The following is a 225159-nucleotide window of genomic DNA, read 5'->3' on the forward strand; positions in this document are numbered from 1 at the left end:
CGTCGTTTTCTGGCCAGCGGCCGAACTCTTTGGAAAACTGAAAAGCAGCATCGTCCCCCAGCGTTCGATAGTAGGCTCTGATCCGGGCGATGCCGATATGGGCCTGCATGTTCTCGGCGGCTATATCGATCAACCTTAGGACGGTGAAGCTACCCAGCAAAAAGAGCGATGGCAGCACGGCTAGGAGAAACGGCTGAAGGAATTCAGGCGACTGCGCGACAAAGCCCGTCGCCACTAGAGCGCTCGATAGAGACATGATGTAGATGGTCGTTCGCGACGCCATTTCGCTGATGGTTGCGCTGATCGCCGATTGCTGCACGAAATGCTCTGTCGCGAGGGCCGTGAGAAGCGCGGTATGGGGTGTTGTCGTGTCGGCCATTGCATATATCTCCTGCGGTGAGCATGCCGCCGATGGCGCATCCTGAGCGACAGAGCCGTCGACACAGGCCTACGCGATTGTGCAGATGTTCAAAGAGTGTGCATCAACTTGGCAATTCCGTTTAAATGGCGCCGGAGACACCATCAGTCCGCCCCAGGGACTGCAGGGAGCGGTCGCGCCTCGATGAAGCGCCGCTCCTGCGTGCGGCCGCCGAAACCATAGGCATCGGCCCTGACCTCATGGACATGCACGTAACTTTCGTGATGGAGGGGTCCCAGTAGTTGGCCCATCGCCTCGAAAATGCCGGTTATGAAGCGCTCCCGCTCTTCTTTGGTGCTGGTGCCTTCAACGATCCGGATCTCTAGCCAGAAGCTCGCCAGCGCGTGCTCTGCAAGGCTTTTGCCAGCAATGAACCACCGAGATTGATCTACGGGCTCGGCGATGACGGCTGTCAGGTCAGCGCGCTTGCGCAAAAAGCTGGTGGATGCTGCCGACGCCGCACTGGCCACGTCCTCGGGTCTCACCTCGTGGCTTGTTGCGTATCGGACGGTGATGATTGGCATTGGTCTGGTCTCCTCGATGGCGGCATATCTGGGCGGAAGTCAGCCACTGGACGCGATATCAGGGGCTAGGAATCCTCGACAGTACCTCCATTGGCTGCCAGCCGCCCAACGGTTTGCGCTTCTCAATTTCAAACTCAAACCAGCACCCGCCACCGCCCGGTCCCTGGTCGAACCGGCGATCAATGGCAAAGCCCGATAAGGCACAAAACAAGAGCGTGCCGATGCCGCCATGCCCGACGAACAGCACATCGCCTACCCCCGGGCTGGAGAGGCAGGTCTCGACCTCTTCCACAATCCTGCGCTGCGCATCCTGAGCCGTCTCCCAGCCGCGAACGCTTTGCGACGGGTTGGCAAAGAAGGCATCTGCGGTGTTCTCGAATTCTTCTGGAGGGAGGAAGCCGGTCGCGCTGCGGTCATTCTCGTGCATGCGAGGGCGCATTTCCAGATCAACGCCGAGAGCATTTGCAATCGGTTGCGCGGTCTCGATCGCCTTGGTTTCGTTGCTACAAACTACCCGCCGTGTCAGGGCGAGCAATCCAGGACGCGATGCCAAGGCGACGACCCGCCCCGCGCCGATCTCGTTCAGCGACCAGTTTGGCACGGTCTTCTCGGGCTCGATCCGAACCTGCGGATGGGTCAAATAGCGAACAGTCCTAGGCATGATGCATCCTGAGTTTAGATGTTGGTGAACCCCCCGCTCACACATTCTAAATCAGGGGTTCAGGACGTGAACCTGGACATTGCTGCCGGTTCGACAATTATTGGCCTTGCGGGTATTTTGCCGCTATCTGCATACAAACTCTCGGCTCCATGGTTCAGACCCGGCGCCGTCAAGCACCGAGCGAGCTAATGAGACGCCGGGCCGCCCTCGAGCGGACGCTCACTCTTTCAGCCGTGTATAGACGCCGCGCGTGGCCAAGGCCTCTTGCTGTCCGGGACGTGTGAAATAGAGCTCAAAGACATGGCGATCGTTGTTCTCGATTTTGATTACTGTGCGCATGCCGACCGACTTGCCGACCGTGTCTTCGCCCGCGACGCCTTGGTCGGTGAAGGCCCCCGACATGCTGATCGGCCTTTGATTTCCCGATCCGGCGGCGCCTTTGTAGTACATCATGGTTGTATTGACAGGATCGATCGTGATCCACTCGTATCGGTCGTCCATGATGCTGTAGCCGAGCCAGCCTTTGCGCCAGATTGGCGCTCCGTCCAGCGTCCCCTCCATCGTATCTTCGATATAACGCTCGCCTGCCAACCACTGCCGACGGCTCATGAGATCGTCCGTCACGAGCGGCGGCTGATCGGGGCTGCGGCCGAGCGTGCCGTAGAAGCTCAACTGGACCCGCCAGGTGCCAACTAGTGGCGCCAAAACCTCATGCGCCTGACCCGGCAATCCGCGACTAAGCCATTTCGGCAACTCGGACTGCGTCGGGGGCGCGGCCGCGGCCGAGCCATCTTGAGCCAATGCGCCGAAAGGAACGGGCAGGGCGAACGCAACGACAAATAGGGCAACGTGTAGTGTCTCAATGATTCTTTTCATCTGCGGTCCATTTGTTTATTTGAAATGTCAGTAACGCGCTTGATTGATGGTCACCGTTGTGAACTTGCCGCATGAATCCGATGGATACTGATCTCTTAACCCTTGAGACTTAATCTGTTAGATCATTCGATGCTGACCAGTGTTTCGCCTCCTGACACTTCTAGAATAGCGCCGGTCACGAAATCATTAGTCATCAGGAAAAGTGCGGCCTTGCCGATATCGTCGACCTTTCCAACCCGACCCGCTGGGAAGCGCTCGCGTACCAACGCGAAAAACGCCTCGCGCTTGGTTTGCGGCATGCCGGCCCACATCTCACTGTCTATGACGCCTGGACGGATTGTGTTGACGCGGATCGGACCGAGTTCGAGCGCAAGGGCTCGTGTCAGCGCCTCCAGAGCAGCGAACGCGACCATCATCATCGAAGCGCCCATGCGAGGCCTGGTCACCAAGCCACCAGTAGTGAATGTGATCGAACCGCCTTTCCGCATCTTGGGCGCCGCGTGCCGCGCGCAAGACCAACTGCCCAGGAACTTGCCAGACAGAACGGCCTGCGCGTCGGCCATCGTTTGGAAGAGGAAGGTTCCTCCAGGACTCGGTGGAGTTGCGGTGATGAGAAGGTGGTCGAGCGCTCCCAGTGTTTCGAACGCTTGCTCGACCGCCGCATCATCGGTCATGTCCAGCGACTGGAACGTGATCGAACCGTGGGCGCTTTGCTCTGCAGACAATTTCGCCGACGGGCGCCGCCCGAGCGCAATGACCTCGGCGCCTGCTTGAGAGGCTGCCCGGGCCGCCCCCATACCCATGCCACTTGTGCCGCCAACGATCACGACGCGCTGATTCAGAAGAGGCTGCGCGTCACCGATCATCGCGGATCTCTGCCGCTGGCATATGGGCTCAGCATCTCGAGCCACTGCGTCTCCATGTCGCCAGGCTCATATTCGCCGGCATCGGCGACGAACCTCTGGACATAGGCCTCGCCGAAGTGACTTTTGAGTGCAGCGATACTGCGCCAGACTTCGTAGATGACGATGAGATCAGGGTCAGATCGATCACGATGGATGTGGAACTGTAGACAGCCCGTTTCTGATCTCGTCGCTTCGAGATCCTCAAGCATCCGGGTAACGAGCGCTTCGCCTTGACCAGGAGCGGCGCGATGCTTGGCGATAATGCAATAGGGCGTGTGTTCGCCAGTGGCTGGTGGGGGAAGATCAGGCAACACCAACGCCATATGAGTCTCCTTCTGGTAGCGGCCTAGGAGGTATTCTGCATTCACGCGTCATGCGTTCATGGCGCATGCGAGTGCCGGCTATTGCTCCTTCGATAATCCACCGCGACGGTCGTTGCTGGCTCGCGAATCGGTCGAAGTGGTTACGGCATTTGGGAATTTGCAGATCCTGGTGCGGCGCCGCTATGGCAGAAACGCTTGAATGTCTGGCCGTTTGTCGCGCCGATTACATCGGCTGTGGGTCGGATCAGGCGATATGCAGGACCGATGTCGTCTCTGTTATGCTCACCCGCGGCCGGAATCTCGGACCGCACCTGGCGAGACGCCTATGAAGCGTTTGAATGCCCTGCTGAAGGATGCATCGGACTCATATCCCAACTCCGACGCGACCTGTGACAGCGACATATATCCGTTCCGCAACCAGGATTCCGCCAGCCTAAGCCTCCATTGCAGGAGATAGCGGGCGGGGGATACGGATAATAGACTCTTGAATCGCTGCGAAAACCTCGATCGCGACAGCCCAGACAATGCCGCCAGGCGATCGACTGGCCAGTCTTCCCCGGGGGAGCGATGGATTCTTGCAAGCGCCGCCCCGATTTGTGGATCCTGCACGGCCGCCAGCCAACCGGTCAGATCGTTGGAACACGTCTCGACCCAGGTTCTGATTACCTGCGTCATGACAATATCGGCGAGGCGCGCCATTACCGTTGCCGAGCCGATTCTTTGCCCTTCAGCCTCGCGCGCCATCATCGCAACGAGGATTGGTAGGTCGGTATCGCCGTGCTCGGCATGACGGATATGCATCACCGGAGGCAGCAGTTCCAGCAGCGGATTTGCCGTCGGCCCCTCAAAGCCGATCGTGCAGCATGCGATCAACGATCGCGCACCGCTGCCGCCAGACTTCAACTCGTAAGTTCCGTTCCCAATCAACGCCGGTTTGACATCCGCAAGCGGCAAGGCTCGCCGTTTGGGCAGGTCGGACATGGTGTGCTCTGTTCCATGGGGCAGAAGAAGCACATCGCCCTTTTCGAGCAGCAGCGGCGGCAAGCTCTTGGCTTGTATCCAGCAATGACCTTCCAGCATCGCATGAAAACGTACACCCTCCCTGAACGGCACGGCGATGCCCCAGGGCGCCGTCAATTCGCTGCGGCCATATCGAGCATGGGCAAGACGCAAGTCGCGCAGAACTTCGCTCAGCAAGTCACTCTCGGCCGGCTGGTAGCCCATCGTTGCACGTCCAAGACCGGGCCGATTCATGGATCTAAGCGGATCGTCCATATGCATTCCTTTGCCTCGAACCTTTGCATACTCTTTATGCATTCCGTTAACTCTCGGTCGGCAAGCAGAAACTGCTGCGAATCGATCCTCTAGGGTCCTAAATCCAATAGGTCTGCATGATGCGGCTGCGCGACCACCGAATTTTCTCCGGCTCGCGCGTTCCCATGCCGAAGCGACGGCGCAATGTCTGGTATTTGGCAGGCTAGGTCGTGTGGCTGATCTGCTCGAACGGTAGAGTTTCAATCAAGTCCAGCTCTTTCGTGCGAGATATGGGAAGTCCGCAATGGAAAGTCCGCAACGGGACATCAGCGCTGGTTGCCGCGAATGTCGGTTATCCGATAGCAAAATGTGTTGATGAAGGTCGACTCGAGTCAAGATTAGGCCCGAGCCTGCGCCGAGCTGAATGTCTGCTCACTTACATCTCACACTAGAAGCTGCCTGTCCGCTATGCGGCCACAGAGCTGACACTCGAACAGGCCTACAATCGTGTTGATTGTTACCGCACGATTTCGCGATGGCCGCCGGGCAGGCGCGTGGCGATGAGCTTGTCGATACGGCGGCCGTCGAGGTCGACGACCTCGAAGCGCCAGCCCTGCGCATCGACGCATTCGCCGGTCGCCGGCAGATGGTGCATGTGCGATAACACGTAACCGGCGACGGTCTCGTAGTCGCGGTTCTCGGGCAGGTCGATGCCGAGAACGTCTGCCATCTCGTCGGCCTGCATGTATCCGGCGAGCAGCCATGAGCCGTCCTCGCGCTTGACGGCGTTCTCCTCGTCGCCGGCGTCGAGATCCGCCCGGAAGACGCCGGTGATGGCCTCCAGTATATCCGCCGGGGTGACGATGCCTTCGAAATGGCCGTATTCGTCATGGACCAGCGCCATCGGCACGTTGGATTCCTTGAGTGTCGAAAGGACATCCAGCGCGTCGGCCTGGTCATGGACGATGGGAGCGGCGCGCACGTGCCGGCGCGGGTCGAGCGCGCGACCGCCAAGCATCGCGGCCAGCACGTCGCGGGTCTGGACGACGCCGATCATGGCGTCGACGCTGCCATCGCCGGCTGGGAGGCGCGAATGCTGCGTCTCCATCAGGAGCTTGCGGGTCGCCGCGTCGTCGGACTGCAGGTTGATCCAGTCGACCTCGGTGCGCGGCGTCATCACCGCGCGGACGGCTCGGTCGCCGAGCCGCATGACGCCGGCGATCATGCGCCGCTCGTCCGATTCGATGGTGCCGTGATGTTCGGCCTCGGCGACCAGCATCTTGATCTCCTCGTCGGTGACCTTCTCCTCGCTTTCACCGCGCTGGCCGAGCAGCCACAGCATGGCGCGGCCGGAGATGTCGAGCAGGAACACCAGCGGTGCCGAGACGGTGGCAAGGATGGTCATCGCCGGAGCAACTTTGGCGGCGACGCGCTCGGGATCGCGCAGCGCGATCTGCTTGGGCACCAGTTCGCCGATGATCAGCGAGAAGTAGGTGATGAGGGCGACGACGATGCCGACGCCGATCGGGTCGGCAAGGCTTTCGCGCACACCCGTCGATTCCAGGAACACAGACAGCCGCTCGCCCAGCGTGGCGCCGGAAAACGCGCCTGATAAAACACCGACCAGGGTGATGCCGATCTGCACCGACGACAGGAATTTGCCGGGATTGGAGCCGAGCGCCAAGGCACGGCCGGCACCCGTGACGTTGCGGTCGATCATTGCCTTGAGACGGGCAGGCCGCGAGGAGACAATGGCAAGCTCGGACATTGCCAGAAGGCCGTTCACGCAGATGAGGACGACCACGATAGCGATTTCAACGTAAAGCATGAGGGGTCAATAGCATTGCGGCGAGGTCTTCGAAAATAGATGGACGTCATTTTTCATGGCGGCGGGGGCAACCATCTCATGCGGCGTCCCATGTCGGCGACGAAAAATGCTCGATCAGGGCGTCGACGACGACACGGACCTTTGGCGTCAGGCTGCGTGTCACCGGCCAGACGGCATGCACCACGATGTCTTCGACGAGACAGTCCGACAGGACCGTCTCGAGTTCGCCGCTCTTGAGGCTGTCGGCCGCCAGCCAGGTCGGCAGAAAGACGATGCCGCAGCCGGCAAGGGCTGCATCCAGCATCGGTTCGCCGTGACCGAGGACAAGCCGCGCCCTTGGCACGAATTTTCCAACATGGCCGTCGGCATGCTTTACGGTCCAGGGCCGGACAACGCCGTCGCGGCCGTAGCCGATGACGCCGTGGTTTGCGAGATCATCAACCGATCGCGGCCTGCCGTGTTTTTCGAGATAGGAGGGCGCCGCGCAGATGGCCGAGCGCTGGGCGTAGATGCGGCGCGCGGCGAGCGACAGGCTGTCATCCAGGTCGCCCATGCGGACCGCCAGATCGATGCCTTCCTCGATCAGGTCGACGCGCCGGTCGTTGAACGAGATTTCGATCGTCAGATCCGAAAACCGCTTGGATATCTCGAAGAGCACGGGTGCCACGCATCTGCGGCCGAAGGCCAGGGGCACGTCGACGCGAAGCCGGCCGGAAGGCACCAGCCGGCGTGCGGCAAGCAATGACTGGGCGGCTTCGATTTCGGACAGTGCCCTGACGCAGGCTTCATAATAGCCCAAGCCTTCACTGGTCGGGCTCAGGCTGCGGGTCGTGCGGTTGAGCAGGCGAACGCCCAGTCGCTGTTCCAATTGCGCGATCGATTTTCCGACCGCCGATTTCGTCACATGCAGCCGTCTGCCGGCATCGGTGAAGCTGCCGGCCTCGACCACCTGAACGAATGCGAGAATGCCTTGCAGGCCGGCTGGTTCCAACGCCGCTCTCCGTTTGTATATTTTTTCTCGTCAATCTGTTTCCAAATATGCACTACCGGAGAGTTTTATTCCATAGCGAAACCGCATAGATGTCCGGCGTAGTCACCAAACGCGGAGCACGGAACGAGATGAGCCTCGATATCAGCAGGTCCGGCATCAACAGATCCTGGCAGACGGGCGAATTCGGACTGTCCAGGTCGAAGCCTGTCCGGGCAGGATTCCGGAACGGCCGGTCTCGCGATCCTAACGGCAAAGCCAAAGCTGCGTGAAGGAGAACACCATGCCAGGACAACGCTTCAGGGTCGGTATTGTCGGATTGCAACCGGGCAGGAGTTGGGCGGCACGGGCCCATATTCCTGCGCTCAATGCACTATCGGAGAGCTTCGAGATCGTCGGCGTCGCCAACACCAACTTGGCCAGCGCCGAGAAGGCGGCCGGCGCGACCGGACTGCCGCGGGCCTTCGCCAGCGTTGCCGAGTTGATCGCGGCGCCGGAGATCGACATCGTCACTGTTACGGTGAAGGTGCCTCCTCACCTGGAGATCGTGAAAGCGGCGATCGGCGCGGGCAAACACGTCTACTGCGAATGGCCGCTTGGCAACGGGTTGGCCGAGGCTGAGGAACTCGCCGCGCTTGCCCGGGCCAAGGGCGTCCTGGGCGTGGTCGGAACCCAAGCGCGCGTTGCTCCCGAAATTGAGTATCTGCGACATCTGATCGCCGACGGGTTCGTCGGCGAGGTGCTGTCGACCACCCTGGTAGCGCGGGGCGGCGGCTGGGGAGGCTCCATCTCCGAAAAGAAGATCTACGCCTATCTGCTGGATCGCGCCAACGGCGCCACCATGCTGACGATCCCGGTGGGGCACACGCTGGCGGCGCTCAGGGATGTGCTCGGCGAAGTCGCGGAGGTATCCGCGGTGCTGGCCACGCGGCGGCCCACGGCGCTCGCCGTCGATACCGGGGAAACGCTGCCCGTGTCCGCCCCTGACCAGGTGCTGGTCAGCGGGGTCCTCGCCAGTGGCGCGCCCCTGTCCATCCATTATCGAGGCGGGGCAGCTCGATATGACGACGGCCTGGTCTGGGAGATCAACGGCACGGAAGGCGATATCCTGATATCGGGTCCTTCCGGCCACACGCAGATGGTGCAGCTTTCCCTCAAAGGCGCGCGGAACGGGGAGAAGGTGTTCCGGCCGCTGGAGGTCCCCGCCTCATACCGTTCCGGCTGGCCGGAGGATGTGGAGCCGGGGAACGTCGCCCGCGTTTATGCCAGGATGGCCCAGGATCTGCGCGAGGGTACCCGCTCGGCGCCGAGCTTCGAGGATGCGGTCGCAGTGCATCGCATCATCGCCGCGATCGAGAGAGCAGCCGAAAGCGGAAGCCGCACCGCGCTGACGTGATCGGGCCGGCCAAGGATCGCCAGCGACGCGCCTACGGCAGCTGCCTGAGCACGCCCACCACCGCCTTGCCGTCGGTGAAGTAAGGGTCGCCACCGCCATTGCGCCCAGCCTTTGTCGCACCGATGCCTGGTATCTCGCTGGTCGAGATCAGCATGCCTGCGGCAGACAGGTCGCGGATCAGGAAATCGCGCTCGGCGTCGATGTCGGGACCGATATGGTGAGTGATCGCGCCGGTGTCGTGGCTGAGCCCAACGCCGCGATCGAAGCTTGCCGAACCCAGCCAGAGCGGCCGGCCATCGTCTCCGGTCGCGTCGGTCTGCCAGAAGCGGACGTGATGACGGCGGTCGGCACTGTCGCCGACCGGCTTCTCGAAGGCCAGATCCTGTGCACGGCCTTCGAATAACAACCGGCTGACCGGCGCGTCGGGATAGGGCCGATCGAACAGCACGCTTTCGCCGATCTCGATCGCGGTCTTCAGCGTGATGGCGTCGGCCGTGTCCCATCCGGCGACCGCGAAGGCATGGACCAGCTCTTTTTTGGTACCGACGAGGCCGACATTGATCGGATCGCCCGCAATGCCTTGCGGCGTGTGCGTCACCATCTCGAAGCGCTGTGTGCGGAAGTTGCGGTCCCGCAGGGTCCAGAATTCCGGCGCGGCGAAATAGGCGAGCACGAGATAGCCGGCACAGAACGCCACCAGCCAGGTCGTTGCGCGTCGTCGAAGGCTTCGTCGGCTCACGAGGTACCACCCCGGTGATATGGCATCACTTTATGTGGCGTCATTCTACGCGGCGGCGCAGACCTTGGGCAGTGGGCATGCGCTCGGTGTCATGTTGTTTGGAGCATCGGGTTATCCCAAACCGGTATCCACTTTTGGGTCCGATGCTCTAGCGGCAGGCGCGGTAGCCGTTCTTGCGGTTTTTGATGTCGAAATGAAAATGGTTGCGGTGGTCGTAATTGTAGCCGGGACCAAGCACCGTGGTGAAATACTGACAGCCGTCGGCACGCACAGTGTTGAGGAAGCCGCGCGTGCGGAAGGCGAACAGCCCGGGCTTGCGCACGTCGATGTCGTTGCCATTGCTGAGTTCGATGCTCATGATGTCGAGGGCGTTGCCCTTGCCGTGCTCCGACAGCGTGCCTTCGCCGGCGATCCTGCGGCAGGAATAGCTCGAGCCCTGGCGAATGGTCCTGACGCCGGAGAAATAACGCCAGCGGGCGGACGGAACCAGTTCATTCCTGGTCCAGCCGGCGAAGGTGGCGGCCATGTCGCAGGTCAGCGTCGCGGCCGGCTTCATCCCGATGCTGCCGATGGCCGAGATCTTGACCGGATAGTCGATGCCGCACTGGCCTTCGTGGATCGGCGCAAGGTCGGTGTAGACGACGCCCAGACGTTTCAACTCCTTGCGGCAGTCGATTTCGCTGGCTGGCATCTGTTCGGTCGGCGCCATCGGCTCGTCCATGCGCGGATAGGCGGCGGTCATGTACGGGTTGGAGGGAACGAGGCTCTGCATGCCCGCGTAGTTCGGAACGGCTGATGTCTGGCTGCCGACATCGACGGCCGGTTCCAGCGAAAGCACGCTGCCTGTGGTGCAGGCCGAGATCGCTGCGATGGCAAGCGCACCGGCAACCATGCGCGCGCGTCTGGTTTGCCGCACGGCGACAAACGCGGCGCGAAATATCCCGGCCATCGACAAGATCCCTGTCCCCGAACCTGATCCCGATCAGGCTCTGTCTAATTGTTTGATCATGATCTTTCTCCGAAAACCGGATCCCACTTTTCGGGATCATGATCAGATGAGACAGAGCTTAACCGCCAAGAGTAAAGGAAAAATCAGCGGCCGCGTTTACGGCTGCGGCCAAATTGCGGCGCGCATGTCGGTCCGGGATCATGTCACTGGCAGAAGGTGCCGCCGTTGCGACGCGGGGCGAGATCGAGATGGAGATGCAGCGAATGATCCGCATCGCTGCCCGGGCCAAGCACGGTCTTGAACGGTCCGCAGGCTGCCTTGCGCACCGCGTTCAGGAATTTCGCGTCCTTTTCCGGCGGCACCGGGCCGACGTCGATCTTTCTGCCGTTCGAAAGCGTGAAGCTGGCGATGTCGAGCGCGTTGCCGAAAGCATGTTCCGACAGTTTCCCTCCGCCATGGCGCGGCCGGCAGACAAAGGCGGATGCCTGGCTAAGCGACTTGAGATTGGCGCCGAGCTCGGCCTTGGCCGCCGGCTGGATGATATCGATGGCGAAGCGCGCGGCGGCCTCGGCCATCTGGCAATTCAGCTCGGTTTCGGGGCCGATAGCAACGGATCTGCCCAACGTCTTCAGCGCGATCGGATAGGGGATCGAGCAGCCGACCGCCGCATCGTGCTCGGCCTTGCGTTCCTCGAAGTCGACGCCCATCGACTTCAGCCGCCTGCGGCAGGCAAGTTCCTCCTCCGGCATTTTTTCCTGCGGCACAGAGGCCGAGCGCGGGTCGGGAGGGATTTCTTTCCCCTGCGCTTGCGCCGGCTTCTCCGGCGGTTTCGGGGCGGTGGCCGGCGGTTCCGCCTCGGCGGGCTTTTGGCTTGGCGCTGGAGCGATTGCCGGTGGCTCCGGCCGGGTTTCCTTAGGCTGGTCCTGCTGGTTCAGCGTGTCGGTCGCGGGAGGCTTTGGCACATCAGGGCGCGGCTCGGGAACCGGCACGTCGGCAGGTGCGGCCTCTTGCGCCAATTGCGATCGATTGAACTCCGGGACGGGCACGGTTTCAGGCAATTCCGGAGCTTGGGCCAGCGCCGCTCCTGCGAACAGTATCGCCGCCGCCAAAGGCAGCGCCAATCTGAGCAATCCGGGAAGGGTGAGCGCCGCCATTCGATCTTAACGGCGGGCGAATGCGGAAGTTGCCCTGAATGAGGGTTTGGCCGATCACGAACGGTAACCGCGGCGTTACGCACCGATCGCTTCCAGCCCTTCCTCCAGCCAGTCGGCCAGCAGCGGCATGCCGAGCAGATATTTCGCCGTGCGCTTATTGGCGCGCTCGCGTGCGGCCGTCAACGCGTCCGTCCATTCCGAGGCGTCGTAGTCGCCGCGGCCAACCCAGGCGAGTGCTACGAGTTCGGCCGCCTCATCGACGTTGAGGTCGTTGATCAGCTCGCGCAGTTCTTCTTCGGTGAGGTTTTCGGAGCTTTCCTCGACGAGACCGTCATGGTGGTGGTTGTCGTGCGCCTGGCCGTCGAGCTCTACCTCGTGCTCGGCGCCATCGGCATAGTCTTCGTTGACGGCGGCGCTCAGCGCCTTCGCCTTGAGGATGAACAGGCGCACCGTGTCGGGACCGATCGAAAGCTCCCATTCCTTTTCAAGAGGCCGCCGCACTGGCATTCTCCGTATACTCCGTTTGCCGTTTGCCGTATGTTGGATGATAGCGAATTTGCAGCGCTCGTCACGTCATGTTCGGCTCTTCAATTTTTGCGGCCGGCACGGACCGTTTCCAAAACGTTTCAGCAGGCCACGAGTTTTTCCGGGATGAAACGGCTTTTGCCCGGCGTTAGTCCTGCATTGTCATGCTTCAAGGAGGCTTCGATGCGCAGACGATTGCTGATTCAGGTTCTGGCGGTTGCCGCCTTGCCGCTGTTTGCTGTTCCGGTGTTTTCGGCCGGTGAAGGTGGGGGCGGGAGCGACCAGACCACCACCCAGTGCAAGAAAGGCACGGTCTGGGACAAGAAGCTGAAGAAGTGCGTTGCACCCAAGCAGGGCATGCTGGACGACGACAACATCTATGAAGCCGGCCACGCGCTGGCGATGGCCGGACGTTATGATGAGGCTATCGCCGTGCTCAGCCTGGCCGCCAACAAGCAGGACCCACGCATCCTCAACTATCTCGGCTACTCGCATCGCCATTCCGGGCGCGTCACCGTCGGCCTCGGCTACTACGAGGAAGCGCTGCGCATCGATCCTGATTACACGCTGGTGCGTGAATATCTCGGCGAGGCGCATCTGCAGATCGGCGATCTCGCCGGCGCCCAGAAACAGCTCCGCGAGATCGAGAAGCGCACCGGCAAGGGATCTCGTGAATACGGCATGCTGTCTGAGCAGATAGACCATTTCATGAAGAGCTGATTCGACTTCAAAACGCTCTCATACCGGCTGCGAGCAATCGCAGCCGGTTTTTTGTTACCGCTCGCCCTGCCGGCCGCGCTGCCGTGACGGCATTTCCACAAATGGGCGGGTGAATTTTTAAAAACCGATTTTTTTGGCGTGAAAAACCCGCGAAGATTGCTATATTGGGGGAAATTGCGGTGAGACGGTTCCGTTAGCCCGAGGCTGCCGGACCGTTTTCTTTTTGTACCCATCGACAAGGTCGCTCCCGGAATGCGGGGGCGGCGGCAGGAAAGGTCAGGCATCATGAACAAGGTCCCGATGACAGGCGAGGGGTTCGCGTCATTGAAGGAAGAACTGCGCTGGCGGCAGCAGGAAGAACGGCCGCGCATCATCGAAGCGATCTCCGAAGCGCGCTCGCATGGCGATCTTTCCGAAAACGCCGAATACCACGCGGCGAAAGAGGCGCAGAGCCTCAATGAAGGCCGCGTCAACGAGCTTGAGGACTTCATCGCGCGTGCCGAAGTGATCGACGTCACCAAGCTCAGCGGCGAAAAGGTCAAGTTCGGCGCGACCGTGGTGTTGGTCGACGAGGATACGGAAGAGAAGAAGACCTACCAGATCGTCGGCGACCAGGAAGCCGACGTGAAGTCCGGCCGCATCTCGATCTCCTCGCCGATCGCGCGGGCGCTGATCGGCAAGGAAGTCGGCGATGCGATCGAGGTCAACGCGCCAGGCGGTGCGCGGGGCTACGAGATCGTCCAGGTGCAGTTCATCTAGGGCCTGTTGATAATTCTACTCTGGCGGCCGACTAGCGACTCGCCAGAGCGAATTCTGAAAAGGTCCTATGTCGCGGCCTGCGATTTGAGCGCCAGCAGCCTCTCGGCCTCCGCCACCACCTCCGCAGGCGCGACGTGACCGCCAGGCGCAGCCAGCAGCGTTGACGAGAACGGCCCGCGCGGGCCGGTCAGGCCGGGTTCTGTCGCCAGAAACACGGCGACGGTGGGCAGGCCGAAGGCACTGGCGAGGTGAGTGAGGCCGGTGTCGGCGCCGATGATCAGCACCGAGCGGCCGATGATCGCGGCGATCTCGGCAAGCGGTAATTTCGGCACCAGCACGGTCTGCCGAACGGCCGCGGCAATCGCTTCGGCAACCGCCTTTTCTCTGTCGTTAGACCAGGTGGTGACCGGCGTCATTCCTCTCTCCACGAGAAGCCCGGCAGTCTCGATCCAGTCGCCTACCGGCCATTTCTTGTCCTCGCGGCTGGTGCCGTGCAGCAGCAAGGTGGGGTTTTCGCCGACAAAGGTCGAACCGCCGGCTGGCGGCACGATGCCGGACTCAAGCCTGGAAAAATCCGGTTCATAGCCGAGCGCCAGCCCGAACAGGCGCCTTGTGCGTTCGATGGCGTGCAGATCGCGCGGCACGGCATAGCGGCGGTCGTAGAACAAAGTCGCCGAAGGCTCGCGGGCGCTCGAGCGGTCGAAGCCGGCGATCGGCGCCGCGGCCAGTTTCGCCACCAGGGCCGATTTCAGCAATCCTTGCGCATCGATGACGAGATCGTAGCGGCAATCGCGCAAGGCGCGACGCAATCTTGCCGCCTCGCGCCATGTGCCGCGGCCGAGTGGGCCTGTGCGCCAGCGCCGGATCGCCACGGTGTGGATGGTTGCGATGGCTGGATGCAGCGCCACGATGCCGGCAAAGGCTTCTTCCACGCACCAGTCGAACGATACGTCCGGCCGGTAGCGGCGAGCATCCTCGACGGCCGGAAACGTGTGGATGACGTCACCCATCGAGGATGTCTTGACGATGAGCACCCTCATGCGGCGGCCGGCATTTCCAGCAGCCGTTCCGCTGCTGCCGCGACCTGTGACACCTCGAGCGTCTTCAGGCAATTGAGATGGCCGAGCGGGCAGATTTTCTGGTGGCAGGGCGAACAGGACAGGCCGAGCCAGACCAGTTCGCGCTGCTCGGCGAGCGGCGGCGTATTCTCAGGCGAGGTCGAGCCATAGACGGCAACGATCGGCGTGCCGACCGCGGCGGCGACATGCATCAGCCCGCTGTCGTTCGATACCGCAAGCCTGGCCGCGGCGATCAGGTCGATGGCGTCCTCCAGCCGCGTCTGGCCGGCGAGGTCGACAACCCCTGGTGCAAGCGTAGCGATTTCCGCCGTCACCTCGGCGTCGTTCTTCGATCCGAACAGTGCGACCCTAAAACCTTTCGCCATCATGTCGCCGGCAAGACCGGCATAGCGTTCGCTCGGCCAGCGTTTGGCGGGCCCGAACTCGGCGCCGGGCATAAGTGCCACGAATTTGTTCGCCTCCAGCCCGAAACGGCCCAGCAGTGCCGCCTGGTTTTCTGTGTCGATGGCGAGCCTCGGGGCCCGGAACGTGCCCCCTTGGGCGAGGCCGAAATAGGCCTGCGCCGTGCGCCGTTTCACCTGGTCGGGCAAGGGAACGATATCGGTCAGCAGCCCGTAGCGCATTTCCTTGAGATGGCCGATGCGGCGCGGAATGCGGGCAAAGAACGGGACCAGCGCCGACTTCCAGCTTCCAGGCATGATATAGGCCATGTCGTAATGGCCGCGCAGCAGGCGGCCGAAGCGCCTTCGGGTGCGGAATTCCAGTGCGCCGGATTTCAGCGGCAGTTCGACCTGCTGGCGTATTTCGGGCATGCGCTTGACCAGTGGCGCCGCCCATGCCGGCGCCAGCACGTCGATCGCGGCGTTCGGGTGAAGCTCCCTCAGCGCCGAGAACAGGCACTGCGCCATCACCATGTCGCCCACCCAGCGTGGGCCGATCACGAGGATCGTTGGGCTTTCAGCCATTCGACATAGTCTCTGACGCCGGTTTCCACTGTGCGAAACTGACCATTGTAGCCGGCGGCGCGCAACCGGGACATATCAGCTTGCGTAAAGCTCTGGTAGCTGCCCTTGAGGTGGTCGGGGAAGTCGATGAACTCGATCTCGCCTTTGCCCAGCGCGCCGATCACCGTTTCGGCAATGGCGCGGAACGGCTGGGCAAGGCCGGTGCCGCAGTTGAAGATGCCGCTTAAGCCGCGTTTCCACAGCCACAGATTGACGTCGGCGACATCGCCGACATGGATGAAATCGCGGCTCTGCTCGCCGGGTCCGAAACCTTCATAGGCGCCGAACAGCTTCGGGTTCTGGCCTTGCTCGACCTGATTGAACAAGTGGAAGGCGACCGAGGCCATGGCGCCCTTATGCGCCTCGCGCGGTCCGTAGACGTTGAAATAGCGCAGGCCCGCCACCGGCGAATGATCGGTATCGAAGACGGTGCGGCGGACATAGTCGTCGAACAGCTTCTTTGAATAGGCATAGACATTGAGCGGGCGTTCGCATTCCGGCTCCTCGCGAAACTCGGCGCCACCGCCGTAGACCGACGCGGAGGAGGCGTAGAGGAAGGGCACCCGCAGCGCGAGGCAGGCATGCAGCAGCCGCTTCGAATAGGCGTAGTTGACCTCCATCATGAACCTGCCGTTCCACTCGGTGGTGGTCGAGCAGGCGCCCTGGTGGAAGACGGCCTCGATGCGGCCAAGGTCCCCCGCCTCCATCCGCGGCAGGAAATCGTCCTTGTCGAGATAATCGGCGATCTGCAGATCGCCGAGATTGGCGATCTTGTGGCCGTCGGTCAGGTCGTCGACGACGAGGATGTCGCTAATCCCTTCGGCGTTGAGAGCGGCAACGATGTTGGAGCCGATCATGCCGGCGCCGCCCGTGACGATGATCATGAAAGCCTCTGGTATCTTGTGCCGATTCCGGCCCTTATAGGGGAGGCTGGCGAGGCTGTCGATAAAGCAGGTCGCAATCCGGCGGCTGGGTGAGCGTCACAGTGCCGCCGCAAAGCAATCGCTTCAGTCGGCGACTCACCGGCGAAGCGCGACAGGAGCAAGGCAATGCCGTCGACCGAACTGCTTATCGCCTTCTTCGCCACCACGGCGATCTTTGCCTACATTCCCGGTCCGGCGATGCTTTACGCTGCTGCGCAAACCATGGCGCGCGGCCGCTGGTCCGGCCTGACGGCGGCGCTGGGCATTCATCTTGGCGGCTATGCGCATGTCATCGCCGCTGCTGCCGGGCTGTCCGTGCTTTTCCACGCGGTGCCGACGCTCTACGTGGCGGTCAAGCTGGCCGGCGCGCTCTATCTGATCTGGCTGGGTGTCTCGCTGTTCCGCGCCAGGGCGCAAGACGATGCCGTCATCCCGGGCATTGTGCCGAAATCGGCCAGCCGCGCCTTTTTCGAGAGCATCACCGTCGAGGTGCTCAATCCCAAGACGGCGATCTTCTTCATGGCGTTCCTGCCGCAATTCATCGACGCGTCGGCGACATTTCCCGTCTGGCTTCAATTCCTCGTCCTCGGGACGATCGTCAATTTGATGTTCTCCTCGGCGGATGTCATGTGCGTGGTATTGGCAGGCGCGCTGATCACCAGGCTGCGGCGCTCGAGCCACGCGCAGCGCCTCATGCGGCGTGCGGGCGGTGCGGTGCTCGTCGGATTGGGCGTTCATGTGGCTTTGCAGAAAAGCTGATCCGCCAACCGGCGTTGACTCTGATCCGCTCGGCGCCCGCCGTTGCGTTGGGCCGAATTGCGGTATATCGGCTTCGCCATGAACGACCAGCCCTGCCAGTCCAGTGCTTTCGCAGCACCGGGACCGGTTCCCATTGCACGTCGCGGATGACATGAGCGAGCAATACCTGCCTTCTCCCGAACCCCTTCACCGTGCCATCTCGCGGTTCAGCAGCGTCACCGTGCTGGTGGTCGGCGACTTCATCCTCGACCGTTTCGTCAACGGCGTCATCGAGCGGATTTCACCTGAAGCGCCTATTCCGGTGCTGCGCGGGCGTGGCGAAACGTCGGCGATGGGCGGCGCCGGCAATGTCGTCTCCAACATCGTCTCGCTCGGCGCTGCGGCGATACCGGTCTCAGTGATCGGCAACGATCATGCCGGGAACAATCTCATGCGAATGCTCGCCGAGCTTGGTGTCGACACCGGCGGCCTGGCGCAGGACGCGAGCCGCATGACGTCGTCGAAAAGCCGGTTCAGCGCGCTCAACCAGCAGGTGCTGCGCTTCGACGAAGAGGAAATCAAGCCGCTGGGCGACGCGGAGCGGGCGACGCTGGTCCGACATTTCCGCACCGCGCTCGCGCAAGCCGACATCGTCATCCTATCCGACTACGGCAAGGGCATGTTGCTAGACGGCGTCGCCGGCGAGCTGATCTCGATCTGCCGCGAAGCGGGAAAGCCGGTGCTGGTCGATCCCAAGGGCCGTGACTATGCGTGCTATGCCGGGGCGACGGCGATCACCCCCAATCGCAAAGAACTTGGCGAAGCGGTCGGACGCGCGGTGTTTGCCGATGACGAGATCGTGGCCGCGGCGCGCGAGCTGATCTCTGCACATGGCTTCGATTTCGTCGTCGCGACGCGCAGCGAAAAGGGCATGAGCGTCGTCGGCGCGGACGATGCCCGGCACATCGCCACGCAGGCGCGGGAAGTGTTCGACGTTTCCGGCGCCGGCGACACTGTCATTGCGACGTTTGCGTTGGCTCTTGCCGCGGGCGCCGACCGCATCATGGCCGCCGCCATCGCCAATGCGGCGGGTGGCGTGGTGGTGGGAAAGCGCGGTACCGCGCGGCTGACGGTCGAGGAACTCACCGGCGCGTTGTTTCGCTCGCACGGACCGATTGCCCACAAGGATGCAATCCTTGATGCCGCCGCCGCCGCCCGGCTGGTGGCGACGTGGAAGGACGAAGGCCTGAGCGTCGGCTTCACCAATGGCTGTTTCGATATCCTTCACGCCGGCCATGTCAGCCTATTGCATGCGGCGCGCAGCCAGTGCGACCGGCTGGTTCTCGGCCTCAACAGCGATGCCTCGGTGCGCCGGCTGAAAGGGCCGGGGCGCCCGGTCAACGACGAGCATGACCGCGCCTGCGTGCTGGCGGCGCTTGCCTCGGTCGATGCCGTCGTCGTCTTCGAGGAAGACACGCCGCTCGGCCTGATCGAGGCGCTGAAGCCCGACATACTGGTCAAAGGCGCCGATTATACGATCGATCAGGTGGTCGGCGCCGAAGTGGTGCAGAAGGCGGGCGGCCGCGTTGTGCTGGTCGATCTCGTCGCCGGCAAGAGCACCACCGGCACCATCGGCAAGTTGCGCGCCGGCAATACAAACTGAGGGTTTCATGTCCGAACTGAACGATTACCTGGTCCGCTCGGCGGCCGCGATCACCGCGATGGTCGAGCGCGACCTCAGCAGCGAGATGGAGCGGGCGGTTACCGCTGTCGTCGCCGCACTTTCGCAAGGGAAGGCGCTGCTGATCTGCGGCAATGGCGGCTCGGCGAGCGACGCAATCCACATCGCCGGCGAACTGGTCGGCCGCTTCCTGAAGGAGCGCAAGGCCTACAACGTGATCGCGCTGCCGGCCAATGCGGCGGTGCTGACCGCCTGGGGCAATGATTACGGCTTCGACACGGTGTTTTCACGCCAGGTCGAGGCGCATGGCGCGGCGGGTGCTGTGCTGCTCGCCATCTCGACCAGCGGCAACTCGGCCAGCATCCTCGCCGCCGCCGAACAGGCGCGCATGATGGACATGACGGTGATCAGCCTGACCGGCGACACCGGCGGCAAGCTCAAGCCGCTCTCCGACATCCTGCTCAACGTGCCCTCGACCTCGACGCCGATCATCCAGCAGGGGCATCTATGCCTCTATCATCATCTGTGCGAAATGGTCGAAGCGCGCCTCTGCGATGGCTGACATCGGCCCTGTCGTGAGGTCGAATCCATACCCGCTCGAAGAGCCGGGCCTGTGGGTCGAGCGGATCGGTACCTCGGTCTTTCCAGCCGGCACGCCGGCGCTGTTCCTCGATCGTGACGGCACCGTCAATGTCGATACCGGCTATCCCAGCGATCCAGCTGACATCGTGCTGCGGCCGGAGATGCTGCCGGTGATCCGAACGGCCAACCTCGTTGGCCTTCCTGCGATCGTGGTCTCCAACCAGTCGGGCATAGCTCGCGGTTATTTCGGCTGGCCGGATTTCGCCGCAGTCAATGCTCGGCTGCTGGCGCTTCTCGAAGCACAGGGTTGCCGGATCGATCTGGTGCTCGCCTGCGCCTACCATTCGAGCGGGACGGGTGAACTGGCAGCAGGTGACCATCCGATGCGCAAGCCAAATCCGGGCATGCTTCTGCGTGCCCGCGATCTGCTGGGCGTGGATATCAGCCGATCAATCATCGTCGGCGACAAGGCCGATGACATGGAAGCCGGACGGCGAGCCGGGCTTTGCGAGGGCTGGTTGGTGCGCGGCAAATTCAATCGAGTCGCTGGCGATAGTACGTTCACGACGCGCAAACTGACGACCGGTAACGATCACAGCAAACTCTGCGACGCCATCGCCGAACTCGGCCGGGATTAAGTTCTCACTTCGCTGAAAGCCACCAAGCCCTCGTCCTTGACGCGGCGGATGGTCAGGGCCGTCCGCACCGTGTCGACATTCGGCGCCGAGGCCAGCTCCTCGATGACGAATGTCTGGAAGGCGCCGAGGTCGCTCGCCACGCAATGCAGCAGGAAGTCGGATTCGCCCGACACCATCCAGGCGTTGCGCACGATCGGCCAACCGCGGGTGCGTTCGGCGAAGGTTTTGAGCTCGGCGTCGGCCTGGTGATGCAGGCCGATGAGGCAGAAGGCGACGACGTCTAGGCCGAGCGCCGGCGCATTGAGCAAGGCGCGGTAGCCGCGGATGATCCCGGTCTCTTCCAGCCGCCTGACACGGCGCAGGCATGGCGGCGCCGAAATGCCGACGCGGCCGGACAGCTCGACATTGGTCATGCGGCCGTCGTGCTGAAGCTCGCGCAGGATCTTCCAGTCGATGGCGTCGAGATCGCTTTGAGCGGCATGGATACCTTCGGCGCTTCACGCAAGAATCTTTCGTGATTTTGTAATTAAACGACTTTGGTGTCCATTCCATCCCTTCAGCCGGTGATTTTCGGACAGTCACTGCGCAAGATGTTCATGGATCGTCTGTTTGTGCCGAAGCTTTCCGGGGACGAAGGCCAGGTCGTCTTGCTGGCGTCGCCTGCAACACCTAGATTAGGGCCGATATCGATCCCTGTGCCGGACGCTTCATTCGCGTCCGGTTGTTGTGAAAGCCCTGCTATGACCACCAAGCATGCACCCGTTCTCATCATCGGCTCCGGTCCCGCCGGCTATACGGCGGCAATCTACGCCGCCCGTGCCATGCTGAAGCCGATGCTGGTCGCCGGTCTGCAGCAGGGCGGTCAGTTGATGATCACCACCGATGTCGAAAACTACCCGGGCTTTGGCGATCCGATCCAGGGTCCGTGGCTGATGGAACAAATGTTGAAACAGGCCGAGCATGTCGGCACCGACGTCATCAACGACATCATCACCGAGGTCGACCTCAATGTGCGGCCGTTCCGCGCCAAGGGCGATTCCGGCACCACCTATACCGCCGACGCACTGATCATTGCCACCGGCGCGCAGGCGAAATGGCTGGGCATCCCGAGCGAACAGACCTTCATGGGCTTCGGCGTGTCGGCCTGCGCCACCTGCGACGGCTTCTTCTATCGCGGCAAGGATGTCGCGGTGATCGGCGGCGGCAATTCGGCGGTGGAGGAGGCGCTCTACCTTTCCAACCTGGCAAAGAGCGTGACGGTCATCCACCGGCGCAGCGACTTCCGGGCCGAGCGCATCCTGAGCGAGCGGCTGTTCAAGAAGGACAATGTCCGCATCATCTGGGACACCGTTGTCGACGAGATCACCGGCCAGTCCGGCAAGATGCCGCTGCCGCCGTCGGTGGAAGGGCTGAAGCTGCGCAATGTGGTGACCGGCCAGGAGATGCATCTGACGGTCGACGGCGTGTTCGTGGCGATCGGCCATGCGCCGGCGGTCGAGCTGTTCGCCGGCAAGCTGAAGCAGAAGCCGAACGGCTATCTGTGGACGGCGCCGGATTCGACCTGCACCGACATGCCGGGCGTGTTCGCCGCCGGCGACGTGACCGACGACATCTACCGCCAGGCGGTGACGGCGGCGGGGCTCGGCTGCATGGCCGCGCTTGAGGCGGAGAAGTACCTTGCCGGGATCGAAGTTCACCGCGAAGCAGCGGAGTAGGGAAGCGGCCGAGAAAAGCCGCGTAAAAGCCTGATTTTTCATTCAGACGCCAAAAACAGAACGAGGGGCATCATGGCGTTGGACTGGGACAAGCTACGCGTGTTTCACGCTGCCGCGGAAGCTGGGTCGTTCACCCATGCCGCCGAGACACTGCATCTGTCGCAATCGGCGATTTCACGGCAGGTCAGCGCGCTCGAACATGACGTCGGCGTGCCGCTGTTCAATCGCCATTCCCGCGGCCTGGTGCTGACCGAGCAAGGTGAGATGCTGTTCCGCACGGCGCATGACGTGCTGATGAAGCTGGAGACGATCAAGTCGCGGCTGACCGAGGCCAAGGACCGGCCCTCCGGGGTGCTCAGGGTGACGACCACGGTGGGGCTTGGCGCCGGCTGGCTGACCGAGCGCGTGCAGGAATTCATCGAGCTCTATCCCGAGATCAGCCTGCAGTTGATCCTGGCAAACGAGGAGCTCGACCTCACCATGCGCCGGGCGGACTGCGCGATCCGGCTGCGCCAGCCGCAGCAGCCTGATCTCATCCAGCGCCGCCTGTTCACCGTGCATTTCCATCTCTACGCGGCGCCCTCCTACGTCAACAAGTATGGCAAGCCGGCGTCGATCGCCGAGTTGAAGGCCCATCGCATCGTCACCTTCGGCGTGCCGGTGCCGGCGCATTTGTCGGAATTGAACTGGCTGGAAACGGTTGGCGATTTCGAAGGCGGGCAAAGGGTGCCGACGCTGCAGATCAACGACATATTGTCGATCAAGCGCGCGGTACAGGGCGGCGCCGGCATCGCCATGCTGCCCGACTATGTGGTCAGCAAGGACTCAGGGTTGGTGCAGTTGCTGCCGGAGACCGAAGTGCCGTCCTTCGACACCTATTTCGCCTATCCCGATGCGATGAAGAACCAGGCGAAACTCCACGTCTTCCGCGATTTCATTATCGCCAAGGCGCGCAGCTGGTCGTTCTAACCCTTCTGCACGTCGCTTCCTGCCTTGCACCGCGGACGATCATCTCTTACTGGCCGCGCCATGGCGTCAGGCGGGGCAGCCAGCCTGGAACGGCATGGCGGTAGGCCTCGTAGTCGGCGCCATAGCGGCGGGCAAGCGTCGGTTCCTCGTAGAGCTTCACGAACGAGACCATGGCGATGGCGGCGATAGCGGCATAGGCGATGAGAGTCCAACTCGAAAACAGCAGTGCCTGGCCAAGGATGATCGACAGCACCGCCAGATACATCGGGTTGCGGACATGGCGGTAGATGCCGCCGATAACCAGTTGCTCGGTCGGCGCGACCGGGGCGGGCGTGCCCAGGCCTTCGAAGGCAAAACGGGCGAAGGCATGAAGCAGCAAGGCCGCTGCGACGACAATCAGGACCCAGCCGACCGGCACCAAGCCGGGCAGGGTAGACCATGGCAGACGATAGCGATCGGTCAACAGCCAGGGCAGCAATCCCGCGACCACGCCGGGCGCTGCAATGAAGAATAACGCGCTGCCGGCGATCGCCTGACGTGTCCTCATTGAGCTTCCTTCTAGAGTGGAGTGCTTCCACTTGGACGCACAAAGTACACTCTAGCGCTTGGAGTCTACGCGTCGTGCGTTTCGAACCGAAGGTTAGCGCAGCGAAAAATCGATTCCAATTTCGGGCCGATACGCGGCTGCTGCAAAAATAAACGCATGCTGCCTGATTCGACGTCATTCGTTGTCTTCTGCATTTGGAGCGAAAATCGGCTCTGATTCGCTATATCGCGTCGATTTTTTCCTGGCTGTGCATCGCATTTCGACGATTTTGCTGGTCCTACGAGGGCAAGGAATGGATTAGACCACAGCCTGTGTCATTTTGCATGCGTGTGTTGCAAAATAGATGCTTGTTTCTTGGGCATGATGAGCACATATATAGATCATCTCCTGGGCGCGTTCTCCTCCCATTAGCGCCCTCGAGTGTTCCCCTCTGGAGGTTAGCCCTAACAGGCACTTCCAATCAAACTCAGCCGGATCTTCATTGATCCGGCTTTTTTGTTGCCCGAAACCTGCTGGCGCTGAGGGAAAGCCGACCGAAATTGTCACGTAACAGTGACATGTAACCTCAGGTAACCTGTCACAGGCGCTCAGCATCGACTAAGCAGATCATAGGACGCGGTGTGGTTCGTGCGGGAGATGGGGGCATCACTCGGACGATCCGGGCTCAGGCGGCTACCGCGTCCGAACCATTCTTCCGCTGAGGCCGTCAGGCGCTGGCGGCATGTGCGGCGGACCTGCCGTTTCGCCTCCCACGAAGACGGTCCGCAAGAGAGCGGCGTCCGGATCATTCCGGACGCCGTTTCCTTGTGTTCAGCAGCCTGCGATACTGGCGCCAAATCCAGTGTCAGGCGGCCTTGCCATTGGCGTTCAACGCCTCGTCGGCCAGGCGACCGGTGAGTTCGGCCATATGGTCGAAGGCGGCACGATAGCTGGCCACGCCTGCGGTGGCCGAACGCAACTCGATGATCAGGTCGCCGATCTCGGCCTGCGGCATGGTCGCCTCGACCACATCCCATCCCGGCCAGCCAGGCCGCGCATCGTAGCCGAGAATCTGGCCGCGCCGTTGCGGGATTAGGGCGATAATCCTCGACGTCGCGTCGGACGGCGTGACGATCTCGACCTTCATGACCGGTTCGAGCAGCACTGGCGAGCAGGCCGCCATGCCTTCCTTCATTGCCAGCTTCGCCGCCATCTGGAAGGCCATGTCTGATGAATCGACGGCGTGATAGGAGCCGTCGGACAGATTGACGGCGACATCGACCACCGGAAAGCCGAGCGGGCCGGATTTCAGATAATCACGCACGCCGGTCTCGACCGACTGGATATAGGTTTTCGGCACGGCGCCGCCGGTGATGGTGTCGGTGAACTGGAAGCCGGAGCCGCGCGGCAGCGGCTTGATCTCGATCACGACGTCGCCGAACTGGCCATGGCCGCCCGACTGCTTCTTGTGGCGGCCACGCTGCTGCGCCGTTTTGCGGATCGTCTCGCGATAAGGCACGGCCGGCGGATGGCCTTCGATCGGGATCTGGTTCTTGCCTTCCAGCCGCTCGCGCACGACGCGCAGATGCATCTCGCCATGGCCCGACAGCACGGTTTCGGCCGAATCCTGATTGTGGCGCAGGCTGAGCGAGGGGTCTTCCTCGGCAAGGCGCTGGATGGCCGCCGACATCTTCACCTCGTCCTTGCGTTCCTTCGGGCGCAGCGCGAAGGCAAAGACCGGTTGCGGCGGCGCCAGCGTTACCAGCGGCTTGATGCCGCCTTTGGCCGAACTCAGCGTCTGGCCGGTCGTGACGTCGTCCAGCTTGCCGAGCGCGACCGTGTCGCCGGCCTTGGCCGAGGTGAGCTTGGACTGATCCTTGCCGAGCATTCTGTAGATGCCGGAGACTTTTGCCGTGGCGCCATTCGAAAGGAAGAGCTCGGAGGCGTCGGCAAGCTGGCCGGACAGTATGCGCGAGACCGACAGCTTGCCGCCATGCGCGGTGTGAATGGTTTTCATCACCTGGACCACGGTCGCATTTTCGTCCGGTGCACCAAGGCGCTTGCGGGTCGCCTCGATGTCGGGCGCATCGTGGCGGATCGTCTTCAACAGGCGCAGCACGCCGTTGCCCTTCTCGGCAGTGCCGATCAGCACGGGGGTGACCGCGCCGTCACGCAGGTCGGCGGCGAGATCGTCGAAGATCGCGTCCTTCGGCGGCTCAATCTCTTCGAGGAGCTGCTCCATCAACTGGTCATCATGATCGGCGAGCGTCTCCAGCATGGAAAAGCGAGCCTCCAACTCGCGCGCCTTGTCGTCGCCCGGAATCTCGGCCACCTCGCTTTCGGCATATTCGCGATAGATGTAGGCGCGCTCCAGAGCGAGATCGATCGAGCCGATGACGACGCCGTTCTTCCGCAGCGGAACCTGGCGAAGCAGCAACGGCACCGAGCTTGCCGGCTGCAGCATCTTCAGCGTGTCGCGCACGCCTGATATCGCCTTGTCGACCTTGTTGAGGAACATGATGCGCGGCACGCCGAGATCGTCGAGCTTGCGCATGATCAGCTGCAGGGCAGGAATCTTCTTCTCGTCGGCCTCGGCGACGACCACCGCGATGTCGCAGGTGGCAAGCACCGGCTCTGCCTCGAAGGAGAATTCGATGGAGCCGGGACAATCGACGAAAGTGAGTTGCTCGCCCATGAATTCGGTGGTGGCAAAGGTTGCCTCGACGCTCATGGCGTGGGCGCGTGCCTCGGGCGAATGGTCGGAAACGGTGTTTCCCGAGGAAACGGGATTCTGGCGGGCAATGGCGCCCGTGCGGGCTAATATGGCTTCGAGAAGTGTCGTCTTACCGCTTGCAAAGGGACCGACTATGGCAATGCATTTCGGTCCCGTGCGTCGTCCTCCGGCGCGAGTTCCCATGACTGACCTCCACTCAGGCGTTTCCCTGGGAGCGGCGGCCGGCCTGTCGACCGTCGCGGGCGGGGCTTTTTTTCAGTTCGCCACCTGCCCAAAAGCATCGTCCCACGGGTTAGCCGGGAGGGCAAGGGATTTGAGGGCTGCCTGACGTCGCGGATGCTGAGCCGTGATCGGTGGGGCCGACGGGTGCGAGCCTAGGTTCCCCATCAAATCCCGCGACCGAGCCGTCACCGAACAGCCGCAAAAGCGGTTGCGCCATGATGGTTATCGGACGAAAGTGCCCGTTTCTTGCCACAAAAAAGGAACGGCCGTCGCCGACCGGTCCGCCATCAGCTTGAGGATTCGCGACGATGAAGATCATTGCCTGCGGCAGCGTGCCGACCGTCATTGCGCCGGAAAAGTACTTCACCGGCCGTGTGTTGCAGACGCCGATCATCGAGAAGGAAGCCCCGGCGCGTCTGCGCGCCATCATGGTCAGTTTCGAGCCCGGCGCGCGTACCCACTGGCACACGCATCCGCTTGGGCAGACGCTCTACGTCGTATCAGGCGCCGGCCTCGCGCAAAGCTGGGGCGGGCCGATACAGGAGATCCGGGCCGGCGACGTTATCTCGTTTGCGCCTGATGAAAAGCATTGGCACGGCGCTGCCCCGAAATCGGCGATGGAGCATATCGCCATGCAGGAGGCAATCGACGGCGTCCATGCCGACTGGCTGGAGAAGGTGACGGACGAGCAGTATGGCGGCTGAGCCGGGCGCTTTTGATCGGTCCTAAAAGCGCGTCGCGTCTGGTCATTATAGGTGATTTCAACACTTAGGTTTGGAGTCGTCATGTCGAATCGTCGCTTGCCTCTTGTTGCCGCCGTCTATCTCGGCACATTCGTCGCGCTGCTCGACATCAGCATCGTCAATGTCGCCCTGCCGACGATCCAGATTGCGCTCGGCATCGACTTCGCCGGGCTGCAATGGGTGATCGACGCCTACACGCTTTGCCTGTCTGCCTTCATGCTGTCGGCAGGCCTGATCGGTGACCGCTACGGGCGCAAGCGCTCCTGGCTGGCAGGCATCGGCATCTTCGTGGCTGGTTCTGCCATCTGTGCAATCGCGCCCAACCTGCCGGTGCTGCTGGCAGGCCGGGTGGTGCAGGGGATCGCCGGATCGCTGATCATTCCGGGCGCGCTGTCGATCCTGACGCAGGCGTTTCCCGATGCCCGCGAGCGCGCCGGCGTCATTGGCGGCTGGGCGTCGTTTGCCGCCATCTCGCTGCTCGCCGGCCCCGTCGTCGGCGGCATCCTGGTCGAAGCCGCCGGATGGCAGAGCATTTTCCTGATCAACCTGCCGCTCGGCTTGGCCACGATCGTGCTGGGTGCAGCTTCGATCGTAGAGACTTCCCACCCCGAGCATGCTCATCTCGACCTTGTCGGCCTGGCGCTCAGCATTCTGTGGCTGGGCGCGCTGACCTTTGGCCTGATATCGGCAGGTGAAAACGGTTGGGGCGATCCGCGGACGGTCACGGCCGTTGTTGCCGGCCTGGCCGGCTTGGCAGTCTTCCTTGCCTTCGAGGCGCGCACGCCGCGGCCGATGCTGCCGCTTGGCCTGTTTCGCGACATTCGCTTTGCCGTCGCCAATGTCGCATCGTTCGCGCTCGGCCTCACCTCCTACACCGGCGTCTTCCTTTATTCGATGTTCCTGCAGCAGGCCCAGGGCTGGTCGCCGACACAGACCGGCTTGCGCATGGCGCCGCTGTTCCTTGTCCAGATGGTCGTGTCGCCGGCGATCGGCGGGCTCAGTCAGCGCTACGGACATTCGGCGCTGATGGCCGCCGGCTATCTTTCGAGCGGGTTTTCCATGCTGGGCATGTGCTGGGTTGAAGCCTCAAGCCCCTATGTGACGATCGGCCTGCTGTTTGCCGTCGGCGGCCTCGGCAACGCGCTGTCGATCCCGACCGGCAGCGCCGCCGCGATGTCGTTTGCGCCGCGCGAGCGGTCGAGCATGGTGTCGGCGGTGATCAACGCAACCCGCCAGAGCGGGACCGCCATCGGCATCGCGCTGCTCGGCGCCCTGATGAGCATGCGGGCAGCAACCCTGCTGACGGGGCATCTTGAAAATGCTGGGGTCGCCAATGCTGGAGCGGTGGCTCGCGCCGCCGTTTCAAGACACGATTTCGCAGCCGATGCGGCGATGGGAGAGGACGGCCTGCGCGCTCTGTTCGCAGCCGCCTATGCCGGCGGCTTCCATGCGGCGATGCTGACGGCGGCCATCGTCTCGTTCGTCACGGCCGGGCTTCTGGTCGCCATTCTGGCGCCGGCCGAGGCACGTTCGGCGCGCGAAACCAATGAGCAGGGATGAGGCTGGTGCCTATCGCCTCGAAAACCCGGCTCGCGGCCGGGTTTTGGCGTTCGGGATGCCCTGATCAGGTCAGCGAGGCGGTGAAGCGCTGGATGCGCGTGCAGGCCTCTTCGAGCAACGCCTCGGATGTGGCGTAGGAGATGCGGAAGTTCGGGCCGAGGCCAAAAGCCGAGCCGAACACGACCGCCACGCCCTCCGCCTCGATCAGCTCCGAGCAGAAGGTCTCGTCGCTGTCTATCACCTTGCCGGCTTTGGTCTTCTTGCCGATCAGCTTGGCGCAGGACGGATAGACATAGAAGGCGCCTTCGGGCGATGGGCATGTGATGCCGCGCGCCTGGTTGAGCATCGACACGACGAGATCGCGCCGCGCCTGGAAGATCGCCTTGTTTTTCGCAATGAAATCCTGCGGACCGTTCAGCGCCTCGACCGACGCCCACTGCGCGATGGTGCAGGCGCCGGACGTCTGCTGGCCCTGGATCATGTCCATCGCCTTGATCAGCGCCACCGGCCCGGCCGCATAGCCGATGCGCCAGCCGGTCATGGCATAGGCCTTCGACACGCCGTTCATGGTCAGGGTGCGCTCATAAAGCTTCGGCTCGACCTCGGCGATTGTCTTGAAGACGAAGTCGCCATAGATCAGGTGCTCATACATGTCGTCGGTCAGCACCCAGACATGCGGATGCTTCAACAGCACGTCGGCCAGATCGCGCAATTCAGCCTCGGTATAGGCGGCGCCCGAAGGGTTCGACGGCGAGTTCATCAACAGCCATTTGGTGCGCGGTGTGATCGCCTTTTCCAGCGCCGCCGCCGTCAGCTTGAAGCCGTTGTCGATGGAGGTGTCGGCAAAGGCTGAGGTGCCGCCGCAGATCGCCACCATCTCGGGATAGCTGACCCAGTACGGCCTCGGTATGATGACCTCGTCGCCGGGGTTCAGCGTCGCCATGAAGGCATTGAACAGGATCTGCTTGCCGCCGGTGCCGACGATGGTCTGCTCCGGCCGATAGTCGAGATTGTTCTCGCGCTTGAATTTTTTCGCGATCGCCTCGCGCAGCGGCACGATGCCGGAAACCGGCGGATATTTCGTTTCGCCGCGGCGGATGGCGTCGATCGCTGCGTTCTTGATGTTGTCCGGCGTGTCGAAGTCCGGCTCGCCGGCACCCAGCCCGATCACGTCACGGCCGGCGTTTTTCAGCTCGCGCGCTTTCTGCGTCACTGCGATGGTCGCGGAAGGCTTAACGCGGGAAAGGACGTCGGCAAGAAAGGCCATGACGATATTGTCTCCTTTGGGGTGCAGGCGGTCCATCCAACCGCGGCGCATCTCATGTCGCATCATTCCGCCAAGCGCAAGCACTGTCGGATGAGCCAGATCTCAAATCCCCGGCAAATCCGGCAACAATAAATTCACTTACCGGCGGTAAAACCCCGAGTGGCTGGATCCATTCCGCCAGTCTCGCAAAGCGAGGAACCGTGTCGCGCAGCATCGGGCTTGCCCATATCGTCCGTCATGACGACGGCACCGCCAGCGGTGTCTGGGGCACCCATACGCTGCAGAGCGCTTTCCAGCCGATCTTCGCCTTCAGCAACGGAAAATTGTCGGTCACCGCATTCGAGGGGCTGATCCGGCCGTTCCGCGATGGCGAGCCGCAGGCGCCGATGAGTTTTTTCAACACCTGTCCGACGGTCGACCGCCTGCATATCGAGGCGCTGACAAGGACGCTGCACCTTCTGAACGCCGGTGCCAGCCTGCCGCCAGAGGCGTCCATCTTCATCAATTTCGACCCGTCCGTGTTCACCGATCGCAGCATCGCCGACAAGGCGCTGCGCGACATGCGGCTGGTGCTGCATGAGGCTGATATCGATGCGAACCGCGTCGTCTGCGAGGTGACCGAGCAGAAATCGGCGTCGCAGGAAACCCTCTACAATTTCGTCGAGGCGCTCAGGGCCAATGGGTTTCGCATCGCCGTCGACGACTATGGTGCCGATGAGTCCGACATCAACCGCATCAAGGAGCTCAGGCCTGATATCGTCAAGTTCGACGCACGCTGGATCATGCAACTGATGGAGTCCGGCGCCGGCTTCGCGCTGCTGACCGCCATGGTGGCAAGTTTCGAAGAGCAAGGCATCCGCACGGTGTTCGAGGGCATCGAGGAGGGCTGGCAGCTTGAATTGGCCGAGAAATCGGGAGCCTCGATGGTGCAGGGATTCGCGCTGGCGCGCCCGGAGCTTGCGCCGACCAGCTTTCACGTTTTCGGCAAGGACAGGCAGATGCCCGCGGCAGTGTCCAATGCCGGCGATGCGCCTGCGACTGTATCGTCCTCGCTGCGGCCGAAACGGGCTTTCGGCCGCAAGGTGGTGCCATGACCGGGCGGCACGACAGGCGGCGCAATGTCGGCGAGGCGATCTTCGCCGACGAAGTCGGGATCGAATATGGCGTCTATGGCGCGTTCCGGCTGAGGAGCGCCTACCAGCCGATTTTTGCGCCGCGCGGCAGGTTTTTGACGGCCGTTGCGGTCGAAGGCCTGATTGAACCGCACCGCGCCGGCAGGTCGGTCGCACCACCCGTGTTTTTTGAGGGCGTGCCCCTGCCGGATCGCCTGTTCGTCGAGACGATGTGCCGGGTGCTGCATCTCCGGAACTTCCACAACATCGGTGTCGACGGGCTCGACCTGTTCTTCAACTATAATCCGCTGCTCAATGATGACCCCGGGCGGGCGCTGGCCGAGATCAGGCTGATGACCAGGCATCTCGCCGAGTTCGACCTGCACCCCGGCATGCTGGTCTGCGAGATCACCGAGCAGGCGGCCGACGACAAGGTGCTCGTCAGCCTGGTGCGCGAGATGCGGCGTGACGGCATCCGCATCGCCATCGACGATTTCGGCACCGGGCATTCGACGGAAGAACGGGTCGCCCTTGTCCAGCCTGACATCGTCAAGATCGACGGCACCTGGTTTGCGGAATTCTGTCGCCATGTCGCCGCCGAACGATTCTTCCGGCCGCTGGTTTCGGCGCTGCACGACCGCGGCACCAAGGTGCTGGTCGAAGGAATCGAGAATGCCACTCGTTTGCGCGTCGCGCTGGATGGCGGCGTCGACCTTTTGCAGGGTTATCATCTGGCGCGGCCGGCGCTGGCCGGCACGGTCTTCGACGAGGAGCCGCTGCCCATCGACCGGCTGCTTGGCAGGGACAACAACGTCGTGCCGTTATTTGGATGATCTATCAGCGGCGCTGATGGTTGCGCCAAAACAAATCACTGGATCAAATCGTTGCCGCCGGGATAGAGCCTTGGCTGTCGTCGCACGAGCAATGGGAGCAAAAATGACCATACTTTATGGGATGATCGACAGCGGCAATTGCTACAAGCCGCGCCTTCTGATGGCCAAGCTCGGCATGGCCTTCACCAATGTCGAGGTGAGTTCGCATACCGGCGACACCCGCAAGCCCGACTATGTCGCCAAGAACCCGAACGCCATGGTGCCGCTGCTTGAGCTCGACGACGGCAGGCGGCTTGCCGAATCCAACGCCATCCTGCTCTATCTCGCCGAAGGCACGCGGTTCCTGCCGGCCGACAAATACGAGCGCGCACTGGCCTATCAATGGCTGTTCTTCGAGCAGTACAGCCACGAGCCCTATATCGCGGTGCGCAAGGCGCTGCTGATCTTTCCCGAACGGGCCAAGGACGCGACGCCGGAGCGGCTGGCGGTGACGCTGGAGCGCGGCAACAAGGCGCTCGGCGTGATGAACAAGCATCTGGCGGGCAGGGCATTCTTTGCCGGCGAGGCATTGAGCGTCGCCGACATCGCGCTCTACGCCTATACGCATACGGCCGAGATGGGCGGTTTTCAGCTCGACGCTTATCCGGCGGTGGCGGCCTGGCTAAAACAGGTCGAGGCGGACAAGGGGCACGTGCCGATGGAATGGCTGCCTTAGTTCTGTCCTCACTCCCGTCGCCGCTTCGCGGTTCGCTCCGGACGGGGCGCGCCACGAGGCGCGACGCCCGGTCGGGCCTTGCGGCCTTCGGCCGCGACACGAAAACCGAGCAGGGATGGAATCCAGACAGCAAAAAGGCGGGACAAAATCCCGCCTTCCATGCTTGGTAGCCTGATCGGGAGCGTCCGGTCCGGGCCGGCAGCAATCTGCTGCTTCGGCTTGTCGGGGTCTTTCCGCTCCGGTGCGCTTCTCGCGCGACTGTCAGTACATCCGTGACTTGCCGCGCGCCCCGAGCTATCGCCCGGCGCGCGCCATTCGCAAAATCAGGCTGCCTTGCTCAGAGATCCAGCGGACGACTTGCCAGTGCGGCGGTCCTGCTCGATCTCGAAGTTGATCTTCTGGCCTTCGACCAAGGTCGACAGTCCAGCGCGCTCGACTGCGGAGATGTGAACGAAAACGTCCGCGCCGCCGCTGTCAGGCTGGATGAAGCCGAAACCCTTGGTGGAGTTAAACCACTTGACCGTACCTGTTGCCATTTCGATAGTCCTTATACGTTTGCTTTAGATTGACCGAACCGAAGTCCAGCCGGTTTGTATCGAGATTTTGGAGATAGACGTCAGCAAACGCGAATATCGCGAGGCCCGGATCGATCGGCCGAAATATCAATGGACCTCATATAGTCCGCTTCTCCGCAAAAAACAAGACTTCGCGAAAAAAGGCGCTGACGCGGCGCTGCCCAACGGCCGCCCCAATCGCGTGAAAGCCTTGTAACGTCGCGTGTTGCGGTGGGTCGCATTGTTTATCGCGCACGCTGCGGGGAAGGATCGTGCCGCCTTCGAGCGTCCGGTCCTGTTTTTGGGAGAGGACCATGAAAACTGTTCTGCTTGCCGCCTGCCTGACGCTGGTGGCCGCCGAGGCGCAGGCGATCTCGCGCTATGACCCGAGCCGCATGAGTTGCGACAGGGTGCAGGCGACGATTGCGCGGGAAGGCGCCGTCATCTTGCGTTACCAGTCGACGCGCACGCCGGGGCTGCCGCTCTACGACCGCTATGTGCGGAGCCAGCGTTTCTGTAACATGGGTGAGGTCAGGGCACGGGCGTCGGTACCGAGCGCCGATACGAGGTCCTGCGTCGTCTACAAATGCAAGCGGGTGGACACAGACCGGCGTTTCCGCCGGCGCATCTTTCCGAACTAACACCCTAGAAGCCGAATGAGACCTGCGCCGGCGGCGGCGGGCCGACGCGCACGCCTTCCATCGCCAGCATCTTTTCCTTGGTGGTCGAGCCGCCCGGCGCGGAAAAACCGCCGATCTTGCCGCCGGCGGCAAGAATGCGGTGGCACGGGATGACCAGCGGCACTGGGTTGGCGCCGAGTGCTGCGCCCGTCTCACGCGCCAGCCCGGCATGGCCGGCGCGCTTGGCCAGCTCGCCATAGGTGGTGGTCTCGCCAAAGGCGAGCTTGCGCGCCGCGTCGTAGATGGCGAGGCGGAAATCGTCGACGCCGGTGAGATCGACCGGCACACCGGAGAAATCGACGTCTTCGCCGGCTGCATAGGCCTTTATCGACGCGATCAGCTCGGCAACCCATTGCGGTTGGGCGCTCGAAGCGGCGCTGCCGGTATGGTGCAAGAGCCGGCGTTCCACCGCGTCGCGGTTGCGCTGGGGCAGGCAGAGCCTCGTCAGTCCGGCTTTGCTCCAGGCGATGCCCATAAAGCCGATCACGGTTTCGAAGACCGCGTGGCCGGCGGTGGCTTGAGGGGTGCTTTCCATGATGTGCTCCTTTCCGAAGAAACGGATGGGAATCCAGTACATATCGAGAACGAGATATCGCATTTTCAGGTTATTGTCGCCACCCGAAAACCATCCGAAGTCCACAACAGGCTGCGGATTGCGGGGGGAAAGGTGCTGGTGTAAGGATTTTCTTAACAGACGAACCGGACCCGAGCGCGGCTTGCCAGCAAAAATCATCTTTTCCGCGATCGGCGTGATGCTCGCTGCGGCCGGCCTCAGCGGCTGCACCTCGACCTCGCAGACGAAGCCGGTGCCTTCCCTGACTGAAACCGCCGCCGCAGGCTCTGATGTCGGCTTTACGCTGGTGCTGCCCGACACGGTTTCGGTGCTGCCGGAATCGTCCGGCGTCGCGCCTGTCCAGACGGCGGCGCTGGCTGTCGACCCCACCGCGACGCCTGCCCAGCCAGCCGCCTTCGCCGGCCCGACCCCGTTGGCCGCAACTGCGCCTGCAGCCTTGGCGGGCGACGCCACGCCACCTGTCCATGCGACGGCCGCTGTGGCCATGCCGGTCACTGGCGAAACAAGCAAGACGATGCCCGGCGTGCAGCAGGCCGCCTATGTCGTGCCTGAAGATCCGTCCGACCTGCTTTCGACCAGCCCTGCCAAGGAGTACGCGACGGGACCGCGCGGCGAGATCGAGCGACTGATCGAGAAATACGCCGCCCTTTATGAGGTGCCGGTCGATCTGGTGCGCCGCGTCGTCAAGCGCGAGAGCACCTTCAATCCCAAAGCCTACAATCGCGGCCATTGGGGGCTGATGCAGATCAAGCATGCGACGGCGCGCGGCATGGGCTATGTCGGGCCGGCGAGCGGGCTGTTCGACGCCGAGACCAATCTGAAATATGCGGTGAAATACCTGCGCGGCGCCTGGCTGGTGGCCGGCGGCAACGCCAACCGCGCCGACCGGCTCTACCAGAGCGGCTATTATTACGACGCCAAGCGCAAGGGCATGCTGGAAGAAACCGGCCTTGGCCGCGACCGCGCTCGGCGTCGCCTGCAGCCCGATGCCTGACCACCATGCCTGAGCCGCGCCCGCCGGCGCCAAACGACATAAGACTGCGCAAGATCCTCGACGACACGCTTGCCCCGCCGCGCTGGCCGGAAGGCTTCGTCATGCGCGGGCTCGAGGCCACCGACGCGCTCGCTTTGCATGCGCTGCTGACCACCGTGTTCGACGATGGCGCCGACGGGCCGTTCGACGAATGGTGGCCGCGCGTTTCAAACGACGCGGAATTCGATCCTGCTTTGTGTTTCCTGGTCATCGACAGCAAGGGTCGGCTGGCGGGCGCGGCGCTGTGCTGGACGAGGGCGTTCGTGAAAGACCTTGCCGTCCACCCCGGGGCGCGCAGCCGAGGCATCGCCGAAGCGCTGATGTGGCACGTCTTCGCCGCCTTTCGCGCACGGGGCGCTGCGCATGTCGATCTCAAAACCAACACGGTTGAGAATGCCGCCGCCGTCAGGCTCTACGAGCGGCTGGGGATGTTCGAAGTCGACTGGGAAGGCTAGAGCCCGAGACGAACCTGCTTTGTTGCCGTTCAGATGTCGGGCGCGTTGCCGATCTTCTGCTTGACGCCGAGCGCCCAGGCGCGGCCTTCGTCGCCACCCCATAAAAGCCAGGCAATATAGCCGGCCGACGGATCCTGCTCATTGCCGGAATTGCGGCCGTTCTTGTCGACCTTATGGCGAGCGAAGTAGCTGACCATGCGCCGGACGGTGGAGGGCGAAAGCTTTTGCCGGTTCTTGAGCTGGGTGGCCCGCGCCACGCCGATCTCGGTCCCGCCGCGGCCAAATATGCCGCGCAGCCTGAGGCCCATGGCGGCGTTGTCTGCGACGATCTGCGGGCAGCGCAGGTCGATTTCGTCATTGTCGGCTTCGCGCATGGTTTTCTCCGATATGGACTTATAGTCCTGAACGAAAAATGCAGTGAGATGCATCCCGTCCCCGCAACACTATTGCTTCGCAGCCGTCGGAGCCGGCCTGAAAGGAACTGTCCACCAAGGCGACAGACTGCGTCTTGCCTGTATTCGTCTCACGGTTAAGCTTTGTTACAGCGGGAGCTTTCGAAATCGGAGAAACACGATGCGGCTTTTGCATTCCAAAACGGGTCTGGCCAAAACCGGTCTCGCCACCTTGATCCTCGCCGTTCCGCTGCTTGCCAACGCGGCGCGTGCCGACGATTGCGCCAACGCGCAGGACCAGGCGACCATGAACGAATGCGCCGGCAAGTCGTTCACCGAAGCCGACAAGAAGCTCAACCAGGCCTACAGGCAGATCGAGGGGCGGCTGAAGGACGATGCGGCGACGAAGAAGCTGCTGGTAGGCGCGCAGCGCGCCTGGGTCGCCTTCCGCGATTCCGAATGCGCTTTCCAGGGCGGCCCGCCCGATATGGCCGGCAGCATGTATCCGATGGTCATCGCCGGCTGCAAGGAGAGCCTCACCAACAATCGGCTGAAGGATTTTCAGGGCTACCTCAATTGCCAGGAAGGCGATACGAGCTGCCCGGTGCCGACAGCGCCGTAGCTGAAGCGGCAGCCCAGATTTTATCGCATCGCGGCCGGCGCAAATGTCGGAACCGCCTCCGTTCCCGCGTCTTTGAGAGGCAAGGCGTGTTGCCGCGTGCGGCGCGCCGCCAAAAGCACGGCTGATGGAGATGACGATGATCACCTTTCCCAACGAATCCCAGGAATACCGCGCCGCCCGCGAAACGCTGCTGCAGAAGGAAATCGAACTGCGCCGCGCCATGGAGGATGTGGCCGTCGCCCGTCGTGCCCTGCCGCCTGGCGGGCTGGTGCCTGAGGACTATGTGTTCGACGGGCTTGGCCCGGATGGCAAGCCGGCCCGCATAACACTGTCGGAGCTGTTTTCGCCTGGCAAGGACACGCTGATCGTCTACTCGATGATGTTTCCGCGCCATCCGCAGGAGACGCGCGACGTGGCGACGAGTGGCGGCACGGCCAAGCTCGCGCGGCCGGACCAGCCATGTCCGTCGTGCACGGCGCTGCTCGACCAGTTCGATGGCGCCATTGGCCATCTGGAGGCCGCCGGCTTCAATTTCGCCGTGGTGGGCAAGACCGCGCTCGAAAACCTGATCACGCTTGGCCGCGACCGCGGCTGGACGAACATGCGGCTGGTCTCCTCGGCCGGCAACAGCTTCAAGCGCGACTACCACGCCGAGGCCGACGATGGCGCGCAGTTGCCGATGCTGTCGGTGTTCCATCGCGACGCCGACGGCATCCGCCATTTCTGGAGTTCCGAGCTTGGCTTCGCGCCGTCCGAACCCGGCCAGGATCCGCGCGCCGTCGGCACCTGCGAGCCCTTGTGGAACCTGATGGATTTCACGCCGGAGGGCCGGCCGAACTGGGACGAGCAACTGCAGTATGCCGGCGCGTGCTGCCACTGAGGCGGGCCTTCCCTTCTCCCTTGTGGGAGAAGGTGGATCGGCGCGCTAGCGCCGAGACGGTAGAGGGGTGTTGGAAGAAATGAGGCGTTGGCAATTGTGCGTCTCTCGGCGTTGATGGGCGGTTGTGAGTGGGCGTAACGCCAAGCTGGAACACCCCTCATCCGACCTCGCTGCGCGAGGCCACCTTCTCCCACAGGGGGAGAAGGGAGGACGCTCCAATCTCCGCGCAACTTCGCCGCTTGAGTCGCGTTGGAACTCCGAGGACACATGAAACCCCGGAGGTTCCAATGAGACCGCATCTTGCCACTGCCGCACTTGCCCTGCTTGCTGCAACGTCGGCGGCCTTCGCCCAATCCGCAGCGCCGGCCGATTTACCTGCTGTCGGCGAAACCAAGATCGACACCGAGACCTTTACCAAAACCGTCCCCAGCGCCAACCGGTTCGAGATTGAAAGCAGCAAGCTGGCCGAACAAAAGAACGTCGCCGCCGATGTGAAGGATTTCGCCTCGCTGATGGTTAGGGATCACACCAAGGCTGGTGAGGATTTCAAGGCAGCTCTCGAACAGAGCCAGACCACCGCCTCGGTGACACCGAGCGGCCCCGCTTTGTTGCCGAAAGACCAGGCGATGCTGGACCAGCTAAAGACCCTCGACGGCGATGAATTCCAGGCGAAATACATCGTCCTGCAGACCGAGGCGCACAAGCAGGCATTGGCGCTGTTTTCCACCTATGCGCGGTCGGGCGAAGACCCGGCGCTGAAGGAATTCGCCAAGAAGACGCTACCGACGCTGCGGATGCACGAAGAGCGCATAAAGGATTTGGTGGCCGCCCACAGCTAGTGCATGTCGCCCAAAAGCATGCCCTCGGGCCTGACCCGAGGGTGCGCAGCGGTTTTGGGATAACGACATGCATAAAACAAGAACTTAAAGCGCGTCGCGATGCGCTTTAAGCTGGCGCTGCTCTCAGCTGGTTTTGATCTGCTCGACCGCGGTCACCAACAGTTCGGCCATGGCGCCGCGAATCTGATGATCCGACTGGGCGACGCCAGCCGCGTCGAAATCGGCGCGTACCTTGCGGAACACATCGTCGTCGCCTGCCTCTTCGAAGTCCGCGCGCACCACCTCTTTCGCATAGGCGTCGGCGTCCTCACCGGTCTTGCCGAGCTTTTCGGCGGCCCACAGGCCGAGCAGCTTGTTGCGCCGCGCCATGGCCTTGAACTTCGTCTCCTCGTCCATCGCAAACTTCTTTTCGAAGCCTTCCTGACGGTCTCTAATACTGCTCATGGTTTGCCTCGTTCAGGTGTTAAGTCTCCGACCTTCATCCGATGGAGAAGAAGAGCGGCAGGCCGAACATGGCGTGCATATACGTCATAAGCAAGACCGGACCGTTCATTCCGCGGGACAATCGCTGCAGACAAAACTGGCGCTCGACTGACCAATTGTCGATGTCGGTGCCGCCCCTCATCCGCCTGCCGGCACCTTCTCCCCGTATAGGGACGGGGAGAAGAGGCTGGCCGCAACCTCGGCACGTTTTCTGCATCGCTGGAGATTGGCGAAATCCTTTGCGAAAGCGTCTTTCTCCCCGTCACTATACGGGGAGAAATGCCCGGCAGGGAATGAGGGGCAGCGCCAACCTGAAGCGATTGCCTGTCGGCGATCGATCGGCCGGCGCCTGGGCGAACGGTCCATAGCGGTCATGGCCGACAGCCTTCGCACCGATGTGATTTGACGTTACCGCGCGGCGACCTACTCTCGAATACTGACGGGATGAGCCGAGGAGGCGAGCGATGCAGTCACCTTTCAACGGGATTCGGAACGTCACGCTGGCAGCGGCAGTGATCCTTGCCGCCGGCACCGCGGCTTACGCCCATCACGGCTGGTCGTGGACCGAGGACGGGTTTTTCGAACTCCGGGGCAAAATCACGGCCATCTATATCGGCAATCCGCACGCCACGCTGGATGTCGACGCAGAGGGAGAGGTCTGGAGGGTGGAGATGGCGCCGCCGTCCCGAACCATTGCCGCCGGCTTCACGGAGGAGGTTGCCAAGATCGGCGACGAGGTGACCGCGATCGGCCACCGCTCGCTCGACGAGGCCGAAAAGCGCATGAAAGCAGCCCGCGTCATTGTCAACGGTAAGGCTTATGACGTCTATCCCGACCGTGTGCCGCCGGCTTGAATGGACGAGTTCCTCGCCGGCATCGAGCAACTCGCCTTCGTGCGGGCATTGAAGGCCTCATTCGTCGCCTACCCCATAGTCAATGCGCTCCACATCATGTCGATCGGCGCGCTGCTGACCAGCGTCTGGCTCATGGACCTCAGAGTCCTCGGCGCCTTCCGCTCACTGCCGCAGGCGGCGTTCGTCGCGTTGCTGCGCCGCACCGCATTTACCGCGTTCGCCAGCGCGCTTGTCACGGGGTCGCTGCTCTTCTCAGTCAGGGCGAGGGAGTATGCGGCGATGCCGATTTTCCTCACCAAGATGACGCTCATCCTCCTCGCCGGCGCCAACTTCCTCGTCTTCATGCGCCGCGCAAAAGGCGGTGACGAGCCGGCCGGCGGGACCGTCACCATCCTGGCGGTGCTTTCGCTGGTGCTGTGGACGTCGGTGCTGTTCGCGGGACGGTTTATTGGGTTTCTCAACTGAGGGGCGAGCGGCGGAACTGGCCCTCCCAAGGCGGGCAGACAGCTCCCTGCAAATGGTTTCAGGCGAGATGGTGCGCGGCGACATCGAAACGCAGACCGAGGCGTCGCTGAGGGCGCTGAAACATTGCCCGGAGGCGGCGGGCAACCTCGCTGGATAATGTTGTGATGGTGCGTATCTACGCCGTCAACTCCGGCGTTCAACAACGCCGTCAACCGGATTTATGCGAAGTATCTCAACGTGAACCCCCGGTCGAACGCCCTGAGCCCGTGAAGGGCTGGGAATTCCTGGCACAAGTTTTCACTTGTCTTTCAAGTAAACTAGTCTTCAGTACCGATGGTTGCGACGTATTCAAATACCTAGCGCTACGCATTGCTTGGGGGGCCATATTGACGAAATTGACGGAAGACAGTCTCGATTTTGCGCGCCGTCATCTTGAGCGCTTTGAGGACAGTGATTTCTTTCCCAGGTTGCCGGCATACCAAGCTGTATGGGCTGACTGGGAGAATGTACGTGATCGCCTTATGTCATCTAATGTCAAGAAGCTTCCAATAGTTCCCGCAGATTCGATGCCAGTGGCTAAAGGAAAGTGCTCGTATAGAATTGTTCATCAACTGGACCCGTTGACATGTCTTACTTATACGGCCTTAGCCTATCGAGTTGGACCGGTAATCGAGGCTGCCAGAGTCCCGGCTAGCCAAGGGGTTGCATTTTCGAATAGATTTTCACCGTTAGATGGTGCGTTTTTCTCGTCGGGCACCGGCTACGATGAATACAAGGAGAAGTCACGACAGCTCGCAAATAATCATGAGTTTGCCGCGACTGCTGACATTTCGGATTTCTTTAACCAGATTTATTCTCATCGCGTGCGCGGCTCAATAGAAGCTGCCGATCCCCGCTTGGATGAGGTGGCGCAAGATTTTGAATCAGTTATCCATTCAATAAATGCTGGCGCTTCAAAAGGGATACCAGTTGGGCCAAACGCTAGCAATTTAATTTCTGAGGCAGTTTTAATCGATGTAGATCAGCTTTTGATACGAAATGGATTTAAGCACGTTAGATATGTAGATGACATTCGAATGTTTGACAACGATAAGTATTCACTTCAATATGCTATAGAGCTATTGTCAATTTATTTATATTAAAACCATCGACTTAACCTTAATGGCAGAAAAACTAACATATATTCTCGGGAAGAGTTTTCGGAAAAAGTACTCCAAGATCATATGGATACCGAAACCAAGGCCGCGATGCAGAGGATATCGGCCCTTGATCCCTATGGTGAGCACGCCGACGTAGAAATTGGACCGGCACTAAGCGCCGAAATTCTGGATGAAACTGGGCGGACAATTAGAGAGAAGTTTAGTGCTGATGGGTATGTCGATCTTAATCTGATCAAGGCGTATATCAGGAGAGCCCGTGCCAGCAATTCTGATCAGTTTATCGATGTTGCGAGCGCTTCCCTTGATGCTTTCCTTCCCGTCTTTCATGAGCTTGCGAAGGCTCTGGACGGTGTAATTCAGTCTGGAGGGCATGAGATTGCCTTACCGCTAATCAGGCAGATCGCGGTATCTGGATACTATCGACGACAGGCTGTGCGCCGTTGGTGGGATTGGATTTGTGCTGGTAGTGCTAATCTGTTGCAGATCAGGCCGATCCAAAACGCCGTGTTCTCAGGAGAGATTCGTTCGCAAGCGAGAGCGGCTGTTTCTCTTAAGGACTTGGCTTGGGTGCGTTCTCACCGTTCAAGTTTTATGCAGTTTGCACCGATGGATCGAGCAGCTGTAGTGGGTGCAATGGAAATACTCGGGCGTGATGAGAGAAAAGCGATACTCAATCAGATAGACGACACACATGCCTCTCCAATTGACTTAGCAATGAAAAGATTTGTCCTTAGGTAATTTGGAGCGTGGCCGTTGCCGATGCTCCCCAAGGAGATCAGCCAATCACCTAGGCAAAATACTCCTGCAGCGGCCTCACTTCCAGGTTCCCCGCCCGCAGCGCCGCAATCGCCTCCGCCACAGCGGCCGCGCCCGACAGCGTCGTGTAATACGGCACTTTCTGCATTAGCGTCGCCCTGCGCAGCGATTTGGAGTCCGACACGGCCTTCTGGCCATCAGTCGTGTTGAAGACGATCTGCACCTGGCGGTTGCGGATGGCGTCCTCGATGTGCGGGCGGCCTTCCAGCACCTTGTTTATTTTCTCCGCCGCGACGCCGTTCTCGGCGAGGAAGCGAGCGGTACCCGAGGTGGCCAGCACCTTGAAGCCCTGGCCGGCCAGGCGCTTGACCGCCGGCAGAATGCCCTTCTTGTCCTCGTCGCGCACCGAGACGAACAGCGTGCCCGCGCGGGGGAGATCAACACCCGCCCCTAACTGGCTCTTGGCGAAGGCAAGCGCGAAGTCGCGGTCGAGGCCCATCACCTCGCCGGTCGAGCGCATTTCCGGTCCGAGCAGGATGTCAACGCCGGGGAAACGGGCGAAGGGGAACACCGCTTCCTTGACCGCGATGTGGCCGGGGTTACGCGGGTCGGGCATGGCGCCGTAATGGGCGAAGGCATCTTCCAGGCTCTCGCCGGCCATGATGCGGGCAGCGATCTTGGCTATGGGACGGCCGATGGTCTTGGCGACGAAGGGCACGGTGCGCGACGCGCGCGGGTTGACCTCCAGCACATAGACGGTGCCGTCCTGGATCGCATATTGCACGTTCATCAGCCCGCCGACGTTGAGCGCACGGGCAAGTGCGGCCGTCTGGCGCTCCAGCTCGTCGACGAGCTCCGAAGGCAGCGAATGCACCGGCAGCGAGCAGGCGCTGTCGCCCGAATGGATGCCGGCCTCCTCGATATGTTCCAGGATGCCGGAGACGAACGTCGACTTGCCGTCGCACAGGCAATCGACATCGACCTCGATGGCGCCCGACAGGTAGGTGTCGAACAGCAGCGGGTTCTTGCCCAGCAGCGTGTTGATCTGGCCGGTCTTGTCGTTCGGGTATTTCTGCTTGATGTCCTCCGGCACCAGGCCGGGCACGGTGTCGAGCAGGTAGGATTGCAGCATGCTTTCGTCGTGGATGATCTGCATGGCGCGGCCGCCGAGCACATAGGACGGGCGCACGACCAGCGGGAAGCCGAGCTCGCCGGCAACGAGGCGGGCCTGCTCGACCGAATAGGCGATGCCGTTCTTCGGCTGGCTGAGGCCGAGCTTGTGCAACAGCTTCTGGAAGCGGTCGCGGTCTTCGGCCAGATCGATCATGTCGGGCGAGGTGCCGAGGATCGGAATGCCGGCCTTCTCCAGCGCGTCGGCGAGCTTCAGCGGCGTCTGGCCGCCGAACTGGACAATGACGCCAACCAGCTCGCCTGACGCCTGTTCGGCGCGCAGGATCTCCAGCACGTCCTCCGGCGTCAGCGGCTCGAAATAGAGCCGGTCCGACGTGTCGTAGTCGGTCGACACGGTCTCCGGGTTGCAGTTGACCATGATCGCCTCGAAGCCGGCGTCGCGCAGCGCAAAGGCGGCGTGGCAGCAGCAATAGTCGAACTCGATGCCCTGGCCGATGCGGTTCGGCCCGCCGCCGAGAATGACGACCTTCTTGCGCGACGAGACCTGCGCCTCGTTGGCGAGCGCGCCGGCGAAAGGCACCTCATAGGTCGAGTACATATAGGCGGTGGGCGAGGCGAACTCGGCCGCACAGGTGTCGATGCGCTTATAAACCGGATGAACGTCGAGCTTGTCGCGAATCTTCTGGATCTCTTCCACGTCTTTCCTGACCAGGGACGCGAGGCGGGCATCGGAAAAACCCATCGCCTTCAGCATGCGCAGATTGGCGGCATCCTCGGGAATGCCGTGTTCGCGAATGCGATCCTCCATGGCCAGGATGCCGGCGATCTGTTCGAGGAACCACGGGTCGATCTTGCACATGGCGTGCACGTCTTCCAGCGAGGTGCCCATGCGGATCGCCTGCGCCACCATGCGTAGCCGGTCCGGCGTCGGCGTGCCGAGAGCGGCTCGGATGGCGTTGCGGTCGTCGGCGTGGCTGGCCGCGCCGTGCGCGATGCCGGGGATCTCGATCTCGTCGAGGCCGGTCAGGCCGGTTTCAAGCCCACGCAAAGCCTTCTGCAGCGATTCCTGAAAAGTGCGTCCGATGGCCATGACCTCGCCGACCGACTTCATCGCGGTGGTCAGCACCGGCTCGGCGCCGGGAAATTTCTCGAAGGCAAAGCGCGGGATTTTTGTCACGACGTAGTCGATCGACGGCTCGAACGAGGCGGGCGTCGCGCCGCCGGTGATGTCGTTCTCCAGCTCGTCCAGCGTGTAGCCGACGGCGAGCTTTGCCGCGATCTTGGCGATGGGGAAGCCGGTCGCCTTGGAGGCGAGAGCCGACGAGCGCGAGACGCGCGGGTTCATCTCTATGACCACTAGGCGACCGTCGGCCGGGTTGACGGCGAACTGCACGTTGGAGCCGCCGGTCTCGACGCCGATCTCGCGCAGCACGGCGATCGAGGCGTTGCGCATCATCTGGTATTCTTTGTCGGTGAGCGTCAGGGCCGGGGCGACGGTGATCGAGTCGCCGGTGTGCACGCCCATCGGGTCGATGTTCTCGATCGAGCAGACGATGATGCAGTTGTCGGCCTTGTCGCGGACAACCTCCATCTCGTACTCCTTCCAGCCGAGCACGCTTTCCTCGATCAGCACTTCGGTGGTCGGCGAGGCGTCGAGGCCGGACTGGACGATCTCGTAAAATTCGGCGCGGTTGTAGGCGATGCCACCGCCGGTGCCGCCCATGGTGAAGGACGGGCGGATGATGGCGGGCAGGCCGACATGGTCGAGCGCCTGCGCGGCGATCGCCATGCCGTGGCTGATATAGCGCTGCTTGCGGTCGCCCTCGCCAAGGTTCCAGCGCGTTTCCAGCGCGTCAAGCGCGGCGTCGAGGTTTTCGGGCTTCTCGGCCTTCAACGCGGCGCGCTCGGCCTCGTGCGTCTTGCGGTCGGCGTTCTTAACGTCGGTGGCGTTGGCCAGCATCGACTTCGGCGTTTCCAGGCCGATCTTCTTCATCGCCTCGCGAAACAGCGCCCGGTCCTCGGCCTTGTCTATTGCCGTGGCGTCGGCGCCGATCATCTCGACATTGTAGCGTTCGAGCACGCCCATGCGACGCAGCGACAGAGCAGTGTTGAGCGCGGTCTGGCCGCCCATGGTCGGCAGCAGCGCGTCGGGCCGCTCCTTGGCGATAATCTTGGCCACCACTTCCGGCGTGATCGGCTCGATATAGGTGGCGTCGGCCAGCTCCGGGTCGGTCATGATGGTGGCCGGGTTGGAATTGACCAGGATGACGCGAAAACCCTCTTCCTTCAGCGCCTTGCAGGCCTGGGTGCCGGAATAGTCGAACTCGCAGGCCTGGCCGATGACGATGGGGCCGGCCCCGATGATCAGGATCGACTTGATGTCGGTGCGTCTTGGCATATCGAGGGTCCGTTCGGCAGGCGGCTTGCACGAAAAACCGGACGGGAAGACCCGGCCGGTTGTGCTCGCGATTCTGGTATCAGGCTAGGAGGGCCTTATAGGGAAGAGTTTTGCCTGATGTAACCCCCTAAAATGCGGGTTTATGCGAGGCTTGCTCCAACCGAGCAAACAAGCGCCTCATTCCTTCGCGCCCCCCTCTGTCCTGCCGGACATCTCCCCCACACGGGGGGAGATCGGCCTTCATCTTTGATTTCGCCAACAGCCAACCTCGAAAAAGAGGCGCTGTCGGCGAAACAGCCAATCTCCCCCCTCGTGGGGGAGATGTCCGGCAGGACAGAGGGGGGCGCGGTCCCTCCAGCGTTTCGAATCTGCCTAGCCTCCGGTCGCCAAAGCATCAGGAATCTCGAAGCGTTCGGAAACGCCGACACGGATCAGGTTCAGGCTGCCCTCGCGGGTGTAGCGGAATTCGCCTGATGCATTCGAGCCGGCGGGCCGACCTGCCTGAAAGCTGATGACGCGCGTGCCGCCATCGGGCCAGGTCACGGTCACCTCGGCTTTGCCGTCGGCCAGCCGCTCGACATTGGCTCCGCATCTGGTCATCGGCTGGCCGACATAGCGCGCGCAAGGAATCTCGTTGCGGGCACCAGGGACTGGCGGCCCTGGCGGCTGCAGCCGCGCAACGGTTTGTGCATCGGCCGGAGGCGCCGCATTGGCGGCGCGATTCTGGATGGCGTCCTCCGTTGCCGCGAGCGGCGGCATCTCCCCGGTCGACGGACTTCCGCTGGCCGCGAGCGCCAAGGCATCCTCGATGGCGGCCCTGCCGATTGCCTCAGCCGCTGTCACCGTGGTTTCCTGACCGGCCGCGCCCAGGCGCGCTGTCAGGTCTGGCAGCGGCTGATCTGCAATTGCCGGGTTCGAGGCCTCGGCTGCAGGGGCCGTGCCTTCGCCGGCCGTTTCGGTATCCTCATCCGCAACGGCCGCCGGATTCTCGGGGTTCAGGTAGCGCGCGGGAGCCCATCCGGTCAGTTGCGGGTTGTCGATTTCTGCGACCTTGCACCAGCGGTAACCATTGACGTCGTTGCAGCCGAGATTGTTCACGCTCGTACCATTCGGCAGTCGAGCCTTGATCTTGCCCATCGCCGATGCCGTGGCGCGGACGTTCAGGAGATCGCCTGGTGCGAGGTCCGTCACGATGGAAACGAAAGGCGCCTCCTCGGCCCTGGCCGGCAGCAGCGCCGTCAGCAGGAGAGGGACGGCAATCAGCGCGTACAGCGTCGTTCGGAGCGTAACTGTGCGCCTCATCATTTTGGCCGTGGCGATAGATGCATTTCCGAAGGCGCGGCCAGGCACCGAAACGCCACCGCATGCCAGGTCGATTTTATAAGGGACGACATGGCGCTATGTAAGCCCGAAAATGCGGCCCCGGCATGAAGGCGGTTCAGCCTGAGGTATGAACGCGCTCCGCGTTCAGCCCGGCATAAATCCGGTTCGCAGCGCGTGGGCCCATTCCGGCCGTCCCGCCTGTTCGGCCTGCCGCGCCGCCGCCTCGTGGTCATAATCGACGGCGATGGCCTCGAAGCGGTCGGGGCGGCCCGGCTCGCCCAGCTCGACGATGCCGTAGCGGGCGTGCGGAGAGCCTTGCTCGGAAACATGCGCCGGTGGTGTCGAATCGTCATAGGCGGGACAGCCGATGCTGCCCGGATTGAAGACGACCGGGCCGTCGGGGATACGGATCAGCTCGCTGCGGTGGCTGTGGCCGCACAGCACGATGCGGCAAGCGGGATCGAGCGGGGCCAGCCGTCGCTTGATGGCGGCCAGCGGTGCGCGCACCAGCCGGCCGTCGGCTATCGTATCGGTCAGATATTTTTCGTCATGGGCGGGCCGGGCATGGAAGGCAGTCACCCCAGGCGCGATCTCCAGCGTGAGGGGCAAGGCGAACAGCGCCTCACGCTGAGCCGATGTCAGCCGTTCCTGCGCGTAGCGGTCGGACGGCCACATGGTTTCATCGGCGGTGTCGCGGGCGACGCGGCGATCGTGATTGCCGCGCACCGTCGGCAGGGCGAGCGCTTCTAGCCGCTCCATGGTTTCGCGCGGCCAGAGCGGGCCGGAGACGCAATCGCCGAGATTGACAACGAGGTCGGCGCCGCCGCGCTGCTGCAGATCGTCGAGCACGGCGTCCAGGGCGAGGACGTTGCCGTGGATATCGGCGAGGACGGCAATGCGCATATGGTTAGCTCCGTTGGGGTCGAATGACCAGTCGGGAAGGGCGGACCTGGCAGGACTTTGGTCCTCTCCCCTGTTACACCAGGACTATCGCAGGTGGAAAGCCGAGGGGAAAGTAAAGGCGCGCGGCAGCGTTCCCTCCCCCTTGTGGGGAGGGTTAGGGTGGGGGTCCATCTTCGCAAGAATCCAAATGCGATTGCCCTGCCTGTTACACAGGGGCGAGTAACGGCCTCAGGCGCGGATTTCGATCTCGGGGGCGCCGACCGCGGGCAGCGCCGTATCGTTGACGGTAGCCGCAATGACGCTGTCGAGCAGGCCCGGAAAGCGGGCATCGAGGTCGTCGCGGCGCAGTGTAATCAGCCGGCTGGTGCCGACCACCTCGGCGCGGGTAACGCCGGCCTCCCGCAGCTTGGCCAAATGATAGCTCAGATTGGTCTTCGAGCCGAGATCGAGGAATTGGCTGCAGTTCAGCGGCACGCCTTCTTTGCTGGCGAGATAGCGCACGATGGCCAGCCGCGTGGGATCGCCGAGCACGGCAAGCACGTTCGGCAGACTGATCTGGTCGGCGGTGGGATGGGGTAGGGTCATGCCCAGGAATTAAGCGCAATCGGGGCCGATTTCAACGCGTCTCCTCCTCAGCGGGTGTAGGCGGTTTTTGACGCCATTCATGCCTGTCCTGACATCGGGCTGTCAGCAGGCTTCGATTAGTATGCGAGAGCTCATTGACATCATGCCCTGTTATGTTCAATTGTTCAATAACTTTTGAACTAAGGATTGTTGCTATGGACAAGCGCCTCATCTGGCTTGCGCTCGGATCATTCACGATCGCGACCGAAGGCTTCGTCATTTCAAGCCTGTTGCCCGACATCGCGGCCGACGCCGCCATCTCCGTTCCACTCGCCGGGACGCTGATCACCGCCTTCGCGCTCGCCTATGCGCTTGGGACACCGATCCTGGCGACGCTCACCGGCGAATGGGACCGGCGGCGCGTTATCTTGTGGACGCTGGTGTTCTTCGTGCTGGGCAACCTGGCTGCGGCGCTGAGTTCCTCCTTCGAACTGCTGCTGATCGCCCGCATCGTCATGGCGCTGTCGTCCGGCCTGTTCGCGGCGACGGCGCAAGGGACGGCCGTGGCGCTTGTCGATGATCATCACCGCGCCCGCGCCATTGCCGTCGTCGTCGGCGGCACCACGGTGGCGGTGGCGGTCGGCGCCCCGCTCGGCGCGCTTGTCGCGACGGTTGCCGGCTGGCGCGGCACGTTCTTTGCCATCGCCGGGCTCGGCGCCCTGGCCGGCGCCATCCTGTGGTACCGGCTGCCGCGTGGCATCGTCGGCACCAAGCTGCCGCTCAGGCAACGGCTGGCCGCAGCCCTTCGCCCCGGCGTGCCATCGATCCTGTTGACCACGCTGCTGGCGCTCACCGGTGCCTTCACGGTCTTTGCCTTTGTCGCTCCGCTAGCCATCGAAGGCGGAGGCTTGAGCCCGATCGCGCTGCCCGGCATGCTGCTTGCCTTCGGTGTCGGCGCCGTTATCGGCAATATTGCCGGCGGGCAGGCGGCCGACCGCTTCGGCGCGACGCGCACCGTCAGCTGGTCGCTGGCGCTGAGCGCGGTGATGCTGGTCATGCTCTCGGTCATCCCGACATTCCTGCCGCACAGCATCGCCGGGCCGGCGCTGATGGCCATGATGGTGCCGTGGGGCATCGTCGGCTGGGCCTTCCCGCCGGCGCAGGCGAGCCGCATCATCAGGCTGGCGCCCGACGCGGCGCCCATCGTGCTGTCGCTCAACGGCTCGGCGCTCTATCTCGGCGTGGCGCTGGGCGCCGTCGTCGGCGGCGCGGTGCTGCGCTATGGCGCGCCGGCTGATCTCGGCCTGGTCGCCGCAGCGTTCCCGATCCTGGGTCTTGGCGTCATGCTGGCCGGCCACCGGGCGGCCCGGGCGGTGGCAATGCCGGCGGAATAAGTTCTGGCTACCGCCGCTGTTCGAGACCTCAGGGCGCTGCCGGCGGTATACCAAAATCCAGCGCGGCGATGTCGTCCAGCGCCGCGCGCAACATTGCCGCCTGCTCCTTGCCGACCATGTCCTCAAAACGCTGCTGGGCGACGCGCCACAGCTTCATGGCCTCATCGAGCTTGACCGAGCCCTGCGGCGTCAGCCGCACGCGCTTGATACGGCGGTCATCCGGATCAGTGAAGGTCTCGACATAACCGTCGCGGATCAGCGGCTTCAGCGTATGGCCGAGTGCCGACAGGTCCATAACGAGGGCAGCGGCAATGGCGCCCATGGCCGGTTCGTCGCCGATATGGATCTGGTAGAGCAGGCCTTGCTGAGTGGCCTTCAGGCCCGACGGGGCGACCACATCGTCGTAGAACTGACCAAGCTTGCGCGTCGCGCGGCGCAGCACGGCGTTGTTGCAAAGGGTCAGGCCCGGAAGGGTGTCTTTCGACATGATGGGTCCTTGGCGACGGCAACATGATGTCCGTTCGCTGCCTCACAAATAATCCCCGCGTCAGTCATTGACAAGATAGTGGCATATACCTACTTCGCAAACAGTGGCATATGCCACTAATTGAATCGCACGGCTTTGCCGGCAAGGCGAGGGCGATCGCCCACCGTGCCTGCACCGGTTCGAAGCGAAGCAAATCAACCGAAAAAAGGAACAGGACAATGAGTGGACAGAACAACAAGGGCACGGCGGTTGTCACCGGCGCCTCGTCGGGCATCGGCGCTGTTTATGCGGACCGGTTGGCGGGGCAGGGCTATGATCTGGTGCTGGTGGCGCGGCGCGCCGAGCGGCTGGAGGAACTGGCCGGCAAGCTGCGCGCCGAATACGGCCGCAAGGTCGGCGTGATCAGCGCCGATCTTGCCGACGACAACGATGTGCGCCGCGTCGAGCAGGTGATATCGGCCGACGACAGCGTGACGCTACTGGTCAATAATGCCGGCCTTGGCGGTGCGCAACTCGTGGCAACGGCCGACGCCGACGTGGCCGAGCGGATGATCAAGGTCAATGTCGTGGCGCTGACCCGGCTGACGCGCGCGGTCCTGCCGGGACTGCTGTCGCGCAACCGCGGCGCCATCGTCAACATCGCCTCGGTGCTGGCCTTCGACACCTCGTTCGGCGGTATCTACAGCGGCACCAAGGCCTATGTCGTCAACTTCACCGAAGCCTTGCAGCGCGAAGTCACCGGCACCGGGGTGAAGGCGCAGGTGGTGCTGCCAGGGGCCACGCGAACCGAGTTCTGGGAACTTGCGGGCAGCGATATCGACAGCCTCCCGAAGGAGATCATCATGACGGCCGACGATCTGGTGGATGCAGCACTTGTCGGCCTTGCCAGGGGTGAAGCCGTCACTGCACCAGCGCTTGCCGATGCGGCCAAGCTGGACATCTTCCTTGGCGCTCGGCAAGCCCTTTACGGCAGCTTGCATGCTGACAAACCGGCGGCACGCTACGCGGCTTGAAGGCCGAGGTGGGATTGGCGCCCCCGCAGAATTTGGGTTCCTCGCCCCACGCAGGTGGGACGAGGAACTCAAGCGTTTAGGCTGTTCGCCACATCGGGATGATCGAGGCGGCCAGCAGCAGGCCGAGCGCAATGTTCAACACCCGCCACTGCCGCTCGGTTCTAAGCAACCGGGCGAGCAGCGTGCCCGCCACGCACCACGCCGACAGCGACAGCGCGGCTGCCAGGCCAAAGACCGCGCCGAGTAGCAGGGCAAGCTGCAGCGGTCCGTTGGCGAGTGCGGCAAAAGATGCCGCCGCCCCCAATCCCATCGCCCAGCCCTTGGGGTTCATCCATTGCAGGCCGGCGCCACCGAAAAAGCTGTTCGGCTTTGCCATGGTCACGTCCAGATTGGGTGGACCGCTGCGGCCGATCTTGACGGCGAGCCAGATCAGATAGAGCGATCCGGCTATCTTCATCGCCAGCTGCAGGGACGGAGCCGCCGCCAGCAGGCCGGCGAGCCCGGCCGCACCTGCCGCGGCCACCGTGGCCAGGCCGGCAGCACTTCCGGCCATCAGCGGAACCGAGCGGCGAAAGCCGAACTGCGCCCCCGACGCTGTCGACAAGGTCGTGGCCATGCCGGGCGTGGAGGTCGAGACCAGCGCAAACAGGACGAGCGGAAGGATGGCCTCAAACATGCTGTTTCCTCTGTTGGGAATCCAGCATGCTAAGCATTGTCAGGCATCAGTAAATGCAATGTTTGCTATGGTTGGCATTAGAGAATATAATGCAAACCATGATCCGCAATCTCGACACGGCCTTGGTCAGGACCTTCGTCACCGTCGCCGACAAGGCCAGCATGACGGCGGCTGCGAACGCGCTGCATCTGACGCAGGGCGCCGTCAGCCAGCAGATCAAGCGGCTGGAGGAGGTTCTCGGCTGCAGCCTGTTCGAGCGCGACCGGCGCGGGCTGAGACTGACCCGTTCCGGGGAACGACTGTTCGGCAAGGGCAAGCGCCTGCTCTCCCTGAACGACGAGATCTGGGCCGAGATGGCGACCAGCGCGGTCGCTGGTGAGGTGCGGCTCGGCGTGCCGTACGATCTTGTCGGCACCATGCTTGCGCCGGTGCTGAAGACCTATGCCGAGACCTATCCGCAGGTCGAGATTTCGCTGGTCTGCGCCTCGTCGCCAGAGCTTTCGGCGGCATTGGCGACTGGCACGATAGACCTTGCCGTGATCGAGGAACCGGTCGGTCCGTCCGCCGGCGAATGTCTCGCCATCGACCGGCTGGTCTGGGTCGGCGCGAGGGGCGGCATAGCCCGCCGCAAGCGGCCTTTGCCGGTTTCGATGGTGGCCGACACCTGCGCCTTCCGCCCGGCGGTGCTGGCGGCGCTCAATGAGCATGGGCTGGAATGGCGGACCGTGTTCGAGAACGGCAACCTCGACGCGACGACGGCGACTGTGCGTTCGGACCTGGCCGTCACGACCTGGCTGGCCTCCACCGTGCCGGGCGATCTCGACATTCTGGCCGCCGATCCGGAGCTGCCGGCCTTGCCGAATTTCTCGATCAATTTGCATCTGCCGAAGCATGGTGTCGGGCCGGCGGTGCGGGAGTTTGCCGCGTGCATCCGCGACGGGCTGGCGCGGCGGCAACAGGCGGCGTGATCGGCAAAATGGCAAAGGGACGGCCGATGTCGGCCATCCCCTTGTTGTTAACGCAGTGCGCGGTCGTCTATTTCCAGGTTCGGCGTCTCTCGATCTCGGCTTCGGACGGCTGTTCCTGGGCGAAAGACCCGGTCTTGATCTCACCGCCACGTTCATAGGTCGCCATGATGACGCCGGTGGTCGATACCTGTGAGCGGCTCAGCGTGAAGGCCGCCGGAATTGCGCCGCTGCCGAACAACCGCTTACCCTTGCCAAGCACCAGCGGGAAGGTCAGCAGGCCGATCTGGTCGATCAAGTCATTGGCGAGCAAGGTCTGGATGAGTTCGCTCGATCCCTGGATGAGCAGGTCCGGGCCGTCCTCCTGCTTGAGCTGGCGCAGTGCGGCCACGACGTCGTCGCCGAGCCACTGGCTGTTTTGCCACGACAGCGTATCGGGCCGGTGCGTTGCCACATATTTGGTGGCGGCGTTGAAGCTGTCGGCGATCGGACCGCTCTTCTGGTACGGCCAATGCGCGGCGAAGATGTCGTAGGTCTTGCGGCCGAGGAGCAGCGCGAAGGGTTTTGCGAAGGTCTCACCAATAAAGGCGCCTCCGACGTCGTCCCAGTAATGGAACGTCCAGCCACCGAATTCGAAGCCGCCGACCGGGTCTTCTTCCGGCCCGCCAGGCGCCTGCATGACGCCGTCGAGGCTGACGAATGTCGCAGTGATGATCTTCCTCATTGGATTCTCCCTTTTCATTTTCCGTGCCGTTTAGGCCGAGTTCGGCCAAAGGACGCGCGATTGGACGCCGGTCCGACAGGGGCCGGAAAAATTTCCGGCATTCCGGTTCACGAAGGCCCGATGCTCCGCGACGAGAACCAGACGTCTCCGATGATCGCAGTGGCGGTCCTGTCCGGGGCCGCTTCGCTCGTTAGCCAGATCGAACGGCTGCGAGCCGCGCTTTCGCGGTCGATTCTCGCCGCGGAACTTGCGAGCGAGGCGCCGATGCAAGGGATGAACCATGACCGCATGAACGGATCGCAGGCAAGACCCTTATCCGTGCGGGTCACCATCACCGCGAGGCCAACGCGCTCCGCCGGACGCCACGGAAAGACCATGCGGCCGCCGGGTTTCAGCGCCTTCAACCACTCGGCCGGAGGTGCCGCGACGCCGGCATTGACATAGATGATGTCGGACGGTGGCAGGCTGCTGATGACCGCATCGCCATGGATGACAGCCACCTCGTCATAAGCTTCGAGATTCTTTCTCGCGCGGTCGGCGAGACTGGATTCCAGCTCGAACGCTGTGACTGCGCCGCCCGGTGAAACCAGCCGTGCCAACAGAGCTGTGTAATAGCCGGTGCCTGCGCCGACATGGGTGACGGTCTCGCCGGGTTTTGGCGCCACCTTGCCGATCCACATGGCGTGCAGAAACGGCTCGCCATTGTTGATGCCCTTGTCAGCGTCAAGCGCTACCAGCACGTTCTGATAGATGTGAACAGGATCGGCAGTTGGCGTTTCGACCTTGCCGTTGCCGGCGACGACCATCCACGGCCCGGGCCCGAGAAAAACTTCGCGCGCCACCGCGGCGAACACGCCTTCGAGACGCGGATCGGCCGAACCTGCATTGGCAGCCATCAGTCGCGCGTAGAATTTTCGAGCTTCGGCAATCGGCGTCATGGCTTGGCAAGATAGCGCGGATTGACGATTTGTCGCGTCCGCCCTGGCTGAGAGAAACTTTCAGCCAATGCCGGCCACGGTGTCGTAGAGCAGCTTGAAGTTGAGCACCAGGATGAGGGCGGCGACCACCCATGCAAGCGCGGCGACGCCCCGCGGAATGGCGAGATTGCCCATCTTCTTTTTGTCCGACACGAACTGCACGAGTGGGATCACCGCGAAGGGCAATTGCATCGACAGGATCACCTGACTGAAGACGAGGAGCTGGCCGGTTCCCTTCTCGCCATAGAGCGCGGTGACGACCACCACCGGGACGATGGCGATGCCGCGTGTCAGCAGGCGGCGCGCCCATTGCGGGATGCGCAGGCGCAGGAAGCCCTCCATCACGATCTGGCCGGCGAGCGTCGCCGTCACCGTGGAGTTCAGGCCGGAGGCAAGCAGCGCCACGGCAAACAGGATCGAAGCGATGCCGAGGCCGAGCAGCGGCGAGAGAAGCTCGAAGGCCTGGCCGATTTCGGCGACGTCGTGATGACCGGTGCCATGGAAAGCCACCGCCGAGACGATCAGGATGGAGGCGTTGACGAACAGCGCCAATATCAAGGCGATGGTCGAGTCCATCGTTGCCCATTTGATGGCATCGCGCTTGCCGGCTTCGGTGCGCTCATAGGCGCGGGTCTGCACGATTGAGGAGTGCAGATAGAGATTATGCGGCATCACGGTGGCGCCAATAATGCCGATGGCGATGTAGAGCATCGCCGGGTTGGTGACGATCTCCGACGATGGCACGAACATGGAATGCAGGATCGAGCCGACCGGGGGAGCGGCGGCAAATATCTGGATGGCGAAGCAACCGAAGATGATGATCAAAAGCGCAACGATGAAGGCTTCGAGGTAACGGAAGCCCCTGTTCATCAGCAGCAGAACGAGGAAAGCGTCGAGGGCGGTCAAGACGGCGCCGCCGATCAGCGGAATGCCGAACAGCAGCTGCAGAGCGATCGCCGTGCCGATGACTTCGGCCAGATCGCAGGCGATGATGGCCAGCTCGCAGGCGATCCACAGCATGAAATTGACCGGCCGCGGATAATAGGCACGGCAGGCCTGGGCGAGGTCACGCCCGGTGGCGATGCCGAGCCTGGCGGCGAGTGCCTGCAGCAGGATCGCCATGAGGTTCGACAACATGATGATGAAGAGCAGCGTGTAGCCGAACTGGGCGCCGCCGGCGAGGTCGGTCGCCCAGTTGCCGGGGTCCATGTAGCCGACCGAAACCATGTAGCCCGGCCCCATGAAGGCGAACAGCCGGCGAAACCAGACGCCCGACTGCGGCACCGCGATCGAGGCATTGACCTCGCGCAGGCTTGGCTGCTCGTCGTCTTCCGGCCGGGCAAATCGCCACATGGTTCGGGATGCTGTTGCGGCTTCGGCTTCTGACATTGGGGGGATTTTCCGCTGGATCGTCTAAGTTGCCGTTTCTATCTATGTCAGGGCTGAACATTATGCAATATGCTATGTTTTATTGTTTGTGCTTTTGAATAGTGCCCCTGCTGGCGACGCACGGGTGAATCGGAAACGCTGGTTGCGCCTGCCGTCGAATGCAAATAAACGGCCAGAAGAATGGAAGCCCGTGCTATGAATGTGCAAATGCCGGCCCATTCGCTGACAGACGAGGAGGAGCGCGTATTGGCGCTGAAGAACAGACCGGTTCCACGCGAAAAGCCGCTGCCTGACGCCGAAATTCACTCGGAGGGATTTAGGCAGACGCGTGAAGCGCGCCGCAGCGCGCTGGTCGAGGATTATGTCGAGCTCATCGCCGACCTGATTGAGGACGGCAACGAGGCGCGCCAGGTCGACATCGCGGCGCGGCTCGGCGTCGCCCAGCCGACCGTCGCCAAGATGCTGACGCGACTGTGCGCGGACGGGCTCGTCTCGAGGAAACCCTACCGGGGCGTGTTCCTGACCGATGCCGGCCGCAAGGTCGCGGAGGAGAGCCGCATTCGCCACCAGACGGTGGAAGCCTTCCTGCGCTCGCTCGGGGTCAGCGCCGAGACGGCGCGCATCGATGCCGAGGGCATCGAGCACCATGTCAGCGCCGAGACGCTTGAAGCGTTTCGCAAGGCGATGACGGCGACACGCTAAGTCTACAGCCATTGTCGACAGTCCTGCCGGAACCGCCGCGTTGCCGCTGCGTTTGAGATCGTGCCACGCGATGGCGCGAGGCCGAGGAGGATACGATGGGCGTTGAACAGGCACCGACACCGAAGGGCAAGCAAGCTGCCAAGGGATTGAAGCAAGCTGCGGCGAAGGACGAGCGCAAGACGGAAGCGGATACCGGTCGCCCGCTCAAAAAGAGTGCGGCCCGCTTCGAGGAGCGCTCGAAAAGCTCGGACGGCAAGAGCGCTGGCGCCAAGCAGAAGATCTGAGCGTAGCCAAGAGCCAGAAAGGCGCTGACAGAGTGTCCGCAGCGTGGAACCGGGCGCCAAATGGACGGTGGTGTAACTCACTCAAGGTTGGCGAGCAGCATGGCGACAGTGCGAGCGGAACTTCGTCCACGAGCACGACGCCGCCTGGTCCCTCGCACAGCGAGGGATGTCGGCAAAAAAGGGGAAAACGGAAGGCGGCTGTAACGTTGCAGCGCTCGTGCCTTTCATGCGAAAAATTCTGTGACTTGCCTCAGCCGTTGGGATAATTGTTATCAGTCCGATCGAGCCGAGACACGGCCCCGATCGACCGGAAATTTGCACCACGAGGATTTGCCATGCTCTGGAAGGGTCGTCGTCAAAGTGACAATGTCCAGGACCAACGTGGTCAGAGCGGCGGCGGGTTCAACCTGCCGGGCGGCGGCCCCGGCCGGTTCCGCATCCCGGTCGGCGGCCGCTCTGGCGGCGGAATGTCGCTGTCGACCATCGTCATTCTCGTGGTCCTCTACTTCGGACTGAAGGCCTTCGGCATCGATCCGCTGCAGATCCTGGCCGGCGGCGATGGCGGCCTGGCGCCGGGCGGCGGCGGCCAGATCACCGACAATAGCGGCGAGCAGGGCGGTGGCACCGGTGCGCCGGCCTCCGACGAGATGAAGCAGTTCGTCTCGACCGTGCTGGCCGAGACCGAGGATACCTGGAGCGGCATTTTCCAGGCCAACGGCCTGACCTACGAAGATCCGAAGCTGGTTCTGTTCAGCGGACAAATCCGCTCGGCCTGCGGCTCCGCCTCGTCTGCGGCCGGACCTTTCTACTGTCCCGGCGACCGCAAGGTCTATCTCGACACCACCTTCTTTCAGCAGCTCGACCAGCAATTCGGCGCCTCGGGCGATTTCGCCCAGGCCTATGTGATCGCGCATGAGGTCGGCCATCATGTGCAGAACCTCACCGGCATCCTGCCCAAGTTCAACCAGATGCGCCAGCAGATGGGCGAGGCCGAATCCAACCACATGTCGGTGCAGGTCGAGCTCCAGGCCGACTGCTTCGCCGGCGTCTGGGCGCATTTCACCGGGCAAAAAGGCATCCTGGAACAGGGTGATATGGAAGAGGCGCTGAACGCCGCCCAGCAGATCGGCGACGACACGATGCAGAAGAAGATGCAGGGCTACGTCATTCCGGAAAGCTTCAACCATGGTACGTCGCAGCAGCGGCAGACCTGGCTGGCGCGCGGCTACAGGAGCGGCAAGCTCTCGGATTGCGATACGTTCAACACCCCCATCTGAGGGCATTCGGGCTTTCCTGTTGAAGTGACCGTTGAAGCGGCGGGCGGCGCTGCAGGACGTGGCCGCACTCATGTCGACAGTTGATGTCAGGATCAAAATCCCTGGCGCGTTCCCTTATTGTTCTGCGTGGCTGACTCGCCTATAACGAGTTCTTTCGCCTTCGCTCCGAGGCGGCGCCAGGAGTCGATACCGTCATGATCGAAGCCAAAACCGCCAGGCGGGGTCTTGCGCTTGTTTTCACCACGCTGTTGCTCGACATCACCGGCATCGGCATCATCATGCCGGTGCTGCCGGCCTATCTGCAGGAGCTGACCGGCGTTGGTGTCAGCGAAGCGGCGATCGAGGGGGGCTGGCTGTTCTTCGTCTATGCGGCCATGCAGTTCCTGTTCGCGCCGCTGGTCGGCAATCTCAGCGACCGCTTCGGGCGCCGCCCGATCCTGCTGGCCTCAGTGCTGACCTTCGCCATCGACAATCTGATCTGCGCGGTCGCCTGGTCCTATTCGGTCCTGTTCATCGGCCGGGTGCTGGCCGGCATCAGCGGCGCCAGCTACTCGACCGCCTCCGCCTTCATCGCCGATGTCAGCACCGACGAGAACAGGGCGAAGAATTTCGGCCTGCTTGGCATCGCCTTCGGTGTCGGGTTCATCATCGGCCCGGTGCTGGGCGGGTTGCTTGGCGAATTCGGGCCGCGCGTGCCGTTCTGGGGCGCGGCGGGGCTTGCACTCATCAACTTCATCGTCGGCTGGTTCTTCCTGCCGGAAACGCTGGAGCAGCACCATCGGCGTCGGTTCGAGTGGCGCCGCGCCAATCCTCTCGGCGCCCTCAAGCAGATGCGCAACTATCATGGCATCGGCTGGATCGGGCTGGTGTTCTTCCTGATGACGCTCGGCCACATGATGTACCCTGCCGTGTGGTCGTTCGTCGGCAGTTACCGCTATGGCTGGAGCGAACAGCAGATCGGCCTCTCGCTCGGCGTCTTCGGTCTTGGCGGGGCACTGGTGATGGGTTTTGTCCTGCCGCGCGTCATTCCACGGCTCGGCGAATGGCGGACCGCCGCCACCGGTCTTGCTTTTACCGCGCTCGCCGCCTTCGGCTATGCTGCGGCATGGAAGGGATGGATGATCTATGCGGTGATCGTGGCGACCTGCCTCGAGGCGCTGGCCGACCCGCCGCTGCGGAGCCTGGCGGCGGCCAAGGTGCCGCCCTCCGCGCAGGGCGAATTGCAAGGTGCGATGACGAGCGTGTTTTCGATCACCAGCATCATCACGCCGCTGCTTTATACCGGAATCTTCGCCTGGTTCACCGGGCCGAGCGCGCCGGTGGTGTTCGGCGGCGCGCCCTTTGTGCTCGGCGGCATTTTTCTTGCCTTGTCGTTAATAGCATTCGTGCTCAGGGTCGAAAGACCGGTCGCGGTGAAGGACGTCACGACGGCGACGGTGCGAACCTGAATCAGGCGCGCTCGGCCAGCGCCGGCTCGCCGCGCTTTTCGCGGATGAGATTGACGAAGCGGCGGAACAGATAGTGCGAATCCTGTGGGCCGGGCGAGGCTTCGGGATGATGCTGGACCGAGAAGACCGGCCTGCCTGTCAGAGTGATGCCGCAATTCGAGCCGTCGAACAGCGAGACATGGGTTTCTTCGACGCCGCTCGGCAACGAGTCGGCATCGACGGCAAAGCCGTGATTCATCGAGACGATCTCGACCTTGCCGGTGGTGTGATCCTTGACCGGATGGTTGGCGCCGTGATGGCCCTGATGCATTTTGGCGGTCTTGCCACCCAGCGCCAGCGCCAGCATCTGGTGGCCCAGGCAGATGCCGAAAACCGGGATGTCGGTCTTCAGCAGGTCCTGGATGACCGGAACGGCGTAGTCGCCGGTGGCTTCCGGATCACCGGGACCGTTGGAGAGAAAGATGCCGTCGGGCCGCATGGCGAGGATCTCCTCGGCGCCGGTGTTGGCCGGCACCACGGTGACCTTGGCGCCAAGACCGGCAAGCAGGCGCAATATGTTGCGCTTGACGCCGTAGTCGATGGCGACGACATGCATGGACGGATCGATCTGTTCGCCAAAGCCCTCGTCCCAGACCCAGGGCGTCTCGCGCCAGACCGAGGACTGGCCGGAAGTGACGTCCTTGGCCAGGTCAAGCCCGATCAGGCCGGACCAGGCGGCGGCGCGGCGCTTCAGATCGTCGATGTCGAAGATGCCATCGGGCGCGTGCGCGATGACGGCGTTGGGCATGCCCTTTTCACGGATCAGCGCGGTCAGCGCACGGGTGTCGATGCCCGAAAGTGCTACGATGCCGCGTTTCTTCAGCCATTGGTCGAGACCGGCTGCGGCGCGATAGCTGGACGGATTGGTGACGTCGGCCTTGAACACGGCGCCGACGGCGCCGGCGCGGGCAACCGGGTTGAGATCCTCGATGTCCTCGTCATTGGTGCCGATATTGCCGATATGCGGAAAGGTGAAGGTGACGATCTGGCCGGCATAGGACGGGTCGGTGAGGATTTCCTGATAGCCCGTCAGCGCGGTGTTGAAGCAAACCTCGGCGACGGCGGAGCCGGTAGCGCCAAGGCCGCGGCCCTCGATGACGGTGCCGTCGGCCAGCACCAGCAAGGCGGTCGGCTTCTCGGTGGCCCAAGGGGGGGTCGACGCGGCGGTCATCATTGCCATGGCGGCACTCCTAAAAGGCTGCGCCTTTCAATCGGTCCGGCGGACCACTCTGCGCAGCAAACCGCGCGCAGCGGCGATTTCGCAGCCAGCGCGCGTAACAAAAATTCAGTTCATGCAAGGCCCAGTACATAGGATAAGGCGCCAGAACGGTCAATGAGGCTATGCCGAACGGCATGGATTTATTTCATTGAACGATATCAGGCAGTTGCCGGTCAGTACCGAATTTGCCTTGGGCTTTGGGCAAGGGTATTGTCCGCGCCGGATCGAAGGAGAAAGCACCATGCGCGGCAAAATCGCCGAATCCCTGAAGAGCGCGATGAAGGCGCAGGACAAGCGCCGGCTGCCGACCTTGCGGCTGATCCAGGCGGCCATTCACGATCGCGACATCGCCAATCGCGGCGCCGGCAAGGAGCCGGCCAGCGATGACGAGATCCTGCAGATATTGGCCAAGATGGTAAAGCAGCGCGAGGAGTCGGCCAAGGCGTTCGACGACGGCAAGCGGCCGGAGCTTGCCGCGCAGGAGCGCGACGAGATGGCCATCATCCGAGACTTCCTGCCGATGCAACTGGGCGAGGCCGAGACCGAAACGGCGATCCGCGCCGCCATCGCCGAGACCGGCGCCAGCGGCGTCAAGGACATGGGCAAGGTGATGGCCGTGCTCAAGGAGAAGTACGCCGGCCAGATGGATTTCTCCAAGGCGAGCGGCATGGTCAAGGGACTGCTGCAGTAGGGATTTCCCGCTGCAGCCTCAAGCGCTCTTCGGTTTCTTCTGAGAGCGGGCAGTAGCTCGCACCGACATGTTCAGTGCCACGGCGGCGCGTATGAGCGCCTTCAACGCCTCTTCATCGACCTTGTCGCCCTCGTGGATATCGACGGCGCGTCTGGTGTTGCCTTCGAGGCTGGAGTTGAAGAGGCCGGCAGGGTCCTCCAATGAGGCGCCCTTGGCGAAGGTCATCTTCACGACATTCTTGTACGTCTCACCGGTGCAGATTATTCCGGCGTGCTCCCACACCGGAACCCCTCTCCACTTCCACTCCTCGACCACCTCGGGGTCGGCCTGCTTGATCAGGGTTCGGACCCGAGCGAGCATCTCGCCCCGCCAATCGCTCAGCTCGTTGATTCTCGCATCTATCAACTGAGAGGGAGTGTCTCCTCCTTCTCCTTCCTTCGAGCCGCTCTTCTTCATGGCCGTTGTCGCTTTGGTCATGATTGGTCCCAGTGGCTTTGTGCACGTTCGGCGTCTGGCCGTCTCACGACGGTATCGATGCGGCGAGCCGTTTGCCATTCCGGCGCGAAGCGCCCGGCCTGTTGGCCTCGTGCCAATGCCGGGCGACAAACTCCCACGTCGAGGAGGAACCTTCCTCCCTCCGGACACGTTTTGCAACGAGGATCATCCGAAATTGGAGCTTCGATTTGGCAGCGCGTTTGTTGAACATTATCGGCGCCGCCACCAGCGTTCGCCGGGGCAGGAACAAGCCCCCGCGGCCTTTCGGCGACATGGGCTTGCAGAGGCGCTCGTGAGCCGAGGCCGAACCATCAGGGATCATGGTGATGTTGCATCGTTCCGATGGCGACCGGATCCCTCGCGGCCGCAGGCTATGAACCTGGAGGCCGTGCGCCACGCCTGTGACTTGGTCGCAAGCAACGTGGCGACGGCGATCGCAGCGCAGGAAGACGTGCTTGTTTTAGGCGGCGATTGTACTGTGGAGCTGGGAACGGTCGCCGGAGCAAACGCCGCCGGCGCGCGGATTGGGCTTGTCTACATAGACTTCGACGTCGATCTCAACACACCCGACACGAGCGACGGCGCCTTGGACTGGACAGGTGTCGCTCATCTGCTCAATATTACCGGATGCGAGCCTTCGCTCGTCAGGCTCGGCCCGACCCGTCCGATGCTCGTGCCTCAGCAGCTCCTCTATTTCGGCGTCGAGAACATCACTCCGCCCGAAGCCGCGACGATCAGAGATAACGCGATCAAGGTTATATCGCGTGAGGAAGCTTTGAATGATATCGAGGCGGCGTCGCGCGCGGCCGAATGGGCGGCGCGCTTTGACTGCGTGCTGATCCACTTCGATGTCGATGTACTCTCCTTTGTCGATTTTCCGATTGCTGAGAATGTGCGCCGTTGCGACGGTCTCAAATTGGAGCAAGCCGCCTTCGTGCTAAAGCAGTTGGCCGCCCTGCCGCAATGGCGCGGTCTGACCATCACAGAGGTTAATCCGGCCCATGCGCCAGACGAGACCGCCGCGTTCGCACGCTTGAATGAGGTGCTTGCGGACGCCCTTGGCTAACTCGCATCTCACAGTTGTTCGCCGGGCAATTGGCTGGCTTGCTTCACCCAAGCGGCGAACTGAGCTTCGTCGAGTTGGTCCTCATAGACGTCGAGGTAGCGCACTTCCTTGTGCTTGGACTCGCCGGGAGGAACAGGGCGCAGCGACGTGCCCCGGAAGAAGGTCACTTTAACGTAGCGGGTAAAGACATGGAACGACAGAAACCAGCCCTGGCCCTCGATGCCGTAAAAAGGCGAGTTCCATTTGACTGCCTTGTGCACGCCGGGGACGGTGCGCACGATGATCGCGTCGAGGCGCCGCCCCACATCGCTTTTCCACCCCGGCATGGCCGCGATGTAGGCCTGCACGGGAGCATCGCCGTAGCCCTTCGGGATCTGAGGGTTGCCGCCCGAGAGGAGGGTCGGCTTCGTCGCGACCCGCTCGGCGGCCTTCGCCGACTTCTCAGACGTGTTGCCGGCCATTGTGTTCACTCCAGTGGTAGACCCATCGATTATACTTGATTTTAGAAAGCCGCCCCTGAAGATCAACTTCCGAATCCTATCGATCTCTGCCCTAACCCATAAGCCCACAGGTTCTTCCCCACAGGCGGACATCGCGGAGGCGAACGGCACGGATGCGTGCCGGCGGCAAGCGGTCTATCCTTTTGCCAGGGAATCGACTTGGATGACTGGGGACGCCCAGCGGATCGGTCGCACGTCATGATCGAACTCGTCAAACCGGCGCTTGAACATCTGCCGTCCTACAAGGCCGCCCTTGAGCGCGGCTGGTCGCCGGACAATGTGCGGCTGATGGAGGCGGTGCGCGAGCAGCTTGCGGCCATCGAAAAGGATCCGGTGGCTTTCCTCGCCGGTTTCGACGACCCCGAGGCCAGGGCTGGTCCGATCACCTTGCCCGATGGGACGAAAGTGCCACGCCTGCCGGGGTTCCGGCGCTGGATCTGGGACGGCGAAGTCGCTGGCTCGATCGGCTTTCGCTGGCAACGCGGCACCGCCGAGCTGCCGCCGCATGTGCTCGGCCATATCGGCTATGCGGTGGTGCCGTGGAAGCGGCGGTGCGGCTATGCGACCGAGGCGCTGCGGCTGATGCTCGGCGAGGCGAGGGCGCTCGGCCTGCCCTTCGTCGAGATCACCGCCAAGCCGGGTAATCTCGCCTCGCAGAAGGTGGTGCTGGCCAATGGCGGCCGGCTCGTCGGGCGTTTCTTCGAGGACGCTGCCTATGGCGGTGCCGAAAGCCTGCGCTACCGGATCGATTTGTAAAATCTGGTCCGCAGGTTTTCAGCCAACGCTGCCGCAGCGTTGGCAAGTCAACCTGACCTCATCCGTCAGCTGTCGAAATCCATCGACAATGCAGTATCCCTCTGGGCTTCGAGTTCGGCGAGCCTGCCCTGGAGCGCGCTGCTGATCGAGGCATAGGCGGCGGCGCCGAACGTCAACCGCGGGGGAGCGAGGTTCTGTTCGACTGAGGCTACCATCGCTTCGACCATCTTCTGCGCATCGCCCTTTACCTCGAAGGAGCCTTCGGCAAAAGCCCCGCGCAGGTCACCGACCGGCGTATTCACATAGGCGCCCGTAGGCTTGGCACTAACCAAACCGGCCGCAAAGTTTGTCCGCGTCGGCCCGGGCTCGACGATCGTGAAGGTGATGTCAAACGGCGCCACCTCCTGTCGAACGGATTCGACAAAGCCTTCGATGCCCCATTTGGTGGCGTGATAGAGGCTGAAACCAGGATAAGCCATCTGTCCGCCTTCCGAGGAGATTTGCAGAATCCGGCCGCCGCCCTGTTTTCTTAGATGCGGGAGAACGGCGCGGATGAGCTGGATCGAGCCGATGAGGTTGGTATCGATCAGATGGCGGATCTGGTCGTCGTCCAATTCTTCCGCCGCGCCAAACAGGCCATAGCCCGCATTGCTGACAATGACATCGATGCGGCCCAGATCGTGAAAAGCCTTGTCGATCGTCCGGCGCATTGCCTCGGTGTCGGTTACGTCAAGCGAGGCGATCCAAAGGCGATCGCCGTAATCTGCCTTCAGGCCGGCAAGCGCCTCCGGCTTGCGCACGGTCGCGGCCACCCGGTCGCCGCGGGCCAGAAGCGTTTCCGTCAGGAGCCGCCCGAAGCCAGAGGAGGTACCGGTGATGAACCAGGTCCTGGTCGCGGGAGAAATCTTGGTCATGGGAGAAGTCCTTATTCGCCAAGCCGCGTGATCGCGGCTATCTCCACGCAAGATATTCCTTCCAATTCATGGTACTATCCACCCAATCTTGCACGAGCTGATGAACATTTCCCATGAGTGGACCCGGGCTTCCCGAGCTGACCGCGCTTGCGGCAATTGTCTCCCACCGCAGCTTTCGCAAGGCGGCGGACGATCTCGGACTATCGCCCTCGACGCTCAGTCACATGATGCGGGCGTTAGAACGGGACATGGGCGTGCGCCTGCTCAATCGCACCACGCGCAGCGTGGCACCGACAGAGGCCGGCGCACGGCTCGTCGCGCGCCTGCAGCCGCTGTTGCGGGACATAGACGCGGCCCTTGCGGAGGTGGACAACTTCCGCAGCCTCCCAGCAGGTACGCTGCGGATCAATTCCAGCGAGATCGCAGCCCGAATGCTGCTTAAATCCACTGTGCCAGCTTTTCTTGCGCGCTACCCACAAGTTTCGCTCGACCTCGTTACCGAGGGAAGGCTGGTCGATATTGTAGCCGAAGGCTTCGACGCAGGCATCCGCCTTGGCGAGGCCGTGCCACAGGACATGGTTGCGGTACGCTTCGGTGGGGCGACGCGCTTCATTGCCGTCGCCTCGCCGACCTATCTCGCCACCCGCAAAATTCCTCGGGTGCCGGACGACCTGAGGAATCACACCTGCATCCGATTCCGCCTGCCGAGTGGCAAGCCCTACCGCTGGGAATTCGAGAAACACGGCCAGGAAATCTCCATCGATGTCCCGGGCGTGCTTACGCTCGACCATATGGAACTGATGGCTGAGGCAGCGGTCGCTGGTTTGGGTGTCGCTTATATCTCCGACAAATCTGCTCAATCTTACATCGAACAGGGAGCGCTCGTCAGTCTGTTGGAGGATTGGTGTCCGGCGATTCCCGGCCTATTCCTCTACTATCCCGGTCATCGCCTCGTGCCGCCGGCCCTGCGCGCCTTCATCGACGTGCTGAAAGAGACGAACTGACGAGGCACGTCTGTCGTCTACGAGGCGTGGCGCCGCCTATTCGGCTGCGGCCGGCAGAGGCGGTGTCGCACTGCTGCGCCACTCCTGGATATGCGAGGCAAATGCGACTACCACAGCGACCAGCATGGCCATGGCGCCAACCACCGGCAGGCTGCGATAGCCATAGCCGGCATTGAGCATGGCGGCGCCGAGCGAGGCGGCCAGCGCGATGCCGACATTGAAGCCGGCCGGGATGAGCGATGAGGCGAGGTTGGAGGCATCCGCCGTCCAGGTCAGGATACGGGTCTGGATCGGCGTGCCGATGGCAAAGCTGAGACCGCCCCAGATAATGATCGCCACCACCATCGGCACCGGGTAAGGGCTGACGGCGTAAATGACGGCAAGTGTCACCGCCTGCATGAAAAGCATGGTGATGAGCGACGGCATTAGTTTCCAGTCGGCGAGCCGCCCGCCAAGAAAGACGCCGATCGTCGCGCCGACCCCGTTGAGCAGGAGCACCCAGGGCACCAGGTCCTCATCGAGGCCAGTGATTTCAAACAGCGTCGGTGTGATGTAGGTGAACAGGCCGAACTGGCCGATCATCAGCATCAGCATGAGGATCAGCGATGTCCAGACCTGCTGGCGTGCGAGCACGCGTACCTCGCTGCCGAAGCTGACGGACTGGCGCGACGAACCCGTCTTGCGCGGCAGCAGGGCGGTGATTGCTGCGATGGATACCATGCCAAGCGCGCACATCACCCAGAACGTCGCGCGCCACCCCCAGACATTGCCGATCGCCGTGCCGGCCGGCACGCCGATGACATTGGAGACCGTCAGGCCCGACAGGATGAGCGCAACGGCCATTCCACGCTGGTCCTGGCGGACCAGGCCGACCGCCACCACCATCGCGACGCCGAAATAGGCGCCGTGCGCCACGGCCACCGCAATCCGCAACAGCAACATGGAGGCGAAGTCGGGTGCAAGTGCGCAAGCGGCCTGGCCGATGGTGAAGGCTGCGGCAAGGCCAAGCAGCAAGGCCTTGCGGGAAATCGCCTTGGTGGCGAGCGTCAGCAGCGGTCCGCCGATCGCGATGCCGCCGGCGTAGCCCGAGACGAGGTAGCCGGCAGTCGGGATGGAAACGCCAAGGCCATCCGCAACCTGCGGCAGCACGCCTGCGATGACGAACTCGGTGGTGCCGAACGCGAATGCGGCGATGAACAGGGCGATGAGGGGAAGCATGGCGCGGGAAGGCGATCCTTGGATGAGATGGCCTCAAATCACGAACGAAAGCCGCGGGCAATCCAGAAATTGTCGACGCCGCTTAAGGTTTTCTTGATCGGGGGCGGTTGCGGCGGTTTTTCGTCTCCCAACAACAAGGGAGAGAGGAAACAGCGTCAACGCCTATCCGGCCTTCAGCCGCGAGCCGGTGAGCAGGCCGCGCTCCTCGAGCACGGGATAGGCCATCGAGGCGAGCAGCGAGTTGATCTGCTTCAAGTCGCGGATGGTGTCGAGATGGATGGAACTGGTCTCGACGCTCTTGGCGGTGCCGTCGCGCAGCCGCACGAAATGGCTGGCGCTGGTCTCCTTCTCGCGTTCGCGCAGCCGGTCCTTTTCCAGCACCAGCTGGCGGGCGGTCTCGGGATCGCGCGAGACCAGCACGTTGAAGGCAAGCCGTGCGTTGGCGAGCACCGAAGCGTGGAAGGCGCTAAGTTCGCGCCAGCCCTCGGGCGTGAATTCCAGTCCGCGCTCGAGCTTCTTCCTGACATGCACCAGCATGTTGCGCACGATGATGTCGCCGACCTGTTCGAGCTTGACGCAGGCGCCGATCAACTCCTGGCAGCGCAGCGCCTCGTCCTCGCTCATCGGGTTCTTGGTGACCTTGGCCAGATAGAGCTTTATCGCTGCGTGCTTCTTGTCGACGCGGTCGTCGAGCGCCGCCAGCGCCTTGATCTTGTCGGCGTCGGCGCTCTCATAGAGCTCGATGATGCGCTTCAACATGATCTCGACCGTCTCGCAGACCCGCACCACTTCACGGGTGGCGTTGGCCAGCGCTTGGCTTGGCACGTCCAGGGCGCTGTCGTTGAGCGCGGACAGCTCGACGACGTCGAGCGCGTCGGCCGGCGCCGGTTTGGTGCCGAGCGCCACGATCTTTTCCGAAGCGCGGTAGACGAGACCGGCCAGGGGCAGGCCGGCAACCAGGATCAGGATGTTGAAGAGGATATGCGCGTTGACGATCTGGTCGGGCACGGTGGCGCCGAGAAAGGCAACCGGCGGCTTCGACCACAGGAACAGGATCAGCATGGCCAGAGAGCCCATGCCGCGCATCAGGAGATTGCCGATCGGAACGACACGCACACCCGGTTCCGCGTTGCGGGTGAGCAGCGGCGCGATGATCGACGAGCCGAGATTGACGCCGAGCACCAGCACGATGCCGAGTTCGGGCGGGATGAAGCCGCGGCCGGCCAGCGTCACCATCAGCAGGACGGCGGCGATCGAGGAATGGAACAGCCAGGTGACCAGCGCCGCCAGGAGATAGGCGGTGACCGGGTCGCCGGAGAAGTAGTCGACGATAACCGGCATGAGCGTGCTCTGGCGCAGCGGCTCCGACGCCTGGCCGATCATCTCCAGCGACAATACCAAAAGCCCGATGCCGACCAGGATACGGCCGAACTGGCGCCAGTCGCGGCGCTCGGTGGCCATGAACATGACGGTGCCTGCGACAAGGCAGATCGGCACCAGCAGCGAAAGATCGAAGGTGAGCAGCTTGACCACCAGCGCCGAGCCGATCTCGGCGCCGCGCACGGCAAGCTGGCCCGACATGCCGCTGACGATGCCGGCGCCGGCGAAGGAGCCGACCAGCAAGGTGACGGCGGTGGAGCTTTGCAGCGCGATCGCCAAGCCGCAGCCGGCCAGAACCGCCATGAAAGGATTGCGCATGGTGGCGCGCAGCTTGTGGCGCAGCAGATCGCCATAGGCGCGCTCGACACCTGTCTTCACCAGGCGGGTGGCAAACAGCATCAGCGCTACCGCGCCGGCAAGATGCAGCAAAACGACAGAGCCGCTCATATCAGGCTCGCAATCCGACGCGCCAGCGATGCGGGCATCGTGATGGCAAAGGGGCAAAAGAGGGTGCGAATCAAGGACATTGCAAGGGTTGATACTACTCCGATTACTTTTAGCCGGATAATAAATTTTGCCCAATTCGGGTGGCTGTTGGCGCGCGACAGGGCGTGTCGGAAATGGATGGATCGCAAAATGGTTGCATTGCCGGCCGGCTTGCGGACGGCCGCGCGGTCAAGAGCAGGCGACACCTTCAGATCCAGTTTGAGCAGGGTGTTGAATTAGGTAGTCTAAATATAAGAAATCATTACGAAAACGTAATCTGAACGTTCAGTTCCGGTTCATTCTTCGGGCTCTATTCCTCAGGCATCGACAACCAAGGAGTACCCAGTCATGAAACGCATCGTTCTTTCCGCAGTCGCCCTCTCGATGCTGGCTGCCACGTCCCTGCAGGGCCAGGCATCGCCGCTGAACGCGCCGAATGCACCGCAGTCGACCTACAGCCAGGTTGACTGGAAGACGTCGGACAAGCATGTCGACGTGAAGAAGCGCGTCGTGGTGAAGAAGAAAGTCGTCGTGAAGAGGAACCATTGGCGCAACGGCCAGAAATATTCCAGCTGGAAGCGCCACCAGCCGATCCGCGACTATCGCCACTATGGCCTGCGTCGTCCTGGCCGTGGCCAGGAATGGATCCGCGTCGGCAACGACTATCTCTTGGTCAGCGTCGTCTCCGGCATCATCTTCGGCGCGATCGCCACGCATTAACCGTCAAAAGGTCGACCGGCACTTTGCCGGAATAGGAAAGAAGGCGGCCCGCAGAGGCCGCCTTCTTTGTGCCCTGTGAAAACCGGGTATGGTTGCGCATTAGGAGTCGTCGGGCTTCGCCGGCGTGATTATATGGAGGGCAAACGAGCCGTTCCCGATGCGCTTTCCACCTGCCTTCCTCGACGAGATACGCGACCGCGTGCCGATTTCATCGGTGATCGGCCAGCGCGTGGCGTGGGACAGGAAGAAGACCAACGCGCCGCGCGGCGATTATTGGGCGTGCTGTCCCTTTCATGGCGAGAAGAGCCCGTCCTTCCATTGCGAGGACAAGAAGGGCCGCTACCATTGCTTCGGCTGCTCGGTTTCGGGCGACCATTTCAAGTTCCTGACTGAACTCGACGGAATGAGCTTTCCTGAAGCGGTCGAGAAGATCGCCGACTTGGCCGGCGTGCCGATGCCGGTTCGCGATGCTCAGGAGGAGCGGCGCGAAAAGGAACGCGCCAGCCTGACCGATGTCATGGAGATGGCGACCGCTTTCTTCCAGGAGCGGCTGCAGGGACCGGAAGGCGCAAAAGCCCGCGCCTATCTGCGCGACCGAGGGCTGACGCCGGCGACGCAGCAATCGTTCCGGCTCGGCTATGCGCCGGACAGCCGCAACGCGCTGAAGGAGCATCTTGCCGCCAAGGGCGTGCCCAAGGCCGACATCGAGGCATGCGGGCTGGTGCGCCATGGCGACGACGTTCCGGTTTCCTACGATTGGTTCCGCGACCGCATTATGTTCCCGATTCCGGATTCCAGAGGCAAGATAATCGCCTTTGGCGGGCGGGCGCTGGCAGCCGATGCGCTCGCCAAATACATGAATTCACCCGACACCGAGCTCTTCCACAAGGGCAATGTGCTCTACAATTTCGCCCGTGCGCGCCAAGCGCTGGCAAAGGGGGCGCTGGCCAAGGGCGGCACGGTCATCGCCGTCGAAGGCTATATGGACGTGATCGCGCTGGCGCAGGCCGGTTTCGAAAATGTCGTGGCGCCACTCGGCACCGCGCTGACCGAAAATCAGCTCGAGCTCCTGTGGCGCATGGCCGGCGAGCCGGTGCTGTGCTTCGACGGCGACCAGGCCGGACTGAAGGCGGCATGGCGCGCCGCCGATATGGCGCTGCCGGCGGTTCAGGCAGGCCGCTCGGTGCGCTTTGCTCTTCTGCCCGAAGGCAAGGATCCCGACGATCTGGTCAAGGCCGATGGGCCGGACGCGTTTCGCGCCGTGCTTTCCGAGGCGCGGCCGCTCGCCGACCTTTTGTGGGTGCGCGAAACGGCCGGCGGCATCTTCGACACGCCGGAGCGGCGGGCGGAACTGGAAAAGACGCTGCGCGAACTGACCAGCCGCATCCGCGACGAGAGCTTGCGCTATCACTACCAACAGGAAATGCGCGAGCGGGTGCTAAGCTTTTTTGGTGCCCAGCGCGGGCGCCAAGAGCGTCGTCAAGATGGGCGTCAAGGTGGGCGGCCCGGCGAGCGCTTTCAGGGCAAGGGCTCAGCTCCTGGCGGACAGTTCGCACGCGGCGGCGGTGGACGTACCGCGATCACCGAAAGCCTCGGCCGTTCGGCGCTGGTCAAGCGCAGCAGCGAGGGAATGTCGGTGCGCGAGGCGACGATCATTGCAGCTCTTGTTAATCATCCGGCGCTGATCGACGAGAATTTCGCCCATGTCGAGTTCCTCGACCTCGCCAACACCGATCTGAAGCGATTGCACGCGGCCATTCTCGACGCGATGGCCCATGACATGGCCAACGACCGCAACGCGGTGATCGCGACGATCGAACGGGCCGGCTGCGGCGAAATCTGGGCGCGCGCGGTGGCGCTGATCAAGCGGGCGCGGCAATGGCCGGCGCTGGAAACCGCCGGACTTGACGATGCCCGCGACGCCTTCAGCCAAGCTCTCCACTTGCAGCGCAGCGCGCGCACCTTACATAAGGAGCTGAAACAGGCGGAAGCGGCGCTCGCCAGCGATCCCACGGATGAAAACTACCGGCATCTCATCGAGATCCAGGCGCAATTTCGTGACGTGCAAGCAACGGAAGCGCTGATCGAAGGGTTCGGTGTGTCCTCGGGCAGGGCCGGGCGGGCGTAGGTCGAAGCTTACGAAAGGGTGAAAGTGCAGGACCGTGCTTGCGCGTCGAATCAGCCGGGGCGCTTTAAGTCGGGTAATTGATTCGCTTTTTTCATGCGAATCATGCGAGAGGCGCTTGACCTTCTGGCAGAATGACGGAATCAGGACGATTCGAAACGTTAACCCGCGCCGGCGTCGACGGGAAGTGCAGCGATGTGAGGTACCGGTCACTGGACAGGCATTCGGCCTGCCACAGATACCAGGGTTAATCTGGACTTAACGAGAGATGCAGTTACTGGCCCGGGGAAGCGCGCTCAAGAGCGAGCGCATCTGATTTAACCGGTACGGCAGCTTACGCGGCTTGATACTTAGCCGCTTGGAGAAAATAAAGAATGGCGACAAAAGAAAAGGAAGAGGTCGAGACCGAACGCGAAGGCGCCACCGATGGCCCTCTGCTCGACCTTTCCGACGATGCTGTCAAGAAGATGATCAAGGCCGCCAAGAAGCGCGGCTATGTCACCATGGATGAACTGAATTCGGTGCTGCCCTCGGAGGAAGTGACCTCCGAGCAGATCGAGGACACGATGGCCATGCTCTCCGACATGGGCATCAACGTGGTCGAGGACGACGAGCAGGGCGAGGAGCCCGAAGCCGCCGATGCGGCTGCCGACGCCGAGGAAGACGCCAACGAGCTGGCCGAGCAGACCGGCACCGCCGTTGCCGCGACGACCACCAAGAAAGAGCCGACCGATCGCACCGACGATCCGGTTCGCATGTATCTGCGCGAGATGGGCTCGGTCGAGCTTCTGTCGCGCGAGGGCGAAATCGCGATCGCCAAGCGCATCGAGGCCGGCCGCGAGACGATGATCGCGGGCCTGTGCGAAAGCCCGCTGACGTTCCAGGCCATCATCATCTGGCGTGACGAGCTCAATGAATCGAAGATCCTGTTGCGCGAGATCATCGACCTCGAAGCGACCTATGCCGGTCCGGAGGCCAAGCAGGCGCCGGTGGTCGAGCGGATTGAGGAAGCCAAGACCGAGGAAAAGCCGCGCCGTTCACGCGAGGACGAGGACGACATCACCAATGTCGGCGCCGACACGCGCGGTCTGACTGATGACGACGAGGAAGACGAGGACGAGGCCAGCCTGTCGCTGGCGGCGATGGAAGCGGAACTGCGCCCGCAGGTGATGGAGACGCTCGACGTCATCGCCGACACCTATAAGAAGTTGCGCAAGCTGCAGGACCAGCAGGTCGAGAACCGGCTGGCCGCAGCCGGCACGCTGTCGCCCAGCCAGGACCGCCGGCTGAAGGAGCTGAAGGACCAGCTGATCAAGGCGGTGAAGTCGCTATCCCTAAACACGGCGCGCATCGAGGCGCTGGTCGAGCAGCTCTACGACATCAACAAGCGCCTGGTGCAGAATGAAGGCAAGCTGTTGCGGCTGGCCGAAAGCTATGGCGTGCGCCGCGAGGAATTCCTGAAGGAGTATCAGGGCTCGGAGCTCGATCCGAACTGGACGCGCTCGATCGGCAATCTGACCTCGCGCGGCTGGAAGGAATTCACCAAGAACGAGAAGGATGCGATCCGCGACCTGCGCGCCGAGATCCAGAACCTCGCTACCGAAACGGCGATCTCGATCCTCGAGTTCCGCAAGATCGTCAACCAAGTGCAGAAGGGCGAACGCGAAGCCGCGATCGCCAAGAAGGAAATGGTGGAGGCCAATCTGCGCCTCGTCATTTCCATCGCCAAGAAATACACCAATCGCGGCCTGCAGTTCCTCGATCTGATCCAGGAAGGCAATATCGGCTTGATGAAGGCGGTCGACAAATTCGAATACCGGCGCGGTTACAAGTTCTCGACCTACGCGACATGGTGGATCCGGCAAGCGATCACCCGTTCGATCGCCGACCAGGCGCGCACTATCCGCATTCCGGTGCACATGATCGAGACGATCAACAAGATCGTACGCACCTCGCGCCAGATGCTGCACGAGATCGGCCGCGAGCCGACGCCGGAGGAACTGGCGGAAAAGCTCGCCATGCCGCTGGAAAAAGTGCGCAAGGTGCTGAAGATCGCCAAGGAGCCGATCTCGCTCGAAACGCCGGTCGGCGACGAGGAGGATTCGCATCTCGGTGATTTCATCGAGGACAAGATGGCGATCCTGCCGATCGATGCGGCGATCCAGGCCAATCTGCGCGAAACGACGACGCGGGTGCTTGCTTCGCTCACCCCGCGCGAAGAGCGCGTGCTCAGAATGCGCTTCGGCATCGGCATGAACACCGACCACACGCTGGAAGAAGTCGGCCAGCAGTTCTCGGTGACCCGCGAGCGTATCCGCCAGATCGAAGCCAAGGCGCTGCGCAAGCTCAAGCACCCGAGCCGCTCGCGCAAGCTGCGGAGCTTCCTCGACAGCTGATGCCGGGGTACCGGATAAGCAATTTGAAGGGCGCTGCGGCGCCCTTTTTCGTTCGCGGCACAGAGATTGTCTCGCAGACGGTGCGGTTGTTCTTGCAGCACACCTGCTGTGGGAGGATAATCTCGTGTCGGATGCATTTTCTGGGCGACAAACCCGGATGCCCGCCCCGGCAGTGACGCCGTGCTCCGAGGCCCCGGAGGGAGGTGTGCATGACGAACTATATCGTGCTGATCAACTGGACGGAGCAGGGCGCCAAAAATGTGCGCGAGTCGCCGAAGCGGCTCGATGCCGCCAAGAAGCTGCTGGGAGACATGGGCGGCTCATTCAGGGCGTTTTATCTCACCATGGGCGAATGCGATATGGTGGCGATCGTCGAAGCGCCCGACGACGCGGTGCTCGCTCGTTTCTCGCTGATGCTGGCGTCAGGCGGTAACGTGAGGACGCGGACGCTCAAGGCTTTCCCGGAATTGGCCTATCGCGAGATCATCGCCTCGCTCGGGTGAGACGCTGCGCGGCTACAGACCCGCGCAAGGCCGAGTTCCTGATATCGGAAGGTCGGGCGCCGCTTGACGGCGCCCGATCCGCCGATCATGAGGAAGAATGCTGCTTTCGCTCGAAAAGAACTTCATTTTCATCCATATCCCGAAGACCGCCGGGACCTCGCTCACCCGTGCGCTAAGTCCGTGGAGCTTGAGACCGCAGCGAACGCAATGGCGTCGCCTGCTGTCACATCTTCCCGTGCGCGAAACGCCTCAAAATGCGTTCCTCAGGCAGCATGACAAAGCAAGCTGGGTGAAGCACAAGCTGCCGGCGGAGATCTATGATAGCGCCTACAAATTCGCCGTCGTGCGCAACCCTTTCGAACTTGCGGTCTCGACCTATTATTTCCGCCGCGACTATCTCTCCGGCCGGCGCTGGCACAGAGCCAGGGTCTTGGATTTCAAGGCTTTCCTGCGCTATCTCGAACGCAAGAACCGGCTTGTGCGGGTGGACCAGACGAGCTGGATTTCGGACAGGCACGGAAACCTCATCATCGACGAGATTTTGCGGTTTGAAACACTGGCCGAGCAATTTAATGCGCTGGTCGAACGACTCGATCTGCCGGGCGAGGTGAAGCTTCCCCGGTCAAACGTCAATACACCTTACGATTATCGCGCGGTCTACGATGACGAGGCGAAAAGCATCGTGCGACGGCTCTATTTCAGGGATTTCGAGCGCTTCGGCTACAAATTCTGACTTTTCAGACCGCAATTCGTCGGCAAGATGCCGCGTCGCGGCCAGGCTGGTCCGGACGTTGCGGGGCGAGGACATTTCCCGGATAGTCAGCGCAGCCCTTCAGGTCGCTAAACACATGCCCAAGCCTCTGCTGACCATCTGGTACAACACCCGTTGTCCGGTTTGCGATGCCGGCATCGTCAGGCAGAAGCGGCGGCTGGTCGAGGCGATCAAGGCCGGGCGGATAGCGTTTCGCGACATCAATGCCGAGCCGTCGGCGCTGGCCGGATACGGCGTGTCGCTGGAGGACATCCGCCGCCGGCTGCATGCAACCGATGCGGACGGCAAACTGCTGGTCGGCGCCGACGTCGCAATTGCCGTCTGGCTGGCAACACCGGGCCATGGCTGGCTGGCGGCGCTGTTCGGCAACCGCGTCGCGCTGCCGTTGACGCGCTATGCCTATGATCGCTTCGCCGATCTTCTCTATGCCTGGAACCGGCGCAAGGGTCGCTGGTAGCCGGCACAGACATCCTTCATCGAAAGGCCGGAACTGACTCCGGGCCGCAAATGCGCGCCTTCAATCCTGCGGCGCGGAATTAAGTTACATCGTAAGATATATCTTGATTCAATCGTCTCACACGCCTAATTAAGATATATCGTAAGACATAACTCAAGGAGCAGACAATGCACAGACATCATCATTTCGGGGAGCGCGCCGAGCGCGTTTTCATGCATATGGCCGGCAAGTTCGGCGGCCGTGGCGGCGGCTTCGGCCCATTTGGCCACGGCATGAGGGGCGGCGGCCGCGGCGGGCCGGGCGACATGTTCCGCGCCGGACGCATGCTGGCCGACGGCGATCTCAAACTGATCACGCTGTCGCTGCTGGCCGAGGCTCCGCGCCACGGCTACGACATCATCAAGGCGCTGGAGGAGCGCACCAGCGGCGTCTACAGCCCGAGCCCGGGGGTGGTCTATCCGACGCTGACGTTCCTGGAAGAGGCCGGCTATGCCGTCTCGTCGGCGGAAGGCAACAAGAAGGTGTTTTCGATTACCGAGGCAGGGCAGGCGCATCTCAACGACAATCGCGAGATGATCGACCATGTGCTCGACCATCTCGAGCGTTTCGGCCGCAAGATGGCAAAGGCGCGCGACTGGTTCGGCTGGAACGACGATGGCGAGGATGGCGGACGGCGCGGCCGAGGCCGTTCGGAAAAGCGCGACGAATTCCGCGCAGTGCGCCACCGGCTGCGCGCAGCCCTCGGTGACATCGTCGATGCGCCGGCTGAAAAACAGGCCGAGGCGATCAGAATATTGGAAGGGGCCGCCGAAGCCCTGGAAGCGCTGTCACGCGACTGATCTCTGGTAGGCCGGGCCGGATGCGGCCCCTTGCCCGTTTGCCTAAGGACCGCTAGTGAAAATCATCCTGCACCACGCTATGTGATGCAGGATGATTGCGTTGGAGGATACCCCATGTCTTTTCTGAAGCGTCTTTTTGGCGGTGGCGGCAGTGACGTGGGCGAGCCAAAAAGCGCTGCACCGGCAAAGCAGATCGAGCACAAGGGATTTCTGATCAGCGCCACGCCCTACAAGGCGGAGGGCCAATACCAGACCTGCGGGGTGGTTTCGAAGGAAATCGACGGCGTGATGAAGGAGCACAAATTCATCCGCGCCGACCGTTTTGCCGGGCTCGACGACGCTGTCGACATCTCGATCAAGAAGGGCATCCAGCTCGTCGACGAGCAGGGCGAGAAGATGTTCGGTTAGCCTGGCAAATGGCGATGTCGCGCGACTTCGGAGCGACGTCAGAAAAGCCTTGTCGCTGCCCTTGAGCTGTAGGATCTGCCGACGCCTCGTCGGGCATCAGGCGGATGGCAAAAAGGCAGGCGCCGGGCGCCTGCCTTTTTCAATTCTGGTTAGCAGTTGCTCGCGCTCTACGCGGCAGTGGCGACCGCTCCGGTCGAGGCCACCAAGGCATCCACCTTGGCGGATGCCTTGGCCAGAGCGGCCGTGATGGCCTCGGGACCCATGCTGACGCCTTCGATGCGGATGACGTCGACGTCGGTTATGCCGATGAAGCCAAGCACGCTACGCAGGTAAGGGATGGCGTGGTCCAACTGCACGGCGGCGCCTTCCGAATAGATGCCGCCCGAGGCAAGGACAATGTAGACCTTCTTGCCGGTGACGAGCCCCTTCGGGCCATCCTCGCCATAAGCGAAAGTCTTGCCGGAGCGGGCGACGTGATCCACCCAGGATTTCAGGGTCGACGAGATGCCGAAATTGATGAAACCGGTGGCCAGGATGATGGTGTCGGCCGCAAACAGCTCATCCAGCACGGCGTCGGAAACGCCGACGACTTCGGCCTGGCGCTGGGTGCGGGCTTCGACGGGCGTAAAGATGCCGGTCGAATAGTCCGGATCGATATGCGGCAGCGGGTTGGCGACAAGGTCGCGCACGGCCAGCTTGGCCGAGGGATCGGCGGCGAGCAGCTTTTCCGCGAGCTCGGTGGCGATGCGGGTGGAATGTGAGGCAGTGCCGCGCGGGCTCGACGTGACAAGAAGGATGGACATAGCGGGCTCTCCAGGATTGGAATGATTTGTCCCGCCAGATATGGGTCCATCGACCCATTTGAAAAACTGGTATATTTTCTATATAATCCATCTACAATCTGGATAAGGCATTGCAACCCAATCCGACGCTCGACCAACTCCAGATCCTTGTGGCCGTCGCCGATACCGGCAGCTTCTCCGCCGCCGGCCGCAAGCTCAACCGCGCGCAATCGGTCATCAGCTACGCCATCGCCAATCTGGAGGCGCAGCTTGGGCTGAAGCTCTTCGAGCGCGAGGGCACGCGCGAACCGCAGCTGACCGATGTCGGCCGGGCGACGCTGGAAGATGCGCGGCGCATGGTCGGCATGCTGCAGCGCATCCGCTCGCGTGTCGACGGCCATAAGCAAGGGCTGGAGGCGGAAGTCAGTATGTCGGTCGACGTGACGCTGCCATTGCCGGTACTGGTTCGGGTGCTGAAGGCATTCGAGGCGCAGTTTCCGACCGTGATGTTGCGCCTGCATATAGGCTCGCTCGGCCTGATCCTTGACCATGTCGTGGGCGGACAGGCCGATCTCGGCGTTGGCGGCATTTTGGGCGAAGCCGACGTCAACCTTTTGCGGATCGGCTTCACCACTTTGGTGCCCGCTGCCGCGCCCAGCCACCCCTTGGCGCTGCTTCCACGGCCGGTGCCGCTCGAGGAGGTGCGCGAACATATCCAGCTTGTCGTCAGCGACCAGTCGGAGCGCACGCGGGGGCGCGACTACGGCGTCTTTGCCTACCGCACCTGGCGGCTGACCGATGTGCGCACCAAGCATGCGCTGATGCGCGAAGGGTTGGGTTGGGGCGGGCTGCCGCGCTGGCTGATCGCCGACGATCTGGCAAGCGGTCGGTTGGTCGAACTCGACCTAGAGCCCTACAGTGAGGTGCGGGCAGCGCTCTATGCCATGCATCGCGCCGACCGCAATCCGAAACCGGCGGCGGCTTGGCTGATCTACGAGTTCAAGCGCCAGCTTGGCTGCTTCAACGAGCTTGAGCCGGGCCAGCTGCCTGAGGAAGAGCTGGAGACAGTCCGTCGATAAGGGCGACAAGCACCTCGCGATAGGGGCCGGTTTCGGCGCCTGCTTCGACCGCAAGAGCAGCACGGTCGAAGGCGGCGGCGAGTAGCGCGGTCAGCGCTTCCACCGGCAACCTCACCATGGTCTGCGCGCGCATTGCCGCCACAAGGCCCTCGCGAAGCGAGCGGTTGCCGTGGCGGTTGTCGATTTCGTCCATGGCGGCGCGGCCGAGCACGGCCGGTCCGTCGAGCAGCAGCAACCGGGTGCGGCCAGGTGCGCGCATGGCGGCAAGGTAGGCATCCGAACCAGCGATCAGCGCATCGCGGGCAAACAGCGAGGGCGGTGAGGCGCGCTCGATCTCTTGCGCCACAGCAGCCGCCTCCTGCTCGACCACCGCGGCAAACAGCGCCTGCTTGTCGGCAAAGTGATGATAGAGAGCGCCGCGCGTGACGCCGGCCGCATCCACGATCTCCGGCGTGCCGGTCTCTGCATAGGACTTTTCGGTGAACCGCTTTCGCGCCGCGGCGATCAGGTCGGCGCGCGTCGCTTCGGTGCGATCGCGGTTGGAGCGGCGCGCGGATTCCTGTTGCATACATGCAGCCTGTATGTTAATTCAACTTACATGCAGACTGTATGTTATTTGACGGGAGAAGGAAAGATGAAGACGACGAGCTATTATCCAGTGCTGATGACGGGCGACGTTGCCGGCACGAAAGCCTTCTATATCAAGCACTTCAGCTTCAAGCCGCTGTTCGAGAGCGACTGGTACGTGCATCTGCAATCCGCCGAGGATCGCCGCGTCAATCTCGGCATCGTCCAGGGCGATCACGAAACGATCCCGGAAGAAGGGCGCGGCCGTACCTCCGGCCTGCTGATCAATTTCGAAGTCAGAGACCCGGATGCAGTCTACGAGCGGATCCTTGCTGCCGGCCTGCCGATCCTGCGAACGCTCCGCGACGAACCCTTCGGCCAGCGCCATTTTATCACCAGAGATCCCAATGGCGTGCTGATCGACGTGATCAAGCCGATCCCGCCGAGCGCGGAGTTTCTGGAGCAGTTTGTTGAAGGGGCGGCGGCGGGCTAAGCGGGATAGCTGCTGGCAGGAACTGTCTGTAGATGTGACGTGAAGGCTCCAGCCGCGTGGCCGGTCATGTCTTTGCGGTCTATGCTGAGGCTCGTCAGCCTTGGACCTATTCCATGCGTGAAATCTGCCTTGTCCGCGCACCCTCAAACCTTGGCCTCCGCCCACTGCGGCCAGGTCATATACCGGGGACGTGGCGTGCGCCGCAGGCGTTGACCGAAGCTGGCTTGATCGAGACGCTTTCGCCCCTCAAAGTGGTTGATCTTGATCGGCCCGCCTATAGCACGGAGCCGCAGCCGGGCACCCGGCTGCGCAACGGCAACGCGATACGCGGTTTCAATCTCGGCCTCGCCGAAGTTGTTGCCGGCGCGCTGGGGCGAGGCGAGTTCCCGCTGGTCGTCGGCGGCGACTGTGCGGTCCTGCTCGGCGCACTGGCTGCTGCACGGCGATCCGGTCCGCTGGCATTGGTCCATGTCGACGGCCACAGCGATTTCCGCCATCCGGGCAACTACGACATCAACGCTTCGCTCGGCTCGGCCGCCGGCATGGACCTTGCGCTCGCCACCGGACGTGGCGAGCCGCTGCTGACCGACTGGCCTGATATCGCAAGCCCGCTTGTTGCGGACGAACATGTGATTCAGATCGGCGAACGAGAGAACCGAAACCCCGACTTCGCCTGGCCGGACATCAATTCGACCGCGATGACGCTGATCGACGTCTTTGCCGTGCGAGAGCTTGGCGCGGCAAAGGTTCTGGAAAAGACCTGGACCACGCTGGCGCGAAGCGGCTGGCCCTATTGGCTGCATTTTGACGTCGATGCGCTCGATCAGACAGTGATGCCGGCGGTGGATTCACCAGGCAGCCCCGGCATCGATCCCGACGATCTCGTCGCCATCCTCGCGGCGCTGGTAGCGAATCCGCGCTGCACCGGAATGGATATGACCATTTTCGATCCGGACCTCGATCCGACCGGCGAACTGGCCGTGCTGCTGGTTTCGCTGCTCGGCCGGATCTTTGCACCGCGATAGAGCGACGTGCGTCCACTTGGACGCACAAACCACGCTCTAACACATTGAATCTGCGCATCGTGCTTTCCGGAAATCGATTTCGATTTTCGGGCCGACGCGGTAGTCAGTTTCGCGCCACCGGCATCACCGTGACCTGAGTGATGCCGGAGCGGCGCACCACCGTGCACAGTGTCTCGCGGCCGATGCGCTCGGCATCGAGGATGCGCACCAGATCGTCGACGCCGGTGACCGGGCGTCCGTCGATGACGGCGATGGTGTCGCCTTCCCTGAGGCCGGCCTTGGCCGCCGGGCTGTTCGCCTCGACGCTGCGCAGGCGCACGGCCGTGCTGCTCGACACTTGCGACAGAAGGGCGGCGCGGCGCGGCAGGTTTGTCGTATCTGCCGAGACGCCGATGAAGGCGCGGCGCACGCGGCCGAAGCGGATGATCTCCGAAATGACGAAATTGGCGGTGTTGGAGGCAACCGCGAAGGCGATGCCTTGCGCGCCATGGATCATGGCGGTGTTGACGCCGATGACCTCGCCCGCCGACGACACCAGCGGTCCGCCTGAGTTGCCGGGGTTGAGTGCTGCGTCGGTCTGGATGACGTCGTCGATCAGCCGGCCGGTGGCGGCACGCATCGAGCGGCCGAGCGCTGAGACGACACCTGATGTGACGGTCCATTCGAAGCCGAGCGGGTTGCCGATGGCAATGGCGATTTGGCCGCGCCGCAGGCGCTTGGAATCGCCGAGCGGCGCGATATCGGCAAAGCTGCCGTCGGCACGCACCAGCGCGATGTCGGTGTCGGGGTCGCGGCCGAGAACACGGCCTTCCCTGGAGGCGCCGTCCGGCATGGTGACGCGGACGGTGCGGGCATCGCCGACCACGTGGTAGTTGGTGACGACCAGCCCGTCGGGCGTGATAACGAAGCCGGAGCCTTGGCCGCCGGCACCACCGATGCGTTCGATACGGCAGACGGCGGGGCCGATGCGGTCCACAGCATCGGCAACCGTTGCCGAATAATCATCGAGCAGCGCATCGTCGAATTGCAATTGCTGGGCGGGGAGGGACATGGCAGGGCTCCGTGTCTTTAGAGCAAGATGAAGGATGCCTATATGTGCGGAGCGGCCGGATCGGTCGCGACCTGACCAGATGGCCAGTCCAACGCCCAACTAGCCGTCAGGCGAGTACCGGCGAATGCGCTGCCAAGCGATATCTGGGGTAGAGCGACGAGCGTCCATTGGACGCTCAAAGTACGCTCTAAGATTTTGAGTTCTCGCATCGTGCTTTCCGAAAATCGATTCCGATTTTCGGGCCGATGCGATAAAAACCCAGGAGACCATCATGAGCGACTTCAATCTGAGCGCATTTTCCGACGCCATCGCCGATATCGCCGCAGCAGCGGCGCCGGTGACGGCGAGCTTCGCCACGCATCAGCATCGCACGGCGACCGCCTTCCATTGGCGCGACGGCTATTTTGTCACTGCCGAGGAGGCGGTGGAGGCCGGCGAAGAGATCGAGCTGACGCTTTTTTCGGGCGACAAGGTGAAGGCTGAGCTGGTCGGCCGCGATCCGTCCACTGGCACCGCACTTCTGAAGCCGACCGGCGCGCCGGACGTGCCGCCGTTGGCCAAGGCAGGCTCGGTGCAGCCGGGCAATCTGGCCATCGCCGTGGGCAATAGCGACGGTGCGACGCTCGCCGCATTCGGCACGGTCGGTGAGGTCGGTCCGGCCTGGCGCTCAATGCGCGGCGGCACGATCGACCGGCGCATCAATCTGGCCGTCAATGCCGGCGGCCGTTTCGAGGGCGGCCCGGTGCTCGACGCCAAGGGCGCACTGATCGGCATGCTCCTGTTCGGGCCGCGCCGGCGGGCGCTGGTCATGCCTTACGAGACGATCGAACGGGCGGTTGCGACGCTGCGCGAGAAGGGCCATGTCGCGCGCGGCTATCTCGGCGCCGGCCTGCACCCGATCCGCAGCGGCGACTCGCATGGCGCCATGGTGATGAGCCTCGACGACAATGGCCCGGCAAAAGCCGCCGGCCTGCATCTCGGCGACATCATCGTGTCGTGGAACGGCGAGGCGGTGCATGGTCCGCGCGAACTGATCCGCAGGCTCGGGCCGGACAGCGCCGGCGCGTCGGTGACGCTCGGCGTGGTGCGCGGCGGCGAACAGCGCGATGTCGTGCTGACCATCGGCGAAAAGCCGCTGAGCTGAGAGGATCGATGGCTGTTGAGGCGATCATAAGGGACAGGACCGCGGATGGCGTGGTGGCGGAGCGGCGGCTAACCGTGCTGATCGCGCTTGGCGATGCGGCGCATGCCGAGCACCTGTCTTCCGCGCTCGCCGCGAGCGGGGATCTGCTGCCTGTCACGGCCGGCAGCAGCGATGGCGGCGAGCGAGCGGACGTCGCTGTCGTCGACGAGCGGAACCTGCAAGGCCTGGCCATCGATCCCGCCATACCTCGGGTGCTGCTGTCCCGGCGGACCGGCCACGAGCCGCCAGACGACAATCTTTTCGCCGTCCTGCCGCCGGCGACTGACTACCTGTTGGTTGCCGCTGCCGTCCGGCTTGCCGCGGCGGGTTACAGGATTTCAGGCGGCGGCCGCCGCGTGCCTGGCCGGCATGATGATGATTTCGCCTTCCATGACGGCGACCCGTTGGACGAGGAGGCGGTCGACGATGGAATTGCCAGGCCGGCGCTTTCTCCGCGCGAGAGCGAAGTGCTGGCACTGCTGGCCGAGGGCGCGCCCAACAAGGTGATCGCGCGGCGCTTGAATATCTCCGTGCATACGGCGAAGTTCCACGTCGCGGCGATCCTGATCAAGCTCGGTGCGGCCAACCGCACCGACGCGATCGCCATCGCCATGCGGCAAGGCTTGGTGCTGGTGTGACGATGGACTACACAGCCGGTTCGATATCCGTCAGCCGGAAATCGTCGCCTTTGAACAGCAACGGCATGGCTTCGAGGCGAGCCGTGGCATAGGAGATGCAGTCGCCGAAGTTGAGAGCGGCCGGATGCCGGCCCTTGCCATAGCGCAGAAAGGCCTGACGGGCGACGGCTGCGTGGTCGGCGGTGAAGGCGATCGTCTCGATCGAGGCCACGCGCAGGAAGGAGTCGAGGCGATCAAGAATTTCATCCTGCCAGCCGCCGGCGAGAACCATCGTCGTTTCAAGAAACGTTGGTGCGGCCAACAGCCGCCTTTTGGCCTGTGCGATGGCCAGCACGAAACGCTCGTGATCAGGCTCCGCGCGCAGAACGGCGACAAGGGCCGAGGAATCGATGATCATTTCGTCGGGATCCCGAACTCGTCGTAACCGAGGACTTCGTCGTCGGTCATTGCATTTTCTCGTTTGGGGATTTTTCCCGCACTGTCGGAAATCGCCATCAATCGCTGAAAAAGGTCGTCGGCCTCGTCGCGCGGCACAAGCCGCTCGCGCGCAACTTCGCGCTCGAGGCTTTGGCGGATCGCTTCCGTCACCGACACGCGACGGCGGCGGGCAAGTTCCCGCGCCAATTGCTCGACTTCCGTGTTCTTGATCGACAGGGCCATTCTATATTCCACCTATTTTTACAGAATATATACTCTCCGCTGTTGAGTCCATGGATTCGTCGCGCCTCCGCAGCGTCACCATCCCTCGATGCTCCCCGCTCTTGTATCCTGCGACGGCGCGGGCAAGGATCGCTACCAACAGATTTGCAAGGGAGGCGGAAGGATATGTCACTCAAGGGAAAGACGCTGTTCATCTCCGGCGGGTCGCGCGGCATCGGGCTGGCGATCGCGCTGCGCGCTGCGCGCGACGGCGCCAATATGACGATCGCGGCCAAGACCGCCGAACCGCACCCGAAGCTGCCGGGCACCATCTATACGGCGGCGCAAGAGATCGAGCAGGCCGGTGGCAAGGCGCTGCCGGCATTATGCGACATACGCGAGGAGGAGCAGGTGGCCGAGGCGGTCGCCCGGACCGTCGAAAAATTCGGCGGCATCGACATCTGCATTAACAATGCCAGCGCCATCCAGCTTACCGGCACGCTGGAAACCGACATGAAGCGCTACGATCTGATGCATCAGATCAACACGCGCGGCACGTTTCTGGTTTCCAAAATGTGCATTCCGCACCTGAAGTTGGCTGCCAATCCTCACATCTTGAATCTGGCGCCGCCGCTCGACGTGAAGGCCAAATGGTTCAAGAACCATGTCGCCTATACGATGGCCAAGTTCGGCATGTCCATGTGCACGCTGGGCATGAGCGCGGAGTTCGCTCGGGACGGCATCGCCGTCAATTCGCTGTGGCCGATCTCGACGATCGATACGGCAGCGGTGCGCAATCTCCTGGGCGGGGCGACGGTGGCAGCGATGAGCCGTTCGCCCGACGTCATGGCCGATGCCGCGCATGCGATCCTGCTTAGGCCGTCGCGCGAGGCGACCGGCAATTTCTACATCGACGAGGAGGTGCTGCGCGCCGAAGGCGTCAGCGATTTTTCGATCTATGCGCCTGATGCGACAGGTCCGCTCGCCGGTGACTTCTTCGTGCCCGACGAGGTGTTTGCCAATTCGGAAACCAACATCAAAAGTATCTACTGACGGGCACCGGGCGCCGCTCTCACTCCTCGGCCTTGTTGGCTTTGAGGCGGAGGGCCACCGTGAGGAATTATCTGGGCCTCGCAAGGCTTCAGTTCAACACCGAGCCCGAAACGAAAACCCCGCCGGGGAGGGGACACCGGCGGGGCTCATGTGTCCCGCTGGAGTCGGGACAGGGCAGGGAAGCCCTGTACAGAATCTGGGGTGGACGACCTCGCGATTCAATCCCTGGTCAAAATCGCGACCTACATTCTCCTTTACCCTCGGCTCATTCCCGGAAATCGCCCATCCCGGTGAAACCGGGGTGGGCTACGTCTTCCCGTATAGATTCCAGAAACCAGTTCAGGTTTCTGGAATCGTTGCTTTAAAGTTGGCCATGGTCTTTCCGAAAACCGGTTTCCACTTTTAGGGACCATGGCCTAATTCGCGCTAGCGACCGGCGCCACCAGCGAGGTGATGCGGCGGATGGCGACGCGACGGTTCTCGTGGTTAGGCTCCGACGTGTTGACCTTGAGATACTCCTCGCCATAGCCCTGTGTCGTCAGGTTCTCCGGCGGGATGCTGAAGGCATTGGTCAAGGCTTCGGCGACAGCCTCCGCGCGACGGTCGGATAGAGCGAGGTTCGCCTCCGGCCTGCCGACGGCATCGGTATGGCCTTCGATCAGGAAGGTTTCCGCCGGGTTCTTCTCGAGCAGCTTCTCCATCGCGCTGGCGACGCCTTCCAGTTTCTGCACCTCGGTTTCGGGGATCGAGGCTGAGCCGAATTCGAAGTTCAGCGTGTCGAGGTCGATGCGGCGGGCGATGTCGCGCACGCGGGCCGAGCGCTTGACCTCGTCGATCGAGTAGAGGCGCTGCACCCGCTCCACCGGCGGCTGTTCGAGGAAGGTATAGTAGTCGCCCGGATCCTCGATGTCTTCGGCGTCCAAAATGTACTCCTCGCGCGGAATGTCGATCCGAATCGGCGGCAGGTCGTCGCCCGGATCGCGCCAGTCGCTATCGTCGTCATAGTACCGCTCGTCGACATAGCTCAGCACATATTCGCGTCCGTCGGGCGCGATGCGTGAACGCTGGATGACGTCGCCGTAGCGGTTGCGGATGGTGACGATCTGGATTCCATTGTCACGCTCGACGATTTCCCGGGTGCGATCGCCCGACAGCTCCTCATAGTAGACGTTCCTCGCGCCACGGTGCATGCGCGGGGCATCGTCGCTTTCCACGATCGTCTGGTTGTTGAACTGGAGGATAACGCGGTCGCCGAGTTCCCTGACGACGTCGACCCCGCGCGGGCGTGGACGGCGGCGAATGTCCTCATCGTCGGGCGCACGCTCAACGCGTTTGCCCTTTTCCTCCGTCACCGGAACCATCCTCTCAAGCTTGAGCTCCTGCTGGGCCGCCCTGTCGTCGGTGGGCGGCGGTCCCTGGTCGACGGGAGCCGGCTTCGGGGCTTCCGCCTGCTCGCCGTTCTGCTGGGTGGGCTGACCGCCCGCGTCCTGGCCGCCCGTCTCTTGCGCGTTGTCCCTGCCGCCTCTGCGCTTGCGCACGGCATCCTTCTGGCTGTCGAACACGGGAGCCTCGCCCTGGGCCGGACCTTCCCCTTCGGCGGGCGCGGCCTGTTCGCCCTCGGCGGGCTGCTCGCCGGTTGTGGGCTGCTCTCCCGTCACCGGCTGTTCGCCGATAGGCTTCTTGCCGCGCTTTCTGGCTTGGTCCAAAGGCTGTTCGCCCTCGGCAGGAGCCGCTTGCCGGTCGGTTGGAGTGGGAAGCGGCTCGGCCTGCGGGGCAGGCTCGCCGGCGGGTGTTTCCTTCTTGGCCGGCTGTTCGGATGGTGCGGCTTCGATCTGCTGATCCTGGTCCCGCTTCTTCCTGCGCGGCGTGACCTGCTCGTTGTCATTTGCAGGTGCGGCCTTTTCGCGAGGCGCCGCCTGCCCGGCGGGCTCTTCGGCGGGTGCGGCCTCGATCTGCTGTTGCTGGTCGCGCTTCTTCCTGCGTGGCTTGGGCTGCTGTTCGTCGTTCGCAGGCGCGGCCTGTTCGGCTGGCTGTTCGGCGGGTGCGGCTTCAATCTGCTGTTGCCGGTCGCGCTTCTTTCTGCGCGGCTTGGGCTGCTGTTCGTCGCTCGCAGGCGCCGCCTGTTCTGCTGGCTGCTCGGCCGGTGCTGCTTCGATCTGCCGGTCGCGCTTCTTTCTGCGCGGCTGGAGTTGTTCGGCTGGCTGATCGGCCGGTGCTGCTTCGATCTGCTGTTGGTCGCGCTTCTTTCTGCGCGGTTTTTGCTCTTCGGCCGGGGCGGCCTGTTCGGCGGGTGCGGCTTCAATCTGCTGCTGCCGGTCGCGCTTCTTTCTGCGTTGATTGCCCTCTTGCTCGTCCCCGGAAGGCGCCGCCTGCTCCATGGGAGCTGATTCGCTCTGCCGCTCGCGCTTCTTGCGAGGCCTCTGCTCCGGTTCCGCCTGCTGTGCGCAGCCTTCCGCCGACTCGCCTTCGGGGCAATTCGATTGCGCCAGGATCAACGGCGTTGCGGCACGCTGCGGCGGGCCGAACGCGGCGTTGCCTTGCAGCGGGAATGCGCCCAACGGCGCGGACGCCATCAACAGGCCAAGTGCCGTGCCTGCCAGAATCCGTGGTTGGCGTTTCATTAGAAATCCTCCTTTTGGCGTCCCATCCCGGCCCAAACTGTTCATCAACCGGATTGGTTCCGGTTAGCGGGCATTAACGGCCGCGAAGGGCGATTGGCCGGCGTTTTGAAGGCGACTTCGTGTCATTCCTATGGTGCTGGCAGGGTTTACGCCTGTCGTGGTGCTTGACCTTGGCGCCAGCGGGGGCCACATCCCGTCGATGGAAACGCCGTTCTGGAAAACCAAGTCGCTCGAAGCGATGACGCCGGCCGAGTGGGAATCGCTTTGCGACGGCTGTGGCAAATGCTGCCTGTCGAAACTTGAGGACGAAGACAGCGGCGAGATCTACTGGACGAGCGTCGGCTGCCGGCTGTTCGATGCCGAAACTTGCCGCTGCTCGGACTATGCCAACCGGCTGGCGCGGGTCCCGGACTGCGTCGGGCTGACGCCGCAGAATGTACGCACCATCAGCTGGCTGCCCAAAACCTGCGCCTACCGGCTGGTCGCCGAGGGCCACGATCTCTACTGGTGGCACAGGCTGGTGTCGGGAAGTGCCGAGACGGTGCATGAGGCCGGCATTTCGATGCGCGGCCGCGTCAGCGCCAGCGAGACCGATCTTGCCGAGCCGGACGACTATTTCGAGCACATGCTGGACGATGAGCCCTAGGTTCCGGGCCTTAAGTCCCGGAACCGGCTGCGCGACAGGGGGTTTCTGTCGAGATGGTTCAGAACCGGCCAAATAGTTCAGTTCAGAACCGGCCAAATGGTTCAGAACCGGCCAGATAATTCAGAACCGGCCAGGATTCAGAGCCGGATTGCGGAGAAGACTGCGCAACGATTTCTTGTTGCCACATGAACCCGAAATGAACGGCCGGTTCGTAAAAAGTTCAGATACGCAGGCGCATTCTCCTCCCCATCGGTTCGACCAAGGCGTATTGGTTCTCGGCCCATTGGTTCGATCAGACGGGCGGAAGCCCTGAACAAGGAGAGAAGACAATGTTCAACACGATCAAGACGGCGACCCTTTCGGCGCTTATCAGCCTCGGCACGCTTGCCGCTATCCCCGCCACTGCTCATGCAGATAGCATCTATCTCGGCTTCGGCAATAACGACGATCCGCGCGTCGGCGTCTATACCGGCGACGACGATGGTTTCTACCGCGAACGCCGCCGTGACCGCGACCGCTACTGGCGCCGGTCCTGCTCGCCGGAGCGCGCTGTCAACAAAGCCGAGCGCATGGGCCTGCGCCGCGCCCGCATCATCGACGTCAACCGCCGTACGGTCAAGGTCGCGGGCCGTCAGTATGGCGATCGGGTGGTGATCGTGTTCGCCAACGAGCGCGGCTGCCCAGTTATCTACCGGTAAGTGTTCGGCACGTTGCCGACCGGCAACGGCGGTCTTGTTTAAGGATGATCTTTCCGAATCCGCTTCGGAAAGGATCAGCTCAGAAGCATGATCTTCTGCGAAGATCAGCTTGGACATGACCGTCTGCGAAGGTCGGTCTGGAGACACGACCTTCTGCGAAGGTCGGTCTGGAGTAGCAGAGCCCCTTTCCGCTGAGACGGAAGGGTGCGGCTCGAAAAAACCCCGGAGGATCAGTCCTCCGGGGTTTTTTGATGCAGTAGGATCGATGTTGCCGGTTGCCCGCGCTTCAGCCACGCTGAACTACGGGCCGGACCTTCAGGCGACGGTCACTTCAACTCGAAAGTGACGGTGACCTGCACCGTGTAGGAATTCTCGCCGGCCTCCACCGGAACCGATGCGCGGGCCGCGTCGAAGGCCTTGGCGTTCATCGGTATCGGCGGCGGCGCGACGTTCTGGTCGGTGATTTCCAGCACGCGCCCGACGTTGACGCCGGCGGCTTCGGCCAGCGTCTTGGCCTTGGCCATGGCGTCGGCGACCGCTTTTTTGCGGGCTTCGGCGACGGTGGCAGCCGGGTTCTCGTTGGAAAACGAGATGCCGCCGCCCTGGTTGACGCCGAGCGATACCGCCTTGTCGAGAATCTCGCCTGTTTTGTCGATGTCGCGGATACGCACCGAAAGTGTGTTGGTCACCTGGTAGGCGATGAGTTCGGCTTCCTGGCTGCCGTCCGGCTTGTTGGTATAGTTGTAGCGCGGGCTGATCTGGATGCCGGCTGTCTGCAGGTCGCGCTCCTTGATGCCAGCCGACTTCATAGCTGCGATCACGGATGCCATGGCGTCGTTGTTGGCATCGAGCGCGGCGCGCGCGGTCTTGGCTTCGCGCATGACGCTGAGCGTCAGCAGCGCCAGATCGGGGGCCGCGGTCGCTTCGCCTTCGCCGGTGACGATGATGCGGGGCGGGGGCGGCGAATCGGCCGCGCCGGCCATCGCCGGAAAAGCGATTGCGGCGGCGAGCGCCAAGGGCAAAAGATGTCTGGTCATAAAAATCTCCTCGGTCTGCGATCCAGTCGCGCTTGTCGACTACCGCGTCGGCCCGAAAATCGGAATCGATTTCGGAAAGCACGATGCGTAGATTCAAAGCGTTAGAGCGTACTTTGTGCGTCTAAGTGGACGCACGTCGCTCTAATGTCTGAATATGGGCTGATTTGGGCGATCTCGGCCAGCCAGTTAGGAAAGCCTTGTGCGGCTCGGGGAAAAACATTAATCCAGCCGCGTGTGGGGCCTGTAGCTCAATGGTTAGAGCCGGCGGCTCATAACCGCTTGGTTGGGGGTTCGAGTCCCTCCGGGCCCACCAAAATATTAAATATGAATTACTTACGCTTAATTCTTCGAGATCGAATTGAACGTTGTCGGTTAAGTCCGCTAGTTTTGAAGGAAATGGTTTTGGGCCCGTTCGTCAATTTTCTCCGTCTCGTTGATGGCACCCGTCACACCTAGCTCCAGACCCCTGGTTTCAAAAGACCTTGGAACGATGCATGCGGCAATCGGCGGTAACGACGTGCAATTAGGCGGTTCTGCCTTCGGCCGAAGGCTCAAAAGACTCCAAAGCGCTCGTCATTCGGCTGATCTCGGGCCGATCGAGTCGCCGATGGTGCTGCAAAGTGGCTTGTCCGCCGGGAACGGCAAGGGGCCCGGGTCGTATTGCTCGAAGCCTATTCGCTCCCCCCATAGCCGCGCGTTTCCTTGCTATAACCAGAGTTGGACTCATTCACTCATAAGGTGCAGCGCGTCCTGCTTAACGATTTCGACGCAACGCAGGTTAATCAAACGAATGACGCCTCTTTCCTTCAGCTTGGTGAAAACCCTCGACACGGTCTCGATGGTGAGGCCGAGATAGTCGCCGATATCCATACGAGACATCGGCAGCTCGACCTGGCGCAGATCCCCTTGGCGCTCCGCCATATCGACCAGGAACGCCGCGACGCGCTCTGTGGCGTTCTGGCGACCTAGAACCAGGAGGTGTTCCTGTGCTCTTGTCAGGCCTTTGAGCGCCAACGGCAGCAGTTGACCAGACATGTCAGCCCCAGCGGCAAGACGAAAGACGCGGATGCCAGTGGCGATGACCGCTTCGGCGAAGAAATGATGCGTCGTGCCGGCTTCGAAGCCGAAAGTCTCTCCAGCCAGGTGGAAAGCACTGATCTGCCGGCGGCCGTCGGCGAGCAGGCGATAGATGCGCACGGCGCCAAACTCGACCTGGTAGAAGGCCCCAGCCTTTTCCCCCTGAGCATAGATTTCGGCACCAGCGGAGAAGAAGCTGAGTGGCTGCAGCAGTGCCGGATGGAATACCTCCGACGGGTGCGGCTGAGGCGTCCGTGACTGTGCTGCGATTCGCGAGGTCGTGTAGGCGTGCATGGCTGTTTCCCCGGTTAATCCGTGTCACAGCAATCGCCCGAATCCGCAGGCTGCGAAATTCGGTTATGTCCCTACGGGGAACTACCTAGAGCCAAGTCACAGACGTGGTGGAGAATCTGAATGGGCTCAGACGCCACACAGCGCCATGGCGAAATAACCAACTGCGGCAGCTATCAGGGTTGCACCGGCCAAAGGCAACCAGAACCCGATCGGACCGGCAGATACCGCCAATGACAGGCGGCCGATCGCGTTTGCCGCCAGCGCCACCAGCACGGCCTGCCCGATCGTCTCGGCGGGAACCGACTGCTTGACCAGACGCAACGCACCGAGCACCGAGACATCAACATCGAACGCACCGGCTAGCGCCGAGGTCGCCAGCAAGCCGCGCCCGCCAAATTGAGCTGCCAACGCTGCACTCGCAGTCGCGACGATTGCAAAGAGCAGAGCGAAGAGCAGCAGCGGACCCAATTCGAATGGGTTTCGCGCAAGCCCGCCACTTTTGCTGTCCTCGCCGCTGCGGATCAACAGGATTGCGCCGCAGGCAGCGAAAACAAGCGCAGCAGCAATGGCCGGGATACCGACCGACGTAAACACGCTTGGCTCGATGATCAGAACCACGGCACAAACACGCAGCACCGAAACCATCGCAGCCAGCGAAGCTGCTCCGGCGAGTGGCAGAGCGTCGCCCGCTGACGCGGCGTTGCGGGCAAGCGCCGCGGTCACCGCTGTGGACGAAACGATTGCACCAACGAGCGAGCTGACAAGCAGACCACGTGTGGTTCCGAGAACGCGGACGGCAACGTAGCCGGCGAACGAAATCGATGCCATCAGCACCGTCAGGAACCAGATTTCCCAGGGGTTGAAGCCGCCCCAAGGATCCATCGTCCGGTTTGGCAGTAAGGGCAAGACGATCGCCGTCATCACCGCCAGGATCAGCGCCGAGCGCAGTTCGATCCAGGTCAGTCGCTTCAAGAGCCCGTGCAGGATCTCGCGACTGGCAAGGACCGCCGCAAGTGCAGCCCCTCCGGCAGCGGCAACACGATAGTCACCGGCGACCGATAGCGCACCGAGTGCGAAAACGCCGAGCGCGGCGATCACTGCCGTAACGCTGAAATCCTTGTCATGAGCCGCCTCGCGCGCCTTGTACCACGCAAAGATCGCGGCGAAGGCGACAAATCCTCCCACCAGCACTGAAACCGCGCCAAGCGCTTCCGCCAGAGCTGCGAGAATGCCGCCGAGCAAGCCGGATATGCCGAAAGTGCGAATTCCAGCCGTACGGCTGCGGTCGGGAGCGCCTCGCTCCCGCCAGCCACGCTCCAGTCCGACGAGCAGGCCAATTGCCAAGGCCAGTCCCAGCCGGGCGATGAGTGGATCCATGGGCGGCAGTTTACTCGCCTGCTTCCCTGCCCGACACCTGCTGGATCAGGATTCGGAAGAAAACATGCGGCGCGCTGTCTGAAATCGGAGGTATCACGGGTTTGAGGGCGCCTGGCTCCCACCAGTTCGCGTATTTGCTTAGCACAGTCCATGCATGGTCGCGCTCAGCCTTGTGACCGACCCTATCAGGCAGCTCTTCGTATCGGCCGTCGACAACAACGCTTTTCCATCCTCGGCCTTGGCCGTGTTCGTCGACCTGGACGCACACAAGCGGATTGGCTCGCATCCAGTCGATCTTCTTGCCAGGCATCGAGAACGCGTACAGATGGTTGTCTGCATGCGCATAGTATAACGGCACGACATAGGGTTGCCCGTCCTTCGCGCACGCCAGGCGGCCTACACGATTTGCTGTCAGCAATTTCGTACATTCCAGCGCGGAAAGTGTGCGGATCAGCATCGGTGCGATCTCCTACGTCTCGCGGCCTGCTGGGTGCTTTCGGCCCGGCTCGCAGGCGGCGAGGCGCATAGTCGCGCATTCGGCGACTCCGGAAAATGATCCAGATCAAGGCGCGCTTGCTGTCTCTGCGCATCCTAGGCGGATGTGGAAGCCAATCCTAAGCGCTCCGTTTGGTCGCAATCTCGAACTGGCCGTCTTCGACGAGGATGGCGAGCATGCGCTCGTATTTCCCTGCATACGAGGGACGGAGGGCTGGAAGAATGCCGCGACCGGTGCGCGTATCGACATCCGTCCGACCCATTGGAGAGAGTGGGCGCCGGAGCGGGTTGCGGCCGGCAAGAGCGACGCCCTTAGCGACCACCCTTAGGCTTGAGATTCGACAATCAGTGCCATCCGCACGAGATGCGACAGGCTGCTTGCATTCATCTTGCTCATGACATTGGCGCGGTGGATCTCGACTGTTCGTGGGCTGATCCCCAAATCGTAGGCGATCGTCTTGTTGGGCAGGCCCGACACCAGCCCGTCCAGCACCTGCTTCTCCCGCTCCGACAATGTCGACAAGCGAGCACGTATCTCGGCGGATTGAGGGTGAGCTGCATGGACTTGGTTGCGGTTGCCCAACGCAGAGCGGATCGCATCGATCAGAATAACGTCGTCGAAAGGTTTTTCGATGAAATCGGCGGCACCTTCTTTCATCGCCTGAACGGCGAGCGCAACATCGGCATGACCGGTCATGACAATGACCGGGATCGAATGTCCGCGGGATCTGAGCTGTCGCAGGAACTCGATCCCGTCAATGCCGGGCATGCGAACGTCCGTCACGATACAGCCGTCGAGATTGCCCGTCGCTGTGGCCAGAAAAGCCGACGCCGATTCGTATAGGCGCACGGCGAAGTCCGCCGTCGCCAGAAGAAAACCAAGCGACTTGCGAACCTCGACGTCGTCGTCGACCACATGCACAAGATCGTTACTGGCCATTGGCGACTTCTTCCTTCTGCACGATGCGCAGGGTAAACCGGAAAGCGGTTCCTCCAGCGGGCATTGCCTCGGCCCAGATGTGACCACCGTGCGATTCGACGATAGTGCGGCAAATGGAGAGGCCAACGCCCATGCCCTGCTTTTTGGTGGTGACAAATGGCTGGAAAAGCTGAGCCGAGACCTCCGGCGCCAGGCCCGTGCCAGTGTCGATCACACTCACCTCGGCCATCCCGTCATCCCTGGCAACGGTCGTCACGTGCAACTCGCGGCGTGGGACGCCTTGCATTGCCTCGACCGCGTTGCGCATCAGGTTGAGCAAAACCTGTTGAATCTGGATGCGGTCCGTCAAGACGAGTTCGGCTGCAGGATCGAGTTGGTAGGTGACGCGGACATCAATTTCCCTTGCGCCGACCAGGGCCAGCGAAGCGGCTTCCTCGATCAGCGCCGGCAGACGTTCGATCTGCCGCTCGCTCTCGCCTCTCGCGACGAAGTCGCGAAGGTGGCGAATGACATCTCCGGCCCTCAAGGCCTGTTCCGCTGCTTTTTCGACGGCCTCCCTCAACATCGGCGCGTTCTCTTCCGTGCTCTTTTCGAGAAGCCGCCGGCTGCCTTTGAGGTAATTCGTAATGGCCGTGAGCGGCTGGTTGATTTCATGTGCCAACGTCGAGGCCATTTCGCCGAGCGCGGTAAACCGCGCCATATGGAGAAGCTCCTGCTGCTGCTCCTGTATTCTGGCTTCCGCCTTGTGGCGTTCGGTCAGGTCGCGGCAGAAGCCGGTAAAGAAGCGGCCGGTCCCGGGATGCATCTCACCAACCGAAAGTTCCATGGGAAAGGTCGAGCCATCCTTGCGCATTCCCGTCACCGTGCGGCCGAGCCCGATGATCCGGCGCTCTCCGGTAGTAAGGTAGCGGTGCAGATAGGCGTCATGCTCTTCGCGATAGGGCGACGGCATGAGCAGACTGACATTTTGACCGAGGACTTCGCTGGACTGGTAACCGAACAGTGTTTCGGCAGCCGTGCTGAAGGACTGAATACGGCCTTGTTCGTCGATGACGACCATTGCGTCGGGCACCGTCGCCAGGATCGAGCGCAAATGATCTTCGCGCAATCGAAGGGCGGCGTTTGCATAGGAAAGCTCGCTGACGTCCGTGCCTTCGACAAAAATAGCCGTGATGCGACCATCGTCGGCCTTGATCGGCTGATAGACGAAATCGAGGATATGCTCAGCGGTCGGCTCGTCATCCTTGTTGCGAAGAGCGACTTTCACCCCCCGGCCAATATAGGGTTCACCAGTTGCGTATGCCTGGTCCAGCAGTTCATAGAAGCCTTGGCCTTCAAGCTCGGGCAGGGCCTCGCGTACCGACTTTCCAATAACCTGCCGTTCACCGATCAGGCGCTGATAGGCGGCATTGGTCAATTCGAAGACATGACCCGGCTCACGCATCAACGTCATGAACCCCGGGGCCTGCTCGAACATCAGGGAGAGCCGGTCGTGATCGGCCGTGGCCGGCCCTTCACCGCGAGCGCCGGTTGATAAGTCACGTGTTTGTTTGTCGTCCAAATGAAGTCCTTTGATCGGGGAACCCGCAACGCAGTCTAGTTATCATTCATCGCTTTGCTGCACATCTCTTCCAGCAATGCAAACCGATCAAAACAGCGAGCCGCGGCCGATTGGGTAGGTAGCGTTTTTTGACTCGCATCAAGGCGTCGAGTGCCGGCGGATGCACTTCATTATCGCATTCAAGCGCTCCAGCGAAAGGCGACCGCGATGTCCTACAAGTCAATTATTCTAAACCTTGCCGTAGATGCACCTCCTACATCCATGGTGAAGTTGGGGATCGAGCTTGCGGAACGCTTCGGGACTCACCTTATCGGCCTGGCGGCTGCAGACGTCCCGCCGCTCGTCGCGACCGGCGACGGCATGGTCTATGAAGGCGAGATCATGCAGATCCAGCGGACGGAAATCGAAAAGCGGCTTGCCGAACTGCGTGCCGAATTCGAGAGGCTGGTTCCTGCTTCGATCAGCAGCGAGTGGGGGCAGAAAGTCTGCAACCCGACCCGCTTCCTTAGCGTCTCCGCCCGCGCGGCCGACCTCATCGTTACCAGCGGCGAGGAGGGAGAAAATGTCTATCGTGCCGTGGATATCGGCAGCCTTGCTCTCGGCACAGGCCGGCCAGTCCTTGTTGCCGCAAGCAATGTCGAACACGTTTTGGCAAAGACCGTGTTGGTCGCCTGGAAAGACACCAGGGAGGCGCGACGGGCGATAGCGGATGCATTGCCTTTCCTGGCCCGGGCCAATGAGGTCATCGTCGCCACGATCGAAACCGACCGCAGCGAAAGCGCCCGATACAGCCTCGCCGATGTCGCGGCTTATCTAGAAAACTATGGCATCATGCCACAAACAGAACTGCTCACTGGCGAGGCGGATGGCGACCATCTGCTGGCGTTTGCGCGCTCGATCCACGCTGATCTGATCGTCTCCGGTGCTTACGGCCATAGCCGCCTCCGGGAATGGGCCTTCGGCGGCGTCACCCGCACGCTGATCGAAGACAACGGCATCAATCGCTTCCTGTCGTATTGAAGGTCTGTCGAACCCACTCACCGCCCTAATCGACGGGCCGGAATCAACCCCATCCGGCACCCGTTTTCGTCGAAGATGGCGCTGCTTTCGCGCTCTGAAGTTGGCAACCGACAACGCACCCGTTTGCAAGATCCACTGTCGAGTCGGCAACGGAGCATCCTGTTGACCAAGATCAATGTCGTCAGCCGCCAATGTAGCAATGATTGCCAAAATGCAGGAGTGAACGACATGACGTTTCTCGACTACCTGATTTCGATTGACGCCAGGACGGCCTTGATGGGCCGCATGATGCGGAGGCTCGGCGTCGACAGACAATTGAAGGTCGTGGCGGACCATGCAGCCGTCACCAATCGGGCGGTGGACCGCTGCCGCTCCTGCGGCCATCAGGACGAATGCTCGACCTGGCTCGACGAACACCAGCAAGCCGATGATCCGCCGGATTACTGCCGCAACCGCGACCTGATCGCACGGCTTCAACACGCAGCCGGCCAACGCTAGAAAGGTCACCACAAATGCGTCTGACGAGTGAACGCAAACGGAACTTATGCCGATAGATTTGCATGCCATGGGACCAGGCAGTTTGGACAATCTATTTCTTCTAGAAGCATTTCTGCTCTTTATTGCGCCCGGGCCAACCAATGCTCTTTTGGTGGCGGGTGCGGCCAAGCGAGATAAGGTGATCGCACTCTTGGTCGCACAGGCCTGTGGATACGGGATCGCAGCAGCCTGCTGGTTTTCGCTGCGACCCTTGCTGCCGTCCGGCGCCATCCAGGTACTCAAGCTGGTCGCAGCCCTATGGCTCGTAATTCTTGGCCTGCGTCTGATAGGCCGCGACCAGATCGACGCATCCGAAGACGGGGATGGCCTTTCTGTTATAGTAACTACTGCCCTCAATCCGAAAGCCTTTATCTATTGTCTGGCAATCGTGCCGGTGGACGCGAGGCCGTACGAACTGGGCTTCTTCTGGATCGTACTCTTGGTGACCACAGCCGCCACCGGGTCAATGTGGCTTTTGCTCGGTAGGCGTCTGAACGGAGCCGGAGAGATGGCAGACAGGCTCGCGGGCGCGGTGCTTATCGCATTCGCCTTGTTGCTGCTTCGACCATTAATAGCGGTAGCTGCGACTTAGGTTCAATGCGGACATTCTTCCAATTCGAATGCTGGGGTCACGCAATGCTGCAGTCCGCAAATTCTTGTAGTGCTGAACTGAGAGACAAGCACCACCGACAGCGGCTCCGCGCAGAAAAGGTTATCCTTTACGGCTTTGACGCCGGCGACGTTTTCGGCGGCGACGATGGCTGCCTGGCGTTCGCGTTCGTCGAAGATCGCGCCGCTCAGTTCGACCACGCCATTGCCCACCGTGACGCAGATCATTTCCTTGCCGGCCCATTTCTGAGTCGCAAGCTCGGCAATAATTTTCTGACGGATCTGTTCGTCGTCGACGAACGCCGGGCCCGCATCCGGCAGGACGTTGAGCAATGCACGCAAAAGGTCGGTGCGGGTGATGATCCCGACGACTTTTCCCCCATCGACAACCGGAATGCGTTTGACGTGGCGGCGCGTCATGAGTTCGACGATCTCGGCGATCGATGCCCCGGGGGATGCTGTGACGAGATCTTCTGTCATGACCTCCTCGATCCGTCGTCCGTTGGCTTGAACATATTCATCAGCGGCTCGCCCGGGGCTCACAAGAAGCTCCAGCCAACGCGAGCGCTTACGCTTCGTGCCGAGTTCTCCCCGGCGCAAGAAATCACTCTCGCTGACGATGCCCACTAGCGTACCGTCCCTGCGAATGACGGGCAGGCCGCTGATCTTCTTGGAGAGCATCAGCCCGGCCGCTTCGGTGATCGACGCGGACGGCTCTATTCCGACGACCGGTGTCGTCATTATGGCTTCGGCTTGCATACCTGCCTCCTCAAATATCTTCCCCTGATTATCGAGGTCCCTGCGTCGCCTGCCTTGATCTGAGTCACTTTCTGGGTGCAGCAACGTCGGCGGGCCAAACGTCCGGTCTGTCTTATACGCGCCAGACACATGCAGTGGCGAAGTTTGCATACCAGCGTCATGATCAGCACCTTGGCTCCCGATCAGTTGTCTAGCTGTCGTCCCGATCGATAAGGATCCGCTCGGCGGCTCCGTCGAGATCCTCGTATTGACCGCTCCTCAAGGCCCACAGGAAGCCGGACAGACCCAACGCGCCGAGAAAAAGAGCTACGGGTATGAGATAGACCAGCGTCGTCATGAGGATCGTGCCAATGCGCCGATACTGGGACGTTTGCCGTGCGAACGACCCGTCTCCGGTTGGCTCGCGGCAAAGCCTTGCAGCCTCAGCGCATTGCCAATGACAAGCAGTGACGAAGCCGACATCGCGATTGCCGCGATCAGCGGAGTGACGTGTCCCAGGATGGCGATAGGCACGGCAACAGCGTTGTAGACAATTGCGATGGCGATGTTTTGCCGGATCAATTGTCCGGCCCTTCGCGAGACGTCGAGGGCAAGGGGTACTGCCGAAAGGCTTTCGCGCAGGAACACGAAATCCGCGGCATTGCGGCCGACGTCGGCCGCCGTGGCTGGAGCGATCGAGACGTGTGCCGCGCCCAGCGCAGGGGTGTCGTTGAGGCCGTCGCCAACCATCAGCACCTTGTGGCCGTCCTTCGCCAGCGTTTCGATATACTCGACTTTGCCCGAAGGAAGCAGCGCCGGAACAAAGTGATGGATGCCCAACGTCGCCGCGACCTCGCCACAGGCAGCTGCGGTATCGCCTGACAGCATTTCCACGGAAACCCGGGCGTTGTTCAATTGCCCGACGGCCGCTCTGGCGTCTGCACGCAGCGCGTCCTCGAAGACAAAGGACGCGACAATGATCCCACCTTTGGTCAGAACCGTTCCGCCGTATCTGCTTTCGCCGCCGGATCGGGCCTTCCACCCGGCCCAGCCGCGCCGGCCAAGCCGCCAGGTGCTGCCAGCGGCGGTGGCTTCGATCCCGAAACCAGGGTGCTCGCTGACGGACTCGAGCTTCGGCTCACCGGCAAAGCCCGCACAGCCTGCTATGGCCCTTGAGAACGGGTGGCGAGAATGCGCCGCCATGTCGGCAGCGATTGCCAGCATGGCCGGATCGATGGACGACGCGTTGACCAGCCGGGGCTGTCCGAGCGTAAGCGTTCCTGTCTTGTCGAACACCGCCGTGTCGATCGCCGCCAGGCGCTCCATGGCCGAACCATCCTTGACCATGACGCCGCTTTCGAACAGACGCCGCGCGGCGACCACCTGCACGATCGGCACGGCGAGACCGAGCGCACAGGGGCAGGTGATGATGAGAACGGCGATGGCGATTGTTACTGACCGGTGCCAATCGCCGGTCGCCACCATCCAGCCAAGAAGCGTCACCAAGGCCGTCAGATGGACCACTGGAGCGTAGAGCGCTGAAACGCGGTCGGCGATCCTGCGATAATGCGCGCGACCGCCCTCTGCGGCTTCCATCAGCCGGACCATCTCGGCCAGGAAGGAATCCTTTGCGGCGGCTGTCGCCTCGATGGTCAGCGGGCCTGTGAGATTGAGGGTGCCGGCCTGCACGGTTTCCCCTGACGCCACGGTTCTGGGAGTGCTCTCACCGGAAACCAGTGAACAGTCGAGATCCGACGAGCCTCGAATGATCTTGCCGTCGACGGGTATCCTTTCGCCGGTAGTGATCAGCAGCCGCAAGCCGGGTTCGATCTCCTCAACCGGCAGGTAGTCGCGCGAACCATCCTCGCGCAGCACCGTGGCGCCCCGCGGCGCCAGCCGTGAAAGGCCGTTCACGGCGGTCCGGGCACGCTCTCGCATCACGTGATCCAGCGTGCGGCCGATCAACAGGAAGAACAGCAGGGACACCGACGCGTCGAAATAGGCGTGGTCGCCATGGTTGATGGTTTCGTAGAGGCTCATGGCATAGGCGAGCGAAACTCCAACCGCAATCGGCACATCCATGTTCATGCGACCATGACGCAACGCGTTCCATGCCGAGCGGAAATAGATGCCGCCGGCGAAGGCGAGCGCCGGGATGGCGATCAGCGCCGAGACCCAATGGAACAGGTCACGCGTAGCCCCTTCAGCGCCTGACCAGACCGAGACGGAAAGCAGCATGATGTTGCCCGCAGCAAAGCCAGCGACGGCGACGGCCCGGATCAGCTCCGAGAGTGTTTTATCCTTCTCGCCAACCTGCGGGTCGAACAGATGTGCCGGGTAGCCTAGCCGTCCAAGTGCAGCGGCGAATGGCGGAACCTCATCCCCACGCCAATGGATCGATACGCGTTTCGTCGACAGGTTGACCCGAACGCCCTCGACGCGATCGAGCTTCCCGAGAGCCGTCTCGATCGCCTGGATGCAGGCCGCGCAGTGAACCGTCGGCACCGACAGATCGGTCTGGCGAAGGTCATTGCCAAGCGAGCGGCTTGCCAACCTGATCTCCTGGCTCGATGGCAAGCTGGATGTCGCTCCGTTCAGATCCAGCGCCATTTCAGCGCCCGGCGCACAGCAGCTCATCGCAGTGCTCCCTGGGAAATCATGATCCGGCGAACTTCGCGATAAGGCTCTGCCAGACCGGCATCGGTGTCGACTTCCACGATCCAGACGCCATCCCTTAGCGTGTGCTGCGCGGCAAATTCCTGGCCCGAGGCAGCGGCGAGAGTAACGGCTTTGTCCGCGCCCTCGTAGGCGGGATGACGAAACAGCACCTTGACACTGCGCAAGGGAACCGGCTTGCCGGCGGCATCGCTGAGACTGTAGCGGACTTCCCCCGAAGAGATCGTCAATTTGCCAGTCCAGCCGAGCGCCGCCTGTGCGCGGCCTTCTTCGGCCTTTCGGTTGAATTGCTGGCTGGCCACATAGGTGTTTTCGACGACAAGGCCGGTCCAGCTTGTGCTGGCGAATGTCGCCATCGTCAGATTGACTGCGATGACCACACCAAAAAAGGCGAGAATGGTGGCCAACATATGCCTACCGGTGAATTCGCGGGGCCGTCGCGCATTGGCGCTCATCTGGTGATCTCCGGGGCATTGAAGGTGGCGGTGTATTCGTCCGTTTCGAAACTCGCCTTGTCCTCGACGCGGAATTTGAAGGTTTGTGTTGCGCTTCCGACCTGATCCGCCGGCTGGCGCACGAAAACCTTCAGCATCTTCAGGCGGTCGGGTTCGACCGCGACGGCGAAGGACCGGTCTGCGGGAAGGTCGATACCAACGACGCTCATTTCGCCTCCCCGCAGGCCCTGCATCGTGACAACGATCGTCCTTGGCTCGGGGATCATGTTGAGCAGCTTGACGGTGTAGCCGTTGCGAATCGAACCGTCGGACAGCGTGACGAACTGCGGATTGCGGTCGTGCAGAACATTGACCTCGAGCCGGTCGCGCGTCAGCAGCGAATAGAGCAGCGCAATGCCGACCGCCGACCATGCACCCATGTAGATGAAGGTGCGCGGCCGAAAGATCTTGCGGATATGGAAATGGGCTAACCTGTCGGAGAAAGCGCCGCCGTCGGTCCGGACGAGCGACGGGTTCACCGAGCAAGACCCGCCTGCTGTCGCCACCGCCATGTTGGCGTTGTAATCGGACAGCGTCGCATAGGAGATCAGCCCGCGCTCCTTGCCGAGCTTGTCCATGACGCTATCGCAGGCATCGATGCACAGCGCGCAAGTGATGCATTCGAGCTGCTGGCCATCGCGAATGTCGATCCCCATCGGGCAGACGGCGACACAGGCATTGCAATCGACGCAGTCTCCGACCGGCTGCCCCGCGGCCTGGACCTTCTTGGCGTGCCGCGACCGAGGTTCGCCGCGCCAGTCATTATAGGTCACGGTCAGCGAATTTTCGTCGAGCATGGCCGCCTGGATGCGCGGCCACGGGCACATATAGGTGCAGACCTGTTCGCGCATCAGCCCGCCGAATGTGTAGGTGGTTGCCGTCAGCACGCCGATGGTGATGTAGGCGACCGGCGCAGCGGTGCCGGTGAAGACCTCGCCAATCAGCGTTGGCGCATCGGCGAAATAGAAGATCCAGGCACCGCCGGTCGCTGCCGCTATGACCAGCCAGATGGCGTGTTTCGATACACGCAGCACAAACTTGCGCGCAGTCCACGGTCCGGCGTCGAGCTTTATGCGGGCGTTGCGATCTCCCTCGATCGCACGCTCTACAACCAGAAACAGATCGACCCATACGGTCTGCGGGCAGGTATAGCCGCACCAGGCTCTGCCAACTGTGGATGTGATCAGGAAAAGGCCGATGCCGGCCATAACGAGAAGACCGGCCACATAGTAGAATTCCTGCGGCCAAATCTCGATGAAGAAGAAATAGAAGCGGCGGTTGGCAAGATCGATCAGCACGGCCTGATCGGGAGCAAACGGACCTCGATCCCAGCGCAGCCAGGGCGTCAGGTAGTAGATGCCCAGGGTGATCGCCATCACCAGCCATTTGAAGCGGCGAAAGCTGCCCGAGGCGCGCTTGGGGAAGATCTTCTTGCGCGGTGCATACAGCGGCTGGCGGACCTTGGCGGAGTTGACCGCCTCGGCTTCGAGCCGTTCTACCTGCGTATTATCCAGCACCAGTGTCTCCAGTCGCGCAGCTTACGATTTCGGGGCGCGCAGTCGGACTTAGTTGTTTGGCCGGTGCGCGAAATGCCGCGTTGAACTCAAGCTTTGCGGCGGGGCAGCCTGCTGCGCGTTGATGCAAGTCAATCGTCGGACATCGAATGCAATCGAGGCCCGGCGCAAGCCGGGCCTCGTCGCTTGGCTGGCGAAGGGCCGGGAATAGGACCCCCCTCTATTCCCCACCGCCAAGCGAATGGATGTAGACCGCGAGCTCCTTGACCTTGGTCTCACCGAGACGCTCAACCCAGGCCGGCATCACACCGTGCTTGGGTGCGCGGACCTGCGCGGCGATTGCGGTTTCGTTGGATCCGTAGAGCCAGATCGCATCGGTCAGATCAGGGGCGCCGAGCTCTTTGTTGCCTTTTGCATTGTCGCCGTGGCAGGCCACGCAGTTTTCGGCGAAAACCTTGGCGCCTGGCTCGACCAGTTTTGCATCTTGAACCGGGCCAGACAGGCTGGCGACATAGGTGCTGACCTGTGCGACCTGGTCCCCGGTGATGATCTCGCCAAAAGCCGGCATTTCCGACAGTCGTGTATCCGGGACGGATACGAAGCGTATGCCGTGCGTGATCGTTTGCTGGATCTGCTCGGCCGTGCCGCCCCACAACCAGTCATCGTCATTGAGGTTGGGAAAGCCTGTGGACCCTTGGGCACCGGAAGCGTGGCACTGCACGCAATTGACCTTGTACGCAGCGCTGCCGGCGGCAACAGCGAATTCGCGCAACGCGTCGTCGCCGGCAATCTCCGAGACGGTTTTCGATTGTATCGCTGCGGCATATTTCGCCTTGGCGATCTCGGCCGCAGCAAGCTCGTTGTTGACGTCTCCGCGGCTCGAATAGCCAAGCATGCCCTTGGTCGCCGAGGTCAGCATCGGCCATGCCGGATAGGCGATGGTGTAGCCGATCGCCCAGACGATGGTGATGTAGAACGTTATGACCCACCAGCGCGGAAGTGGGTTGTTGAGCTCCCTGATACCATCCCACTCGTGGCCGGTGGTAGAGATGCCCGACACTTCGTCGATATGTTCATCGCTCATGATCAGTCGTCCTTCAGAGGAATGCGGGCGGCTTCATCGGCCTGCTTGCCACTCCCGGGACGGAATGCGAAGGCGACCGTTCCGACGAAGAAAAGCGCCATGGCGAGCAGGGCCCAACTGTCGGCGAACTCTCTCATCCAGTGGTAATCCATGGTCCTTCTCCTCAGCGGTAGCCAGCGGCTTCGTCGTAGGTCTTGAAATCGACCAGCGTGCCGAGCATCTGCAGGTAAGCGACCAGGGCATCCATCTCGCTGACCTGTTGCGGATTGCCGTCGAAGTCGCCGAGCTTCGCCTTCGGATAGCGGCCTTCCAGCTCGGATGTGTTGGCATTGGGATCGGCCTGCGCGATCATGTCATCTCTGGCGTGAGCGATCATGTCTTCGGAGTAGGGGACACCGACACGCCTGTTTGCGATAAGGTGCGTCGAGAAGTCCTTCACCTCGATCGCGGTATCCTTCAGGAAGGCATAGCTCGGCATGATCGATTCCGGCACCACCGAACGCGGTTCGATAAGATGCTGAACGTGCCACTCGTTCGAGTAGCGATCTCCGACCCTGGCGAGGTCCGGCCCCGTGCGCTTCGATCCCCACTGGAACGGGTGGTCGTACATCGACTCGGCCGCCAGGCTGTAGTGACCATAGCGCTCGACTTCGTCACGGAACGGCCTGATCATCTGGCTGTGACAGAGGTAGCAGCCCTCACGCACATAGATATTGCGCCCGGCGAGTTCGAGCGGCGAATAGGGCCGCATGCCCTCGACCTTCTCGATCGTGTTGTCGAGATAGAAGAGCGGTGCGATTTCGACGATACCGCCGACTGTCACCACCAGGAGGGAACCAACGAGAAGAAGCGTGGCGTTCTTCTCGATGATCGCGTGTTTGTCCATCAAGCCCATTTTGGCTCCTTATTGTGCGGGCTGAAGGGAGGGGATGGAGGCTGGCATCGGCTCCTCCTCGCGTTGGTAGCCGAGGATGGTCATGGTGATGTTCCAGGTCATGATGACAGCACCGGCGAGATACATCGCGCCACCCACGGCGCGCATGACGTAGTAGGGATGCATGGCGGCCACGGTCTCGGCGAAGGAATAGACCAGGAAGCCCTGCTCATCATACTCGCGCCACATTAGGCCCTGCATGATGCCGGAAACCCACATCACCGCGGCGTAGACGACGATCCCGAGGGTCGCCAGCCAGAAGTGCCAGGTAACGAGCCGCAGCGAATAGAGCCGTTCACGGTTCCACAGCTTCGGCACCATGTAGTAGATCGCGCCGAACGAGATCATGCCTACCCAGCCGAGCGCGCCCGAATGGACATGCCCGATGGTCCAGTCGGTGTAGTGCGACAGCGAATTGACGGCTTTGATCGACATCATCGGACCTTCAAAGGTCGACATGCCGTAGAAGGCGATGGCCATAACCATCATGCGGATGATCGGGTCGGTGCGGAGCTTGTCCCAAGCGCCGGACAGCGTCATCAGGCCGTTGATCATGCCTCCCCAGGAGGGCATCCAAAGCATGATCGAAAACACCATGCCGAGCGTTTGCGCCCAGTCGGGCAGGGCGGTGTAGTGCAGGTGATGCGGCCCAGCCCAGATGTAGAGAAAGATGATCGCCCAGAAGTGGATGATAGACAGCCGGTAGGAATAGACTGGCCGGTTCGCCTGCTTGGGCACGAAATAATACATCATGCCAAGAAAGCCGGCTGTCAGGAAAAAGCCGACGGCATTGTGCCCGTACCACCATTGCGTCAAGGCGTCCTGGACGCCGGAGAAGGCCGAGTAGCTCTTCGAGCCCAGGAGAGACGCCGGCATCGATAGGTTGTTGATCAGGTGCAGCATCGCGATGGTCACGATGAAGGACAGATAGAACCAGTTGGCGACGTAGATATGCGGTTCCTTGCGTTTCAGGATGGTGCCGAGGAACAGGACGAGGTAGGCGACCCAGACGATGGTCAGCCATATGTCCACATACCATTCGGGCTCGGCATATTCGCGGCTCTCGGTGATGCCGAGCAGGTAGCCGGTCGCGGCCATGACGATGAAAAGCTGATAACCCCAGAACACGAACCAGCCGAGATTGTCGCCGAACAGCCGGGCGCGGCTGGTGCGCTGCACGACATACATGGACGTGCAGATGAGCGCGTTGCCGCCGAAGGCAAAAACGACGCCGGATGTGTGCAATGGCCGCAGGCGGCCGAAGTTGAACCAGGGCTCGATGTTGAGATCCGGGTAGGCGAGCTGCAGCGCGATGACCACGCCGACAAGCATGCCGACAACACCCCAGAACATGGTGGCGATGGCGCCGTAGCGGATTGGCCCGTCCATGTAAGCAGAAGGATCGACCGATGCGGCCGGCGCAAAGCTGGTGTTGCGCAGGAGGACGATGACAAAGCCAAGCAGCAAGAAGAAAAGCACCCACATGTGCTGGCGAAACGGCTCGTCCACACCGAAGCCGGCGGCCACTAGAGCCACAAACGCGAAAAGGCCCAAAGCGACGATTTCTGTGCCGAACTTCATGACAGTCCCCGATGTCGGATTCCGATGCGCGGACGCCAATCCGCAGCAACACCAATTCCGCGGCTGCATCCTCGCCGCCTTGATTCAAATCAAAGCTGCATGGTTTTGGATTGGGCAGCGTTGGTTTTGCGAACGAGTTGGAGGCGGCCATTGAACGAAGAGAAAGAGCGGGGATCGTCGCTGTTCGAAGTGCGCCGCGAGAATTCGATGCTAGCTGGCCAATCCGGCAGAGAGGCAATCCCAAGCGCAGTACGCGCACAGGGAGAAACTGCAGCTCTGTGATGCTCTGGAGAAAATCGCGGACGCCTTGCCGAACGTCGATCGCCTGAAGTGCCTTGGCACAGCCAACGCAATCGTCCCATTGTTGCGCAATATTCATCAATATGAAGAAACGATCATCTTCCCAGCCTATGAAGCCGCTACAGGCGGCAATGCCAACCTTGCCTCAACCCGGCGATTGCGCGCCGAACACGTCGAAGATGAATGCTTTGCCGGCGAGGTGACTGAAATCCTGCTGGCGGTCGGCCATGGTGAGACAGTCGAGAATGCCGAAGCGGTCGGCTTCATGCTGCGCGGCTTTTTCGAAAGCATGCGCCGTCATATCGCGTTTGAGCGCGAGCATGTCTTGCCGGCGATCGGAATCGTCGATCAGGGCGTAATCTAGGCGCCGGAGCGTCGCTCCAGCCGGCTGAGACTATCGACCGTCACATGCCGGTTGTTCTCGATCCGGATCACGCCGTCCGTTCTTAGCCTGGTCAACTGGCGGCTCACCGTCTCGATCGTCAGGCCGAGGAAATCGGCAATGTCGGCGCGTGTCATCGGCAGGTCGAAAGTCGCCGACTTGGCGGTGGGGTCGACCGTGGGATCGATGTTCCTGGCGATCATCAGCAGAAAGCTCGCCACCTTTTCCGAAGCGGTCTTGCGTCCCAGCGTCACCATCCACTCGCGTGCTTGATCGAGCTCGTTCAGCGTTTGCTTGAGCATGCGATGTTCGAGCTCCGGCGATTCCTTCATCATCCGTTCGATGGCGGCCTTCGGAAACGAACACAGGGAAACGGCGGTTGCGGCTTCCGCGTTGATCGCGCTTTCCACCTTGAACGGCCGTCCCAGAAAGTCGGGCGCAAACTGAAGGCCGACGATCTGCTGGCGTCCGTCCGAAAGGCTCTTTGTCAGCTTCACCACGCCCGAAAGCACATTCGAAAAGCTGTCGACGGTCTCGGCGTCGCCAATCAGTTCGATCCCCGGCTCGATCTTGTGCCTCGACGAGGTCTTGGCGAGCCCGACCAACTGGCCGGGATCGAGCGCACCGCAGACGCCGCGATGCCGTGCCTCGCAAGACTGGCAAAGCACAGGAATATCGGCACTGTGAACGTCCTGCCGCACTATCATCATAATCGTCCCGACGGATCCAAGGTGCCCGTAAGATAGCATCGGCGGCAGAAAATCTGTTGCGGCAGTTTGTCCGCGGAGGGCCTTGACCGAAATCAAGGCGACGGTGCGGATCTGCAGCCAGAATTCAGCCTTGCAAGGATGATGGAAGGCGACATGCGACCGGAAATGGCTGCCAGACTTGGCGAGAATGTCCCCCGCTACACCAGTTACCCGACCGCGCCGCATTTTCATTCAGGCGTTGATGCTGCCGTCTATCGTGGTTGGCTGCAGGGGCTCGATGATGGCTGCGAGATCTCGCTGTACCTGCACATCCCCTACTGCGACAAGCTTTGTTGGTTCTGTGCGTGCCACACCAAGCAGACACGCCATTATGAACCGGTGACCACGTATCTGCGCTCACTGCACGCTGAAATAGCTACCGTCGCCAGTCTTGTCGGAGGCAAGGGCCGTGTGGGTGCCGTCCATTTCGGCGGTGGCTCGCCGACGATGCTCAAACCCGAGGATATGGTGGCGCTGGGAACTGTCCTGCGCAACAGTTTCGAGTTTCTTCCCGGCGCCAAGATCAGTGTCGAAATCGAACCCAACGATATGGACGATGCTCGCCTCGGTGCACTCGCCGAAATCGGCATGACGCGGGCGAGCCTCGGCGTCCAGGATTTCGATCTTAAGGTGCAGAAGGCGATCAACCGCGAGCAGAGCTTTCTGCAGACCAAAGCGGTTGTCGAGGGCGTTCGTTCGCGGCGTCGAATCAGTCAATCTCGACCTGCTCTACGGCTTGCCGCATCAGACCCGGGACAGCGTCTCCTCCACCGTGGCGCAGGCGCTGACTCTGGAGCCGGACAGGATGGCGCTTTTCGGCTATGCGCATGTGCCCTGGTTCAAGAAGCACCAGACGATGATCGACGAAGCGTGGCTGCCGAATTCGGTCGAACGCTTCGCTCAATCGCAAATTGCCGCTGGCCTTATGCTGAAGGCAGGGTATCAACCCGTGGGGTTCGATCATTTCGCCAGATCCGGTGATGCGCTGGCCGTTGCGGCACGGACCGGAACCTTGCACCGGAACTTCCAGGGCTATACCGAGGATCGCTGTGAGACACTGATCGGGCTTGGTCCTTCATCGATCAGCCAGTTCCGCCAGGGCTATGCACAGAACATGCCGGCGACCGCCGAATACGGACGCATGGTGGAGCAGGGAGGTCTGGCTGCCGTGCGCGGCATCGAGTTGTCGGAAGATGACCGCGTGCGCGGCTGGATTATCGAAAGGCTGATGTGCGATTTCGCCTTCTCGGCGATCGATCTGGTCGAACGCTTCGGCGAAATCGGCCAGAAGCTTCTGCTCCAGGCGAGTTCCGTCGCCCTTCGTGATCCTGCTCGGTTGCTGGAACTGAATGGCGACAGTTTCGTAGTGCCGGTGGAAAATCGTCCCTTTGTTCGCAATATAGCGGCCAGGTTCGACAAATATTTCGAAACCGGTAAAGCCAAGCATTCGGTGGCAGTCTGAGCACCGGCCTGATCAGAAATGCTCCCCGGTCTTGAATGGGCCGATTCGGGTGCCAGCCGCGATCACATAGGCGGTCGACCAGCCAATGAGCAGAAACCCGTTCACCCCCTCGAGCGCCGCCAGCACGCGCCACCCGTGAGCGGGTACGACATCGCCATAGCCGACCGTCGAAAAGGTAACGGTCGAGAAATACAGTGCGGTTTCGAAGTCGGCAAAGATATCGAGCAATCGGTAGAGCCCTGCCCATAGCCAAACCTCAGTGGTTATGATGGCAAACAGCCCCATCACTACACTGATCATCGCGACTATACGGCTGCGGCGACCGTGCATGCGAAACCGTGCCACCAGATGCCCCATCGCATGGGTAACGGCGATCAGACCGAAGGTATGAATCAGGACCGTCATGCTTATGACGATCGTGCCGACGAAGAGATTGAGGGCCATGCGACGAAATTAGGAATCTCTCGGGGTGCGTTCCTTGCGCGAAATCAAAACCGGCCGAGTTTCGCCGAGGCCGGCCTGTTCGCCACAGACGGTCACGGCAGGAACGGGACGAAAGAACATCGCCAGCTTCAGGCTTGTCGCGATCCGCTCGGCTCGGTCGACAAACACCGCCGCCGGCTCCGGAGCGAAGAGTTCAGCCGCCGTCTGGCCGAACAGGCCCTGCCAGATCTCGAAATCGGCCTCGGTAACGTCCTTGAGTTTGAGGTGCGCCGGCACCGGGCGTCCGTGATAATCGCCGCTCTTGAGGATGACGGAACACCAGAAGTCCGTCATTTTCTCGAGATGGGGCTCCCAGTCGCCGGTGATCTCGCGCGCGAAAATCGGCCCCAGACGCTCGTCGCTTCTGACTTTTGCGTAGAATTCGCGGACCAGTTTTCCGACAGACTTTCGATCGACGCCAGTATGGTTCAGAGGCTGTTCCGCGATCGGGCGCGCCCGATCCAAAGCTAATTTCAATGTCATCATGCACTCTTGTTTATGCTGTCAGGAGAAGCCCAGGCGCCGAAGGGCAACCTGCACGAGACTGGGCTGGTCGCGGACAAGCCGGAAACCCAGATTGTCGGGCGGCGTGCCGACTGCGCAACCGCCGCTCTTTCCGTCCCGGATGAAGTTCGACATATAGGTGCGGTGGAACCCCTCAACGACGTGCACGCCGCAATTGTCGATCGAACTCGCGGTCCGCTTACCATCAATATCTATCGTGGCGTGGGAATAACATGTCGAGGTCCATTCCCAGACGTTTCCCGCAATATCCGCTAGGCCTTTTGAATTGGTACCGAAGGACCCTTGAGCCCTCGGCTCTGGATCAGGTTTCCGTCCGAGCGAGGCCTCCAGGCGATACTGTGTCAGCCACCGGCGCGCCGGGTTGTTCGGGTCGCTTTCGCCGCCCTCAATGTCACCTCGGAACCGTTCACTGGCCGCATAGGCCCACTCCACGTCTGTCGGCAACCGCCATGTCCCTCCTGTCCGCGCCGAGAACCACCTCGCGTAGGCTTCGGCATCGAGATAGCTCACACCGGTGACCGGAAGGTGTCCGACATTGCGTGCGTCTGCTGGCTTGCAGGCGCCGTCCGCCACACAACGTCCATATTCCGATACACTGACTTGGTATTTCATGATTTCCAGTGGCGCGTCGATGGAGGTTTGCACGACGGGCGCTGCGACAGGATGGTTCTCCTTGAGGAATTCCCCAGCCTGTGGGTGCTCAAACGAGCCGGGTCCCAGGACCACCAGTTCGCTTACGGCGACCGGTTGGGAGAACTTCAGGGGACTCTCGCCGAACGTATGGGCTATGCCCATGCTGATCAGTGTGGCAGCCGCAATTGTCCCGAAGGTGAAGACAGGGTCGAAGGACATGGCATCAAGTCCGGCTGCGAGTACAACCCTTTGGCTCCGCCGCCGGGTTGCACTGAGGATCGGATCTCCCGTCTACGAGGCGATCGCCTTGGGCGGTTCGACCTGCATCATCAGATCGTCGTCCCAGTTTCCCTCGACGGTAAAGTGCGCGGTCGCGCCGAGTTCGACTGCCTCGATCAAATTATGGTTCACATAGGCGTAGATGCCTGGCTGCAGGAACGTGTAGAGCGCCGCGCCGGCCGATCCGCCACGAATGAACCAGGTTTCCAGGTCTTTCGCGGGAGGGTTGGCGAACTTGCCCTGTTCCCAGACAAAGTCGCCATGCCCGCCGATCAGGTGCGGACGCGTGTCGCGGTTCGCCTGCGAATGAACGATCAATATCGTTTCGCCGACCTTTGCCTTCATGGCATTGTCCCCGGTCAAGGAACCGGCCTTGCCGTTGAACACGACATGCGTCGGGATCAGCCCGCGCATGACCCTCATGGTTTCTTCGTAATTGTCGCCGGCCGACTCGTACTTCTTGAATTGCCCTTGCTCGTCGCGCGGGATGTAGAAATCGTTCTCGCCGACGTAATAGATGCGGTCGTAGCGGACCGGCCTGCCCTTGTCGTCCTTGAGGCCGTCGCGCGGCAGCACCATCACCGCCCCGCTCATGCCCGACACCACGTGCCATGGGATCATCGCGCCGCCGGGTGCGCAGTGGTAGACGAACGTTCCACTCCGGGTCGCCTTGAAGCGCAGCGTGACCTGCTCGCCCGGATTGACCAGCGTCAATTCGCCACCGCCAAGCGCGCCGGTAGCGGCGTGGAAATCGATGTTGTGGGCGAGGGTGCTGGTGTCGGGGTTGACGAGCGTGAGCTCGAGATAGTCGCCTTCATGCACGACCATCAGAGGACCGGGAATCGAGCCGTTGTAGGTCATTGCATTGAGCTGCGTGCCGTCGGCGTCGATAACCACCGGCTTTTCCTCGATCGTCATGATGAATTCGACGACCTTTGGACCGCCCTTGGCGACCTGATCATGAGCATGGACGAACGGCGGCGGGACCATGGTTACCTTTTCACGGGGCAGCCCGGCGACATCCTTGGCGCTTGCCACGGCCGGCATTGCACCAACAGTGGCGACCGCGGCTGCGGTAAGAACAGAACCCAACAAAGCTTCGCGTCTCGTAAGCATTTCCATCTCCTTGGTTTCGGCCATTCGATGTCGTCAGAATAGTCTCGGCTCCGGCCAAGTCTTTGCGCTAACGCAAATCCAAAACGTTGATGCAATTTTCTGTGTTTTGGAGACTGCATGTACCAACGTGGACGCCGAACCGGATGGGAAGCCGCGCCTGAGAGAGGGCAACTCCCATCAGATCGGAGGGCATCGGCTCTGCTGCATGAAATCGGGAATGAAATAGGCCGGGCTGGACCTCTCCCCTGGTCCACCCGGCCTTCCCCCGGCCGCCGAACCGGAGGGGATCTGTGAAAAAGGTTAGTTAGAGGCGGTCTTGGTCACTTCGGCGAACAGTTCGGCGAATACTGGTTTGGCTTTTCCGACCTGCTTGACGGCTTCCGCTGCTGCCAGGTTGATAGGCTTACCGACCACGATCAGTGCGACCATGCCCATGCCGTAGTGTGGAGCGCACTTCACGCCATAGACCCCCTCCTGGGTCACGGTCACGGCAATTTCCGCGTTGGGCTTGCCCTTGAAAGCTTCAGCTCCGTCCGGGATCATGCCCTTGATGCTTTCGGCGTTGTGGGACTTGTCGGTCGGCACGAACTTGATCGTGTCTCCAGGCGCCGCCCGAACAAAGGCAGGCTGGTAGACCATTGAGCCCTTCTCTCCCTTGTTCAGCATCTGCACGACATGTTCTTCGGCATTTGCCGCACCGGCGATGGAGAGCAGGGCGATGGCCGCGGCGATCAGTGGCAATTTCATGGGGGATCCTTTCTTTGTTCATCACGGCATCAACCGTTGCGCTCTTCTACGTGACCGAGAGACTTGGAAATTTGCGCTGGCGCAAATTGGCATGCGAAATGTGCATGGGAGAGAGCTGCCTGGTCTAAGGAGCCGGTCGGCCTTCAAACGGCGGTTCTCGGCTGCCTCACTTGCAAACGTGGTCGAATGAGCATCCCGCCGAATAGGCCCGCGTAGCCGATGAAGGATGCGACCCATAGCGCCGCCGAAATGTGGAGAAGCATCGCTTGCGCCGGTGAGAATGCAGCACCGATGCGAAAAAGGGCCGCAAGCGCGATCGCGACAAAGATCACACAAGTGCCGATGCTTGCCCGCAGTTCGCGACCTGTGTGTCCGAGCGTGGCGCGGGTCATGACGGCGAGCGTCATACATGCAACCGCTCCGACGCCGAACGCATGAATGCCGGCTACTGCGGGCACTTTCTCGGGCACGAAGACAGCGAGGCCGGCAATCAGGAGGCCGATCGGCACGAAGGCGAACGCGACATGCAGGATCAGCACCAGAGGATCGCGCAGCGCTCGGTCTCCGGCCCACCGGGCAAGCCGAATGGTATTGAGAATCGCCCCCAAGATCAGCATTGCCCCGGTGCCAGCACTGTCTGGAAGAAAGGCCCAGGCCATCAATCCCGCTGCTGAGAGCGTAATCGCTCCCACGTCGAACCTGCCGAACGGGACCGGAAGCCGTCCCGGTCTCTCGCGCGCCAGCCAATTGCGGGTGAAGGAGGGAATAATGCGGCCACCTATGATCATGATGAGGACCACCGCTGCGCCAAGACCGAGGCGGCGGCCGATGTCGGACACGCCTTGATAGTGCGCCTCGGCATGAAACGTCATATTCGCTGCCAGAAGCACCGTCACAGGCAGAAGGACCTTGAGGTTTCGCCAGTTTCGGCCGGCGATGATTTCCGTTGCGGCGGCGGCGACAACCGCGAGAAGAAAGGCGCAGTCTATGATGGCGCCGAGCAACCACCCTGTCTCCGCCGAAAAGAAGACGACGAACCGTCCCGCGCACCAAAGCAATGCGAGCGCCAGCAGGGGAGGGCCCTGCACGGGAAGACGTCCGGTCCAGTTCGGGATTGCAGTTAGCAGGAAACCCGTCACAACAGCCGCCAGATAACCAAACAGCAACTCGTGGACATGCCAGTCCACGGGCGAGAAGACGCTGGAGGCTTCGAGCTTGCCGTAGAACAAAGGCAGCCAGAACAGGATAGCTGCGCCGGCCTGCAGGGAACCGAGGAGAAAAAATGGCCGGAAACCGTAAGAGAGAACTGCCGGATAGGCGCTTGGCCGCGTGCGTGGAATTGCCATGATATCCCCTGAAATGAAAGCTACGGGCGGACGTGACAGGTCATGTCGACGGCTGCCACTTCGGTCGTTCTATCCTGGCCTGGCAGACGGAATTTGCCGCTGCGCAAACAAGATCGGGAATTTCAGGAAAGGCGCGCGCCTCTTGCCGCCCATCGGTCGCCCATGAGACATTCTCCGACCAGGCGACCTGGATGCGTTGCCGTGGTCAAGTTCGGGAGGAACGGAGTTGGGTAGCCTCGATCGCTCGCTGATTGCCGGGTTGTCTGTCTTTGAAGGCATAGCCGCCACGGATCTCGACCGTATTGTCGGCCAGGCCCGGTCACAGAGGATTGCCAAGGACCACCCGGTGTTCCAGCAGGAGCAGGAAGCACATTCGTTTTTCCTGCTGCTCGACGGACATGTGCGCGTCGTGAAATCGACGCCTGACGGCCACGAGGTGACGGTGCGATACATAAGTCCAGGCGAGTTGATGGGCATCGCCCATGCGCTTGGCCGCACCACTTATCCGGCAAATGCGATAGCTGCCGTCGATTGCGTAGTTCTTGCCTGGCCGAGCCGCCTGTGGCCGGCATTCGCCGCCGATTTCCCCAGTTTCAGCGCCAACACCTACAAGGCCGTGGGCAGCAGGCTGCAGGATGCCCATACGCGCGTCATCGAGATGTCCACCGAGCAGGTGGATCAGCGCGTCGCCCATGCGCTGCTCAAGCTGATCAAGCAGACGGGCAAAAAGACCGAGGAGGGCATCCTGATCGACTTCCCCATCTCACGTCAGGACATTGCCGAGATGACGGGAACAACGCTCCATACGGTGAGCCGGCTGCTCTCGGCATGGGAAGACCAGGGATTGGTCAAAAGCGGACGCCAGCGGGTGACCGTGGTCGAACCTCACCGACTCCTTCTAATCGCGGAGGGCCGTGAAGAAAAAGGCTAATCCGGGACGCCGGCGTTCGTCACCGCCAGCAGGTCGCAACGGAGTTCTTCTTCACTCAGATCGTGCTCCCGTGCCGCGTCGGAAACTGTGTGAAACGAAGCAATCGGGCAGCCGACGCAAAGCATGCCGTGCTGGAGCACGACCCGGATGGCCGCCGGCGACCTACTCATGATTTCGTCCATCGTCGCATCGTCGCTGAATTTGTGTTTCATGCTGCTTGTCCGCGCTTTGGAAGCGGACATATTGCATCCGCTTCGCGGGATGCTCGTTGCGCTGAGACAAGGAGGAAACAGGCCGATGCACCCTCATCACGGTTGAACGGCGCAGATCGTCGACCGCGTCAGGAACCGCTTCTCCCGCCCGTTGTCCAGCGAGAACATGCCGCCGCGGCCAGGCACCACGTCGATAATGAGGTCGGTATGTTTCCAGGCCTCGAATTGCGACGCACCGATGTAGAACGGCGTTTCGCCGATGTGACCGAGCAGCACGTCATGGTCGCTGACGATGAAGCCGGCACGCGGATAGCACATCGGCGAAGAACCATCGCAGCAGCCGCCGGATTGATGGAACAGCACCGGACCGTGCTCGGCCACGATCTCCGCGATCAATTCAAGCGCTGCCGGCGTTGCCGTGACCTTGGCATGCATCGCTTTTTTCGATTTCCAGTTTGGGCGCGGCCCCCTGCGGAGCCGCGCCTGTGAGCCAAAAGGCGATCAGAAGAAGCCGAGCTTCTTCGGGCTATAGCTTACCAGCATGTTCTTGGTCTGCTGGTAGTGGTCGAGCATCATCTTGTGCGTCTCGCGTCCGATGCCGGACTGCTTGTAGCCGCCGAAAGCTGCATGTGCCGGATAGGCGTGATAGCAGTTGGTCCAAACGCGCCCGGCCTGGATTGCCCGGCCGAAGCGATAGGCACGGTTGGCATCTCGCGTCCAGACGCCGGCGCCGAGGCCGTAGAGAGTATCGTTGGCTATCGCCAGCGCTTCGTCGTCGTCCTTGAAGGTCGTGACCGAAACCACCGGCCCGAAAATCTCCTCCTGGAAGATTCGCATCTTGTTGTGGCCCTTGAATACCGTCGGCTTGACGTAGTAGCCGCCCGCCAAATCGCCGGGCAGCACATTGCGGGCGCCGCCGGTCAAAACCTCGGCTCCTTCCTGGCGGCCGATGTCGATGTAGGACAGGATCTTTTCCAGCTGTTCGGACGAGGCCTGGGCACCGATCATCGTCGCCGGATCGAGCGGATCGCCCTGCACGATCGCCTCGACGCGCTTCAGCGCACGTTCCATGAACGTGTCATAGATCGATTCGTGAATGAGCGCGCGGCTTGGGCAAGTGCAGACTTCGCCCTGGTTCAGCGCGAACATGACGAAGCCTTCGATCGCCTTGTCGAAGAAATCGTCGTCCTCGGCGACGACATCCCTAAAGAAGATGTTGGGCGACTTGCCGCCCAGTTCAAGCGTGACGGGGATCAGGTTCTGGCTGGCATATTGCATGATCAGCCGGCCGGTCGTGGTCTCGCCGGTAAAGGCGATCTTAGCAATGCGCGGCGACGATGCGAGCGGCTTGCCGGCCTCGAGGCCGAAGCCGTTGACGATATTGAGCACGCCCGGCGGCAGCAGATCGCCGACAAGATCGGCCCACAGCAAGATGGCGGCCGGCGTCTGCTCGGCAGGCTTCAGAACCACGCAGTTTCCGGCAGCGAGCGCGGGAGCAAGTTTCCAGCATGCCATCAGCAGCGGAAAGTTCCAGGGGATGATCTGGCCGACCACGCCGAGCGGCTCATGGAAATGATAGGCGACGGTATCGTCGTCGATCTGGGAAAGGCTGCCTTCCTGGCCACGCAAGGCGCCGGCGAAATAGCGGAAATGGTCGATGGCCAAAGGCAGGTCAGCCGCGGTCGTTTCACGGATCGGCTTGCCGTTGTCCCAAGTTTCGGCGCGAGCGAGGAGATCGAGGTTTTCCTCCATGCGGTCGGCAATGCGGTTGAGGACGAGCGAGCGCTCGGCCACGCTTGCGCGCCCCCAGGCATCCTTGGCCGCGTGCGCCGCATCCAGAGCCGCCTCGATGTCGTGGGCATCCGAACGCGCCACCTCGCACAGCAGCTGGCCGTTCACCGGCGAGAAGTTCTCGAAGTAGCGGCCGGAGTGCGGCTCGGCCCATTTGCCGCCGATGAAATTGCCGTAGCGCTTGTCGAAGGGCGCCTTGACCGAGCGTGAGAATTCAACCTTGTTCATGTGTCTTCCTCCCAAAGCTGACGTCGCGGGATGCGACGCTTCGGAAGAGAGACTTGCGATTTCCGCCGCGATTGTCACCGTGTCGACGACAGTGGCCGAGCGGGATGTGTCGCAGAATTGCGACAGTCAGGCGAGGATTCGAAGGTCAGTGAGACCGGTGGACATCCAGGCGGTTGAGCTTGCGATGAAGCGTCGCGCGGCTGATGCCAAGCGCCTGAGCCGCAGCCGACACATTTCCGTCTGCGCGCGCGAGCGCCCGCTGGAGAACACCGCGCTCCGCTTCGGCGAGAACTTCGTGGCCGCTCTCAGCCCAACCGAGCAGATCGGTTGCAGGCATCGGCTTGTCGAGACAATGTTGGGTAATTCCAAGCGCCAGGCGAGCCGACCGGGTCGCACCAACTACAAGGTCGTCCGCATCGACGGCGATCAGCGCGCCGGAGCCTTTGTCGGTCACTGGCGCCAAAAGAATTCGCGCCTTGGGAAACGCCATCCTAAAGTTCTCTGCCTCGATCCGACGCACCGCGTCGACCACGGCCACTGAAATAAGGTTTGCGAAGGCTTCGGTCAGATCGGCCCGGCACGAGGAGACGTCAAGCGCGGCTACAAGATCTCCCTCATGATCGTAGATCGGAGCAGTGGTGCAGCTCAGCCCTGTGTTGCGCGTGTGAAAATGCTGGTCGCGATGGATCGTCAGCGTGCGCTGTTCAACCAGACAGGTGCCGATCCCGTTGGTGCCCTGGCACTCTTCGTTCCAGACGGAGCCGGTCCACAAACCCCAGGAATGAAACGTCTCGTCATCCACAGGCGCGCCGCGCCGTTCGACGGGCACGCCGTTACGATCGGCGAGCAGGACGCAGCATCCGACGCCGCCCACCGCGAGATAGAGCCGGTCCAGACTCGATTGGGCGGCTCGGACGAGTGGTTCGATGCATTGCCGGGCCTCTCCCAATTCCGCCTCTGTCAGATAGCGTGGCGGGCTGCAATCGGTCGGATCGAGCCGATGCAAACTGGAAGACCGTCGCCAAGAGGCGACCAGCGCCGACTTCGCAGCGGCATCCGAAGCGATCGCGGCCTGAATGCGATCGGCATGATGACCGGATAGATCCTCGCCCAGGCTATCCTCCCATCCCCGCTTCTTGTCGCACCAGGTTCCGATTTCAATCACCGCGTTGTCAATTCGACAGAAGAACCAGATGGGGTAAATCCTCTATGTTCTCCTGGCAGTTAGTGATTTTGGCCAATCGATAGTCGTTCCTCGCCGGTGCCCCCAAAGCCTACCAGCACGAATTGGGCATTCATTGATCGAGAGCAAAGAGGAACGACCATGACCAGCCGCGGGACCGTGCGGAACAATACGGGAAGCTTTTTGATTTTGGCCCACGAAAAAGTCAATGAAATCAACGGCTTTAATGCATCTTCCGGGCCCACCATTCAGTCTGCTCGATTTCCGGGTTTTTCCCCCGTCTCAGAATAGCAGCGACATTTCCGCGGGTTAGCGCCGGGTAGTTGGCAACACTTGACCACGATCCAAGTGCAGGAGAAGCGATCTTGTGCCTGTTTCTATCCTCTATTTTCGCTCCTGTTCGTCGGCCGGCCGACGACCCCAGCGGCGATCGGCTCGATGCGCTTTTCTGCGCGATCCAGACGGCTTGGGCGTGGACGATGCGAAGCGAGCGTACGGCGCGCCGGAACATCTCGATCCGCTCGAGGGATGGATCGCCGATCCATCCCTCCGCGAGATTCGGGAACCCGCCGGTCCGGCTTCAGTCTGAACCCGGCGCCTCATCGGCTCGGCGTCTACTCGGCTGCGCCGCTCTCGGAAGCCAAGGTCGGGCCGGCTTCAGGCCGCCTGCGCCGGAATGTCCTGCGCAGAGCAACGTAGAAGACCGGCGTCAGGAAGAGGCCGAACAATGTCACGCCCAGCATGCCGGAGAACACGGCCGTGCCGAGCGATTGGCGCATTTCCGCGCCAGGCCCGCTGGCGATCACTAGCGGCACCACGCCCAGGATGAAGGCGAATGCCGTCATCAGGATCGGCCGCAGCCGCAGCCGGCAGGCCTCGACAGCCGCCTCGACGGCGTCAAGGCCACGCTCCTCACCTTGGCGCGCGAACTCGACGATCAGGATCGCGTTCTTCGCCGCCAGGCCGATGAGCACGATCAGCCCGATCTGCACGAGGATGTTGTTGTCGAGACCGCGGAAGGCGACGCCCAAGAGGGCGGCCAGCACGCTGAGCGGGACGATAAGCACGATCGCGAATGGCGTAATCCAGCTTTCGTATAGCGCGGCGAGCACCAGAAAGACGAACAGAACCGACAGGCCGAAGATGAACACCGCCGTGTTGCCGGTCTGCCGCTCCTGGAAGGCGAGTTCAGTCCATTCGAAGGAAGTGCCCTGCGGCAGCGATTCGGCTGCGATCCCCTCCATCAGGTCGAGCGCCGTGCCCGTGGCGACACCCGGCGCTGCATTGCCCTGAAGCGGCACGGAGACATACATGTTGTAGCGTTGGACGAGCGAGGGACCGGTGACGTCGCGGATCTCGACCAGTGTGCCGAGCGGCACCAGGTCGCCGGCCGCCGAGCGCACCTTCAGTTTCAATATGTCGTCGCGATCGATGCGGAAAGCCTGGTCGGCTTGCGCCCGCACTTGGTAGACGCGACCGAAAGCATTGAAATCGTTGACGTAGGCCGTGCCTAGATTGATCGACAGCGTCTCGAAGATGTTGGGGATCGGCACGTTCAGCATGCGCGCCTTGTCGCGGTCGATCGCCAGGAAGAATTGCGGGCTGGAGGCCGAGAAGGTGGTGAAGACGCCCATCAACCCGGGCGTCTGGTTGGCCTTGCCGGCGATTTCGTTGGCCAGCGCCAGAATCGGCCGCATGTCGGCGCTGTTGCGCTCCTGGAGCATCATCTTGAAACCGCCGGAGTTGCCGATGCCCCGCACTGGCGGCGGCGGCAGCGCGATGATGAAGGCCTCCTGGATGCTTTGCAGGCTGCCAAACAGCGTGCCGATGATCTTGTCGGAAGTATCGCCGCTCTCGAGCCGTTCCTCGAAGCTCTTGAATGGCGCGAAGATCACGCCGGAATTGCTGGCGTTGGTGAATGTCGCGCCGTTGAATCCTGCGAAGGCGACGGCGTTGGCGACACCCGGCGTCTCGCGGATGATATCCGACGCCTTCTGGATGATTGCGTCCGTTCGGGCGAGCGAAGAGCCCTCCGGCAATTGCACGACGACGATCGCATAACCCTGGTCCATGTTCGGGATGAAACCGCGCGGCACCGTCTGCAGCATGTGATAGGTCGCGTAGAGCAGGCCTGCGAAGACGAGCAGCATGGCGGCAAGCGCCAGAGTCGTGCCGACCAGTCTGTGCACCAGCCACGCATAGCCGTCCGCCACCCTGTCGAACCCGTTGTTGAATCCGTTCGCCAGAGCGCGGCCGAACCTTGCCAGGAAGAAGTTCGAATGTTCCTCGATGTGCGGCTTGAAAAGCACGCCAGCGAGAGCCGGCGAAAGCGTCAGCGAGTTGAATGCGGAGATCGCGGTGGAGACCGCGATGGTGATGGCGAACTGCAGGTAGAACTGGCCGGAAATCCCGGGAATGAAAGCCGCCGGAACGAAGACGGAGATCAGCACCAGCGAGATCGCGAGGACCGCGTTTCCCACTTCATCCATGGTCTTGTGCGCAGCGGCGCGCGGGGCGAGCCCCAGCCGGATGTTCCGCTCGATATTTTCCACAGCCACGATGGCGTCGTCGACAACGATGCCGACCGCCAGCACCAGCCCGAACAGAGTGAGCATGTTGAGCGAGAAGCCGAAGGCGAGCAGCACGGCAAGCGTGCCGATCAGCGAGACCGGTATCGCCACGATCGGCACGATCGCCATGCGCCACGACTGCAGGAACACTACGATGACGATCACCACCAGCAGGATCGCCTCGGCGATGGTGACATAGACCTCGTTGATAGATTCAGCGATGAACTCGGTCGGATTGTAGATGATCTCGTAGGCCAGCCCTTTCGGGAAATCCTCCGAAAGCTCCGCGATGGTCTCCTGGATTTCTTCCGCCGAGGCCAAGGCATTGGTGCCCGGCCGCTGGAAGATGCCGAGCGCCACCGCCGCCTTGTTGTTGAGATAGGAATTGGTGACGTAGTCCCTGGCGCCGAGCTCTATGCGCGCCACGTCCTGCAGGGAGATCAAGCGGCCGTCCTCGGTCGACTTGACTATGACGTAGCGGAAGTCGCGCGCGTCTTCGAAGCGCCCTTGCGTGGTGACCGTATACTGGAAGGCCGAGCCGTCGCCAATCGGTGGCGCGCCGATCGAGCCGCCCGACACCTGGACGTTCTGGTCGCGCAGCGCCTGGACTACGTCGCCTGCGGTCATGCCGTAGGCGGACAGCTTTTCCGGGTCTAGCCAGACGCGCAGCGAATATTCGCGCTCGCCGAATATCTGCACGTCGCCGACGCCGTCCAGTCTCAGCAGGACGTCGCGCACGCGCGAACGCGCATAATTCGAGACGTAGAGCTGATCATATGTGTCGTCGGGCGACAGCATGTGGATGACCATCATCAGGTCGGGCGAACTTTTCGCCGTGGTGATGCCGAGCCGGCGCACCTCTTCCGGCAGGCGCGCTTCGGCGATCGAGACGCGGTTCTGGACCAGCACCTGCGCCGCGTCGAGATCGGTGCCGGGGCGGAAGGTGATGGTGAGCGACATCGAGCCTTCGCCGGAGGAATAGGACGACATGTAGAGCATGTGCTCGACGCCGTTGATTTCCTGTTCGATCGGCGTCGCCACGGTCGCGGCGACCGTCTCGGCGTCGGCGCCCGGATAGGAGGCGCGCACCACGATGGTCGGTGGCGCGATTTCGGGATATTGCGCGACCGGAAGCTGTGTATAGGCGATGCCGCCGACGAGCACGAGCACGATCGACAGCACCACCGCGAAGATCGGGCGGTTGACGAAGAAATGGGCGAAGTTCATTGCGTCTGCCCTTCGGCTTCAACCTTGGGCGGCAACGTGGTCATCTCGGACTTGACGGTGACGCCCGGCCGCACTCGCACCAGCCCGTTGATTACCACGGTCTCTTTGCCGGTGAGGCCCTCGCGGATAACGCGATAGCCGTCGATGCGCGGGCCGGTGCGGACCGGCTTGGCCGAGATCAGGCCTGCCTCGTCGACAACGAAGACGATGCGGCGGTTCTGGTCGGCGCCGATCGCCTCATCAGGCAGAAGCACGCCCGGATGAGGCAGCGAGGCGGGCACGTTGATGCGGCCGAACATGCCCGGCTGCAGCACGCCGTCCTTGTTGTCGAAGCGCGCCCTGACCCGCATCGTGCCGGTAGCTTCGTCCAGACGGTTCTCGGCGAAGTCGAGCTTGCCCTTGAACGTCGCTTCATCACGGTCGGCGACACGGACGACAACATCGACGCCGCCGGCGCCCTCCTGCATGACGCCGCCGCGCTCGCGGGCGTCGCGCGCATAAGCGAAGTAGGACCGCTCATCGTTGTCGAAATAGAAGTCGATCGGGTCGATCGAGACGATGGTGGTCAGCACGGTCTGGTCGGCCTGCACCAGATTGCCCGGCGAGACGAGCCGGCGGTTGACCCGGCCGGAAAACGGCGCCTTGATCTCGGTGAATTCGAGATCGAGACTTGCGTTTTCAAGTGCCGCCTCCGCGCCGTCCAGTTGCGCTTGGGCGGCGAGATATTCGCGGCGGCGGTCGTCCAGTGTCGAAACCGGTATGTTGCCTTCGCGCGACAGGGTCTCGGCGCGCTCGAACTGCATCTTGCTGAATTCGACCAGGGTCTTGGCCGAGTCGACCTGCGCCTGCGCCTGGTTCAGCGCCGCCTTGAACGGCCGCTGGTCGATGGTGAACAGGAGGTCGCCCTGCTTGACCAGCGTACCGTCCTGGAAATGGACCTGGTCGAGATAGCCGCCGACGCGGGAGCGCAGCGAAACCTGGTCGACGGCTTCGAAACGGCCGACGAACTCATCGTCCTCGACGATATCGCGCACCACCGGCTTGGCTACCGTGACGACGGGCGCGGGAGGCGCTTCCTGCGCCTGTGCGGCCGGGGTCGCGAGCAAGCCAATCGCCGCGAAGGCCGCGGCGGCGAGCCATTTTGCAGGGACGTTTCTGCTGGAGGGGGCGGCCAGAGAATCGTGGCGGAGGCATGCAGTGTGAACCATGGTTACCCCTCGTAATCGGCCCTTCATGCGAAGTCGTAACATCTAGGCAGCGGGTGTGCCGCACAAATCAATTTTTTGAACTGACCACCAAACTTACATACTTCTTCACAAGTAGATGCATCGATCTCTGCCAACGTCATGGCGTTCCAGTGAAACTGGTTCGGTTTGTCCGTCAATTTCTCCTTCTCGTCGAAAGCACTGGACGCAGACCCAACTCAAGAATTCTGGCTTTGAAAGACCTCCCTGCAGTGCGTGCGGTGATCGGCCGCAACGACGTGCGAATAGGCGGGTTTTTGGGAATCCCTCACGATTCCGTCACATCACAGAATGCTCTAGTCGTTCAGCTTTCCGCCACGGTGTCCCATCGTCATCTTGGATGCGTACATCGTCGGTGAGCGCTTGCCTGGAAGGTTCGCCTCGAGGACGATCTGTTCGACAAAGCCCTGGTTCACTTCGAATTCCACGCATTGGTCGAGTTTGTCGACAATCCACAGCTTATATTTTTCTTTAGTGTCGAGATCCTCCTTCAGATTATAACCGCAGTCGTCCGTAGGGACGCTTCGAGGGTTGGCAGGTATAAGCATAAGTTTCGGCTTTGGGAGATCGTAGCAGTGTCCTTCATAAGAATACCCAACAATAATCCCACACGATATTGGATTATCGTTGTCCCACGTTGCCGCGTAGATAAATACTGTCCCGATCTTCGATTTTGTGTCGATGACAACTAAATCTGATTTTGATGCAGCAGTCTTTATCCTAATCTTTTTATCTGCACTTTCAATATTATTTGCATCTGCAAATTTGAATTGTTCGCTTTGCGGCGTTATACCATAAAGGCGTACCTGTGTTGCGTTGTAGGCACCCTTGGGAAACGTCAGTGTCGGTCGGTGATAGTCGTCGCTCATTTTCCTCGCTCCTTTTTGTTGCAATCGATCAGTTCATAGAATCTCTCGCCATCTGAAGTTTTCTTCAAACTTTTCCGCAAGCGCGGGCGCCACCCGGTCGCTGACATCGACCAGCGTGGCAGCGGCATTCTCGAAGGTCAGGTCATCCGCATCGAGGCGTGGCCACGCCTGCGCAAGGGCGAGAGCCACCTCGTCCCTTGCTCTGATCAGCATGCTCTTGAACATGAAGGGCCGAGCGCGAAAGGCGCGGGACGTGAAATCCGAGATGCGCTGCATGTCGGACTGGTCGACATCCTTGATATCGATCCCCAGCAGCCGCTCGTCGGCCAACCCCTCGTGCACCAGTGCCGCGTGGTAGACGTCGACGATCGTGTCGAACACAGCCCCAGTGAACGGCCGTGACCTGTCATGGATTTCCGCCGTCAGCTCCGACATGCGGCGTGCGTTGCTGGCGAGGCGGATCTGCCGATCGCCAGTGAGCTCGGCAATCCGGTTCAATTCATTGAGAACAAGCAGGTTGCCATCGCAGTGCCGCAGCAGCCGGTCCATGCCGCTGTCGAAATTCAGGAAGGACAAGAGCGAGACCAGATCCGAGCTGGCCTCGTGGAACGGTCCGAAATCGCCTTGGGTCAGGCCGCCTGCTGGTGTCCCGAACAGCGAAAACAAGATGGCGTGGCCGACCTCATGTGCGATCACATCGAAGTTGAGCGCATAGGGATAGTTGCCTCCGTCGATGCCGCGCTCGCGGCCGAGTTCCAGATAGCCATAGCCCGATTGCGCATTCTCCCAGTCGACGAAGGGGATGATTTCGAGCCGCTCGTACGTCTCGGCAAAATACCAGACAATCGGTTTGCCGAGGTAGCTTTCCCAGATATCCAGCACGCGGCTGACCGAGGCGAAAGCGTGCGCAGAAAGGAACTGCCGCGATGTCAGGGAAAGCTGATCGAAATGGCCGTCAAAGCCAGCCTCTGCAGGCGGAAAGATTTCGCCGACAAACGGTGGCAGATAAGGGTAGTCGTAAGGCTCCTTGTCGAGGAGCGAATCGCGAACGTAGATGCGGTGATCTTCCGGGCCGGAGCGGATCAGATCGGGTGGAGTAGAAATCCATACTGTTTCGGGTGTTGCGTAACCCGAAAGGTGAGGGACCTGCGGGTATACCAGGAACCGTGTTCCCAGCAACGCATCTTGCGCAACGACACGATCGACCGCGTCCAATTGCTTGGCTCCCTCTCACGCTACCACGCTATCACGGCGCTTACGTTGCGTAAATCGTGAGCCGCCAAGAGGTCAGGGCCTACAGCGCCAGCCCCGCATCATCCATATCCTTGGAGAAGGCCGAGGTTAGCTGCAATTCCGGCATGGGCTGCGCTTTCTCAAATGCTCGCTCCCGCAGAAGTTCGAGTGCCCGCAGGGCATCTTGCTTTTTTTGCTGGACGAAAGCCGCGCCGAGCTCCCTGCACAAATTCTCGACGTCGTCCTTGCCGTCGTGTGCATCCCGGACCATCCGTGCCAGGGTGCGCTCGCGAAAGTTGACGGCCTGTGCCGCACCCTCGAGCCTCGCCTGCTGTTCGGGTGAAATCACGCCGCGCCGGCAAGCAGCGCGAAGGGTCCGGCGCAGGTCAATCAGCGCATGCGTCAATTGAGCGAAATTCACCTCGGCCGGTCCATGCAATACCGCTACTGCGTCGTCGGGTGCAAAGGCGAAGCGGCGATACCATCGGTAGATAAGTCCGACGCCTTGCATATGGGGGAACAGCTCGGCTGCTCGAAGGGCACCCATGCTGGCCGCGCCGACGACATGAATGCCGCGGCTGAGGGCCCACAGGATTTCCTTGTGCCGAACCGCCGGCTCGGCCTGAAAACCGCCGTCGATGATGAGGATCGCACTCGGGTCGAAACGCTGCACGGCCGAAACGATCGAGCCTTGCACGGCCGGGGGAAGGCAGACCGCTTCGACGACGTTCAACGCGTCGGCATGGGACAGGGTAGGGCCGGTGAAGACTAGTTTCGGGCGCATGGTCTCTATCCCTGCAAGAGCGGCTGCAAGGCAGGGATGACGATCCTGACAACCGACAGGGCGTCGAGGGGTTTCGTTATCACCCGGACCAGGTGAACTGCATCGAACCCTCTCTCTTCGAGAATTGCCAGGAGGACCGACAGCCGGTCCGACGCCGTATTGAACTTCTGCTCGGCGAGCGCACGGAAATCCACGCTGCGCGGGCCGTCGCGGAGGAGCCGGCGATGCGCTGCGATCATCTGCCGATCGGGGTATTTCGGATAGAACGCGCGCGTCAGGTCATCGCGCGCGCCCGAGATCGCCGCCAGACGGGCCTGGGCCGCTTCGTAGATGGCGTGCGCCGCCGCGCCGGCGGGACTGAAACCGGCAGCCGAACCATCAGCCGGATGATCCAGAAGGACCGTTTCCGTCGGTTCGTCTTCCAGCAGATGACACCACACCACCGGTATGCCCAACGGCGACAGAGCTTGCCAAAGGCCGACCAGCACGTTTTTGGCCGCCAAAGTCTCCAGGAGATCGCGGAGCGACGGATCATCGATCGTCTCGGGATCGATGCGTTGACGGTGGAAAAAACCGTGGGTCCGGTATGCCGTGGCGATCGCGTCGCGTTCGATGCATTCGAGCATGCCATGAACGATGGCATCCGGCTCCTCGAAGCCTGCGGCCAGACCGCTCGTCGATGCCGCGAAAATGCCGTCGTGGGGCAGTGACGGCAGCACATATGCGGTGTGCACGAGCTCGAACGGGACCAGGTCGCGGCTGCCGGTGAGAAGATTGTCGGCGGCTACCCACGCCGTCTCCCTGCCGCGCCATCCGGGCGCGGTGCCGTCCTGGAGATGGCTTTCGAAACGATCGGGCGGGATGCCCAATTGATCGGCGCAGCCGACGACTGTGTTGAAATTCGCCACCTGCTCTGCAAAGAAGCTCTCAGCCGATTCCAGCATGGCCGATATGGCGGCTTGCGCCAGGGTGGCGCCTTTGCCTTGCGCGACTGCGTTGGAGAGCGAGAAAGGCCTTGTCACCTGCACGACGGGGATGCCGAGCTGGTCGAGCCCGGTAATGTCTGCGATCCGCGTGATGCCCAGGGCTTCGCGCATCTTTATCAACCGCGCCAGCGCCTCGTCGGGCGGCGGACCCAGGCGTTCATATCGTTCCAGCATCGCGGATGCCCTTGCAGGGCCGGCTAGTGCCGAACAGCCGGTTCGGGATTGACGATCAGTGCGGCGCCCGGCTCGAGAGCGGATTTCGCACGTTCGACCCGGTCGCGATAGCGCGACGACAGTTCAGGTGACAGGCCTGATGATTGAAGGGTCTCGTATGCACTGACGAGGAAAGGCACCGCGCTTTGCTCCGCGGCTATGGCGATGCTCTTTTCGAGGGCAGCGATCACGTCCGCCTCCGCGTCGCCCTGGAGAAGAAGTAGCTCCGCCCTTCGCCGGTAGAGCTCTGCCAGCCAGAAGCGGCTGCCGCCGGCCTCGGCCTGCGCCACAGCCGAGCCCAGCAGCGCGAGCGCCTCATCGACCTCGGCAGTTCGTGTCAAAAGCTCTGCCAGCATGCCGCAATAGACCGGTTCGTCCTCAGGTGTCTGGAGCTCGCCATGGAGGCCAAGACCTTGCCGCATTTTTTCCCTGCCGCTCTCGATCTGGCCGGCGTTGCCGTCGCACCAGCCTTCGAAGATTTGCGCTGCGGCGACGAGGGCGGGCATATGATGGCGCTCCGTCAAATGGCGCAGATCCGCTATCACGCTTCGCAGCGCCGAAAAATCGCGGCGATAGCAATGCAGCATCGCCTCGTTGAGGTAGGCATGCGCGATGCTGCCGGCATGTCCGGTTTGCTGCGCCCAGCTCCTGGCTTCCGACATCGAATGGATCGCGCTTGCCGGCTTTCCGACGAACCACAAGGACAAGGCGCGGTGAGCGAGCCCGCAGACCCTCGCGTCATGCCCGCCGAACAACGCAGCATTCGCTTTGCCCTGGCCGTGCTCATAGAGCGAAAGCCCGACGTCGACGGCCGCGATGCAGCGGTCGTGACGGCCAAGATTGAAGTCGATGGCCCACACGCAATGCCTGGCCTGGAGTTGCACTTCGGCATCCTCGACATCCCTGAGATCGCTGAGCACGACTTCCGCGCGCTCGCCGTCCATGACGGTATCGGTGAACCACCAGCCCCAGTAGATCGGGAACCACTTGGCCCGTTCGGCTACCGGCCGCCGCCGGGCGATCACCACGCCGTCCTCGTATAATTTGCGGGCGGGCGCCGAGTTCGGCCCCTCGACAGCGGTCAGGATGGGACCGAGCACGACCATTGCCGATAGCCGCAGCGCGTCTCGCGTGTCGGTCGCGGCAACCCGCTCGCAGAGCCCCAAAGCATGTTCGAGTATCTGCCTTGCTTCCGCCATTGCCGAGCGGGACGAGCTTTCCGTGCCTGCGATCACAAACTGATCGATCGCTTCCTCGATTAGGCCAGCGCGTTCAGCATGTTCTGCCAGTTCAGCCGTACCCAGCCACGGGGCCAGATTTCGGTCGCAGCCGACAGCGGAGAAGAGCGACTGATGGAGGGCCTGCCGTCTCCTCCGCAGCAATGCATTGTAGATTGTCTCCCGGATCAGGGCATGACGAAATCCATAGTCGGGCTCGCCAGAAGGCCTGACCCGGATCAGGAATCCCGCCTCGATGAGGGTGTCCAGTGCATTCCCGATCGTCTCGTCACTGTATTCCGGCGACAGCTTCTGGAGCAATTCCAGATTGAAACGATTGCCGGCGACGGCGGCCGCTCGTGCCACATCCTTTGCAGGGCCCAAGGCTTCCAGCCTGGCTTGAAGGATGCCTTCAAACACCGATATTCGGCTCGATGAGCCAGCTGGCGCAAGGCGATCCGTTATGGAGGCTGCATTCTCGGCGATCCATTGGCAGATTTCCTCGATGAAAAGAGGCACGCCCCCGGTTACCTCCTCCACCATGCTAATGAGTTCCGAATGCGCGGCTGACCCGATTTCCGGCCGCATGGCCATGATTGCCTGTCGTGTTTCCTCGCGATCGAGCGGCTTCAGAGTAATATGCGGCAAGTCCCGGAACCCTGAAAAAGTCTCAGATCCAGGTCGCGCAGTCATTATGAGAAGCACGGGCACCCGATGAATGAAGAGTGCAAGTTCCGCCAGCAATTGCCTCGACGTGAGGTCGATCCAATGTATGTCTTCGACCACCAGGATGAGTGGTCCGCGTTCGCATATGGCTTCTATGCTTCTGCGAACTGCCCAGGCGGCTTTCTCCCGGATGACCTTGAGATCAGCCTCCTTCAGAGCGGGATTCGATCCTTCAGCCCCAAGTAGAAACGAGAAGATGTCGACCACTTCGTCATCGTGAACGCCTTGATTTGCGAAGACCTCCGCTACGTCTGAAGTCTCCAGCCGACCCTCTTTGCCAGCGAGGTCACTCCGAACATTTTGCAGCAGAGGATAAAGGGCCGAGTGGGAGCCGCCGGGCTGACATTGAAAAAGCAGCAATTTTGCCCGCTGAAAGCGTGTCCTCTTGCGGACTTCATAAAGCAGGCGAGACTTGCCGATACCGGCCTCACCCTGAACTAAAATGACGCCGCCCTTGCCGGCGACGGCATCATGCCAACATGCGGCGATGGTGGCCAGTTCGTCCCCACGGCCTATAAACGTATTGTTCAAGCGCCCGAAGGCGAAGAAGCGGTCAACGTCCCGCTTGTGGCTGATGGCACGCCAAGTCCGCTGCGGCTCCGCGAAACCCCTAATAACGTGAATGCCACGAAAACTGAAAACGTGGGACCGCCGCGCCAGATTTCGGGTCTCATCGGACACCAATATTGCATCCGGATGAGCCATAGCCTGGAGCCGCGTCGCCATGGCCAAAGCAGGGCCCGTGACGCTGGCATGCGCCGGGTCACCGCCGTCCCCGTGAACGAGGGTCATGGATGTAGCAATCCCGACCCGAACATGTAGGTCCGTATGGTCTTTCTCCAGCCCGACCCGCTTGCACGCTTCAATGATTTCGAGTCCTGCCCGGATCGCTTGCGAAGCCGCGTCCTTTGCCTCCATCTCTGCTGGAAAAAGTGCGACACCGCCGTCGCCGGCCTCGCTCACGACAACGCCCGAGTACGATGAGATTGCCTGTCTTGCCGCACGCCGAAAGGCCGACATCAGTTCTTCATAGTCCTCGATATCCAGAACTGCGAGCAGGTCAGTTGATCCGACCAGATCATAACAGAGAGCTGTCATAACGCGCCGCTCGCCGCGAACGTCGGACACACTACTGTCGTCCTTGCTCAGAACGCCCTTGGCAAGGGCCACGATTGGAGGCTCTACTCGACGCTTTTCCGACATGCTACGGTGCCTTGGCTGGCGGAGTGGGAGCGATACTATCAAATGCGCTAATATTCACCAGAGCGCTCGGACGACCCCCATCATAAGCGATACTTCGGACGATGTGCGTCACGCTCGCTGACCGCCGGTTAGCCTGATGGCATCTTCTCGAACGTCTTCAACCCGGTTTCCATCGTGTCCCAGGGGAGGGCCCGGATACCGTAAGTCACCACGGTCGGATTGAACCGGCCCGGATCGTCAAGGCTTGCTGCATGGACCGTGATCGGGTCCGGCATGGCGGTGTATGTCAGGTAGACAGGGGTTCCGCAGACCGGGCAGAAGGAATGGATTTTCACATTCCCGTTGTCCGCCGCAACACGCCACTCCGTCGTCGTGCCGGTGATCGTCACGTCCGCTCGCGACGAAAACGTCAGATAGGATCCATGACCGGTGCCGCTTCTTTTCTGGCAATCACGGCAGTGGCAGTGGTTCTCGAAGATGGGGGTTGCCTTAGCCTCGTAGCGAACCGCGCCGCACGCGCATCCGCCGGTGTAGAGAGTGCTCATGTGCTCGGCTCCCTGTTTCGCGGTCAGGCCGCCCGTTCGGACGCGCGCGGCTTCGCGAAGACATCGATCGCTTGACCCGTTTCGAGGAAGGATTTCAGGCTGGAGAGGACGATCGGCCAGCCGCGCTTGATGCCGTTCGCCATCCCGCTGCCGGCTTCGAGCTCGTCATGGGTGACGGTCAGCCGGACCATGGCCTCGTATTCCTCGACCTCGAAGGTCACCCGGCTGTAGCTCGCCGGATCGGACGCTTGCGAAGCGTTTGCCCAGGTGATGACGAGACGGGTCGGCGCGGAGACCTCGATGACTTTGCCGACGAGCTCGACGCTCCGCTCATCATTGGCGCGGATATGCTCCCAGCTCGAACCGGGCTTCCAGTCAGAGACGTTCTCGTGGCCCCAGTAGCGCCGTGCGAGGTCTGGTTTCGTTATGGCCTCAAACACCTTTCCCGGCGTCGAAACGATATAGTAAGTAAAGCTGATCGCTTCCTTGGTCATTGCTAGGCTCCTTTTTGTTTCACGAGCATAGGTAGATGAGGAAACCGCGATCGTGTGAGTGACAATCGTGTCGCGAATGGATTCTGATATGACAGAAGGTTGATGCATGATGCGCTGGCACATTGCTCATGGACGGCATCTCGATCTTGGCGCGAGATCGTTGCTGATGGGGATTTTGAACGTCACGCCCGACAGTTTTTCCGACGGGGGAGAATTCGATCGGCCGGAGCGGGCGATCCAGCAGGCGCGGCGCATGATCGGCGAGGGTGCGGCGATCATCGATGTCGGCGGCGAGTCCACCCGGCCCGGCGCCGGGGCCGTTTCGGCGCGCGAGGAACAATCGCGCATCCTGCCGGTCGTCGAGGCGCTGTCGTCCGACGGCGGCAGCCTGGTTTCGGTCGACACCTATCGGGCCGAGACGGCGCGTCTGGCGGTCGCGGCGGGCGCACATATCGTCAACGACGTGCATGGCCTGCAGCGCGAACCCGACATCGCGCATGTCGCGGCGGAAACCGGCGCCGGCCTCGTCATCATGCACACCGGGCGCGGCCGTGAAAAACTGGCGGATGTGATCGCCGACCAGTTCCTGTTCCTGAACAGATCGCTGGAGATCGCGCGCCATGCCGGCATCCCGGATGATCGGATCGTGCTGGACCCGGGCTTCGCCTTCGCCAAGGATGGAGAGGAAAACCTTGAGCTCATGGCTCGCTTCGGCGAATTGCGCGCTCTCGGTTTTCCATTGCTGGTCGGCACGTCACGCAAGCGTCTTGCCCGTCACCTGGTCGGCGGAACTGACGAGGGGCGCGACGTCGGCACAGCGGCGACAAGCGTCATCCTGCGGTTGAAGGGCGCTTCGATCTTTCGCGTGCACAATGTCGCGGTCAACCGCGATGCGCTGGCTTTCGCCGACGCGGTGCGCGAGCGCGAGACCGCGGAATAGAAGAGCGCGTCAGGCGGGCTCGGTCACGACGCCGATCCGCCGGTAGACGAATTGTTCGTCCTTCGAAGGAACTGCCGCAGCACGCTGGGCTTCGTCGATCAGCATTGCCATGCGCCCATGGATTGGCGATTTCGCGCAAGCCGGGTCCGTCGCGGCGGCATCGCCGGCGATCGCCATCGCCTGGCAGCGGCAGCCGCCCCAGTCGATTTCACGCCGTTCGCAGCTGCGGCAGGGCTGCTGCATCCAGTCGGTGCCGCGAAAGGCATTGAATGCTGGCGAATCGGTCCAGATATCGGCCAGGCTGCGCGGTCCAAAACGCTCGAAGCTGAGCGACGGGATGGTCTGCGCGGCATGGCATGGCAGCACGGTGCCGTCCGGCGTCACCATGAAGGCGTCTCGCGCCCAGCCACCCATGCACGGCTTGGGATAGATGGCGAAATAATCCGGCGGGACGAAATCGATGTTCATGATGCCGGTCAGCCGTTCGCGTGCCGCCGCGACGATCTCCGCCTGCCGTTCAACTGCATCGCGCTCAGGCATCAGTTGATCGCGATTGGTCAGCGCCCAGCCCGCATACTGCACGTTGGCGATCTCGAGCCGCTCCGCGCCCAGTGAAAGCGCTAGATCGATGAATTCCGGCACCTCCTCGATGTTGTGGCGATGGATCGGCGCGTTGATGGTGAGCGGCAGGCCGGCCGCGCGAGCCCGGCGTGCCGTCTCCAGCTTCTTTTCGTGGCCGCCTTTGTGGTTGCCGATGCGGTCGGTGGTCGCCGGCCGTGCGCCTTGAAAGCTCAGCTGCAGATGGTCGAGCCCGGCTTCGGCAAACGCCTCGATGCGGCCTTCGGCAATGCCGACGCCGGCGGTGATCAGGTTGGTGTAGACCCCGCGCGCCGAAAGCCCGGCGATCAATTGCTCGAGGTCGCGACGCAGCGTCGGTTCACCGCCGGACAGATGCACCTGGAGAACGCCGAGATCGGCCGCCTGCAAGAACAGGTCGAGCCAGGTCTGTGTGTCGAGTTCGCGATTGGCCTTCAGCAATTCGAGCGGATTGGAGCAATAAGGGCATTGCAGCGGGCAGCGATGCGTCAGTTCCGCCAGCATGCCGATCGGAGGGAGAAGGGGCTCGCTCATAGCTTCACCAGCAGCTTGTCCGACCATTCCTGCAGGAAGGCGACGACGTCGGCGGCCACGGCCTCCTGTTCGGCGTCATATTCCGCCGCAAGGTCGGCAATGATGTGGCCGACCGTGGATCGCCCATCGCAGCGGCGCAATATGTCGAGGCTGATGTCGTTCGGCCAAAATATTTTCTCGGGCGAAAGCACGGCGAACGCCTGCCGCACCGGGTCGTGCTGTATGCGCACGTGCTTCGGCAGCGATGGCACCGACTGCGGCGACACAATGGCTCTTTCGCGCAGCGCCATCATAGGGCTGCCTCCGGACGAAAGGCGCCGGGCGGTATGTTTCCCGGCTCGCCATAGGCGTGTTGAAGCGCGTCGAGCATGGCCCAGAGTATATCGCATTTGAACACCAGCGCATCGATCGCCTGCTGCTGGCGTTCCGCCGTGTCGGCATGGCCGAGCACGTAAGCGAGGGCGAAGTCGGCGTCGCGCGAGGCCTGTTCGGGCCGTCGGTTGAAATAGGCCAGCGTATCCTCTGTGATGTAATCATATTTGGCCAGCATCGCCGGCACCCGCTCGCCGATGATGAGCGGCGAGAACATCTCGGTCAGCGACGAGGCGACCGCCTCGAACAGCGTCCGGTTCGTGCAAAAGGAGAGGTAAGCGCCGACCGCGAAACGTGTCGCCGGCAGCGCCAGCCTTTCGCTCTTCACCGCATCGGCATCGAGACCGAGCGAGGTCGCCAGATGCAGCCAGCGCGCAATGCCGCCGCTCCAGCCGTCCTCGCCGTCGTGGTCTTCGATGCGTTTGCGCCAGGCGGCGCGAAACGCCGGATCCTCGGCATGTGCGAGGATCATGGCATCCTTGCGCGGGATGACAGCCTGATAGCAATAGCGGTTCAGCGCCCAAGCCTGCATCTCGGTCCTCGACAGCGCACCGCTGGTCATCCTGTGATGGAAAGGATGGCGGTTGTGATAGCGCTCGGCACCGACCTGCCGCAGCACGGCTTCGAGCTCGCTGGAGGACAGGCCGTTCCTGGCCGCGTCGTGGAAATCGTTCAAAATTCCATCTCCATCCCGTCGCGGGCGACTTCCCAGCCAGCCGCTTTGACCGCTGCGTGTTCGGCGGAATTCTCGTCCAGAACAGGATTGGTGTTGTTGATATGGACGAAGACACGGCGTCCGATCCTCACATCGGCCAAGCCGGCGATCGAACCCGCGTCTCCCGACATTGCCAGATGCCCCATGCGCGCACCGGTTTTTTGACCGACGCCGGCAGCAATCATCTCGTCGTCCATGTAGACCGTGCCGTCGAACAGAAGGCAGGCGGCATTGGCTAGGCGCGCGCGCAAGGTCGCATCGATGCGCGCGCAGCCCGGTATATAGAAGACGGAGCCGCGCCGGCCGGCGCCGGCGATACGGACGCCAATCGTGTCGCCGGCGTCGGAGCTGAAATTGGCGTCCGGCTGGCTTCTTTCCTCGAGATAGAGCGCTATCTTCCCGGGCACGGGAAAGCTCTCGACAGCAACGCCGGTGTCGTGGCCGTCTGCATCGCAGATCGCCAGTTCTTCTCCCGGCGGTAAGATGCGTCGCGGCACGAGCGACGGATCGAGAACATTGAAAATCGAATTCGCCTCCAGCGTCGCCAGAACCTGTGTCGTTGCATAGATAGCGAAAGGCTGCCGCTCACGCAGGCTGAGCAGGCCGGCGACATGATCGACATCGGCATTGGTCAGCACCACCGCACGGATAGGCGTCGAACGCAGCGGCGCATCGAGCGCGGGCTGCAATTCGGGCGTTTGCGCAATCTGTTGGCGAATATCGGGCGAGGCGTTGAAGAGAACCCAGCCGGCCCCGTCCGCTGACGCGGCGATGCTTGATTGGGTTCGCGAATGCACGCCAGCCACCCCGCTGCGAGCCGCGCGGCTCAGGCGATAGTTGCAATTCCATTGCGGAAAGCCGCCGCCTGCCGCCGAGCCGATGATCTTCAAGCGCATTGCAATGCCCGCTCTGCGGCTTGTTCAACCAGCAGGAAATTTTCGGCCGTGAATGGCTTCGCGCCCGCGTCGAACGCGTCAACGCCTTCCACGAAGATCTCACGCGGCAAGAAAGTGCGTGTCCCCGTTGCCAGGGACACGCACCTCTGCGGCCTACTTCTTGGGAGGAATTTCAGCAGGCAGATACCGCGAAATTTCGAAGCCCGCAGCGACTTGGCACATGGTCGGTTTTGTCCAGCTCTTCTTCATGGCATTTCTCCTCTTCTACCAGCCCGAAGGGGCCGATCCTTTTCTCAGTCAACCATTGCTGGGCACCATTGCAATGGCTCGTCCATCAGCTCTCAAAATGGACAAATGAAACGGTAGGTTCTGAAAAATCGAAAAACAAGACGATCGAAATAACAATGCTCATGCTTCAATTGCTGATCACGTAAGGCTTCTTCTCCTCCAGCGGAAGGTTTGCACGCTCCCATCCATCGGCGCCGAGCGGATACCAGATCACCGAACTGTAGCCCCATTCGACGGCCCGTTTCGCGGCATTCCAGGACATCCAGCAATTCGTCATGCAATAGAACAGGATAGCGCGCGACTTGTCGGCACCGGCTTCGGCCGCGAGGCCTTGGCGAAAATAGCTGGCGGTCTCCTCGGAGATAGCGCCGTAACCGACGTTGGCCAGCCAGATGCTGCCCGGGATGTCCTTTCTGATCGCCTCTCTCCAAATCGTTCCTGCCGGCAAATTGGCCGGCTTCGGCGTGTTCGGCATGACGTCGAAGAACACCGCCTTCTTCTCCCGCCACAGCGCCTCGGCCTCTGCCGTCGTCACCACGCTCGCACCTTGCAGCGTCTGCGGCACCGGCGCCCGATATTCGTCCATCCGGTAGCCGCCGGGCTCGGCGATATCGCCAGCCCACATCGGTTCGGTCAGACTGAGAAGGCCCGCAGCGACCAGCAAAATCGTCTCCTTTCCCTTCATACCGGCATCGTCATTGCGTGATCGGATTATCGTGTTCGTCGATCAGCGGCACATTGTAGTCCAGCAGGATCCTGTTGATCTCCGCCTGGTTTTCCCTGATCACCCGGTTGAGCGACCGCTTCCATTCCTGGTCGGATGGACGCACGCCCATGGTGATACGATAGGACATGCGCGAGCCGGTTTTTTCCTTCACCAGCGGAACGATCGTGAGGTCGGCGCCGAGTTCCTTGGCATAGTAGCCTGCCATCGGTCCCCAAATGACCGCCGCGTCGATCTTGCCGGCGAGCATGTCCTTGATCATGACCTCCCCCATGGAAGGGGTGAGGCGCGTATCCACCGCCAAGGGATAGATTTTTGCCGTTCGCAAGAGCTTGTTGGCAGCCATGTTGGCAGTCGGCGGCGTGCTTTCGACGACACCGATCTTCTTGCCGGTGAGTTTCGGATCCTCGATCGTCTCGACGCCTTCCATGCCGTTGCCCTTCGGGTGCACCAGCACATAGGAGGAGCGATAGTAGGCGTTGGTGTTCTGCACCAGTTCATCGCCCTGGGCATAGCCCATGATGATGTCGCATCGGTTGGCCGCCAGCGTGTTGCGCACGAAGCCGGCGACAAGAGGAAACCACGTGTAGGCGACGGACTTCCGACCGGTTTTCGCTGCAACCAGTTCGGCCAGCTTGTTTTCGAAGCCTTCGCCGCTCTTGTCGGTGAAAGGCATGTTCGAAGGATCGGCGCAGACGCGCAGAATATCGGGGTCGACCAGTTCTCCTGCGGCACCAAGGCCGGCGTCCTGCGCCTGGGCGTTCGAAGGCGGCAAGGCGAGTGCGCCGACGATCGACAGCACAAAACGCAGCTTCAACGCATCACGGCCAGTCATATCATCCACCCATACAGGATGCTTCGGCATCCTTCGCTGCTTGTGGCTTGTCTGCTTTCTTCGGCGGTCTGCCGCGGGGCGCCGCACCGTCGGCGCGGGCGCGGAGGTAGACGTAGAGATCGTCCATGTAGCAATAGACGTTCTTGTTGTCGCCAAAGGCAGGCATGACATTCTCCTTGCCGCCGCCGACATTCTTGCGGCCTTCGGCGACAATCGAGAGGAACGTGCCGTAATCCATGGTTTTCAGGCTGTTGACCAGGGCCGGCGCATAGCTCGAACCGGTGCCGTCCGGTCCGTGACAGACATGGCAATCGGAGTGATAGCGGCGATAACCGCTGAACGTGTACCAATCCACGGTTCCGTTTTCGATCTTGTAGGTCGGGTTTCCGTCCGCGTCGAAATGTTTGCCGGCCTCTTCCGTCACCGCCTTGGCTTTTTCCGCGCTGTCCTCGGCCTGCGCGAGACTTGAGCTTGCCAGAGGCAGCAGAGCCAGGGCGAGGGCGGAAATTACAATGCGAACGGACATTCAGTATCTTCCTTCATTTGCCACGGACACGGGCTTTTCTGTCGTGAAGCGGCATTGATCGATGTTTTGGGGCGCGGCGAAATCGAGAGCCCGGTCCTGGCTTCCCGGTGATCCGGGCTCTCGCTTTTCAAGCCTTGGTCTTTTCACAAGACCCGAGGCGTGTGCCTAAGGTTCCCGAGTGTCAGTCCGGGAGACCGAAGACGGTGAGCTGACCGCCCAGCGTCGTGTAGTCGGCCAGTGCTGCGTAGCCACCGACCGCTCCCAGACCAGCAGTCCCAACGACCGCAGTCTCGTCGCCTTGCTCACGGCCCTGATCGACGGCGCCATGCCAGGCAGCGGCGTTTTCGGGCGAAAGCAGTCCACCTGCCAGACCGATACCGGCCCATCCGCCGACGCCGGACAGAACGGCGATGTACTGCTTGCCGCCATGCTCGTAGGCCGTGATGTTGCCGATGATGCCGGACGGGGTCTTGAACTTGTAGAGTTCATTCCCGTCATGATCGACCGCCTTGATGTAGCCCTCGAGCGTGCCGTAGAAGACGACGTCGCCGTCGGTTGCCAGCGCGCCCGACCACACCGAGAACTTCTCGGGCTTCGACCAGACGATCTCGCCCTTGGCAGCATCCCAGGCAATGAAGTTGCCCATGTGGTCGGCTCCAGGGGGAGGATACATCGACACGGTGGCGCCCACGTAAGGCTGACCGGCAGTGTAGCTCACCTTATAAGGCTCATAGTCCATGCAGACATGGTTTGTCGGCACGTAGAACAGGCCGGTCTTCGGCGAATAGGCCGCCGGTTGCTGGTCCTTGGTTCCAAGCGCCGCCGGGCAGATGCCCGTCGTGTTGGTGTCTTCGCCGTTCGCCTGGGTCGAATATTTGGCCACGACCTGCGGGCGGCCATACTGGTCGCTGCTGGGGTCCATGTTGACTTCCGTCGCCCAGTTCACTGCCGGATCGTATTTCTTGGCGACGAGAAGTTCGCCACTGGCGCGATCCATGGTGTAGGCAAAGCCATTGCGGTCGAAATGCACCAGCACGTCGCGCTTGGCGCCGCCGACCTCCATGCCATCGACGAGAATCATCTCGTTGATGCCGTCAAAGTCCCATTCGTCATGCGGGGTCATCTGGTAGAGCCATTTGGCAACACCAGTATCCGCATCGCGAGCCATGATTGTCATGGACCAGCGATTGTCGCCTGGGCGCTGGACCGGGTTCCATGTCGAGGGATTGCCGGTACCATAGTAAACCAGGTTCAGCTTGGGATCATAGGAATACCATCCCCATGTCGTGCCGCCGCCTGTCTTCCACTGCTCGCCTTCCCAGGTGTTCGTGCCGGAATCCTTTCCGACAGGTTTGCCGAGATGGGTGGTCTTCTCGGGATCGATCAGGGTGTCTGCGTCCGGACCTTCCGAATAGGCTTTCCAGGCGAGCTTGCCATCTGCCAGATTGTAGGCGGCCAACCAGCCGCGAACGCCGAATTCAGCGCCGGAGACGCCGACCAGCACCTTGTCCTTGACGACTACGGGTGCTGACGTGCCGGATTCGCCCTTTCCGCCGTCGGTCTGCTCGCCGTTCTTGACTGACCAGACGACCTTGCCGGTCTTGGCATCGAGCGCCACGACGGTGGTGTCGGCCTGGTTTAGAATGATCTTGCCGTCACCATAGGCGACGCCACGATTGACCGTGTCGCAGCACATGATCCCAATAACATTGGGGTCTTGCTTGGGCTCGTATTTCCAGAGGATCTTTCCGTCATTGTTGAGATCGAGAGCATAGACGGTGTTCGGGAACGGCGCGTGGACATACATCACATCGCCGATAATCAGCGGCCCGCCTTCATGGCCGCGCAGCACGCCAGTGGAGAAGCTCCACTTGACCTGCAGGTTCTTCACGTTGTCCTTGGTGATCTGGTTAAGTTTGGAAAAGCGGGTGTTGGCGTAGTCACCCGTCTGCATCACCCAGTCCTTGGGGTTTTCGGCCATTTTCATTAGTTCTTCATTGGCCGACGTCATGTGGACCGCGCCGAACGACATGAGCGCCGCGGTCGTTAGTAGGTAGGCAGTTTTCGCAAATACACGCATCAAAGTCCTCCCAGGGTTCACAATGACGAATCGTCCGTTGAGCCCACGAGGGCTTGCCCAAGCGATTCATGTGGGGGAAGTATTTCCGGCAGCGTGTCACGACCTAAGCCGAATGAGCAGAGGGCACCGTTACTGCCCATCCCACTTGGCCTACGAAAGACTGTCGCCGCTCCCTAATGACGGTGACGCCCTTGAAGCCGGAAACAGGATGAAGCTATGTCATCCCCAAGCGGAAGGCAAGAAAAATCACTTCCGTCTATGTTGCACTGCAATATAGAGAAATAGATATGAAAAAACTCATACAGAAAGCTATTGATCGACTGTGAATGAGGCTGGATTTATATAAGTTACCCAATTTTGCGTATTTTTTGGACGGAATGTATTAAGTTTTATTTATGAATATTCATTGGATCGTGTAAAATTAAGTATGCGCGTGTCGCTCGGGGTGCCGATAGTGGAGGAGACATGAAATGAAGGTCGGCACCGGGATTCGGAGGGGGTGATCGTGTCGTCGAGGAGGCCTTTTGCCGGCCGGCACGGCCCTGCTCCTTTGGTACTATACGGCCTGCATGAGAACTTGACTGGCGTGGTGGCACGAGGCCAACTGGTGCTGTGATCCGTCTCGATCCATCGGGCTCGATCTGTCACGTCCGGGCCAAACGGAGGGTTCCCCATGCTCAGATATGTCGGCTTTTCGACCTTGCCGCTGTTGCTCACATCGGCCCTGGCCTTCGCCAATCCGGCCGGCGCCGCCGGAGATTATCCGACGGTGACGGTTGTCGACTATGTGCTCGGCTGCATGCAGACGAATGGCCAGACACGTCGGGCGCTGGAGAGCTGTTCCTGCTCGATCGACGTCATCGCCTCGATCCTTCCGTTCGAGGATTATGAAAGGGCCGAGACCTTCAAGAGCATGTCCCTGACGACAGGGGAGCGTTCGGGACTGTTTCGCGAAAGCGCGCCGGCAAAAGCCGCGAGCACGGAACTGAAGCGCGCGCAGGCGGAAGCCGACGTGCGCTGCTTTTAAACGCGTTGCGCACGCGGCTTCGAGGCTTCAGAGCCCCGTAGCCTCCAGTGGCCATTGATTGCGAAATACCTTGCCATCCGTATCGATCGCTTCGACCTGGATTTCGCCGTTGCCGTGCGCCTTGAAATCGAACCGGAAATTGGGATCTTCCGAAATCGATATTCCACCTTCCATCGAGAGAATCGGCCGGTCTGCCTGCGAGATCGATAGTTTCTGAACAAAATGCGCGGGGATGAAATACTGGGTCAGCGGATTGCGCTGCAGGCCAGAATTGTTCGGGTGCCGGATCATCAACTGCAATTCCTGTGCCTTTGTCATCGTCTCTTGAGGCGGGAATTGGCGCAGCTTCATCTGCCCCATCGTCGCCAGCGCCTCGTCCTGGTTCTTGACCGCCGGGGCTGAGCATCCACCTGACGCCTTGACGAAGGTCTGGGCCATGTGAAGCTCGCCGCCCTGCGTCTCTGCTATGGCACGCAGATAGGAATAGTCGTTGACGCGCACGCGCGTCGACAGATGCGTCACGCCGGCGTCCTTGCCGATCTGGAACGTCGCCGCCACCGGCGCCGGATTGACATCGATGATCAAGGTGACGGATTTGATGCCGTCGGGCGCCTTGGCGAGGTCGATATAGATGTCGACGGGCACGATGGCGGCATCCTGCGCCCGCTTCGGCGCCTCGATCCTGACGACGCCGCTATCGACCAGAATTGCCCGATCGCCGAACACGTCGCCTTTCAGATCCTGCCAGATTCTGTCCGAAGATGCTGTTGTTTGCTGCGCGTTGGCGGCTCCGGAGGAACCAAAGAGCGTGCCGACGGCCAAGACGATTGCGGCGAAGATGGCCGCGAGCGGCAAGGCGGGCTGCCGGCTCCGGTAAGCGTGGTTCTGCATTTCAATGCCTCACCAATGTCAGAGAGGTGGTGCCCAGGCCGATGTCGAGGATAAGCCTTCGACGATGTGTTGGCAAATCGATCGACCTCGTCCACGTCCAGCGCTTGTCGGTGTGATCTATTCCCATTCGAGTTCGGCAAAGGCGGCGGTTGCATTGCGCTCATTATACTCGTCGAATAGACGCCACTTGCCCCGTTCGCTTGCGCCCGCGGTCTTGACGGACTCGCTGAGCGGCATCCCGTCGGCGATCGCCCTGCGAATATCGCGCGCCAGAACCTCGAAATAGCGCCGCTCCGCCGTCAGCGCCTCCGGCCAGTCGGCCGGCACCGGGCCATGACCCGGCACGGCGCGCGCGGCGCCGATCGCGGCGAGCGCATCCATCTGGCGAAGCCAGCCAAGCAGCGATCCGTCGAGCGTCGGCAAGGAACCGACGAAAACGAGATCGCCGGCAAACAGCGTGCGGGTCGCGCTGTCGAAGACGGTCAGGTCGTTGTCGGTGTGCGCCGCTTTCCATGCCTGCAATTCGAGCACGCGCCCGCCGAGGTCGAGCTGCAGGCGATCATCGACCAGCATCGTCGGCGGTATGATCTCGACCCCTTTCATGAGCGCGTCGCCGATCTGTTGGCGAAAGCTTTGCAGGTAGAACGCGCCGCGCGCCTCAAGCGCGCGCGGCAGATTGTGATGGCCGACGATGGTCGCGCCGATCTCCCGGAATGCCGCGTTGCCGAAGATGTGGTCGGGGTGCATGTGGGTGTTGATCAGGTAGCGAACCGGCTTGGGGCTTATTTTGCCGATCGCGGCGATGAAGGCGTTCGCCTCGACCATGCTGCCGCCGCTGTCGATGACGGCAACGGCATCGGTCCCGACGACGACGCCCAGGTTCGAGATCGCGCCCTGGTTGGCGGCGTTCATCAATTCATCCACGCCCTGGAAAGCGAAGACGCCGTCGGCGACGTTCCTGACCGTGAATTCAAGGCCGCCGGCAGCGGCAAGAGCGGCGCGCCCGAGGCAACAGGGCAGCATCGCGGCGCTAACCGCGGTGCAGGCGAAGCCGCTCACAAGCTTGCGTCGTACCCTGTCGATCGGCATGGCTTCCCCCGATATGCATTCGAGCTGTAAGGCGATCAGACCACGCCCGGAAATTTTTGGTGGAAAGACCGCAAAAGGTCGCTCATCACCTGTGGATTGCGATAGTGCCGCGGCAGCCTTACGTCGAACATGCCGAGCACATGGGCTGGCCGCTGCGCGAGCACGATGATGCGATCCGACAGCATCAGCGCCTCGCGTAGATTGTGCGTTACCATCAGGGCGGTCGTAGGCCGCGCCGACCACACGGTCAAAAGCAGGTGCCGAAGCCGCTCGGCGGTCCGTTCGTCGAGCGAGGCAAAAGGTTCGTCCAGGAAAAGCACCGCCGGTTCGGTGGCGAAGGCCCTGGCAAGGGCTGCCCTGCGCGCAAGGCCGAGCGAAAGCTCCGCCGGATAGAGCGAGCGCATGCCGGCGAGGCCGAGCGTGTCGAACAGCCCGTCGAGGTTCTTCGTTCTCAGGCTTTTCGGTAGCGCCAGCCTGACATTCTGCTCAACTGTCCGCCACGGCAGCAAGATCGGCTCCTGGAACACGGCGGCGATCCGGTTGGAGCCGCCTTCAGGCAGTTGGAAGGAGCCGGAAAAGTCTTTGTCCAATCCAAGCAGGATGCGCAGCGTCGTGGTCTTGCCGCAGCCCGACGGCCCCAGCAGGCAGGCGAATTCGCCTTGCCGAACCTCGAAGGAAAGGTCCTGGAGCGCCGTGATCGAGACGCCTTGCGCGGACCTGAAGGTCTTCTCGGCGATGTCGACCCTAAGCGGGACGACGGCGCCAACGGGTTGCATGTCGTTCAACGGGCTGCACCACAAGAAGTTCGATGACAAGCATCACCGCCACGAAAGCCAGCGTGTAGGCAAGAATGGCGGCGACGTCGAAGAGCTGGAAATAAAGATAGATCTGGAAGCCGACGCCATTGGAGCGGCCGAGCAGCTCGACCACCAGGACGATCTTCCAGATGAGGGCGATGCCGGATCGTGAGGCGGCGGCAAGATAGGGCTGCAACTGCGGCAGCAGGACGTGGCGGATGCGGTCGAGGAGACCGAAGCGGTAGACGGCGGCCATTTCGGCGTAGTTCGGATCAAGCGCCCTGGCGCCTTCGCGCATCGTCACCACCACATTCGGGATCTTGTTCACGGCAACCGCGCCAATCGCCGCCGCCTCGTTGAGGCCGAACCAGATGTAGGCGAGCACGATGACCACCAGCGCGGGGATGTTGAGAAACAGGATCACCCAGGGACTGAAGAACCGGTCCGCGCTGCGGTAGCTGCCGAGGGCAACGCCGATGACCGAGCCAACCACCATCGCGATGACATAAGCTGCGGCAACCCGGCCAAGTGTCGCGCCGAGATGGTAGAAAAGGTCGCCGCTCGCCGCTTCTGCGAGCAGCACCTGCCAGACCTGTCCCGGCCCTGGAAAGGCACGGCTCGGCCAGGCATTTGCCGCAAAACCCCACAGCAGGCAAAGCCCGAGCAGAGAGACCGCGACCGTCAGCACGGGTGTCAGCGCCGTTGCAAGGCTGGACTGGCTGCCTGCTGCAGCGCCAGGCGTGCGATCGCCGGTGTCAGGTGCGGTCATTTCGGGGGTTCCTGCCAGAACGTGCCGGGCGCCATCTCCGGCGCGCGGCCGACCAGCTTTTCGCCGCCGATCTCGGCCAGCACGCGGTAGAGTTTGCCTGCGTCGGCCGCATCCTCGGCGACGGGGCGTCTGGGAATGCCTTCGCGATAGCGGTCACGCAGTTTGGCCAATTCCTCGCCTTGCGCGCGGATAATCGGCGCAAGGCGCAGCCACTCATCGTCGGATTTGGCCAGCAAGTCCTTGGACTGCGCGGAAGCCTTGATGAAGCCCCGGACGGTGGCCAGATTTTCGCTCGCCCATTTGTCATGAAAGACATAGCCGAGCGCCGACACGGCGCCCGAGGCCCCGAGCGCTTTCGCCGCATCATCCGCGCCGATCAGCCGACGAAAGCCGTTGGCCTCGAGCCGGGCGCAAAAATGCCAGAAATTGAGCACCGCATCGAGTTCGCCTTGCATCGCCTTTTCCGAAATCAGCGGCGGCGCGCCAAAGACGATGTCGCTGGTTGCCGGCAGGTCGAGGCCGTGATCGCGTCTGGCCAGCGCCTGGATCAGCAGCCAGCTTTTATCGAGAGGCCCGCCGGCGACGCCGATCTTTTTTCCCTTGAGATCGGCGATTGTCCGGATCGGCGATTGCTCCTTCACCATGATCGCCCCGACGGCGGTCGAATAGGGGACCAATGTGAGGTCGACGCCTTCCGAGCGCTGGCGCGAGACCCACAACCAGTCGGAGACGATCATGTCGATCGCGCCGGCCAGAATCGCGACGTTGGTTGCATCCTCGCCGGCGAAATCGACGATCTCCAGATCGATGCCGTTGGCTGCATCGAACTTGTGCTGCTTCATGGTGTCAAGCGCCCAGCTCACGGTGCCGAACTTCAGCACGCCGATGCGAACCTTGCCCATGGCGAAGGAGGGGGTCGTGGCGAAGGAGGGCCTTGAGACAAGCGCCGCGGCTGTTCCAAGAGCTGCCAGACGGAGCGTTCCTCGACGCGAAATCATCATGATGCCTCCTCCCGGGCCAGGATAAGCCGGGCGCCGATCAGATCGCACGGTCCTTGCTCGGCGAAGCGCATTTCCAGCGCTTGACCTTGAGGGTCGGGTGTTCCTGCGACCATTTCGCGATTTCGCTGGGCGCCAGCATCATACATTGGAACAGAGAGCCACGGCTCTCGAAATAGAGATGTTCGTCTCGGCAGTTGCCCGGATTGGCAATCAGGCAAACCGTTAGTATGAGGTCGACCATATCCATTCAGCACCTCTTGCGCGCTTGAAGACGCCCGCTTCGGCGAGATCCGGCTCGATCTGCGAGCCTGGACAAAATCGCCAACTGCCGGAGTCCCGAGGTGCCCATGGAAAACCGGAATGGTTTTAGGCTACGCGTTCGCCCAATGGCCGTCAACAAAGGCGAATGGACGGGGCGCCGAAGCCTGAAACAAAAAAACCCGCCTCGGCGGCGGGTTGTTGACGCAAATCAGCATCATGAATAAATTCCTAGCATAGCTGCCGTCACAAAGCAATGAAAATACGAGGGCAATCGCTTCAGGTTGCACTCCTCTTGCCCAGTCTTCCAGCGTTGGTGGTTGGCGAAAGCCGAAGCGGCGTCCAATCTCCCACCTTGCGGGGGAGATAGGCAGCTTCGCTGACCGCGCCACGATCGGCAATTGGTCTGAAGCGATTGCCCTGAACTTCAGTATGGTTGACATCCCTCGTCTGCCGGGTAGCTTCCAAGATGCAGGCGTTGCAACTCCACAAGGGGAGAAGTTTTCGCTCTGCCATAAAACGACGCATGCCGATGATCAAAACAACGGCCTGCGCAAATCGTCCAGGGCACCTTGACGATCAATGAGGAAATGCCATGCGTGCAATCGCATTTTTCGCCGTCGTGTCCGTTGCGACGTTTATCACGAACCAATCTCAGGCGCAGGATGCCGCCGCGGGTGAAAAGGTCTTCGCCAAATGCAAGGCCTGCCACGTCGTCGACGAGGACAAGAACAAGATCGGTCCGTCGTTGAGCGGCGTTATCGGCCGGACGGCCGGCACGCATCCGGGGTTCAAGTATTCCAAACCCATGACCGAGGCGGGGGGATCCGGCGTCAAATGGGACGAAGCCACGCTGACGACCTATCTTCGCGATCCCAAGGCCATGATCAAAGGCACAAAGATGGCGTTTCCCGGCCTCAAGAAGGACGAGGATCTTGCCAACGTCATCGCCTATCTGAAGCAATTCTCCAAATAACCCGGTTTTTCCGTTAGGAAATAACCCGGTTTTTCCGCAGGAAATAACCCGGTTCTTCCGCACGAAGTAACGCGACTTCGCCGGCCGTTCGAAACTGCGTTCGGCCGGCGCCCTCCCTGGTGGTTGGCGCCGCCGGTCAAGCGGCGTCTTGCAGCCTCTGCATGGCGGACGGCAGGTCGAGCAGACCGTCGCAAACGAGGTCGGCGCCAAGCTCTTCAACGGCAATCTGGGTGTAGCCGCCACGCAGCAGGATGACGGGCATGCCGGCGGCGCGCGCGGCGGCCACGTCGGCGCTGCTGTCTCCGACCATCAACGTGTCACGCGGTTCGACCTGAAGCTGGTCGAGCGCCAGCAGCAGAGCGTCGGGCGCCGGTTTCAGGCATGTCACCGCATCTCCGCCGACGATCGCGCCGAGATAGTCCGTCAGCCCGAAATGCAGCAGGATTTCCCGAGCCGCCAACTGCGGCTTGTTGGTCACCACGCCCATGGCTATTCCGCTCAAGTGGAAGTGCGTGAGAACCTCCCTGACGCCAGGCATCAGCTTTGTCAGGCCGGTCAGATGTCTGCGGTAGATCGGCGCCATGACGCGGTTGGCCTCATCGAGCGCGCTGCCGAGAAGCGGCGTGCCGGAAGTCGCGAAGGCTCGCTCGATCAGTTTCCTGACGCCGCCGCCGATCATGGCCTTGACTTGCTCCAGGCGCAGCGGCGGCAGATCGCGGCCGGCCAGCAACTCGTTGACTGCGGCCGTTATATCAGGCGCCGAATCAACCAGCGTGCCGTCGAGATCGAATAGGATTGCCTTCGGCGATCGAAACGGCCTGCCCATGCCGACGTTCATGCGGCGTCCTTCCACTTGATCGAGCAGCCGATCGAAGCGATCTGGTCCAGCGGTCCGTCGCCGGTTCGGGCAATTTGCTTCATCGCCTCGAACAGGTCGCGTCTCAGCCCGGGCGGTCCGGCGTCGCGTCGCGCCGCGTCCAGCCGGCCGCGATATTGCAGCGTCAACTCGCTGTTGAGCCCGAAGAAATCCGGAGTGCAAACGGCTCCGTAGGCACGCGCCACCGTCTGGCGTTCGTCGTGGAGGTAGGGGAAAGTGAAGCCGTTCGTCCTGGCGAAGAGCTTCATGTTGTCGAAGGAATCATCGGGGTAGGCGTCGGCATCGTTGGCGTTGATCGCGACAAAGCCGATGCCTTGCGCCTTGAGGTCGTTGGCGTCGCGGACGATGCGTGAAATCACCGCCTTCACATAGGGACAGTGGTTGCAGATGAAGGCCACCACCAGCCCGTTCGGGCCGGCGTGGCTGAAGATCGAATGCGATTTGCCGTCGACGCCGGGCAAAACGGCATCGATGGCTTGCCAGCCGAAATCGCAGACAGGTGGGATTGCCGCCATATTTGCCCTCCGACGTGATGGTTTACGCAGCTTTCCGGATCGCCCCGTCGGCCGCCTGCCTGATGGCGTCGATATTGGCGCGATAGGCGGCCTCGGTGCCACCCCTAAAGATTGCCGAGCCGGCGACCAGCACATTGGCGCCGGCCGCGGTGACCAGCGGAGCGGTCTCGGGCGTGACGCCGCCGTCGATCTCGATGTCGATCGGACGGTGGCCGATCAGCGCCTTGACCCGCCTGACCTTGTCGACGACAGCCGAAATGAACGCCTGGCCGCCGAAGCCCGGATTGACCGTCATCAGAAGCACCAGATCGAGCCGATCGAGCACATATTCGATGACGCTTTCCGGTGTCGACGGGTTCAGCGACACACCGGCCTTCTTGCCGAGATTCCTGATTGCCTGCAGCGAACGGTCGAGATGCGGCCCGGCCTCGGCATGCACCGTGATGATGTCGCAGCCGGCATCGGCGAAGGCGGCGAGATAGGCGTCGGCCGGCGCGATCATCAGATGGCAGTCGAAGATCTTGTCCGTTCGATCACGGATCGCCTTGATCACCGGCGGACCGAAGGTGATGTTGGGCACGAAATGGCCATCCATCACGTCGAGATGGATCCAGTCGGCGCCCGCCCGGACGACCGTTTCGACCTCGTCGCCGAGCCGCGAGAAGTCCGCAGAAAGCACCGAGGGCGCGATGATTGTCTTGGTACCCATGGTCGTCGGCTCCCATTCTATCTTCCGTTTCCGGTCGCTGCACACCAACCGGCGTCGTCTTGTCAGCGCGCCTTCGTCTCCGGTTCGCCTTCGAGCTTACCTTCCGCGAACACGCGGCTGCCGCGAATATCGGATTCCTCAATGGTGATAAGGTCGGTTTTCGTCAACGCCCGGTCGCGCGACGCGAAAAGCCGGTTGGCTTGCCGAAGCCGCGCCCGGTCGAGCCCATTGCGGACCGAGCGGGCGTTGGAGAAATGCGGCAGCCGCATGCGGATCGGGAGATACTCTTCGAGCGCCTTGGCCGCCGCCTCGCTGAGACGGTAATTCTGTTCCGCCAGCATGATCTCGGCGATCGATTTGAGCTCGCCGACGCCGTAGTCGGGAAAATCGAGGTGGTGGGCGATGCGCGAGCGCATGCCGGGATTGCTGTCGAAGAAGCGGTCCATCTTGTTCTTGTAGCCGGCAAGAATCACAACCAGATCGTCACGGTTGTTCTCCATGCATTGCAGCAGGATTTCGATCGATTCCTGGCCGTAGTCGCGTTCGTTCTCGGGCTTGTAGAGATAGTAGGCCTCGTCGATGAAAAGCACCCCGCCCATGGCGTGCTTGATCACCTCGCGGGTCTTGGGCGCGGTGTGGCCGACATACTGGCCGACGAGATCGTCTCGCGTCACCGCGACCATGTGGCCTTCGCGGACATAGCCGAGACGATGCAGGATTTCGGCCATCCTCAGCGCCACGGTGGTCTTTCCGGTGCCGGGATTTCCCGTAAAGTTCATGTGCAGCGTCGGCGCGCCCGAGGTCAGCCCGAACTTGCGGCGAAGCCGGTCGACCAGGAGCAGCGCCGCGATCTCGCGGATGCGGGTCTTGATCGGCTTCAGGCCAACGAGCTCGCGGTCGAGCTTGTCCATCACCTCGTCGATGTTGGACGCCTCGAACTCGGCCTGCAGATCGACCGATTCGTCCTGCGCGGCAGCGCCCTTTGCTATCGCGTCCAGCATGGTTTCGCCTAGCTCCGCTCGCCTTCGGGCCTGTCGGTCGCATAAGGCACGATCGAATAGCCCTGGCTGCGGCCGTCGCGCTCCTGGCGCAGCAGCCGGAACCCGGGTTCGCTGGGCGGTCGGTTGACGATGAACGACATGCGCGGCGCTTCCCAGCCCTTGGTCGAATCGAAGGCGGTGACCCGGACATACATGTTGGCCATGGCTTTCCGGCAATTGTTGATTTCAAGCAGGATGCCCGCCGGGTCCTTCAGGTCGAACATCGGGTTGCCGTACATTTCCCAATAAGTGTTTCGCGGATGCGGATCGTCCGTGTACTCGACGCTGACCGCCCAGTGGTTTTTCAGCGCGTATTTGATCTGCGCCGAAATCTGCTCATCGGTCAGGTCGGGCAGGAACGAAAACTGTCCCTGCGTGACCTTGTTTCCCGGATTGGTCATCATGGCGACGGTTCCTTTCGTCTAGAAGCTGGGCGTTGCGGTTGGCACGAAGTCGGCCGTGTCGGTCGATTCGTAGTTGAAAGTGACGTCCTTCCAGGTCTCCAGGGCCGCCTTCAGCGGCGTGCACCATCTGGCCGCCTGTTCGAGGATTATGGTCCCCTCGCGCAGATAGTCGCGGCCCTCGTTGCGGGCTAGGATCATCGCCTCCAACGCGACGCGATTGGCCGTCGCGCCGGCCTGGATGCCGTCCGGATGGCCGATCGTGCCGCCGCCGAACTGCAGGATGACGTCCTCGCCGAGATAATGGATCAACTGGTGCATCTGGCCGGCATGGATGCCGCCGGAGGCGACGGGCATCACCTTGTTGAGCGAGGCCCAGTCCTGATCGAAGAACAGCCCGGTTTCGAGGTTCTGCGGTGTGCGCTCCTCGCGCAGCGTGTCATAAAACCCCTTGATCATCAGCGGGTCGCCTTCCAGCTTGCCGACCACCGTGCCGGCATGGATGTGATCGACGCCGGCCATCCGCATCCATTTGCAGATGACGCGAAAATTCATGCCGTGGTTCTTCTGGCGCGAATAGGTCGAGTTGCCGGCGCGGTGCAGGTGCAGGATCATGTCGTTGCGGCGTGCCCACTTGGCCATCGACTGGATCGCCGTGTAGCCAATGACGAGGTCGATCATGACGATGCAGGAGCCAAGCTGTTTTGCGAATTCGGCGCGCTCGTACATCTCCTCCATCGTGCCGGCGGTGACGTTGAGATAATGGCCCTTGACTTCGCCGGTGGCGGCCGACGCCTTGTTCACAGCCTCCATGCAGTAGAGGAAGCGGTCGCGCCAGTGCATGAAGGGCTGCGAGTTGATGTTCTCGTCGTCCTTGACGAAGTCGAGGCCACCCTTCAGCGCCTCGTAGACGACGCGGCCGTAGTTGCGGCCTGACAGGCCAAGCTTCGGCTTCGTCGTCGCGCCGAGCAGCGGCCGGCCGAACTTGTCGAGCCGCTCCCGTTCCACCACGATGCCGGTCGCCGGGCCCTGGAAGGTTTTGAGGTAAGCCACCGGGATGCGCATATCCTCGAGCCGCAAGGCCTTGACCGCCTTGAAGCCGAACACGTTGCCGATGATCGATGCCGTCAGGTTGGCGATCGAGCCCGGCTCGAACAGGTCGAGGTCGTAGGCGATGTAGGCGAAGTACTGCTGCTCGGTCTTGGTGCCGGGACCTGTGTTCGGCACCGGCTCGGATTTGAACGCCTTGGCGCGGTAGAGCTCGCAGGCGGTCAGCCTGTCGGTCCACACCACGGTCCATGTCGCGGTCGAGGATTCACCGGCGATGGCGGCGGCCGCCTCCTCGTGGTCGACGCCGGGCTGCGGCGTGATCCGAAACATGGCGATCAGGTCGGTCTCCTTGGGCCGGTAGTCCGGCTCCCAGTAGCCCATCTTCTTGTAGGGGATGACGCCCGACTTGTAGCGTTCCTTGCCTTCCTTGAGCGTGCCTGCTGACGGCATGTCGATCTTGTTCATGACAGGTCTCCTGTGTGCCGCTCAGGCGGCTTTCGCGGTTGCGATTTGCGGGTCGAGTTTTCCCGCGGCATAACGTTTCGCCATCTCGTCCATGGCGATCACCCTGATCTTCGAGGCGTTGCCGGCGGTGCCAAAGCGTTCGAAGCGATCGCGGCAAAGGTCGCGCAAGGCGTCCATGGCGGGTTTCAGGAATTTGCGCGGATCGAATTCGCGCGGGTCCTCCGTCGCGACGCGGCGGAACTGCCCGGCCATGGCCATGCGACAATCGGTGTCGATGTTGACCTTGCGCACGCCGTAGCGGATGCCGCGCTCGATCTCCTCGACCGGAACGCCAAAGGTCTGGGGCATCTCGCCGCCATATTTGTTGATGATGTCCTGCAGTTCCTGCGGCACGGAGGAAGAGCCATGCATGACCAGATGCGTGTTGGGCAGCTTTTCGTGGATCGCCTCGATCACCTGCATGGCGAGGATGCCGCCGTCGGGCTTGCGGCTGAATTTGTAGGCGCCGTGCGAGGTGCCGCAGGCGATCGCCAGCGCGTCGACCTGGGTGGCGGTGACGAAGTCGACCGCCTGATCGGGATCGGTCAAAAGCTGGTCGTGGGAAAGCGCGCCTTCGGCGCCATGGCCGTCCTCGGCCTCGCCCTGGCCGGTTTCCAGCGAGCCGAGCACGCCGAGCTCGCCTTCGACGGAAGCGCCGACCCAATGCGCCATGCGGGCGACACGTTCGGTGATGGCGACGTTGTAGTCGTAGCTCGCCGGCGTCTTGGCATCCGCCATCAATGACCCGTCCATCATCACCGAGGTGAAGCCGTGGCGGATCGCCGAAAGGCAGGTGGCTTCGTTGTTGCCGTGATCCTGATGGATGCATAGCGGAATGGCCGGATGCATTTCGGTCAGCGCCTCCATCATCTTGGCCAGCATGATGTCGTTGGCATAGGAACGGGCGCCGCGTGACGCCTGGATGATGACCGGCGCGTCGCAGGCCTTGGCCGCCTCCATGATGGCAAGGCCTTGTTCCATGTTGTTGATGTTGAATGCCGGAACGCCGTAACCGTGCTCGGCGGCATGGTCGAGAAGCTGGCGAAGGGTGATGCGGGCCATTGTCGGGTCCTCTTAGCTGCGGAAGTTGGGCTAGATGATGAGCTTCAGCGCCGCTGCGGCGACGGCTTCGGGCGTGATGTCGAAATGCCGGTAGAGATCCGGGGCAGGGGCGCTGGCGCCGAAACCGGCCATGCCGACGAAAGCGCCGGTGTCGCCGACCCAGCGGTCCCAGCCGAGACGGGCGGCTGCCTCCACGGCAACGCGCGGCGCCGAACCGAGGACAGACTTGCGGTAGTCCGCATCCTGTTCCTCGAAAAGCTCCCAGCACGGCATCGAGACAACCGCGGCGGCGATGCCGTGCTCGGTCTCCAGCCGTTCGGCGGCGGTCACGGCGATCTCGACCTCCGAGCCGGTGGCGATCAGCGTCACGGCGCGGTGCTCGGCTGGCTCGCGCAGGATGTAAGCGCCCTGGCTCGACCGGTTCTCATCGCTGTGTGGCTCGTCGCTGAGTGCCTGACGCAGCATCGGCAGGTTCTGGCGCGAGAGCACCAGCACACTCGGCCGGTTCTTGCTCTTCAGCGCCAATTCCCAGCACTCCGCCGTTTCGATGATGTCGGCCGGACGAAAGACGTTGAGGTTCGGCGTGGCCCGCAGCATCGCCAGATGCTCGACCGGCTGGTGGGTCGGGCCATCCTCGCCGAGACCGATGGAATCATGCGTCATCACATAGACGACGCGCTGGCCCATCAGCGCCGAGAGCCGCATCGCGCCGCGCGCATAGTCGGCAAAGCACAGGAACGTGCCGCCATAAGGCACGAAACCGCCATGCAGTGCGATGCCGTTCATGGCCGCGGCCATGCCGTGCTCGCGGATGCCGTAGTGGATGTAACGGCCGGCATAGTCATCAGGCGCTATGCGATCCATGCCCTTGGTGATCGTCAGGTTCGAATGCGTCAGATCGGCGGAGCCGCCGACGGTCAGGTCGGTTGCGGCATTGATTGCGCCGAGCGCCATTTCGGAGGCTTTTCGCGTTGCAACCTTGGTCGCCTTCTCGACATGCTCCTTGCGAAACGCGCCGAGCGCTTCGAAGACCGCGTCGGGCAAGTCGCCGGCAACCGCGCTCTCGAAGGCCTCGCGCCGCGGCGAGGCGGCAAGCCGCTGCTCCCAGGCGTGCCGTGCCGCTTGCCCGCGCTCGGCAATCTCGCGCCAGGTGAAAAGGATGTCGTCCGGCACCTCGAACGGCGCGTAGGCCCAGCCGATGTTCTCGCGCGTCGCGGCGATCTCGGCATCGCCCAGCGGTGCGCCATGCGTCTTCTCCGAGCCGCCCAGATTGGGCGCGCCCTTGCCGATCACCGTGCGGCAGGCGATCAGGGACGGCCGGTCCGACTGCTGTGCTGCTTCGATTGCCGCAGCGACGGCTTCCGTGTCGTGGCCGTCCACCGATTGGACATGCCATCCGGCGGCTTTGAACCGGGCCGGCTGGTCCATCGATGTCGACAGCGAAGTCGGTCCGTCGATCGAGATCGCATTGTCGTCCCAGAAGACGATCAGCCGGGAGAGCTTCAGGTGACCGGCAAGGTCGATCGCCTCGTGGCTGATGCCTTCCTGCAGGCAGCCGTCGCCGGCGATCACGTAGGTGAAATGGTCGACGAGATCGGCGCCATGGCGGGCAGCAAGCATGCGCTCCGCCAGCGCCATGCCGACGGCGGTCGAAATGCCTTGTCCAAGCGGCCCGGTCGTCGTCTCGATGCCAAGCGCATGGCCATATTCCGGATGTCCGGCGGTACGGCTGCCCAGCTGGCGAAACCGCTGCAATTCCTCGATGCGCATGTCTTCAAAGCCGAGCAGATAATGCAGCGCATATTGCAGCATCGAACCGTGCCCGGCCGAAAGCACGAAGCGGTCGCGATCGGGCCAGTGGGGCGCCGACGGATCGATGTTGATGAAGCGGCTGAACAGCACCGTCGCGACATCGGCCATGCCCATCGGCATGCCCGGATGGCCGGAATTGGCCTTTTGGACGCTGTCCATCGCCAGTGCGCGAATGGCGTTCGCCATGTCCCGCTCCGAGACGGCGGCGACGGGCTTCAATGCTGCTGCTTGGCTGTTCATGGCGTCCTCCTCACGACACACGGTTCTTGCGTTCGATCAATTGCAGGATGAGCGGCGTCAGGATCAGCTGCATGGCAAGGTCGAGCTTGTTGCCTGGCACCACTATGGAATTCGGCCGCGACATGAACGAGTCGTGGATCATCGAAAGCAGGTAAGGGAAATCGATGCCGCGGGGATTGGCGAAGCGGATGACCAGCATCGACTCGTCGGGCGTCGGAATCCAGCGCGCGATGAACGGATTGGACGTGTCGACGATCGGCACGCGCTGGAAATTGATGGCGGTCTGCGAGAACTGCGGGACGATGTAACGGACATAGTCCGGCATGCGGCGCAGGATCACGTCCATCACCGCCTCGGTGGAATAGCCGCGCGTTGCGCGGTCGCGGTGGATCTTCTGGATCCATTCGAGATTTATGACCGGCACCACACCGATCCTAAGGTCGGCGTGCCTGGCCAGGTTGATCTTGTCGGTGACGACGCAGCCATGCAGGCCCTCGTAGAAGAGCAGGTCGCTCGGCGGGAATTCGCGCCATTCGGTAAAATGTCCCGGTGGCGTGCCGTACTGCTTCTCCTCGTCCTCGTCATGGATGTAGGTGCGGGTCTTTCCGGTTCCGCGGCGGCCATATTCCTCAAACACCTCTTCGAGGATTGCGAGTTCGTTGGCCTCGGCATTGAAGTGGGTGAAGTTCGGATTGCCGGCCTTCTCTTCCTCGGCCACCTTTGTCTTCATCGTGGCGCGGTCGTAGCGGTGAAAGGCATCGCCTTCGATGAAGGCGGCCTCGATGTTCTCGCGCCGGAAGATCAGATCGAAGATGCGCTTGACCGAGGTGGTGCCTGCGCCCGACGACCCGGTGATGGTGATGATGGGGTGCTTTGCCGACATGGTGCTCAGGCCCTGAACAGGCCGCGGCGGCTGAACAGCGGCGCACGCTCGCCGATGGCGCTGGGCTCGGTGTGGTAGCGGGTGATGCGCGCGACTTCCCGCGCCGATCCGAACACGACGGGCACGCGCTGATGCAGGCTCTCGGGTTCGATTTCGAGGATGCGGGTGATCGTATCGGTGGCGGCACCGGCCGCCTGTTCGATGAGATAGGCGATCGGGTTGGCCTCATAAACGAGGCGCAGCCGTCCCTGGCGGTAACCCTTGCGCTTGTCACCGGGATACAGAAATACACCGCCGCGCATCAGTATGCGGTAGCAGTCGGCGACCAAGGAGGCGATCCAGCGCATGTTGAAATCCTTCTCTCGTGGGCCTTCGATGCCTTCGAGGCAATCGTCGATGTAGAGCCGCACCGCCTCGTCCCAATGCCGGTAGTTGGCGGCGTTGATGGCGAATTCCTGGGTGCGCTGCGGGATGATCCGGCTCTCGTAGGCCTGGACGAAGGTGCCGAGCCTGGTCGAGAGAACGAAGACATGCGTACCGCTGCCGAGCGACAGAACCAGCGCCAGCTGCGGCCCGTAGATGAAGAAACCGGCGCCCAGCTGGTTCACGCCTGCCTGCAAAAAAGAGGCGGCCGGATTTCCGTCCGGCGCGCCAGTTGCAGGGAGGAGCGAGAAAATCGTTCCAATCGACACGTTGGTGTCGATGTTGGAGGAGCCGTCGAGCGGGTCGATGGCGATGGCGAGAGGCGCTTTGCTGTCGAGCAGGACCGGCTGCTCCAGTTCCTCGGAGGCGTAGAGCGCGACCGGAGCGTGGCGCATGGCGTCGAGGAAGATGTCGTCGGCGAAGATGTCGAGGTCCTTCTGGATGTCGCCGTCGGCATTGGCGCCGCGGGTCCCGGCAAAGGCGGTGCCGAGCACCCCCTGATTGATGGTGTTGCGGATCTTGGTTGCGGCCTGCGTCAACTGGCGGACAGTCGCAACGACCGCGGAGCGCAGCTCGTCCGGCTGACCGAGATAGGAATTCAGAAAAGCGTCGAGCGTTGCCGCTGGCATTGTAACCTCCCATCCAACCGCATCTCCTCGGATCGGCCGGATTGGGGAATGAAAACAAACGGTGTATGATAAGTAAAATTCAATAACTTTACTTTCGTAGTAAAAAAATTTTAGTATGACATATGAGAAACCTCACGCTCAAGCAGTTCAAGACCGTCCAAGCAATCATCAGCCACGGGAAAATCGTCAGTGCAGCCAAGGTGTTAGGCCTGTCTCCTCCAGCGGTGACAATCCAGTTGCGGCAAGTGGAGGAGGAGTTCCAACTGGCCTTGTTCGACCGGACGTCGGACGGCATGCGTCCCACTGCCGCAGGGCTGGCCTTCGTCGAGACGGCGCAGGCGATCGAAGAGCGGCTTCGCCTGCTCGAAGACAAGATGGATGCGATCAAGGGCGTGCGCATCGGCAGCTTGAGGCTCGGCGTCGTTTCCACCGCCAAATATTTCGCGCCGCGGCTTATGGCCGGCTTCATGAAGGAGCATCCCGACATCGACATGCGGCTTGCCATCGGCAACCGCGCCGAAACGATCGACAGGCTGAAGAACCACGACATCGACATTGCGCTGATGGGACGCCCGGCGAAGGAGGTCCCGGTGCGTGCCTCGGTGTTTGGCGATCACCCGCTGGTCATCATTGCGCCGCCCGACCACCCGCTGGCGTCGGCACGCGAGATATCCAAGGAGCGGATCGCCGAAGAGCATTTCCTCATTCGCGAGCCCGGCTCCGGCACGCGCATCTCGCTGGAAATCTTCCTGAGCGACGTGCCCGGCCGCATCGACGATCTCGGCGTCGAGATGGGCTCGAATGAGACCATCAAGCAGGCGGTGATGGCCGGGCTCGGCATCGCCTTCATCTCTGCCCACACCATCGCCGCGGAAACCGAAGCCGGCCGGCTGGTCATCCTCGACGTTGTCGGCATGCCGATCCGCCGGCAATGGTTTTCGGTGATGCGCAGCGATCACGCGATCTCGCCGGCCATGGCGACGTTCCACGATTTCCTGATGCGCAAGGGCGCGATGTACCTGCCCCTGTTCGGCAAGCTCTATCCGCAGACCAGAGCGGGATGACGTTGGACGGGCGGAACTCGACCTGAACGACCGACATACCGAACGCCAGAGATCGCGAGATAGCCCCGAGAAGGGAGTGGAGAACGCCCGGCGATCGTTGGCGTTAGATAAGCGATATGTTATGTTGCAGTGCGAAAGAACAGGGGCCACGTCCTTTCCACCCGTAAGCGATCTGTATGTGCGACCCCTGCAGACTGGTCGGTATTTCGGAAACCTCCCGGGCATGGGGTTCGGGAATTCGATGGGGACAAGGGGTAATGCTTTACACGCTCGTTATGATGGTCTGCCTGACGGATATGCCGCAGACCTGTGAACAACGCGAACAGATGGTGGACGGCCTGGCGATGAATCCCGGGACCGCCTTCATGCAGGCGCAGCCGCTGGTGGCCCAGTGGATCGAGACGCATCCCGGTTATTTCGTGCGGCGCTGGCGCGTGCTGCCCGGCCGGGAATCGTGAGATCCGCCGCGAAGATCGAATGAGGTTCTAATTCTTCTTCGCGGCGAGCGTTTCCGAGACGGCCTTGGACAGTTGATATAGCCGCTGCTCGATTATCGTCGGCACGTCACAGACGTAAGTCAGCGATTGGACGCGTTCGTTGAAAATTCGCGTTGCGAATTTCAGCTGTTCGGTTCGCCGTTCGACCTCGTCGGGATCTGCATCGGGTTTTTCCCGCAGCGCATCGACGTCGGACGCTTCCTTGCGCAACGCGGCGGCCATTTCGAGCTGCTTGTGGGCGTAGCGGGAAATGCCTGAGATCACGTGCGAACGCTCAGTGTCCATATGATCGAACATGCCTTGCACCAGCATCGCCATTTTCGGCGCAAGCTGCTCGGCCGGCAACGATGCGGCGAAATCCCTGATCTTCTTTTGGGCTTCGGCAATCGGCATTCGCCGGGCTGCCACCTCCTCGACCAGGGCGGAGACGGCAGGGTCCTTCGACAGGTCCTTCGCCGCTGGGGGAAGCTCCGGCCCGTTCCAGATTTGGCCGAGCGAGAGCTGCGGCACCTTGCGCTGTATGCAGGGCCAGTCCGGATCGTTGTTCGCCGCCGCCCTGGCGTTCATGCTCGGCATGAGCATGGCAGCCACAGCCAGGCTGCGAGCAAGGCTCATTCGTTCCATCAGGCATTTCCTCCCGTGTCCTGTTTCCGGCTTATCAGGCCGCGCGAAGGGTCGTAGGCGATGATGGCGGCGGCAAGGAACAGCAGTGTGCAGCCGGCAACGACGCCCAGCGACAGCCAGTCAATCTGGCCATAGAAGGCGAAGCGGATCAGTTCGACCGCATAGGTGAACGGATTGGCGAGGCAGATTTTATAAAGCAGGGGGCTCGCCTCCTGGATACGCCACAAGGGGTAGAGCGCCGGAGAGGCGAAATAGCCGGGAAAGATGACGAAGTTCATGATGCCGGCGAAGTTTTCGAGCTGCTTGATCATCGAGGACAAAAGCATGCCGAGCGCGCAAAGCATCATGCCCGACAGGAACAGCGCCGGCAGCACCATGAGATAACCGAGCGGCGGGCCTTTGACGCCCCAGAACCAGGCAACGATCAGAAACGCGTAGACCTGCGCGATCGATACGGCGACGCCGGCGAGCATCTTCGAGACCAGCAGGAACCAGCGCGGGAAGGGGCTGACCAGCAAGGTGCGCATGTTGCCCATCTCGCGGTCATAGACCATCGACAGCGAAGACTGCATGCCCGAGAACAGCAGGATCATGCCGCACAAGCCCGGCGTGATGTAGACCTCGTACAGCACGTAGGTCTTGTAGGGCGGGATGATCGATACGCCGAGCACCTGCCGGAATCCGGCGGCAAAGATGAACAGCCAGATGAGCGGCCGAACCAGCGAGGATATGAAGCGCTCGCGCTGGTGCAGGAAGCGCAGGCACTCCCGCAGGACGACGCCTTTGAGGCAAATGAGATAGTGGCCGAGGCCGAATTTCTCGAACCTCACCGGCATGACGCCTGCGACTTTTTCGGGCATTGCGGGAGCGCTCATGGCGATATCTCCGCGGCGCCGGCTGCCTCGATGCGGCTGAGCCTCGAAAAGGCGTCGCGGATCGACGTGGCGCCGCTCGTCCTGACGACATCGGCCACCTTGCCCTTGGCGACCAGGTCGCCCTGCCGCAAGACGACGACATGGTCGCCGTCTTCAACCTCGTCGATCAGGTGCGTCGCCCACAGCACGCCAATGCCTTCGGTTTCGACGAGCTTGCGGATGGTGGCGAGAATGCCGGCGCGCGACTGGATGTCGAGACCGACGGTCGCCTCGTCGAGCAGCAGCAGGGCAGGGCGGTGGAGCAGCGCCCTGGCGATCTCTATGCGCCGCATCTGGCCGCCGGAAAGACTGCGTGCCTTGTCATGCTGACGGCCCGGCATATCGACAATATCGAGCAGCGCGGCAATGCGCTGCCGGGCCTCGCGTCCTCCGATGCCATGCAGCGCGGCGTGGTAGGAGAGGTTCTGGTGCACGCTGAGATCGAGGTCGAGCGTGCGGGCCTGGAACACGATGCCGACACGCCGGAGCGCTTCGCCCGAAGCACGGCTGACGTCGTGGCCGAAGATGCGGATCGATCCGCGGCGCGTGTCGTAAAGATGGCTGATCAGCGAGAACAGCGTTGTCTTGCCGGCGCCGTTGAGGCCGAGAAGAACGGTGAAAGTCGCCGGCGCGATCGAGAATGAGACGTCGTTGAGCGCCCGCTTCGGGCCATAGGAATGGCTGACGCCGGCGACATCGAGCGCCGCCGCCTCATCTCCTGGTCCGCTTGTCCTCACATGCTGCACGCCGGCTCGCTCCCTGTCGTCGACAATAGTCTAGCACACCGGGAGTCTGGCACACCGACAGTCTGGCGCGCCGGACCCGCGCAGTCCTGCTTTCCGGTGACCCTACTTGATCGTGATCGTGCCTTTCATGCCCCTGTCGGCAAGGTCGGGCACCGACCATGTGTAGATGCCGGGCCGCACGGTGGTAAACTGGACCTGGATGGTGCCGTCAGCGTCGAATTCGAGCCATGCGGGTGCGCCGTTCATGTGCACCTCGAGGTCGTTGATGACGATCTGGTTGTTCCACACATTGCGGAACAGGTCGGTATGGAATTTGTACTCCAGCCCGCCCGCTGCGGTGATCTTCCAGCGATAGCCCTGGCCGGCGATCAGCTGGAAGTCCTTCTGGTTGGCGGTGAACTGATCTTCCTTGGTGCCGAGGATAAGTTCCGGCACGTCCTTGCTGGCCCGGGTTGCCTTCTCGGCTTCGGGACTGGCATCCGTCTTGGTGGCCGCACTGGCGGCCGCGTCATCGTCATCGCCGTCGTTGTCCTGCGCCCAGGCCTGGCCCTGCGTGAGTGCCATGCCCACCAGCGCCGCGAAAGCGACTACCCGAAATTTCCGCATGATTTCCTGCCCTTCTGCTGTTTTTCTGTCTGTTGATTCAAATTTGGGGTTGATTCAATTGGGCGAGACGACGACGCCCCACGGCAGCGCGCCGACGGTCACCGACTGAACCGGCTCGTCGGTCGCCACGTCGATGAAGGTGATGTCGTTCGACACACCGTTGGTCGAGATGATGGTCTTCTGGTCCGGGGTGAAGGCGAGCTGCCAGACGCGTTGGCCGACCAGCACGTATTTCTCGACCTCGTATGTCTCGGTATTGACCACCGCGACGCGGTTGGCCGGTCCGAGCGCCACATAGGCTTTCTTGCCGTCGGCGGTGATGCGCACACCTACCGGCTGGATGGATTCGGCCCTCAGGCCGGCAATCTCGAAAGTGATCTTCTGGACGACTTCGCGCGTTTGATTGTCGATCACCGAAACCGTGCCACCGATCTCGGCACTCACCCAGGCCTGCTTGCCGTCGGGCGTGAACTCGACGAAGCGCGGACGCGCGTCCACCAGCACGTTGTCGGTGATCTCGTGGGACGACGTATCGATGAAATGCGCCATGTTCGTCGTTTCCGACGTGTTGACCATGGTCTTTCCGTCCGGGCTGATGCCCATGCCCTCCGGTTCGACGCCGACCGGGATCTCGGCCAGCACCTTCTTGCCCTCTATGTCGATAACGGTGACGAGATTGTCGTCCTCATTGGCGACGTAGAGCGTCTTGCCGTCAGGCGAGAGCACGAAGAGCTCCGGGTCGGGCCCGGAAGGCAAGGTATCGACGATCTCCAGGGTTGCCGTGTCGATCACCTCGATGGAATCATCGTCGCTGGCGCAGAGATAGACGTGCTTGCCGTCATGCGAGATGGTGATGCCGCGCGGACGCTGCCCGACATTGACGGTCTTCACCACCTGCATCGTCGCGGTGTCGACGACGCTCATCGTGTTGTCTTTCTCGTTGGAAACATAGGCCATGTAGGCCGACGCCGGATCGGTCATGAAGCCGGTCGCCAGAATGGCGAGCGCATAAGCTCCTCTGTGCACTGAAATTCCCTCCCAATTGGCTCTACTTAAGCACGCATTTTGTTTCCGGCTCATCGACCCCGAGCGTGTCGAGCTCCGACACCTGGTGCAAAAAACCTTCCTGCGGCGATGTCGAGACGACCGATCGGCCATCGCCGAGGAAGATCGGCTGCCGCAATTGCTGGTTCCACTTGCGGAGGGTCAGTTTCTGCCCTTTGAAGGCGGCGATCGAAAAATCGTCGGAGCGGATGAAGTCGGCCATCTTCCGCGGATCGGCGCCCTGGGTGCGGGTCGCCGCCTCGCCGAGGATGCGCACCGCGGTCCATGCCGCCATATCCTTCGACACCATGCGGCGGCCGTTTGCCTTGGCGAAGCGGTTCTGGATCTGGGTGCCGCCCCATTGCTCGCTGGCCGGATGCCAGGCCGACGGGGTGAGGCCGGCGGTGCCGGCGACCGGCCGCGGAATCCAGGTGCGGAACGGCACGTAGGTGCCGAACACCTCGCTTTCGTCGGCGACCAGCAACACATCGTGCTCCGGCAGGTCCTGGGTGAAGACAGGCATCTGCCGCTGGATCTGGACGACGCCGGAATCGGTCCGCCGTGCCGTGCCGGTGTCCTTGAATTCCTTTTCGCCGACGATCTCGCCGCCGAAGCGCGTCGCCGCCCGACGTAGCGCCTCGGCAAAAAGCTGGTCGCGCTCGTGCGAGCCGTAGATCAGCACCCAGCGCCGCCATTGCTTCCAGATGAGATATTGCGCCAGCCCGTCGGCCAGCATGCTGCGCGTCGGGATGGTGTGGAAGATGTTGGCGCGGCATTCTTCCTCGCGAAGACTGTCGTCGGTGGCGCCGGCATTGAAGATCAACACGCCGTTGTCGCGGGCAAGATCGGCGATCGACAGCAATTGCCTGGCCGAGAGGTCCGCGACCACGTAGCGGTCGCCTTTGGCGATCATGTCCTGGAAGGCCGGAACGACGTCCGCGTCCGGCTTTACCTCGGTCACGTCGAGGCTGAATTTCTGGCCGAGGAAGCTGCCGGTCGTGTTGTTGTCGGCAATCGCCACATTGCCGCCGGCAACACCTTCATCGCGCGGCGGGACGTCGAGCACCGACAAGGCCAGCTGCGGCGCATACGCACGCAAATAGCCTATCTTGATTTCGGTTAGCTTTTTTTCCGGCTTGGCCGTTGCGGTCGGTTGCTCGCCCGTCGCTTCCTGGGCCAGCGCGCCCGGAACGTTGACGGTCAGGGAAAAAAAGCACAAAAAGGCCGCGAGAGTGCCCGGCACCGCGCTCGTCATCGATAAAAATTACCCGTTCTTGCGCTAAAGTCCGATTGTTGTCGGACCGGCGCGAAGTCAAGGTGCCCATGATGAGCTTAGCTGACCGGCAAAATTTATCAAACCCCGAAAGTGGACTTATCGCGTCTGCTTTAGTGTCATGCCTTGTCGCCGGAACGGCAACTGGGCGGATTTCGGTATTCGGGCCCGAAAGCGTCCTGTCCCTCGTGCCGGAGAAAGTCCAATGACCAAAATGCTGGGCAGCGTCACCGGCGTCGACGAGGCGGAGATCGCGCTCTCAGGCCGCGTCGACATCATAGACCTGAAGGATCCGAAAGCTGGAGCCCTTGGGGCGGTACCCACCGAAATCATTGGCCAGGCCACCTCATTCATCGCCGGCCGGGCGCCGGTCAGCGCGGTCTGCGGCGATCTGCCGATGGAACCCGAAACGATCCGCGCCAAGGCCGAAGAGATCGCTGCGACCGGCGTCGATTACGTCAAGATAGGCTTCTTTCCGTCGGCAAATGCCGTCGCTTGTGCAGAGGTGCTCGCGCCGCTCGCCGCGCGAACGAAGCTGATCGCCGTGCTGTTCGCCGATCTGGCGCCGGACTTCGAGCTTTTGCCGATATTTGCCAAACATCGCTTCCATGGCGCGATGGTCGATACCGCGAACAAGGCAAACGGCCGGCTGCTCGATCATCTGCCGCCCGAGCGTATCCCGGGGTTCGTCGATCGAGCGAAATCGCTTGGTCTGATGGTTGGACTGAGCGGATCGCTGGAAGCCCCCGACATTCCGCGCCTGTTGCCCTTCGCGCCCGATTTTCTCGGTTTTCGCGGGGCGCTGTGCGGCGACGCCGGCCGCGCGGGTTCGATCAGCGCCGAGGCGGTTTCGCAGATTCGCGAATTGGTCCCGCAAGAATCCCGGGCCGGCGGCCCGTCGAGCGTCGACTACCGCCTGCTGGCGGCGAGGGGCTATTCGCCCGGCACCGACCCGACACTGGGCACGGACAAGATCTTCGTGCGGGACTTTGTCCTGCCGGTCCAGATCGGCGCCTACAGCTTCGAGCACGGCCATACACAAAAGGTGCGTTTCGACGTGACCGCCGACGTGCTGCAGGTCACCGATCATCCCGAAGACATGCGCCATGTATTCTCCTACGACATCATCATGGACGGCATTCGCACCATCGTCGCGCGGGGCCATATCCAGCTTAGCGAGGCGCTGGCCGAGCAGGTAGCGACGTATATTCTGGAGAACCCGCGTGTGGTGCGCGTCACGGTAAGGGTGGAAAAACTCGAACTCGGCCCAGGCGGCGTCGGCGTCGAGATCGAGCGCAAGCGCCAAGCGGCAGGCCGCGGCGTTGCCTCCGGCCCTACCGGCCGAAAAGACCAAAGCGCTGTTTCCCAGCCGCGACAGCAAAGGCCTGAGGTCATCAGGCCAACCATTGTCAAGCTCGGCGGCAGCACGGCCCGTGCGGCGGAAATGGAGAACTGGATCGCGGCGCTGGCAGGCTCCAAGCTGCCGATCGTGATCGTGCCCGGCGGCGGGCAGTTTGCCGACCAGGTGCGAGAGAGCCAGATTTACATGGATTTTTCCGACGCCGCTGCCCACGCCATGGCGATCCTCGCCATGGAGCAGTTCGGCCAGGTCATCCTCGACCGGCATGAAAGGCTGGTGCCGGCGCGGTCGCTGGACGAAATGGTGCGAGCATTGGATGAGGGGAAAGTCCCGGTGTGGCTACCGTCGTCATTGGCTCTGCCGGCGCCGGACATTCCGGCTTCCTGGGACATGACTTCCGATTCCCTTGCCGCCTGGCTTGCCGGCAAGCTCGGCGCGAAGGCGCTGCTCCTGATCAAGCAAACCGGCGCTTTCTTCGGCAGCGACACTATCGACGGCCTGACGGCCAGAGGCATCGTCGACGCCGGCTTCGCCGCCATGCTGCCCAACGGTGTCGATTTCCATCTCGCCGGCCCGAAAGATGCCGCCGAGGCCGGGGCGCTGCTCGCGTCGGGCAATCTGCCCGGCATCGCGATCGCGGCTCCGACCCGGCCGGCAAGAAAAGCAGGGTAGGCGATGGCGAAGCTGCATACGCCGCGCTGGGCATGGGTTCTGACCGGTTCCGGTCATTTTTTTACGGAGAGCTTCGCACTCATTCACCAACTCGAGCATTGTGATGTCTTCGTGTCGAAAGCCGCCAACGAAGTGCTGCGCATGTACAAGCTCAAGCTCGATTTCCCGGAGACGACGCGCGTGCTGCACGACAAGACAGCGAGCGCGATCCCGGTCGGCGAATTCTATCACGGTGTCTATCATACGGTCGTGGTGGCGCCGGCCAGTTCCAACACGGTCGCCAAATGCGTGCACGGCATTTCCGACACGCTCGCCACCAATGTCTTTGCCCAAGCGGGAAAATGCCGGGTGCCGGCCATCGTCTTTGCTTGCGATACCGCGCCGGAACTCGAAACCATGGCGCCGCATGGTCTGGTCAAGGTCTATCCGCGCAGCATCGACCTGGAGAACACCAACCAGCTGAAGAGCTTCGAGCGGACCCAGGTGGTCGAGTCGCTTGCCGAACTCGAAGCCTCGGTCAGACGGCGCCACGCCGAACTCGCAAGCCATGGCTGAGCGGCTGGCCTTTCTTACCGGTCATTTGGCCAAGGTCCGGCTGGAAAGGCTGCTGGCCGGACTGGGCGAAACCGAATTTGCGTGGGAGATCATCGACATCGGCGTCAAGGTCGCGGCGCTGATGAGCGAAGACATCATCAAGCGGCGGCTCACCCTGACCGGCGGCACCGACCGCGTCATCCTGCCCGGCCGCTATCGCGGGGACATCGAGCATCTGTCGAGCCATTTCGGCGTTCCCTTTGTACGCGGCCCCGACGAGATCGCCGATCTGCCGGCCTTTCTCGGCCGGGCGGGCGTCCCGCCCGACCTTTCGCGTCACGACATGCGCATCTTCGCCGAAATCGTCGATGCGCCGATGCTGTCGGTCGAGGCGCTGGTGGCGAGGGCACGGATGCTGGCTGCGGCCGGCGCCGACGTGATCGATCTCGGCTGCCTGCCGGAAACACGGTTTCCACTGTTGGAAGCGGCCGTGCTCGAGCTGAAGGCACAGGGATTTCTGGTCAGTGTCGATTCCGCCAGCACGGACGAACTGTCGATCGGCGCACGCGCCGGCGCGGACTATCTTCTCAGCCTCGACGAGAACACGCTGCCATTGGCCTTCGACGACAAGGCTGTACCGGTGCTGATCCCGTCGACGCCGGGCGATTTGGATTCGCTCGGCCGGGCCATCGCAGCGGCGCAAAAGGCCGGCATCGCCTTCATCGCCGATCCCGTGCTCGACCCGATCCATTTCGGCTTTGCCGCCTCACTCGGGCGCTTCATCGAGGCGCGCCGCCGCTGGCCCGAGGTCGAGCTGCTGATGGGCACCGGCAATCTCACCGAATTGACCGATGCCGACAGTTCCGGCGTCACCGCCGTTCTGGCCGGGCTCTGCTCGGAACTTCAGATCCGGAACGTGCTTGCCGTTCATGTCAGCCCGCACACGCTGCGAACGATCGAGGAGCACGATATTGCCCGCCGCATTCTGTTTGCGGCGAAGAACGACGGCGCGCTGCCGCGGAGTTACCATCCTGGGCTGCTGCAGGTTCACGACCGCAAGCCGTTCACGGCCTCGACCGGGGATATCGATACATTGGCAGCCGAGGTGCGCGACACCAACTTCCGCATCATGACTGCCGAGGACGGCATCCATGTCTTCAACGGCAAGGGGCATGCGGTTGCCACGGATGCGTTCGAACTCTTTGCCGGGCTTGGCGTTGAGGCGGATGGCGCGCACGCGTTCTATCTCGGCGCGGAACTGATGAAGGCCGAGATCGCGTGGCGCCTCGGCAAGCGCTATGTGCAGGACGAGCCCCTCGCATGGGGCGTTGCCGCGCCGGCTCCCGAAACCGACCGCACCCGTCTTGCGGAAGCGGGCCACACGCTTCGCGCGAAGAAAGAGCGCTAAACCATGCCCTATATCAGAGAATCGATCATCACCACCGTCAACAAGGCCGGCGGCGTCCATATCGCGCCGATCGGCATCATCGCCGAGAAGGACGGCTGGGTCATCGCGCCGTTCCGGCCGTCGGTCACGCTCGACAATCTCGCCGAAGTGCCGTTCGCCATCGCCAATTACACCGACGACGTGCGCATCTTTGCCGGCTGCCTGACCGGCCGCAAGCATTGGCCAACCGTTGCGGTCGACGGGTTTCCGGTGCCGCGGCTCAAGGCGGCGCTCGCGCATTCTGTCCTCGAAGTCGAGAGTGTCGATGACGATGGCATGCGACCTCGCCATTTCTGCCGCGTGGTGCAGGAGGAAACGCATGCGCCGTTCACCGGCCTCAACCGCGCCAAGGCGGCGGTGCTGGAACTGGCCATCCTGGTCAGCCGGCTCGGCATGCTGCCGCGCGACAAGATCGAGGCGGAGATAGCCTATCTTTCGATCGCCATCGAAAAGACCGCGGGCGAGGGCGAAAAGGAAGCCTGGGACTGGCTGATGCAGCGTGTCGGCGATCACCTGTCGGGCGAGGATGCCAGCGGCGAGGATGCGCGGGGCTGAGCCGGATATGCTGAACCAGGGTAAGCGTCCGGGCTGACGCGTTTTAGCATGCTACACGGTGGCGCTGATCTCAAACGGCGGTGTTCGACCTTTTGCGGGCATTGAGCCCGGTATGCACGATGACCGGAGTGGAGCCGGTAGCGGACTGACGGCTTCTATTTGCTAATATACCAACGCAAACGTGCAAATCCGCGTTTTCTGCCCAAAGACAACGTCTTCCTAGCTAGAACTGTTTTGAGGTGATGATAGCATTGCGTTGCGCCTTACGAGCAGGAGGCGGAGCGGTAGCGGATCAAGTTGCAGATAGGTCGGACCCAATGAACCAGATTATCGCCCTGCAGCCAGGAATGCTTCGAACCAACCTCAGGGGGCAGATCCGGCAGACACAGCTTCCGAAATGGAAGGCGCTACTTCCGCTGTTCGAGGCGGTGATGAACTCTTTCCAAGCAATTCAGGACGCGAAGTCCGACAGGCGGCATCGTGTCACGATCGTCGTGGAGCGCGCCGAAAATCTGCTCGGCGAGGACAACGCCCCTATCGTCGGCTTCGAGATCCGCGATACCGGCATCGGCTTCACCGACGAGAACTTCGACTCGTTCAACACTGCGTATTCGGAACATAAGTACGAGCGCGGCGGGAAAGGCCTCGGCCGGTTCATGTGGCTCAAGGCCTTCGAGACGGTCCATGTGAGAACGACTTTCCAAGCCCAGGACGGCGATGACGAGCCAAGTCACTGGCTGCGGGATTTCGAGTTCGGCTTTGACTACGACCCCGATGCGGCCAGCGCGGCGCAGATCGATAGCGGTGCGTCAGGAACCACGGTCAGACTCGCGGGCTTCCTTTCGCCCTATTGCGAGGAATGCCCGGCCGACATTGAGATACTGGCGCAGCGACTGGCCGAGCATTTCATCCTCGTCCTGATGCAACCGGAATGCCCCGAGGTCGAGATCCATGACGGCGGCATCAAGCTGTCCCTCAACAAAGTGTTCGACGAGAACTTCCAGCGCGGCGGGCACAGCGGGAACTTCGAGTTAGCCGGGCGAAGTTTCCGCATCGACGGGTTTCGCCTCCACTCGCCCCGCGCATCGAAACATCGCCTGATCTACGCGGCAAACTCGCGCGCGGTGATCACCGAAAGGCTCGACCAGTTCATCCCCAACTTCATTGGGCGGCTGCAAGACGAGAAGGGTGGCAGTTTCGTCTACCTCGCGGTGGTCCAAGGGGACTACCTCAACGATAGGGTCAACAATTTCCGCACCGACTTCGACATGCGCGAGGAACTGGAGGACGGACAAGACGATCTGCTTCAAGTAGAAGACCTGCGACGGTCCGACATCCGGACGGAATGCCTTGCGTTTGTGCAACGAGACCTCGCCGAGCTGATCGACAGCCTTAACACCGCAAAAGCCAAGCGGGTCCGGGATTACGTCCGAACGGAAGCTCCACAGTACAAACCCCTTCTTCGCTACCTGGATCAGTTCATCGGCTCAATCTCGCCGAACGCCTCCAAAATGGACATGGAGTTAGCGCTCCACCGGGAACTCCATCAACGCGAGGTCAGCCTAAAAAGGGAAGGATCCCGCATACTGACCGAGGCAGCCAGGCAGGAGGACTACGAAGGGTACCGTCAGCGCCTGTCGGAATTCATGGAGCGTTCGAACGAACTCGGCGTCTCGGCCCTCGCCCAGTACGTATCCCACCGCAAGATCATCATCGACCTGTTGGAGAAGGCGCTCTCCAACGACAAGCGGACGGCCAAGTATCCGCTCGAGGAGGCGGTCCACAATATCCTGTTCCCGATGAGGGCCACGGACCAGGATATCCTCTATTCGCAACAGAACCTTTGGATCATCGACGAACGCCTCAACTTCCATTCGTTCATCGCTTCCGACCGGCCCCTCAACTCCCACACCGATTTCACTTCGGAATCACGGAAGCGGCCGGACCTTTTCATCTTCGACCGGAAGATTGCATTCTCCGAAAAGCCCGACGACGGGATGCCTCTCAATAGCATCACCGTCATCGAGTTCAAACGACCGCAGCGGGACGACTACACCGGCGACGACAATCCGCTCAGACAAGTGTTCGAACAGATACAGCTCATTCGCGGTGGCCAGTTCAAGGATGACAACGGCCGGCCGTTGTCGGTTGCGGGGGACAAGATACCAGCTTTCGCTTACGTCGTCTGCGACATCACGCCGAGCATGCACGCCGAGCTGAAGATGTCGGACGCGATGCCTACGCCGGACCAGCGCTCCTATTACGGATATCACCGGACCTTCGGGATCTATTTCGAGGTCATCGACTACGGCCGGCTTCTTGCCGATGCCAAGCGTCGCAACCGCGTCTTCTTCGACCGCCTGAACCTCATGGACGCGCAGCTCCCCTAGAATTCGACCGAAAAGGGTCGTGTAGGGGATCGACATGCGCCGTGTCCCCAACTGTCGCGTTCTGCCGCGAGGACGGAGGGATTTAGACGTAGCCGTGAACTAGTTTGAACATCCGCTTTCAGGAAGCCGCCACAAATGGGCAAATGGCGGGAATGGGGCGCATTGCTGCCCGGCAGCACGGGCAATCGTTCGGGAGTATCTCTGATCGCATTTCTGCTAAATCTGGAAGCATATCGCCCGCGACGTCACTAACTGCCGAAGTGTAAGAGCGCAACGGGCTGATGGGCCTCTCGCTCATCGGGCCTCTTGTCTTGAAGGAGGAGCGCTAGGATGAACACCGACCGGGATACAGTGCGGTCCTATGATATGGTCGCGGCGGAGTACGCTGCCGAGGCTGCGGCGATGCCCGAATGGGTCGCGACAGAGATCGATGCGTTCGCGACCGAACTGGGTGGCTCGGGCCGGGTGCTGGAGATCGGAAGCGGTGGCGGGCGAGATGCACTTGAGCTTGAGAAGCGGGGGATTAGCGTCCGGCGCACCGACATTTCGAAGGGTTTCGTCGAACTGCTTCGCGAGAGTGGCTTCGAGGCCGACCTGTTGGACCCGCTGACAGAAGACTTGGCCGACCCGCAGCGTCCCGGCACGCCGTACGACGGGATCTGGGCCTGTGCCTGCCTGATTCACGTCGCGCGCGAGGATTTCGGCACGGTACTTGGACGGCTTGCCGAGGCGACCCGTACCGGTGGCCGACTGCACGCCTCGGTTAGAGAGGGCGATGGCGAGGAGGTGTCCACACACGGCGGCACTGCAGCGCCTCGGCGCTACGTCGAGACGTACTGGCGCGAGTCCACCCTGCGGTCCGCACTCACAGACGCCGGCTGGATCGTCAGCGAGGTACGTCGGTGCATCGGAAAGCCCAATGATCGATGGCTGAGCGTCCGAGCCAGCCGAGCGTGACGCACACAGAGCTTGCGGGAATGGCCGGTTGTGGCGCGACCATGAACCGGACATGCGCCGAGCGGGTGCCGAACGTCGGGTTTCCACCCTGTTGCGACCCTGCGCGGTCCGATTTTGGATGCACTGGTACGGGTTGAGATCTTTCAAGCCGGGGCAGTATCCCCCGATCGATCGGATGGCCACAGCACCTACAGTTGAGATCCCGCCAACAGCGCCACCGCTGACGCGGGCGCCACGCTGCTCGCTTCGCCGCGAACGGCGTCATCTGCGGGGATGATCTCGGCAAAATCGACGAAGCGGCGTTCCATGCGTTCGGCCAGCCGCCTGATCTGCCAGCGGCCGGTTCCGGCGCCGACGATCGGCACATCCGGGGCAAGCGGCCCAGCAACCAGGGATGCCGCATCGTGGATCTTGCGCAACTGCTGCTCGCTGAACCAGCGCGCGACTTCACGCCATTCCGGCGGTGTCAGGTCGGCGGCGTCGCGACCGATCATGCGCGCCAGCCGCGCGATCGAACCGTCGATCGTCTTTTCCTTGCCGTCAGCGGTAGAGTGCCTGTCGTCCTTCTCGTCGAGCACTTCCAGGATCCGGTGCGCGTCGGCGATCGAGGCGAAATACTCGTTCATCAGTGGTGTCAGCCTGCCACGGACGGGGGCCGACGAAGCCACACCGAACAGGAACGTCCTGGTGAAGCCGGTATAAACCAGTTCGCCGGTCAGCAGCCGTCCGGCATCGGTGTAGCCGTCATTGGCGACGGCGCCTTTCTTGATGGCGATAATGTCGGTGGTGGTGGAGCCCATATCGACGAACAGGGCATCGCCAGCGAGTTTCGCCACCAACGACGCTGTCGCGTGCCAGTTGGCGGAGGCCACATCGGGGCTCAGCCGCGCTGCCTGCTCGACCCCGACAAAGCCAAACGGCCCGGCATAGATCAGTTTTTCGCCTGGGAACCGGCTTGAAATTTCATCCAGCAGAGCCGCGACGCCGGCATCGCGGGACGGAAAGATGTCCGCCAGTTCGCCGGTCATTGTGAATGCGTTGAGATCGGCGCCCGCATAAATCGGAGCCGTTTCCTCGAATGCCAAGGTCAGATTGTCGAGCCCTAGCCAAAGCGGCGTGGCGATCGTTACGGCCTCGACGATGCGGCCGTCTTGCGCGCGCGTCACCTTCAGATGCGCGCCGCCAATATCGAAGCCGGCAACGATGCTCTTTCTTTTTTCCACACTTCAAGCTTTCATCACAGGGACAGTTGGACAGGGCAGTTGGTCAGCGAGAAAAGCGTTGCGTATCATTCCGGTTCTCGACCTGAAAGGCGGCGAAGTGGTCCGCGCCCAACAAGGAAAACGCGATCGCTACAGGCCGATCGTTACGCCGCTCAGCCAAAGTGCCGATGTCGTCGCGGTCGCCGAAGGCTTGCGCGGGCTTTACCCTTTTCCGACCTTCTATATCGCCGATCTGGATGCCATCGAAGGCGGAACGCCAAACAATGGCGCGCTTGCCCGGCTGAAGGCGATGGCGGAGCCACCGGAGCTTTGGGTCGATGCCGGCATCGCCGACGAGAAAACCCTTGCGGCAGCTCTTGCCGAGCCCTGGCTTTATCCGGTCCTGGGTTCCGAATCGCAGCAAGACGAGGCGCTGTTCCGGCGTTTTCGCGATCATCCCGACCTTATCCTGTCGCTGGATTTCTTCGACGACGGGTTTCGCGGTCCGGCATCATTTCTCGATGAGCCCGAGCTTTGGCCGCGAAAGGTGATCGTCATGACATTGGCCAAGGTCGGCTCCGCCTCCGGTCCCGATTTCACGCGGCTCGAGGCGATCAAGGCAAAGGCTGGAAGCCGCTCCGTGATCGCGGCCGGCGGGGTGCGCAATGAGGCTGACATTCGCGCCCTTTCGTCACTCGGTATCACTGCTGCGCTGGTCGCGACCTCGCTGCACGACGGCACGCTCACGCCGGGCCACCTCGCAACGCTTGGCACCTGACATTCGCGTAACCTCGAACTCGGCCTCGGAAACTGTGCCTCAGATTAAGAGCGGCGAACTCTCAAGTCGATCGTGTCGCCGCTCTATCTCTTTGCTGGAGCATCGGATTTCCCAAAAACTGGTCCCCCCTCGGGTCAGGCCGGAGGGCAGGCTTTGGGTCCGATGCTCTACGAGACCGTTTGGAAACTCTGCTCCGGCGGCCATCTGATGGCGTTTTCTGCGCTCCGGTGCTCACGGACCCAAATGTCCGCTGCGCTCCGGTTCTCGAAACCACCACCATATGACTCGCCAGAGCGAATTTCGAAAACAGTCTCTAAAGGCCCAGTAGCTTTTTCAGGCGGCGCAACAGGCCCTCCGGCTCCGCGGAGGGTTTTATCTGTGCGGGGCTGTCTCTTGTCTAAGCCGCGAACGGGTGCTTCACCTGGTCCCGCTTATCCGTGGCTTCGGCGGCCGTCGGTGTTCCCGCGACGGCGCGTTGGATGGCTTCCTTTGTCGCTTCGTAATTGTACTTCTGGATCTTGGCGTCGTCCGCCGCGTCCCAGTGGATGAAAACGCCGACGCAGATGAACAGATCGTCCGCCTCACTGGCAGGAATGATCCCCTCGGCGACGCTATCCTGCACCGCCTTTGCGACCGCATGCTGGGCCGGGCCGAACATCTGCACGGCCTGCTTGGCGCCCTTGATCGTGACCTTATTGAACATCACGGTGTTGGGCTTGCACTGAAGATTGGGCGCGATCACCGCCAAAAGGGAGGTAAAGCCGTCCTTGTTGTTGGTAAGCGCGTTGCAAAATGCCGTTTCGACCGCGCTCCCCCGCGGGCCGATGAGCAGGTCGACATGCGCCACTTCGTTGCCGTCTCCTACCAGCGATTCACCGACCATTACTTTCGAGATCTTTGCCATGCCAATTTTCCTCCAAGACACAGTTATGGTGTCCAAAGACGCCGCAAACCGAGCGAGCGCTCGATGGACAGCTATCCTTGTTGGCAGCGCCCGGACATCCGGACCGGTTGGCTGGATAGCCGCGGAAGCCCAGCTTCCGCTCCTGAAAGTCAACCACCAACGTTGCGATTATGCAAGCTGAACGCCGAGGAGGTGGACTAAAAGAGTAGCCACGGTCAGGTCGGCCGAGGTGCCGGGGTTGACCTTGTCCGCCTTCAGCCGGCGGTCGAGTTCCATGAGCCGACGAATGCGTGACGCTTCGTCGTCGTTGGCATGGAGCGCCGCCTGAACGGCAAGGGCTTCTTGCCGCGCCTGATTTGCGGCTTCAGCGCCATGGTTGCGCATCACATGACTGTCGGGGAAGCCGGCGAGAAACGCCATATAGGCGAATACCGTCGGCCACATGCCGCCTTCTCCGCGTGCCAACGCCGCTTCCAGAGCCGCAAGCCCGACGCCGAACACGTCGCCGAAACAGGTAACATACTGGCGAGCGATCATGTCGCGGTCGGCCGCCTCCCGCATGGCTTCGAGCAGATGAACCTTAGGCGCTTGCCGCACATCGTTCGCGGCCTCTCCTAGGCCGCCTGGCGCGGCCGTGACGATCGCCTCGAACACTGCCCTGGTATCGTCCATGCTCATTGCGCGCAGCACCGCGTCGAGATTGTCGTGCAGCCGATTGTCGTGCAGTGGAGCGCCCGTCATTTCGGCGGCGCATAGCAGAGGCGCCGCCAGAAGGATGATGCCGAGATTGGTGTTGGTCGCGACCGCCAGACGTGTCGCGCGGACCGCTTCCAGGATGCGCTGTCCGACCGGCAGGCGCGGATCGGTCAGCGGCCCGGACGAAACCTCCGCGCTCATCATGAACTGGGCGGCGGACATGCCGTGCCCGTCGGCGAACAGGTGGACGTTGCCCGGTTTCAGCGCCTCGATCTCCATCCGGCAGGCGTCTTTGTAGGCAGCCCGGAGGCGTTCTCGGGAAAGCGCCCGGCTCGTCACGAATTCGCCGGCGCGGTGAGGCGGTAGGGGCGCGCCGCCGCCGCCCCCTCTGGGCGATCAGCTCGGCGATCGGCCAGGAATTTCAGCAGGGCGTCGGCAATCGCGTCGGCGATGTTCACCGCGACGACCGATTGAAGCCCGGACCAGGCGGGCATGCTGTTGACCTCCAGCACGAACAGCTTGCCGTCGGCCGCCGGCACGATATCGACGCCGGCGAAATCCGCTGACATAGCGGCGGCGGCGGCTCTTGCCAGCGCCGCCAGTTCGGTTTCGCCGTGCCCCGAGACTTGCTCGGGCACCGCCCCGCGATTGATGTTGGTGATCCAGTCGTCGCCACGCCGGCTCATCATCGCCAGGACTTCGCCGGCGCAGACGAAAACGCGAAAATCGCGGAAAGGAGGCCCGGGACGCGGCACGTAATGCTGGAGATAGTAGACGCTGTTCACCTCCTCGTCGGCGGGGAGATCGGACAATGTTTCGATCAGCCTGATGCCGCGGCCCTGCGCGCCGAAAAGCGGCTTCAGCACCAGCGGCGTGAACGGCAGTTCGCGTTCGGCGATCGCTTCGGCCATGGCACGTCCCTCGACCGCGAATGTCGGCGGCGTCGGCAGGCCGGCATTCTTCAGGAGGAAGGTCGTCATCGACTTGTCGACGCAGCGTTCTATCGCCTGCGCGGAGTTCCACACCGGAATGGAAAGCTTGGCGAATGCGTGCAGCACACCGAGGCGCCGGGTGACCGCTTCGAACGATCCGGCGGCGATCGAACGGACCAGCACGGCATCGGGCAGCGCGCCGTCGAGGCCGGGGATCGACAGTCCGCTCGGGCTGCCGGTGTCAAACGCGATCGCCGCCAGCGGCACGGTTGCGACAACGGCGCCCCGCCGGTCCAGCCTTGCCGCCAGGCCTTTGGCGCGAGCGTCCGAATTATCGCTGACGATCAGGATGCGGGGGATCATGTTAGGCCTCGGATACCGGTATACCGAAAGCGCGAGCGAGCGGCCCGGCAGGCGGATGACAGACGAATCCATTGCACCGCCATGGTCTAGCCGAGGCTCCGTTCGAGCATCCGCAGATCACGCTCGCCGGCGCGAAACGTGTCGCCAGTCTCGATCGCCGTGACGATCACTTCGGCCGGGCTGAACAGCAGCGGATCGATGGCATAGAAATCACCCTTGAACCGCTTGAAAACCTCGGCGAACGGGTGGCCGTGGTCCCGAGAGGCGCGGCTCGGCAGTCGCTCCGCGAGCTCCCTGGCGTCTTTCGCCGAGCCTTTTACGAAGAGCTGAACGCTGCCGCCATAGATGATGGCGTCGTTGGTTCTGCCCATGGCGGTCAGGAAATCCGGATGGGGGGCGGGGATAGGCGCAGTGCCGATGCCGTCGATGATATTCTCCAGCGGAAACTTGAGATCGTTGCTCTTGTGCAAGGCGACTTCGAGCGCGCGCGCAACGATCTGCACGCTGCCCGCAAGGCTTTGTGTCGGCGCATAGAGGAAGGTGAGCTTTTCGGTTGGCAATCCGGTCGCCTTGCCGACCTTCTCGACGATCGCTTGGGGCGGCGGTTCGGCCGTCTCCAGGATAAGCACGGCGGATGACGCGGTGTCGCGATAGGAAAGCGCTTCGAACAGCGGCTCGACGCGGGCGAGCGCCCGCGCCGGTCCCGATCCCATGGCGAAATAGCCCTGGCTCGACAGGTTCCAGCCCGCATACTGGCTGCCCAGGCAGGCAAGCACTGGCTGCGAGGACCGCACTTCGATGGTCAACGGCCATTTCTCCGACGCGCGGTCCATGCAGACCGAAATGCTGCCGAGCCCGCCCATCGCGGCTTCCGCCATGCGCAGCCCGGCCTCGACGCCGCCGGTGGCCTTGGCGCCGGCATCGATCAGGCACTCGCCCAATGGCCCCCTGGAAACGGCGATACGCAGGCGTTCGGCGTTGCCGATCATGCCGTCGATGATGCGCTGCGCATTGTCGTTCAGGAATGCCGAACCGTCTTTCATGTCCGGTCTCCTTCCCATTGGTGTTGCAATCTGCTGGCTTGTCCCTTGATGAGCCGCCTGGTCAAATTGGCGCTCGGACCGCGCGCGAAGATGGTGCAGACAGGATCGCCAGCAATCAGACGGGTGCCGGGCGACTGATGGTCCGCAGTCCATTCAGGCCAGGCAATCGATGGAAACTGGGCGATCGGCGCCGCGGCGTAGGTCACCATCGATGCCATCGAATCGACGAAGCGCGGCAGGTGGTAGGCCCTGCCTGCCGCAGCGCGCAGATGCGCTTCGATCAGCGGCGCGTCGGCATCGTCGAAAATGTCGAGCGTGGCGCCTGGCCTCGGGTTGATCTCGATGAGCTTGTAGCCATCCGGTCCGCGAATGAGATCGGCGCTGCACAATCCAACCAGGCCGGCGCGGCGCGTCAGGCCTGAAAGCCAGCCGCGGATCATCGCCGCCTGCTTGCGATCGAAGCGTCTCAACCGCACGGCGCCGCCATAGCGGTAGGGCGCTGCCGGGGCGGGGGACGCCCATTGTTGGCTGAAGCCGACGATATCGGCGCTTTGGCCGTCGCCGACGAACAGAGCCGAGATGCTGCGGCCGGCAACGAAACGCTGGAAATAGCGGCCGCCAGGGACCTGACACTGTAATATCGGGGTTTCTCCGGCGGCCCGTCTGATATGCGCGCCGCCGGCGCCGCCCGCGGTCTTGACCACCCAGTTCTCCGGATCGGGCGGCCGGCTCCATCGGAATTCCGGATGCGGGATGCCGATTTCGGCGCAATCGGCGGCCAGCAGTTGCGGGTCCTTGATCCTGCGGATCGCGGCGCCACTATTGCCGGCGAGCGGAAAATGGCGCGCGACCTCGTCTACTGTCTCCGTCATCCGCTCGAAGCCCGAGCCCAGGACGATGGCGACCGGCCGGTCGTCTCCAGCCAGTTGCCGAAGCGTCTCGACGATGCGCTCGCCGTTGATGCTGCCCTGCAGGTCGCCCGGCAGCATCGTCGCGCGTTCGGCGAGCGCGACCGTGTCGGTGTCGCAAAAGAAATCGGCGACCAGCGGACGATAGCCGGCGCGGCGCGCAGCGGCAGCCAGCGCCCGGCCTGAAATCGCCGCGATCAGGAGGGATCCGGCGTTACTTGGCAATCTCGCGTGCAAGGGAAAATGCTTCCTGGAAATCGAGCGTGATGGTTTTTTCGGATTCGATCATTCTTTTGAAGAGGCCGAATTCGACCTTGTATTTCACGTTGCCGATGGCAAGCGGACCAATGCCGACAGCTTTTGCCGCTTCGAGCGGATCGCTATTGGCGTTGACGGCCACGCCTTCGATGCCGGCCGGCGGAACCGCATTGACGTCGGCGGCAATGAGCAGGCCGTCGCCTTTCAACTGGGCTTTCGAGACCACCTGAACGCCGGCCTTGGCGCAAGCCAGGATCACCTCGCTCGCCTCGACCAGCTTCGTCTTCCGGGCGTCGCTCGATCCGTCAGCCGCATCGACGTCGATCTTGAATCGGCTTTTGATCTCAGCCGCGATCTGCTCGACCCTTTCGATGCCGTCATGACCGACAAGCGTGACCCGGGCGCCTTCCTTGGCCGCGATGACGGCTGTGCAGAAGCCGACGACGCCGGTGGCGCCGAAAACAGCGATCCTCATGTCTCTCAACCCACGCTCGAATTTCTTCTCCAGCGCTTTTTCGACCTTGGCCACCATCGCCGCGGCCGTGGTGAACGAGCCGGCCGGATCGGCGAATACCGAAACCTGGAAAGGCGGCACCATCGCCTTTCGCGCTGCGTCGAACATGTCGAGCGCCAGCGAGGCATCCTTGCCGGCGATGAAGATGCCGGTATCGACCCCTGCATCGGGCGGGCGCGAAAAGATCGCGTCCTGCACGAGGCCTGTCACCTCGCCGAGGCTTACGTCGACATAGGGGACGACGGCGTCGAAGCCTGCATCGAGCGCCATGTTCACGTCGAAAGGGCTCATGTGTTTCAACGGCGTCAGCATGTGCAGGATATGTTTGCGGGCCATTTCTCGCCTTTCTTCTTGAACCTGATCGTGTTGCCGAGCCGTCAGCTGCCGACGAGATCAAGTTTGGTCGAACTGATCTTCGCGCCGGAATTCCTGCCCTTGACGATCCTGATCTCGATGCCGTGCTCAACTGTCTGCTGAACCGCGCTGACGAACCTGACTGCGGCGTCTTGCGATGGGGCGAAGGCAAACCCTGTTGGCCCCCATGAGCTCTGCCCGATGCCGACGGCGCCTGCTTCATTGAGAGCATGGGCCACCCTCTCGACCCGCTTGGAGGTGAAAACGCCGCCTTGCGCCGGGGCGAAATGGGTGCCGATCAGCATCTGGATCGCGGCGACGGCGGCGCCGAAGGCTGGAAGGTCGTGCTCGACCAGAGCCGGCATCATGCCCATCAGCACCCGCCGGCAGATCTCGCCGCTGCCGGATGCCGGGAAGGGTGGCAGCGAGCGAAACGCCGCGATCTCGGCATCGCCATGCAGTCCATGCCCGCCATGGTCGAGGATCAGGATGACGCGCCACTCTTCCGGAAACGGCAATCGCGCCACGACCGGCGGCGGCCTGCCGCTGTCGTCCTTGCCGGCGTCGACAATGACACCACCGCTTTCGAAACTGGCGATGCCGATGCCGGATCGGCCGCCCCGATCGAGCAGGGTCGCGTCGCCGCCGATATCGAGAGGCAGTTGGTGGAGCGTGCGCAGCGCCGAGGCGACGGCAAGGGCGATCTGCGTGCCGGAGCCGAGGCCGGCATGGCTCGGGATCGACTGCTCGACCACCAGCCGGTGCTGACCGCGAACGCCGAGATGGCTGCAGAGCGTCGACAAATGTTCGCCGGCGCGACGGCTCTCGGGGCCTTCGACGATGGTCTCGCTGGATCGAGACAGGGTGACGACGGTTTCGGGTTCGCTCAGAGGTAGCCCGACGCTGCCAAAGCGACGTCCGGTATCACCATTGAGATCGAGGAAGCCAAGGTGCAGGCGGGAGGGCACTCGTATGGTGACAGAATTCGACATCTACCCCCCGATGGGTGCATCATAGACGCATCATGGAAGTTTAGGTGCCCGTCGCCATGATAGCTGTTTTCGTAGAAGGGGCAAGCCGGAGAGAGTGCATTCGTTTTATCTTCTTTGGCCCCGGCGCGAAAACGGACCGGGCCATTCGCGGAGGTCGAGATGAGCGAGACAGCTAAGGAAAAGGTCTATTCGGAAGCCGAGATCGCCGACCGGCTCGAGAAGGAGCTGCCGAAGTGGCGCTACGAGAACGGCTGGATCCGGCGCAAATACAAGACCCACAGCTGGAAATCGACACTGATGGTGATCAACACGGTCGGCCATCTCGCCGAGGCGGCGTGGCACCATCCCGACATCACGGCGTCCTATGCCTGGGTCGAGGTGCGCCTGATGAACCATGCAGCGAAGGGCATCACCGACAAAGACTTCGAGCTGGCCAAAAAGATCGAGGATGTTGTCCAGTGGCAGCCGGCCAAGGAAGGCGGCGCGCTGGAAGGCACTCCGCCGACCGATCAGCGCTTCGCTTACATCAAATATGATTAAGCGCGGTCGGAATTTGTTGATGGCGTATGAAAACATTCGCTAATCTGCTGGCAGGCGGGGTTCACGGCCGATCCAGTTTCGTCTAGGATCGGGCCGGCACCAGAAAGTAGCGTAGTGAATGGCGGTTGCTTGGATCGGCAACCGGGAAACGCTGGTCGAGCGCGCGGCTGCACATGCCGCTGCGTTGTTGGGGTCGAGCCGGTGCCCGGTTTTCAGCTTGGATACGGATATACACGGCACCAGAGCGGCGATCGCGCTGGCTGAGCGGGTTGGCGCGGCATACGATCATGCCGATGGCGCGGCAGTTTCCCGGGAGACCGCGCTTTTTACCGACAAAGGCGCGATGACCGTCGCGCCCGGCGAGACGCGCCGGCGCGCCGATGTCGTGGTGATCGTGGGCGAACTCCCGCAAATCCATCATGAATTTGTCGGCGAACTCTCGGACACGGTTCCCGATCTCTCGGCCCCCGATCTCACAGGCAAGAATCAACGTGAAATCTTTCTGGTCGGGTCGAACGGGGCGTCTGCGCCGCCGTTGAGCAACGGGCGGACGGCGACGCTCCTCTCCTGCGGCGAGGCAAGCCTCGGCGCGACGCTGGCGGCGCTGAGGACGCAGTGCAGGGGGCGTCAGACTTCGCAGCCGGTGTCGAACTTCGACGATTTCGCCAAAGCCCTGGAGGCTGCGCATTTTCCAGTCTTCCTGTTTTCAGGCGACGCAACCGAAGGGCTGGCGCTGGAGATGCTGCAAGGACTGATCGCCGATCTCAACCGCAAATCACGCGCATCCGGCCTTCATCTGCCGGCGCGCGAAAACGGATGGGGAAGCGCGCTCGCCTCGACCTGGATGGCGGGTTTTCCGCTGCGCACGGGCTTTGCGCGCGGCTTCCCGGAATTCGATCCCTGGCGTTACGATGTCGCGCGCATGATCGCTGCCGGCGAAGCCGACCTGCACCTGCGGATCTCCTCCTCAATTGTCCAGCCGCAGAAGAAAAGGAACCGCATGGCGCTGATCGCGTTGGCGAAAACGCAGAAGCCGGTCGCGGGCGCTGCGGTCACCATCGCCATCGGCGAAGCGGGCGTCGATCACGAGGCGGTGGTCTATTCCAGCCGCACCGGTTCGCTAAGGTCGATCGATGCGCGAGCGGCGTCCGAACTGCCCTCCGCTGCGACTGTCATCCGCCTGGTCGCCAGTCATGTCTCCGCCGAGGCCGCGTTGCCATGCTGACGAAAATTGCGGGCGGCGACATCATCGATCCGGTCAACGGTCGTCTCGGCAAGGGCGACCTCTGGATCAGGGACGATAAGATCGTTGCGGCGCCGGCGGGGGGCGCTGCCGACCGGACCATCGACGCTGCCGGCTGCGTCGTGATGGCGGGCGCCATCGACATCCATTCCCACATCGGTGGCGGCAATGTGAACACGGCACGGCTGCTCCTGCCCGAGCAGCATGCCGCGCATCAGGCGCGGCCGGCGACGACGCCGCTCTCCAATGCCGGCTGGTCGACCTTCCAGACCGGCTGCCTCTACGCCAAGATGGGTTTCACCACGGTCGTCGAGCCGGCTATGTCGCCGGGAGCGGCACTTCACACCCATCTCGAATTGGCCGACATCCCGATCATCGACAAGGCGACGCTCGCCATTCTCGGCAACGACGATTTCCTGCTGTCAATGATCCGCGACGACGCTTCGTCTCAAATGATCGAGGACTATGTCGCCTGGACAGTCGCCTCGACACGGGCGCTTGGGGTCAAGGTGATCAACGCCGGCGCGGCGGCCGCCTTCAAGGAAAACGTCCGCACCTTCTCGCTGGACGATGTGGTGCCTTCCTATGGCGTCAGCTCGCGCAAGATCGTCAAGACGCTGCAGGCCGCCGTCGACAGCCTTGGCGTCCCGCACCCTCTGCATGTCCATTGCAACAATCTGGGCAGTCCCGGATCGGCGGACACGGCGGCCGCGACGATCGCGGCAGCGGAGGGGTTGCCGATGCACCTCGCCCACCTCCAGTTCTATGGCTACGGCACGGAAGGCAAGCGCAGGTTTTCCTCGGCCGCTGCGCGTCTCGCCGAACTGGTCAACGCGACGCCGGAAGTCACCATCGATATCGGCCAGGTGATGTTCGGCCAGACGGTCACCGTCTCCTCCGACGTCATGCGGCAGTTTTCGGCGCGTGGCAGCGCGAGCCCGAAGAAATCCGTCATTCATGACGGCGACGGCAATGGCGGCGGCATCGTGCCCTACAGCTATGGCAAGGATTTCTATGGCGCGATGCAGTGGGCGATCGGGCTCGAGCTTTTTCTCCTGATCAACGATCCCTGGCGTGTCTTCTTCACCACCGATCATCCCAATGGCGCGCCCTTTACCGTCTACCCGGCTCTGTTCGAGCTGCTGATGAGCCGGGAAGCGCGCACCGAAATGATTGCCGGACTTCCAAAATCCGCCATGGCGCTCTCCACCCTGGCCGCAATCGACCGCGAATACACGTTCGAGGAAATTGCCATCATGACGCGCGCGGCCCCAGCCAAGCTGCTCGGGCTAACAGACCGGGGCCACCTCGGCGCCGGCGCCATAGCCGATATCGCTGTCTACCGCAGGGACGGGAACATCGCGAAAATGCTGGGGCAGGCGGCATATGTCTTCAAGGATGGCGATCTCGTCGTGCAGGATGGAGAGATCACCCATTACCGGTGGGGCAAGGCGCTCAGGCTCAATCCGTCGCCGGACAAGGCAATGGTGCGGCGTCTGGAGGACTATCACCAGCAGCGCTACGGCCTGTCGCTGGACTGGTTCAATTTCCCAGATTCCGCGATCGCGCGCGAACAGCCATTCGGCGAGGTTGCATGCCGAACGTGAGCGTAAATGGCATAGTGATCGACGATACCTTTGCCGAGGCCTTCGGCATGCGCGCGACCGCCATCATCATCACCGCGCCGAACCGGAAATGGGCTCGCCAGGCGGCGATCACCATGACCGGCTTTGCCACCTCGGTGATCGGCTGCGGCTGCGAAGCGGCAATCGACGTCGAACTGCCGCCATCGGCCACACCGGATGGCCGGCCCGGCTGCCGCGTGATGATCTTTGCGATGGGAACAGACGAACTGCAGAAACAACTGCTCAATCGCGTCGGCCAGTGTGTCTTGACCTCGCCGGGTTCGGCCTGCTTCGCCGGACTGGAGGGCAGCGCCGAGTTGAAGCTCGGTTCGGCGCTGCGTTATTTTGGCGACGGCTGGCAGATCTCCAAGAAAATCGGCGGCCGGCATTTTTGGCGCGTTCCCGTCATGGATGGCGAATTCCTGTGCGAAGCAACGACCGGGCTGACGAAGGATGCCGTCGGCGGCGGCAATTTCTTCGTCATGGCTGAAAGCAGCGCCAAGGCCTTGGTTGCCGCAGAGGCCGCGGTCGCCGCGATAGGCCTGGTGCCCGGCGCGATCGTGCCGTTTCCGGGCGGCATTGCCCGTTCGGGTTCCAAGATCGGCGGTAAATACAAGGGCATGATCGCCTCGGCCAACGAAGCCTACGCGCCGACACTGCGCGGTGTCGTCAGGAGTGAGCTCGGTCCCGACATCAACGCCGTCCTGGAAATCGTCATCGATGGCGAGACCAACGATGCCGTTGCCGCCGCGATGAAGGCCGGCATCAACGCCGTCATCGAGCTCGGGCCGAAGCGAGGCGCGGTTCGCATAAGCGCCGGCAATTACGGCGGCAAGCTCGGCAAATTCATCTATTCGCTGAAGGATATGCTGCCATGAAGGCGCTGACCTTCACCCTTGTCGCCGAGCCGCCCGAGCGCCTTGACCTGTCGCCGCTGACGCCAGAGCGGCTTGCCGGGATCGAAAGGCGCGATATCGAAAGAATCCAGATCGGCATGTCGAAGCATGGATCGAAGGTCGGCGATATTTTTCGCGTCGCCGGCAACGATCCGCTGGACATCGTGTTCGAAGGTGGAAGCGCGCGCCTCGATCGCGTGGCGGAAGGCATGCGGGGCGGTTCGGTTCGTGTCGTCGGCAATGCCGGCGCCCAGGCCGGGCGCGCCATGCGCGGCGGCAAGCTGACGATCGAAGGCAATGCGGGTCCGCATGCCGGCTCCGGAATGCGCGGCGGCAGGCTTGAAATAACAGGCAACGCCGGCGATCACCTCGGTGCGCCGCTCGCCGGGGAGCTGGCCGGCATGAATGGCGGCGTGCTGATCGTCAGGGGCAAAGCGGGCGCTTTTGCCGCCGACCGCATGCGGCGCGGCCTGATCGCGGTGCTGAAGGGTTCAGGCGACAATGCCGGCAGCCGCATGATCGCCGGCACGCTGGTGGTGGCCGGCGGCACCGGCGAAATGCCCGGCTACCTGATGCGCCGCGGTTCGATCCTGCTCGATCGCGCGCCGAAAAGTCTGTCGCCGAGCTTCGTCGAATGCGGCGCGCCGGAGAGCGTTTTTGCCGCCATCGTCGATCGCCATCTGATCGCCGAGGGTATTTTGAAACGGCCGCTTCTGGGCAATGCGCCGCAAAAATATGGCGGCGACAACGCGGTGCTTGGAATGGGTGAGGTTCTTTTCCCTCGCTGAGGCGTGTTGATTACGCAAATGCCTTCAGCGCCATGCTCCAGCCGACATCCGCAAATTGCGGCTGCATGTTCCGGTTGAATAGCTGATTTTCTTCCCGCGAGATATTTTCGCGCAGCGTTTGGCTTTGCGACGTTTTGGAAGAAACCACACCACTCCACAACCTAATCCAATGCCGCCTTATTGGGCAATGAGGCTATCTCGGCGTTTCTCCAGCAGAACGTTTTCGCGTCAATATGCCCAAAATATCAACATTGTAAGGCAATTGCGCTTTTTTGGCGCAGTATCAGCAGCGCACAGCAGAATCCGTGTTGCCAAGTGGAGAGTTTTGGCTAACGTAAGAAAAACCACAAAACCACATAATGAAAAAAGGGGAACGACATATGACCGAGTCAAGCAGGCGTGATTTCATGAAGGGCATGGCGGCGTTCGGAGCGGGCGCCGGTCTTATGGTGATCAACCCGGAATTCCTGGTCTCTGGCGCGGCTGCGCAGGCGGGCAAGCAACTGGTCTTCCTGTCGGCCGAGAACATCACCGGCAACTGGGATCCGACGGCGCACACGACGCTGTCGCAGAAGAACATCGAGGGTTTCGTCATGGGGTTCCTGACGCGCACGCCTATGCGCGTCGAAAGTCCCGACGAGGTCATCTACGAGCTCGCCACAAAGATCACCTTGCTTGAGCCGACCAAGCTTGAGATCAAGCTGCGTGAAGGGGTGAAGTTCCACGACGGAAAGCCGTTCAAGGCGGAAGACGTCAAGGCGACGTTCGAATACGGCTCGCAGCCCGACCGGCCGGCGCAATGGTATCCAGGCCCGACCGAGACGCTGACAATCACGACGCCGGACGACTACACGGTGATCGTCGACACATCGAAGGGCGGCTATCCGGCGCACCTGTTCATCTTCCTCGCCTCCTACCTGCCGATGCTGTCGGCAACCGACATCGCCGCTGGGCCGAGCGGGCCGCTTTCGCAGCGCCTTAACGGCACCGGGCCTTACAAGTTCGTCGAGCAGCGAGGCAACGACACGGTGTTGGAGGCCTACCCGGGCTACTTCCTCGGGGCGCCGACCATCCCCGGCATCAGCTTCAATTTCGTTGGCGATTCGACCACCCGCATGCTGTCGCTGATGAACGGCCAGGCGTCCATCGTGGAGCGGCTCGAACCGGAGCAGGTGGCGACCCTCAAAGGTAACGAGAATGTGGCGATCAGCAGCGTGGTCTCGGTCGAGAACAAGTATCTGTGGTTCCGCTGTTCCAAGCCGCCCTTCGACCACCCGCGCGTGCGAATGGCGGCCTGTCACGCGATCGACCGGTCCATGCTGCTCGAAATCCTCGGCGAAGCCGGCCATGCCTCGGCGAATTATGTCTCACCGGTGAAGTTCGGCTATGTCGACCTGCCCAATTATCCCGAATACAGCCCGGAGAAATGCCAGGCCCTGCTCGCCGAAGCCGGCTTCCCGAAGGGGCAGGGCCTGCCCGAACTCGAATACATCACCTCGGTCGGGTTCTATCCCAAGACCAAGGAGTATGGCGAGGTGATCACTGCCATGCTGCAGGAGCAGGGGTTCCCCGTCACGCTGTCGGTGCTGGAGATCGCGGCGTGGAATGAGCGTCTCTACGACCGTCCCGGCGGCGGTCCGGGCCATATGGTCGACTGCGGCTGGTCGACCGGATCGCCAGAGCCGGACCTCGTGCTGCGCACGCATTTCCATTCCTCGTCCAAGCGCATCACCGGCATCGTCGATCCCGAACTGGACGCCTCACTCGACAAGGAGCGCAGCGCGGCGTCGCTCGAGGAGCGCAAACAGATCCTCCAGACCGAGACGATGCCGATGATTGCCGCGAAAGTGCCGTCGTTCTCCCTGTTCACTTCCGTCATGATCCACGCGATGGACAAGTCTCTCACGGGGCTCTTCATCTATCCGGACGGTTCGATGGATGCGTCGAAGGGGGCGTTCGCCTGATTGGCGTCAGCCGCGGCCCGGGAGAAACAAACCCGGGCCGTGACAGCCGTCGAAGCGCAGCCCTGTCTTGCCTTCTCCCACAAGGGGAGAAGGAGAGCCGGCAACCAGTCCTCGGGCTTCGTCCGCCGCAGGAGATGGAATGTTCATCATTAGCTTTCTTGTCCGCCGCCTGGCCCAGGGTGCGCTGATCATTTTTCTTGTAACGCTGCTGATATTCACCCTGCTTCGCGTCGTTCCGGGCGATCCCGTCCGGTTGATGGCGGGCGGAATGGCGCCCGAGGCGCTGATCGAGCAGATCGCCAAGGAGATGGGGCTTCGCGACCCGGTGCTGGTTCAATTCGGGCGCTATATGAGCGGCGTCGTCAGGGGCGACCTCGGCCAGTCGTTCGTTCGGCCGGCCAGCGGCGCCTCGACCGGCGGGTCTAGTTTCGGGGATGCCACGCGCGGCGAGCGCGCCGACGTGCTCACCCTTATCGGCGAGACCCTGCCGATGACGCTGCAGCTCGCCTTCCTGGCGATCGTGTTCGCGATGCTCTTTTCGTTCCTGGTCGGCATCCCGGCCGGATTGTCTCCTGGACGATGGCCGGACAGGGTCGCTTTTTACGTGTCGTCGATCTTCATATCCCTGCCGGGTTTCTGGCTCGGCATCGTGCTTGCGCTGATCCTGTCCGTGAAGCTCGGCTGGCTGCCGGCGATCGGCTACAAGGGCTTTGCCTACACGATCCTGCCGGCAATCGTGCTGGCTGTCGAACTTTCGCCGGTTCTGATCCGGACGCTGACCGGCTCGATTTCCTCGGCAATGACGATGCCGTTCATTGCAGTCGGCCGCGTGCGCGGGCTCAGCCAGCGTCGGATCATCTTCGCGCACGCGCTGCGCAACGCCTCGGTTCCGCTGCTCAACCTTCTCGGCATCCAGATCAGCGGCCTGCTCGGCGGCGTGCTCGTGATCGAATTCATCTTCGATTATCCCGGATTGGGGCTTCTGACCATCAACGCCGTGCTGCAGCGCGACTTTCCCCTGATTCAGGGCATCGCGATCGTCACCAGCGCCATCTTCGTCCTGATCAACATCGCGGTCGATCTGGTCGCAACGCTGATCGATCCGAGACTGGAATACTGATGAGCGTCGTGCAAACCCAGCTGAGCCTGAAGGTAACCGCGCCGGAAGCGCAGCGCGGCGCTTCGCTGTCCCGGCGGATATGGAAGGCGGCGCTGGCGTCGAACGAATTCCGGGTCGGCCTCGTGATTTTCGCCCTACTGGGTCTCGCGGCGCTGCTCTACCCGGCCTTGAGCGGCATCGACCCCACGAAGATGAACGTCGCCGGCCGTTTGCAGTCGCCACCCTTCCTCGGCGACAAATGGAATTGGGCGGCACCGCTCGGCACCGATCAGATCGGTCGCGACATGCTCGTGCGCAGTCTGGTGGGCTTGCGCTATTCCCTGCTGATCGGCCTGTCCACCGTGGTGGTGATGCTGATCATCGGCTGCTCGCTCGGCACGCTCGCCGGTTACTATGGGGGCAGGATCGACATGGTGATCATGCGGATCACCGACGCGCAGCTCTCCATCCCGATGATCATCCTCGCGATTACCGTTCTGGGGGTATCGCGGCCGACGATTCCGGCGATCATCCTTGTACTCGGCCTTTCGAGCTGGCCGGTCTATGCCCGCGTCACGCGCAGCGTCGTGATGACCGAACGCAAGAGCGAATATGTGCGCGCCGCCCAGGTCAGCGGGGCTTCGGATTTTCGCATCATGGTCTGGCTGCTGTCGCCGCTGGTGCTGCCGCCGATCATCTTCGTGTCGGTGCTCGACGTGGCGCGCATGATGATCTTCGAGTCGATCCTCGGCTTCATCGGCCTCGGCGTGCAGCCTCCGACGCCGACCTTCGGCAACATCATCGCCGACGGCAGGAAATACCTGCTCAATGCATGGTGGATCGCCACTATGCCGGGGGTGTTCCTGTGCCTTACCCTGACCAGCATCAACCTGATGGGCGCTTCGCTCGAGCGGGCCCGCAACCGGATCTACGGAGGCGTGTCGTGAACAGCAGCCCGGTCCTGTCGGTCAAGAATCTCGGCGTGGAAGTGGGCACGGGCGCGGGCGCCCGGCCGGTCGTCTCCGATGTGAGCTTCGATCTCGCCCCGCGCGAAATCGTCGGCATCATCGGAGCCAGCGGTTCGGGCAAGACCGTTCTGGCGCGAGCCCTGGTCAACTGGATCGACCCGCCGCTGCGCATCTCGTCCGGCTCGGTCGAGTACAAGTCGCAGAACATCCTCGACCTGGCCGGCGGACGGATGCGACTGCTGCGCAGAGAGATCGCCTATGTCGGTGCCAATCCCATGGGAGCGCTAGATCCCACTTTGCCGGTCGGCCGCCAGATCGTCGAGAAACTCAGCGCCGTGGTACCCGGCATCGATCCATCGGAGGCCCGCAAGCGGGTCATCGACCTTCTTGGAGCGGTCCGCATTCCCTCGCCACGGTTGCGCTTCGACGAGTATCCCTCGCAATTCAGCGGCGGCATGATGCAGCGCGCGCTGATCGTCGACGCTTTGATCAGCAATCCAGCCTTTCTCGTCGCCGACAACGTCACCCAGCCGCTCGACGTGACAGTCGCGGCGCAGGTCCTGCGTCTGATGCGCGAGTTGACGGAGCGTTTCGACACCGCGGTGGTGTTCGTTTCGTCGTCGCTGCCGACGGTCAAGGAGGCGGCCGATCAGGTCCTGGTGCTGTCCGAAGGCAGGATCGTCGAGCGCAACACCCCGCAGCGGCTCATCGACGCGCCGCAGCATCCCTATACGCTGCAGTTGATCAGCCAAATTCCGAAAATCTGGACGAGCGAGGCGGTCGCCGTTCCGCGTACGACGAGCGCGGCCATGCCAACGATCAGCATACGCGACGCAACCCGCACCTACCGTGTTCGCAAACGGGGAACGTTCGCGGCCCACAGCGAGGTTCGCGCCGTGCGCAATGTCACCTTCGACGTCATGCCGGGCGAGAATTTCGGCGTGGTGGGCGAGTCCGGCTGCGGCAAGTCCACCCTGATGCGGCTTCTCAGCCGCCTGGAGTTTCCAGACAGCGGCAGCGTCATCTGCGATGGCGAGGATCTTTCGAAACTGAGGGGAAAGACGCTGCTGAAGTTCCGGCGCGATTTTCAGCTGGTGCTGCAGGATCCGTTCAACTCGCTGCCGCCGCGCACGTCCATCGGCGCGATCCTGGAGGATCCGCTGCGGGTGCACGGCATGCGCAATGCGAAGGAGATACGCGAACGCGTCCTGGCGGTCATGGCCGAGGTCGAGCTTCCCGCGAACCTCTACGATGAATTGCCGCTTGGTCTCAGCGCCGGCCAACGCCAACGCGTCAATGTCGCCCGCGCCATGGTGCTCGAGCCAAAAGTGCTCATCATGGACGAGACGCTGTCGTCGCTTGACCAGACCGAGCAGTTCCGCCTGCTGGCGCTGTTCGAAAAACTGCAGGCCCAGCACGGCCTGACCTACGTCTTCATCTCGCATGACCTTGCAATGGTCCGCCGCGTTTGCAACCGGGTCGCTGTGATGTATCTCGGCGAGGTGGTGGAGATCGCCCACAATGAGCGTCTTTTCTTCGATCCCGGGCATCCTTACACGAAGGCGCTGTTGAGCGCGGTTCCGACACTGGAGGAGCGCCGCTACAAGCCGGAGGAATGCCTGCTCGAGGGAGAGCCGCCGAGCCCGATCGACCTGCCGCCGGGTTGCAGTTTCGCCAGCCGGTGTCCGCATGCCTTCGACCGGTGCCGTGCCGAGAGCCCGACGCTGACGGCGCGAAATCACGGCGAGTTGGCGGCCTGCTTCCTCGTTGAAACAACGGGAACTCGCGCCGCCGCATGATCGACAAGAAAGACGGGGAGGAACATATCGATGGAAGCGAAATCCGCATGAGCGATCCTGAAGATCGCATGCAATACGCACTTGCCGAACTCGAGAAGCACGGGCGCGTATCGGTGCAGGCACTCGCCGAGCATTTCCATGTCAGCCGGGAAACGGTGCGTCGCGACCTGAAGCAACTGGAACTCGAGGGCCACCTGCGATGCATCTATGGTGGTGGCGTCAAGCCGCGCCCTGACGCCGACGAGCCCATCGCCGACCGGATGCGGCTGAACGCGCGCGAGAAGGCGCGCATCGCCGAACGTGCGGCGACCCTGCTCAGAGACCACATCAAGATATTCGTCGACGCCGGCACGACGACGCTGGCGTTCGCCAAGCATCTGAGGAACTGGCCTGATATCACCGTCTATACCAACTCGCTCGATATCGTCGCACTGCTCGCCGATGCCGGACACCCCAATCTCGTGGCGGTCGGCGGCGACGTCAGGCCGAGCTACCGGGCCTTCATGGGTCCGGATCCAGTCGATCTCGTCACGCGGCACCTGTTCGACATCGCTTTCGTCAGCATTGCAACCGTCGACAGCAGGTTCGGCTTCATGGACCTCGGACAGGACGAGGCGAACATTCGCCGCGCGCTGCGAAAGCACTCCAAACAGTGCGTCATGCTGGCCGACAGCAGCAAGTTCGGCCGGCAGGGCTCCATCTGCACATACGAATTCCGGGACGTCGACATCCTGATCACCGACGCTCCCCTCAAGGCGGACTTCGCCGCGCAAATGGATCAGACGCAGGTAAAGGTGCTCTATGCTTGAAATTCGCAAGGACCCGTCGGCTTTTCCCGGCATCGACGCCGAAGCCCTCCATCGGATGATGGATGAGGTTTCCGCCTTCGGCGGTGGTCCTGACGGCTCGATGACGCGACTGACACTGTCCCGCGAGGATGGACTGGCACGGGACTGGCTGGCTGCATGGTTCGCGCAGGAAGGCCTGCGTCTTGAGATCGACGCGATCGGCAACATGTACGGATTTCTCGACTGGGCCGGCAAGGATGCGCCCTGCATCATGTGCGGCTCGCATCTCGACAGTCAGCCGAATGGTGGCCGCTTTGACGGCGCCTATGGGGTGATCGCCGCCTGCAGCGCGATAGAGGCGATAAGGCGCCGGGTGGCCGAAACCGGCATCACGCCGAAATGCAACTTCGTCATCGTCAATTGGACCAACGAGGAAGGTGCGCGGTTCCAGCCCAGCCTGCTTGGCAGCAGCGTCAATTCCGGCGAGATCGACCTTGATTTCGCGCTGGCGCGCCGGGACGGTTCCGGCGTTTCGGTGGCCGAGGCGCTGTCGGAAATCGGCTATGCGGGCGAGGCCGCTCGCGTGGTGCCGGCCGCCTTGATCGAGATCCACATCGAGGGCTCGGCCCATCTCGAGAAGGCCGGCCTGCGGATAGGGGCATTCACCCGTTTCTGGGGTGCCGTCAAATATCGCCTCGCCTATGTCGGCCGGCAGGCCCACACCGGCCCCACACCGATGGCCGAGCGGCAGGATGCGCTGCTTGCTGCCGCCTATCTGATCGCCGAACTCAGGGACATGGCCGACAAGGCCGGTCCGGATCTGCACACCTCGGCGGCGCGGCTGGAAGTCTATCCCAATTCGCCGAATGTGGTGCCGGGAGAAACGGTGATGTTCATCGAACTGCGGTCGGGAAGCGCCGAGCTTCTGGCGTCGGCCGAAGCGGAACTCAAGGAGAAGATCGAGAGCTGCGCCGCGCGCGCCCACACGTCGTTCGAAGTCCGATCCATAGACCGGAGGCGAGCAGGAGAATTCGACGCCGGGCTGATCGATCTGGCCGAACAGACCGCCAAATCGCTCGGGCAGACGGTCCTTCGGCTCGACACGATCGGTGGGCACGACGCCGTCAGCATGTCGGCGGTGACACCGGCGATCGTTATCGGGGTGCCGAGCGTCGGCGGTGTCATCCACCACCCGACGGAGTTTACCACGCCCGAGGATCGGCTCCTGGGGACGGAACTGCTCGCGGGGATGCTGTGGCGGTTCTGCGTCGACGGCAACATCCTGAAGAACTGAAGGACTAGGCGATGAAGACGATCGGCGAAGCCTCCACCCCCGCGGAAGTTCGTGCCGAGGCGGCGCTCACCGCTATTGCGGACTGGACGGGAAAACAGATCGGTTTTGCGCCCGCCTCTCCGGGTATCGCATCGCCCTCGCATCGCGGCGTCGACAGCGAAGCATGGCTGGTGGCGGTCGACCAGTCGTCTCCGGCCTATTTCCTGAAGATCGTGAACTCCGATCAGAAGGCGTTCGTCGATCTGGAGGCCGTGTTCGAAGCCGCCTCCACCGCGGCCGGACTGGGCTGCACGCCAAGTCCGCGGCATCTTGCGCGAGACGCCGACGCGATCGTCTTCGATCTCTTGCCGCCCGGTTGGAAAACAGCGCGCATGGACGATCTGCGACGGGCGGACGTGATGGAGCAGGTCATCGGGCTCAAAAAGGCGATCCACGGATCGCGGCCATTCGCTTTGTCGTGGACGGTATTCGATAGGATCCGGGTGCTGGACGACGCCCGGAAAGCCGCCGGCGTCGAGCGCCCGGACGATCTTTGGTGGATGCTCGACGGCGTCGGCGAGATCGAGCGCGCAATCACCGCTGCGGGTTACGATGTCCGGCCGAGCCACGCCGACGGCCTCGCCTCCAACATCATGGTAAGCCAGGACGGGGCGGTTCACCTCGTCGATTTCGACGACGCCCGCAATGTCGATCCCCTCTACGAGGTCGGCATTCTACTTAACGAGGCCTTTCCGTTCGAAGAAGAGATGCGGCCGGCGCTTGAGATGTTCGAGGGGTCGTTCCGTCAGGCTTCCCTCAACCGTTGCCGTGCATATGCGGCGGCGGACGATCTGATGTGGGGGCTATGGGGTCTGTTGTTGAACTCGACATCGCCGCGCGGCGACATCGAGTTTCTGAAATACGCGCAGTGGCGCCTGCTGCGCTGCCGGATGGCTCTTCGCCATCCGGACTTCGAACTGAAGTTGAGACGGCTTTGAGCGGCTGCAAGGAGGCCCTACATGATTGAGAAGCGGCCGGGCGAGGCGGTGAGCGAAGCCGAGCGGGAGATCGAGGCCGTCATCTGTGCCGTCGAACCATGGACCGGCCGCGATCTCCGCTACCGGCCGGTGCATGGCGGCATCAGCAATTCCAACTGGCGCGTTCGCATCGCGGGACAGTCAGAGAGCTATTTCGTGAAGGTTCCGGGCCGGGGCACCGAGATGTTCATCGACCGAAAAGCGGCGGCGGAGGCGAGCCGGCGCGCCCACTCGCTCGGTATCGGACCCGCGGTCTACGGCTATCTGGACGAACGCGGCGTCGAGATTGCCGATTTCATGGAGGGGCGGCGCTCCTGTACCAACCGCGATTTCCTCGACCCGGATGTACGCCGCTCGGTGCTGGGTCTCTACCGGCGCTTCAACGATTCGGGCCTGCTGTCGCTGACCAAGACGGTCTTCGACATGATCGACGAGCATGTCGATCAGGTCCGCGAGCTCGGAGGCGCGCTGCCGGCGGATTTTGCCTGGCTGCATCGCCAGTACCTTCTGGCGCGGGCGGCGCTCGAGGCTTCGGGGATCGACCTGGTTCCATGCTTCAACGATCCGATGCCCGGAAACTTCATGATCGCGCCCGACCGGTCGATGATGCTGATCGACTATGAGTATGCCGCAAACAACGACCGCTGTTACGAACTCGGCATCTGGTGCGGGGAAATGTTCTTCTCCGATGCGGTCGAGGCCGAAGTCATCGAGGAATATTTCGGCAGGTTTGACCCTCGGTTGAAGGCCCGGCTGGTCGTGCACAAGGTGCTCGCCGATGTGAAGTGGGGAACCTGGGCGATGGTGCAGAATGTCGTATCGGCGCTCGACTTCGATTTCTACAAATACGGGGCGTGGAAATATATGCGCGCGCGCTCGGTGATGCAGACCCCGCAATGGGTCGAGTATCTCAGGGCGGTCTGACGGGTGTCACGGGGCGGAGCAATTCCGACCACAGCTGGCATGTCTGCAGGGAGGGTTAGCGGCTGTCGTTGGCAATCAGTTTCGTCAGGCAATCGCCCGCCTGGCTCCCAGGCACGCCGAGATCTCTGACACTGTCCATGTGGTTGCGGTTCGTGAGAACAAGCGACGTTACCGGCGAGCCCCGCTGCAGCAGGTTCTGTTTGAAACGATCTGCTTGCTGATGGAAAGGCGGCGTCTCATTGGCCCCGACCAGAACCGTCGCCTTGGTTTGAGGATCATGCCGATAGGCAAGCGGTGTAAACATAGCGACTTCCTCATCGGTAATTCCAATCTCGTTGGCGAGAAAGGAATCTTGGAGGGGTTTCAGATCGTAGAGCCCGCCGAGCAGAAGAGCTGCCCGCACATTCGAGGGGGTATTCTCGCTGTTGAACAGAAACGTTGAAAGATGTGCTCCGGCCGAATGACCGCTGACAGTCAGTTCTGCCGGGTTTCCGCCATGGTCGGCGATATGGGCGAGAACCCACTGCTTGGCGCGGCGCACCTGGTCGACGATCGTAGCCATTCTGACGTTGGGCATCAGAGCATAGTCGACGATGACGGCAATCGCACCCGCCTGGGTAATCGTCGTCGCGACGTATGAGTAGTCGCGCTTGGAGAACATTCTCCAGTAGCCGCCATGGATAAACATGTGCACCGGCAGGCCGCTTCTTTTGCCCGAGGGAAAGAACAGGTCCACGGTTTCGGCCTGATCCGGTCCATAGGCAACGTCCGCAGCCATTGGAACGGTTGCGCGAACGACCTCGCTGCGGTGAACGATGTCCTGCACGATTTTGTCAAAATCCGCGACGTGGTCGCGGATGCGAAACGGATCGCTTTGCACTCTTCCTCCGCTCAGATGCTGATGGCGAGGTATTTCGCCTCCATGAACTCGGCAATGCCGTGATGCTGGCCGCCCTCGCGGCCGAGGCCGCTCTGCTTTACCCCGCCGAAGGGTGCTGCCGGATCGGACATCAAGCCGCGGTTGAGAGCGATCATCCCGGCTTCGATCTTGGATGCCACCCGCATTCCACGCGCAAGATCGCGCGTGTAGATGTAGGCGGCAAGACCGTATTCGGTGTCGTTGGCGCGCACGATGACCTCGGCTTCCGTTTCGAATCTCGAGATCGGCGCTACCGGCCCAAAAATTTCCTCATGCGCCATCTCCGCCTCGGCCGGGACGTCGCAGAGCACGGTCGGCAGATAGTAATATCCCGTTCCCGAGCCTGTCTTGCCCCCGCACAGCACCCGCGCGCCACGGGCGACAGCATCGTTGACCAGACGGCCGATCTTGTCGACGGCCTTCCTGGTGATCATCGGCCCGCACTCCGTGGCCGCGTCCGTGCCAGCGCCGACCTTGAGTGACGACATCCGCCTGGCGAGGCTTTCGCCAAAGGCATCGTAAATGCCAGACTGGACATAGATGCGGTTTGCAGCCGTGCAGGCCTCGCCGGCGTTGCGCATCTTCGCCACCATCGCCCCATCGACCGCCGCGTCAAGGTCCGCGTCATCGAACACAAGGAATGGCGCGTTGCCGCCAAGTTCCATCGAACACGAAACCACGTGCTTTGCGGCCTCGGCCAGCAGAATGCGCCCGATACCCGTTGAGCCGGTAAAGGAGAGTTTCCGCACCCGCGGATCGGCCAGCATAGCGGCCGTCACAGGGCCGGGATTGGAGGTTGTCAGAACGTTCACCACCCCTGGCGGAATGCCTGCTTCCTGGTAGAGCGCGGCAAGCGCGTAGGCCGTGAGCGGGGTCTCGCTGGCTGGCTTCAAAATTACCGTGCACCCGGCAGCCAAGGCGGGCGCGATCTTGCGCGTCGCCATGGCGGCAGGGAAGTTCCAGGGTGTGACAAGGACGCAGATGCCGATGGGCTCGTAGTCGACCACGATCCGGTTCGCGCCGGAAGGCGCAATCCCGAATTCACCGGTGATGCGAACGGCTTCCTCGGCATTCCAGCGAAAGAATTCCGCGGCATAGGCGATCTCGCCACGCGCGTCCCGGAGTGCCTTGCCGTTTTCCAGCGAGATCAGGGTTGCCAGCGTCTCGGAACGCTGCGTCATCAACTCGAAGCAACGTCTGAGGATTTCGGAACGCTTGCGAGGTGCCGTTGTGCGCCAGCCATCGGCGGCCTTGGCCGCAGCCTCCACGGCGGCCGCGGCATCTTCGATCGTCGCGTCGGGAACGGCGGCGATCACGGCTTCCGTGGAAGGGTCCAAGACCTGGATTTCCCGGCCGTCCGCGGATTGCCTCCACTGGCCGCCGATATACAAGCCGTGGGAGAATCTATGGAAGTCGTCAGTGTCCTGACCGTCCTCCAGCACCGGATGAGATATGTTCATGGCCTGCTCCTCGATTGCTCACATGACGTAGGTGGCGAGGTTGCCATCATAGGCAGCCTGGATCAGGCCCCGCATGGCTGCCAGATCGAATGGACGCGGATTGTTCTTGATGAGACGGTCAATGCCGAGCGCCTGTTCGGCCGTCCAATCGAGCTTGTCGGCGGGAAGCCCGAGCTTGGCCAGCGAAGGCGTGATCCCGATCGCTCCAAACAGCCGGCCGATCTCGTCGATCGTCGCGTCGGCCATCTCACCGGCACTCCGATCCCTCCCGTCGAGACCAAGGGCAAGGCCGATCTCGGCCATCTCGGCGGCCGCGGCGGCCCGGTTGTACTTCATGACGTACGGCAACATGGTGGCGACACCCAAACCGTGGGCGGTGTGGGTTATCGCGCCAACCGGATATTGTACGGCGTGCGCCGCCGCTGTGCCGGCCGTTCCGAACGCACAGCCGGCTGCAAGCGCGCCCATCATCACATCGGCCCGGGCGTCCTCGTCAGAGGGCTGGCGGTATGCCTTTTCAAGGCTTCGACCAAGCAGCTTGATTGCCAGCAGCGCGAAATGATCGGTCAAAGCGGTTTTGCCGATAAAGACATGGCTCTGCGGAAGGAAGGGATCGGTGCCGCGCCTGACGGCGGTAAAAGCCTCGATCGCATGTGTCAGCGCGTCTGCGCCCGCGATCGCCGTCAGTCCCGGGGGACATGTCATCGTCAGTTCCGGGTCGCAGATGGCGGCTGCCGCGATCAGATGCGGGCTGGAGATGCCAACCTTCAAGGTGCGATCCGGATCGGAGATCACCGCGACAGGGGTCACTTCCGAGCCGGTGCCGGCTGTTGTTGGAACCGCGATCAATGGCAGCGTCGGGCCAGGCACCTTGAACTCGCCGTAGTAGTCCTGGAGCAGGCCGCCGTGACTGATGAGCAACGCGGCGCATTTGGCCATGTCGAGACAACTGCCGCCTCCGATGCCGATCACCATGTCCGGCGCAAACTTTCGCGCCTCCTCGACGCAGACGGCGACGGTGTCCCGGGGGACGTCGGGCAGCACGCGGTCATGCACGAGCACGTCTATCGATGCGCCTTCGAGCGCCGCCATGATCTCTGCGAAGGCGACAGTCGCGGCAAAGCGCTCGTCCGTGCAGACAAGAGCGCGACGGCCCAGCCTGGCCGCAACGGTTGGAATGACATGGCGCTGGCCCTTCCCGAAGAGGATCTCACGCGGGAGCCTTACGGCAGCGAAAAGGCTCATGTTCTGCGTCCCTCGATGATGTTGGGAGTGGAAAGCGAAAGCTCGTCGAGTTCGATCCAAAAGGTATCATCTATTAAATCGTATATGATATAGGATTGCATTGAGCGAAGCATCGTGTTAGCCAGTGATCCTGTCAAGAGGCAAAGATGCAGGTCACGAACTTAAGCAATGCCCGAGAAGTCGACCCGGCTAGCGGACGCATCCAGCGATCCAACAGTCTGGTGGAGGACGTGTATGAAGCGATCTTCGCGCAACTCATGTCGCTGAAGATCGCGCCTGGCTCGCGGATCACCGTCGACAGTCTGGTCAAGGAACTCGAAGTATCCCACACGCCAATCCGTGAAGCGCTTGGCCGCCTCGAAGGCGAAGGCCTTGTGCTGAAGACACATTTGATCGGCTACCGCGCCGCGCCGCAGATAACCAAGCGCCGATTTGACGAACTCTATGAGCTTCGCCTGTTGCTCGAGCCGCATGGGGCAGCCAAAGCAGCCGCATTGATGGATGAGACGAAACTTGCGGTGCTTCAGGAGTCCGCAGGGGGCATGGCGCGCCGCGACGGCAAGGATGAACGCCTGCGTTACTCCAACTTTGCGCGGCAGGACGCCATTTTCCACGACAGGATCATGGAATTTGCAAACAATGATCTCGTGCGCCAGACTCTCGCGTTCCAGCATACGCACTTCCACATCTTTCGCCTGATGTTCCATTCGCGCGTTACCGAGGAAGCGCTCGACGAGCATGAGGCTATCCTGGCCGCCTTCGCTGCCTCCGATCCTGTTGCGGCGGAACAGGCGATGCGCCGCCATATCGAGCATTCTCGTGATCGTTTGTTGCTGGCGTTCGATTGAGACTGTCACGATGCCAGTCACCGTCCACATCGGGAGCGCCGCCGTCAATCTGGATGCACCGTTGATCACGCAAGCAAACGGCCGGGGATACCACGTCCCGGATTCCCTTTTCTGAGGCCGCGCCGCCGGGCGAGTGCAACGCCCGCCTGACTTCCATCCACAAAACGAGGAAACCGACCATGCCAGGCAAGAAAATACTAATGTTGACCGGTGAGTTTACCGAAGAATACGAGATCTTCGTCTATCAGCAGGCGATGGAGGCCGTCGGCCACATCGTCCACGTTGTCTGTCCTGACAAGAACGCTGGAGACCTGATCAAGACATCGCTCCACGACTTCGAAGGTGACCAAACCTACACCGAAAAGCCCGGCCACTATGCTTTGATGAACAAGACCTTTTCGGAAGCGGAGAGACAGCTCGACCAGTATCACGCCGTATATTGCGCGGGCGGTCGTGGCCCCGAGTACATCCGCACGGATAAGCGCGTGCAGGCGATCGTCCGCCATTTCCACGAAAACAAGAAGCCGATCTTCACGATCTGCCATGGCGTACAGATCCTGATCGCGGTCGACGGCGTCGTGCGTGGCAAGAAAGTAGGTGCGCTGGCTGCCTGCGAGCCGGAAGTGACCCTCGCCGGTGGAACCTATATCGACCTGTCCCCGACTGAGGCCTATGTCGACGGAACGATGGTCTCGGCAAAGGGCTGGACCGCACTTGCCGCGTTCATCCGCGAGTGCCTGAAGGTGCTGGGAACGGAAATCCGCCACAACTGAGTCAATCCTTCCGATGCATCCCAGACGGGATGCATCGGTTCCTCCTCAGATCGTCCACGGCTCATGGCAACGCCTCCGTGCTCATGGGCAAGGCGACGAACGCATCGCTGCCGACATTGGCAACGACGCCCGCCGAAATGATCCAGACGGGTTGTTTTGCCGCCCACGCGCATCTCGGCGATGTCGAGCGGCCCTTCCAGTAGATCGCAGCCTGCCCCAGCGGGCGGGATTCGACGCCGGGTTGATTGATCTGGCCGAACAGACTGCTGGATTGCTCGGGCAGACCGAAATTCTTCCTATTTTGCTCCACCCTCTTTCAACGGAACCGTCCCCGATCCTCTGGTCAGTTCTCGAAGGAACGCCTGGACCAGATTTCTTGTTTCGTCTGCCCTGCGGTACGCGATCAGATGCCGCGAACTGAAGGTATAGGACCCGGGCTTGATCGCCCGCAACTCGCCGGCGTGGACCCATGACGATGCGAAATGAGCCGGCAGGAAGCCGATGAAATTCTCCGACAGGATCAGCATCAATTGTGCTTCCATGTGGATCACTGACGCGCTGGCCTTGGGATGCCCGACGAGATAGAGGTCGTCGAAATACCGATAGCTGCGTACAGAAAACCGCGCAGCGTGGATGGCGCTTTGGTCGATCCTTGAATCTGGCATTGCAAAAAGCGGGTGCCGTCGGCCGCAATAGAGAAAATGCGGCTCGCCGCAATAATCCCGGTAAACGACACCGGGCGCTTTCTGCGACAGCGGCCCGATGACGATGTCGCGGCCGCCATCAGCGACTTGCTGCTCAAGCTCGGATGGCGTGCCAAGCGATAGGTCGATGAAAACATCGGAATCAGGACCCATGAAGCGTCTGAGGGCATGCTGGATGCCCAATTCACTGCTTGTGAACACGCCATCGGACGTGCCGATCCGCAACCGGCCGGACAGGCTGCCGCTGGCTGCGCTGATGCGGTGCCCGAAATCGTCGAGATCGCGAAACAGTTTCTGCGCCGCGTCGTAGGTCGCCTGTCCGACCTCGGTCAGGCGGAACTTTTTGCGTCCGCGATGGCAGAGCTGGGCGCCGATGCGTTTCTCCAACTCCGCAAGATGCGTGCTGAGCGTCGGCTGCGACAGGTTGAGGGTGATCTGCGCGTCGGCGAAGCCGCCTGAATCGGCCAGCGCCACGAAGACGCGCAGCAGGCGGATGTCGATGTTGTCCAAACGACGCATGGCTTGTCCCTCGAATGGCGATACATCGACATTATTCGATGTAAAATTCTAAATAAACTCATTTACATCAATACTTGAAATCGCGAGCCTGCGCGGAACAAAAATGGGGAACAATCATGAAATCGTCACTCCGCATAGCGCTGTCCGCAGCACTGGTGCTCGCCAGTTCGCAGTTCGCCTTCAGCGCCGACCAGATACGCATCCTTGCTCCGACGTGGCTGGGATTTGCACCTGTCCACATCGCCGGCGACCTGGGCTGCTTCGCCGGCAAAGACCTAGACGTCAGCATCAAGTTCGAGGATGACCTCACCAACGTCATGGCCGCGATGGCGCGCGGCGACATCGAGATGCAGATGCGCTCCGTCGGCGAATATCAGGGGCGCCCGCGCGACGCCTCCACACCGGGCATTATCATCGGCACGATCGATGAATCCGTCGGCGGCGACGGCATCATCACCGACGACCAGATCAAGACGGTGGCGGATCTCAAGGGCAAGGTCGTCGCTGCCGAGCCGAACATTCCCTCACGCCTGTTGCTCCAGATGGAGCTGAAGCAGGCGGGACTGTCACTGAAGGACCTCCAGATCAAGGACATCGCAACGGCCGACACCGGCGCGGTTTTCGTCGATGACTCGATTGCCGCGATCGCGACCTATGAACCGTTCATGTCGCAGGCGCTGAAGGCCTCGACCCGTCCGGGTGCTCGCATGCTGGTCTCGTCCAAGGATCATCGCGGCATCATCATCGATGCGATCATCGTCCGCAACGATGACTTCAAGGCGAACCCGGACAAATACGCGAAGTTTCTCGGCTGCATCTACGAGGCCGTCGATTTCCTGAAGGCCGAGCCGGGAAAATTCGCCGATATGGCCTCCAAGCATTTCGGCCTGACGCCGGCTGAGGTGACCGAGATCGTCGACTCCAGCCTATCCTACACGACGCTCGCCGAATCTCTCGCCTACATGGGCAAACCGGGAGAAAAAGGCACGCTCCACGGCATCTTCGATACGGTGATGGACCTCAACCTGGAGAACGGCGCTGCCGACAACAAGCTCGTTGCGACGGACCAGATCGACAATTCGGTGATCAACAAGGTGTCGGCTAAGTAACGGCAATGGACCAGGTCCGGCGGCCCGCCTTCCGGCGGCCGCCGGCGGCCATGCCATGCCGGCATCCGGGGATAGTGATCTTGTTCAGCAGTCTGTTTGTTTTTCGCGGCCGAGCTTCGCCGATGGCGGAATCCGCCGTCAGCGTTGCGGCGGCCGCCCTGGTCGTCGCGGGTTGGGAGCTGGCGGCACGCGCGGGCATTATTGCGCCGCAGTTCCTCCCCTCACCAAGCCGCGTCGTCATCGCCTTGTGGACGATGCTGACCGAGCAGAACCTCGTCTGGCATGTCGTGGTCTCGACCACACGTGTGTGGATCGCCTTCCTGCTCGCCGCGGCCATGGCCATCCCGATCGGCATCATGATGAGCAGCTACCGGATTGTCGGAGCCGCACTCGAGCCGATGATCGATTTCATCCGCTATCTTCCGGTTCCCGCACTTGTGCCGCTGTCCATCATCTGGTTTGGCGTCGGCGAGGAGACCAAGATCTTCCTGCTCTGGCTGGGCACTTTCTTCCAGCTCGTGCTTCTCGTGGCCGACGACATGCGGCGGGTGCCGCAGGAGTTCGTCGAGGTCGCCCGCACAGTCGGCGCCAGCTCGAGGCAGGTGATGACGGATGTCGCCTTGCGCTGGATGGGGCCGACCCTGATTGACAATCTCAGGATCACGCTCGGCTGGTGCTGGACATATCTGATCATCGCCGAGATCGTCGCGGCCGATTCCGGCATCGGCTACGTGATCTGGACGGCGCGCCGTTTCGTGAAAACGCCCGAAGTGATGGCAGGCGTCGTCGTCATTGGGCTGATAGGCCTCGTCACCGACCAGCTGCTTCGCCTGTTTCACCGCCGCCTCTTCCGGTATCTGTGAGGGATCGGGTCATGGCGAGCGGCTATATTCAGTTCGTCGATACGGCCAAGTGCTTCGGCCCGGTCGATGTCGTGCGAAAAACCGATCTTGGTCTCGACCGCAATTCGCTGGTGGTCTTCCTTGGCCCATCGGGTTGCGGCAAGACAACCTTGATGCGGATGGTCGGCGGCCTCGACGAACCGAGCTCGGGCTCGATCCTGGTCGGCGGCGAAAGGGTTGTCGGGCCGGATCGCCGGCGCGGCATGGTGTTCCAGTCCTATTCGTCGTTTCCCTGGTTGACTGTCGAGAAGAACATTGCCTTCGGCATGCGCTACAGGAAAGATATTGGCGCGGCCGAGAAGGCCGAGCGGATGCGCCATTATCTCGAATTGTTCGGGCTTGCCGACTTCGCCGGCTCCTATCCGAACCGGATTTCGGGCGGCATGCGCCAGCGCGTGGCCATAGCGCGCACGCTCGCCGCCGGTTCGGATGTGCTGTTGATGGACGAGCCTTTCGGTGCGCTCGACGCGCTGACGCGCGAGCGCCTTCAGGTCGAGCTGCGGCAGATCCAGATTCGCGAGGAAAAGACCGTCATCTTCGTCACCCACGACGTGGAAGAAGCGGTGTTCCTCGCCGACCGGATCATCCTGTTTTCGCGCCGGCCGGCCTCGGTCGTAGCCGACATCGACGTGGCGGCCCAGCTCGGCCCGCAACGGCCACTGGAAATCCGGGAAACGCAGAAATTCTTCGAGCTGCGTAACAAGATCCTGCATCTGATCCGCAACCAGACAGGAGTTGTCGCATGAGCCTGTCCTTCTCCGGAAAGTCGGTCGTGATCACCGGGGCCAGTCGTGGCATCGGGCTCGGCATCGCTAAGGGTTTTGCGCAAGCCGGCGCCAGCCTGCATCTCATCGCTAACGAAGCGGCCGTGCACGAACGGGCGCGTGAATTGGGCGCCACCAGCATGGAAGCCGATATTGCCGATCGTTCGGCCTTAACTGCGGCGCTCGAACCTCTCGCTCGCATAGACGTGCTCATCAACAATGCCGGGCTCGAACTGATGACGCCGATCACCGACAGCGGCGACGATGTCGAAGCCGCCTTCCGGCGCATCATCGAGATCAATATCATCGGCACGGCGCTCGTCACGGCGCGTGCTCTGCCGCGCATGCAGGCCGGCGGTTCGATCGTCAACACGTCATCGATCTGGGGCCGTGTTGCCGAGGCGCAGTTCGGCGCCTATGTCGCCTCTAAGCACGCCATCGTCGGCCTGACGAAGACCTGGGCCAAGGAACTCGGGGCCAGGGGCATCCGCGTCAATGCGGTCTGTCCCGGATGGGTTCGCACGGATGCGTCGATGCGCTCGCTCGGCCGCATGGCCGAGAGAGACGCCGTCAGCGAGGCAGCACTGCTCGAAAGCATCGTCGGTGCGCAGGCGCTGCCGGGCCTGATGGAGCCAGCCGACATCGCGGGTACCTATCTCTTCCTGGCGTCGGAACTCGCAGCCAACATCACCGGGCAGTCGCTTGGTGTCGACAGGGGAGAAGTGCCTTGGTAAGCCCGCTTCACGGAAAACGCGCGCTGGTCACTGGCGCAGCCAGCGGTATCGGCCGCGCCACCGCGCACGCCTTGCGCGAGGCCGGGGCGACGGTTCTGGGCCTCGATCTCGAGGCGTCGGAGGGCGATTTCCCCATTCTTGCCTGCGACCTCGCCAGCGAAACCGACATCATTGCCGCGGTCGGGCAGGGCAGGGACCGGATTGGCGGCTATGACATCCTCGTCAACAATGCCGGCATCCTGCAGGAAGCACCGCTTGGCGGGATTTCGCTCGATCATGTCGACCGCATGTTCGCGGTCAATGTGCGGGGCGCGATCATCGTGGCGCGGGAAGTCCTGCCGCATCTTCCCGAGGGCGGACGCATCATCAACATCGCCTCCGAGCTCGCCTATCTCGGCCGGTCGGGCGCTTCGGTCTACTGCGCGACGAAGGCGGCGCTGCTCGGCCTTACCCGCTCCTGGGCACGCGAACTTGCGCCCCGCATCCTGGTCAACGCCGTGGCGCCCGGGCCGACCGACACGCCGCTTCTTGGCTTCGACGCGCTGACCGAGAGCCAGCGCGCGCTGGAAACAACACACCCGCTGGGGCGGATCGGACGGCCGGATGAAATCGCCGCCGCGGTGGTGTTCCTGGCCGGTCCCGGCGCAACCTTTTTCACCGGACAATGCCTGGGCGCCAATGGCGGCGCGGCGATGGTTTGAGAAGAGATGATCATGAGAGACCGCGTTTTCCTCGCTGAACTGTCGTGGCCCGAGGCTAAGAAGCGGATCGCCGCCGGCGCTCCCGTCTTCCTGCCGCTCGGCGCGACCGAACAGCATGGCCACCATATGGCGATGAATGTCGATGTGGTGATCCCGACCGCCATTGCCGAAAAGGTGGCGTCGCAGGTCGGAGGGCTGGTGGCGCCGACGATCGCCTACGGCAACCGCTCGCAGCCCCGGTCAGGCGGCGGCCCGGCCTTTCCCGGTACGATCAACATCACCGCACAGACTTTCTCGCTTCTGGTCAAGGATGTGATCTGCGACCTGTATCGCCAGAAGGTCCGACGCATCGTTGTGCTCAACGGCCACTACGAGAACATCGGCCCGTCGATCGAAGGCATCGAACTGGCGCTCGATGCCATTGGCCGCGAACGTGCGACGGACCTGACGATCCTGCGCGTCGACCACTGGGACTTGGTACGCGGTGAAACGCTGGCGAAAGTGTTCCCCGATGGCTATCCCGGCATCGAGCTGGAGCATGCGAGCGTGATCGAGACATCGATGATGCTGGCGCTGCGCCCGGAGCTCGTCGATCTCGGCAAGGCGCTGCATGACGGTCCCGCGCAATTTAAGCCTTATGACCGTTATCCCAGACCGTCCGAGGACGTGCCGCCGTCCGGCGTCCTGTCGTTGACCGAGGGCTCGTCGGCGGAAAAGGGCCGATGGCTGCTCGACGACTGCCAGACGCGGCTCGCCGACATCGTCAAACGTGAATTCTTCTGAGGTGACGACAACATGAACAGCAATTTCTTTCAGCCGGTCGACGCGGCCGCGGTCCCCCGTTTCGCCGGGCTTTCGACCTTCATGAGACTGCCGGCCGTGGCAAGCGCCGAGGGGCTGGACATCGCACTCGTCGGCATACCGTGGGATGGCGGTACGACCAACCGCGCCGGCGCGCGCCATGGTCCGCGCGAGATCCGGAACCAGTCGAGCCTGATGCGGCGGGCCCATCACGTCTCGGGGACCGAGCCGTTCAGCATCGCCAACGTCGCCGATGTCGGCGATCTGTCGGTCAATCCGATCAACCTCCTGGACGGTCTGAAGCGCATCGAGGACGGCATCGCAGCGATTGTCGCAGCCGGCGCCATTCCGCTTGCTGCCGGCGGCGATCATCTGACGACGCTGCCGGTGCTGCGTTCGGTCGCGCGCAATGTTCCGGTCGGCATGGTCCATTTCGACGCGCATTCCGACACCAATGACCGTTATTTCGGCGACAATCCCTACACGCATGGCACACCCTTCCGGCGGGCCATCGAAGAGGGCCTGCTCGATCCCAAACGTGTCGTCCAGATCGGCATCCGCGGTTCAATCTACGAGCCCAACGAGCATGATTGGGCGGTCGCTCAGGGCATCCGCATCATCTACATGGAGGAGTTTGTCAGGCGAGGCGCGGCCAGCGTCATGGAAGAGGCGCGCGGCATTGTCGGCAGCGGTCCCACCTATGTGACCTTCGACATCGACTGTATCGACCCCTCGATGGCGCCCGGCACCGGCACCCCGGAGCTTGGCGGCTTCACCACCCGCGAAGCGCAGGAAATGGTCCGCCTTCTCGACACGGTGCTCATAGTCGGCGCTGATGTCGTGGAAGTGGCACCGCCGTTCGATCTTGGCGGGATGACGGCGCTGGCGGGGGCGACGATGATGTTCGAACTGCTGTGCGTGATTGCCGGGTCTGTCGCTGCAGGCAGGGCTCGACAGGCCTGAGATGCGTCACGGCTGCGGCGGCCGCGTGGCGGCCGCTAGGCCGTCGATGTCATCGTAGAGCGCCTGGCTGTGATAGTAGAGCTTGTCGAAAACCGGTTGGATGCGCCTGTAGGTCTCGGCCCATCTGGGGTCCGGCAGGATTTCGGCGCCGTAGCTCACGAAGCGCTCGGCCGCCTGTTCGACGTGCGAGAAGCGGCCGGTCGTCGTCGCGGCCATCGCGGCACAGCCGACGATGCCGCATTCGGGCTCCCGCGGAACCAGGATCGGAATGTTGAAGGCACTCGCCTTGATCTTCAGCCAGAGTTCAGTGCGCGCCCCGCCACCCGCAGCGATAACGCGCTCCAGCGGCTTGTTTGACGCGTGTTCCATGATGCGGATGTGGCGCGTCATGGCAAAGGCGATGCCTTCCAGGATTGAGCGGTGCAGATGCTCCATGCCATGCGCGGCGCCCAATCCGAAGAACTGTGCGCGGGCGTTGCGATGACGCCCCAGGCGCTCGCCGGTGAGAAAGGGCATAAAGAGCAATGCGTCGCAACCGGCAGGTGCCTCGGCAGCGTGGGCGACAATCTCGTCATAGGACAGCGCGTTGCCGTGGAAGGCGCGGCGTGCCCAGCGCATGCCGTCGCCGCCCGTCTCCAGCAGCACGAACTGCGCCCAGTTGCCTTCGATCGTCGCAACGTTCGAGATTTCCGGGTCAAGCAGCGGCTTCTCCGCGATCGCCGTGATGATGGCGCCCGTGCCGGTGCTGTCGGAACCCATTCCCGGCCGACAAGCGCCTGAACCGAGCAGTGCCACCGGATAGTCGGCACCGCCGACCAGGACGGGGGTTCCAGACTTCAGGCCCGTGTCGCGCGCCGCCTGTTTGGTGACGTGGCCGACGACATCCAGCGGGTTGCGGATCGGCGGCAGCTTGGCGGCGTCCAGACCCATGCGCTCGATCATCACCGGCGACCAGTCGAGCCGCTCTGGGTTCATGAGGAAGCTACAGGAGGCGTCGCCAGTATCCATGGCAATCTCGCCGGTCAGCCGGTAGTTGATGTAATCCTTCGGCATGATGGCGACGGCGCTGCGGGCGTATGCGGCGGGATCGTTGTCTCGGACCCATTGCAGTTTGAAGCCCGGCCATGCGGGGGTCGGCGTGTTGCCGCTTTCGGGCAGGTAGCTGTCCGGCTCATTTTCTTCTTCGAAGCGACGTACGAGATCAACGGAGCGCTTGTCGTTCCAGAGCGGTGCGGTCTCGCGGGTCAGCGCTCCGTGCGCGTCGAGCAGGACCAGCCCGTGCATCTGCCCGCAGACGCAGATGGCGGAGATGTGCTGGCGGGCACCATCGACGCGGTCCAGCACCGTCTTGACGCTCGTTCGCGCCCCCTCCCACCAGTCAACCGGCCGCTGTTCGGCCCAGCCGAACTCCGGCACGATCTGGTCGTGCTCTCGCGACGCAAGTTCGAGGATCTTGCCGCTGACATCGACCAGTGCGGCGCGGACGCTGCCCGTGCCGACATCGATGGCGAGGAAAAGCTCGCCGTTCATTTCGACACGGTCCTGAGATGGGCAAGCATGTGATCCTCTGTCTATCGGTCAGAGCGAGCGCGGCGTGGCGAGAATGCATTCCACGGCATTACCCTTTCGCCGCTTCGATGGCGATGCGCGAAATCTCGTCGAAATTCGGCCCCGACACCGGGATCGGGATATCGAAGACCTCGGCGATCACCTGCGTCCAGCCATGCAGGAAATACGTCCAGCCGTCCTCGATCTGCAACTGCTGTCCGGCCTGCTGCCGTCTTGCCTGGCCGAGGAAGATCAGGTCGCCGCGATAATTGAGATCCCAGGCTATGCCGCGCTTGGGGAACACGCCGTCATCGGTGATCGGCGAGCCTGGAGCGTCCTTGCCAAGTCCCGTCGCGTTGATCACCAGCGAGCCGGGTTTCAGCGCCGCCAACGTCTTGTCGTTGATCTCGGGCCGGTCGGCGAGGACATACTCGATCTCGATCGTCGGCATCATGTCTTTGTGGATGCGCTCGATTTCGTCGAGACGCGGCTGCGAACGGTCGGTGACAATGATGCGCGATGGCACGTCGGCGCGCTTGCGCATCAGGTGCCAGCTGATCGCAATCGTCGATCCGCCGGCGCCCATGGACAGGACTTCCGCACCGGTGTCCGCGAAGTATCCCGCCGGGATGAAACCATCTATCGCAAGGCCCGAAGAGATCGGATCCTTGGCATGGCAGATGAGTTTGCCGCCCCGCTTCGACAGGCAGCTGGTCTCGTGCATCAGGCGAGCATGCGGATCGATCACGTCGAACAGGCCGCGCGCCGCGTTGAAGAGATCGATCTTATGCGTGGTGACGAGCGCGCCGAGCGACAGCGGGTCGGATTTTATGAAGGAAACGACCTCACGGTAAGCCTCCGGATCGGCATGAAGTGGAAAGTCGATGCCCTTGAGAAGCGCATCCTTCAGCCGGAGGTGGCGCGCCCATGCAGGGAAAACCCGCATGATCGAACTGCTCGTCGTCGTGACGCCGATAAAATAGAACGTCGGCTGGGTAGCCGGCCGGTAGCGGCTCATTTGCCGACCTCCCGGATTTCAGCAGCGCGAAATGAAGCAGTGATCTCGAAGGAAGCCTTCATGCCGGCACCGTGCGGGATTGTTGCCCATAGAGGGCGGAGATCAGCTTCGCATCACGCGGTCGCCAATCCGGGTTGTCGACTTCCTTCCAGCCTCCATCGCCGGCGACCACGCGCGAGCGCATGCCGCCCGATCTTGCGATGATCTCGTAGTCCTGCCCTGAATCGGCGGGGTAGCAGAACAGCATCACCAGATCGTCTTCCCCAACATTGATCGAGCGGTGGATCCAGAAAGGGGGGACGTAACAGACGGTCTGGGCTTCGACGGGCAGGATCCGGACCTCGCCTTCCGGCGATTCCATCAGCATGAGGCCATGGCCCTTCTGGCCATAGTAGATCTCGGGCCGGTCGGCCTGCTTGTGGATGTGACCGCGTGTCATGAAATACTCGTCGCCGACCTTGCCGGGCGCCATGCGCGTGACGCCGAAAATCAAGTCTCCCGACTGCTCGGTCGGCCGGAACTCGGAGACCTCGTAGACGATGCGTTCGCCCCATGTCGCGCACATGGCTTCGAAGGCCGCGGCGTCCGCGTAGAGCCCGTCCAGATCGCGGAAGCGTTTCTGGTAGCTGCCGGTTGCATTTCCCATCGCGCCGGTCGACAGATCGACCTTGCATCCGGTCGGCTCAAACAATCTGGTCAAGAGACTACCTCATATTGCTTTGCTGTGGTGTCGGCGCTGATCTGGCCCGCTCCTGCTTTCGACAAGAACCACACTTGCTTTGCAGGGTATGATTTGCTCTCCCTATGCGGACCAGCTCGGAGGTTGCTGGATTATGGCAGATTTCGACTACGAGGCACACGACAGTAGGTTGGGCGTTGTCTTCACGTCGCACCCGCTGCCTTAATCCGAGAGAACCGCCTTGCTCCTCCAAGTCGCCTTCGACAAGCCTGAACACCTGGCCCTGCTCCCGCAGATGAAGGCGTTCGCCGACATTATCGAGATCGGCACGCCGTTGCTGAAACGCCTTGGCCTCTCCGCCATCACCACGGCGCGCGAGCTCTGCCCTGGCGTCAAGGTGTTGGCTGATACCAAAACCGTCGACGGCGGCCAGTTCGAGGCCGATATGGTATTCGGCGCCGGTGCCGCGTTCATGACGGTGCTGTCGTGTGCTTCGTCCGCCACGCATGACGCGGTGGGAAGACGTGCCGCCGCCTTCGGCGCGACGGTCATCGTCGACACCATCACCGAGACGGGCAAGGCAGAATTGCTTCCTTTGAATGCTGTCTTCCCCGAAAGCTTCGGCTATGTCGCGGTCCATTCGCCAACCGACGCGCGGCTGGCGGGCAACACCTCCACCTCACATATCGACGCCGTGAAAAAGATGCACGATCGCGGCTTTCTGGTTTCGCTCGCCGGCGGGATCGGCCCCGACACGCTGGAAGCGGTGATCGCAGTCGAGCCCGAAATCCTCGTGGTCGGCAGCGCCATCACAGAATCTGCAAGCCCGAAAGAGATAGCACGATGGATTCGCGACAGATTGCCCAATCCAGGCCGTGGCTGGCCGTGGGACAGGAGATAACCGACCTTCTTGGCCGGATCGACGTCGACGCCTTTGCAAGGCTGGTGCAGGCGTTCGATGACCCCGATCAGCGATGGTTCTTTTCCGGGCAGGGACGCTCCGGCCTTGTCGCGCAGATGGGCGCGATGCGGTTCATGCATCTTGGCCGAACGGTGCATTTTGTCGGTGAGGTATCGGCGCCCTCGATACGCAGGGGCGATGCGCTGCTGATCGTCTCCGGCTCTGGGGAGACGCCGGTCAGCACAGGCTTTGCCCGCATCGCCAAGGCGGAGGGTGCCAAGGTCGTTACGCTGACGCATGAGCCGGCAGGGACCCTGGCCGGCATTGCCGATGTCACGCTGCATGTCCCTGTCGGGGAATCGAAACAGTTTGGCGGCAGCCTGTTCGAGCAATCCTGCCTGATCCTGCTCGACAGCGTTGTGCTCGGCCTGGCGCAGCAGATACCCGACGCGCACAAGCTGATGTTGTTCCGCCACACTAATTTGCAATGACTGGGCACCCCGGGCACGCCCGAGGGCATGCTTTTGAGCGACATGCATCAGCTGGGAAGCCCGGCTGGGCACCTCATCTTCCGTTGCGGCAAGGCACTGGACTCGCTGCACGATGCCGATATTGTACTTGAGGAGCGTTGGTGCCGTGCTCTGGCGACGGCAACCGACGGGGAGATGCCGGCGGCTTGGTTCGCAGGAACAGGTCCCGGTCAATATGGGAGGAAGTCTGATGAGAATTGGGGTCTTTCTGGCCGGCGTTTCGGCTTTTGCCGCGCTGGTTGGCGCACCTGCCTTTGCGCAGGACAAACCGTTTGCGGGCGTTACCGTGAACGTCATTACGCAGACCGGGGCGATTCAGGAGCCGCTACAGAGGCGCGCGCCCGAGTTCGAAGCGCTCACCGGCGCCAAGATCAATGTCATCGCGGTGCCTTTCTCGGATCTCTATCAAAAGATACTCACCGACTGGGCGAGCGGCACCAACTCGGTCGACGCCGGGGTGTTCGCCCCGCAATGGATGGTCGACTACATTGCCGGCGGCTACCTCGAGGACCTGACGCCGCGGGTTGAGGCCGACAAGGACATCCAGCAGGACGATGTGGGCGCGTTCTTCCGAGACTTCTCCGAGAAGTACAGCGGCAAGACCTACATGATCACGCTCGATGGCGACTTCCACATGATGTACTACCGCAAGGACGTGCTGGAAGCCGCCGGCTTGGCGGTGCCGAAGACCTGGGACGAGTATCTCGAGGTCGCCAAGGCCACGCACGGCAAGGACATGAGCGGCGATGGCACGCCGGATTTCGGCTCGTGCATCGCCAAGAAGCGCAACGCGCAGAGCTATTGGTTCGTCACCGATGTGGTCGGCTCGATGACCCAGTCCAAGGGAACCAGCCAGGGCACCTTCTTCAACACCAAGGACATGACGCCGCTCGTCAACAACGACGCCTTCCGCAAGGCGCTCGACTTCCTGTCTGAATCGACCAAATACGGCCCGCCGGACGAGTTGAACCTCGATGTCAGCGATACAAGGCCGCTCTTCGCTTCCGGCCGCTGCGCGCTAAACCTCGACTGGGGTGATGTAGGCACGATCTCGATCGATCCGGCCCAGTCCAAGGTGATGGGCAAATGGGGCGCGGCGATCATGCCCGGATCCAAGGAGGTCCTGAACTGGGACACTGGCAAGCTTGAGGCCTGCACGGCAGAAAACTGCCCGCACGCGATCGACGGCGTGAACCATGCACCCTTCGCAGCTTTTGGCGGCTGGGGCGGCGGCATCAACGCGGCGGCCGATCCGAAGGTAAAGGACGCCGCCTACGCCTACTTCTCGTTCATGACGCAGCCGGCACAGTCGAACGCCGACGTGACCGTCGGCGGCACCGGCTTCAATCCGTATCGCACCTCACAGCTCAGCTACAGCGACCTTTGGAAGAAGGCCAACATGAGCGAGGAGGAGGCCAAAGTGTACCTGGGCGCGATCAACGACAGCATGAGCAGCCCGAACATGATCCTCGACCTGCGCATCCCACAAAATCAGAAATACCAGCAGGTCGTGCTCGACGAAGCGGTCTCGCGCTTCCTTGCCGGCGAAATCGACAAGGAAGCGACGGTTTCGGCGGTCGAGGAAGGCTGGAATGAGCTGAACGACGAGATTGGCAAAGACAAGCAGCTCGATCTTTACAAGGCGACCATCGGCGCCAAATAGCCGGCCAAGCAATCGACCCGGCGTGGCATCGGTCCGCGCCGGGTCTCATGCCTGCCCCACATTCCCGGGTTATGATGACCGCAACCGACACTATGCCAGAAGCTGCCGACCGCCGCAGCTGGGCCGAATGGCTGGACGGTCACTCGGGCCGGATCATGGTGCTGCCAGCCGTCGTCGTGCTTCTCTGCTTCGCGATTTTTCCGCTCATCATCTCGGCCTATCTCGCGCTTTCGCGCTTTGCGCTCGCGCCGGGCGGATTCACGCTGAAATTCATCGGACTTGTAAACTTCCGCAAGCTGCTGGTCGGCTCGCAGCAGTATCACTTGCTCGGCAAATTCGGCACGTTCGGTTTTGTCCAATCCGCTTTGCTGGCGTTGGTCGCGGCAGGGCTGCTTTTTCTTCTCGCCCGCTATCTCTGGCGTGGCAGGCCGACCATCGCCGGCGTGATTGGTCGCCTTCTCGCGACGGCAATGGCTATGGGCCTGGCGGTTCTCGCGCTGGCCACCATGGCACCGGGCGGCGTGCCGGGAACTGTCGTCAACACGCTTCTCTACGTGTTCGTCGGTGTGTCCGTGCAGTTCGCACTGGGGCTGGGCCTCGCGCTCCTCTGCGGCCAGCCAATTCGCGGCAGGAATTTCTTTCGCGTCCTCTTCTTCATCCCGCTGATGGTGACCCCGGTCGGCATCGCCTACACGTTTCGCATGCTCGCTGACATGCAGAAGGGCCCCTTCGCCCCGATCGTGCGCGCTTTCGGCATCAGCGAGTGGTCGTGGGCCACAGAGGCCTGGTCGGCGCGGCTGATGGTGTTGGTCGGCGATACCTGGCAGTGGACGCCGTTCATGTTCATCGTGCTGCTGGCGGCCGTTGAGAACCAGCCGCGCGACCAGGTCGAGGCGGCGCGGCTCGACGGAGCCAACGGCTTCCAGATCTTTCGCGACATTACCTGGCCAGCAATCGCGCCGATTGCCGCTACCGTGGTGCTGATCCGGCTCATCGAGGCTTTCAAGATCATCGACCTGCCGAACGTGCTCACCGGCGGTGGCCCCGGCCTGGCGACAGAATCGATGACGCTCCATTCCTTCATTTCCTGGCGCACCCAGGATCTCGGCGGCTCGGCCGCTGTCGGCTACATGCTTCTCTTCATCTCGACCATCGTATGCGTCTCGTTCTTCAATTTTGTGGTCCGGCCGGCGCGCCGGTTCGAAGCATGAGCGCCGAGCCGCGCTCGCTGGCGCGCCGGCTGTTCGAGCCGGCCTCGATCGACAGCCAGGCGCCGGTCGCCAGGATCGTGACCTATGCGCTGCTGTTCCTGTGGACGCTCGTTGTCGTGATTCCCCTCTACTGGGTATTCATCACGTCCTTCAAGGGGCCTGGGGAGGTCGACAATGGGCCGTTCTATCTCCCGTTCGTCGACTTTGCCCCCTCGCTGCAGGCATGGGACTTCATGCTCGTGCAGAATTACACCCTGCGCCCTTACACGAATTCGGTCGTTGTCGCGGTGGCCAGCACGCTGCTCGCGGTCCTGATCGGCTCGCTGGCGGCCTATGCGCTCGTGCGTATCCGCTTCCAGGTGAAGCTCGCCGCCGTTGCGATCTTCTTGATCCTGCTCACCGCAATCATCGTGGCGGTGGCCACTTTCGGCGTGCAGTGGGAGATCGCCGTTGCCGTGGCAGCCGCTCTCTTCATAATCGCCCTGTTCACGCTCGTTGGACGCACGAGGCTTGCGGTCGGCAACAACGACATTGAATTCTGGATCATCTCGAACCGCATCATGCCGCCGATCGTCGCCGTGTTGCCGATCTATGTGATGTTCCAGCAGATGCGTTTGCTTGACACGCAGCTGGCGCTGATCGTCACCTATACCGCCATCAATCTGCCGATCGTCGTGTGGCTGACGCGCGATTTCTTCGCCGGCATCCCGCTCGACCTTGAAGAGAGCGCACAGATAGACGGGGCCTCTAAGTTCCGCGTTTTCTTCACTATCGCGCTGCCGCTGGTGCGTTCCGGCTTGGTCGCGACCTTCCTGCTGGTGCTAATCCTTGCCTGGAACGAGTATCTGCTGGCCCTCTTCCTTTCCAATGCCGACGCGCAGACCATGCCGGTGCTGGTATCGGCACAGAACACGACCCGCGGTCCGCAATGGTGGAACATGTCGGTGTTGATCACCGTGATGATCGCCCCCGTGATCGTCATCTCCAGCATCCTGCAGAAGCACATCGCGCGCGGGCTGCTGGTTGGCGCAGTGAAGGGCTAGTCAACATGCGGGTCACCCTGTCCGATATCTACAAGTCCTTCGGCGCGATCGAGGTGGTCAAAGGCCTCGACCTGGAGATCCAGGACGGCGAGTTCCTGGTGCTGCTCGGCCCCTCGGGCTGCGGCAAGACGACGGCGCTGCGCATGGTCGCCGGGCTTGAATCGGTGAGTTCCGGCCGCGTCCTCATCGGCGACCGCGACGTCACCCACGTGCTGCCCAAGTATCGCGACGTGGCGATGGTGTTCCAGTCCTACGCGCTCTATCCGCACATGACGGTTGCGGAGAACATCGCATATCCGCTGAAGCTGCGGGGCGTGCCGCGCACAGAGCGCGACGCCTCCGTCCGCGGCGCCGCCGTCAAGGTCCACCTTGAGGAGTTCCTCGACCGCTATCCACGGCAGCTTTCCGGCGGTCAGCGGCAGCGCATCGCGCTTGCCCGCGCCATGGTGCGGCGGCCGAGCGTCTTCCTGATGGACGAGCCGCTCTCCAATCTCGACGCCAAGCTGCGTGGCCACATGCGCTCGGAGTTGAAACGCCTGCAGGCCGACCTGGGCGTGACGACGATCTACGTCACCCACGATCAGATCGAGGCCATGACCTTGGCCCATCGTGTTGCCATCATGAACCGGGGCGTCGTGCAGCAGATCGCGACGCCCCGACAGATCTACGACGATCCGGCGAACCTGTTCGTCGCCGGCTTCATCGGCTCACCGCCGATGAATTTTCTCCAGGGCGAGCTGGTCGAGGGTACCTTCGTGTGTGCGGAAGGGCGATTTGCGACCAGCGTTGCCGAGAGCCGGAAAAAGGTCACTGCCGGCCTTCGGCCCGAGGATTGCCGGGTCACGGGCCCATCGGAGGGCAAGATTGCGGCACGGGTCTACGCTGTGGAACTGATCGGCGATCATACCTTGATCACCTGCCAATTCGGTGGGGCCACCGTAACCGTCAAGGCCGACAAATCGGCGCATTACGATATGGATGAGCCGATCGGCATCACCTTCCAGGACTCCGCCGTCTTTCTGTTCGATTCAGAAACCGGGGGCCGCATCGGCGGCCGGGCCCGTGGAGAGGCGGCCGCGTGACTTTCGCTAATTCTCCTCCACGAACACCTCTTCGCGCTTCTTCTTGACCCCGGGCAGGAAGACGATGACGAGCACGGCGAGCGCGACGAAGAGCAGGCCGGCGCTGATCGGTCTCGTGAGGAAGGTGCTCGGGTCGCCGCGCGAGAGAATCATGGCGCGGCGCAGGTTTTCCTCGAGCAGCGGGCCCAGCACGAAGCCGAGCAGCAGCGGCGCGGGCTCGCAGCGCAGCTTGGTCAGCAGGTAGCCGAGGAAGCCGAAGAACGCGACGGCGTAGAGGTCGTAGATGTTGGTGTTGACGCTGTAAACACCGATCGAGCAGAACGCCATGATGATCGGGAAGAGCACGTAATAGGGAATCGTCAGGAGTTTTACCCAAAGCCCGATCAGTGGCAAGTTCAAGACGATCAGCATCAGATTGCCGATCCACATCGAGGCGATGATGCCCCAAAATAGCGCCGGCTGTTCGATCGCGACATTGGGACCGGGCACGATGCCCTGGATGATCATCGCGCCGATCATCAGCGCCATGACCGGGTTGGCCGGAATGCCGAGCGTCAGCATTGGAATGAAGGAGGTCTGCGCGCCGGCATTGTTGGCCGATTCCGGTCCGGCGACGCCTTCGATGGCGCCCTTGCCGAATTCCCCGGGGTTTTTCGATACGCGCTTTTCGACCGTGTAGGAGGCAAACGCTGCAAGGATCGCGCCGCCTCCCGGCAGGATGCCGAGCGCCGAACCGATGATCGTGCCGCGCACGATGGGCGCCGCCATACGCCGAAAGTCCTCGCGGGTCGGCATAAGGCCGGAGACGCTTCGGATCATCACGGAGCGCTCGTGCTCGTTTTCGAGGTTGCGCAGTATCTCGGCGACGCCGAAGACGCCGACCGCCACCGCGACGAAATTCAGCCCGTCGGCATATTCGCGGATGCCAAGCGTGAAGCGCGGTGTGCCGGTGTAGATGTCGGTGCCGACAATGCCGAGCAGCAGGCCGAGCACGACCATCGCCAGCGCCTTGACAATCGAGCCGTGGGCGAGCGCGACGGACGAGACGAGACCGACGATCATCAGCGAAAAATACTCGGCCGCGCCGAATTGCAGCGCGATCGCCGTCAGCGGCGGAGCGAAGATGGCGACGAGGAACGTCGACACGGTGCCGGCAAAGAACGAGCCTATCGCCGCGATCGCGAGTGCCGCCCCGGCGCGGCCGTTCCTGGCCATCTGGTAGCCGTCGATCGCGGTGACGGCTGACGAGGATTCGCCGGGCATGTTGATGAGGATGGCGGTGGTCGATCCGCCATATTGCGCGCCGTAATAGATGCCGGCGAGCATGATCAGGGAGGAAACCGGGTCGCCGATCTGGAAGGTGATCGGCAACAGCATGGCGATGGTCGCGGTGGCGCCGATACCGGGCAGGACGCCGATCAGCGTGCCGAGAAGGACGCCGATCAGGCAGAAACCGAGGTTTGCCAGCGACGTGGCCGTCGAAAAGCCGAGCGCGAGGTTGTCGAGGAGTTCCATGTTCATCCTCTCACCATACCAGCCATGGAGGCAGCCACGGGCCGAAGCGCCGGAACGGCAGGCCGAGCGCATAGCTGAAGACGAGGAACGCAAACAGCGTCAGGCAAGCGGAGAGCACGAGCGCGGTCAGCGGCCTCATGCGGCCGCTGGCAAAGGATGCGATCAGCGCCGTCAGGAAGATCGAGGGGATGAAGCCGAGGCCGCGCACGGTCAGGCCGAAGAAGATCGGGGCAGGGAGGATGAACAGCATGCCGCGCCAGGCTATATGCCCGATCGGCTCGCTCTCGAAGCGCACCGCTTCGACGAGGATGACGGCGCCAAGCAGGATCAGCACGATCGCCAGGACCAGGGGGAAATAGCCCGGTCCCATGCGGAAGGCAGTGCCGATTTCGAGGCCGAGCGACTGCAGAGCGAAAAATCCGCCAAGAAAGATGAACAGCGCGGCGCATATGCCGTTGGTCGTGTCGATCGTGAAAGGTTTCATGACGTCCTCCCAGGCCCGCCGCGGGGCACGCTGATGCCGGTGTGAAAAACGGGGCGCTGGTGGCGCCCCGTTCAAAACCTTAGTCGGCGTACTGGCCGGCGGCTTCGATGATCGGCTTCCAGCGCGCGATCTCGCTTTCCAGCTTGGCCTTCAGCGCGGCCGGCGTCGCATCTGCGTCGGACGACGGCTTGGTGCCGAGCTCGGCGAAGCGGGCGACGACGTTCGGGTCCTTCAGCGCGACCTGAAGCGATTTCGACAGGCGCTCAGTGACCTCGGCCGGCGTGCCCTTGGGCGCGTAGAGGCCGTGCCAGATACCTACCTGCACCTCCGGGAGACCGGCTTCCGTCGTCGTCGGCAGATCGGGCAGCACATCGAGGCGTTCAGACGAGGTGACGGCGTAGGCCTTGATCGTGCCGCCCTGGATCTGCTTGGTGGTATTGGTTGTCTGGTCGCACATGATGTCGACCTGGCCGCCGAGAAGATCGGTCATGGCCGGGCCCGTGCCCTTGTAGGGCACGGTGACCAGCGGTGTGCCGATCGCGCTCATGAACAGCATGCCGCACAGATGCGAGGCCGCGCCTATGCCGGCATTGGCGACGGTGACGGTATCCTTGTTGGCCTTGGCGTAGTCGACCAGCCCCTTCAGATCGGTCGGCTCGAGGTCCTTGCGGCCGACGATGGTCATCGGCACATCGGTGACGAGGCCGACATATTCGAAGCCGTTCAGCGTGTCGTATGCGAGTTTTCGGTATAGCGTCGCGCTTGTCGCCATGCCGATGTGATGGAGGAGCAGCGTATAGCCGTCGGGATCGGCTTGCGCGACGCGGCCGGCGCCCAGCGTGCCGCCGGCACCGCCGACATTCTCGACGATGATCTGCTGGCCGAGATCCTTAGACATGGCTTCCGCGACGAGACGCGTGACCGTGTCGGTCGGGCCGCCGGCCGAAAACGGCACCACAACGGTGATGGTGCGTTCGGGATAGGTTTGCGCGCCCGCGGCGAACGGATAGAGCGTGACGGCTGCGGCTGCGGCCAGAGCGGCGGCGAACTTTCTCATCGTGATTTCCTCCCAGGATATGAATTCCCCACCGCTGCCTAGAGTTCCTCTCAACACGGCGTGGATGGAGCAATAACTAGTGCAGGCTAGCGGATTGCAATCGGGGTCAAACCGCAAACTGCGATTATGCACAGTCGGAGGCCCGTTGCGGGATGTCCAATGGTCGAAGTCTGATGGCTCCGCGCTTAGCGAATACCGGGCGCGGACCTCTCTGGGCCCTTTCCTCCTGGTCTATTCTAGTGCTCTCTCCGCACTCACCAGGCGGGGGTGGAAGTGGATATCCGCTCGCCCGATGTCGACTTGCGAATGGCATGTTCGACGCCGCGGAGTTCGGCCAATCCTTTTAGCCGACCGATGGCCGGATAGCCGGGCTGGGCCCCACGCGTCAGGTCGTCGAGGATATCCTGGCCATGGTCGGGGCGCATCGGGATGACTGCGTCCGGGCGCCCTTCCTTCTTGCGCCGCGCTTCCTCGTGGAGTAGCGCCGCCACCACCGCCACCATGTCGGTGTCGCCGGCAAGATGCTCATCCTCGTGGAACGAGCAGGGGATGCCGGCCGCTTCCTTGCGCACATTGCGCAAATGCGCGAAGTGGATTTTTGGCCCCATCCGCTCGATCATGCCCGGCAGATCATTATCCGGTCTCGCACCGAGCGATCCCGTGCACAGTGTCGCTCCGTTGGCCGGGCTGTCGACCGCGTCCAGAATGTACCGATAGTCGGCCTCGGTCGACATGACGCGCGGCAGGCCCAGCAGCGGAAACGGCGGATCGTCAGGGTGGCAGCAGAGACGCAGGCCGAGGCGTTCGGCCGTAGGCACGACCTCCGCCAGGAAATCGACGAAGTGCCGGCGCAGGGTTGTTGCGTCGATGCGGTCATAATTTGACAGTTGCGCCGCGAGACCGTCGAGAGACGTGTCTTCGGTCGAGCCGGGCAGGCCGGAATTGACGCTTCTTGCCAGAACCTTGCGTGCAAAATCATCCATCTGCGCGTGTCGCCGCTCCGCCTCGGAGGCGATCTCCGGCGTGTAATCGCCGAGCGCCCCTTGGCGCTTCAGGATATGGATGTCGAATGCGGCGAAGTCGACCAGATCGAAGCGCATGGTGGTGCCGCCATGCGGCAGGCGCCAGGCGAGGTCGGTGCGGGTCCAGTCGAGCACGGGCATGAAATTGTAGCAGATGACCGAAATGCCGGCCTGCGCCAAGTTTTCCAGCGATGTCCTGTAGTTGGCTATATGGCTGCGCCACTCGCCGACCTGCGTCTTGATCGCTTCGGAAACCGGCAGGCTCTCGACGATCTCCCAGTTCAGATCGCTTGCGCTTCCATCCGGCAAAGATGCGACTTCGCGCTGGCGGTTTTGGATTTCGGCGGGCAGCCAGACGGCGC

At 62.3% G+C, this 225159-nt stretch carries 228 protein-coding genes, 1 tRNA gene and 2 pseudogenes (2 of these 231 only partly in view); 99 read left to right on the top strand and 132 right to left on the bottom strand.

All coding sequences use genetic code 11. The features are described from left to right. The 9 genes from CIT25_RS30775 to CIT25_RS30815 form a co-directional block, all read right to left on the bottom strand. Positions 1 to 379: the 5' portion of a hypothetical protein gene (locus CIT25_RS30775; RefSeq protein WP_095488879.1), read on the bottom strand. It extends 263 nt beyond the left edge of the window; the window shows 379 of its 642 coding nt (coding positions 1–379); it begins with the start codon at positions 377 to 379; its stop codon lies beyond the left edge, outside the window. 143 nt (positions 380 to 522) lie between these two features. Then, the gene (locus CIT25_RS30780) at positions 523 to 942 is read right to left on the bottom strand and encodes a tautomerase family protein (protein WP_095488880.1); all 420 of its coding nucleotides are present in this window, start codon (positions 940 to 942) and stop codon (positions 523 to 525) included. A 58-nt stretch (positions 943 to 1000) separates the two neighbouring features. Further along, positions 1001 to 1603, bottom strand: a complete 603-nt coding sequence (locus CIT25_RS30785) for a histidine phosphatase family protein (protein WP_095488881.1) — start codon at positions 1601 to 1603, stop codon at positions 1001 to 1003. A gap of 219 nt (positions 1604 to 1822) precedes the next feature. Continuing rightward, the gene (locus tag CIT25_RS30790; protein ID WP_095488882.1) at positions 1823 to 2479 is read right to left on the bottom strand and encodes a DUF1579 family protein; all 657 of its coding nucleotides are present in this window, start codon (positions 2477 to 2479) and stop codon (positions 1823 to 1825) included. A gap of 122 nt (positions 2480 to 2601) precedes the next feature. Further along, positions 2602 to 3345, bottom strand: a complete 744-nt coding sequence (locus tag CIT25_RS30795) for an SDR family oxidoreductase (protein ID WP_095488883.1) — start codon at positions 3343 to 3345, stop codon at positions 2602 to 2604. Then, positions 3342 to 3707: a putative quinol monooxygenase gene (locus CIT25_RS30800; protein ID WP_126105307.1), complete on the bottom strand. Its 366-nt coding sequence runs from the start codon at positions 3705 to 3707 to the stop codon at positions 3342 to 3344. Before CIT25_RS30800 ends, CIT25_RS30795 begins: the two co-directional genes overlap by 4 nt. A gap of 282 nt (positions 3708 to 3989) precedes the next feature. Continuing rightward, a complete protein-coding gene (locus CIT25_RS30805; protein ID WP_206073023.1) occupies positions 3990 to 4982 on the bottom strand; it encodes an AraC family transcriptional regulator in 993 nt (330 codons plus the stop codon). Positions 4983 to 5478: 496 nt separating this feature from the next. Continuing rightward, positions 5479 to 6789 (bottom strand): hemolysin family protein, encoded by a 1311-nt coding sequence (locus tag CIT25_RS30810; protein ID WP_095488885.1) that lies wholly within the window; start codon positions 6787 to 6789, stop codon positions 5479 to 5481. Positions 6790 to 6865: 76 nt separating this feature from the next. Further along, the gene (locus CIT25_RS30815) at positions 6866 to 7780 is read right to left on the bottom strand and encodes a LysR family transcriptional regulator (RefSeq protein ID WP_095488886.1); all 915 of its coding nucleotides are present in this window, start codon (positions 7778 to 7780) and stop codon (positions 6866 to 6868) included. A gap of 280 nt (positions 7781 to 8060) precedes the next feature. On the opposite strand from CIT25_RS30815, the gene CIT25_RS30820 reads away from it, so the two are divergent. Next, a complete protein-coding gene (locus CIT25_RS30820) occupies positions 8061 to 9173 on the top strand; it encodes a Gfo/Idh/MocA family protein (protein ID WP_095489219.1) in 1113 nt (370 codons plus the stop codon). 31 nt (positions 9174 to 9204) lie between these two features. Here CIT25_RS30820 and CIT25_RS30825 read toward each other — a convergent pair whose 3' ends face one another. From CIT25_RS30825 to CIT25_RS30840, 4 genes are all read right to left on the bottom strand, one after another. Continuing rightward, positions 9205 to 9912, bottom strand: a complete 708-nt coding sequence (locus CIT25_RS30825) for an LssY C-terminal domain-containing protein (protein ID WP_095488887.1) — start codon at positions 9910 to 9912, stop codon at positions 9205 to 9207. 148 nt (positions 9913 to 10060) lie between these two features. After that, entirely contained in the window at positions 10061 to 10861 is an 801-nt protein-coding gene (locus CIT25_RS30830; protein WP_095488888.1) for an extensin-like domain-containing protein, read from the bottom strand. A 203-nt stretch (positions 10862 to 11064) separates the two neighbouring features. After that, a complete protein-coding gene (locus CIT25_RS30835; RefSeq protein WP_095488889.1) occupies positions 11065 to 12015 on the bottom strand; it encodes an extensin-like domain-containing protein in 951 nt (316 codons plus the stop codon). A gap of 75 nt (positions 12016 to 12090) precedes the next feature. Further along, the gene (locus tag CIT25_RS30840) at positions 12091 to 12516 is read right to left on the bottom strand and encodes a DUF3775 domain-containing protein (RefSeq protein ID WP_095488890.1); all 426 of its coding nucleotides are present in this window, start codon (positions 12514 to 12516) and stop codon (positions 12091 to 12093) included. Positions 12517 to 12723: 207 nt separating this feature from the next. Here CIT25_RS30840 and CIT25_RS30845 point away from each other — a divergent pair, with 207 nt between their 5' ends. Together CIT25_RS30845 and greA are read left to right on the top strand one after the other, a co-directional pair. Further along, the gene (locus CIT25_RS30845; protein ID WP_095489220.1) at positions 12724 to 13260 is read left to right on the top strand and encodes a tetratricopeptide repeat protein; all 537 of its coding nucleotides are present in this window, start codon (positions 12724 to 12726) and stop codon (positions 13258 to 13260) included. 285 nt (positions 13261 to 13545) lie between these two features. Next, on the top strand, positions 13546 to 14019 hold the full coding sequence (gene greA, locus CIT25_RS30850) for a transcription elongation factor GreA (protein WP_065012064.1): 474 nt from the start codon (positions 13546 to 13548) through the stop codon (positions 14017 to 14019). Positions 14020 to 14084: 65 nt separating this feature from the next. Here greA and waaC read toward each other — a convergent pair whose 3' ends face one another. From waaC to rfaD, 3 genes are read right to left on the bottom strand one after another with little or no spacing between them, the layout of a single operon-like run. Further along, positions 14085 to 15059 carry a lipopolysaccharide heptosyltransferase I gene (gene waaC / locus CIT25_RS30855; protein WP_095488891.1) on the bottom strand — a complete coding sequence of 325 codons (975 nt, stop codon included), beginning with the start codon at positions 15057 to 15059 and terminating at the stop codon, positions 14085 to 14087. Continuing rightward, complete coding sequence (gene waaF / locus CIT25_RS30860) at positions 15056 to 16063, bottom strand: lipopolysaccharide heptosyltransferase II (protein WP_095488892.1); 1008 nt, start codon at positions 16061 to 16063, stop codon at positions 15056 to 15058. Before waaF ends, waaC begins: the two co-directional genes overlap by 4 nt. Beyond that, entirely contained in the window at positions 16036 to 16986 is a 951-nt protein-coding gene (rfaD, locus tag CIT25_RS30865) for an ADP-glyceromanno-heptose 6-epimerase (protein WP_095488893.1), read from the bottom strand. Before rfaD ends, waaF begins: the two co-directional genes overlap by 28 nt. Before the next feature lie 165 nt (positions 16987 to 17151). On the opposite strand from rfaD, the gene CIT25_RS30870 reads away from it, so the two are divergent. From CIT25_RS30870 to CIT25_RS30885, 4 genes are all read left to right on the top strand, one after another. Then, positions 17152 to 17784 carry a LysE family translocator gene (locus tag CIT25_RS30870; RefSeq protein WP_095488894.1) on the top strand — a complete coding sequence of 211 codons (633 nt, stop codon included), beginning with the start codon at positions 17152 to 17154 and terminating at the stop codon, positions 17782 to 17784. Positions 17785 to 17935: 151 nt separating this feature from the next. Continuing rightward, on the top strand, positions 17936 to 19426 hold the full coding sequence (gene rfaE1 / locus CIT25_RS30875; RefSeq protein WP_095489221.1) for a D-glycero-beta-D-manno-heptose-7-phosphate kinase: 1491 nt from the start codon (positions 17936 to 17938) through the stop codon (positions 19424 to 19426). A 7-nt stretch (positions 19427 to 19433) separates the two neighbouring features. Then, positions 19434 to 20006, top strand: coding sequence for a D-sedoheptulose-7-phosphate isomerase (locus CIT25_RS30880; protein ID WP_095488895.1), 573 nt, complete (start codon positions 19434 to 19436; stop codon positions 20004 to 20006). Beyond that, the gene (locus CIT25_RS30885) at positions 19999 to 20664 is read left to right on the top strand and encodes a D-glycero-alpha-D-manno-heptose-1,7-bisphosphate 7-phosphatase (protein WP_095488896.1); all 666 of its coding nucleotides are present in this window, start codon (positions 19999 to 20001) and stop codon (positions 20662 to 20664) included. Before CIT25_RS30880 ends, CIT25_RS30885 begins: the two co-directional genes overlap by 8 nt. Here the strand turns inward: CIT25_RS30885 and CIT25_RS30890 are convergent. Next, positions 20661 to 21145 (bottom strand): annotated as a pseudogene (locus tag CIT25_RS30890) (Lrp/AsnC family transcriptional regulator). The gene CIT25_RS30885 and the pseudogene CIT25_RS30890 sit on opposite strands and share 4 nt — an antisense overlap. A gap of 259 nt (positions 21146 to 21404) precedes the next feature. On the opposite strand from CIT25_RS30890, the gene trxB reads away from it, so the two are divergent. Together trxB and CIT25_RS30900 are read left to right on the top strand one after the other, a co-directional pair. After that, a complete protein-coding gene (trxB, locus tag CIT25_RS30895) occupies positions 21405 to 22379 on the top strand; it encodes a thioredoxin-disulfide reductase (protein WP_095488898.1) in 975 nt (324 codons plus the stop codon). A 72-nt stretch (positions 22380 to 22451) separates the two neighbouring features. Beyond that, complete coding sequence (locus tag CIT25_RS30900) at positions 22452 to 23348, top strand: LysR family transcriptional regulator (RefSeq protein WP_095488899.1); 897 nt, start codon at positions 22452 to 22454, stop codon at positions 23346 to 23348. 46 nt (positions 23349 to 23394) lie between these two features. Here CIT25_RS30900 and CIT25_RS30905 read toward each other — a convergent pair whose 3' ends face one another. After that, positions 23395 to 23895 (bottom strand): methyltransferase family protein, encoded by a 501-nt coding sequence (locus CIT25_RS30905; protein ID WP_095488900.1) that lies wholly within the window; start codon positions 23893 to 23895, stop codon positions 23395 to 23397. 844 nt (positions 23896 to 24739) lie between these two features. Continuing rightward, positions 24740 to 26791, bottom strand: coding sequence for an elongation factor G (locus CIT25_RS30910; protein WP_095488901.1), 2052 nt, complete (start codon positions 26789 to 26791; stop codon positions 24740 to 24742). Between the two features lie 347 nt (positions 26792 to 27138). Here CIT25_RS30910 and CIT25_RS30915 point away from each other — a divergent pair, with 347 nt between their 5' ends. Together CIT25_RS30915 and CIT25_RS30920 are read left to right on the top strand one after the other, a co-directional pair. After that, positions 27139 to 27534 carry a (R)-mandelonitrile lyase gene (locus CIT25_RS30915; RefSeq protein ID WP_095488902.1) on the top strand — a complete coding sequence of 132 codons (396 nt, stop codon included), beginning with the start codon at positions 27139 to 27141 and terminating at the stop codon, positions 27532 to 27534. An 81-nt stretch (positions 27535 to 27615) separates the two neighbouring features. Next, positions 27616 to 29133 carry an MFS transporter gene (locus CIT25_RS30920; RefSeq protein ID WP_095488903.1) on the top strand — a complete coding sequence of 506 codons (1518 nt, stop codon included), beginning with the start codon at positions 27616 to 27618 and terminating at the stop codon, positions 29131 to 29133. A 64-nt stretch (positions 29134 to 29197) separates the two neighbouring features. Here CIT25_RS30920 and CIT25_RS30925 read toward each other — a convergent pair whose 3' ends face one another. Further along, complete coding sequence (locus CIT25_RS30925) at positions 29198 to 30400, bottom strand: pyridoxal phosphate-dependent aminotransferase (RefSeq protein ID WP_095489222.1); 1203 nt, start codon at positions 30398 to 30400, stop codon at positions 29198 to 29200. Positions 30401 to 30600: 200 nt separating this feature from the next. On the opposite strand from CIT25_RS30925, the gene CIT25_RS30930 reads away from it, so the two are divergent. The 3 genes from CIT25_RS30930 to CIT25_RS30940 all read left to right on the top strand — a co-directional run bounded on the left by CIT25_RS30930 (position 30601) and on the right by CIT25_RS30940 (position 33060). Then, positions 30601 to 31494: an EAL domain-containing protein gene (locus CIT25_RS30930; protein ID WP_095488904.1), complete on the top strand. Its 894-nt coding sequence runs from the start codon at positions 30601 to 30603 to the stop codon at positions 31492 to 31494. Beyond that, a complete protein-coding gene (locus CIT25_RS30935) occupies positions 31491 to 32345 on the top strand; it encodes an EAL domain-containing protein (protein WP_095488905.1) in 855 nt (284 codons plus the stop codon). Before CIT25_RS30930 ends, CIT25_RS30935 begins: the two co-directional genes overlap by 4 nt. Before the next feature lie 103 nt (positions 32346 to 32448). Further along, positions 32449 to 33060: a glutathione S-transferase family protein gene (locus CIT25_RS30940; protein WP_095488906.1), complete on the top strand. Its 612-nt coding sequence runs from the start codon at positions 32449 to 32451 to the stop codon at positions 33058 to 33060. A 323-nt stretch (positions 33061 to 33383) separates the two neighbouring features. Here CIT25_RS30940 and CIT25_RS30945 read toward each other — a convergent pair whose 3' ends face one another. Both CIT25_RS30945 and CIT25_RS36625 read right to left on the bottom strand, forming a co-directional pair. Next, positions 33384 to 33596, bottom strand: a complete 213-nt coding sequence (locus CIT25_RS30945; RefSeq protein ID WP_023678332.1) for a cold-shock protein — start codon at positions 33594 to 33596, stop codon at positions 33384 to 33386. A 136-nt stretch (positions 33597 to 33732) separates the two neighbouring features. After that, complete coding sequence (locus CIT25_RS36625; protein WP_158302696.1) at positions 33733 to 33930, bottom strand: hypothetical protein; 198 nt, start codon at positions 33928 to 33930, stop codon at positions 33733 to 33735. On the opposite strand from CIT25_RS36625, the gene CIT25_RS30950 reads away from it, so the two are divergent. Further along, positions 33929 to 34255 carry a hypothetical protein gene (locus tag CIT25_RS30950; protein ID WP_095488907.1) on the top strand — a complete coding sequence of 109 codons (327 nt, stop codon included), beginning with the start codon at positions 33929 to 33931 and terminating at the stop codon, positions 34253 to 34255. The two genes, CIT25_RS36625 and CIT25_RS30950, sit on opposite strands and share 2 nt — an antisense overlap. A 4-nt stretch (positions 34256 to 34259) precedes the next feature. Here CIT25_RS30950 and CIT25_RS30955 read toward each other — a convergent pair whose 3' ends face one another. Next, positions 34260 to 34829, bottom strand: a complete 570-nt coding sequence (locus tag CIT25_RS30955) for a methylated-DNA--[protein]-cysteine S-methyltransferase (RefSeq protein ID WP_095489223.1) — start codon at positions 34827 to 34829, stop codon at positions 34260 to 34262. 181 nt (positions 34830 to 35010) lie between these two features. On the opposite strand from CIT25_RS30955, the gene CIT25_RS30960 reads away from it, so the two are divergent. Continuing rightward, complete coding sequence (locus CIT25_RS30960) at positions 35011 to 35862, top strand: lytic transglycosylase domain-containing protein (RefSeq protein WP_095488908.1); 852 nt, start codon at positions 35011 to 35013, stop codon at positions 35860 to 35862. Between the two features lie 5 nt (positions 35863 to 35867). Then, the gene (locus CIT25_RS30965) at positions 35868 to 36356 is read left to right on the top strand and encodes a GNAT family N-acetyltransferase (protein ID WP_095488909.1); all 489 of its coding nucleotides are present in this window, start codon (positions 35868 to 35870) and stop codon (positions 36354 to 36356) included. 29 nt (positions 36357 to 36385) lie between these two features. Here CIT25_RS30965 and CIT25_RS30970 read toward each other — a convergent pair whose 3' ends face one another. After that, positions 36386 to 36730: a hypothetical protein gene (locus CIT25_RS30970; protein ID WP_095489224.1), complete on the bottom strand. Its 345-nt coding sequence runs from the start codon at positions 36728 to 36730 to the stop codon at positions 36386 to 36388. A gap of 199 nt (positions 36731 to 36929) precedes the next feature. On the opposite strand from CIT25_RS30970, the gene CIT25_RS30975 reads away from it, so the two are divergent. The 3 genes from CIT25_RS30975 to CIT25_RS30985 all read left to right on the top strand — a co-directional run bounded on the left by CIT25_RS30975 (position 36930) and on the right by CIT25_RS30985 (position 39089). Further along, the gene (locus CIT25_RS30975) at positions 36930 to 37370 is read left to right on the top strand and encodes a lysozyme inhibitor LprI family protein (RefSeq protein WP_095488910.1); all 441 of its coding nucleotides are present in this window, start codon (positions 36930 to 36932) and stop codon (positions 37368 to 37370) included. A gap of 136 nt (positions 37371 to 37506) precedes the next feature. Further along, a complete protein-coding gene (locus CIT25_RS30980; protein WP_095489225.1) occupies positions 37507 to 38250 on the top strand; it encodes a DUF899 family protein in 744 nt (247 codons plus the stop codon). A 287-nt stretch (positions 38251 to 38537) separates the two neighbouring features. Beyond that, a complete protein-coding gene (locus CIT25_RS30985; protein ID WP_095488911.1) occupies positions 38538 to 39089 on the top strand; it encodes a DUF4142 domain-containing protein in 552 nt (183 codons plus the stop codon). A 123-nt stretch (positions 39090 to 39212) separates the two neighbouring features. Here CIT25_RS30985 and CIT25_RS30990 read toward each other — a convergent pair whose 3' ends face one another. Then, the gene (locus CIT25_RS30990) at positions 39213 to 39533 is read right to left on the bottom strand and encodes a DUF1476 domain-containing protein (RefSeq protein WP_095488912.1); all 321 of its coding nucleotides are present in this window, start codon (positions 39531 to 39533) and stop codon (positions 39213 to 39215) included. A gap of 503 nt (positions 39534 to 40036) precedes the next feature. Here CIT25_RS30990 and CIT25_RS31000 point away from each other — a divergent pair. The 4 genes from CIT25_RS31000 (at position 40037) to CIT25_RS31020 (ending at position 42789) form a co-directional block, all read left to right on the top strand. Further along, complete coding sequence (locus CIT25_RS31000; RefSeq protein WP_095488914.1) at positions 40037 to 40426, top strand: DUF6152 family protein; 390 nt, start codon at positions 40037 to 40039, stop codon at positions 40424 to 40426. Then, on the top strand, positions 40427 to 40891 hold the full coding sequence (locus tag CIT25_RS31005; RefSeq protein ID WP_095488915.1) for a DUF6644 family protein: 465 nt from the start codon (positions 40427 to 40429) through the stop codon (positions 40889 to 40891). It begins immediately after the preceding gene. A gap of 164 nt (positions 40892 to 41055) precedes the next feature. Further along, a complete protein-coding gene (locus CIT25_RS31015; RefSeq protein WP_245330076.1) occupies positions 41056 to 42033 on the top strand; it encodes an RNA-directed DNA polymerase in 978 nt (325 codons plus the stop codon). A gap of 81 nt (positions 42034 to 42114) precedes the next feature. Then, positions 42115 to 42789 carry a hypothetical protein gene (locus CIT25_RS31020; RefSeq protein WP_095488917.1) on the top strand — a complete coding sequence of 225 codons (675 nt, stop codon included), beginning with the start codon at positions 42115 to 42117 and terminating at the stop codon, positions 42787 to 42789. A 49-nt stretch (positions 42790 to 42838) separates the two neighbouring features. On the opposite strand, the gene carB is transcribed toward CIT25_RS31020, so the two are convergent. From carB to CIT25_RS31045, 4 genes are all read right to left on the bottom strand, one after another. Next, a complete protein-coding gene (carB, locus tag CIT25_RS31025; RefSeq protein ID WP_095488918.1) occupies positions 42839 to 46336 on the bottom strand; it encodes a carbamoyl-phosphate synthase large subunit in 3498 nt (1165 codons plus the stop codon). A 372-nt stretch (positions 46337 to 46708) separates the two neighbouring features. Next, positions 46709 to 47638 carry an SH3 domain-containing protein gene (locus CIT25_RS31035; protein WP_095489226.1) on the bottom strand — a complete coding sequence of 310 codons (930 nt, stop codon included), beginning with the start codon at positions 47636 to 47638 and terminating at the stop codon, positions 46709 to 46711. A 165-nt stretch (positions 47639 to 47803) separates the two neighbouring features. Further along, entirely contained in the window at positions 47804 to 48562 is a 759-nt protein-coding gene (locus tag CIT25_RS31040) for a metallophosphoesterase family protein (RefSeq protein ID WP_095488919.1), read from the bottom strand. A gap of 228 nt (positions 48563 to 48790) precedes the next feature. After that, a complete protein-coding gene (locus CIT25_RS31045) occupies positions 48791 to 49147 on the bottom strand; it encodes an ArsR/SmtB family transcription factor (protein WP_095488920.1) in 357 nt (118 codons plus the stop codon). Between the two features lie 194 nt (positions 49148 to 49341). Here CIT25_RS31045 and CIT25_RS31050 point away from each other — a divergent pair, with 194 nt between their 5' ends. Continuing rightward, a complete protein-coding gene (locus tag CIT25_RS31050; protein WP_095488921.1) occupies positions 49342 to 50520 on the top strand; it encodes an MFS transporter in 1179 nt (392 codons plus the stop codon). Between the two features lie 28 nt (positions 50521 to 50548). Here CIT25_RS31050 and CIT25_RS31055 read toward each other — a convergent pair whose 3' ends face one another. Next, positions 50549 to 51007 carry a MarR family winged helix-turn-helix transcriptional regulator gene (locus CIT25_RS31055; RefSeq protein ID WP_095488922.1) on the bottom strand — a complete coding sequence of 153 codons (459 nt, stop codon included), beginning with the start codon at positions 51005 to 51007 and terminating at the stop codon, positions 50549 to 50551. Positions 51008 to 51225: 218 nt separating this feature from the next. Between CIT25_RS31055 and CIT25_RS31060 the strand changes: the two genes are divergently transcribed. Beyond that, the gene (locus CIT25_RS31060) at positions 51226 to 52020 is read left to right on the top strand and encodes an SDR family NAD(P)-dependent oxidoreductase (RefSeq protein ID WP_095489227.1); all 795 of its coding nucleotides are present in this window, start codon (positions 51226 to 51228) and stop codon (positions 52018 to 52020) included. A gap of 76 nt (positions 52021 to 52096) precedes the next feature. Here the strand turns inward: CIT25_RS31060 and CIT25_RS31065 are convergent, their stop codons facing one another. Beyond that, complete coding sequence (locus CIT25_RS31065) at positions 52097 to 52696, bottom strand: LysE family translocator (RefSeq protein ID WP_095488923.1); 600 nt, start codon at positions 52694 to 52696, stop codon at positions 52097 to 52099. Between the two features lie 98 nt (positions 52697 to 52794). Between CIT25_RS31065 and CIT25_RS31070 the strand changes: the two genes are divergently transcribed. Next, on the top strand, positions 52795 to 53664 hold the full coding sequence (locus CIT25_RS31070; protein ID WP_095489228.1) for a LysR family transcriptional regulator: 870 nt from the start codon (positions 52795 to 52797) through the stop codon (positions 53662 to 53664). Positions 53665 to 53731: 67 nt separating this feature from the next. Here CIT25_RS31070 and CIT25_RS31075 read toward each other — a convergent pair whose 3' ends face one another. From CIT25_RS31075 to CIT25_RS31085, 3 genes are all read right to left on the bottom strand, one after another. Beyond that, the gene (locus tag CIT25_RS31075; RefSeq protein ID WP_095488924.1) at positions 53732 to 54385 is read right to left on the bottom strand and encodes a dihydrofolate reductase family protein; all 654 of its coding nucleotides are present in this window, start codon (positions 54383 to 54385) and stop codon (positions 53732 to 53734) included. Between the two features lie 107 nt (positions 54386 to 54492). Next, complete coding sequence (locus tag CIT25_RS31080; protein ID WP_425351766.1) at positions 54493 to 55281, bottom strand: protein-L-isoaspartate O-methyltransferase family protein; 789 nt, start codon at positions 55279 to 55281, stop codon at positions 54493 to 54495. A 102-nt stretch (positions 55282 to 55383) separates the two neighbouring features. Further along, positions 55384 to 56751, bottom strand: coding sequence for an Nramp family divalent metal transporter (locus CIT25_RS31085; RefSeq protein ID WP_095488926.1), 1368 nt, complete (start codon positions 56749 to 56751; stop codon positions 55384 to 55386). Between the two features lie 246 nt (positions 56752 to 56997). On the opposite strand from CIT25_RS31085, the gene mntR reads away from it, so the two are divergent. From mntR to CIT25_RS31105, 4 genes are all read left to right on the top strand, one after another. Then, complete coding sequence (gene mntR, locus CIT25_RS31090; RefSeq protein ID WP_164897566.1) at positions 56998 to 57453, top strand: manganese-binding transcriptional regulator MntR; 456 nt, start codon at positions 56998 to 57000, stop codon at positions 57451 to 57453. Between the two features lie 95 nt (positions 57454 to 57548). After that, positions 57549 to 57737: a hypothetical protein gene (locus CIT25_RS31095; protein WP_095488927.1), complete on the top strand. Its 189-nt coding sequence runs from the start codon at positions 57549 to 57551 to the stop codon at positions 57735 to 57737. Between the two features lie 335 nt (positions 57738 to 58072). Continuing rightward, positions 58073 to 59014, top strand: coding sequence for a KPN_02809 family neutral zinc metallopeptidase (gene ypfJ, locus CIT25_RS31100; RefSeq protein ID WP_095488928.1), 942 nt, complete (start codon positions 58073 to 58075; stop codon positions 59012 to 59014). Between the two features lie 194 nt (positions 59015 to 59208). Then, complete coding sequence (locus tag CIT25_RS31105) at positions 59209 to 60462, top strand: TCR/Tet family MFS transporter (RefSeq protein WP_095488929.1); 1254 nt, start codon at positions 59209 to 59211, stop codon at positions 60460 to 60462. A 1-nt stretch (position 60463) separates the two neighbouring features. Here CIT25_RS31105 and carA read toward each other — a convergent pair whose 3' ends face one another. Continuing rightward, entirely contained in the window at positions 60464 to 61681 is a 1218-nt protein-coding gene (gene carA, locus CIT25_RS31110; RefSeq protein ID WP_095488930.1) for a glutamine-hydrolyzing carbamoyl-phosphate synthase small subunit, read from the bottom strand. A gap of 280 nt (positions 61682 to 61961) precedes the next feature. Here carA and CIT25_RS31115 point away from each other — a divergent pair, with 280 nt between their 5' ends. After that, the gene (locus tag CIT25_RS31115; protein WP_095488931.1) at positions 61962 to 62411 is read left to right on the top strand and encodes a GatB/YqeY domain-containing protein; all 450 of its coding nucleotides are present in this window, start codon (positions 61962 to 61964) and stop codon (positions 62409 to 62411) included. A gap of 18 nt (positions 62412 to 62429) precedes the next feature. Here CIT25_RS31115 and CIT25_RS31120 read toward each other — a convergent pair whose 3' ends face one another. Next, complete coding sequence (locus CIT25_RS31120; protein ID WP_095488932.1) at positions 62430 to 62888, bottom strand: DUF1801 domain-containing protein; 459 nt, start codon at positions 62886 to 62888, stop codon at positions 62430 to 62432. 115 nt (positions 62889 to 63003) lie between these two features. Between CIT25_RS31120 and CIT25_RS31125 the strand changes: the two genes are divergently transcribed. Then, the gene (locus tag CIT25_RS31125) at positions 63004 to 63972 is read left to right on the top strand and encodes an arginase family protein (RefSeq protein ID WP_158302698.1); all 969 of its coding nucleotides are present in this window, start codon (positions 63004 to 63006) and stop codon (positions 63970 to 63972) included. Positions 63973 to 63980: 8 nt separating this feature from the next. Here CIT25_RS31125 and CIT25_RS31130 read toward each other — a convergent pair whose 3' ends face one another. Then, a complete protein-coding gene (locus tag CIT25_RS31130) occupies positions 63981 to 64433 on the bottom strand; it encodes a DUF1801 domain-containing protein (RefSeq protein ID WP_095488934.1) in 453 nt (150 codons plus the stop codon). A 237-nt stretch (positions 64434 to 64670) separates the two neighbouring features. On the opposite strand from CIT25_RS31130, the gene CIT25_RS31135 reads away from it, so the two are divergent. Next, the gene (locus tag CIT25_RS31135) at positions 64671 to 65228 is read left to right on the top strand and encodes a GNAT family N-acetyltransferase (RefSeq protein ID WP_095488935.1); all 558 of its coding nucleotides are present in this window, start codon (positions 64671 to 64673) and stop codon (positions 65226 to 65228) included. Positions 65229 to 65293: 65 nt separating this feature from the next. On the opposite strand, the gene CIT25_RS31140 is transcribed toward CIT25_RS31135, so the two are convergent. Next, positions 65294 to 66142, bottom strand: a complete 849-nt coding sequence (locus CIT25_RS31140; RefSeq protein WP_095488936.1) for an SDR family oxidoreductase — start codon at positions 66140 to 66142, stop codon at positions 65294 to 65296. Positions 66143 to 66255: 113 nt separating this feature from the next. Here CIT25_RS31140 and CIT25_RS31145 point away from each other — a divergent pair, with 113 nt between their 5' ends. Beyond that, positions 66256 to 67146 (top strand): LysR family transcriptional regulator, encoded by an 891-nt coding sequence (locus tag CIT25_RS31145; protein WP_095488937.1) that lies wholly within the window; start codon positions 66256 to 66258, stop codon positions 67144 to 67146. A gap of 36 nt (positions 67147 to 67182) precedes the next feature. Here CIT25_RS31145 and CIT25_RS31150 read toward each other — a convergent pair whose 3' ends face one another. Both CIT25_RS31150 and CIT25_RS31155 read right to left on the bottom strand, forming a co-directional pair. Then, a complete protein-coding gene (locus CIT25_RS31150) occupies positions 67183 to 68364 on the bottom strand; it encodes an MFS transporter (RefSeq protein ID WP_095488938.1) in 1182 nt (393 codons plus the stop codon). A gap of 162 nt (positions 68365 to 68526) precedes the next feature. Then, complete coding sequence (locus CIT25_RS31155) at positions 68527 to 70191, bottom strand: Na/Pi cotransporter family protein (RefSeq protein WP_095488939.1); 1665 nt, start codon at positions 70189 to 70191, stop codon at positions 68527 to 68529. A gap of 387 nt (positions 70192 to 70578) precedes the next feature. Here CIT25_RS31155 and CIT25_RS31165 point away from each other — a divergent pair, with 387 nt between their 5' ends. From CIT25_RS31165 to CIT25_RS31200, 8 genes are all read left to right on the top strand, one after another. After that, a complete protein-coding gene (locus CIT25_RS31165; RefSeq protein WP_095488941.1) occupies positions 70579 to 70950 on the top strand; it encodes an RcnB family protein in 372 nt (123 codons plus the stop codon). Between the two features lie 157 nt (positions 70951 to 71107). Further along, positions 71108 to 73078 (top strand): DNA primase, encoded by a 1971-nt coding sequence (gene dnaG, locus CIT25_RS31170; protein ID WP_095488942.1) that lies wholly within the window; start codon positions 71108 to 71110, stop codon positions 73076 to 73078. Positions 73079 to 73449: 371 nt separating this feature from the next. Further along, on the top strand, positions 73450 to 75471 hold the full coding sequence (gene rpoD / locus CIT25_RS31175) for an RNA polymerase sigma factor RpoD (protein WP_095488943.1): 2022 nt from the start codon (positions 73450 to 73452) through the stop codon (positions 75469 to 75471). A gap of 209 nt (positions 75472 to 75680) precedes the next feature. Beyond that, entirely contained in the window at positions 75681 to 75974 is a 294-nt protein-coding gene (locus tag CIT25_RS31180; RefSeq protein WP_095488944.1) for a GYD domain-containing protein, read from the top strand. A gap of 97 nt (positions 75975 to 76071) precedes the next feature. Next, complete coding sequence (locus CIT25_RS31185; RefSeq protein WP_095488945.1) at positions 76072 to 76707, top strand: sulfotransferase family 2 domain-containing protein; 636 nt, start codon at positions 76072 to 76074, stop codon at positions 76705 to 76707. Between the two features lie 115 nt (positions 76708 to 76822). Next, positions 76823 to 77203, top strand: coding sequence for a thiol-disulfide oxidoreductase DCC family protein (locus tag CIT25_RS31190; protein ID WP_206073026.1), 381 nt, complete (start codon positions 76823 to 76825; stop codon positions 77201 to 77203). A 167-nt stretch (positions 77204 to 77370) separates the two neighbouring features. Beyond that, the gene (locus tag CIT25_RS31195) at positions 77371 to 78042 is read left to right on the top strand and encodes a PadR family transcriptional regulator (RefSeq protein ID WP_095488946.1); all 672 of its coding nucleotides are present in this window, start codon (positions 77371 to 77373) and stop codon (positions 78040 to 78042) included. Positions 78043 to 78156: 114 nt separating this feature from the next. Continuing rightward, complete coding sequence (locus CIT25_RS31200) at positions 78157 to 78450, top strand: HlyU family transcriptional regulator (RefSeq protein ID WP_095488947.1); 294 nt, start codon at positions 78157 to 78159, stop codon at positions 78448 to 78450. 167 nt (positions 78451 to 78617) lie between these two features. Here the strand turns inward: CIT25_RS31200 and CIT25_RS31205 are convergent, their stop codons facing one another. Continuing rightward, positions 78618 to 79253, bottom strand: a complete 636-nt coding sequence (locus tag CIT25_RS31205) for an FMN-dependent NADH-azoreductase (protein ID WP_095488948.1) — start codon at positions 79251 to 79253, stop codon at positions 78618 to 78620. Between the two features lie 110 nt (positions 79254 to 79363). Here CIT25_RS31205 and CIT25_RS31210 point away from each other — a divergent pair, with 110 nt between their 5' ends. Next, on the top strand, positions 79364 to 80311 hold the full coding sequence (locus CIT25_RS31210; protein WP_095488949.1) for a LysR family transcriptional regulator: 948 nt from the start codon (positions 79364 to 79366) through the stop codon (positions 80309 to 80311). On the opposite strand, the gene CIT25_RS31215 is transcribed toward CIT25_RS31210, so the two are convergent. After that, positions 80253 to 80879 carry a TetR/AcrR family transcriptional regulator gene (locus CIT25_RS31215; RefSeq protein WP_095488950.1) on the bottom strand — a complete coding sequence of 209 codons (627 nt, stop codon included), beginning with the start codon at positions 80877 to 80879 and terminating at the stop codon, positions 80253 to 80255. The two genes, CIT25_RS31210 and CIT25_RS31215, sit on opposite strands and share 59 nt — an antisense overlap. A 66-nt stretch (positions 80880 to 80945) precedes the next feature. On the opposite strand from CIT25_RS31215, the gene CIT25_RS31220 reads away from it, so the two are divergent. Further along, positions 80946 to 81371 (top strand): VOC family protein, encoded by a 426-nt coding sequence (locus CIT25_RS31220; RefSeq protein WP_095488951.1) that lies wholly within the window; start codon positions 80946 to 80948, stop codon positions 81369 to 81371. Between the two features lie 113 nt (positions 81372 to 81484). After that, the gene (locus tag CIT25_RS31225) at positions 81485 to 82396 is read left to right on the top strand and encodes an arginase family protein (RefSeq protein ID WP_206073027.1); all 912 of its coding nucleotides are present in this window, start codon (positions 81485 to 81487) and stop codon (positions 82394 to 82396) included. 103 nt (positions 82397 to 82499) lie between these two features. Here CIT25_RS31225 and CIT25_RS31230 read toward each other — a convergent pair whose 3' ends face one another. Then, positions 82500 to 83447: a S1C family serine protease gene (locus CIT25_RS31230; protein ID WP_095488952.1), complete on the bottom strand. Its 948-nt coding sequence runs from the start codon at positions 83445 to 83447 to the stop codon at positions 82500 to 82502. 271 nt (positions 83448 to 83718) lie between these two features. Between CIT25_RS31230 and CIT25_RS31235 the strand changes: the two genes are divergently transcribed. Continuing rightward, positions 83719 to 84591, top strand: coding sequence for a S1C family serine protease (locus CIT25_RS31235; RefSeq protein WP_095488953.1), 873 nt, complete (start codon positions 83719 to 83721; stop codon positions 84589 to 84591). An 8-nt stretch (positions 84592 to 84599) separates the two neighbouring features. After that, on the top strand, positions 84600 to 85268 hold the full coding sequence (locus CIT25_RS37270) for a response regulator transcription factor (protein WP_206073028.1): 669 nt from the start codon (positions 84600 to 84602) through the stop codon (positions 85266 to 85268). Positions 85269 to 85275: 7 nt separating this feature from the next. Here CIT25_RS37270 and CIT25_RS31245 read toward each other — a convergent pair whose 3' ends face one another. Together CIT25_RS31245 and CIT25_RS31250 are read right to left on the bottom strand one after the other, a co-directional pair. After that, entirely contained in the window at positions 85276 to 85665 is a 390-nt protein-coding gene (locus CIT25_RS31245; RefSeq protein WP_095488954.1) for a type II toxin-antitoxin system VapC family toxin, read from the bottom strand. Beyond that, complete coding sequence (locus CIT25_RS31250) at positions 85662 to 85928, bottom strand: type II toxin-antitoxin system VapB family antitoxin (protein WP_095488955.1); 267 nt, start codon at positions 85926 to 85928, stop codon at positions 85662 to 85664. Before CIT25_RS31250 ends, CIT25_RS31245 begins: the two co-directional genes overlap by 4 nt. Before the next feature lie 165 nt (positions 85929 to 86093). Here CIT25_RS31250 and CIT25_RS31255 point away from each other — a divergent pair, with 165 nt between their 5' ends. Next, positions 86094 to 86960 (top strand): SDR family oxidoreductase, encoded by an 867-nt coding sequence (locus CIT25_RS31255; protein WP_095488956.1) that lies wholly within the window; start codon positions 86094 to 86096, stop codon positions 86958 to 86960. A gap of 416 nt (positions 86961 to 87376) precedes the next feature. Here the strand turns inward: CIT25_RS31255 and CIT25_RS38640 are convergent, their stop codons facing one another. Next, a complete protein-coding gene (locus CIT25_RS38640) occupies positions 87377 to 89581 on the bottom strand; it encodes an OmpA family protein (RefSeq protein ID WP_095488957.1) in 2205 nt (734 codons plus the stop codon). 199 nt (positions 89582 to 89780) lie between these two features. Here CIT25_RS38640 and CIT25_RS31265 point away from each other — a divergent pair, with 199 nt between their 5' ends. Further along, positions 89781 to 90227, top strand: a complete 447-nt coding sequence (locus CIT25_RS31265) for a YcgN family cysteine cluster protein (RefSeq protein WP_095489233.1) — start codon at positions 89781 to 89783, stop codon at positions 90225 to 90227. Between the two features lie 329 nt (positions 90228 to 90556). Continuing rightward, positions 90557 to 90925, top strand: coding sequence for a hypothetical protein (locus CIT25_RS31270; RefSeq protein ID WP_095488958.1), 369 nt, complete (start codon positions 90557 to 90559; stop codon positions 90923 to 90925). 326 nt (positions 90926 to 91251) lie between these two features. On the opposite strand, the gene CIT25_RS31275 is transcribed toward CIT25_RS31270, so the two are convergent. Beyond that, positions 91252 to 91962 carry an SIMPL domain-containing protein gene (locus tag CIT25_RS31275; protein WP_095488959.1) on the bottom strand — a complete coding sequence of 237 codons (711 nt, stop codon included), beginning with the start codon at positions 91960 to 91962 and terminating at the stop codon, positions 91252 to 91254. Between the two features lie 237 nt (positions 91963 to 92199). Between CIT25_RS31275 and CIT25_RS31280 the strand changes: the two genes are divergently transcribed. Beyond that, positions 92200 to 92275: transfer RNA gene (locus CIT25_RS31280), tRNA-Ile, on the top strand. A gap of 410 nt (positions 92276 to 92685) precedes the next feature. On the opposite strand, the gene CIT25_RS31285 is transcribed toward CIT25_RS31280, so the two are convergent. The 5 genes from CIT25_RS31285 to CIT25_RS31310 all read right to left on the bottom strand — a co-directional run bounded on the left by CIT25_RS31285 (position 92686) and on the right by CIT25_RS31310 (position 97622). After that, positions 92686 to 93333 carry a helix-turn-helix domain-containing protein gene (locus CIT25_RS31285; RefSeq protein ID WP_095488960.1) on the bottom strand — a complete coding sequence of 216 codons (648 nt, stop codon included), beginning with the start codon at positions 93331 to 93333 and terminating at the stop codon, positions 92686 to 92688. Between the two features lie 126 nt (positions 93334 to 93459). Next, positions 93460 to 94710 (bottom strand): MgtC/SapB family protein, encoded by a 1251-nt coding sequence (locus CIT25_RS31290; RefSeq protein WP_095488961.1) that lies wholly within the window; start codon positions 94708 to 94710, stop codon positions 93460 to 93462. A gap of 10 nt (positions 94711 to 94720) precedes the next feature. Next, a complete protein-coding gene (locus CIT25_RS31295; protein ID WP_095488962.1) occupies positions 94721 to 95167 on the bottom strand; it encodes a pyridoxamine 5'-phosphate oxidase family protein in 447 nt (148 codons plus the stop codon). 363 nt (positions 95168 to 95530) lie between these two features. Beyond that, positions 95531 to 96145, bottom strand: coding sequence for a response regulator FixJ (gene fixJ / locus CIT25_RS31305; RefSeq protein ID WP_095488964.1), 615 nt, complete (start codon positions 96143 to 96145; stop codon positions 95531 to 95533). Further along, positions 96135 to 97622 carry a PAS domain S-box protein gene (locus CIT25_RS31310; protein WP_245330103.1) on the bottom strand — a complete coding sequence of 496 codons (1488 nt, stop codon included), beginning with the start codon at positions 97620 to 97622 and terminating at the stop codon, positions 96135 to 96137. The genes fixJ and CIT25_RS31310 overlap by 11 nt, the downstream gene beginning before the upstream one ends. Positions 97623 to 97913: 291 nt before the next feature. On the opposite strand from CIT25_RS31310, the gene CIT25_RS31315 reads away from it, so the two are divergent. The 3 genes from CIT25_RS31315 (at position 97914) to CIT25_RS31325 (ending at position 99855) form a co-directional block, all read left to right on the top strand. Further along, complete coding sequence (locus CIT25_RS31315) at positions 97914 to 98726, top strand: universal stress protein (protein ID WP_095488965.1); 813 nt, start codon at positions 97914 to 97916, stop codon at positions 98724 to 98726. A gap of 228 nt (positions 98727 to 98954) precedes the next feature. Further along, on the top strand, positions 98955 to 99224 hold the full coding sequence (locus tag CIT25_RS31320; RefSeq protein WP_095489234.1) for a DUF6455 family protein: 270 nt from the start codon (positions 98955 to 98957) through the stop codon (positions 99222 to 99224). Positions 99225 to 99306: 82 nt separating this feature from the next. Next, entirely contained in the window at positions 99307 to 99855 is a 549-nt protein-coding gene (locus CIT25_RS31325) for a hypothetical protein (RefSeq protein WP_095489235.1), read from the top strand. Between the two features lie 2 nt (positions 99856 to 99857). Here CIT25_RS31325 and CIT25_RS31330 read toward each other — a convergent pair whose 3' ends face one another. The 9 genes from CIT25_RS31330 to ccoN form a co-directional block, all read right to left on the bottom strand. Beyond that, entirely contained in the window at positions 99858 to 100631 is a 774-nt protein-coding gene (locus CIT25_RS31330) for a CBS domain-containing protein (RefSeq protein WP_095488966.1), read from the bottom strand. Between the two features lie 190 nt (positions 100632 to 100821). Continuing rightward, positions 100822 to 100968 carry a cbb3-type cytochrome oxidase assembly protein CcoS gene (ccoS, locus tag CIT25_RS31335; protein WP_095488967.1) on the bottom strand — a complete coding sequence of 49 codons (147 nt, stop codon included), beginning with the start codon at positions 100966 to 100968 and terminating at the stop codon, positions 100822 to 100824. Continuing rightward, entirely contained in the window at positions 100965 to 103247 is a 2283-nt protein-coding gene (locus tag CIT25_RS31340; protein ID WP_095488968.1) for a cation-translocating P-type ATPase, read from the bottom strand. The genes ccoS and CIT25_RS31340 overlap by 4 nt, the downstream gene beginning before the upstream one ends. Beyond that, a complete protein-coding gene (locus CIT25_RS31345) occupies positions 103244 to 103741 on the bottom strand; it encodes a FixH family protein (protein ID WP_095488969.1) in 498 nt (165 codons plus the stop codon). Before CIT25_RS31345 ends, CIT25_RS31340 begins: the two co-directional genes overlap by 4 nt. Then, positions 103738 to 105297 (bottom strand): cytochrome c oxidase accessory protein CcoG, encoded by a 1560-nt coding sequence (gene ccoG / locus CIT25_RS31350; protein WP_095488970.1) that lies wholly within the window; start codon positions 105295 to 105297, stop codon positions 103738 to 103740. The genes CIT25_RS31345 and ccoG overlap by 4 nt, the downstream gene beginning before the upstream one ends. A 217-nt stretch (positions 105298 to 105514) precedes the next feature. Further along, positions 105515 to 106378, bottom strand: coding sequence for a cytochrome-c oxidase, cbb3-type subunit III (ccoP, locus tag CIT25_RS31355; RefSeq protein WP_095488971.1), 864 nt, complete (start codon positions 106376 to 106378; stop codon positions 105515 to 105517). Positions 106379 to 106380: 2 nt separating this feature from the next. After that, on the bottom strand, positions 106381 to 106530 hold the full coding sequence (locus CIT25_RS31360; RefSeq protein WP_065009122.1) for a CcoQ/FixQ family Cbb3-type cytochrome c oxidase assembly chaperone: 150 nt from the start codon (positions 106528 to 106530) through the stop codon (positions 106381 to 106383). 11 nt (positions 106531 to 106541) lie between these two features. Continuing rightward, on the bottom strand, positions 106542 to 107273 hold the full coding sequence (ccoO, locus tag CIT25_RS31365; RefSeq protein ID WP_095488972.1) for a cytochrome-c oxidase, cbb3-type subunit II: 732 nt from the start codon (positions 107271 to 107273) through the stop codon (positions 106542 to 106544). A 9-nt stretch (positions 107274 to 107282) separates the two neighbouring features. Next, entirely contained in the window at positions 107283 to 108893 is a 1611-nt protein-coding gene (gene ccoN / locus CIT25_RS31370; RefSeq protein ID WP_095488973.1) for a cytochrome-c oxidase, cbb3-type subunit I, read from the bottom strand. Positions 108894 to 109107: 214 nt separating this feature from the next. Between ccoN and CIT25_RS31375 the strand changes: the two genes are divergently transcribed. After that, positions 109108 to 109557, top strand: coding sequence for a hemerythrin domain-containing protein (locus CIT25_RS31375; RefSeq protein ID WP_095488974.1), 450 nt, complete (start codon positions 109108 to 109110; stop codon positions 109555 to 109557). Here the strand turns inward: CIT25_RS31375 and CIT25_RS31380 are convergent. After that, positions 109554 to 110282 (bottom strand): Crp/Fnr family transcriptional regulator, encoded by a 729-nt coding sequence (locus CIT25_RS31380; RefSeq protein ID WP_095489236.1) that lies wholly within the window; start codon positions 110280 to 110282, stop codon positions 109554 to 109556. The two genes, CIT25_RS31375 and CIT25_RS31380, sit on opposite strands and share 4 nt — an antisense overlap. Before the next feature lie 156 nt (positions 110283 to 110438). Here CIT25_RS31380 and hemN point away from each other — a divergent pair. Further along, positions 110439 to 111786, top strand: a pseudogene (gene hemN, locus CIT25_RS31385) (oxygen-independent coproporphyrinogen III oxidase). Positions 111787 to 111798: 12 nt separating this feature from the next. On the opposite strand, the gene CIT25_RS31390 reads toward hemN, so the two are convergent. The 6 genes from CIT25_RS31390 to CIT25_RS31415 all read right to left on the bottom strand — a co-directional run bounded on the left by CIT25_RS31390 (position 111799) and on the right by CIT25_RS31415 (position 116915). Continuing rightward, the gene (locus CIT25_RS31390; protein ID WP_095488975.1) at positions 111799 to 112230 is read right to left on the bottom strand and encodes a potassium channel family protein; all 432 of its coding nucleotides are present in this window, start codon (positions 112228 to 112230) and stop codon (positions 111799 to 111801) included. 9 nt (positions 112231 to 112239) lie between these two features. Beyond that, the gene (locus CIT25_RS31395) at positions 112240 to 112752 is read right to left on the bottom strand and encodes a group III truncated hemoglobin (protein WP_245330078.1); all 513 of its coding nucleotides are present in this window, start codon (positions 112750 to 112752) and stop codon (positions 112240 to 112242) included. A 21-nt stretch (positions 112753 to 112773) separates the two neighbouring features. After that, the gene (locus CIT25_RS31400) at positions 112774 to 113646 is read right to left on the bottom strand and encodes an SUMF1/EgtB/PvdO family nonheme iron enzyme (RefSeq protein ID WP_095488976.1); all 873 of its coding nucleotides are present in this window, start codon (positions 113644 to 113646) and stop codon (positions 112774 to 112776) included. 72 nt (positions 113647 to 113718) lie between these two features. After that, the gene (gene nirK, locus CIT25_RS31405) at positions 113719 to 114822 is read right to left on the bottom strand and encodes a copper-containing nitrite reductase (protein ID WP_095489237.1); all 1104 of its coding nucleotides are present in this window, start codon (positions 114820 to 114822) and stop codon (positions 113719 to 113721) included. 300 nt (positions 114823 to 115122) lie between these two features. Continuing rightward, complete coding sequence (locus CIT25_RS31410) at positions 115123 to 115569, bottom strand: pseudoazurin (RefSeq protein ID WP_095488977.1); 447 nt, start codon at positions 115567 to 115569, stop codon at positions 115123 to 115125. 143 nt (positions 115570 to 115712) lie between these two features. After that, on the bottom strand, positions 115713 to 116915 hold the full coding sequence (locus CIT25_RS31415; protein WP_095488978.1) for an NnrS family protein: 1203 nt from the start codon (positions 116913 to 116915) through the stop codon (positions 115713 to 115715). A gap of 226 nt (positions 116916 to 117141) precedes the next feature. Between CIT25_RS31415 and CIT25_RS31420 the strand changes: the two genes are divergently transcribed. Further along, positions 117142 to 117846: a Crp/Fnr family transcriptional regulator gene (locus tag CIT25_RS31420; RefSeq protein ID WP_095488979.1), complete on the top strand. Its 705-nt coding sequence runs from the start codon at positions 117142 to 117144 to the stop codon at positions 117844 to 117846. Here CIT25_RS31420 and CIT25_RS31425 read toward each other — a convergent pair. The 13 genes from CIT25_RS31425 to CIT25_RS31490 form a co-directional block, all read right to left on the bottom strand. Beyond that, positions 117843 to 118058, bottom strand: a complete 216-nt coding sequence (locus tag CIT25_RS31425; RefSeq protein ID WP_095488980.1) for a DUF1858 domain-containing protein — start codon at positions 118056 to 118058, stop codon at positions 117843 to 117845. The genes CIT25_RS31420 and CIT25_RS31425 overlap by 4 nt on opposite strands. 96 nt (positions 118059 to 118154) lie before the next feature. Further along, on the bottom strand, positions 118155 to 118493 hold the full coding sequence (locus tag CIT25_RS31430; protein ID WP_095488981.1) for a DUF779 domain-containing protein: 339 nt from the start codon (positions 118491 to 118493) through the stop codon (positions 118155 to 118157). A 66-nt stretch (positions 118494 to 118559) separates the two neighbouring features. Beyond that, positions 118560 to 120077: an aldehyde dehydrogenase gene (gene adh, locus CIT25_RS31435; protein WP_095488982.1), complete on the bottom strand. Its 1518-nt coding sequence runs from the start codon at positions 120075 to 120077 to the stop codon at positions 118560 to 118562. A gap of 145 nt (positions 120078 to 120222) precedes the next feature. After that, positions 120223 to 121191, bottom strand: coding sequence for a helix-turn-helix domain-containing protein (locus CIT25_RS31440; protein ID WP_095489238.1), 969 nt, complete (start codon positions 121189 to 121191; stop codon positions 120223 to 120225). Between the two features lie 683 nt (positions 121192 to 121874). After that, positions 121875 to 125057, bottom strand: coding sequence for an efflux RND transporter permease subunit (locus CIT25_RS31450; RefSeq protein ID WP_095488983.1), 3183 nt, complete (start codon positions 125055 to 125057; stop codon positions 121875 to 121877). Next, positions 125054 to 126163, bottom strand: coding sequence for an efflux RND transporter periplasmic adaptor subunit (locus CIT25_RS31455; RefSeq protein ID WP_245330079.1), 1110 nt, complete (start codon positions 126161 to 126163; stop codon positions 125054 to 125056). Before CIT25_RS31455 ends, CIT25_RS31450 begins: the two co-directional genes overlap by 4 nt. A 434-nt stretch (positions 126164 to 126597) precedes the next feature. Beyond that, a complete protein-coding gene (locus tag CIT25_RS36630) occupies positions 126598 to 127170 on the bottom strand; it encodes a hypothetical protein (protein WP_158302699.1) in 573 nt (190 codons plus the stop codon). A gap of 33 nt (positions 127171 to 127203) precedes the next feature. Further along, positions 127204 to 128385, bottom strand: coding sequence for a gluzincin family metallopeptidase (locus CIT25_RS31465; RefSeq protein WP_095488985.1), 1182 nt, complete (start codon positions 128383 to 128385; stop codon positions 127204 to 127206). A 79-nt stretch (positions 128386 to 128464) separates the two neighbouring features. Next, on the bottom strand, positions 128465 to 129136 hold the full coding sequence (locus CIT25_RS31470) for a TfuA-like protein (RefSeq protein WP_158302700.1): 672 nt from the start codon (positions 129134 to 129136) through the stop codon (positions 128465 to 128467). A gap of 56 nt (positions 129137 to 129192) precedes the next feature. Next, a complete protein-coding gene (locus CIT25_RS31475) occupies positions 129193 to 130347 on the bottom strand; it encodes a YcaO-like family protein (RefSeq protein ID WP_095488987.1) in 1155 nt (384 codons plus the stop codon). A gap of 23 nt (positions 130348 to 130370) precedes the next feature. After that, a complete protein-coding gene (locus CIT25_RS31480; RefSeq protein WP_095488988.1) occupies positions 130371 to 133532 on the bottom strand; it encodes an ATP-binding protein in 3162 nt (1053 codons plus the stop codon). 128 nt (positions 133533 to 133660) lie between these two features. Continuing rightward, the gene (locus CIT25_RS31485; RefSeq protein ID WP_095488989.1) at positions 133661 to 134077 is read right to left on the bottom strand and encodes a GFA family protein; all 417 of its coding nucleotides are present in this window, start codon (positions 134075 to 134077) and stop codon (positions 133661 to 133663) included. A gap of 23 nt (positions 134078 to 134100) precedes the next feature. Continuing rightward, positions 134101 to 134571 carry an SRPBCC family protein gene (locus CIT25_RS31490; protein ID WP_095488990.1) on the bottom strand — a complete coding sequence of 157 codons (471 nt, stop codon included), beginning with the start codon at positions 134569 to 134571 and terminating at the stop codon, positions 134101 to 134103. Between the two features lie 106 nt (positions 134572 to 134677). On the opposite strand from CIT25_RS31490, the gene folP reads away from it, so the two are divergent. After that, positions 134678 to 135511, top strand: a complete 834-nt coding sequence (gene folP, locus CIT25_RS31495) for a dihydropteroate synthase (protein WP_095488991.1) — start codon at positions 134678 to 134680, stop codon at positions 135509 to 135511. A 9-nt stretch (positions 135512 to 135520) separates the two neighbouring features. Here the strand turns inward: folP and pqqE are convergent, their stop codons facing one another. The 4 genes from pqqE to pqqB are packed head-to-tail and all read right to left on the bottom strand — an operon-like array spanning position 135521 to position 138625. Then, positions 135521 to 136642, bottom strand: coding sequence for a pyrroloquinoline quinone biosynthesis protein PqqE (gene pqqE, locus CIT25_RS31500; protein WP_095488992.1), 1122 nt, complete (start codon positions 136640 to 136642; stop codon positions 135521 to 135523). Next, complete coding sequence (pqqD, locus tag CIT25_RS31505) at positions 136639 to 136935, bottom strand: pyrroloquinoline quinone biosynthesis peptide chaperone PqqD (protein WP_095488993.1); 297 nt, start codon at positions 136933 to 136935, stop codon at positions 136639 to 136641. The genes pqqE and pqqD overlap by 4 nt, the downstream gene beginning before the upstream one ends. Further along, positions 136932 to 137690, bottom strand: a complete 759-nt coding sequence (gene pqqC, locus CIT25_RS31510; protein WP_095488994.1) for a pyrroloquinoline-quinone synthase PqqC — start codon at positions 137688 to 137690, stop codon at positions 136932 to 136934. The genes pqqD and pqqC overlap by 4 nt, the downstream gene beginning before the upstream one ends. Then, positions 137687 to 138625: a pyrroloquinoline quinone biosynthesis protein PqqB gene (pqqB, locus tag CIT25_RS31515; protein WP_095488995.1), complete on the bottom strand. Its 939-nt coding sequence runs from the start codon at positions 138623 to 138625 to the stop codon at positions 137687 to 137689. The genes pqqC and pqqB overlap by 4 nt, the downstream gene beginning before the upstream one ends. 220 nt (positions 138626 to 138845) lie before the next feature. Between pqqB and CIT25_RS37020 the strand changes: the two genes are divergently transcribed. Further along, complete coding sequence (locus tag CIT25_RS37020; RefSeq protein ID WP_164547143.1) at positions 138846 to 138983, top strand: hypothetical protein; 138 nt, start codon at positions 138846 to 138848, stop codon at positions 138981 to 138983. Between the two features lie 57 nt (positions 138984 to 139040). On the opposite strand, the gene CIT25_RS31520 is transcribed toward CIT25_RS37020, so the two are convergent. The 4 genes from CIT25_RS31520 to CIT25_RS31535 all read right to left on the bottom strand — a co-directional run bounded on the left by CIT25_RS31520 (position 139041) and on the right by CIT25_RS31535 (position 143078). Next, entirely contained in the window at positions 139041 to 139598 is a 558-nt protein-coding gene (locus CIT25_RS31520; RefSeq protein ID WP_095488996.1) for a PQQ-dependent catabolism-associated CXXCW motif protein, read from the bottom strand. Positions 139599 to 139608: 10 nt separating this feature from the next. Next, positions 139609 to 140472 (bottom strand): quinoprotein dehydrogenase-associated putative ABC transporter substrate-binding protein, encoded by an 864-nt coding sequence (locus CIT25_RS31525; protein WP_164897529.1) that lies wholly within the window; start codon positions 140470 to 140472, stop codon positions 139609 to 139611. 1 nt (position 140473) lies between these two features. After that, entirely contained in the window at positions 140474 to 140998 is a 525-nt protein-coding gene (locus CIT25_RS31530) for a c-type cytochrome, methanol metabolism-related (protein ID WP_095488998.1), read from the bottom strand. 181 nt (positions 140999 to 141179) lie between these two features. After that, complete coding sequence (locus CIT25_RS31535) at positions 141180 to 143078, bottom strand: methanol/ethanol family PQQ-dependent dehydrogenase (RefSeq protein ID WP_095488999.1); 1899 nt, start codon at positions 143076 to 143078, stop codon at positions 141180 to 141182. A gap of 673 nt (positions 143079 to 143751) precedes the next feature. On the opposite strand from CIT25_RS31535, the gene CIT25_RS31540 reads away from it, so the two are divergent. After that, positions 143752 to 144105 (top strand): hypothetical protein, encoded by a 354-nt coding sequence (locus CIT25_RS31540; RefSeq protein ID WP_095489000.1) that lies wholly within the window; start codon positions 143752 to 143754, stop codon positions 144103 to 144105. Between the two features lie 27 nt (positions 144106 to 144132). On the opposite strand, the gene CIT25_RS31545 is transcribed toward CIT25_RS31540, so the two are convergent. The 7 genes from CIT25_RS31545 to CIT25_RS36635 form a co-directional block, all read right to left on the bottom strand. Further along, a complete protein-coding gene (locus CIT25_RS31545; RefSeq protein WP_095489001.1) occupies positions 144133 to 144996 on the bottom strand; it encodes a quinoprotein dehydrogenase-associated SoxYZ-like carrier in 864 nt (287 codons plus the stop codon). Between the two features lie 117 nt (positions 144997 to 145113). After that, on the bottom strand, positions 145114 to 146085 hold the full coding sequence (locus CIT25_RS31550; RefSeq protein WP_095489002.1) for a quinoprotein relay system zinc metallohydrolase 2: 972 nt from the start codon (positions 146083 to 146085) through the stop codon (positions 145114 to 145116). Between the two features lie 35 nt (positions 146086 to 146120). Beyond that, the gene (locus tag CIT25_RS31555; RefSeq protein ID WP_095489003.1) at positions 146121 to 146861 is read right to left on the bottom strand and encodes an ABC transporter ATP-binding protein; all 741 of its coding nucleotides are present in this window, start codon (positions 146859 to 146861) and stop codon (positions 146121 to 146123) included. Next, positions 146830 to 147651: an ABC transporter permease gene (locus CIT25_RS31560; protein ID WP_095489004.1), complete on the bottom strand. Its 822-nt coding sequence runs from the start codon at positions 147649 to 147651 to the stop codon at positions 146830 to 146832. The genes CIT25_RS31555 and CIT25_RS31560 overlap by 32 nt, the downstream gene beginning before the upstream one ends. Then, positions 147648 to 148652 carry an ABC transporter substrate-binding protein gene (locus CIT25_RS31565; RefSeq protein WP_095489005.1) on the bottom strand — a complete coding sequence of 335 codons (1005 nt, stop codon included), beginning with the start codon at positions 148650 to 148652 and terminating at the stop codon, positions 147648 to 147650. Before CIT25_RS31565 ends, CIT25_RS31560 begins: the two co-directional genes overlap by 4 nt. 37 nt (positions 148653 to 148689) lie before the next feature. After that, positions 148690 to 148899 (bottom strand): hypothetical protein, encoded by a 210-nt coding sequence (locus CIT25_RS31570; protein WP_095489006.1) that lies wholly within the window; start codon positions 148897 to 148899, stop codon positions 148690 to 148692. Positions 148900 to 149023: 124 nt separating this feature from the next. Continuing rightward, positions 149024 to 149353, bottom strand: a complete 330-nt coding sequence (locus tag CIT25_RS36635; RefSeq protein WP_128285510.1) for a hypothetical protein — start codon at positions 149351 to 149353, stop codon at positions 149024 to 149026. A gap of 152 nt (positions 149354 to 149505) precedes the next feature. On the opposite strand from CIT25_RS36635, the gene CIT25_RS31575 reads away from it, so the two are divergent. Then, the gene (locus tag CIT25_RS31575; protein ID WP_095489007.1) at positions 149506 to 149886 is read left to right on the top strand and encodes a c-type cytochrome; all 381 of its coding nucleotides are present in this window, start codon (positions 149506 to 149508) and stop codon (positions 149884 to 149886) included. Between the two features lie 136 nt (positions 149887 to 150022). Here the strand turns inward: CIT25_RS31575 and gph are convergent, their stop codons facing one another. The 10 genes from gph to CIT25_RS31625 all read right to left on the bottom strand — a co-directional run bounded on the left by gph (position 150023) and on the right by CIT25_RS31625 (position 160031). Next, the gene (gph, locus tag CIT25_RS31580) at positions 150023 to 150724 is read right to left on the bottom strand and encodes a phosphoglycolate phosphatase (RefSeq protein ID WP_095489008.1); all 702 of its coding nucleotides are present in this window, start codon (positions 150722 to 150724) and stop codon (positions 150023 to 150025) included. Then, entirely contained in the window at positions 150721 to 151278 is a 558-nt protein-coding gene (locus tag CIT25_RS31585; protein ID WP_095489009.1) for a thioredoxin family protein, read from the bottom strand. The genes gph and CIT25_RS31585 overlap by 4 nt, the downstream gene beginning before the upstream one ends. A gap of 22 nt (positions 151279 to 151300) precedes the next feature. Then, complete coding sequence (gene rpe, locus CIT25_RS31590; protein ID WP_095489010.1) at positions 151301 to 151987, bottom strand: ribulose-phosphate 3-epimerase; 687 nt, start codon at positions 151985 to 151987, stop codon at positions 151301 to 151303. A 62-nt stretch (positions 151988 to 152049) separates the two neighbouring features. Beyond that, the gene (gene cbbX / locus CIT25_RS31595) at positions 152050 to 152988 is read right to left on the bottom strand and encodes a CbbX protein (RefSeq protein WP_095489011.1); all 939 of its coding nucleotides are present in this window, start codon (positions 152986 to 152988) and stop codon (positions 152050 to 152052) included. An 8-nt stretch (positions 152989 to 152996) separates the two neighbouring features. Beyond that, complete coding sequence (locus tag CIT25_RS31600) at positions 152997 to 153431, bottom strand: ribulose bisphosphate carboxylase small subunit (protein WP_095489012.1); 435 nt, start codon at positions 153429 to 153431, stop codon at positions 152997 to 152999. Positions 153432 to 153449: 18 nt separating this feature from the next. Further along, a complete protein-coding gene (locus tag CIT25_RS31605) occupies positions 153450 to 154943 on the bottom strand; it encodes a ribulose-bisphosphate carboxylase large subunit (RefSeq protein ID WP_095489013.1) in 1494 nt (497 codons plus the stop codon). 21 nt (positions 154944 to 154964) lie between these two features. Next, a complete protein-coding gene (gene fba / locus CIT25_RS31610; protein WP_095489014.1) occupies positions 154965 to 156044 on the bottom strand; it encodes a class II fructose-bisphosphate aldolase in 1080 nt (359 codons plus the stop codon). Between the two features lie 30 nt (positions 156045 to 156074). Next, complete coding sequence (gene tkt, locus CIT25_RS31615) at positions 156075 to 158096, bottom strand: transketolase (protein WP_095489015.1); 2022 nt, start codon at positions 158094 to 158096, stop codon at positions 156075 to 156077. Between the two features lie 10 nt (positions 158097 to 158106). Next, the gene (locus CIT25_RS31620; RefSeq protein WP_095489016.1) at positions 158107 to 158979 is read right to left on the bottom strand and encodes a phosphoribulokinase; all 873 of its coding nucleotides are present in this window, start codon (positions 158977 to 158979) and stop codon (positions 158107 to 158109) included. Positions 158980 to 158984: 5 nt separating this feature from the next. Next, entirely contained in the window at positions 158985 to 160031 is a 1047-nt protein-coding gene (locus CIT25_RS31625; protein WP_095489017.1) for a class 1 fructose-bisphosphatase, read from the bottom strand. Positions 160032 to 160153: 122 nt separating this feature from the next. On the opposite strand from CIT25_RS31625, the gene CIT25_RS31630 reads away from it, so the two are divergent. Next, the gene (locus CIT25_RS31630) at positions 160154 to 161095 is read left to right on the top strand and encodes a LysR family transcriptional regulator (protein ID WP_095489018.1); all 942 of its coding nucleotides are present in this window, start codon (positions 160154 to 160156) and stop codon (positions 161093 to 161095) included. Between the two features lie 257 nt (positions 161096 to 161352). After that, positions 161353 to 161553: a hypothetical protein gene (locus tag CIT25_RS31635; protein WP_095489019.1), complete on the top strand. Its 201-nt coding sequence runs from the start codon at positions 161353 to 161355 to the stop codon at positions 161551 to 161553. A gap of 27 nt (positions 161554 to 161580) precedes the next feature. Here the strand turns inward: CIT25_RS31635 and CIT25_RS31640 are convergent, their stop codons facing one another. The 6 genes from CIT25_RS31640 to CIT25_RS31665 all read right to left on the bottom strand — a co-directional run bounded on the left by CIT25_RS31640 (position 161581) and on the right by CIT25_RS31665 (position 166781). Further along, entirely contained in the window at positions 161581 to 162216 is a 636-nt protein-coding gene (locus CIT25_RS31640) for a hypothetical protein (RefSeq protein WP_095489020.1), read from the bottom strand. Then, a complete protein-coding gene (locus tag CIT25_RS31645) occupies positions 162216 to 163091 on the bottom strand; it encodes an ABC transporter permease (protein ID WP_095489021.1) in 876 nt (291 codons plus the stop codon). Before CIT25_RS31645 ends, CIT25_RS31640 begins: the two co-directional genes overlap by 1 nt. Continuing rightward, complete coding sequence (locus CIT25_RS31650; protein ID WP_095489022.1) at positions 163088 to 163876, bottom strand: ATP-binding cassette domain-containing protein; 789 nt, start codon at positions 163874 to 163876, stop codon at positions 163088 to 163090. Before CIT25_RS31650 ends, CIT25_RS31645 begins: the two co-directional genes overlap by 4 nt. 102 nt (positions 163877 to 163978) lie before the next feature. Further along, positions 163979 to 164482, bottom strand: coding sequence for a cupredoxin domain-containing protein (locus CIT25_RS31655; RefSeq protein WP_095489023.1), 504 nt, complete (start codon positions 164480 to 164482; stop codon positions 163979 to 163981). Positions 164483 to 164536: 54 nt separating this feature from the next. After that, on the bottom strand, positions 164537 to 165562 hold the full coding sequence (locus CIT25_RS31660) for a YVTN family beta-propeller repeat protein (RefSeq protein ID WP_167391105.1): 1026 nt from the start codon (positions 165560 to 165562) through the stop codon (positions 164537 to 164539). After that, complete coding sequence (locus tag CIT25_RS31665; RefSeq protein ID WP_095489025.1) at positions 165531 to 166781, bottom strand: ABC transporter substrate-binding protein; 1251 nt, start codon at positions 166779 to 166781, stop codon at positions 165531 to 165533. The genes CIT25_RS31660 and CIT25_RS31665 overlap by 32 nt, the downstream gene beginning before the upstream one ends. Positions 166782 to 167004: 223 nt before the next feature. Between CIT25_RS31665 and CIT25_RS37875 the strand changes: the two genes are divergently transcribed. The 6 genes from CIT25_RS37875 (at position 167005) to CIT25_RS31695 (ending at position 174714) form a co-directional block, all read left to right on the top strand. Next, positions 167005 to 168831 (top strand): (5-formylfuran-3-yl)methyl phosphate synthase, encoded by a 1827-nt coding sequence (locus tag CIT25_RS37875; RefSeq protein ID WP_095489026.1) that lies wholly within the window; start codon positions 167005 to 167007, stop codon positions 168829 to 168831. 3 nt (positions 168832 to 168834) lie between these two features. Continuing rightward, positions 168835 to 169386 carry a flavoprotein gene (locus CIT25_RS31675; RefSeq protein WP_095489027.1) on the top strand — a complete coding sequence of 184 codons (552 nt, stop codon included), beginning with the start codon at positions 168835 to 168837 and terminating at the stop codon, positions 169384 to 169386. Then, on the top strand, positions 169379 to 170773 hold the full coding sequence (locus tag CIT25_RS31680; RefSeq protein WP_095489028.1) for a DUF6513 domain-containing protein: 1395 nt from the start codon (positions 169379 to 169381) through the stop codon (positions 170771 to 170773). Before CIT25_RS31675 ends, CIT25_RS31680 begins: the two co-directional genes overlap by 8 nt. Positions 170774 to 170776: 3 nt before the next feature. Further along, positions 170777 to 171367 carry a DUF447 domain-containing protein gene (locus CIT25_RS31685; protein WP_095489029.1) on the top strand — a complete coding sequence of 197 codons (591 nt, stop codon included), beginning with the start codon at positions 170777 to 170779 and terminating at the stop codon, positions 171365 to 171367. A gap of 239 nt (positions 171368 to 171606) precedes the next feature. Continuing rightward, the gene (locus CIT25_RS31690; RefSeq protein ID WP_158302702.1) at positions 171607 to 173757 is read left to right on the top strand and encodes an ATP-binding protein; all 2151 of its coding nucleotides are present in this window, start codon (positions 171607 to 171609) and stop codon (positions 173755 to 173757) included. A 330-nt stretch (positions 173758 to 174087) separates the two neighbouring features. Further along, positions 174088 to 174714, top strand: coding sequence for a class I SAM-dependent methyltransferase (locus CIT25_RS31695; RefSeq protein WP_095489031.1), 627 nt, complete (start codon positions 174088 to 174090; stop codon positions 174712 to 174714). Positions 174715 to 174902: 188 nt separating this feature from the next. Here the strand turns inward: CIT25_RS31695 and CIT25_RS31700 are convergent, their stop codons facing one another. Then, positions 174903 to 175937, bottom strand: coding sequence for a hydantoinase/oxoprolinase family protein (locus CIT25_RS31700; RefSeq protein ID WP_095489032.1), 1035 nt, complete (start codon positions 175935 to 175937; stop codon positions 174903 to 174905). Between the two features lie 58 nt (positions 175938 to 175995). Between CIT25_RS31700 and CIT25_RS31705 the strand changes: the two genes are divergently transcribed. Further along, a complete protein-coding gene (locus CIT25_RS31705; protein WP_245330080.1) occupies positions 175996 to 176694 on the top strand; it encodes a HisA/HisF-related TIM barrel protein in 699 nt (232 codons plus the stop codon). 397 nt (positions 176695 to 177091) lie between these two features. Here CIT25_RS31705 and fae read toward each other — a convergent pair whose 3' ends face one another. From fae to CIT25_RS31740, 7 genes are all read right to left on the bottom strand, one after another. Further along, the gene (gene fae, locus CIT25_RS31710; RefSeq protein WP_095489033.1) at positions 177092 to 177598 is read right to left on the bottom strand and encodes a formaldehyde-activating enzyme; all 507 of its coding nucleotides are present in this window, start codon (positions 177596 to 177598) and stop codon (positions 177092 to 177094) included. Positions 177599 to 177766: 168 nt separating this feature from the next. Further along, entirely contained in the window at positions 177767 to 178633 is an 867-nt protein-coding gene (locus CIT25_RS31715) for a triphosphoribosyl-dephospho-CoA synthase (protein WP_245330081.1), read from the bottom strand. After that, positions 178630 to 179589: an ATP-grasp domain-containing protein gene (locus CIT25_RS31720; protein ID WP_095489034.1), complete on the bottom strand. Its 960-nt coding sequence runs from the start codon at positions 179587 to 179589 to the stop codon at positions 178630 to 178632. Before CIT25_RS31720 ends, CIT25_RS31715 begins: the two co-directional genes overlap by 4 nt. An 86-nt stretch (positions 179590 to 179675) precedes the next feature. Next, the gene (gene mch, locus CIT25_RS31725) at positions 179676 to 180632 is read right to left on the bottom strand and encodes a methenyltetrahydromethanopterin cyclohydrolase (RefSeq protein ID WP_095489035.1); all 957 of its coding nucleotides are present in this window, start codon (positions 180630 to 180632) and stop codon (positions 179676 to 179678) included. Further along, entirely contained in the window at positions 180629 to 181777 is a 1149-nt protein-coding gene (locus tag CIT25_RS31730) for an ATP-grasp domain-containing protein (RefSeq protein WP_245330083.1), read from the bottom strand. The genes mch and CIT25_RS31730 overlap by 4 nt, the downstream gene beginning before the upstream one ends. After that, positions 181755 to 182648, bottom strand: coding sequence for an NAD(P)-dependent methylenetetrahydromethanopterin dehydrogenase (locus tag CIT25_RS31735; protein ID WP_095489036.1), 894 nt, complete (start codon positions 182646 to 182648; stop codon positions 181755 to 181757). Before CIT25_RS31735 ends, CIT25_RS31730 begins: the two co-directional genes overlap by 23 nt. Positions 182649 to 182689: 41 nt before the next feature. After that, positions 182690 to 183658 (bottom strand): beta-ribofuranosylaminobenzene 5'-phosphate synthase family protein, encoded by a 969-nt coding sequence (locus CIT25_RS31740; protein WP_095489037.1) that lies wholly within the window; start codon positions 183656 to 183658, stop codon positions 182690 to 182692. Positions 183659 to 183817: 159 nt separating this feature from the next. On the opposite strand from CIT25_RS31740, the gene CIT25_RS31745 reads away from it, so the two are divergent. The 13 genes from CIT25_RS31745 to CIT25_RS31805 all read left to right on the top strand — a co-directional run bounded on the left by CIT25_RS31745 (position 183818) and on the right by CIT25_RS31805 (position 198602). Then, positions 183818 to 184198 (top strand): 4a-hydroxytetrahydrobiopterin dehydratase, encoded by a 381-nt coding sequence (locus tag CIT25_RS31745; RefSeq protein ID WP_095489038.1) that lies wholly within the window; start codon positions 183818 to 183820, stop codon positions 184196 to 184198. 118 nt (positions 184199 to 184316) lie between these two features. Next, the gene (locus CIT25_RS31750; protein WP_095489039.1) at positions 184317 to 185423 is read left to right on the top strand and encodes a molybdopterin-binding domain-containing protein; all 1107 of its coding nucleotides are present in this window, start codon (positions 184317 to 184319) and stop codon (positions 185421 to 185423) included. Then, positions 185417 to 187048, top strand: coding sequence for a formylmethanofuran dehydrogenase subunit A (locus CIT25_RS31755; RefSeq protein ID WP_095489040.1), 1632 nt, complete (start codon positions 185417 to 185419; stop codon positions 187046 to 187048). The genes CIT25_RS31750 and CIT25_RS31755 overlap by 7 nt, the downstream gene beginning before the upstream one ends. After that, positions 187036 to 187944 carry a formylmethanofuran--tetrahydromethanopterin N-formyltransferase gene (fhcD, locus tag CIT25_RS31760; RefSeq protein WP_095489041.1) on the top strand — a complete coding sequence of 303 codons (909 nt, stop codon included), beginning with the start codon at positions 187036 to 187038 and terminating at the stop codon, positions 187942 to 187944. The genes CIT25_RS31755 and fhcD overlap by 13 nt, the downstream gene beginning before the upstream one ends. Next, on the top strand, positions 187941 to 188750 hold the full coding sequence (locus CIT25_RS31765) for a formylmethanofuran dehydrogenase subunit C (RefSeq protein WP_095489042.1): 810 nt from the start codon (positions 187941 to 187943) through the stop codon (positions 188748 to 188750). Before fhcD ends, CIT25_RS31765 begins: the two co-directional genes overlap by 4 nt. Before the next feature lie 380 nt (positions 188751 to 189130). Beyond that, positions 189131 to 190714, top strand: a complete 1584-nt coding sequence (locus CIT25_RS31770; protein ID WP_095489043.1) for an ABC transporter substrate-binding protein — start codon at positions 189131 to 189133, stop codon at positions 190712 to 190714. Between the two features lie 139 nt (positions 190715 to 190853). Then, positions 190854 to 191834, top strand: coding sequence for an ABC transporter permease (locus tag CIT25_RS31775; RefSeq protein ID WP_095489044.1), 981 nt, complete (start codon positions 190854 to 190856; stop codon positions 191832 to 191834). Beyond that, entirely contained in the window at positions 191834 to 192760 is a 927-nt protein-coding gene (locus CIT25_RS31780) for an ABC transporter permease (RefSeq protein ID WP_095489045.1), read from the top strand. Before CIT25_RS31775 ends, CIT25_RS31780 begins: the two co-directional genes overlap by 1 nt. Next, positions 192757 to 194580, top strand: a complete 1824-nt coding sequence (locus tag CIT25_RS31785; protein ID WP_245330084.1) for an ABC transporter ATP-binding protein — start codon at positions 192757 to 192759, stop codon at positions 194578 to 194580. Before CIT25_RS31780 ends, CIT25_RS31785 begins: the two co-directional genes overlap by 4 nt. Continuing rightward, positions 194577 to 195389 carry a DeoR/GlpR family DNA-binding transcription regulator gene (locus CIT25_RS31790; protein WP_245330085.1) on the top strand — a complete coding sequence of 271 codons (813 nt, stop codon included), beginning with the start codon at positions 194577 to 194579 and terminating at the stop codon, positions 195387 to 195389. Before CIT25_RS31785 ends, CIT25_RS31790 begins: the two co-directional genes overlap by 4 nt. After that, complete coding sequence (locus tag CIT25_RS31795) at positions 195382 to 196662, top strand: Zn-dependent hydrolase (protein WP_095489047.1); 1281 nt, start codon at positions 195382 to 195384, stop codon at positions 196660 to 196662. The genes CIT25_RS31790 and CIT25_RS31795 overlap by 8 nt, the downstream gene beginning before the upstream one ends. Before the next feature lie 11 nt (positions 196663 to 196673). Then, complete coding sequence (locus CIT25_RS31800) at positions 196674 to 197639, top strand: aminoglycoside phosphotransferase family protein (RefSeq protein ID WP_095489048.1); 966 nt, start codon at positions 196674 to 196676, stop codon at positions 197637 to 197639. A gap of 21 nt (positions 197640 to 197660) precedes the next feature. Further along, positions 197661 to 198602, top strand: coding sequence for a choline/ethanolamine kinase family protein (locus tag CIT25_RS31805; protein ID WP_167391106.1), 942 nt, complete (start codon positions 197661 to 197663; stop codon positions 198600 to 198602). Between the two features lie 55 nt (positions 198603 to 198657). Here the strand turns inward: CIT25_RS31805 and CIT25_RS31810 are convergent, their stop codons facing one another. From CIT25_RS31810 to CIT25_RS31820, 3 genes are read right to left on the bottom strand one after another with little or no spacing between them, the layout of a single operon-like run. Then, entirely contained in the window at positions 198658 to 199482 is an 825-nt protein-coding gene (locus CIT25_RS31810; protein ID WP_095489049.1) for an alpha/beta hydrolase, read from the bottom strand. Between the two features lie 11 nt (positions 199483 to 199493). Beyond that, the gene (locus CIT25_RS31815; RefSeq protein ID WP_095489050.1) at positions 199494 to 200981 is read right to left on the bottom strand and encodes an NAD-dependent succinate-semialdehyde dehydrogenase; all 1488 of its coding nucleotides are present in this window, start codon (positions 200979 to 200981) and stop codon (positions 199494 to 199496) included. A gap of 18 nt (positions 200982 to 200999) precedes the next feature. Then, a complete protein-coding gene (locus tag CIT25_RS31820) occupies positions 201000 to 202226 on the bottom strand; it encodes an iron-containing alcohol dehydrogenase (RefSeq protein WP_095489051.1) in 1227 nt (408 codons plus the stop codon). A gap of 146 nt (positions 202227 to 202372) precedes the next feature. On the opposite strand from CIT25_RS31820, the gene CIT25_RS31825 reads away from it, so the two are divergent. Next, on the top strand, positions 202373 to 203074 hold the full coding sequence (locus CIT25_RS31825) for a GntR family transcriptional regulator (RefSeq protein ID WP_095489052.1): 702 nt from the start codon (positions 202373 to 202375) through the stop codon (positions 203072 to 203074). A 179-nt stretch (positions 203075 to 203253) separates the two neighbouring features. Continuing rightward, a complete protein-coding gene (locus CIT25_RS31830; RefSeq protein ID WP_095489053.1) occupies positions 203254 to 203847 on the top strand; it encodes a DJ-1/PfpI family protein in 594 nt (197 codons plus the stop codon). 61 nt (positions 203848 to 203908) lie between these two features. Here CIT25_RS31830 and CIT25_RS37275 read toward each other — a convergent pair whose 3' ends face one another. Next, a complete protein-coding gene (locus CIT25_RS37275) occupies positions 203909 to 204157 on the bottom strand; it encodes a hypothetical protein (protein ID WP_095489054.1) in 249 nt (82 codons plus the stop codon). Next, on the bottom strand, positions 204144 to 205070 hold the full coding sequence (locus CIT25_RS31840; RefSeq protein ID WP_095489055.1) for a LysR family transcriptional regulator: 927 nt from the start codon (positions 205068 to 205070) through the stop codon (positions 204144 to 204146). Before CIT25_RS31840 ends, CIT25_RS37275 begins: the two co-directional genes overlap by 14 nt. A 116-nt stretch (positions 205071 to 205186) precedes the next feature. Here CIT25_RS31840 and CIT25_RS31845 point away from each other — a divergent pair, with 116 nt between their 5' ends. From CIT25_RS31845 to speB, 7 genes are all read left to right on the top strand, one after another. Continuing rightward, entirely contained in the window at positions 205187 to 206179 is a 993-nt protein-coding gene (locus CIT25_RS31845; protein ID WP_095489056.1) for an ABC transporter substrate-binding protein, read from the top strand. A 122-nt stretch (positions 206180 to 206301) separates the two neighbouring features. Beyond that, positions 206302 to 207042 carry an ABC transporter permease gene (locus tag CIT25_RS31850; RefSeq protein WP_245330086.1) on the top strand — a complete coding sequence of 247 codons (741 nt, stop codon included), beginning with the start codon at positions 206302 to 206304 and terminating at the stop codon, positions 207040 to 207042. Positions 207043 to 207053: 11 nt separating this feature from the next. Beyond that, entirely contained in the window at positions 207054 to 207827 is a 774-nt protein-coding gene (locus CIT25_RS31855) for an ABC transporter ATP-binding protein (protein WP_095489057.1), read from the top strand. Next, positions 207824 to 208579 carry an SDR family NAD(P)-dependent oxidoreductase gene (locus tag CIT25_RS31860; protein WP_095489058.1) on the top strand — a complete coding sequence of 252 codons (756 nt, stop codon included), beginning with the start codon at positions 207824 to 207826 and terminating at the stop codon, positions 208577 to 208579. Before CIT25_RS31855 ends, CIT25_RS31860 begins: the two co-directional genes overlap by 4 nt. Beyond that, the gene (locus tag CIT25_RS31865) at positions 208573 to 209280 is read left to right on the top strand and encodes an SDR family NAD(P)-dependent oxidoreductase (RefSeq protein ID WP_095489059.1); all 708 of its coding nucleotides are present in this window, start codon (positions 208573 to 208575) and stop codon (positions 209278 to 209280) included. The genes CIT25_RS31860 and CIT25_RS31865 overlap by 7 nt, the downstream gene beginning before the upstream one ends. Positions 209281 to 209292: 12 nt before the next feature. Then, positions 209293 to 210063: a creatininase gene (locus CIT25_RS31870; RefSeq protein ID WP_095489245.1), complete on the top strand. Its 771-nt coding sequence runs from the start codon at positions 209293 to 209295 to the stop codon at positions 210061 to 210063. 12 nt (positions 210064 to 210075) lie between these two features. Then, complete coding sequence (speB, locus tag CIT25_RS31875; RefSeq protein WP_095489060.1) at positions 210076 to 211044, top strand: agmatinase; 969 nt, start codon at positions 210076 to 210078, stop codon at positions 211042 to 211044. 6 nt (positions 211045 to 211050) lie between these two features. Here speB and CIT25_RS31880 read toward each other — a convergent pair whose 3' ends face one another. The 3 genes from CIT25_RS31880 to CIT25_RS31890 all read right to left on the bottom strand — a co-directional run bounded on the left by CIT25_RS31880 (position 211051) and on the right by CIT25_RS31890 (position 214310). Continuing rightward, positions 211051 to 212574 (bottom strand): xylulokinase, encoded by a 1524-nt coding sequence (locus tag CIT25_RS31880; RefSeq protein WP_095489061.1) that lies wholly within the window; start codon positions 212572 to 212574, stop codon positions 211051 to 211053. Positions 212575 to 212662: 88 nt separating this feature from the next. Continuing rightward, the gene (locus tag CIT25_RS31885; protein ID WP_095489062.1) at positions 212663 to 213610 is read right to left on the bottom strand and encodes a shikimate dehydrogenase family protein; all 948 of its coding nucleotides are present in this window, start codon (positions 213608 to 213610) and stop codon (positions 212663 to 212665) included. Between the two features lie 58 nt (positions 213611 to 213668). Then, on the bottom strand, positions 213669 to 214310 hold the full coding sequence (locus CIT25_RS31890) for a glucose-6-phosphate isomerase (RefSeq protein WP_095489063.1): 642 nt from the start codon (positions 214308 to 214310) through the stop codon (positions 213669 to 213671). A 274-nt stretch (positions 214311 to 214584) separates the two neighbouring features. Here CIT25_RS31890 and CIT25_RS31895 point away from each other — a divergent pair, with 274 nt between their 5' ends. From CIT25_RS31895 to CIT25_RS31920, 6 genes are all read left to right on the top strand, one after another. Next, complete coding sequence (locus tag CIT25_RS31895) at positions 214585 to 215190, top strand: orotidine 5'-phosphate decarboxylase / HUMPS family protein (protein ID WP_245330087.1); 606 nt, start codon at positions 214585 to 214587, stop codon at positions 215188 to 215190. Continuing rightward, entirely contained in the window at positions 215133 to 215681 is a 549-nt protein-coding gene (locus CIT25_RS31900) for an SIS domain-containing protein (protein ID WP_095489065.1), read from the top strand. Before CIT25_RS31895 ends, CIT25_RS31900 begins: the two co-directional genes overlap by 58 nt. A 229-nt stretch (positions 215682 to 215910) precedes the next feature. Further along, complete coding sequence (locus CIT25_RS31905) at positions 215911 to 217383, top strand: ABC transporter substrate-binding protein (RefSeq protein ID WP_095489066.1); 1473 nt, start codon at positions 215911 to 215913, stop codon at positions 217381 to 217383. Between the two features lie 74 nt (positions 217384 to 217457). Further along, the gene (locus CIT25_RS31910; RefSeq protein WP_158302703.1) at positions 217458 to 218594 is read left to right on the top strand and encodes a carbohydrate ABC transporter permease; all 1137 of its coding nucleotides are present in this window, start codon (positions 217458 to 217460) and stop codon (positions 218592 to 218594) included. Beyond that, a complete protein-coding gene (locus CIT25_RS31915; RefSeq protein ID WP_095489068.1) occupies positions 218591 to 219637 on the top strand; it encodes a carbohydrate ABC transporter permease in 1047 nt (348 codons plus the stop codon). Before CIT25_RS31910 ends, CIT25_RS31915 begins: the two co-directional genes overlap by 4 nt. Positions 219638 to 219642: 5 nt before the next feature. Then, positions 219643 to 220719: an ABC transporter ATP-binding protein gene (locus CIT25_RS31920; protein WP_095489069.1), complete on the top strand. Its 1077-nt coding sequence runs from the start codon at positions 219643 to 219645 to the stop codon at positions 220717 to 220719. A 6-nt stretch (positions 220720 to 220725) separates the two neighbouring features. Here the strand turns inward: CIT25_RS31920 and CIT25_RS31925 are convergent, their stop codons facing one another. The 4 genes from CIT25_RS31925 to uxuA all read right to left on the bottom strand — a co-directional run. After that, positions 220726 to 222234, bottom strand: coding sequence for a tripartite tricarboxylate transporter permease (locus CIT25_RS31925; RefSeq protein ID WP_095489246.1), 1509 nt, complete (start codon positions 222232 to 222234; stop codon positions 220726 to 220728). Between the two features lie 10 nt (positions 222235 to 222244). Continuing rightward, complete coding sequence (locus tag CIT25_RS31930; protein ID WP_095489070.1) at positions 222245 to 222718, bottom strand: tripartite tricarboxylate transporter TctB family protein; 474 nt, start codon at positions 222716 to 222718, stop codon at positions 222245 to 222247. 79 nt (positions 222719 to 222797) lie between these two features. Next, positions 222798 to 223775 (bottom strand): tripartite tricarboxylate transporter substrate-binding protein, encoded by a 978-nt coding sequence (locus CIT25_RS31935; RefSeq protein ID WP_095489071.1) that lies wholly within the window; start codon positions 223773 to 223775, stop codon positions 222798 to 222800. Positions 223776 to 224029: 254 nt separating this feature from the next. Beyond that, positions 224030 to 225159, bottom strand: the 3' portion of a protein-coding gene (gene uxuA, locus CIT25_RS31940; protein WP_095489072.1) for a mannonate dehydratase. 109 nt of this gene lie beyond the right edge of the window; 1130 of the gene's 1239 nt are visible here — the last part of the coding sequence; its start codon lies off the right edge, out of view — the gene reads right to left on this strand; it ends in the stop codon at positions 224030 to 224032.

The sequence above is a fragment of the Mesorhizobium mediterraneum genome, assembly GCF_002284565.1.
In the GTDB taxonomy this organism is placed as follows: domain Bacteria; phylum Pseudomonadota; class Alphaproteobacteria; order Rhizobiales; family Rhizobiaceae; genus Mesorhizobium; species Mesorhizobium mediterraneum.

Coding starts and splice junctions, on each gene's coding strand:
- CIT25_RS31230 (WP_095488952.1), bottom strand. CDS start 83,447: ATGTCCCTCCCCGCCCAGCAATTGCAATTCGACGATGCGCTGCTCGAT.
- CIT25_RS31550 (WP_095489002.1), bottom strand. CDS start 146,085: ATGCCGATCGACAGGGTACGACGCAAGCTTGTGAGCGGCTTCGCCTGC.
- CIT25_RS31600 (WP_095489012.1), bottom strand. CDS start 153,431: ATGATGACCAATCCGGGAAACAAGGTCACGCAGGGACAGTTTTCGTTC.
- CIT25_RS30880 (WP_095488895.1), top strand. CDS start 19,434: ATGTCCGAACTGAACGATTACCTGGTCCGCTCGGCGGCCGCGATCACC.
- CIT25_RS30945 (WP_023678332.1), bottom strand. CDS start 33,596: ATGGCAACAGGTACGGTCAAGTGGTTTAACTCCACCAAGGGTTTCGGC.
- CIT25_RS30980 (WP_095489225.1), top strand. CDS start 37,507: ATGATCACCTTTCCCAACGAATCCCAGGAATACCGCGCCGCCCGCGAA.
- CIT25_RS31915 (WP_095489068.1), top strand. CDS start 218,591: ATGAGCGCCGAGCCGCGCTCGCTGGCGCGCCGGCTGTTCGAGCCGGCC.
- CIT25_RS31400 (WP_095488976.1), bottom strand. CDS start 113,646: ATGTCCTTCGACCCTGTCTTCACCTTCGGGACAATTGCGGCTGCCACA.
- waaC (WP_095488891.1), bottom strand. CDS start 15,059: ATGAGGGTGCTCATCGTCAAGACATCCTCGATGGGTGACGTCATCCAC.
- CIT25_RS31140 (WP_095488936.1), bottom strand. CDS start 66,142: ATGACCAAGATTTCTCCCGCGACCAGGACCTGGTTCATCACCGGTACC.
- CIT25_RS31910 (WP_158302703.1), top strand. CDS start 217,458: ATGACCGCAACCGACACTATGCCAGAAGCTGCCGACCGCCGCAGCTGG.
- fae (WP_095489033.1), bottom strand. CDS start 177,598: ATGGCAAAGATCTCGAAAGTAATGGTCGGTGAATCGCTGGTAGGAGAC.
- CIT25_RS31190 (WP_206073026.1), top strand. CDS start 76,823: ATGCCCAAGCCTCTGCTGACCATCTGGTACAACACCCGTTGTCCGGTT.
- CIT25_RS31640 (WP_095489020.1), bottom strand. CDS start 162,216: ATGGAACGAATGAGCCTTGCTCGCAGCCTGGCTGTGGCTGCCATGCTC.
- rpe (WP_095489010.1), bottom strand. CDS start 151,987: ATGGGTACCAAGACAATCATCGCGCCCTCGGTGCTTTCTGCGGACTTC.
- CIT25_RS31560 (WP_095489004.1), bottom strand. CDS start 147,651: ATGACCGCACCTGACACCGGCGATCGCACGCCTGGCGCTGCAGCAGGC.
- CIT25_RS31665 (WP_095489025.1), bottom strand. CDS start 166,781: ATGACGAGCGCGGTGCCGGGCACTCTCGCGGCCTTTTTGTGCTTTTTT.
- CIT25_RS30915 (WP_095488902.1), top strand. CDS start 27,139: ATGAAGATCATTGCCTGCGGCAGCGTGCCGACCGTCATTGCGCCGGAA.
- CIT25_RS31545 (WP_095489001.1), bottom strand. CDS start 144,996: ATGCAGAACCACGCTTACCGGAGCCGGCAGCCCGCCTTGCCGCTCGCG.
- CIT25_RS37020 (WP_164547143.1), top strand. CDS start 138,846: ATGGTCGGTTTTGTCCAGCTCTTCTTCATGGCATTTCTCCTCTTCTAC.
- CIT25_RS31845 (WP_095489056.1), top strand. CDS start 205,187: ATGAAATCGTCACTCCGCATAGCGCTGTCCGCAGCACTGGTGCTCGCC.
- CIT25_RS31805 (WP_167391106.1), top strand. CDS start 197,661: ATGATTGAGAAGCGGCCGGGCGAGGCGGTGAGCGAAGCCGAGCGGGAG.
- CIT25_RS30800 (WP_126105307.1), bottom strand. CDS start 3,707: ATGGCGTTGGTGTTGCCTGATCTTCCCCCACCAGCCACTGGCGAACAC.
- mch (WP_095489035.1), bottom strand. CDS start 180,632: ATGAAAGACGGTTCGGCATTCCTGAACGACAATGCGCAGCGCATCATC.
- carA (WP_095488930.1), bottom strand. CDS start 61,681: ATGGCAATGATGACCGCCGCGTCGACCCCCCCTTGGGCCACCGAGAAG.
- gph (WP_095489008.1), bottom strand. CDS start 150,724: ATGAACGTCGGCATGGGCAGGCCGTTTCGATCGCCGAAGGCAATCCTA.
- rfaD (WP_095488893.1), bottom strand. CDS start 16,986: ATGATCATCGTCACGGGCGGCGCCGGCATGATCGGCTCCAACATCGTT.
- CIT25_RS31235 (WP_095488953.1), top strand. CDS start 83,719: ATGAGCGACTTCAATCTGAGCGCATTTTCCGACGCCATCGCCGATATC.
- CIT25_RS31185 (WP_095488945.1), top strand. CDS start 76,072: ATGCTGCTTTCGCTCGAAAAGAACTTCATTTTCATCCATATCCCGAAG.
- CIT25_RS30970 (WP_095489224.1), bottom strand. CDS start 36,730: ATGCGCGAAGCCGACAATGACGAAATCGACCTGCGCTGCCCGCAGATC.
- fixJ (WP_095488964.1), bottom strand. CDS start 96,145: ATGGCCAGTAACGATCTTGTGCATGTGGTCGACGACGACGTCGAGGTT.
- CIT25_RS31255 (WP_095488956.1), top strand. CDS start 86,094: ATGTCACTCAAGGGAAAGACGCTGTTCATCTCCGGCGGGTCGCGCGGC.
- CIT25_RS31565 (WP_095489005.1), bottom strand. CDS start 148,652: ATGATGATTTCGCGTCGAGGAACGCTCCGTCTGGCAGCTCTTGGAACA.
- CIT25_RS31180 (WP_095488944.1), top strand. CDS start 75,681: ATGACGAACTATATCGTGCTGATCAACTGGACGGAGCAGGGCGCCAAA.
- CIT25_RS31770 (WP_095489043.1), top strand. CDS start 189,131: ATGACCGAGTCAAGCAGGCGTGATTTCATGAAGGGCATGGCGGCGTTC.
- CIT25_RS30910 (WP_095488901.1), bottom strand. CDS start 26,791: ATGGGAACTCGCGCCGGAGGACGACGCACGGGACCGAAATGCATTGCC.
- CIT25_RS31540 (WP_095489000.1), top strand. CDS start 143,752: ATGCTCAGATATGTCGGCTTTTCGACCTTGCCGCTGTTGCTCACATCG.
- CIT25_RS31275 (WP_095488959.1), bottom strand. CDS start 91,962: ATGACCAGACATCTTTTGCCCTTGGCGCTCGCCGCCGCAATCGCTTTT.
- CIT25_RS30845 (WP_095489220.1), top strand. CDS start 12,724: ATGCGCAGACGATTGCTGATTCAGGTTCTGGCGGTTGCCGCCTTGCCG.
- CIT25_RS31380 (WP_095489236.1), bottom strand. CDS start 110,282: ATGATAGTGCGGCAGGACGTTCACAGTGCCGATATTCCTGTGCTTTGC.
- CIT25_RS31825 (WP_095489052.1), top strand. CDS start 202,373: ATGCAGGTCACGAACTTAAGCAATGCCCGAGAAGTCGACCCGGCTAGC.
- CIT25_RS31660 (WP_167391105.1), bottom strand. CDS start 165,562: ATGAGCCGGAAACAAAATGCGTGCTTAAGTAGAGCCAATTGGGAGGGA.
- CIT25_RS31450 (WP_095488983.1), bottom strand. CDS start 125,057: ATGAACTTCGCCCATTTCTTCGTCAACCGCCCGATCTTCGCGGTGGTG.
- speB (WP_095489060.1), top strand. CDS start 210,076: ATGAACAGCAATTTCTTTCAGCCGGTCGACGCGGCCGCGGTCCCCCGT.
- dnaG (WP_095488942.1), top strand. CDS start 71,108: ATGCGCTTTCCACCTGCCTTCCTCGACGAGATACGCGACCGCGTGCCG.
- CIT25_RS31645 (WP_095489021.1), bottom strand. CDS start 163,091: ATGAGCGCTCCCGCAATGCCCGAAAAAGTCGCAGGCGTCATGCCGGTG.
- CIT25_RS31860 (WP_095489058.1), top strand. CDS start 207,824: ATGAGCCTGTCCTTCTCCGGAAAGTCGGTCGTGATCACCGGGGCCAGT.
- CIT25_RS31530 (WP_095488998.1), bottom strand. CDS start 140,998: ATGTCCGTTCGCATTGTAATTTCCGCCCTCGCCCTGGCTCTGCTGCCT.
- CIT25_RS30820 (WP_095489219.1), top strand. CDS start 8,061: ATGCCAGGACAACGCTTCAGGGTCGGTATTGTCGGATTGCAACCGGGC.
- CIT25_RS31390 (WP_095488975.1), bottom strand. CDS start 112,230: ATGGCCCTCAATCTCTTCGTCGGCACGATCGTCATAAGCATGACGGTC.
- folP (WP_095488991.1), top strand. CDS start 134,678: ATGATGCGCTGGCACATTGCTCATGGACGGCATCTCGATCTTGGCGCG.
- ccoN (WP_095488973.1), bottom strand. CDS start 108,893: ATGAAGTTCGGCACAGAAATCGTCGCTTTGGGCCTTTTCGCGTTTGTG.
- CIT25_RS30795 (WP_095488883.1), bottom strand. CDS start 3,345: ATGATCGGTGACGCGCAGCCTCTTCTGAATCAGCGCGTCGTGATCGTT.
- waaF (WP_095488892.1), bottom strand. CDS start 16,063: ATGGCTGAAAGCCCAACGATCCTCGTGATCGGCCCACGCTGGGTGGGC.
- CIT25_RS31055 (WP_095488922.1), bottom strand. CDS start 51,007: ATGTCGAAAGACACCCTTCCGGGCCTGACCCTTTGCAACAACGCCGTG.
- CIT25_RS31060 (WP_095489227.1), top strand. CDS start 51,226: ATGAGTGGACAGAACAACAAGGGCACGGCGGTTGTCACCGGCGCCTCG.
- trxB (WP_095488898.1), top strand. CDS start 21,405: ATGACCACCAAGCATGCACCCGTTCTCATCATCGGCTCCGGTCCCGCC.
- CIT25_RS37270 (WP_206073028.1), top strand. CDS start 84,600: ATGGCTGTTGAGGCGATCATAAGGGACAGGACCGCGGATGGCGTGGTG.
- adh (WP_095488982.1), bottom strand. CDS start 120,077: ATGAACAAGGTTGAATTCTCACGCTCGGTCAAGGCGCCCTTCGACAAG.
- CIT25_RS31765 (WP_095489042.1), top strand. CDS start 187,941: ATGAAGGCGCTGACCTTCACCCTTGTCGCCGAGCCGCCCGAGCGCCTT.
- CIT25_RS31295 (WP_095488962.1), bottom strand. CDS start 95,167: ATGCTGATCCGCACACTTTCCGCGCTGGAATGTACGAAATTGCTGACA.
- CIT25_RS31800 (WP_095489048.1), top strand. CDS start 196,674: ATGAAGACGATCGGCGAAGCCTCCACCCCCGCGGAAGTTCGTGCCGAG.
- CIT25_RS31310 (WP_245330103.1), bottom strand. CDS start 97,622: ATGTTCGAGCAGGCCCCGGGGTTCATGACGTTGATGCGTGAGCCGGGT.
- CIT25_RS31485 (WP_095488989.1), bottom strand. CDS start 134,077: ATGAGCACTCTCTACACCGGCGGATGCGCGTGCGGCGCGGTTCGCTAC.
- CIT25_RS31520 (WP_095488996.1), bottom strand. CDS start 139,598: ATGAAGGGAAAGGAGACGATTTTGCTGGTCGCTGCGGGCCTTCTCAGT.
- CIT25_RS30885 (WP_095488896.1), top strand. CDS start 19,999: ATGGCTGACATCGGCCCTGTCGTGAGGTCGAATCCATACCCGCTCGAA.
- CIT25_RS31575 (WP_095489007.1), top strand. CDS start 149,506: ATGCGTGCAATCGCATTTTTCGCCGTCGTGTCCGTTGCGACGTTTATC.
- CIT25_RS31340 (WP_095488968.1), bottom strand. CDS start 103,247: ATGAGCTGCTGTGCGCCGGGCGCTGAAATGGCGCTGGATCTGAACGGA.
- CIT25_RS31415 (WP_095488978.1), bottom strand. CDS start 116,915: ATGGCAATTCCACGCACGCGGCCAAGCGCCTATCCGGCAGTTCTCTCT.
- CIT25_RS31905 (WP_095489066.1), top strand. CDS start 215,911: ATGAGAATTGGGGTCTTTCTGGCCGGCGTTTCGGCTTTTGCCGCGCTG.
- CIT25_RS31555 (WP_095489003.1), bottom strand. CDS start 146,861: ATGCAACCCGTTGGCGCCGTCGTCCCGCTTAGGGTCGACATCGCCGAG.
- CIT25_RS31635 (WP_095489019.1), top strand. CDS start 161,353: ATGCTTTACACGCTCGTTATGATGGTCTGCCTGACGGATATGCCGCAG.
- CIT25_RS31685 (WP_095489029.1), top strand. CDS start 170,777: ATGCCCTATATCAGAGAATCGATCATCACCACCGTCAACAAGGCCGGC.
- CIT25_RS31885 (WP_095489062.1), bottom strand. CDS start 213,610: ATGAGCCGCTACCGGCCGGCTACCCAGCCGACGTTCTATTTTATCGGC.
- CIT25_RS31840 (WP_095489055.1), bottom strand. CDS start 205,070: ATGCGTCGTTTGGACAACATCGACATCCGCCTGCTGCGCGTCTTCGTG.
- CIT25_RS31250 (WP_095488955.1), bottom strand. CDS start 85,928: ATGGCCCTGTCGATCAAGAACACGGAAGTCGAGCAATTGGCGCGGGAA.
- CIT25_RS30965 (WP_095488909.1), top strand. CDS start 35,868: ATGCCTGAGCCGCGCCCGCCGGCGCCAAACGACATAAGACTGCGCAAG.
- CIT25_RS30830 (WP_095488888.1), bottom strand. CDS start 10,861: ATGGCCGGGATATTTCGCGCCGCGTTTGTCGCCGTGCGGCAAACCAGA.
- CIT25_RS31820 (WP_095489051.1), bottom strand. CDS start 202,226: ATGAGCCTTTTCGCTGCCGTAAGGCTCCCGCGTGAGATCCTCTTCGGG.
- CIT25_RS30810 (WP_095488885.1), bottom strand. CDS start 6,789: ATGCTTTACGTTGAAATCGCTATCGTGGTCGTCCTCATCTGCGTGAAC.
- CIT25_RS31605 (WP_095489013.1), bottom strand. CDS start 154,943: ATGAACAAGATCGACATGCCGTCAGCAGGCACGCTCAAGGAAGGCAAG.
- CIT25_RS31125 (WP_158302698.1), top strand. CDS start 63,004: ATGCCGGGCGACAAACTCCCACGTCGAGGAGGAACCTTCCTCCCTCCG.
- CIT25_RS31150 (WP_095488938.1), bottom strand. CDS start 68,364: ATGCTTCCCCTCATCGCCCTGTTCATCGCCGCATTCGCGTTCGGCACC.
- CIT25_RS31935 (WP_095489071.1), bottom strand. CDS start 223,775: ATGAGAAAGTTCGCCGCCGCTCTGGCCGCAGCCGCAGCCGTCACGCTC.
- CIT25_RS31120 (WP_095488932.1), bottom strand. CDS start 62,888: ATGACCAAAGCGACAACGGCCATGAAGAAGAGCGGCTCGAAGGAAGGA.
- CIT25_RS30975 (WP_095488910.1), top strand. CDS start 36,930: ATGCGGCTTTTGCATTCCAAAACGGGTCTGGCCAAAACCGGTCTCGCC.
- CIT25_RS31035 (WP_095489226.1), bottom strand. CDS start 47,638: ATGAGGCGCACAGTTACGCTCCGAACGACGCTGTACGCGCTGATTGCC.
- CIT25_RS31880 (WP_095489061.1), bottom strand. CDS start 212,574: ATGAACGGCGAGCTTTTCCTCGCCATCGATGTCGGCACGGGCAGCGTC.
- CIT25_RS31740 (WP_095489037.1), bottom strand. CDS start 183,658: ATGTCGAATTCTGTCACCATACGAGTGCCCTCCCGCCTGCACCTTGGC.
- CIT25_RS31020 (WP_095488917.1), top strand. CDS start 42,115: ATGGATACCGAAACCAAGGCCGCGATGCAGAGGATATCGGCCCTTGAT.
- CIT25_RS31570 (WP_095489006.1), bottom strand. CDS start 148,899: ATGGATATGGTCGACCTCATACTAACGGTTTGCCTGATTGCCAATCCG.
- CIT25_RS31075 (WP_095488924.1), bottom strand. CDS start 54,385: ATGAGGAAGATCATCACTGCGACATTCGTCAGCCTCGACGGCGTCATG.
- greA (WP_065012064.1), top strand. CDS start 13,546: ATGAACAAGGTCCCGATGACAGGCGAGGGGTTCGCGTCATTGAAGGAA.
- CIT25_RS31675 (WP_095489027.1), top strand. CDS start 168,835: ATGGCGAAGCTGCATACGCCGCGCTGGGCATGGGTTCTGACCGGTTCC.
- CIT25_RS31245 (WP_095488954.1), bottom strand. CDS start 85,665: ATGATCATCGATTCCTCGGCCCTTGTCGCCGTTCTGCGCGCGGAGCCT.
- CIT25_RS31535 (WP_095488999.1), bottom strand. CDS start 143,078: ATGCGTGTATTTGCGAAAACTGCCTACCTACTAACGACCGCGGCGCTC.
- CIT25_RS31585 (WP_095489009.1), bottom strand. CDS start 151,278: ATGGCGGCAATCCCACCTGTCTGCGATTTCGGCTGGCAAGCCATCGAT.
- CIT25_RS31135 (WP_095488935.1), top strand. CDS start 64,671: ATGATCGAACTCGTCAAACCGGCGCTTGAACATCTGCCGTCCTACAAG.
- CIT25_RS31775 (WP_095489044.1), top strand. CDS start 190,854: ATGTTCATCATTAGCTTTCTTGTCCGCCGCCTGGCCCAGGGTGCGCTG.
- CIT25_RS31895 (WP_245330087.1), top strand. CDS start 214,585: ATGAAGGCGTTCGCCGACATTATCGAGATCGGCACGCCGTTGCTGAAA.
- CIT25_RS30935 (WP_095488905.1), top strand. CDS start 31,491: ATGACCGGGCGGCACGACAGGCGGCGCAATGTCGGCGAGGCGATCTTC.
- CIT25_RS31680 (WP_095489028.1), top strand. CDS start 169,379: ATGGCTGAGCGGCTGGCCTTTCTTACCGGTCATTTGGCCAAGGTCCGG.
- CIT25_RS31345 (WP_095488969.1), bottom strand. CDS start 103,741: ATGAGCGCCAATGCGCGACGGCCCCGCGAATTCACCGGTAGGCATATG.
- CIT25_RS31105 (WP_095488929.1), top strand. CDS start 59,209: ATGATCGAAGCCAAAACCGCCAGGCGGGGTCTTGCGCTTGTTTTCACC.
- CIT25_RS31270 (WP_095488958.1), top strand. CDS start 90,557: ATGTTCAACACGATCAAGACGGCGACCCTTTCGGCGCTTATCAGCCTC.
- CIT25_RS31735 (WP_095489036.1), bottom strand. CDS start 182,648: ATGGCCCGCAAACATATCCTGCACATGCTGACGCCGTTGAAACACATG.
- CIT25_RS31720 (WP_095489034.1), bottom strand. CDS start 179,589: ATGATCCCCCGCATCCTGATCGTCAGCGATAATTCGGACGCTCGCGCC.
- CIT25_RS31070 (WP_095489228.1), top strand. CDS start 52,795: ATGATCCGCAATCTCGACACGGCCTTGGTCAGGACCTTCGTCACCGTC.
- CIT25_RS30925 (WP_095489222.1), bottom strand. CDS start 30,400: ATGGCCTTTCTTGCCGACGTCCTTTCCCGCGTTAAGCCTTCCGCGACC.
- CIT25_RS31130 (WP_095488934.1), bottom strand. CDS start 64,433: ATGGCCGGCAACACGTCTGAGAAGTCGGCGAAGGCCGCCGAGCGGGTC.
- CIT25_RS31220 (WP_095488951.1), top strand. CDS start 80,946: ATGAAGACGACGAGCTATTATCCAGTGCTGATGACGGGCGACGTTGCC.
- CIT25_RS31410 (WP_095488977.1), bottom strand. CDS start 115,569: ATGAAATTGCCACTGATCGCCGCGGCCATCGCCCTGCTCTCCATCGCC.
- CIT25_RS30900 (WP_095488899.1), top strand. CDS start 22,452: ATGGCGTTGGACTGGGACAAGCTACGCGTGTTTCACGCTGCCGCGGAA.
- CIT25_RS31265 (WP_095489233.1), top strand. CDS start 89,781: ATGGAAACGCCGTTCTGGAAAACCAAGTCGCTCGAAGCGATGACGCCG.
- CIT25_RS31115 (WP_095488931.1), top strand. CDS start 61,962: ATGCGCGGCAAAATCGCCGAATCCCTGAAGAGCGCGATGAAGGCGCAG.
- CIT25_RS31395 (WP_245330078.1), bottom strand. CDS start 112,752: ATGACATTGAAATTAGCTTTGGATCGGGCGCGCCCGATCGCGGAACAG.
- CIT25_RS30985 (WP_095488911.1), top strand. CDS start 38,538: ATGAGACCGCATCTTGCCACTGCCGCACTTGCCCTGCTTGCTGCAACG.
- CIT25_RS31165 (WP_095488941.1), top strand. CDS start 70,579: ATGAAACGCATCGTTCTTTCCGCAGTCGCCCTCTCGATGCTGGCTGCC.
- CIT25_RS30950 (WP_095488907.1), top strand. CDS start 33,929: ATGAAAACTGTTCTGCTTGCCGCCTGCCTGACGCTGGTGGCCGCCGAG.
- CIT25_RS30990 (WP_095488912.1), bottom strand. CDS start 39,533: ATGAGCAGTATTAGAGACCGTCAGGAAGGCTTCGAAAAGAAGTTTGCG.
- pqqB (WP_095488995.1), bottom strand. CDS start 138,625: ATGCGCTTGAAGATCATCGGCTCGGCGGCAGGCGGCGGCTTTCCGCAA.
- CIT25_RS31755 (WP_095489040.1), top strand. CDS start 185,417: ATGCTGACGAAAATTGCGGGCGGCGACATCATCGATCCGGTCAACGGT.
- CIT25_RS31285 (WP_095488960.1), bottom strand. CDS start 93,333: ATGCACGCCTACACGACCTCGCGAATCGCAGCACAGTCACGGACGCCT.
- CIT25_RS31330 (WP_095488966.1), bottom strand. CDS start 100,631: ATGCAAGCCGAAGCCATAATGACGACACCGGTCGTCGGAATAGAGCCG.
- CIT25_RS30790 (WP_095488882.1), bottom strand. CDS start 2,479: ATGAAAAGAATCATTGAGACACTACACGTTGCCCTATTTGTCGTTGCG.
- CIT25_RS31200 (WP_095488947.1), top strand. CDS start 78,157: ATGTCTTTTCTGAAGCGTCTTTTTGGCGGTGGCGGCAGTGACGTGGGC.
- CIT25_RS31750 (WP_095489039.1), top strand. CDS start 184,317: ATGGCGGTTGCTTGGATCGGCAACCGGGAAACGCTGGTCGAGCGCGCG.
- CIT25_RS31815 (WP_095489050.1), bottom strand. CDS start 200,981: ATGAACATATCTCATCCGGTGCTGGAGGACGGTCAGGACACTGACGAC.
- cbbX (WP_095489011.1), bottom strand. CDS start 152,988: ATGCTGGACGCGATAGCAAAGGGCGCTGCCGCGCAGGACGAATCGGTC.
- CIT25_RS31015 (WP_245330076.1), top strand. CDS start 41,056: ATGGTGCGTATCTACGCCGTCAACTCCGGCGTTCAACAACGCCGTCAA.
- CIT25_RS31425 (WP_095488980.1), bottom strand. CDS start 118,058: ATGAAACACAAATTCAGCGACGATGCGACGATGGACGAAATCATGAGT.
- ccoP (WP_095488971.1), bottom strand. CDS start 106,378: ATGAGCGATGAACATATCGACGAAGTGTCGGGCATCTCTACCACCGGC.
- CIT25_RS31745 (WP_095489038.1), top strand. CDS start 183,818: ATGAGCGAGACAGCTAAGGAAAAGGTCTATTCGGAAGCCGAGATCGCC.
- CIT25_RS30835 (WP_095488889.1), bottom strand. CDS start 12,015: ATGGCGGCGCTCACCCTTCCCGGATTGCTCAGATTGGCGCTGCCTTTG.
- CIT25_RS31780 (WP_095489045.1), top strand. CDS start 191,834: ATGAGCGTCGTGCAAACCCAGCTGAGCCTGAAGGTAACCGCGCCGGAA.
- rfaE1 (WP_095489221.1), top strand. CDS start 17,936: ATGAGCGAGCAATACCTGCCTTCTCCCGAACCCCTTCACCGTGCCATC.
- ccoO (WP_095488972.1), bottom strand. CDS start 107,273: ATGGGCTTGATGGACAAACACGCGATCATCGAGAAGAACGCCACGCTT.
- CIT25_RS30785 (WP_095488881.1), bottom strand. CDS start 1,603: ATGCCTAGGACTGTTCGCTATTTGACCCATCCGCAGGTTCGGATCGAG.
- CIT25_RS31045 (WP_095488920.1), bottom strand. CDS start 49,147: ATGACCCTACCCCATCCCACCGCCGACCAGATCAGTCTGCCGAACGTG.
- ccoS (WP_095488967.1), bottom strand. CDS start 100,968: ATGACGACGCTGGTCTATCTCATACCCGTAGCTCTTTTTCTCGGCGCG.
- carB (WP_095488918.1), bottom strand. CDS start 46,336: ATGCCAAGACGCACCGACATCAAGTCGATCCTGATCATCGGGGCCGGC.
- CIT25_RS30780 (WP_095488880.1), bottom strand. CDS start 942: ATGCCAATCATCACCGTCCGATACGCAACAAGCCACGAGGTGAGACCC.
- CIT25_RS31870 (WP_095489245.1), top strand. CDS start 209,293: ATGAGAGACCGCGTTTTCCTCGCTGAACTGTCGTGGCCCGAGGCTAAG.
- CIT25_RS36635 (WP_128285510.1), bottom strand. CDS start 149,353: ATGTCAACCATACTGAAGTTCAGGGCAATCGCTTCAGACCAATTGCCG.
- CIT25_RS31430 (WP_095488981.1), bottom strand. CDS start 118,493: ATGCATGCCAAGGTCACGGCAACGCCGGCAGCGCTTGAATTGATCGCG.
- CIT25_RS31620 (WP_095489016.1), bottom strand. CDS start 158,979: ATGTCGGCAAAGCACCCCATCATCACCATCACCGGGTCGTCGGGCGCA.
- CIT25_RS31925 (WP_095489246.1), bottom strand. CDS start 222,234: ATGGAACTCCTCGACAACCTCGCGCTCGGCTTTTCGACGGCCACGTCG.
- CIT25_RS31050 (WP_095488921.1), top strand. CDS start 49,342: ATGGACAAGCGCCTCATCTGGCTTGCGCTCGGATCATTCACGATCGCG.
- CIT25_RS31040 (WP_095488919.1), bottom strand. CDS start 48,562: ATGCGCATTGCCGTCCTCGCCGATATCCACGGCAACGTCCTCGCCCTG.
- CIT25_RS31320 (WP_095489234.1), top strand. CDS start 98,955: ATGACGTTTCTCGACTACCTGATTTCGATTGACGCCAGGACGGCCTTG.
- CIT25_RS31205 (WP_095488948.1), bottom strand. CDS start 79,253: ATGTCCATCCTTCTTGTCACGTCGAGCCCGCGCGGCACTGCCTCACAT.
- CIT25_RS31155 (WP_095488939.1), bottom strand. CDS start 70,191: ATGAGCGGCTCTGTCGTTTTGCTGCATCTTGCCGGCGCGGTAGCGCTG.
- CIT25_RS30940 (WP_095488906.1), top strand. CDS start 32,449: ATGACCATACTTTATGGGATGATCGACAGCGGCAATTGCTACAAGCCG.
- CIT25_RS31525 (WP_164897529.1), bottom strand. CDS start 140,472: ATGACTGGCCGTGATGCGTTGAAGCTGCGTTTTGTGCTGTCGATCGTC.
- CIT25_RS31830 (WP_095489053.1), top strand. CDS start 203,254: ATGCCAGGCAAGAAAATACTAATGTTGACCGGTGAGTTTACCGAAGAA.
- fhcD (WP_095489041.1), top strand. CDS start 187,036: ATGCCGAACGTGAGCGTAAATGGCATAGTGATCGACGATACCTTTGCC.
- CIT25_RS31625 (WP_095489017.1), bottom strand. CDS start 160,031: ATGCCAGCGGCAACGCTCGACGCTTTTCTGAATTCCTATCTCGGTCAG.
- pqqD (WP_095488993.1), bottom strand. CDS start 136,935: ATGATGGCGCTGCGCGAAAGAGCCATTGTGTCGCCGCAGTCGGTGCCA.
- CIT25_RS31655 (WP_095489023.1), bottom strand. CDS start 164,482: ATGCGGAAATTTCGGGTAGTCGCTTTCGCGGCGCTGGTGGGCATGGCA.
- rpoD (WP_095488943.1), top strand. CDS start 73,450: ATGGCGACAAAAGAAAAGGAAGAGGTCGAGACCGAACGCGAAGGCGCC.
- CIT25_RS31630 (WP_095489018.1), top strand. CDS start 160,154: ATGAGAAACCTCACGCTCAAGCAGTTCAAGACCGTCCAAGCAATCATC.
- CIT25_RS30920 (WP_095488903.1), top strand. CDS start 27,616: ATGTCGAATCGTCGCTTGCCTCTTGTTGCCGCCGTCTATCTCGGCACA.
- CIT25_RS31290 (WP_095488961.1), bottom strand. CDS start 94,710: ATGGATCCACTCATCGCCCGGCTGGGACTGGCCTTGGCAATTGGCCTG.
- CIT25_RS36630 (WP_158302699.1), bottom strand. CDS start 127,170: ATGAGCGACGACTATCACCGACCGACACTGACGTTTCCCAAGGGTGCC.
- CIT25_RS31085 (WP_095488926.1), bottom strand. CDS start 56,751: ATGTCAGAAGCCGAAGCCGCAACAGCATCCCGAACCATGTGGCGATTT.
- CIT25_RS31000 (WP_095488914.1), top strand. CDS start 40,037: ATGCAGTCACCTTTCAACGGGATTCGGAACGTCACGCTGGCAGCGGCA.
- CIT25_RS38640 (WP_095488957.1), bottom strand. CDS start 89,581: ATGAAACGCCAACCACGGATTCTGGCAGGCACGGCACTTGGCCTGTTG.
- CIT25_RS31900 (WP_095489065.1), top strand. CDS start 215,133: ATGGATTCGCGACAGATTGCCCAATCCAGGCCGTGGCTGGCCGTGGGA.
- CIT25_RS31920 (WP_095489069.1), top strand. CDS start 219,643: ATGCGGGTCACCCTGTCCGATATCTACAAGTCCTTCGGCGCGATCGAG.
- CIT25_RS31850 (WP_245330086.1), top strand. CDS start 206,302: ATGGCGGAATCCGCCGTCAGCGTTGCGGCGGCCGCCCTGGTCGTCGCG.
- CIT25_RS31195 (WP_095488946.1), top strand. CDS start 77,371: ATGCACAGACATCATCATTTCGGGGAGCGCGCCGAGCGCGTTTTCATG.
- CIT25_RS31080 (WP_425351766.1), bottom strand. CDS start 55,281: ATGGCTGCCAATGCAGGTTCGGCCGATCCGCGTCTCGAAGGCGTGTTC.
- ypfJ (WP_095488928.1), top strand. CDS start 58,073: ATGCTCTGGAAGGGTCGTCGTCAAAGTGACAATGTCCAGGACCAACGT.
- CIT25_RS31005 (WP_095488915.1), top strand. CDS start 40,427: ATGGACGAGTTCCTCGCCGGCATCGAGCAACTCGCCTTCGTGCGGGCA.
- CIT25_RS31695 (WP_095489031.1), top strand. CDS start 174,088: ATGAACACCGACCGGGATACAGTGCGGTCCTATGATATGGTCGCGGCG.
- CIT25_RS31065 (WP_095488923.1), bottom strand. CDS start 52,696: ATGTTTGAGGCCATCCTTCCGCTCGTCCTGTTTGCGCTGGTCTCGACC.
- CIT25_RS31795 (WP_095489047.1), top strand. CDS start 195,382: ATGCTTGAAATTCGCAAGGACCCGTCGGCTTTTCCCGGCATCGACGCC.
- CIT25_RS31225 (WP_206073027.1), top strand. CDS start 81,485: ATGCGTGAAATCTGCCTTGTCCGCGCACCCTCAAACCTTGGCCTCCGC.
- CIT25_RS31095 (WP_095488927.1), top strand. CDS start 57,549: ATGGGCGTTGAACAGGCACCGACACCGAAGGGCAAGCAAGCTGCCAAG.
- CIT25_RS36625 (WP_158302696.1), bottom strand. CDS start 33,930: ATGGTCCTCTCCCAAAAACAGGACCGGACGCTCGAAGGCGGCACGATC.
- CIT25_RS30805 (WP_206073023.1), bottom strand. CDS start 4,982: ATGGACGATCCGCTTAGATCCATGAATCGGCCCGGTCTTGGACGTGCA.
- CIT25_RS37875 (WP_095489026.1), top strand. CDS start 167,005: ATGACCAAAATGCTGGGCAGCGTCACCGGCGTCGACGAGGCGGAGATC.
- pqqE (WP_095488992.1), bottom strand. CDS start 136,642: ATGAGCGAGCCCCTTCTCCCTCCGATCGGCATGCTGGCGGAACTGACG.
- CIT25_RS31790 (WP_245330085.1), top strand. CDS start 194,577: ATGATCGACAAGAAAGACGGGGAGGAACATATCGATGGAAGCGAAATC.
- CIT25_RS30905 (WP_095488900.1), bottom strand. CDS start 23,895: ATGAGGACACGTCAGGCGATCGCCGGCAGCGCGTTATTCTTCATTGCA.
- CIT25_RS30955 (WP_095489223.1), bottom strand. CDS start 34,829: ATGGAAAGCACCCCTCAAGCCACCGCCGGCCACGCGGTCTTCGAAACC.
- CIT25_RS31480 (WP_095488988.1), bottom strand. CDS start 133,532: ATGTCGGAAAAGCGTCGAGTAGAGCCTCCAATCGTGGCCCTTGCCAAG.
- CIT25_RS31930 (WP_095489070.1), bottom strand. CDS start 222,718: ATGAAACCTTTCACGATCGACACGACCAACGGCATATGCGCCGCGCTG.
- CIT25_RS31215 (WP_095488950.1), bottom strand. CDS start 80,879: ATGCAACAGGAATCCGCGCGCCGCTCCAACCGCGATCGCACCGAAGCG.
- CIT25_RS31855 (WP_095489057.1), top strand. CDS start 207,054: ATGGCGAGCGGCTATATTCAGTTCGTCGATACGGCCAAGTGCTTCGGC.
- CIT25_RS31315 (WP_095488965.1), top strand. CDS start 97,914: ATGTCCTACAAGTCAATTATTCTAAACCTTGCCGTAGATGCACCTCCT.
- CIT25_RS31475 (WP_095488987.1), bottom strand. CDS start 130,347: ATGCTGGAACGATATGAACGCCTGGGTCCGCCGCCCGACGAGGCGCTG.
- CIT25_RS31490 (WP_095488990.1), bottom strand. CDS start 134,571: ATGACCAAGGAAGCGATCAGCTTTACTTACTATATCGTTTCGACGCCG.
- fba (WP_095489014.1), bottom strand. CDS start 156,044: ATGGCCCGCATCACCCTTCGCCAGCTTCTCGACCATGCCGCCGAGCAC.
- nirK (WP_095489237.1), bottom strand. CDS start 114,822: ATGCTTACGAGACGCGAAGCTTTGTTGGGTTCTGTTCTTACCGCAGCC.
- CIT25_RS31145 (WP_095488937.1), top strand. CDS start 66,256: ATGAGTGGACCCGGGCTTCCCGAGCTGACCGCGCTTGCGGCAATTGTC.
- tkt (WP_095489015.1), bottom strand. CDS start 158,096: ATGAACAGCCAAGCAGCAGCATTGAAGCCCGTCGCCGCCGTCTCGGAG.
- CIT25_RS30870 (WP_095488894.1), top strand. CDS start 17,152: ATGCCGTCGACCGAACTGCTTATCGCCTTCTTCGCCACCACGGCGATC.
- CIT25_RS31360 (WP_065009122.1), bottom strand. CDS start 106,530: ATGGATTACCACTGGATGAGAGAGTTCGCCGACAGTTGGGCCCTGCTC.